Source organism: Methylobacterium oryzae (genome assembly GCF_036441375.1).
Taxonomy (GTDB): domain Bacteria; phylum Pseudomonadota; class Alphaproteobacteria; order Rhizobiales; family Beijerinckiaceae; genus Methylobacterium; species Methylobacterium oryzae_A.
Window position 1 is genome coordinate 486864 of the sequence record NZ_MLCA01000001.1, and the last position, 221828, is coordinate 708691.

A 221828-nucleotide genomic window follows, 5' to 3' on the forward strand; every position below is an offset into this window, starting at 1 on the left:
CTGGTCCGCGCGCTCTGATCCGACGGAGTCCCGCATGTTCGATCTCACCGGCCGCAAGGCCCTCGTCACCGGCGAGACCGGCGGCCTCGGCCAGGCGATCGCCCGGGCGCTGCACGCGCAGGGGGCCGCCGTGGCGCTCTCGGGCACGCGGCCCGCGGCCCTGGAGGCGCTCGCGGCCGAACTCGGCGAGCGCGCCAGCCCGGTCGCGGCCGACCTGTCCGACAAGGACTCGGTCGAGGGCCTCGTGCCGGCCGCCGAGGCGGCGATCGGCCCGCTGGACATCCTCGTGAACAATGCCGGCATCACCCGCGACAACCTCTTCATGCGGATGAAGGACGAGGAGTGGGAGCAGGTGATCGCCGTCAACCTCACCGCCGCCTTCCGCCTGTCGCGGGCCGCCGTGAAGGGCATGATGCGCCGCCGCTCCGGGCGGATCGTCAATATCGGCTCGGTGGTCGGCAGCACCGGCAATCCCGGCCAGGGCAACTACGCGGCCGCCAAGGCCGGCCTCGTGGGCATGACCAAGGCGCTCGCCGCCGAGGTCGCCTCGCGGGGAATCACGGTCAACTGCATCGCCCCGGGCTTCATCAGCTCGCCCATGACCGACGCCCTCAACGAGAAGCAGCGCGAGGGCATCCTGGCCCGCGTCCCCGCCGGGCGCCTCGGCGAGGGCGCGGAGGTCGCGGCGGCCTGCCTCTACCTCGCCTCCGCGGAGGCGGGCTACGTCACCGGCCACACGCTGCACGTGAATGGCGGGATGGCCATGTACTAGCGCGCGTATACCGGTCTCCGACCGCCGAAGACTGCGCGCGAATCACCCCCGCCGACACGCAAGTGCCACACCCATGAAGGCTTTCTGAACGGGCCCTCGCCAGGGCGGGAACCCTGTGCTACCACGCCCCGCAGCCGTACAGGGGGTTGACGGTTCAGCGGGTTTTCAGTCCAAGGCCCTCCGGCGGGGGCGTCCCGGCTCACGCGCCGGTTCACCTCAGAAGCACGCGCGATCGGACACCGGCCCGTCACAACAAGCCCGCAAGGGCGCGACGCGGCCACGGCACCACCCCGAGAAGACTGACAGACCAGAAGGACGAGGACGGAAGACCGATGAGCGATATCGCTGAGCGCGTGAAGAAGATCGTCGTCGAGCACCTGGGCGTGGAGCCCGAGAAGGTGGTCGAGAGCGCCAACTTCATCGACGACCTCGGTGCCGACAGCCTCGACACGGTCGAGCTGGTCATGGCCTTCGAGGAGGAATTCAACGTCGAGATCCCGGACGACGCTGCCGAGACCATCCAGACGGTCGGCGACGCCGTGAAGTTCCTGGAGAAGAACTCCGCCGCCTAAAGGCGCCGGGGACTGGGTTTGACGCGGCGCGGGTGAGGCGAAACAGCCCCCGCGCCGTTATGCGTTTCAAGGCTCGGCGTCGTGACGGGTCCCGCAGGGACCGATTCCGCCTCCGAGCACGTTAGGACGATGCGCGACCGCGGCGGTGCCGGCGGGGCGGCGCCTCAAGACGGGACAGGGCACATGCGGCGGGTGGTGGTCACGGGTCTGGGGATGGTCACGCCGCTGGGCTGCGGGGTGGAGCACACCTGGAGCCGGCTGATCGCGGGCGACAGCGGCGCCGGCCCGATCCGCGGCTTCGAATCGGCCGACCTGCCCTGCCGGATCGCCGCGCAGGTCCCGTTCGGCGACGGCACCGACGGCACCTTCAACCCCGACCTCGTGATGGAGGTGAAGGAGCAGCGCAAGGTCGACCCGTTCATCGTCTACGCGATGGCGGCGGCCGACGAGGCGCTGAAGGATGCCGGCTGGCTTCCTAAGAGCCACGAGGACCAGTGCGCCACCGGCGTGCTGATCGGCTCCGGCATCGGCGGCATCGGCGGCATCTACGACGCTTCCGTGACCCTGCACGAGAAGGGCCCGCGCCGGATCTCGCCGTTCTTCATCCCGGGCCGGATCATCAACCTCGCCTCCGGCCAGGTCTCGATCGCCCACGGCCTCAAGGGGCCGAACAACGCCGTGGTGACGGCCTGCTCCACGGGCGCCCACGCGATCGGCGACGCGAGCCGCCTGATCGCGCTCGGCGACGCCGACGTGATGGTGGCGGGCGGCGCCGAGTCGCCGGTGAACCGCCTGTCGATCGCGGGCTTCTCGGCCTGCCGGGCGCTCACCACGGGCTTCAACGACACGCCCGAGAGGGCCTCCCGCCCCTACGACCGCGACCGCGACGGCTTCCTCATGGGCGAGGGCGCCGGTATCGTGGTGCTGGAGGAGTACGAGCACGCCAAGGCCCGCGGCGCGAAGATCTACGCCGAGGTGGTGGGCTACGGCCTCTCGGGCGACGCCTACCACATCACCTCCCCCTCCCCGGACGGCGACGGCGCCTTCCGCTGCATGACCGCCGCGGTGAAGCGCGCCGGGATCTCCCCGTCCGAGATCGGCTACATCAACGCCCACGGCACCTCGACGCCCATGGGCGACGAGCTGGAGCTGAAGGCCGTGGAGCGGCTCCTGGGCGACGCCGCCGCGAACGCCACCATGTCGTCGACCAAGAGCTCGGTCGGCCACCTGCTGGGCGCCGCCGGCTCGGTCGAGGCGATCTTCTCGATCCTCGTCCTGCGCGACAACGTCATCCCGCCGACGCTCAACCTCGACAACCCCTCCGTCCAGACCCAGATCGACCTCGTGCCGTTCGAGGCGAAGCGGAAGTCGGTGGACGTCGTGCTGTCGAACTCGTTCGGGTTCGGCGGGACGAATGCCAGCTTGGTGATGCGGCGGGTCGCGTAAGAGCGTCACCGTCTCACTCCGGTACAATCTGCGAGTCTTTCGGAGGCTTCGACCGCGATCCGACGCGCGGGATGCGTCGGCGTTCCTGCACGGAGCGCCGCCGGCAAGAGGACGGCCGGGTTCATCCGCCGACCCTCGGATCGCGCGCCGAGGGCGCTTCCAGGAAGAAGGACCGCCCGGCTCGCGGCTCTTCAGTCGATCGAGGCGGACGTCTCGTCGACTACTTGGTAGAACCTGCTTCCCGTCGTTGACCGGCGTTCCGGATACTGTCCCCGATCCGGCTGCCGCGTCCGCGCACGCTCTTCCTAGGCCGGTCCGGGGAGTCCTGAGGCCGCGACGCCGGTTGCGTGAACCCTGCGAGCGAGACCGGGATCTTCGTCACATCGCACGGCGCGCGAGCGAGTTGGCGCCTCCTACCATCCGCGTCGCTCATCCTCCCCCGGCACCCGCCCCTGCGGCGTGAGCGTGTGCACCACCTCCGGCAGCGCCTGGGCGAGCTGCGAGAGCAGCGTCTCGCGGTCCAGGCCGGTCTGCTGCTGGAGCGTGTCCACCGTGTCGGGGCCGAGGGCCCGGGCGAGCTGGTCCGGGGCCACCGGGCGGTTGGCGCCGTGGCCGATCCAGGACTCGATCACGTCGCCGAGGCCGCCCTGGCGGAACCGGTCGACCAGCCCGTCGAGGCCGCCGAGATCCCCCTGCCCCTCCGGCGTGGCGCGGCTCGGCGGCGGGGCGCCGCCGGGGCCGTCGAGCATGCCGGACAAGTCCGAGAAGTCGCCGGGCGGCAGGGTCCGGTCCGCCGGCCCGCTGGGGCCGCTGTCGCGGCGGCCGCCATACTGGTCCCAGCCGCCGATGTCGCCGCCCTCGTCGGAGCGACCTCCGCCGGCATCGGCGGGGTGCTGGCCGGGATCGCGCCCGTAGGGCCCGGCGCCGCCGGAGCGGTCGGCCTCCGGACCCGGCTCACCCCGCTGCCCGCGCCCGAAAATGTCGCCGAAGCCGCCGCTGGCGCCCTTGGCCAGCAGCAGCATCAGCAGCGCCTTGACCAGGGGCGACATGCCCCCGGAGCCCTGCTTCTGCCCGCCGAATACCTGACCGAGCACGCCGCCGATCGCCGATTCGAGCAGTCCCATGCGCGTCTCCCCCGTAGGTCCGGGCCGGACGGGCCCGGGCGAACAACAATCCGGGGCGGGCGCGGGTTGCCTCGCTCAGCGGGCCGGCGTCGCGAGCGCGGCCTGCGCGGTGCCGCCGGCGGTGGTGGCGTCGGCGGGCTCGACCAGCGGCACCGTCGCGGCCGAGAGGATCAGTCCGGCCAGGAACAGGCCGGTGGCGGCGGCGCCCGCGCGGGGGCGCGGCAGGCGGACGGCGTGGCGTTTCGCGGGACGGGGCGTGTCGACGGTCCTGGGCATCGCGGCCTCTCTCCGGGTTCGGGGCGGGCCCTCGGGGCCCTGTTGTCGAGGGAACGCCGCCGGGGGGCGGACCGGTTCCCGCGGCGTCAGGCCCGAACGATGACGCGGCGTCCCAGTGCCCCGAGGCCGCAGGCCGCGCAGTAGACCGGCAGGATCAGGGCCGCGCCGTCGAGCCACAGGCCGGGCAGCCCGGGCACGAACCCAGCGATGGCCGCCGCGACCACGAGCCCCGCGACCACGCAGAGGCCCAGGGAGGCGGCGAGCCGGTCCGGCCAGCCGACCAGCGCGCCGACCGCGAGGCCGAGCGCGGTCGCCCCGGCGAGCCCGGGCCAGAATCCGGCGAGCAGCAGCGTCACGGCCGTCCGGCCTCCCTGCGGGCGCGATCGTGGCGCGCGGATGGGCGCGGCCCNGCAGGTCGCGGGATCGCGCCGCTCCGCCGCGTCCCGGGCGGTGACGTGGGCCTGCCCGGTCCAGCCGGGGGGCAGGGCCTCGGCGAGCCGGTCGGGGGTGCGGGCGGCGCCCTCCCGGTAGAGGCTCTCGCCGGTGAGCGTCAGGGCGCGGTCCGAGACCGAGACGGTCCCGTCCGCGAGGTTCGCCACCAGCGGGGCGGCGGCGGCCAGGGCGTCGCCGAGATCCGGCGGGGCGCCGTCGGCGAGGCGTGTGCGGTCGACCACCGCTTCTCGGAACAGGCGCGGGCGCAGGGCCGCGAGCACCCGCTCCCGGGTGGCGGCGTCCGGCAGGTGGCCGGTGAGGGTCACGGACTCGGCTGTCCGGCGGATCGCCACCCGGTAGGGCGACAATGGCCGCGCCGTGAGCGCCACCCGCCCGGCCGCCACGCCGGCGGGCCGGCCGTCGCGCATCAGCGCCTCGGCGTCGGGAATCGCCTGCCCGTCGATGGCGTCGCCAGTCACCGAGACCGCCCCGTCCTTGAACACGACCTCCCCGGACTGGATCAGCTCGGCGAGCCTGAACGCGAAGGCGACGAGGCTCTTCGGGTCGATCGCCGGGTCGAGCCCCCGGGCGGCCAGGAGCCGGTCCTCCACGGTGCCGCCCGCGGCGGCCTCGGTGGCGGCGCGCAGGGCGAGCTCGCGGTCGGCCGCCGAGGGGGCGAAGCCGTCGAGGACGATGCCCCGGGCCGATTTCGCCACGGCGAACCGGTACGCGGCCACCTTGGGCGGCAGGATCTCGACCCGCCCGACGCTGAACCCCTCCGGCGGGTCCGACAGGGCCGCGCGCAGGGCCTCGTAGGCCGGCACGTCGAGCGCCTCGCCCGACAGGCTGAGCACGGTGTCGCTGAGCGCCGCCCGGCCCCCTTTGGCGAGGCCGGAGAGGCGGGCTGCCAGGAAGGCGGCCGCGCTGGCGAAGTCCGGCGGCGCCCCGCGGGCGGCCCGGGCGGTGTCGTCCAGGGCGGTGCCGGGATTGAGGGCGCCGGTGATCCGCGCCTCCAGGGCCCGTCGGCCGATCTCCACCGGGCGGCTGCCCTCCAGGGCGATCCGGTTCTGACCCGTGCGGATCGCCGCCCACTGGAAGGGCGCCGCGGTTTCCACGATGCCGACCTCCGACACGATCCGGCGGGGGCCGTCGAGGGCCGCGAGGCGGGACAGCGCGGTGGCGCGCTCGGCGACGTCCGGCGCCTCGCCGGCGGCCACGAGGTCGCGGCCGCTGGCTTCCAGCCGCAGCCAGGGCTCGCCGGTGGCGGTGGCCGTGCCGGCGGCGATCGCCGCGCCCTCCGCCTCGAGCCCGTCGGCGATCCGCGGGGCGGCGTAGAGGGTCGCGCTCGCCCAGATCAGCGCGAGGGCCGGCAGGCCGGCGAGCCAGCCGGCGCTGCGCAGGCCTTGGGCGAGGGTTTCGGGCAACGGCACGGTCGCAGGTTCGGGCGCGGGTCGGGACGCAGGTCGGGACGAGGTTCGGGCGGATCCGCCGCCGAGAGCACACCGCCTTTCCGGCAGCATGAAGGCCGGCGGCCGCCTTTCTCCCGCCGGCCGGCGCCGCGCCGCGTCCCTGCGCCGCCGGAACCGGCCGGACACCCTCCGGTTTCCGAGCCATGCCCTGTCCCGACGCTCGCCGCCGTCCCCTGCCTGAGGAGCGTGCCATGCGGTCCATCCTCGCCGCCGCCCTGCTGCTGCCGATCGCCGTCCCGGCCGGGGCGCAGAGCCTGTCGGCCACCGCGACGGTGCCGAGCTCGGCCGCGCTGGAGCCGATCACAGCCATCGCCAATCCCGGCCAGCTCAGCGTCGGCGGCAGTTCGACGACCGGGCCCTTCCCGACCGTCTCGGCGCAGACCGGCGGCCTCGTGAATGCCGGCCAGCTCAGCTTCGGCGGCGGAGGGGGCGGAGGCGGCGGCCGCATCGGGGCGTCGGGCGGCCTCTCGGCCGGGACGACGCTCGGCACCGCGACCGCCGGTTCGGGCGGGGTCGGCCAGCTCGGCGGCCTGGGATCCACCGCGACCGGCGGTGCCGGTGTCGCCGGCACGACCCTCGGGACCGGCGGGACGATCGGCGCCACCGGCGCCCGCGGCGGCCTCAGCGGAGCGTCCCGCTCGGGTCTGAGTTCGAGCATTGGCAGCCTCCCGACATCGACCCTCGGCACGGGCGGGATGGGGGGCGGGTCGGGGCTCACCCTCGGCCCGGGCGCCGGTGTCACGGGCGCCGGAACCGGCCTCGGCACGGGTGTTGGCGCGGGTGTCGGCGCGGGTCTCGGCACGGGCCTGGACGGCGCCGGGACCCTCGGAACCTCGCTCGCGACGGGCTCGTCCGGCGTCGCCGGATCGACCGGTCTCGGCAGCGGCGTGGCCACAGCGCCGGGCATCGGCGCGACGGGCACCAGCCTGTCCGCCGGCGGGCTGTTCGGGCTGTTCGGGTTCGGGACCGGAACGGCCGCGAGCGGGAACACGGCCGCGACGGCTTCCGGGGCCACGGGGCGTCACAAAGGGTTTGGGATTAGGTATACCAGAAGGCTTGCCTTCCGCCCGCCCGGCTGCCATCCATCGGCGGTGCGATTGGGGCCGTGACGTGGACGCGCCGTTCCCAGCAGCCAGACAACACACAGCAGTCTTCAATGCTGGGGAGGAACGACGTGGCCAAGAACATCCTGATCCTGGGAGCCTCCTACGNAGCAGTCGGGCCTGTTCCTCGACTTCCTGGCCGGTAACCAGACCTACCACTGCACCCCGTGGGGCAACCCGACCCGCACCGTGTTCGGCTGGCAGAAGCCCTGCTACCTGCTCGGCGAGGGCTACGCGGCGACCTTTAAGGAGCTGATGGAGACCACCGACTGAAGCTTTCTGAGCCGCCACCCGGCCTGGAACCGGGCCGAACCGCTGCCGTTCCTTCTGTTCCGGCACCTCGGCCAGGACAGGAGTCAGAGATGAACGTCATGCTGGGCCGCGTCTCGCTCGCGGCCGCTCTCGTTATCGCCGTCTCGGGCGCTGCCCTGGCGCGCGATGCCGGGCCCAAGGCCCACGGTGCCAAGGGCGCGGCGGGCCTGCACGGGATCGGCTTCAACGAGCCGAAATTCCGCTCGGACCTGCGCACCGGCAAGGAGCAGCCCTATACCTGGCCGGTCAGCGACCGCTACCGCCCGGTCTCGCAGCCCTTCTACGGTCGGGCCTACTGAGCCGCCCGGCGCCCGCTCCGCCGATTGGATGAGTGGCGGCGCCCCGCTCCGCCGCGCACAACCGGGGCCGGCCCCGTTCCCGTCGCCGGGGCGGGCGCCGATCCGGCGATGACCCAGGGGCACGGGGTCCGTGGCGTGCCGCCTCCCGAGGCAGGAGAGTGTGATGCATCCGCTGAACCGGCGCGTCGCCGCGGCTCCGGCCCTCGCGCTTCTGGTCGCCGCGCCCCTGCCGGGCCGGGCCGGCGAGTTCGCCCAGGTGCCGCCGGTGCCGGGCATGGCCCTGACCCTGCCCGATCCCGGCATGGCCAACGGAGCGCCCGCTCCGGCGGCGGCACCGACCCCCGCCCCGGTCGCGGAGGCACCCGCCCCGGTCAGAACTGTTTCCGTTCCGGCGGTCGAGCGCCGCTTCCGCGCCCTCGGCAGCGGGTTCTCGTCGATGGCGGGACAGCTCCCGAACCAGCGCACCGGTCAGCGGCATCAGCACGTGGTCCGCGACATCTGCATCGGCTGCTGATCCGCTCCGCGCACGGCGTGACGCCGGCTAGTGCGGCGCCCGCGATCGGGAGTTCGCCTGGATCCAGCGCGGCGAGAGAATGTCGCCGGCCTCAGTGATGATCCAGGGTTGGGCCTCGCCGGACTCGATCGCCGCGATCGCGACGGCGAGGGCCTCGCGCAAGGTCGCGAAGGGCCGACCCTCCGCGGCGTGGCCGGGTGCGCCCTTGGGCCAGATGGTCAGCTCGGCGCGTCTGTCGAGGTCGGAGGGCGTCATCGGCGCTCTCGTGGTGCGTCAGCAGGATGCCGGCGCGGGATCAGGGAGGGGCTACCGTAAGGGAGGGGCTACCGTACCTGTGTGACGCGGATCTGGCGCCCAGGTCGCTGATTCGGGTTGGGGGCCGTCAAACCAGCAACGGTCACGCTCGCCCAGCGGTTTCGTCCGGTTCAGGGCCGTGCGCGAAAAAACAAATGAAGCGTCCTTCAAGTTTGATTTGAGAACGCGTTGGCGGAAGTTTAGTTCATTTGCGCCGAATGCATGGCGCCCCCGGTTGTTGAGCCAATTCACAGCTCGGAATGACCGGGAACACTGCAGTACCGTGCCGTCCCGGCGATATGGTGCAATGCGCAAATTGCATGCCGCGCCGCACAAATCCGTGGTCTCATGCGCCTGTCGATCGCATCCCGCGGTCGACACCGCGATCGAACCGGAGACGCACCATGCGCACGATCCTCATCCTCGCGTCGGCGGCGCTCACCTCGGCGGCCTTCACCGGCCTCGCCACCGCCGACGACCGCCTGCACCTGACGCCGCCGCTCTACCGGGACCAGGTCCGGCCCGCCCAGCAGGTCCGCGCGATCCACGACCTGACCACGACGCCGCAGCCCGTCGCGGCGCAGGCGGCCGGTAATCGGACGGTGTCGTCCCTCGGCCGACCGATGGTTCAGGCCGCCGTCGAGGCGAGCCGCTGAGCCCGCCGCCGGAGACGGGGCGCCTCGGGCGACTCCGTCCCCGGCCACGGCTCAGACGATGTGCAGCTCCCGCGCGGCCACCGAAGGCGCGACGCCGCGACGGATCAGCCGCCGCGTCCGCGCCCGTTGATCGCGTTCGGTGCTGAGGGCGGCCCCCGCCGCGCGGTATCCCTCGAGCCACAGATCCGCCCACGCGTACTGCGCCGCCATCACCAGCAGGACGGTGTTCTCGGCCTGCCTCAGGCCCAGCCGCAGGCTCTCATCGGCCAGACGGCCGACCTCCCCGTACATCATCTCCAACTCCGCGTCCGAATACGGCCGGCATCACCGCGGAGGCCCGCCGGCCAATCGCCCGAGGCCCGTCGGCGCTTCCGCTCAGTGCGAGGCCTCCTCGGCGGCCCCGTGTGCCGCGGCCGTCGCCTCCCGGGTCGCCTCCTGCCCCTGCTCCAGGGCCGTCCGGGTCATGTCGGCGCCTTGCTGCAGAGCAGCGCGGGCGCGCCCGGCCCCGTGCTGGAACGCGCTCTGGGCAAGGCTGCTCACCTCCTGTGCCTGCGCCTGCAGGGCCGCGAAGCGCTCGCGGGCGTACTCGGCCTGAAGCGCGGTCGCCTCGGGGAGCGACTTGGCGGCGGCGAGCTTCTGCGCGTGATCCAGGGCGGCGCGGATGGTCTGCTCCGCGTGGTCCAGGCTGCGGGCATACAGGGCCTGCGCGTCGGTGCGGGCGCGATCTGTCGAACCCTGGACCGTGTCGGAGGCGCGCCGCGCCGCTCCGATGAAGCTGCCGAAGGCCTTGCGGGCCTGGTCGAGGCTGCTCTCGGCGAAGTCGCGGAGCTGGTCCGGGACCTCGTAGCGCGACATCTGTGCCATGAGTGGTCTCCTGTCGGCCGCCATCCGGCCGCGGCCGGCCCGTTTGTGCAGCGCACAGGTGCCGGCGTCCAGGGATTGCCCGCCCCTGGGAGCGGCCGGTCAGATCTCGGTCTCGCGCCGGACGACCGCCTCTTCCCCGCTGCCCTTCTGCGCGAGGCCGACTTCGGGGTCCTCCGTCGGGATCGTGGCCGGGTTCGTGGTCGGGATCGCCGGCGTGCCGGATCGGGTCGGGATCTCGTCCGCCTCGCGCGGTTCGGCTCGGTGGCTCGTCGGGGCTACGGTCTCGCGCGCGCTCGTCATGCGATCTCTCCCTGCCTGCAGCCAACGCGACGGTGCGGGTGCGGGTCCCGGCTCTCCGTCACGATGGTGGGAGGCGCGATGCGGGACGCGGCTCTATATGGGAGGCGCGAGCAGGGAGAGTGGTGTGTTCACCGTCAAGGGGATTGATCCGTCCGGGCGCGTCATGACGTTCGCCTGCGGAACGGACGAGCAGGCGATGGAGAAGACCTGGGAGCTGGCCCGACGGGGCTTCCGCGAGATCACGGTCGCCGACCCGAAGGGCAAGGAGCTGTCCGCGGCCGCCTTCGAGCGCTCGCTCAACATCGATTGGGATTGACGCGCCCAACCGGCGGCCGGGGACGCTGCTGCCGGCCGCGTCCGTCGATGACAGGCGCGGCGAAGCCGCCGCGAACCGCCGGAGGCGGCGGTCAGGTCGGTTCGAGTTCGCGCCGGAAGCTCACTCGGCCCGACCGCGCTGTCTCGGGGACGTCGGTGGTGGCCCCGATCTCCTCCGCCTTGCGCCAGATGGCCCGGCAGACGAGGATCTCGTTGCTCGCATCGATGCTGAGGATGAAGCTGTCCGGAACGATCTCGGCATCCGGAAGGGCGACCCGCACGCCGCCGGCGGACCGGTCGTAGACGATGCAGGGTAAGCTTCGATGCTCGTCGACCGAGATGCTGCCGGTCTCGTTGAGTAGCGTGCGTGGAGCGCTGCGTCGTTCGAACATCACCGCCTCGAGAACCTTTGCCCGACAGGATCGGTGACCCGGGTTCAAGCGGGGTTTGCAAAATACCTCGAATTGTCGGGATGCCCGCGTCCCTGTGAATTCCGAGCTCTTCATGCGGGTCGGGCCCGAGGCCGGCTGGGCGAGGCTCCGCCGCCCGCCGAGCGACGGGGGGCGACGAATCCGCGTGGCCGGAGGCGGCCCCGGTCGGACCGGCGGCTTGAGGCCCGCCCCGGGATCGACCTTAGCCGGTCACGACCTCGACGAGGGTGGTGAGAAAGCCCAGCGCGACGGCCCCGATACCGCCCATGAAGGCGACGTCCCACCCGGCGAATTCCTTGGACTGGGGTGCGCGCAGGAAGGCGAACAGCGTGACGGCGGCCCCGCAGAGGACGAGAGCGAGGGCCAGGAGAATCGATCGAGACATGGCGTTTCCTTCATCGCCGGTCTCGTGGCCCTTCAGGGCTCTTGTAAACGGACGTGTGCGACCGGCTTGATCTGTTCAGGCTCATCCGTCGTCAAAACATGACAGACGAAGAACCGGTGAACAAGGCGCTAATCTGTTCTGCACTGCGGAACAGAGGTCGGATTGCCGCCTTCATCTGAGCTGAGCGCAGGACTCGCGCTGTATTCGCCGGCGAGGCTGCCTTTTTGCGGGGGGTAACCGGCCGGCCGGTCGCGCGGATAGGCCCGTATGGACGGACCCTGGCCGGATCAGTCGATGAAGACCCGGACGCCGTCCGTATTCAGGATGTCGCGCTGGTCGGCGCACCATTGCTCCGCCCCGACAGCGGCGATCTCTTCCGCGACACGGCGGCCCTCCTCGGCGATGGCGGCCCCGGCTCGCGAGTGGCCGAGAGCCGCGTCGAGGGCTCGGCGCACCGTGCGGGACAGGCCTTCGGAGACCGTGTCGTCGATGGTGTAGAGTTTGCGGCAGTACAGGACGATGCCGGCCTGCGCGCCGACGATCCGGACGAGGCCCTTGATCGTCTCGGTGCGCTTGGGGTCTTCCGCCGCCTCGGCAGCCCGGGCCGCGCCTGGCAGGACAATCGTGGCCAGGAAGGCGGCGAACAGCAGGGCGCGCGTCATCGAGGGGGGCATTCCTTCGGTCCGAGGCTGGACCCGCCTCTGGAATGCCGCACCGGGCGGGCCGTGCCCAGCCGTCGTCGCGGCTTCCGACGCGGACGGTCCGCGGGAGAGCCCGTCAGCTCCGGCCGGTCACTTCCGGCCGGTCACTTCCGAGCGGCCATCAGGTCGTGGGTCAGGACGGTCAGCTTGCCGATCAGGTTGCTGATATCGGAGCCCTTGCAGGACCATTGCGTGCCGATCGCCTCGCCGTCCGCCGATACGGAGACGACCGCCACCGAGCGCAGCCGACCCTCGCGGGCCATCGCCAGCTGATCCTGCAACACGGCGATGATCGACGCGGTGTCCTCGTCAACGACCGCCGGCGCGATATGCGCCGGGAACGGCACGACCGAACTCGTCATCGTCTGCTCTCGCTTCATCTCGCCGAACCCTTCGGTAGCATCCTCGGGCTCCGGCGTGCGCATCAGCTTTGTGCAGAGTGTGGCAGCTTGTCCGTGTCCCGCGATGTCGTGGGCCTGTGTGGCGGCGATGCAACGATTTCGCCAGGATCCGCGGCGCGTCGTTACGGGGGCGCCCCGAGCGGGGCACCCCCGGAGTCCTCATCCTCAGGCGGCCTTGCGGCCCTTGCGCTCGCGCTCGGCCATGGCGCCGGGCTGGCCCAGGCCGATCGCCTTGGCGAGGGCGGAGCGCTGCTCGGCGTAGCTCGGAGCGACCATCGGGTAGTCGGCCGGCAGGCCGTAGCGGTCGCGGTAACTGCGCGGATCCAGGCCGTGGCTGGTCAGGTGACGCTTCAGCGTCTTGTAGGTCTTGCCGTCGATGAAGCTGACGATCCCGTCGTGCCGGACCGACTTGCGGATCTGGGCCGCGCTCGGCTTCTCGATCTCGGCCTGCGAGGCCGCGCCGATCTCCGCCGTGAGAGTCCCGGTGACGAGCCCGCTGATCGCGCCGTGCACCCGCGCGATCAGCGCCGGCAGCTCCGCGGCCGGAACCGGATTGTTCGACACGTAGGCGGCGACGATATCGCCCGCCAGCTCGATGAAGTTGGAGTTGGGCCCTGTGGTTTCTTCTGTCACTGCAAGATTCCTGGTGTGCCCCTCGCCCGGGATCTGCTACTTTTGAGCGCTGAATGCAAGTTACAAAAGCGTTTGCGGGCAGCTTCCGGTGCATGATCGGGGTGCACGCCGCGGAGAGCGGACAGCTATTTCTGGCGATCTGCGGCGGAGTATTTCCGAGCGTCTCCCGAGGCGGGCTATCGACTGCGGTAGAGTTTCCGCTCTGCGGAACGACCAGAACGTGCATCTGGCGCTTCCGAAGGCGGCGTCCCCCGGCAGGCGGGATGTTCCGCCGTCTTCCGCGGTGACGCGGCGGCCCGCTCGTGGCATGGCGCGACCATGCTGATTCTCGCTCTTCTCATCGCCCTGCTGGCCGTCGTGGTCGCCATGTTCGTCCTGCGGCGGTGGACCGGGCGCCTGGCCTCGCTCGCGACGCTACTGGCAGGGGCGATCATGGTCCTGTGGCTGGCCGAGGTCGGATTGCTGCCCGGTACCGAGGGGCCGCTGACGCCGTATCGCCCCGTCGTCCCCGGACTCGACCGGTAACGGTTCGGTAAGCGCGGCGAGCGGAGCATGGGGGCATGCCCACGCTCTCCGCTCCGCGCCTGCTCACGTTCCTGGTGTCGGCCGTGCTGATCGGCCTCGCCGTCGCCAGCCTGTACACGCGCATCCCGATGGTCGGAAAAACCGTGGTGGCGCACCGGCAATGGTTCTTCATCGGCGCCTACGTCCTGCTCGCCCTCGGGGTGACCACCCGCAGCCTGTAGCGGACCGCAGCGCGGTCCTCTCGCTACCGCGCGCCGCGCCGAGGAGGCCGGAATGACCCTGAAGACCACCTACCTCGTTCAGCCGTTCGAGTTGCACCGGAACCGTCTGCGGCCCGCCCGCCAGGAGCCGGCGCAGAGCGAGTTCGGTGCGCTCAAGAAGGCGGAGGCGCTGGCCGCCCGCATGCCGGGCGCGGCGGCCCTCAGGGTCGTGGCCGACGACGAGACCGGTGAACTCGAGGGCGTCACGATCCTCGGCCAGTTCGGTTCCGTGCCGGACGATTTCGCCGAAAGCCTGTCGGGGGGCTGAGGCCGCCCGCGGGCACCGGCCGACAACCGGCCGCGTCCGAGGGTGCGACACGGGCGACCTGCGATTGCGGCCCGCGGGAAACTACGTAGAAACAGGGGGAACTGATCCTTGCGAGTTCCCGCGCTCGCTGAGCTCGCATCCGTGCCCCGCTATTTCATCGACCTCCACGACGGCGCCAACTTGGTTCGCGACCGCGACGGCTTCGATCTTCCGGATCTCGCCGCGGCGCGTGCGCAGGCGGTGCGAATCTTGACCCGCTTGGCGCAGGGCTTGACCGACCCGGTGGAGCGGCAGGACTACGTGATCGCCGTGCGCGACGAGCAGGGCGCGGTCCGGCTGCGCCTGCGGCTCTCCTACGATGTCGAGAGCGGCTGACGGCCGGGCCGGCGCGCGGGTCGGGAAAGCCCGGCGCCCGGCCGCGTTGACGAAGGCCGGCGCGGGAGCAGGAGATCGCATGCCACGTTCAACAGGTCTGACGGGCCCGCTCGCGGCGGCGCTGCTGCTGCTCGGTCCCGCCGGGCAGGCAGCGGCGCAGACCGCGCCGCCCCCGCCGGTCGGCTCCGCCCCGGCGACGGCCGACAACGCCGTGCTGCTGACGGTCTTCCTGCGCCACGACCAGTCCCGCCCGCTGGCGGAGCTGAACGCGCAGCTCGCCAAGCAGGGCTTCTACAAGGCCTTCCCGCCGCCGGGCGTCGAGGTCGTCTCCTGGAACGTGGTCATGGGGATCGGGCAGATCATCGTCCTGCGGCTGCCCGCGTCCCGCCTGCGCGAGGTCAACCGCGTCCTCGAGGACACGGCCTGGGGCGCGTACCGCACCGAGTTCTTCCCGACCTACGATTACAGGGCCGTGGGCCTCGCGGAGCACGAGAAGGCGCGCTGAGCGCCGTCCGGGCCGCCGCTCAGACGAAATGCGCCGGCAGCGACAGGCCCTGGGCGTAGAGGGTCAGCGCGACGGCGCCGCCCATCAGGGTGAGGGCCAGGGTGATGCGGTTGGTCCAGCTCATCGTCGATCTCCGTCCGGTTCGCGACTGTCTTCGCTTCCTGACGATGGGATAAACCCAAGCTTTCGCGGCGGGCGTGTTCCGCGACACATCGGGACGCGGCCGCCTCACGGCGGGGCCGTGCCGCCCGGATCCGCCCCCCCCAGACCCAGCGACGCGTCCCACAGATACGGATGGCCGAGCCGCTTGGCCGCGTACATCGCCGCGTCGGCCCGCTCCGCCAGGCACTGCGCCCGGGTGGCGTGCAGCGGCGCGCAGGCCACGCCGATCGCCGCGCCGATGCGGATCGGCGATCCGGTGCCGAGATCGTAGAGTTCGGCGAGGCGCGCCTGGAGGCGCAGGGCGAAGCCGAGCGCCGGCGCTGGCGCCGCGTCGGCGAGGAGGATGGTGAACTCGTCGCCCCCGAGCCGCGCGGCGCAATCCCCCTCGCCCAGCGCCGCCCGCAGGCGCTCGGCCAGCTGCTGCAGGAGCGCGTCGCCGACCGCGTGCCCGTGCCGGTCGTTCACCGGCTTGAAGCCGTCGAGGTCGATGCACAGCAGCGCGCAGGGCGCGCCGTCGAGCCCCGCCAAGGTCCGATCGAGCCGGGCCGCGAACAGGTGGCGGTTCGGCAAACCGGTCAGCGGGTCGTGGTGGGCCATGTAGCGCAGGAGCGACTCCGCCCGGCGGCGCTCGGTCACGTCCTCCCACAGGGCGGTCCAGCCGCCGCCGGCCTGCGGGTGCAGGGTGATCGCGATCTGGCGCCCGTCCGCGAGCGTCTGCACCACGGCGTCGGTCGCGCCCCGGGCGAGGAGCCGCCTGCGGGCCGCCCAGAGACCGCAGGGATCCCGGTCGGCCGGGTGGGCCCCCGCCGCGCTCGCCGCGCCCACCTCCCGGGCATGCATGCCGGGCCTGATCCGGTTCGCGGGCGGCCCGAACAGGCGCCGGAACCCGTCGCTCATGAACAGCAGCCGGTCGGCGGAATCGAACAGGCACAGGCCGTGCGGCAGCGAGTCCAGCGCCTGGACGATGCCGGGTCCGAGCTTGCGGCCGCGTCCGAGTCCGTCCTGGCGCCGGTCGCAGGCCACCTGCCGGTGGCGCCGCGCCAGCCTCGTCGCCGCCCTGCCCGCCTCCGCCGCCATGGCCAGTCCCCCGAAGCGTCCGACAGCGCCGTCGGCCGATGGCCGGATCGAGCCGGCCCGGAAATTAGTCTCCGGTCTTCATAGAATGGGATTCCTTTCGCCAACCTTGACGAAAGTCGAGCACGTTGAGCGATCCATGCCGCGACTGACCATCCGGAAGTTGAGACGGCGGACCCGATGCGGGAAGTCTGTCGGTCGACCGGGCGGACTCTTGAAGCCGCGCGGCGGCTCCAATCCGGCGGGGCTCCGAGCCGATCCGTCACCCCCGTCGATCCGCGCCGCCCCGCCGGGGCTCACCCGGCGCCACCGGGACGCGGACGCGCCGCCGGAACCCGGGCGCCGCGGCGCCCGGGGCCGCGGCGCCCGGGACGACCGGTTGCGGCAGGGGTGCCGCGCCGGCGGCGCCGTCAGGGCGCGTCGTGTCGGCCGTGGTGGCCGTCGAGCACCGTGTCGCTGGTCGGGACCGTCTCGGCCACCGCCTCGGCCCGGCGGATATCGGGCGCGGTCGCCTCCGCCTCGAAGGCCGCCACGGCCTCGGTCAGCGGCAGCGTGCGGGTCTGCTGGCTGCCGAGCCGCCGGATCGAGACCGTCCGCTCCTCGGCCTCGCGCTTGCCGAGCGCCAGCAGCACCGGCACCTTGGCCAGCGAGTGCTCGCGGACCTTGTAGTTGATCTTCTCGTTGCGCAGATCCGCCTCGACCCGGAGGCCGGCGCGCTCCAGGGCGCGCACGACGTCGCGGGCGTAGGCGTCGGCCTCGCCGGTGATCGTCGCCACCACCACCTGGATCGGCGCGAGCCAGAGCGGGAAGTGCCCGGCGAAATGCTCGATCAGGATGCCGGTGAACCGCTCCATCGAGCCGCAGATCGCCCGGTGGACCATCACGGGCGGCTTCCGGGCGCCGTCGGCGTCGATGTAGAAGGCGCCGAACCGCTCGGGCAGGTTGAAGTCCACCTGGGTGGTCCCGCACTGCCAGTCGCGGCCGATCGCGTCGCGCAGAACGTACTCGAATTTGGGCCCGTAGAACGCGCCCTCCCCCGGGTTCACCGCGGTCTTGATCCGGCCGGCCGACTGCTCCTCGATCTGCGCCAGCACACGGGTCATCACCTCCTCGGCGTGGTCCCAGAGCGCGTCGGAGCCGACGCGCTTCTCGGGCCGGGTCGAGAGCTTCACGACGATCTGGTCGAAGCCGAAATCCGCGTAGGTCGAGAGGATCAGGTCGTTGATCTTCAGGCACTCGTCGGCGAGCTGGTCCTCGGTGCAGAAGACGTGGGCGTCGTCCTGCGTGAAGCCGCGCACGCGCATCAGCCCGTGCATGGCGCCGGACGGCTCGTAGCGGTGGACGATCCCGAACTCGGCCATGCGCAGGGGCAGGTCGCGGTAGGATTTCAGGCCGTGCTTGAAGATCTGCACGTGGCCCGGGCAGTTCATCGGCTTGAGGGCGAACCAGCGCTTGTCCTCGGCCTCCTCGCCCGCGGACTGCGCGGCGAACATGTTCTCCCGGTACCAGCCCCAGTGGCCGGAGGTCTCCCACAGGGCCTTGTCGAGGATCTGCGGCGCGTTCACCTCGGCGTAGTCGCCGCGCAGGCGCCGGCGCATGTAGGCGATCAGCTCCTGGAAGATCGTCCAGCCCTTGGCGTGCCAGAAGACGACGCCCGGCCCCTCCTCCTGGAAGTGGAACAGGTCCATCTCGCGGCCGAGCCGGCGGTGGTCGCGGCGCTCGGCCTCCTCCAGCCGGTGCAGGTAGCCGTCGAGGTCGGCCTGGTTCGCCCAGGCCGTCCCGTAGATGCGGGTCAGCATCGGGTTGTTCGAATCGCCGCGCCAGTAGGCGCCCGCCACCTTCATCAGCTTGAAGGCGGTGCCGACCTTGGCCGTCGAGGTCATGTGCGGGCCGCGGCAGAGGTCGAACCAGTCGCCCTGGCGGTAGATCTTCAGATCCTCGCCCGGCGGGATCGCGTCGACCAGCTCGACCTTGAACTTCTCCTGCTTGTCGGCGAACAGCGCCCGCACGTCCTCGCGCGTCCAGACTTCCTTGGTGAAGGGGGCGTCGCGCGAAATGATCTCGCGCATCTTCGCCTCGATCTTCGGGAAATCCTCCGGCGTGAACGGGGTCTCGCGGTAGAAGTCGTAGTAGAAGCCGTTCTCGATGACCGGGCCGATCGTGACCTGGGTCTCCGGCCAGAGCGACTGAACCGCCTCGGCGAGCACGTGCGCGCAATCGTGCCGGATCAACTCCAGGCTGCGCGGGTCGGTGCGGTCGAGGAACTCGATGCGGGCGTCGCGGTCGATCGGATCGTCGAGGTCGGCGACCGTGCCGTCGAGCGCCATGGCGACGGTGCGCTTGGCCAGCGACTTGGCGATGCCCTCGACCACGGCGCGGCCGGTCGTGCCGGCGGCGATCTCCCGCGTGTTTCCGTCGGGGAAGGTGAGAATCGGCATGGTTCGAGCGTCTCCGGGCTCAGTCCTGCATACGCGGCAGGTAAGCGTCTTCGGGGGAGCGGCCGTGTAGACCGATTCGCCGGGCGAGGGAACAACGGTGCGGCGCCTCTCGGCGCATCCCTGCCCCCCGCTCCGGCAGGCGTCATCGGCCCCGCCTGGCGCCGGGGGGCGTGGCCCGGGAGACCACACCAGGGACGCGGGATGACGGGTTTCCCCGAATGCCAGGGCCGGGGCTGGAAGGCGGCCCCGTCCGGCGACATGCTGGCGCGGCGCCTCCCCCACTCGGACGGGCGGCGCCCGGACACTCGGGAACAGGGACAACCGCATGGCCGCCCGCCTCGCCCTCCTCGGCCTCGGCGCGATGGGGCATCCCATCGCCCGCAACCTCGCGGCCAAGCGGGATTCCGGCGCCGAGACGCTCGTCGCGATCGATACCGATCCGGCGCGCCTCGCCGGTCTCGACGCGCCGGGCCTCGTCGCCACCACCGATCCCGGTCAGGCTGCCGGCGCCGACGTGCTGTTCCTGTGCCTGCCGAACGGCGACGCGGTCGAGGCGGCCCTCCTCGGGACCGGGGCCCTCGCCGAATCCCTCGCCCCGGGGGCGGTCGTGGTCGATCTCAGCACCATCGCGCACGCCAAGGCCCTGGCGGTCGGCCGCGCCGTGGCGGCGACCGGGCGCGCCTTCGTCGACGCGCCGGTCTCCGGGGCGCCGGCGGGCGCCGAGGCCGGGACGCTCACCGTGATGTGCGGCGGCGAGGCCCGGGCGGTCGCGCGGGTGCGCCCGCTGCTGGAGCGGGTCGGCACGACCATCCTCCACATGGGCCCGGCCGGGTCCGGCCAGCTCACCAAGACGATCAACAACGTGCTCTACGACATCAACATCGCGGCGCTCGCCGAGGTGCTGCCGATGGCCGTCGCCATGGGGCTCGACCCGGATCAGGTCGCCCAGGTGGTCACCACGGGCACGAGCCGGAGCTACGCGGCGCAGTATTTCGTGCCGCGCATCCTCCGGGGACGCTTCGACGAGGGCTACCCGATGGGGGCGGCCTACAAGGACCTCGTCGCCGCCGCGGCGATCGCGGCGGAGAACGGCTTCCCGATGCCGGTCACCGCGGCCGCCACCGCCACCTACCAGACCGCGCTGCGCCAGGGCCACGGCGACCGCGACAAGGGCGCCATGGTGCTGCCGTTCGAGGCGCTGCTCGGGGTTCGGGTGCGGTCGCGGTCGTAGGGGCCGCCGGGCGGTCGATCCCGACCGTCCCACCCGCTCCCTCGTCCTGAGGTGCCGCGGAGCGGCCTCGAAGGCGGGCTCCGGGGATCGCGCGCCCGGCCGGAGGGCTCCTTCGAGGCCTGCGCCACGCTCCGGCACCTCAGGGTGAGGGCGCCGACGGGAGGCGCCCTGGAGCTCACGGCAGTTGCAGCACGTCCTTCAGCGACACCACCGCCAGGACCTGCCCCGACGCGTCGGCGATCTCGAAGGACTGCCCGGCCAGCACCGCGCCGTCGACCTGCTGGATCTCGAGGAGGGCGCGGGCGGAGCGCTCGGCCTCGGTGCGGGCGGCGTCGAGGTCGGGCAGGTCGGTGCCGTCGAGATCCTCGACAAGCCACTGACCGTCCCGGATGTGCAGGTAGAAGTGCGGCATAACCGGGAAACCGCGCTTACCGCCTCCGGTTGCGTCCCGGCCGGGTTGTGCTCCCCGCGTGTGACCGTTCGGTCACTCCGCGGCCGCGGCCTCCGGCACGGCGGCGTGCCCCGTCCGGGGCGGGAGCACCGGCGCGTCGGCGCGCTGAAGCACCTCCAGGGCCGCGTCGGCCTCCCGCTGGCGGTCCCACAGCGCCGCGTAGACGCCGCCGGCCTCCAGCAGCTCGGCATGGGTGCCGCGCTCGACGATGCGGCCGTGGTCGAGGACCAGGATCGCGTCGGCGTTGACCACCGTGGACAACCGGTGGGCGATCACCAGGGTGGTGCGGCCGCGGCTGACCCGGTCGAGCGCCGACTGGATCTCGGCCTCGGTGAAGGAATCGAGCGCCGAGGTCGCCTCGTCGAGGACCAGGATCGGCGGCGCCTTGAGGATCGTGCGGGCGATGGCGACCCGCTGCTTCTCGCCGCCCGAGAGCTTCAGGCCGCGCTCGCCCACCGGGGTGTCGTAGCCCTCCGGCAGCCCCGAGACGAAGCGGTCGATCTGGGCGAGGCGGGCCGCCTCGCGCAGCTCCGCGTCGGTGGCGTCGGCCCGGCCGTAGCGGATGTTGTAGCCGATCGTGTCGTTGAACAGCACCGTGTCCTGCGGGACCATGCCGATGGCCGCCCGGAGCGACGCCTGCGTGACCGCGGCGATGTCCTGCCCGTCGACGCTGATCCGGCCCGCCTGCGGCTCGTAGAACCGGAACAGCAGGCGCGAGAGCGTCGACTTGCCGGCGCCGGACGGGCCCACCACCGCCACCGTCTGGCCCGCCGGGATCTCGAAGGTGACGCCGCGCAGGATGGGGCGCTCGGGATTGTAGGCGAAGCGCACCTCCTCGAACCGCACCGTGCCGCCCGCCACGGCGAGGGGGGCGGCGCCCGGCCGGTCGGCGATCTCGGGGTTCTGCCCGAGGATGCGGAACATGTCGTCGATGTCGATCAGCGCCTGTTTGATCTCGCGGTAGATCATGCCCATGAAGTTGAGCGGCATCGAGAGCTGCACCAGCATGGTGTTGGCCAGAACGAAGCCGCCGATCGTGGTCCGCCCGGCCAGGATGTCGCGCGCCGCGAGCCACATCACCACGGTCATGCCCAGCGTGAAGATCACCGCCTGCCCGGCATTGAGCACCGCCAGCGACACGTAGGTCTGTGTCGAGGCCTTCTCGTACTTCGCCATCGACTCGTCGTAGCGGGACGCCTCCCGGCGCTCGGCGCCGAAATACTTGACGGTCTCGTAGTTGAGCAGCGAGTCGACCGCCTTGGTGTTGGCGTCCGTGTCCGAGGCGTTCATCCGGCGGCGGATCGCGATCCGCCACTCGGTCGCCTTGTAGGTGAAGGCCAGGTAGGCGGCGACCGTCAGGAAAGCGGTCGCCGCGTAGGTCCAGCTGAACTCGTAGGCCAGCACGCCGAGCACCAGCACGAACTCGACGATGGTCGGCACCAGGGTCAGCACCATCAGGCGCGACAATTCCTCGATACCGGCGCGGCCGCGCTCCAGCACCCGGGTCAGGCCGCCGGTCTTGCGCTCCAGGTGGAAGCGCAGCGACAGGCGGTGCATGTGCTCGAAGGTCTGGAGCGCCAGCCGCCGCACCGCGTGCATCGCCACCTTGGCGAACAGGCCGTCGCGCACCTGGGTCAGCGCCGACATGGCGATCCGCGAGACGCCGTAGAGGGCGATCAGCAGCATCGGCGCGGCGAGCAGCCCCGTGGGCACGGCCTCGTCCTTGCCGCCGACCGCCGCGACCAGGGCGTCGGTGATCCACTTGAAGGTGAACGGCGTCACCATGGTCACGAGCTTGGCGGCGAGCAGCAGCCCGAAGGCCAGGAACACCCGGCGCTGGAGGTCCGGTCGCCCGTGCGGCCAGAGATGCGGCCAGAGCCGCCGGTAGGTGGCGATCAGGCCGGGGCGCTCGGCCGGGATCTTCGTCCCGGCCGCGGGCGCGGTGTCGTCGGTCATGCGGGTTCTGCGGGGAGATGTGTGCGCGAGACCCGCATATAGGCGCCGCGGCGCGCGGGATCACCCGCGCTGCGTGCATGTCCCCGTCTCACGCCCGCCAGAACGGCTTCCCGATCTCGGCGCGCAGCTCCCAGGGTTCGAGGCCGGCGTCCCGGGCCTGGTCGGGATGGAGCGCCGCGAGGGCGCGCCGGGTGCGGATCCGGCGCAGCCACGTGCCGAGCAGGGACGGGCGGAAATCCGGGCGCGGGGTCGAGTCAACGACGGCGGGGGATGAGGAGAGCGTGACGGCGGGCATCGCAGACGATCCGGTGGCGGGAAGGCAGTCCGGCCGGGATTGCTGGCGGAGCATTGATCCGATACATATCTCGGATCAATCGAAACATTGATCTCGGAGCAATTATGCGTCCCGCGGATTACCGCTCCGTCGCCGACGCGATCGCGGCCGACATCGCGGCCGGCCGGCTCCGCCCCGGCGCGCGGCTGCCGCCGCAGCGCGACTTCGCCTATGCCCGCGGCATCGCGGTCTCGACGGCGAGCCGCGTCTACGCCGAGCTGGCCCGCCGGGGTCTGGTGACCGGCGAGGTCGGGCGCGGCACCTATGTGCGCTCCGATCCGGGGCAGGCCGGATTGCTCCGACCGGAGCCGCCCGCGGCCGCCCTCGACCTGCAGCGGACCCACTCGCGGCTGCCCGAGCAGGAGGCGGTCCTGGCCGAGACCCTGGCGGCGCTGGTCCGCGACGACGGCCAGATCGGCTTCAGCCAGTACGGGCCCGCCGGCACGCCGCGGGCGCAGGCGGTCGCCGCCGGGTTCCTGGCGCGGGGCGGCTACGCGCCCAATCCCGCCGACATCCTGTTCACCGGCAACGGCCGGCAGGCGCTGGCCGCCGCCCTGGCGGCCCTGGCGGCGCCCGGTGAGCGGATCGGCTGCGAGCCCCTGACCTATCCGGGGGTGAAGGGCATCGCGGCGCGGCTCGGGATCACGCTGATCCCGCTGACCATGGATTCGGAGGGTGTCTGTCCGGACGCGCTCCTCCAGGCCCACCGGACGACCCCGCTGAGCGGCGTCTATCTCCAGCCGACCCTGCACAACCCGCTCGGCGCCACGATGGGGCCGGCGCGGCGGGCCGCCCTGGCGGAGGTCCTGGACCGGACAGGGCTCACCGCCGTCGAGGACGCGGTCTACAGCTTCCTCGCCGAGGCGCCGCCGCTCGCCGGCCTCGTGCCGGACCGGGTGATCTTTGTGGACAGCCTGTCGAAGCGGGTGATGTCGGCGCTGACCGTCGGCCTGATCGCCGCGCCGCCGTCCCTCGCAGACCGGCTCGCCGCCTCCGTTCGCCAGGGGGCCTGGACGGCCCTCGGCCTGTCGCTCGCGGCCGGCATGCACTGGATGGCGGGGGGCTCGGCCGCGGCGCTGGCCGCGGCCAAGCGCCGGGACGCGGCGGCCCGGCAGGCCCTCGCCCGGGCGGCGCTCGCCGACCTCCGGGTGGTGGGCGATCCGCAGGCCTACCACCTCTGGCTGGAGCTCCCCGAGACCTGGCGGGCCGAGGCCTACGCGGCCGCGGCCCTGCGCCAGGGCATCGCCCTCCTCCCGGCCTCGTCCTTCGCGGTCCATCCCGGCCACGCGCCGAACGCGGTGCGCCTCGCCCTGGCCTCGCCGTCCCGTGAGGAGCTCGACCGGGCGCTGCGCAGCCTGCGCCGCCTCGCCTTCGCGGGTGACGATCAGGTTGTGGAGTAGGCGGCGCGGCCGCGTTGCAGCAGCGCCGAGGCCCCTTCAGAGACCGGCCGTCCAGTTCATTCCCTCATCCTGAGGCGACCGCGTCATCGGGCTTCGAAGGATGGCTCCAGGGATCGCGCGGCTGGCTGGAGGGCTCCTTCGAGGCGGCCGCTGCGCGTCCGCACCGCAGGATGAGGGGGCGGGATGGGATCGCCGGGGTCCGCGGCCCGGCAGACTTCGAAGCCGCTCAGCCGCGCTTGTCGTTGGGCAGCACGAAGATCTGGCCGGGGTAGATCAGGTCCGGATCGCGGATCTGGTTCTGGTTGGCGTCGTAGATCACCGTGTAGCGCTCGCCCCGGCCGTAGGTGCGCTGGCTGATCCGCCAGAGATTGTCGCCGCGAGTGATCCGGGCGGTGCTGATCTCCGGCACGTACACCGCGCCGACCCGGTTCGGCTCCGCCATGTCGGCCATCTGGGGATTCGAGACGGCGGCCGGGGGCGAGGCTGCCGGCCGGTCCCGCTCGGCACCGTCGCGCGCGGCCCGATCGGGCCCGCCGTGATCCCGCGCGCTGCTCTGGGCGGGCAGCGGCGCGGGTTCGGCGGTCTCCCGGGCGGCGACCTGCGCCGGCTCCGGCACCGACAGGGGGACCGCCGCGCGGCTGGCGACCTTGCCGGTGGCCGGATCGACCTGGTCGATCCGCACCTGATACTGCCCGGGCTTGATCCCGCGCCCGATCGTGAAGGTCGCCCGGCCGTCCGGCCCGATGCTGCCCGGGGCGATCAGCGTGTCGTTGAGGTAGAGCTGGATCCGTGCCCCCGGCACGCCGGTGGCCGTCACGAACAGGCGGCCGTTCCCCTGCACGTCCACGCTGGCAACCCGGGTCGGCCCCGACCCGGACGCCGCGGCCTCGCGGGTCTCCCCGCTCCCGCCCGCCCGGCCGACCACTCGCCCGGCCACTCGCCCGGGCCAGGGCGCCCGGATCGGCGAGGCCGCGCAGGCTGCCGCTCGGCGCCGAGGACGCGGCCGGCTCGGGACCGCCGCGGCCGGTGAGCCGCCGCAGGGAATCGCCGCCGAACAGCGCCAGCACGAGTCCGAGTCCGCCGAGAAGGCCGGCGAGCGCCAGGGCGAGACTGCGCCGCACCTGTCCCGACATCGCCACGAAGGCCTCCCCTCATCCTGCCGCCGCCCGGCGGGCGGCCCTCCGCCCGCGCGAAAACCCGTCGACGGCGCCGCCCATAATACCGTACATGGTCCCCACACCAAGCCGTCCTGCCGCCCAGGCGGGTGAATCCCACGCGAATTCAGCAGTTTGGCACGTGGAGTGCCGGGCGGGGGCGCGTTCGGGACGGCTCGCAACGGACGCGCGAGGAGGGCGCCGGATGGCTCCGGTGAGGACAGTCTGTGTCTATTGCGGCTCCGGCTTCGGCCGCGACCCGGCCTTCCGCGAGGCCGCCGAGATCCTCGGGACCGCCGTCGCGCAGGCCGGGATGGGCCTCGTCTACGGCGGCGGCGACGTCGGGCTGATGGGCACGGTGGCGCGGGCGGCGCTCGCCGCCGGCGGCCACGTCACCGGCATCATCCCGGACTTCCTCCAGGCGCGCGAGCACATGCTGGCGGACATCCAGGAGACCGTGGTGGTCTCCGACATGCACACCCGCAAGCGCCTCATGTTCGAGCGCTCGGACGCCTTCGTGACCCTGCCGGGCGGCATCGGCACCCTGGAGGAGCTGGTCGAGCAGCTGACCTGGGCGCAGCTCGGGCGCCACCGGAAGCCGGTGGTGCTGGTCTCGGTGGCGGAGTTCTGGTCGCCGCTCCTGGCCCTGTTCGAGCACATGCGCGGCCACGGCTTCATCCGCGAGGGACTCGATCTCAGCTACCTCGTCGCCCGGGAAGCGGCCGAGGTGGTGCCGATGCTGCGCGCGGCCGGCCACGAGCCGGACCCCCAGGCCGAGAGCATCGTCCAGCAGCGCATGTAGACGCGCGCGCCGCGCGGCGATGAGGATCACGAGGATGCGTGCGTCGATGCGTGCTTCACTGCTCGCGGCCCTGCCGCTCGCCGGCCTCGCCGGCGCGGCCGCGGCCGGCCCGTCGCCGGTCCTCCAGACCCTGGACTACGCCAACACGCGCTACTCCGCCCTCGACCAGATCGACGCCGGCAATGTCGGGCGCCTGAAGGTCGCCTGGACCTTCTCCACCGGCGTCCTGCGCGGCCACGAGGGCGCGCCGATCGTGGTCGGGCACGTGATGTACGTGCACACGCCCTTCCCCAACGTGGTCTACGCCCTCGACCTCGACCAGGGCGGGAAGATCCTGTGGCGCTACGCGCCGCGGCAGGACGCGGGCGTCATCGCCGTGATGTGCTGCGACACGGTCTCCCGCGGGCTGGCCTACGCGGACGGGCGGCTGTTCCTGCAGCAGGCCGACACCACCGTGGTGGCGCTCGATCCGGCGACCGGCCGGGTGCTGTGGTCGGTGCGGAACGGCGACCCGGGCCGGGGCGAGACCAACACCGCCACGGTCCTGCCGGTGCACGGCAAGCTCATCGTCGGGCTCGCGGGGGGCGAGTACGGGGCGCGCTGCCACGTCACAGCCTACGATCAGGCGACGGGCGCGCGGCTCTGGCGCGCCTACGCCACGGGGCCCGACGCCGACATGCTGGTCGACCCCGCGAAGACCACCGAGCTCGGCCGCCCGATCGGCAAGAATTCCTCCCTGAAGAGCTGGGAGGGCGACCAGTGGCGGACCGGCGGCGCCTGCAGCTGGGGCTGGTTCTCCTACGACCCCGACCTGAACCTCGTCTATTACGGCACCGGCAATCCCGCGACCTGGAACCCGAGCCAGCGGCCGGGCGACAACCGCTGGTCGATGGCGATCATCGCCCGCGACGCCGATACCGGGATGGCCCGCTGGGTCTACCAGATGACCCCCCACGACCAGTGGGACTACGACGGCGTCAACGAGATGATCCTGACCGAGCAGGTGATCGGCGGCCGACCCCGGAAGGTGCTGACCCATTTCGACCGCAACGGCTTCGGCTACACGCTGGACCGGGCCACGGGCGCGTTGCTGGTGGCGGAGAAGTTCGACCCGAGCGTCAACTGGGCCAGCCGGGTCGCCATGGACCCGGCCGCCCCCGATTACGGACGCCCGGTGGTCGACAAGCGCTACGCGCCGGGCGAGGCCGACGAGGACGAGACGACGAAGAACATCTGTCCCGGAGCGCTGGGTGCCAAGAACCAGCAGCCGGCGGCCTACTCGCCGGTCACGCGCCTGTTCTACGTGCCGACCAACCACATGTGCATGGATTACGAGGCGTTCCGGGTCACCTACACGCCCGGCCAGCCCTATGTCGGCGCGACCCTGACCCTGCACCCGCCCCAGGGCTCTGACCGGACAGGCGCGTTCATCGCCTGGGACGGCGCACAGGGCCGGATCGCCTGGACGATCCCGGAGCCGTTCTCGGTCTGGTCGGGGGCGCTCGCCACGGCGGGCAACGTGGTCTTCTACGGCACGCTCGAAGGCTACCTGAAGGCGGTCGATGCCCGGGACGGGCACGAGCTCTACCGGTTCAAGACCCCGTCCGGCATCGTCGGCAACGTCACCACCTACCTGCACGACGGGAAGCAGTACGTGGCGTTGCTCTCCGGCGTCGGCGGCTGGGCCGGGATCGGTCTGGCGGCCGGGCTGACCGACCCGGCCGACGGCTCGGGGGCGGTCGGCGGCTACGCGGCCCTGTCGCAGTACACGGCGCCCGGCGGGCAGCTCACGGTGTTCGAACTGCCGCAGTGAGCCGCCGCGGCGGCGTCCGCCCGGGCCGCCCCGCGATTCGCGCGGCATCCCTCCGAGGTGCTTCCGCGTCGGATCTGCCGGGGCGCGTCCCGGGCCGACGCCCTCTCCCGTGCGGTCCCGGCCTCGACGCCGACGGTTGGCCTCGGGCACGTCTATTCTGTCGCGGCCGCGGTGTTCGCGGCCATCGGTGGCCGAACTTAAGTGTTGATAGGGATTTTTCGAGATAATAAATTTCGAGATACGATAAAAAATCGGAAAATAAGCTGACTTACGAAGTGTTGCTCCGAAGATACGAATCGCTGTGACGTCGGTTCTTGAACGAACTATGACGATCTGCTCTCGCTGATCTTGGATATGGGGCGCGCGACCGGCCGGATGAGGCGGCATCGGAGAACGCGTCATGACTCGGGGATGTGGGATCTCAATCGCCGCTCTGGCGGTCGCGCTGCTCGGTTCGGGCGCCCAGGCGCAGACGGTTGGTACCGGCAACGGCGTCGCCATCCTGTCGGGCTTCGGGCGGATCTGGATTCCGGGACGGACCTACGACACCGGATCGCCCACGGCCCTCGGGGCGCCCCTCCTGCTGCGCAACATCCAGATCGTCGCCGAGCGGGCGCGGGAGCGGACCGGCGCGCAGGAGATCGCCGCCTACTACGACGACCGCCGCAACCAGAGCTACAGCGTCATCGACGGCCTCGGGCCGCTGACCCAGGCCTATCTGGCGGGGTCCGGGGCGACCACCACGATCCCGGCCTTCGACGCGACCACGTCCCGCGTCCAGTACGTCGACCAGGGCACCGGCGCCGGCGTGACGACGTCGCCCCTCGGGAAGGTCGTGCAGCTGGTCAACGCGTTCCGGACCAACGCCTCCACCGGCCCGGCCAAGGACGCCTACAGCTATCCGCGCCCCTGGCGGCAGAGCCTGGACGGCCAGGGCCTCGGCTTCGTCGTGCCGCCCTCCCTCGTGCCGGAGAAGAGCCCCACGCCCGCGACGGACGGCGGCTTCCCGAGCGGCCACACCAACGCCGCCTACCTCTCGGCCCTGGCCCTGGCCTACGCCGTGCCGCAGCGGTTCCAGGAACTGCTCACCCGCGCGAGCGAGCTCGGCGACGACCGGATCGAGGCGGGCATGCATTCGCCCACCGACGTGATCGGCGGCCGCGTGCTGGCGACCTACTTCGCCATCCGGGCGCTCAACGATCACGCGAACGCGGCCCTGCTGGGCGAGGCCTTCGCGCAGGCGCAGAGCTACCTGAGCCAGGCCTGCGGCGGCCCGCTGGAGCGGTGCGCCCACGCGCCCGTGGATCCCGCCACCGACCGCTTCTCCGATTACGCGCGCAACAAGGCCGCCTACACGGCGCGCCTGACCTACGGCCTGCCGCCGGTCGGGCCCACGGACCGGCCGCCGGTAGTCCCGGCGGGCGCCGAGGCGCTGCTCGCGACCCGCTTCCCCTACCTCACGGCGGCGCAGCGCCGCGACGTGATCGCGACCACGGAGTTGCCGTCCGGCGGCTTCCTCGACAACGGGCTGGGCTACGACCGCATCAACCTGTTCGCCGCCGCCGACGGCTACGGCGCCTTCAACGGCACGGTCACCGTCACCCTGGACGCGGCCAGGGGCGGGTTCTCGGCCTACGACGTCTGGCGCAACGACATCGGCGGCGCGGGCGGACTCGTGAAGCTCGGCAGCGGGACGCTGGTCCTGACCGGCGCCAACACCTACGCGGGCGGCACCACGATCGGTGGGGGAACGCTGATCGGCCATGCCGGCGCCTTCGGCACGGGCGGGATCGTCGACGAGGCGGCGCTCGTGGTGGATCAATCGACCGACGGGACGCTGGCCAACGCCGTCGCGGGCTCCGGGACCCTGGCCAAGACCGGGACGGGCACGCTCACGCTCACGGGGCTCAGCGCGCTGACGGGCGCCACCGCCGTTCAGGCGGGGCGGCTCGCCGTGAACGGCGCCCTCGCCAACTCGGTCGTGTCGGTGCTGCCGGGGGCGGAACTGGGCGGCTCGGGCACGCTGGGCGGGATCAGCGCGCTCCCGGGCGGCACGGTGGCGCCGGGCAACGCCGTCGGCACGCTGTCCGTCACCGGCAACGTCAGCTTCGCGCCCGGATCCGCCTACCGGGTCGAGGCCGACGCCGCCGGCCGGGCCGACCGGATAGCCGCCGCCGGCAGCGCCACCCTGTCGGGCGGCACCGTCCAGGTGCGCGCCGCCTCCGGCACCTACAACCCGCGCACCACCTACACGATCCTCTCCGCCGCCGGCGGCGTCTCCGGCCGGTTCGACGGCGTGACCGCCAACCTCGCCTTCCTCAGCCCCGGCCTGCGCTACCGGACCGACGCGGTCGACCTGACCCTCACCCGCAACGACGTGCCCTTCGCCGCCAGCGCCAGCTCGCGCAACGGCGCGGCCGTCGCCAGCGCCGTCCAGNGCCAGCGCCGTCCAGGCGGCCGGCCCGGGCCGGCTCACCGACGCGGCCGTGGGCTTCACCGCCGCCGAGGCGGGCAGCGCCTTCCGGGCGCTGGCGGGCGACATCCACGCCGGCACGGTGTCGGCCGCCTTCGAGACCGCCTTCTTCGTGCGCGAGTCCGTGCTCGACCGCCTGCGCTGGGGCGGCCCCGGAACCGGGCTCGACGACGGCAGCCTGCCGGCCGCCGACGCGGCCGACCTCCCTGGCCGGACCCCGGTTGTGGCCAACGTGCCGGTGCGGACGCTCGACCCGCAGGTGTTCGGGCTCTGGGGCCAGGGCTTCGGCGCCTTCGGCACGGCCGACGGCGGCGGCAACGCCTTCGACCTCGACCGGCAGATCGCGGGCTTCGCGGCGGGCGCGGACGTGCGCGTGGCCGACGGGCTGCGCGTCGGCATGGTCGGCGGCTACACCGAAGCCTATCTCGACAGCGCCGGCCGGTCCGGCGGCACCAGCCGGGCGGAGAGCGCGGCGCTCAAGAGCGGGTTCGGCGGCCTGTACGGCGGCTACGAGCTCGGCCCGCTGTCGTTGCGGCTGGGCGCGCTCTACGCCGACACGGACGCGCGCACGCGCCGGGCGGTGCTGTACGGGCTGTCGGACACGCTGAGCGGGCACGGCGGCGGCCACACGGTTCAGGGCTTCGGCGAGATCGGCTGGCGGATCGCGCTGGGCCAGCCGGCGGCGAGTTCTGTCGAGCCGTTCGTGGGCGGGGCGTATGTCGGGATCCGGAGCGGCGCCTTCGCGGAGACGGGCGGCGCCGCGGCGCTGGCGAGCTTCGCGCGGGACTACGACCTCGGCGCGGCGACGGTCGGCGTGCGGGCGCAGACGCGCCTGGACCTGGGGCTGGGTCTTCCGGTGACGCTGCGGGGTCTCGTGGGCTACCGGCGGGCGTTCGGCGACGTGGTGCCGACGGCTCTGCTGGCCTTCGGCGCGGGCGGTCCGGCCTTCCTGAGCGCGGGCGTGCCGATCGACCGGGACGCGCTGGTGGCGCAGGTCGGGCTCGATCTGGCGGTGGCGCCGAACGCCAGCCTGGGCGTGGCCTACACGGGCCAGACCGGCACCCGAGCCCAGGACCAGGCCGTCAAGGGCAGCTTCACCCTCCGGTTCTAGCGCGCGCCCTGAGCGCCGATGAAATCCACGAAGGCGCGCAGCGGCGCCGGCAGGTGCCGCCGGCCCGGATAGTAGAGGAACGGTCCGGAAAATTCCTGCCACCAGGGTTCCAGCACCGGCTCCAGGGCGCCGCTCTCGAGATGCGGGCGCAGCCAGTCCTCGAACAGGTGGACGATCCCCGAGCCGGCGACCGCCGCCGCCACCCCGAGGTCGCTGGCCCCGACCCGCACGATCAGCGGCCCGGACGGGTCCACCCGGACGATGTCGCCGTCGCGCTCGAACTCCCACGGCGCCGTCAGGGCGCCGCTGGGGAACCGGCCGAGCAGGCAGGCATGGTCGAGGAGGTCGCGCGGATGGTCCGGCCGGCCGCGCCTTTCGAGATAGGCCGGGGACGCCGCGGTGGCGAAGCGCTGCCGCCGCGGGCCGATCGGCACGGCGATCATGTCCTGCTCCAGCCGCTCGTCGTAGCGGATGCCGGCGTCGCAGCCCGCCGCCAGCACGTCCACGAACCCGTCCTCGACCACCACCTCCAGGCGGATCTCGGGGTAGGCCGCCAGGAAGGGCGGCACGAGCGCGGGCAGCACCAGCCGGGCGGCGCTGAGCGGCACGTTGAGCCGGAGCGTGCCCGCGGGCCGGTCGCGGAACCCGTTCACCACGTCGAGGGCGGATTCCACCTCGGCGAGCGCCGGGCCGAGCCGCTCCAGCAGGCGGGCCCCGGCCTCGGTCGGCGCGACGCTGCGGGTGGTGCGGTTCAGGAGGCGCACGCCGAGCCCCGCCTCCAGCCGGCGCACCGCCTCGCTGAGGCTCGACGCGCTCCCGCCGCTCGCCCGGGCGCCGTCGCGAAAACCGCCGGCCCGCGCCACGGTCACGAAGGCGGCGAGGTCCGTGAGATCCTGGGACATCGTTCGGGAATCCGCACAGGCCGTGCCGATTGTCACGGCTTATCGGCGCAAAAACGGGCGTCTACATCCGGGCCACTAACAGGAGATTTGCCATGACCGATCTCGCGCAGGCCGGGACCTACCAGCTCGGCGACCGCACCGTGAAGCGCCTGGGCTACGGGGCCATGCAGCTCGCCGGGCCGGGCGTGTTCGGGCCGCCCAAGGACCGCGCCGAAGCGGTCGCGGTGCTCCGGAACGCCGTGGCCGCGGGCGTCGACCACATCGACACCAGCGACTTCTACGGGCCGCACGTCACCAACCAGATCATCCGCGAGGCGCTGCACCCCTACCCGGACGACCTCGTGATCGTCACCAAGGTCGGCGCCAGGCGCGGGGCCGACGCCTCGTGGAACCCGGCCTTCTCGGCCGAGGAACTCACCCAGGCGGTCCACGACAACCTGCGCAACCTCGGCGTCGACGCCCTCGACGTGGTCAACCTGCGCCTGATGTTCGACGTCCACGGCCCCGCCGAGGGCGCGATCGAGGCGCCGCTGACGGTGCTGGCGGAGCTGCAGCGGAAGGGGCTGATCCGCCGGATCGGCCTGAGCAACGCCACGCCGCGCCAGGTCGCTGACGGCCGCCGGATCACCGACATCGTCTGCGTGCAGAACCAGTACAACCTCGCGCACCGAGGCGACGACGCGTTCATCGACGATCTGGCGGCCGCCGGCATCGCCTACGTGCCGTTCTTCCCGCTGGGCGGGTTCAGCCCGCTCCAGTCGGACACCCTGTCGGAGGTGGCGGCCGGGCTCGGCGCGACGCCGATGCAGGTGGCGCTCGCCTGGCTGCTGCGCCGGTCGCCCAACATCCTGCTGATCCCGGGGACGTCCTCCCTCGGCCACCTGCGCGAGAACCTCGCGGCGGCCGCACTCGCGCTCCCGGACAACGCGATGGCGGCGCTGGATCGGATCGGGGCGGCGTGACCGGTTTCCGGTCGCACGCTCGGTCGCGGTCTCCCCTCCGCGTCATCACGAGCGCAGCGACGTGACCCAGGGCAGCGCGACGACGGTCGGCGTCGCGCCGTCTGGATCGCTTCGCTCCGCTCGCAAGGAGGGCGGTGCCGACGTGATCGACCGGACGCCTACTTCGCCGTCATGCCGGCCACCATCGGGCAGCCGCCCTCGCTCATCGGGCGGAACGCCTGCTCGGCGGGGATCGTCTCCAGCACCTTGTAGAGGTCCCACTCGCCCTTCGACTCGGCGGGCGCCTTGGCCTCGAACAGGTACATCGGGTGGATCTTGCGCCCGTCCGGCCGGATCGTGCCCTTGCCGAAAAGCGGGTCGTCGGTGGGTATCTCCTTCATCTTGGCGACCACGGCGGCGCCGTCCTTGGCCGAGTGCAGGGCCGCCACCGCCTTCAGGTAGTGCAGCGTGCTGGCGTAGACGCCCGCCTGGTACGAGGTCGGCTTCTTGCCGGGCATCCGCTTCTCGAAGCGCTCCGCGAAGGCCCGGGTGCCGTCGTTGAGGTCCCAGTAGAACGAGGCGGTGAAGTCGAGCCCCTGCGCCACCTCCAGCCCCAGCGAGTGGATGTCGGTGATGGCGATCAGCAGGGCCGCGAGGGACTGGCCGCCCTGGCGGACACCGAACTCGTGCGCCTGCTTGATGGCGTTGGCGGCGTCGAGGCCGGCATCGGCGAGGCCGATCACCTGGGCGCCGGAGGCCTGGGCCTGGAGGAGGAACGACGAGAAGTCCGGGTTCGGGAAGGGCGTGCGCACGCCGCCGACGACCGTGCCGCCGTTCTTCTCCACCACGGCCTTGGTGTCGCGCTCCAGGGCGAGGCCGAAGGCGTAGTCGGCGGTGATGAAGTACCAGGTCTTGCCGCCGCGCTTGAGCATCGCCTTGCCGGTGCCGTTGGCCAGCGCCGCGGTGTCGTAGGTCCAGTGCACGGTGTTGGGCGTGCAGGCCGGGCCGGTCAGGTCGGCGGTGCCGCCGCCCGAGTTGATGAAGGCCTTGTTCTTCTCCTTGGTGATCTGCGCGATGGCGAGCGCCACCGAGGAGGTCGGCACGTCGAACACCGCGTCGACGCCGTCGCGGTCGTACCATTGCCGGGTGATGGAGGCGCCGACATCGGGCTTGTTCTGGTGGTCGGCGGCGACGACCTCGACCTTCAGGCCGTGCGCCTCCGGCTTGAAATCCTCGACCGCCATGCGGGCGGCGACCACCGAGCCCTCGCCGGTGGAGTCGAAGTAGACGCCGGAGCGGTCGTTCAGCACGCCGATCTTCACCGGCGCGAGGTCGGCCGCGAGCGCCGCGCCGGCACCGAGCGCGCACAAGCTCCCGAGCAGCGCCGCGGCGCGGTGGCGGAGCGTCATGTCTCTCTCCCTGTCTTGTCCACCCGGCGGCGTTGATCGCCGCTCGGGACGTTTCCGAAGGCAGAGTATCCGTGGCGGTCCGCGGCTGGAACGGGTGCGCGTGAGGATGCCGACGATCCGTCAGGGGCAGCCCTCCCCGCCCGAGACGGCACCGCCGTCTTTGCGAGCGGAGCGAAGCAATCCAGCAGCACCACGCCCGCCGAGGTCGCGCTGCCCTGGGTCGCTTCGCTGCGCTCGCGATGACGGGGAGCGGCGGCGATCAGACTCTCAACCGCCCCGCGGCGCCAATCCAAAAATCGCCCGCGCCTGGTCGGGCGTGGCCGGCTCCCGGTCGAGATGGGCCAGCAGGCTCACGGCCTTCTCCACCAGGGCGGCGTTGCTCGGCGCGAGCGTGCCCCGGGACAGGTACAGGTTGTCCTCCAGCCCGACCCGGACGTTGCCGCCCATGCCGGCCGCCACCGCGAGGATCGGGAACTCCTCCCGGCCGATGCCGAAGGCCGACCAGACCGCGTCCTCCGGCAGCCGCGCCCGCATCGCCACCAGCGCCTCCGGCGTCGCCGGGGCGCCCCACGGGATGCCGAGGCAGATCTGGAACAGCGGCGGGCGCGCCAGATGCCCCTCGGCGATCAGGTGCCGGGCCAGCTCGATCTGGCCGAGGTCGAACACTTCGATCTCGGGCTTCACGCCCGCGTCGCGGATGTGACCCGCCATCGCCCGCAGGTGGCCGGGTGTGTTGAGGAACAGGTGCTCGCCGAAATTCATCGTGGCGACGTCGAGGGTGCAGATCTCCGGGCGCAGCGCGCCGACATGCCGGGTGCGGGCCTCCGGGGCCACGAAGGTCGTGCCCGGGCCGGCGAAAGCCGGGTCGGGGTCGCCCGGCACGAACCGGCCCCCCGCCCCCGTGGTCAGGTTGAGGATCACGGCGTCGTTCTTCTCGCGGATCCGCTCCACCACCTCGCGGTAATGGGCGAGCTCCATGCTCGGCGCGGCGGTCTCGGGATCGCGGACGTGGATGTGGACCACGGCGGCCCCGGCGGCGGCGGCCTCGAGCGCCGAACGGGCGATCGCCTCCGGGCTCACCGGCACGGCCGGGTTCTTCCGCGGCGTGTCGAAGGAGCCCGTGAGGGCGCAGGTGATGACGGTGGTGCTCGACATCGATGTGCTCCCCGGACTCAGATCGCCCCGCCGTCGACCGTGATCGTCTCGCCCGTGATGTAGGCCGCGCCGGCGCCCAGGAAGAAGATCGTCTCGGCGATGTCCTCCGGCCGGGCCATGCGGCCGAGCATGGTGCGCCCCACCGTCGAGGCCTTGCGCTCCTCCGACCAGGGCTCGGTCCACGGCGTGGCGACGAGGCCCGGCGCCACCGCGTTGACGCGCACGTCCGGCGCCAGCGCCCGGGCGAGGCTGCGGGTCAGGTTGATCAGCCCGGCCTTGCTGGCGGAATAGGCCACCGAGGAGCCCCGCCGGCCGAGCCCGGCCACGGAGGCGGTGTTGACGATGGCGCCGCGGCTCGCCTTGAGGGTCGCGGCCGCGGCCCTCGCGCAGCGGAACGGCCCGAGCAGGTTGGTCGCCAGGATCGTGGCCCAGAAATCCTCGGTCATCGCGTCGAGGTCCTCGAACGCGATGGGCGTGGTCGTGCCCGACGTGCCGGCATTGTTGACGAGCACGTCGAGGCCGCCGAGCCGGTCGATGCCGGCCGCCACCATCGCCTCGGCCTCGCCCGCCCGCGACACGTCGCCGGGCAGCGCGATCACCGAGAGGCCCTCCCCGGCGAGCCGGGCGGCCTCGGCCGGGCCGCGGGCATCGTCGGGCAGGTGGTTCAGCGCCACCGCCGCGCCGTTGCGGGCGAAGATCGCGACGGTCGCGAGCCCGATGCCCGAGGAGGCCCCGGTGACGAGGACGCGCCGTCCGGACAGGTCCGCTCCGATCATGATCCCTCCATCCGGCCGATCCCGGCCATCGCCGCCTTGAGCGCCAGGAGCTTGCGGTCGCGCTCGCGGAACAACTCCTCGGGCGCGCGCCCGCCCCAGTCGAAGTAGCCGCGCCCCGCCATCACCCCGGTCCGGCCCTCGGCGCAGAGGGCGTCGAGGGTCTCGGAGCGGGTGCGCGGCGGCGGCGGCGCGTAGCTGCCGTTGGCCAGCGCCCGCTGCGTCAGCTCCAGCCCGGTGAAGTCGGCCTTGGCGAGGTGGCCGAGGATCGGGATGCGCAAGGCGAGCCCGTGGATGATCGCGTCGTCGATGTCCTTCGGCGCGGCGACGTCCGCGTCGAGGAGCCGGAACACCTCGGCGCTGATCGCCTGCTGGATGCGGTTGGCGATGTAGCCCGGGATGAAGCGCTTCAGCACGATCGGGACCTGCCCGAGGCCGCGCACGAGGTCGGCCATCGCGGCGACGACCGCCGGGTCCGTGCCGGGCCCCGGGACCACGTCGACGAGGTCGACGATGTAGGGCGGCGTGTACCAGTGCAGGATCAGCGCCCGCGCCTGCCGGCGTTCCGGGATCAGCGGGAAGACGTCGAGGTAGCTGGTGTTGCTGGCCAGGACCGCGTCGGCCGGGCAGAGCCGGTCGAGCTCCGCGAAGAGCGCGCCCTTGGCCTCCGGGTTCTCGGTGATCGCCTCGATGACGAGACCGGCGCCCGTCACCGCAGCGCCCAGCTCCGCCTCGACCCGGACGGCCCGCGCCAGCCGCGCGGCATCCCAGCCCTCCGGGGCGGCTCCGGCTTCCCGCAGGGTCGCGAGCGCCGATGCCATGAGGCCGGGCACCCGCGCGCGGGTTTCGGCCGACGTGTCGGTGATCCGCACCGCGTGCCCGTGGAGCGCCAGCACCAGGGCGATGCCGTGCCCCATCAGGCCGCCGCCGACGATCGCGATCTCGCCCATGCCGCGCGTTCCCTTCCCTGCCCCGGGGCTCCTCTCGCGGGAATCCTCGGGTCGTCCGTCCGGTCCTCAGCCGCCGCGCTGGTCCCGGCGCATCATGAAGGCCAGCTTCTCGAACAGGCTGACATCCTGCTCGTTCTTCAGGAGCGCCCCGTGCAGCGGCGGGATCAGCTTGCGGCCGTCCTGCTCGCGCAGCGTCTCGGGGGCGATGTCCTCGGAGACGAGGAGCTTCAGCCAGTCGAGCAGTTCCGAGGTCGAGGGCTTCTTCTTGAGGCCCGGGACCTCGCGCATCGCCAGGAAGGTCCGCAGGGCCTCCTCGACGAGGCGGTGCTTGATGCCCGGATAGTGGACGTCGACGATGCGCTGCAGCGTCTCGGAATCGGGGAACTTGATGAAGTGGAAGAAGCAGCGGCGCAGGAACGCGTCCGGCAGCTCCTTCTCGTTGTTCGACGTGATGATCACGATCGGCCGGCGCACGGCCTTCACGGTCTCGCCGGTCTCGTAGACGTGGAACTCCATCCGGTCGAGTTCGGTGAGCAGGTCGTTGGGGAACTCGATATCGGCCTTGTCGATCTCGTCGATGAGCAGGACCGGGCGCTCGGGCGCGGTGAACGCCTCCCAGAGCTTGCCGCGCCGGATGTAGTTGCCGATCTCCGAGACCCGCTTGTCGCCGAGCTGGGAGTCGCGCAGGCGCGAGACCGCGTCGTACTCGTACAGGCCCTGCTGCGCCTTGGTGGTCGACTTGATGTTCCAGACGATCAGCGGCGCGCCCAAGCCCTTGGCGATCTCCTCGGCCAGCACGGTCTTGCCGGTCCCGGGCTCGCCCTTCACGAGGAGCGGCCGCTCCAGGACCACGGCGGCGTTGACCGCCGCGGTGAGGTCGGGGGTCGCGACGTAGGTCTCGGTTCCGGAAAAGCGCATCGCGGTCTCGGAGAGAGGGGCTCGGGCCCAGGGGTAGCGCGCCGCGCCGCCGGGCCGCAAGCGCAGAGCCCTTCCGGCCGGGTCTGTCCGAACTCCGTCATCACGAGCGAGGCGAAGTGATCCAGGGCAGCGCGACGTTCCGAGGCGTGGCACCGCCCTGGGTCGCTTCGCTCCGCTCGCAAGGACGGTATCGCCGCGAGGGATCTCAGCCCTTCTCGTGCCAGACGCAGTTCCGGGCCAGGATCTCGAGGTTGACGTCCGACTTCTGCGGCTGGGGCAGGGTCTTGCCGTCCATGGCGAGGTCGATCTTGATCTCGACCTGGCCCTTCGCCTCGTTGGAGCGGCGGGAGAAGTAGCAGTACTGCTGGTAGGGCTGGTCGGCGCTGTCCTTGAAGTTCCAGCCGGTCACGATCTGCCCGTCGAGGTAGGGCACCTGCTTGAACACCGTGAAGGTCGTGTTCACCGCCGCCTTGGAGGCCGGGGCGGCATCGCTGCCGAGCTGCGCCTTGGTGGGCGTCGGGGAGGCGGCGACCTTGGGCAGGCCCTCGAGCTTGAGCGTGTTGTCGGTGAGCGTGACCTCGCCCTTGGTCTTCAGGGTCACGTCCGAGAGCGCCGCCTGCATGGCGGCGGCGATCTTCTCGGCGGCGGTGTCGAACTGGTTCAGGGTCGCCCAGCCGTAGGCGGCCGCGCCGACACCGATTCCGGCGAGGCACGCGAAGGCGCCGAAGCCCAGCGCCCGGAACAGGAAGGCCCGGGCGGCGACGTAGCTCGAATCCGCCCGCAGGCGGGAATTCACCTGCTGGGCGAGGGCGATGTTCTCAGGGGTCCCGCTCGCGACGTAGTTCATGCGCCGGCTCCAGCGGCAGGGAGGGTCGGGCCCGGATGGGTCTGGTTCGGCAGCGCCTGCTGGCCCTGGGCCGGCCGGTTCATCGGGATCACCGCGCCCGACGCGTTGGCGGCGCGCGGCAGGATCGGCTCGGGATGCGAGCGCAGGGCGTCGGCGATCGCGTCGAGCATGTACGGGGCCGCCTCCGGGTTCACGGCGGCGCCGAGATCGTCCTCGTCCATGAAGGTCCGGCGGGTCGAGACAGCGCAGAGCGCCAGGATCGTCGACGCGAAGGCCGCGCAGACCGCGGGCAGGAACACGAAGATCCGCAGGAAGGCGTGGACCTGGCTCTCGGTCACGTCGATCGGGTCGACGCCGTAGACCATGGCGGTGAAGGAGTGGAGCTGCGAGCGGTTGACCGCGTTCCGGTAGCCCTGCTCGGCATCGGCGACGCGGCGGTCGGCGGCGCCCGGATCGAGGGCGGCGCGCGCCTTGCGGGCCTCCTCCAGCTCCTTGATCATCCCGGCGCGGTCGGCGGACGCCTTGGCGACGCCCTGCGACAGGGCGGCGACCCGCGGATCGGCCACGCATTTCAGGTTCTGGTACTTGCGGCCCTTGCTGTTGGTGCCGAAGACCCGCTCGCAGCGCTGGCCCGGCAGGCCGGCGAGCTGCTGGGCGTTGTCGGCGGAGCGCTTCTCGATCTGGTCGAGCTCGGCCGTGTACTGGGCCACACGCTCGTCCGCCGCCCTGATCCGGTCGCCGATCGTGGCGCGGTCGGCCTGGGCGTCCTTCAGGGCGGTCTTGGTCCGGGCCGCCTCCATCAGGCGCGGATGGAACATCATCTCGCCGAGCTGCGACACCGACTTGGTGGTCACGCCCGCCGCGAAGATGATGCCCAGCACGGCGAGGCCGCGCACGAAGTAGGAGCGCTGGGTCCGGGCCAGGATGCCGAGCGGCACGCGGCACAGCTCCACCGCGGCGTAGACCAGCGGCGCCAGCAGCATGAAGTAGAAGGCGTGCCAGTCGCCGTCGCTGTAGACGCCCGCGAACAGCCACGCGCCCCAGAGCGAGGCGCCGATCACCATGAACTCGACGAGGTACGCGATCGCCACGTAGCCCCACTTGATGCGGTAGCCCTTCTCGACGTGGCGCTGGTGGCGCCAGCGGTCCGACTCGAGCTTCCACTCGCGCTTCTCGCGCTCGAGGTCGCGGCTGGGGGGCGCTGTCGGACCGGCAAATATCGATTTGATGGAGATCATCGGCCTCGTCGCATCCATCCGGTCCAGTTCCGGGCCGAGCCCGGCCGAGCTTAACCCCCGGTTAACTCAGGCGTGTATGCGCGCATTGTGCCGATTTTGAGCCGGGTTGCACGCCTTCACCGCATGCCTCCTTTGGATGCTGTCCGCATCTCGCGTGCCGGTGACCGAAATGTCTCACCCACGCCTGTATCCGGCTTGTGTCGGAACGCACATCCGTGGGGTCGATCGCGGCCGGAACCCGGTTGCCCCGGGGGCGGCGGCGACCCATGATCGCGCAGCCGTGATCGGCATCCCCCCGCCCCCGAGAGACGAGGTTCGATCCGCCGCCGATGCCAGAGGTCCACGCCGGCTCCTACAAGGAAGCGATCCTGTTTCTCGTCACAGCGGGCATCGTGGTGCCGCTGTTCCACCGCCTGCGGATCTCGCCGGTGCTCGGCTTCATCGGCGCCGGGGCCCTGCTCGGACCCTTCGGTCTCGGCCGGCTGGCCGACACCTATCCCTCGGTGCACCTCTTCACCATCGGCAACCGGGCCGAGATCGCGCACCTCGCCGAGTTCGGCGTGATCTTCCTGATGTTCATGATCGGGATCGAGCTGTCCTGGGAGCGCCTGCGGGTGCTGCGCCGGCTGGTCTTCGGCCTCGGCTCCCTGCAGGTGGGCTGCTCCACGCTGATCCTCGGGGCGATCCTCTACGGGCTGAACGTGCCGCTCACTGGCGCGGTGATCGTCGGCATCGGCCTCGCCCTGTCGTCCACCGCCGTGGTGCTGCCGGTCCTGGCCGAGCAGAAGCGGCTGAACGCGCCCACGGGCCGCACCAGCTTCGCGGTGCTGCTGTTCCAGGACCTGGCGGTGGCGCCGGTCCTGTTCGCGATCGCGGTGCTCGGCCGCGACGACGGCGGCGACAAGGGCTGGGCGCTCGCGATGGCGCTCGGCCAGGCGGCGATCGCGCTGGTGCTGATCGTGGTGGCGGGCCGCCTCGCCCTGCGCCCGCTGTTCCAGCTCGTGGCGCGCACGCGCTCCACCGAACTGTTCATGGCCGCGTGCCTGCTCGTCATCGTCGGCACGGCGCTGACCGCGGCGGCGAGCGGCCTGTCGATGACGCTCGGCGCCTTCGTGGCCGGCCTGCTGCTGGCCGAGACCGAGTACCGCCGGGCCATCGAGGCGACGATCGACCCGTTCAAGGGCCTGCTGCTCGGCGTGTTCTTCGTCTCGGTGGGCATGAACCTCGACCCGGCGCAGCTGATGGCGACGCCGGGAGCGATCATCGGCCTGTCGCTGGCGCTGGTCCTGATCAAGGCCGCCGTGGTGATGATGGCGGCCCCCGTCCTGAAGATCCCCCGGCCGGTGGCGCTGGAGACGGCGCTGCTCCTCGGTCCGGGCGGCGAGTTCGCCTACGTGCTGATCGGCGGCGCCATGGCCACCGGCCTCGTGCCGGAGGAGGTCGGGGCGGCGGCCCTCGTGGTCACCACCGTCACGATGATCATGATCCCGGCCCTGGCGGCGATCGGCCGGCGGCTCAAGATGCGGGCGGCCGCCGGCGCCCAGGCCGCCGTCAAGGCGGAGCCGTGGCCGCAGCGCGTGGAGAACCGGGTGATCGTGGCGGGCTTCGGCCGCGTCGGCCGGCAGGTCGGCGAGATGCTGGAGCGGCACAAGATCCCGTATCTCGCCCTCGATTCCGACGCCGCCCGGGTCGCCGAGCAGCGCCGCGCCGGCGCGCCGGTCTATTTCGGCGACAGCGGCAACACCGAGATGCTGCGCCGCTGCGACATCGCCACGGCCCGGGCGCTGGTCGTCACCCTCGACAATCCCCGCGCCGTCGAGGCGGCGGTGGCGGCGGCCCGCGCCGAGCGGCCGGACCTGACGATCGTGGCCCGGGCCCGCGACGCCCGCCACGCCTCCTCGCTCTACGAGCTCGGCGTCGACGACGCGGTGCCGGAGACGATCGAGGCGTCGCTGCAGCTGTCGGAGGCCGTGCTGGTCGATGTCGGCGTGCCGATGGGGCTGGTGATCGCGTCGATCCACGAGCGGCGGGACGAGTATCGCGCCCTGCTGAAGAAGCGCGAGAGCGAGGCGAAGCCGATCTTCCGGGCCCGGCGGACCGTCGGGAAGGCGCTGGGCAAGGCCCCGGTCAAGCGGGAGCCCGAGCGCCAGGAGGCGGCCGGCCAGGAGGCCTGAGACAGGAGGCCTGAGGCTTGGTGCAGGAGGCCTGGGCCGCGGGCCTCCGCTCAGATCAGGACCGGATGCGCGTCCTCGTGCCTGGGCCGGCGCGCCGCGCGGCTGCGCGGCGCCGGCTCGAACCCGTCGGCGAAGCTGCATCGGTAGACCAGTTCGTCCGCCGGCCCGAGGCCGGTGACGAGGGGCACCGTCACGGTGTCGCCGGAGAAGCGCCAGCCCCGGGCGCCCTTGTCCCAGTAGAGCCAGACCGTCCCGGGATAGCCCCGCAGAGTGAAGACCGCGGCCTTGCGCGACAGGGCCTGCACCGCCCGCGGCGCGTACATGCCCTTGTCGCGATAGGCGTCCCGGGTCGCCTCCGGCTGGCGGTCCATGAAGGTGTTGCGCACCAGCTGAATCGTCGCCCCCGGCTTCCCGAGAAACCGCTTGAATTCCGTCAGATTCCGCAGGATGACCGCCATCGCAGGTCTCCTCGCTAGCTCCGTGCGGGCCGCGCTGCCGCGTCCGCACACACTCGATGCCCCGAGTTGAGCGATTCCCATGACCGATTGAGTGACTGGGCGAGGCTTGTCCGGACACATATCAACAGATTCGGCGACTTATGCCCAGGTTATGAGTCCCATCGGCTCGGAGAGACTCGTCCGGACCCCGGGATCAGCGGTGTCGACCCGGCTGAATCCTGTCGACCATCACCGAAGACTCGGGAGACTTCCGGGAAAGTCCTGCCCCGCGCGGCGCGGTCCCGGGCGATTCGCGCGGGCTTGACCCGGACGCCCGGCTGGCGCGTTCTCCCGGGATGCTGCAGTTCTTCACGGCTCTCCGGGACGCCAAGGTCCCCGTCTCGCTGAAGGAGTACCTGACCCTCCTCGGCGCCCTCGACCGGGGGCTCGCGGAGCACGACGTCGAGGCGTTCTACTTCCTGTCGCGCACCGCTCTCGTGAAGGACGAGGCGCATCTCGACCGGTTCGACCGGGTGTTCGGTACCGTCTTCAAGGGGCTGGAGACCCTCGGCGAGGCGGTGGAGCCCGCCGCCATCCCGGAGGAATGGCTCAGGAAGCTCGCCGAGAAGTACCTGACCGAGGCCGAGAAGGCGGAGCTCAAGGCGCTGGGCTGGGACAAGCTGTTCGAGACCCTGAAGCAGCGCCTCGCCGAGCAGAAGGGGCGCCACCAGGGCGGCTCGAAGTGGATCGGCACCGGCGGCACCTCGCCCTTCGGCGCCTACGGCTACAATCCCGAGGGGATCCGCATCGGCCAGGACCGGAACCGCAACTTCCGGGCGGTGAAGGTCTGGGACAAGCGCGAGTTCAAGGACCTCGACGACGAGCGGGAGATCGGCGCGCGCAACATGCGCCTCGCGCTGCGGCGCCTGCGCCGCTTCGCCCGGACGGGGGCGGCCGAGGAGCTCGACCTCGACGGCACGATCCGCGCGAGCGCCCGCCAGGGCTACATCGACGTCAAGCTGCGTCCGGAGCGGCGCAACGCCGTGAAGGTGCTGCTGTTCCTGGACGTCGGCGGCTCGATGGACTGGCACATCGAGCAGGCGGAGGCGCTGTTCTCGGCGGCCCGCTCGGAGTTCAAGCACCTCGCGCATTTCTACTTCCACAACTGCCCCTACGAGGCGGTCTGGACCGAGAACCGGCGCCGCCACGAGGCGAGGACGCCGCTCCTCGACGTGATCCGCACCTACGGCAGCGACTACCGGCTCGTCTTCGTGGGCGACGCCTCGATGAGCCCCTACGAGATCGCCACGCCCGGCGGCTCCGTGGAGCACTGGAACGAGGAGGCCGGCGCCGTCTGGATGCAGCGGCTCCTCGACCATTTCCCGAAGGCGGCGTGGCTGAACCCGGTGCCCGAGACGCACTGGGGCTACACCCAGTCGATCGGCATGGTGCAGCGGCTCATCGCCGGCCGGATGTTTCCCCTCACCCTGGAGGGGCTCGACGCGGCGGCGCGGGCGCTGGTGCGGTAGCGGGCGGGTGATGCCGCCTCGTTCGGGGAGGGGCGTGACACGTTTCCGACGTCTCTGCGAGCGCAGCGAGGCAATCCAGCCGCGCCACGCTTACAAGGTCACGCTGCCCTGGATCGCTTCGCTGCGCTCGCGGTGACGGGAGAGGGATCGATCGAACGACCCGAACGGCTTCCGTCTCAGCCCTGCTGGGACGGGGTCGTCACGACGAGGCCGTCCAGAGCCGGCGTGATCTTGATCTGGCAGGACAGGCGGGAATTCTCGCGGACGTCGCTGGCGAAATCCAGCATGTCCTGCTCCATGTCCTGCGCCTTGCCGACCGTCTCGATCCAGGCATCGGCGACGTAGACGTGGCAGGTGGCGCAGGCGCAGGCGCCACCGCACTCCGCGTCGATGCCCGGGACGTTGTTGCGCAGCGCCGTCTCCATCACGGTCGCGCCGACGCTGCCTTCGACGGTCCGCTCCGTCCCGGCGTGGTCGACGTAGGTGATCTTGGGCATGCTGGGGGCTCCGGGCTCGCGTCGAGCGCAATCTGTCCGACGGGCGGCGTGCCTGCTTGGCGGCTGGAAACGCGGAATGCAAGCGCGGCGGTTGACGCCGGTCCCGGATCGATCGCCGCATTGCGGCGACGCCGTCAGGCCCGCGCCTCCGCGATCTCCGCCAGCGCCCGCGCGACCGCGGCCGCGAGGTCGTCGACCGGCACCGCGCCGGTATCGGCGCGCAGGCGCGTCTCCGCGGCATCCGCCAGGGCCCGCACGTGCACGGCCCCGACACCGGCGGCCGAGCCCTTCAGGGTGTGGGCGAGGTCGGCGCGCGCGTCCCGCGGCAGGGCCGGGTCGGCGAGGCGCGGCAGGATCGACCGGCACTGGCCGGCGAACAGCTCCAGAACCTCACGGGCCAGATCGGCGTCGCCGCCGGTCTGGGCCTCGAGTTCCGCGGGGTCGATGGCCTGCATGATCGGGCTCCCGGCATCCGGATTCGTCGGGGATTGCGGATCTGATCCACACAATTCACCCCCTGATTCGCCGGGTGGGGATCGCGCCGGACCCCTCCCCTGCGGCAGGATGGTGGAGGCGGTGAGCGACGGGCCCGGTAACCATTCGGTTAACCTTTTCTGGGGCCGGTCGAGGGCTCGGGTATCGGCAGTCGCTGCCCGAGTTTAGTCTTGTAATGGTAAACGGGGCGTTGCGTCTCCGGCTCAAGCCTCCCCAGGCGCCGGTGAACCCGTGGAACGAGGCGTTGTATGGCGACCGAGAAGAAGCTGAAGGACCCGGCCGAGGCCGCGCTCTCTGCGATCGAGCAGGCGCTGAACCTCGACGCCCTGACGCCGAACGGCACCGACGGCCGCGCCGAGCCGCGCCTGCCCGATGTCGGTGACGCCGACCCGCTGCGCGACGGCGGCCTCGACGCCGGCCGGACCATGCCGCCGCGCCTCGACCTCGACCCGCCGCTCGCCTCCGACCTGCCGCCGCCGGGCCTGGACCGTCCCCGCCGCGAGGGCGGCCTCCTGCCCCCTGACCGCTCGCTCGTGGCCAACGACGACCGGCGCAACATCGGCATCCTGCAGCAGACCCTGCGGGTGCGCTCCTCGCCCAAGCCCTACCTGATCGCGCTCGCCGCCGGCGCCGTCTGGATCGGCGCCCTGGTGCTGATCGCGTGGTCGAAATCCGACGGCGACCTGCGCGCCGTCCTGTCGAGCCTCTCCGCCCTCCAGGCGAGCGTCGGCGCCGCGGCCCTGTTCGGCCCGGTCGTGCTGTTCGTGATCGCCGCCATGCTGGCGGTGCGCGCCCAGGAGATGCGGCTCGTCGCCCGCGCGGTCGGCGAGGTCGCGGTGCGCCTGGCCGAGCCCGAGAGCTTCTCCACCGACGCGGTCCTGACCATGTCGCAGACCGTGCGCCGCGAGGTGGCGGCGGTGGGCGACGGCGTCGAGCGGGCGCTCGCCCGTGCCGGCGAGCTGGAGACGCTGGTGCGCGGCGAGATCGCCACACTGGAGCGGGCCTATTCCGACAACGAGATCCGCATCCGCTCCCTGGTGGACGAGCTGGTGGCGCAGCGGGAAGCCATCGTCTCCAACGCCGACCGGGTGCGGACCGCGATCACGGGCTCGCACCAGAGCCTGAGCCAGGAGCTCGAAGGCGCCTCCGACCGCATCGTCTCCGCGGTGACCGGCGCGGGCGAGCGCGTGACCGGCGCGCTGGAGACCCGCGGCGCCGCGATCACCGCCTCCCTGGGCGAGGCCGGCGACCGGGTGGTCAACCTGATGACCGCCCGCGGCAGCGACCTGATCGACACCCTCGCGGCCACCAGCCAGGAGGTGCGCGGCAGCTTCCAGGAAGTCGGCGAGACCCTGACCCGCACCTTCGAGGACCGCGCCGGCACGGCGACCGGCGCCTTCCAGGCCGCCGGCACCGCCCTGGCCGAGCGCCTGTCGGAGAATGCCGGCGCCCTCACCCGGACCCTGGAGGAGACCGGCAGTCGCGTGAGCGAGGCGCTGGAGCGCCAGGCCGGCACGGTGCGCGAGACTTTCGAGCGCTCCGTGACGGGGCTGGAATCCGCCTTCCTGTCGCGCGGTTCGGAGCTGACCGAGCGCTTCGGCGCGATGGGCGCCGAGATCACCGCCCGCTTCGCCGACACCGGTTCGGCCCTCACCCAGGACATCGCCGGCCGCGGCCTCGCGCTGCGCGCCGAGATCGAGAGCGCCGGCCTGTCGGTCGCCGAGACGATCGAGGGCCGCGGGCGCGACGCCCAGGCCGCCCTGGCGCTCGCCGCCAGCGGCGCCGGCGAGACCCTGGCGGCCCGGTCGGCACGGCCGAGCGGATCGCCGAGGCGCTGGCGGAGCGCGGCGGCGCCCTCGCTGAGCGGATGGACGGCATCGCGGCCCGCCTCGACGAGACCGTGACGGTCCGCGCCGCGGACCTGGAGCACCGGGTCGCGGCGGCGGCCGAGCAGGCCGGCGGCAGCATCGCGCACCGCACCGAGACGGTCGCGGCGAACCTGGAGGCCGCCTTCGCGGCCCTGGGCCGGGGCTTCGAGACGGGGGCCTCCTCGGCGGTCCAGTCCCTGCGGGGCACTGTCGAGGGCCTGTCGGGCGAGATCGACGGCCGCACCGCCGAGGCGGTCGCGGCGCTGCAGCGCGGCGCCGAGGCGGCCACCAACGCCCTGCGCGGCACGGCCGAGGACGCCACCGGCGCGGTCGAGGCCCGGACCCTGGAGGCCGTGCGGGTGTTCGAGCGCCGGGTCGCGGATTCCGCCGCCGCCCTGTCGGCGCGCACCGAGGAGGCGGCCGCCGCGCTGCGGGCCGCCGCCGATCAGGCGGGCCAGGCCGCCGAGACGCAGACGCGGGACGCCGCCGCCCGGCTCGCCGAGGCGCTGGAGACCCTGCGTACCGCCTCCGGCGAGGTCACCGGCGCCGTCGAGGCCGAGACCGCGATCCTCACGGCCCGGTTCCGCGACGCCGCCGACCGCACCGGCACCGAGCTCGGCGCGCGCGGCACCGAAGCCGTCGCGGCGGTTCGCGCCGCCCTCGACGACCTCAACCGCGAGCTCGCCGCCCGGACAGGCGACGCCACCGGCAGCCTCGCCGAGGCCGCCCGTGCGATCTCGGCCGACCTCGCCGCCCGAATCGGCGAGATGGAGGCGGCCTTCGGCGAGCACGGCCGGGGCGTCGCCGAGCTGCTCGCCAGCCACGCCGACGAGACCCAGGCCCGGATCAGCGGCACCGGCCGCGACATCGTGCTCGCCGTGGCGAGCCAGGGCGCCCGCATCGCCGACACCCTCAGCCAGACCGGCGCGAGCTTCGCCGAGACCGCCGACGGCCGGGTCCGGGCGATCGACGAGACGCTGGGCAACCGCCTCGCCGCCCTGCAGGAGACCATCGCCCGCGGCGACATCCTGGCCGACCGGATCAACCGCGACACCGCCGCGCTGGGCGAGACCGTCGGCGCCCGGCTGGAGGAGATGGACCGCCTCCTCACCGGCAAGGGCGAGGCCGTCGCCGAGACGATCGCCACCCGTGCCCGCGAGGCCGGCAGCCTGATCGAGACCCATCTCGGCGGCCTGGAGACGCGCTCGGCGGAGCGGGCCGCGGCCGTCGCGGCCGCCGTGGCGGAGCTCGTCGGCCAGATCGACGGCCATCTCGGCAGCCGCGCCGAGGCGGTGGACGCGACGCTGCGCGCCCGGACCGACGAGATGGGCCGGATCATGGCCGAGGGCCATCGCGACCTGATGGAGATGCTGGAGGGGCGCACCACCGGCCTCGGCCAGGACATCGCCCGCCACACCGGCGAGATCGCCCGGCGGATCGAGGAGAGCGCCGGCCATTTCGACACCGGCGTCATCGGCCGCCTGCAGGCGATCGCCGAGGCTCTGGACGAGCGCGCCCGCCTCGTGGACGAGAGCTTCGGCGTGCAGGCCTTCGAGGCGATCCGCCTGATCGAGGCGCGCACCCGCGCGGTGGACGAGGAGCTGGCCGGCCGGACCCGCGACCTCGTGACGATGATCGCCGACCGGACCGGCGGCCTCGACGGCGCCATGGCCGAGCGCGTCCGCGCCCTCACGGGGACCATCGAGGAGGCCACCCGCGGCCTCGAGGCCGCGCTGGCGAACCGCGCGGATTCGATGATCCGGCTGGTCGACGAGCGCACCGAGAGCGCCGACGCGGCGCTGGCCGCCCGCACCGAGGCCGTGCACGCGGCCTTCGCCGAGCGCGCCGACCTCCTCGGCCGCCTGATCGACGAGCGCATCGCCGCCATGTCGGGCGAGCTCGACGAGAAGGGTCGGGCCGTGTTCGGGGCGATCGGCGGCCGGATCACCGAGCTCGCCCGCCTGCTCGACCGCGGCGGCACCTCGCTGGCCGAGCTCATCGACCAGCGCGGCGAGAGCGTGCTCGCCAAGCTCCAGCAGACCATCGCGGATGCCGAGCGGATGCTCGATGCCGGCGAGGGTCGCCTGGGCCACACGCTGTCGAGCCGCACCGCCGACATCAGCGGCCTCCTCGACGAGGGCGTGCGCTCGGTCCACACCCTGCTGGACGACCGGACCAACCAGATCCGCGTCATGCTGGACGATCATGCCGGCACCCTCGCCGCCACGCTCGACGGCCGCATGGGCCCGATCCACGAGGCGCTGGACGGCCGCGGTCAGGCGATGGTCGCCGCCCTGGAGGGCGCGTTCGGCTCCGCCACCGGCGCCCTCGACGACCGGACCCGCCAGCTCGGCAGCCTGTTCGACGAGCGGCTGGGCCACCTGGAGAGCCTGGTCGACGGCCGCGGCAACCGCCTCGCCGAAACCCTCACCGCCCGGGCCCAGGCCCTGCGCACCCTGTTCGAGGAGGCCCAGTCGGCCCTCGACGGCGTGGTCGAGGGCGGCGGCGGCCGCTTCGCCGCCGCGGTCGATGCCCGCATCCAGTCCCTCCGCGCGGTGCTGGAGGAGGCGCCGGCCGCCGTCTCCGCGCTGGTGGAGACCCGCGAGCGCCAGCTTGCCGCCACCCTCGATGCCCGCACGCAGCGCCTGCAGACCCTGTTCGAGGAGGCCCAGGCCGGCCTGCGCGACCTCGTGGACGGGCGCGGCCAGGAAGTGGCCGATGCCATCGCGGCCCGGACCGAGGGCCTGCGCACGACCCTCGACGCGGCGCCCGCCCAGGTGGCGGACCTGCTGGACAACCGGCTGTCCGATCTCCAGGGCCTGTTCGAGCGGGCGCAGGGCGAGATCGACCGCCTCGTGGACACCCGCTGGCGCCAGATCGCCGGGACCATCGAGCACCGCACCCAGGCGCTCCAGGCGACCATCGAGGGGGTGAACCCGGCCATCGCCGGCCTGCTCGAGGAGCGCGAGAACCGCCTCGCCGAGACCCTCAAGGAGCGGACGGGCGAGCTGCAGACCCTGTTCGACCGGGTGCAGAACCGCCTCGGCGCCCTGGTCGAGGGCACCGGCCGCGACGTGTCCGAGCGGGTCGACGCGCGAGTCGAGACCCTGCGGGCGACCTTCGAGCAGGCGCGCGCCGCGATCGAGGGCCTCCTGGAGGATCGCGGCCAGGCCCTGGTGGCGGCCGCCGAGGGCCGCACCGGCGCCCTGGTGGAGGTGTTCGACGCCCGGCTGCGCGCCCTGGACGGCGCCGTCGAGGGCCGGACCGGCGCCCTCGTGGAGACCTTCGACGCCCGCCTGCGCGCGCTCGACGGCGCCGTCGAGGGCCGGACCGGCGCCCTCGTGGAAACTTTCGACGCCCGGCTGCGGGAGCTGGACGGCGTGGTCGAGGGCCGCACCGCGGCCCTGGCACAGGCCGTCGAGGCGCAGAGCGAGGCCCTGGCCCGCGGCGTCGACGCCCGCGCCGACGCCTTCACGCAGCGCATCGACAGCCGCATGCGGCTGTTCGCGACCCTGGTGGCGCAGCGCGCCGACACCCTGGCCACCGCCTTCGACGACCGCCACGAGGCTTTCGCGGGCCTCATGGACGAGCGCACGGCGTCCCTGGTCGCCGCCCTCGACGAGCGCGCCCGCGCCCATGCCGAGCAGGTCGAGGCGCACAACGCGGCCCTGGCCGAGACGCTCAGCCGCCGCGAGGCCGCGCTGGCCGGCCTGATCGACGCCCGGACCGAGGCCCTCGGGGCCGGGTTCGAGCGCCGCGCCACGGCGCTCGGCGCCCTGGTGGATGCCCGCGGCGAGGCGCTGTCCCGCCGCCTCGCCGAGAGCGCCGAGACCCTGGTGCGCGCCATCGAGGAGCGCGGCGGCGCGCTGCTCGCCAGCGTCGAGGGCAGCGGCCGCGCCGTCGGCGACAGCCTGGAGGGCCATGTCGAGCGCCTGCGCGGCGCCATCGACGGGCCGATGATGGACCTGTCGCGGGCCCTGTCGGACCGGGCGGAGGCGATCGAGCGGACGCTCGCGGAGACCGGCGTGCCCCTGGCCGAGAGCCTGCGGGAGCGGACCGAGGAGCTGGCCGTGCAGTCGCGGGCCTCGGCCGAGCTGCTGCGCGCCGCCGTCGAGGACGGTGCGGGCCGCACGCTCTCCGAGCTGTTCGAGACCAACGACCGGATGGGCCGCGAGCTCGGCGCCCTGCTCCAGCGGATCGAGGCCGCCAACACGGCGCTGACCGACCTGGTGGCCGGCGCCGACACCAATCTCGGCGCGATCGAGCAGGGTCTCGCCGGCCGGATCGAGCAGGTCCAGGCGGCGCTGGAGCGCATCGCCGCCGAGACCGGCCGCGCCAGCGCCGGTGTCTCGGCCCAGGTCGAGGCCCTGCGCGGCGCCGCCGACGGGGCGCTCAGCGAGGCCTCGCGCCTCGCCGAGACCCTCGACGGCCGCGGCCGCTCCCTCGGCGAGCAGACCGCCGCGCACGTGGCGGCCCTCGACCGGGCCGCGGCCTCCCTTGCGGCCATCGAGGAGCGCCTCGACTCGGCCCTGTCGGGCCGCGAGACCAAGCTGACCGAGGCGCTGGCCGCGTTCGAGGCCCGGGCCGCCGCCCTGGAGCAGAACGGCACCGCCCTGGCCCAGACCATCGAGCAGACCCTGCGCGCCGCCGAGGAGCGCGCCCGCAGCGTCGGCGAGTCCCTGGCCCAGTCGGCCCAGGGCGCCGGGGCCTCGGTGACGAGCGCCTTCGCCGACCTGAAGGACAGCGCCAGCGCCGAGGGCGAGAAGGCCGCTCAGGGCGTCCGGCAGGTCATCGAGGAGGCGGCCCGCGAGATGCGCAGCGGCTTCCAGGAGGCCCAGGCCAGCTTCGGCGACTCCTTCTCGGCCCTGCGCGAGATGGCGGGCTCGATCCGCGGCGAACTCGACGCGACCCGCGCCGAGCTCGCCAAGGGCGTCCTCGAGCTGCCGCGCGAGACGCAGGACGCCACCGGCGAGATGCGCCGGGTGGTGGCGGACCAGATCAAGGCGCTCAACGAGCTGTCGTCCCTGGTCTCCCGCTCCGGCCGCGCGGTCGACGTCGCCCAGCCGCAGGCGCAGCCCCAGCGCCGGGTCGCGGAGAGCGGCGGCCGCGCCGTCGCGGCGGCCGCCGCCCCGGCGCCCGCGCCGGCGGCCCGCCGCCCCGCGGTGGCGGCCGCCGAGACCGGGCGAATCGCCCTCGACACGATCTCGACCGACATCGCCAAGATGATCGAGCACAGGACCGCGGTCGACCTGTGGGAGCGGTACCGCCGGGGCGAGCCGAACCTGTTCGACCCGCGGATCTACACGCCGCAGGGCCGGGCCACCTTCGCGGAGATCCAGCGCCGGTACAGGACCGACGCGGAGTTCCGCCGCAGCGTCGACCGCTACGTCAGCGAGTTCGAGCGCCTGCTCGGCGACGTCGTCAAGAACGACGCCGACGCCAAGCGCACCGACGCCTACCTGACCTCGGAGACCGGCAAGGTCTACACCATGCTGGCCCATGCCAGCGGGCGCTTCGACGGGGCGTAGGACCGATCCCGCCGGGGCCGTTCGCGGCGCCGGCGGGGCACATACCGGGGACGACGAGACCCGTCGCGCCCTCCCTCGCCGCCCGGGGTCGTGCGCGCGGGACCAGGCGGCGCGGGCGCCGCCCCGCCCTCACAGCAGGCCGAGGCCGACCAGCTCGCGCCGCAGGGCCTCGGGCATCTCGGCGAGGTCCCCCGAGGCCTCGGCCCCGAGATCGGGCGGCGCGTCGCGCGCCGTGAGGTAGCGCCAGCCCTGGAACGCCCGGTAGGGCCGGGGCGCCACCGGGACGAGCCGGGGATCGAAGACCAGCCGGCAGCGCGGGATGCCGTCCGCGCCGGTGAGCGGCTCGATCGCGGTGATCGCCTGCCGGCAGGACAGCGTCCCGCGGATCACCCAGTAGATCGAGCCCTGGCCGGCGATCTCCCGGTGGCGCTTGGGCAGGGTGCGGGTGACGTGGAACGGGTCCGCTTCCCGCCCGTCCCGGAGCGCCTCCTCCCGGAACCGGGCCTGCCGGGCCTCGAGGTCGGCGATGGTGGCGGGGCCGACGCAGAGCTTGATCAGGTGCAGGGCCACGGATGTGCATGCTCGGGGTTGACGGGGGCGCCCCTGATAGCAGGGTCCGGGCCGGGGCGCGCCTGTCGAGCCGTCCCGGGTTCGGGGTCGGCGCCGGAGCCCGGTCGGAGCCCCTCAGGCGAACAGCGCGAGGCGCTCCTCGGGCGTCAGCGCCTCGATCTCGGCGAAGCTCAGGGCCGGCTCCTCCGGCGGCATCGCCGGCTCGGGGGCCGCCGCGACGGTTTCGCCCCAGGTCAGGTCGGCCATGTCGCGCGCGACGTCCTGCGCGAGATCCTCCGCGACGTCCTCCTCGAACAACTCCTCGATCGGGGCGCCGGGCTCCGGCGCGGCCTCGGCGGCCAGGTCGGGGACAGGGGGGGAGGCGGCCTCCGGTGTCGGCTCCGGCACCATCTCCGGGGCGGACTCGAAATCGACCGCCCAGTCGGCCTCCAGATCGATCTTCGAGGCAGCCCCCAGATCGGCTTCCGGGCCGGCTTCCGACGCGGCCAGAGACAGGTCCACCGGCGCGGCCGCCAGATCCGGCTCCGGTGCGGGCGCCAGCTCGGACGCCCCGACCGGCTCGGAGACGGCGTCCGCCTCGGGCTCCGGCACCGGCTCCGAGGCTGCCAACGCGTCGGCCGCAGTCCCGGCCTCCGCCTGGACCGGCAGGAACACCAGGTCCTCGTGGAGCGCCGGGCTGCCGGGACGGGCCACGAGGGCCGCCACCGTGACGGCCGGCACGTCCATGGCGATGTAGCGGTCGATGTCGCTCTGGTTCAGATCGGCCGGCTCGCCGGCCGGCCGCGCGCCCCGGTGGGGCGGCACCCGCACCGCGTCCTCGCCCCAGATGGCGATCATCGCGGAGACCCGGTCCTCGAGGTAGCGCAGGGTGTAGACGATCCGGGCAGTGCGCTGCGCGGTCAGGTCCTGGAAGGAGCAGGCCGTGTAGATCGCGGTCGCGTGGCGGTCGAGGGCGTCGCAGGCCTGCGCTTCGGCCCCGTGCTCGCGCAGGGTCCAGGCCGCCTCCTGGATCGACTCGGCGGCGCTGAGGATGTCGGAGGTGGCCTGCTCGGTCTCGCGCACGATGGCGTCGAGGGCGAGCGACGCCTGCGTCAGCCGGGTCTCGTCGCCGTTCGGGGCGTTGAGCGCCGCGATCTCGCCCTTGGTCCGGCTGATCGCGTCGGCCATGTCGAGGAGGTTGCCGCGCAGGTGCCCGAAGGCCTCCTGCCCGCGGTCGGCGGTGACGCTCCGCTCCAGCCGCGCGATCGCCCCGAGCAGCACCTCGGTCTCGGCGCCCCGGTTGCGCCGGGCGTACTCGGCGAGGAACCAGCGGCCGCGCTCGCTGGCGCTGATCGTCGCCTCGATCGCCTCGTACTCGGCGGGATCGTGCGCGCTCGGGTTGACGGAACCGAACATGGGCCTCTCTGGACGCTGGGCGCGGGCGCGGTGGCGGCCCGCCCGGTGCGCGCCAATCATTCGGGAATTTGACAGACCCCCTTTAACGGGCGCTTACGGACGCCCTCCGCTCCCCACCGCCCCCCTTAGGACCCGCCTTGCCCCGCCCGTCCGGCCCGGCGCGCCTGTCGCTGCTCTACGCCGTGGTCTTCACCGAGATCGGCATCGCGATGCCGTTCATGCCGCTGTGGCTCGACGCCCTGGGGCTCGATGCCCGGGTGATCGGCCTCCTCCTCGCCCTGCCGATCGCCACGCGGATCGCCGCGACGGCGCCGCTGATGAGCCTCCTCGACCGCGGCCTCGGGCCCCGGCGGCTGATCCTGCTCGGCAGCCTCGCCCTCAGCCTGACCTACGCGGTGATGCCCGCCGCGGCCGGGATCGCGTGGCCGCTCCTCGCCGCGCTGATCGTGCTCAACGCGGTCGCCGGCGCGCCGCTCGTGCCCTGCATCGACTACCTGACGCTGGCGGCCGTGCGCCGGGATTCCCGCCTCACCTACTCGCGGATCCGGATGGCGGGCTCCATCGCGTTCCTGCTGGCGAACCTCGCGGGCGGGGTGCTGCTCTCGGCACTCGGCGGCCGGCTCGCCGTGCCGCTGCTGCTGACCGGCCTCGCGCTCGGCGCGGCGCTGGTGGCGTGGCGCAGCCGCGCGGTGGCGGCCCTGCCGCCGTCGAGCGAGGGTGCCGGCGGGAAGCGGCTGCCGCCGAAGCTCTGGCTGTGCATCGGCGCGGCGGCCGCGATCCAGGCGAGCCACGGGGCGATCTACGGGTTCGGCAGCATCTACTGGACCAGCCAGGGGATCCCGGCGGCCTGGGTCGGCTCGCTCTGGGCGACCGGGGTGCTGGCCGAGATCGCCCTGTTCGCCGGCCTGCCCGCCCTGCCCGCCGCGTGGCGCAGCCCGGTGCGGCTCCTCGGCGCCGGAGCCGTCGCGGCGATCCTGCGGGCGGTCGGCATGTACCTCCTCGGCGACCGCCTCGCCGCGCTGGTGCCGCTGCAGGGCCTCCACGGCCTGACCTTCGGGGCGACGCAGCTCGGCGCCATGGCGGCGGTCTCGGCCTACGCCCCCGACGGAGCAAGGGGCCGGGCGCAGGGCACCCTCAGCGCGGTCAATGCCGGGATCTCGGTGGTCGCGACCCTGGGGAGCGGCGTGGCCTACCGTGCCGGCGGCCCCCTCGCCTTCCTGCTGATGGCGCCGCTCGCCGCCGCGGGCCTGGGCCTCGCCCTGGCCTCCCGCCGCGCGCTGGGGGTGAGCTTGGAGACGGATCATCAACCGTAATGTCGTCATAACCGCCGGGCAGGGTGCTGCCTCGATCGAGGAGTAAGGGTGTTGCTGAGCCAGGGCACTGTTCCCGGCGCCTTGGCCGGCGCCGCGCTGCGGGACCGGTCGGCCGACGGCCGCCTGGCGCTCGACGGCCGCTGGACCGCCGACCAGGCCCCGACCGTCGAGGCCGCGGCCGCGCGCATCGCGGCGGCCGGCCGCGCCGGGCCGGTGGCGGTCGATCTGTCGGGGATCGAGCGCCTGGACACCCTGGGCGCCTGGGTCCTGGAGCGGACCCGCGCCGAGATCGAGCAGGCGGGCAGCGCCCTCACCTATCTCGGCGCGCGTCCGGAGCACCGCACGCTGCTGGGCGAGGTCCGTCTGCGCGAGCCGGACGCGCCGCCGCCGCGGCGGTACGGCCCGGTCGTCGGCCTGCTCGACGCCACCGGGCGCCACACCGTGCAGGGCGGCCACGAGTTCGTCACCGCCCTCGCCTTCCTGGGCGAGCTGATCGCCGCCTGCGGGCGCGTCGCCCTGCGGCCCGGCACGTTCCGCGGCAACGCCCTGATCAACCAGATCCAGCAGGTGGCGCTCAACGGCACGCCGATCATCGTGCTGATCTCGTTCCTCGTGGGCGGCATCGTCGCCCAGCAGGGCATCTTCCAGCTCCAGCGCTTCGGCGCCCAGACCTTCGTGGTCAACCTGATCGGCCTCCTGATCCTGCGCGAGATGGGCGTGCTGCTCACCTCGATCATGGTCGCCGGCCGCTCGGGCTCGGCGATCACCGCCGAGATAGGCTCCATGCGCATGCGCGAGGAGGTGGACGCGCTCCGGGTGATGGGCCTCGACCCCGTCGAGATCCTGATCGTGCCCCGCGTGCTCGCGCTGATGATCGGCCTGCCGATGCTGACGCTGATCGGCGACCTCGCGGCTCTCGCCGGCGGCGGCCTCACCGCGATGCTCTACGGCGGCCTGACTCTCGACCAGTTCCTGGTCCGGCTCCAGGCCGCGGTGGGCGTCCACCACGTCATGGTCGGCCTGATCAAGGCGCCGTTCATGGCGCTGACCATCGGGGTGATCGCCACGATCGAGGGCTTCGCGGTCGAGGGTTCGGCCGAGTCCCTTGGCCGTCACGTCACCGCGTCGGTGGTGAAGTCCATCTTCATGGTCATCGTCCTCGACGGCCTGTTCGCGGTGTTCTTCGCCGCGATCGACTTCTGAGGCCGCCTCGATGAACGCCTCGATGAACGCCCCCGCCCCGATCATCCGCGTGCGCGACCTCGTGGTCGGCTTCCGCGACCGCAACATCCTCAAGGGCCTGAGCCTCGACATCCGCCCCGGCGAGATCCTGGGCTTCGTCGGGCCCTCGGGCCAGGGCAAGTCGGTGCTCACCCGGACGATCCTGGGTCTCAACCCGAAGCGCGCCGGGACCATCGAGGTGTTCGGCCGCGACGTCGACGCGCTCACCTACGCCGAGCGGCGCCGGATGGAGCAGCGCTGGGGCGTGCTGTTCCAGCAGGGCGCCCTGTTCTCGGCGCTCACCGTCAAGCAGAACATCCAGGTGCCGATGCGGGAGCACCTGAACCTGTCCGAGCGCCTGCTCGACGAGTTCGCCCGGCTGAAGATCGAGATGGTCGGCCTCAAGCCCGACGCCGCCGACAAGCTGCCCTCGGAACTGTCGGGCGGCATGATCAAGCGCGCGGCGCTCGCCCGCTCCCTGGCGCTCGACCCCGAGATCCTGTTCCTCGACGAGCCGACCTCGGGCCTCGACCCGATCGGCGCGGGCGAGTTCGACGACCTCGTCTCGACTCTCAAGGAGACGCTGGGGCTGACCGTCTTCATGGTCACCCACGACCTCGACAGCCTCTACACCGCCTGCGACCGCATCGCGGCGCTCGGCGACGGCCAGATCATCGCCGCCGGCACGATCGACGAGATGCTGGCGAGCGACCATCCCTGGCTGCGCTCGTACTTCCACGGCAAGCGCGCCCGGACCATCGCGACGGGCGGCGCCGCGGCCCATGCCTGATCCGATGCCTGATCCGATGCCCGATCGCCGCCGACCCACCCAGATCCCGCCCTGCTCCCCTCCGGGAGCCGGGGCTCCAGGCCCGGCCGGATCTCGGCCGGCTAGAATCGCAGGTTGAGCGCATGGAAACTCGCGCGAACTACGCCCTGATCGGCGCCTTCACGATCGCCGTCATCCTGGCGGGCTTCGGCACCGTGCTGTGGCTCTCCGGCGGCTCGTCGCGGCAGGTCAGCCAGATCGTCCGCATCGTCTTCTCCGGCTCGGTCGGAGGGCTGTCGCGCGGCTCGAGCGTGAACTTCAACGGCATCAAGGTCGGCGAGGTCACCGATATCCGCCTCGCCCCGCAGGATCCCCGCCGGGTGCTCGCCCAGATCAAGGTCGATCCCGCGACCCCGCTCCGGGCCGACACCCGCGCCCGCCTCGACTCGGCGATGCTCACCGGCGTCTCGGTGATCTCCCTGTCGGGCGGCAACGCCGACGCGCCGGTGCTGACCCCGATGGCCAACGGCGAGCCGCCGACGATCTTCGCCGATTCCTCCGACATGCAGGACATGATGGCGCTGGCCCGCCAGGTGGCGCAGAGGGCCGACGACATGCTGGCCCGCCTCGACCGACTCGTCTCCGCCAACGAGGGGGCGATCAACCGGTCGCTCGCCAATGTCGAGACCTTCTCGAAGACGCTGGCCGATGCCGGCCCGAATATCTCGGCGCTGGTCAAGGCGGTGGACGGGGCCAAGCTCGGCCGCGTGATCGACAACGCCGACCGCTTCTCCGCGGCGCTGTCGAAGGCCAGCCCCGACATCGAGGCGGGCCTGCACGACGCCCGGCTGCTCGCTGGCAAGCTCAGCGCCTCGGCCGACAAGATCGACGCGGTGCTCAACGGCGCCGAGAGCTTCCTGGGCTCCGCCTCCGGCCAGGAGGGCTCCAGCACCTTCGCGGAGATCCGCGCGGCGGCGATCTCGGTGCGCGACGCCGGCAAGGCGTTCCGGACGATGTCGGAGAACCTCGACAAGCGCACCGCCAGCATTTCGGCCAATTTCGGCCGGCTGAGCGGCACCGGCCGCCGGGAGGTGGAGGCCCTGTCGGGGGACGGCCAGCGGACGCTGAGCACCCTCAACCGCACGGTACGCAGCCTGGAACGCGACCCGAGCCAGGTGATCTTCGGCGGCAAGCCTTCGTTGCCCGAATACAACGGTGGCCGGTGAAATGCCGCGTCGCCGGGCGGATGTGTCCCGGCGCACGGCACGGATGCCGCAGCGGATTAGTTTTAACCGCATAGCTTATACAGCTCCGCCGTTCGCCGGCGGGGTTCCTCAGGTCATGCGTATGGTCCGCTCGTCCCACATCGCCGCAGCCGCGCTGCTCGCCGCCCTCCTGGGCGGCTGCGGCGGCGCGGCGCCCCTCACCTTCGACCTCGCGGCGCTGCCGGCCGCGGGGCGGCCGATCGCGGCCGGACGCTCGATCGTGGTCTCTGAGCCGGTGAGCATCCAGCCCTTCGAGGCCGACCGGATCATCGTCCGCGAGAACGGCGGCGCCCTGTCCTTCCTGGGCGGCGGCCAGTGGGCCGACCGGCTGCCGCGCCTGATCCAGACGCGGCTCATCCAGAGTCTGGAGAACTCCGGGCGGCTGCGCTCGGTGAGCCGGCCCGGCGACAAGGTCGTGTCCGATTACCAGCTGATCAGCGAGATCCGCGCCTTCGACGTGCAGTCCGGGACCGGCGAGGCGGTGGTCGACCTGTCGCTGAAGCTCGTGGCCGACGGCACCGGCAAGGTGGCGGCGGCGCGGATCTTCACGGCCCGCGTGCCGGTGTCCAAGATCGATGCCGGCAACGGCGCCCGCGCCCTCGATCAGGCGCTGACCGTCGTGCTGGCCGACGTGGTGCGCTGGGTGAACAGCGGGCGCTGACGCCCCGAGGTCGGCCGTCGCCGACGCGTCCGTCGGGGCGGGGCGCTCACGATAGGACGTCTCCCCGAATGCCGGCCGTGCGGATCCACTCCACGGTCCGTCAGGCGCGACGGGCGATGGGGCGGAACCGACAATTCATGTTGAGCGCGCGGGATTTCCTGCCGGTCGGTCCGTTCGCCGCGGCGTCAAGCCTGGACAGGTCGCGGTTGCAGTTCGCAGCAATCGCGGTCATACGGCTGCCGCGATGCAGACTCTGTTTTCAACCGAAGGTGTATTGGAGAAGTATAGGTTTCGCCTTTGGCGAGACGTCTGCGAAGATCGCTTGGTTCCTATGGCGCAGACTTGTCTCAACGACGAGCCCTTCGACGCGACAATCGAGGGAACCAGTATCGGCGGCCTGGTCTTCACGAAATTCGCCCTGCGCAATCTGCGTGCGTCCACGACACCGCGCACGCTTCGCCATGAAAACCACAAGACCGACCATCTGTTCATGAGCGTCGTGCTCTCGGGACACGTCCGCGCGCATCAGTACGATCGGTCGAGCACGGATCGAGTCGGCGATTTCTCGATCCGGGATACGAATACGCCCTGGACGATCGAGCACAGCGGCTACAGCGAGGTGCTGGCCATCGGGATCCCGCGGGAGCGGCTGGAGGAGTCCCTGGGATCCGCACGCCTGTTCGCCGGCGTCACCGTCGGCGGCGATCTCCCGACCGCGACCCTGACCCGGTCCTTCCTGAGCAGCCTGCTGAGTCTGGGAGACCGGCTGACGCCGCAGGTGGCCGAGAGTTTGGTCTCGACGGGCCTCGACCTGATCGTCGCCAGCCTCGCGGAGCGGCTCGCGCGGGAGGTGCGGCAGCCCGTCCGGGACAGCGTCGTGATGCAGCGCGCCCGGGCCTATATCGAGGCCAATCTCCACGATCCGACCCTGGACCCGCCCCGGCTCGCGGCCGCGACCGGCGTGTCCCTGCGGCGGCTGCAGGCGCTGTTCAGCGCGCAGGGTCGGCACATCTCCGACTGGATCTGGCACCGCAGGCTGGAGGCGGCCGCCAAGCGCCTGGCCGATCCGGGCTGCCTCCACATGCCGCTGGGGAGTCTGGCGTATGGCTGCGGCTTCGTGAGCCAGTCCCATTTCTCCCGGCGCTTCAAGGAGCGCTACGGCCTGGGCCCGCGCGACTACCGTCAGCGGGCCCTGTCGCGCGCCGCCGAATGAGCGGCGCGGCCCTCACTCCATCACGGCGGCCTTCATGATCACCACCATGGTGGCCCGGGCCGGACCGTCCGTGCAGCGCACGAGGTGGGGCCGGTCGCAGCGGTAGCGCAGGGTCTCGCCGGTCCGCGCCCGCTGCACGACGCCGCCGATCTCGACCTCGAACGCGCCCTCGGTGACCGAGAGGGATTCCACCGAGCCGCGCTGGTGCGGGTCCGAGTCCAGGACGCCGCCCGGATCGGCCGTGACCTCGTACCATTGCAGCCACTCGATCGTCTTGAGCCAGCCGATGATCGCCAGCCGCACCTTCCCGTCCTCGGAGACGAGGATCGGCGTGTCGGCCCGGGAGGTCTTCTCGATGAAGGGTTCCTCGTCGCCGGCCGCCAGCACCCGCTCGATCGACACGTCGAGGGCCTGCGACAGGCGCCAGATCGTCGCGAGCGTCGGGTTGGTCTCGTTGCGCTCGATCTGGCTGATGATCGACTTGGCCACGCCGGACTGCTCGGCGAGTTCCGAGAGCGACAGGTTGTAGGCCTTGCGCAGTCGCTGGATGGTCTTGCCGAGCTGGCCGGAGAGCGCCTGCGCCCCGGTCAGCAGGTCGCGCCCGCGCGCCCGGTCGGGCCGTTCCGCCTGATCCTGCATCGTCCCCGATCCGCCTGCACCGTTCCGTTATCCGAACGATCGTGCGCTTCTTCAAACGCAATCGTCGCCCGGTTGCAAGGCGGCGGGCGGCGCGCGCACCGGAAAGCGCCGGCTCCGGACAGGTCTAGGACCAGACGGCGTGGAAGTGATGGACCGGCCCGTGCCCCGACCCCACCGCGAGGCTGTCCGCCGCCACGAGGGCGGCCGTGAGGTAGGCCTTGGCCTCCGCCACCGCCTCCGGCAAAGCCAGGCCCTGGGCGAGGCCCGCCGCCACCGCGGCCGAGAGCGTGCAGCCGGTGCCGTGGGTGTTGCGCGTCGCGATCCGCGGTGCCGACAGGGTCCGCAGGGTGCCGTCCGCCGTGACGAGGTGGTCGATGCTCTCGCGCCCCGCGCCGTGGCCGCCCTTGATCAGCACCGCCCGGGCGCCGAGAGCCACGAGTCGCCGCGCCTGGGCCACGATCGCCGCCGCGTCCGCGGCGACGGCCTCGCCGAGGAGCACCGCCGCCTCCGGCAGGTTGGGGGTGATCAGGTCGGCCCGCGGCAGCAGCCGCTCGCGGAGCGTCGCCACGGCCGCGTCGGTGATCAGCCGATCGCCGCTGGTGGCGACCATCACCGGGTCCAGGACGACCGAGATCGACCCGGCGTGGCGCTCCAGGCCCTCGGCGACCGCCGCGATCACCGCGGTCTGCGACAGCATGCCGATCTTCACGGCCTTCACGGCGAGGTCGGAGAACACGCTGTCGATCTGCCGGGCGACGAAGTCCGCCGGCACGTCGTGGATGCCCTGGACGCCCGTCGTGTTCTGCGCGGTCAGCGCCGTGATCACGCTGGCGCCGTAGACGCCCAGCGCCGAGAAGGTCTTGAGGTCCGCCTGGATGCCGGCGCCGCCGCCGGAATCCGAGCCCGCGATCGTCACCGCGATGGGCGCGGCGCCGCTCATCGGGAGCCGGCCCGTTCCGCCAGGGCGGCGTCGATCCGCGCGCGCAGGTCGCGGGCGCGCTGGCGCACCGACTCGGCGCCGAACAGGGCGGTGATGACCGCGACGCCGTCCGCCCCCGCGGCGACCACCGCGGCGGCGTTGTCGAGGCCGATCCCCGCGATGGCGCCCAGCGGCAGGCCGGCCCCGCGGGCGAGGCGGGCGCGGAAGGCGATGCTGGCGAAGCCGTCGAGGCCCACCGGCGGGTCGGGATTGTCCTTGCTGGTGGTGGCGAACACGCCGCCGATGCAGGCGTAGTCGACGGGCAGCCGGTACAGCTCGTCGGCCTGCGCGGGCTTCTTCAGGGTGAGGCCGATGATCGCGCCCTCCCCCAGGAGCCGGCGCGCGTCGGCCGGGTGGAGGTCGCCCTGGCCGAGATGCACCCCGTCCGCGCCCGCCGCGAGGGCGAGGTCGACGCGGTCGTTGACGAGGACCGGGACCCGGCCGCCCACCGCCTCTAGGATCGCCCGGATCCGCGCCAGGGCAGCCCGGGCATCGGCGATGTCCTTCTCGCGGTACTGGAGCAGGGTGCAGCCCCCCGCCACCGCCTCGGCGCCGAGTTCCGCCAGCCGCGCCCCGTCCGCGCCGCAGACGCCGACGTCGAGCAGCCCGTAGAGCCGCAGGTCGACGGCTCGGCTGCGGGGCTCGGTGGATGTCGCCGGGGAAGTCGCCGGGGAAGTCGCGCTCGCTGGCATCGCTGTGATCGCTCGATCCGCCTCGGCCGGCCCGGTGCCGGCCCGCCCGGAACCCCTGTTTGGGCAGCCCACGCGGCATTGGCAAGCGGCGGCCCCGGCAGGCGGCGCGGCGAGCGGGCCGGGTCGGCTCCCTCATACAGCGGCGTTGACGCGCGGCGATCCTGCCCCCCTATAGGTGGGATCCGCTACGGCGCATCCCGGGGACGGACGGTCGAGGAACGATGAAGGGTGCCGCGGCGCAGACGGATGCGCGCGGGGGGCAGGCCCCGCCGGAGCGCTCCTCCGTAGGCCTCGTCGCGGTGATCGTCGCCGCGACCAAGGGAGAGCCGCGCGCCCTGACGGTCCGGGTCCCGGACCAGGCGCCCGGCCGCGGCGACGGCCTGCCGGCCGGTCCCCTCGTCCCCGAGCACGCCACCCTGGAGCGGGGTCTGCGCGCCTGGGTGGAGCGGCAGACGCATCAGCGCCTCGGCTACGTGGAGCAGCTCTACACCTTCGGCGACCGCGACCGCTCCGGCACGGCGACCCTGTCGGGGGTGCACTCGCTCTCGGTGGCCTATCTGGCGCTCGTCCGCGAGGAGCGGCCGGCGGGGATCGCCGAGGCCGCGTGGCAGAACTGGTACCGCTACCTGCCCTACGAGGATTTCCGGCAAGGGCGGCCGCGCCAGCTCGACGCCATCGAGGCGCGGCTCGCCGCCTGGGCATCCGAGCCCGAGGATTGCGCCACCCGCACGCGCCGCCTGGACCGTCTCGGGCTGACCTTCGGCATGAACGGCGGCACGTGGAACGAGGAGCGCGTGCTGGAGCGCTACGAATTGCTGTTCGAGGCCGGGCTGATCCCGGAGGCGCGGGGCAATCCGGGCCCGGCCCTGCCGAACGATCCGACCGGCGTGCCGATGGCGTTCGACCACCGGCGGGTGCTCGCCACCGCGATCGGCCGGCTCCGGGGCAAGATCAAGTATCGCCCGGTGGTGTTCGAATTGATGCCGCCGGAATTCACCCTGCTGCAGCTGCAGAAGACCGTGGAGGCCCTGTCGGGGACGCAGCTGCACAAGCAGAATTTCCGGCGCCTCGTGGCCCAGCAGGGGCTGGTGGAGGAGACCGAGAGCGTCACCAGCGGCGCCGCCGGCCGCCCGGCGCGGCTGGTGCGCTTCCGCCGGGAGGTGCTGCTGGAGCGCCCGGCCCCCGGCCTGCGGCTGCCGTCCCGGCGCGCGGNGGGGTGACGGCGGCGGTCAGTCCCGCCGCGCGAGGGTGCCGAGCCCGCTCGCGTCGAGCGCGTCGACCGTCACGGTGGCGGCCCGGCCGTCGCTCCCGATCGCGAAGCGGACGGCGGAGGGGCGGTCGGGCGCCTCCGCGTCCGGGAAGCTGAGGAAGAGGTCGCGGTCGAAGTGCCGGAGCGGGTAGCGGCGCGCGCCCCCGGGGCCGACCGTCAGCGTCAGGGCGCCGTCCGCCTCGGTCACCACGGCCTCGCCGACATAGGCGTTGGCGTAGCGCCCCGCGTAGGCCGACGGCGCCAGGGGCGCGGAGGGCGGCGCCGGCGGCGTCCCGTAGGCCGCCTTGTCGGCGGCGATGCCCGGCGCGAACAGGGTCTCGTAGGCCGCGCCCCAGGCCTGCACCCAGTCGCGGCCGACGCGGCCGTCGAAGACGAGGTCGGCGAAGCTGTCGGCCAGCCCTTCCGGCACGCCGGACGGGAAAGCGTTGGTCAGGACGAGGATCCCGAGGCCGGCCTCGGGATGGATCGAGACGAGCGTCTGCGCCCCGACGCTGAAGGCGCCCGCGTGGCCCCAGACGAGGCCGTGGCGGCCGTACTCGACGTTCCAGCCGAGGCCGTAGAAGGACGCGCCGCCGGTCACGGGATTGCGGCCGCGGGCCGTGAGCGGGACGTGCGTCTGCGCCAGGGCCGGGGCCTCGACGCGCTGCGCGCCCTCGAAGCGGCCGCTGCCGATCACGAGCCGCAGCCAGCGCGCGAGGTCGCGGACAGGGGCGCTGACGCCGCCGGCCGGGGCCTGGGCGTCGGGATCCCGCTCGACCTCGGCGGTCCAGACGCCGCCGGCCCGGACATGGAGCGCCGCGCGGTCGGTCCGGCTCAGGAACTCCGCGTGGGTCGTGCCGGTGGCGGTCATCCCGAGCGGCCGGAACAGCCGGTCCCGGGCCACCGCCTCCCAGGGCTGGCCGGTCGGCCTCGCGGCGGCGACCGCGCCCTCGGTGAAGCCGAAATTGCTGTAGGCGTAGCCGGCGCGGAAGCTGGAGGCGGGCGGCGCGAGGCGGAGCCGGTGCAGGATCGCGTCGCGGCCGAAGCCGATCGCCTCCAGGTCGTCGCCGGCGGTCCCCGGCAGGCCGCTGCGATGGTTCAGAAAGTCGCGCACCGTGACCTGCGCGGTCGGGTAGGGCTCGCGCAGCTGGAAGGCGGGATCGAGATCCGCGACGCGCGAATCCCAGTCGACCACCCCCTCGCCCACCAGGGCCGCCACGATCGTCGCGGTCACGGGCTTGGACAGGGAGGCGATCTGGAAGACGGTGTCGGGGCCGACCGGATCCGTCTTCCCGGCCTGCCTGAGGCCGTATCCCTTCAGGAGGAGCGTCGCGTCGCCGAGGACGACCGCGATCGCGAGGCCCGGCACCGCGCCCGCGTCGACGGCCCGCTGCGCCAGCGCCTCCAGCGCCGGCAACTGCGCCTCGACCTGCGCCCGCGTGAGCGTCCCGGCGGATCCGGCTCCGGGCCCGGCCGCGATCAGGCCGAGGGCGAGGCCCGCGCGGACGAGGCGCCGGCGCGATCGGGCCCGCTGCATGAGTCGTCGATCCCGCCTGAGAGAGTTCGGACGACGAGAGTGGCATCGTCGGGCCGGCGAGATCAATCACGCCGGCACGGATCGCGCCTCATATGCGCGCGGCGGGCCGGTGGAAGGTGGACGAAGACTGTCCGAGAACCGGACCGGACGTCTCGGCCGGGCTATCGGAACGGGTCGGCGTCGGGTGCCGGCTTCACGCCGTGGAGCATCCGGTACAGCGTCCATTCCTCGACGATCTTCCGGCCCGGAAGGGCGCACAGCCCGATCGTGCCGCCGTCGGGCAGCTTCGCGAGGATCGATCGACCGTCCATGGTCGCGCAGAAGGCCGAGGCCGGGTTCTCGAGCGCGAAGGCCGGTCGCGGTCCGGCCAGGGCGGCCCCGACACAGGCGGCGCAGACCGCGAACGCACTGACAAGCCTCACGGCGCCTACTCCCGATGGCACGACCGGCAGACCGATACCCCGCTCCGGCTGAACGGGGCCGGCGCGGTCCGTTCAGGACTTCGCGGGCGCGCTGGCCGGGCCCGGCCCCCGCCCTGTCCTACCCGTAGGTGTGGTCGTCGGCCGGGAACCGTCCGGCCCGGACCTCCTCGGCGTAGGCCTTCACGGCGTCCTCGATGTGGGTCCGCAGGCTCCCGAACTGGCGCACGAATTTCGGCGTGCGCTCGGACAGGCCGAGCATGTCCTCCAGCACCAGGATCTGCCCGTCGCAGACCGCCGAGGCGCCGATGCCGATCGTAGCGGCGGTCACGCGGGGCGAGGACGCGATCGCCCGCGCCACCGGCTCGACGATGCCCTCCAGCACGATCGCGAAGGCGCCGGCCTCCGAGATGGCGCGGGCATCCTCCAGCAGGCGGCGCTCGTCGTCCGGCCCCCGGCCCTGCACCTTGAAGCCGCCCATCGTGTTCACCGCCTGCGGGGTGAGTCCGATATGGCCCATCACCGGCACGCCGCGCTGGACGAGGAACGCCACCGTCTCGGCGAAGTGGGCGCCGCCCTCCAGCTTGATCGCGCCGGCGCCGGTCTCCTTGAGGACCCGGGAGGCGCTGAGGAAGGCCTGCTCCCGGCTCGCCTCGTAGGAGCCGAACGGCATGTCGACCACGACCAGCGCCTTCTGCGTGCCGCGGATCACCGCCTGGGCCTGGAGGATCATCATCTCCAGGGTCACGGGGATCGTCGATTCCATCCCGTGCATGACCATGCCGAGGGAATCGCCCACGAGGATGAAGTCGCAGTAGGGATCGACGATCCCGGCCGTGTGGGCGTGGTAGGCGGTGAGCGCGATGATCTTGCGCCCCTCGGCCTTGCGCTTGCCGATATCGATCGCCCGGAGCCGGCGGGACTGCACGACCTGCGACATGGTTCAGACCTCATTCCGTCCACCGCGGACGGGGCGGAGGCGCCCTCTCCCGTCCGGGAGCGGGCGCGCGTCCCGCTTCGCGATCCGCGTTCCGCGGCCCCTGCTTACAACGCCCGGCGCCGCGGGTCAGCGCCCCGCCTGCGGCTCGGCGCCCGCCTTCCAGTCCGGATCGACCTTCAGGTTCGCGGTCTCGTGCTTCTCCTGCCAGCCCTCGACGCCCTGGGGGAACCAGCGCACGCCGGTATAGCCCTTCCGCACCAGCCGCTTGGCGGCGTTCCAGCTGCCCCAGCACTCGACGTGGCAGAACACCACGATGGGCTTGGCCGTGTCGCTCCCGGTCAGCGCCGCGACGCGGGCGTAGAACAGCGCCTCGCGCGCCGGCGCCAGGGGCTCGGCGCCGGCCTCCGGCATCCAGACGGCGCCGGGGATCGAGGGATGCACCGGCAGCCACAGGCGGCCCTCCGGGAAGTTCGATGGCTTGCGGTCCGGCGCCGCCACGTCGAGCAGCACCGGCTTGTCGGGCCCGGCCATCAGGGCGGCGACGGCGTCGGCGTCGACCACGGCGGCGCCCTTGAGGGTCGGGGGCGTGTAGCCCTTCGGGGGGCCGGCGTAGAGCCCCTCCGGCTCGGGCACGTTCACCGGGGAATCGGCCGGCGCCGCGGCGAGGCAGAGGAGCGCGGCGCAGGCCGCCGCGGCCCGGCCGGTCAGGAGGAGGCGCCGCATGGTCAGTTCGTCGGGCTCGGCGCCGTGAAGCTGTGCTGCCACTGGCCGCCCTGGTTGTCGGAGGCCGCGACCTGGATCGGCTTGCCGTCCGGCTTGAGCGCGAAGTTGATCACCGGGTTCGAGGCGATCGAGATGTCGCCCGTCATGGTGAAGACCTTCCGGTCGCCCGCCGAGACGGTGACCTTGTCGATGTAGCGCGCCGGCGTGTAGTCGCGGGTCACCTGGTTCATCTGCATGCCGGAGAAGTTCGGGTGGCGGATCATCAGCGTCGCCTCCACGGGCTTGCCGGCCGCCGTCTCGGCGAACTTCATGCGCATGTCGCCCATGCCCTTCATGGCCTCCTCGTCGCTCATGCCCATCGGGGCCGAGCAGCCGCCGGAGGCCTTCACGAACTGCTTGGCCTCGTAGAGCTTGCCGTCCGTCGTCTCCACCACGGCGTGCATGTCGGTGTAGTTGTTGACCCGCACGCGCAGCTTCAGCTCGGCCGGGTCGGCGGCCGGCCCGAACTCGAACTTGGCCGCGTAGGGCGCCGGGTTGTCGTCGATGATCAGCGAGACCGCCTTGATCTGCCCGTCGTTGGGCATGGTCAGGGTGATCGGCACCAGCGCGGCGTCGAGCGCCCGGGCGGGCGCCTCGATCTTCACGAGGCTGTCGGTCGGGGCGATCTGGCGGTCGCCGAAGATCGACTTGGCGATCTCCTGCCAGCGGGCCGCCCGCTCCTGGTCGGTGTCGGAGGCGCCGGCCGCCCGCGCGGCGCCGGCGAGCGGTCCCGACAGGGCCGTCGTCGCCAGGACGAGGCCGAGGGCGAGGGTGGAGAAGGTCTGTCCGATCCTGTGCGTCATGGCGTGCCTCCCGATCGATTCGGATATGGGGATTTTGAAACCTATTCCCACTCGAGTTCCTGGTAGGCCACGGTGACGTTGCGGCCGTTGTAGGTGTCGAACAGCGCCCACTTGTCGCGCTGGTCCGCCGCGACGCTGGTCACGGCCTTCTCGATCGGGACGTCCTTGGCGATCGCCGCCCGGGTGCCGTCGCGCAGGGCGGTCAGGTAGCCGGAGAGGTCGGCGAGCGCCGGGGCGAGGTCGACCGCGACGGGGCCGTGGCCCGGCACGGCCCGGGCGGGACCCATGGCCTTCAGCCGCTCGATCTCGGCGAGCCAGCCCTTGAGGCTGCCGTCGAGGGAGGGGATCCGGTTCACGAACAGCAGGTCGGCGGGGAACAGCAGGCCGCTGCCGGAATCGATCATCGACAGGTCCGAGGTGGTGTGCGCCGGACCGTGCGCCGTGAAGGTCAGGCGGCGGTCGCCGAGGTCGATCTCGGCCGTGTCGGCGACGGTCATGGTCGGGTAGACCACCGGCCCGGTCCGGTCCTCGCCGAGCAGATCGATCAGCCGCTTGCGGTAGAACTCGCCCCGGGCCGCCAGCGCCTCGGTGAGCTTGGCGTGGCCGATGAAGACCGGCTTGTCCTGGACGAAGGCCCCTGCCCCGAAGACGTGGTCCGGGTGGACGTGGGTCAGCACCACGTGGGTGATCGGCTTGTCCGTGCGCTTGGCGATCTCGGCGCGCAGCCACTGGCCGTCGGCGAGGCTGCCGCCGGACTCGGTCACCACCACGCCGGTCCTGCCGACGAGGAAGCCGATATTGGCGATGGCGTCGGCGTTGTCGGGGGTGGCGTCGGCGATCAGGCCCTTGCGCACGTACAGGCCGGGCCCGACCTCCTCCATCGTGAAGCTCTCGGCGGCGCGGCCCAGCGTCGGCAGGCAGCACAGGCAGAGCCCCGCGAAGAGGGCGTGCCGCCGCGTCGGCCCGGCGGCCTGCCTCCGCGGATGGACGGCGCGTGCCGTCATGCCGAAACCTCCCGATCTTGCCCGTTCTTGATTGTCTACCATTAAGTAGGTAGATTACTCGTCCGTCAAGGGGCCGCCGGGAGCCGGTCCCCGCCGCGGCCGCACGTTCGCGTGACTTCGTGCGATGATGGGGGCGAGTTTGGAGCGACGATCGCCGCGATGAGGGATACCCGCGCCGAGTTGCTGATGCAGGCCGAGACCCTGGTGCGGGGCCGCGGCTTCGCCGGCTTCAGCTACGCCGACCTCGCGGCGGCGGTGGGCATCCGCAAGGCGAGCATCCACCACCACTTCCCCACCAAGGTCGATCTCGGCGCCGCCCTCGTGGCGGCCTACGCGGCGCGCTACGCCGCGGCCCTGGAAGCGATCCGCCGGGACGTGCCGGACGGCCCCGGCCGGGTCGAGGCCTACGGGCGGCTCTATCTCGGCGGCGTCGAGCAGGGGCTCGGCTGCCTCTGCGCGGCGCTTGCCATCGAGGGCGAGGCCCTGCCCGAGCGCCTGCGCCGGGACATCGCGGCCTTCTTCGCGGACCACCTCGCGTGGCTTGAGGGCATCCTGCGCGCGGGCCAGGCGGACGGCAGCGTGCGCGGCGGCGCGGATCCGGCGGCGCTCGCCCGCTACGTCGTCGCCACCCTGGAGGGGGCGCTCCTGATGGAGCGCCTGTTCGCGAGCCCCGACGCCTTCCGGGGGACGCTGGCGGTGCTGGTCGACGGCCTCAGGCCGCAGTGAACCGGGCGTAGCCGTCCGCCCGCAGGCGGCAGGCCGGGCAGGTGCCGCAGCCGTAGCCCCAGGCATGCCGCTGCCCGCGCTCGCCGAGGTAGCAGGTGTGGCTCTCCTCGACGATCAGGTCGACCAGCGGCCGCCCGCCGAGGCTCTCGGCCAGCTCCCAGGTCTGCGCCTTGTCGAGCCACATCAGCGGCGTGTGCAGCACGAAGCGCCGCTCCATGCCGAGATTGAGCGCCACCTGCAGGGCCTTGATCGTGTCGTCGCGGCAATCCGGGTAGCCGGAATAGTCGGTCTCGCACATGCCGCCGACCACGTGCCGGAGCCCCCGCCGGTAGGCGAGCGCCGCCGCGAAGGTCAGGAACACGAGGTTGCGGCCGGGCACGAAGGTGTTGGGCAGGCCCGACGCCTCGTAGCCGATCGCGGCCTCCCGGGTGAGCGCCGTCTCGGAGACCTGCCCGAGGGCGTCGAGGGCCAGTGTGTGGTCCTCGCCGAGGCGGGCCGCCCAGGCGGGATCGAGGGCGGTCGTGCCAGCCCGCAGGGCCGCGCGGCGGTCGAGCTCGACCCGGTGGCGCTGCCCGTAGTCGAAGCCGAGGGTCTCGACGTGGTCGAACCGGTCCAGGGCCCAGGCCAGGCAGGTGGCCGAATCCTGTCCCCCGGAGAACAGGACCAGCGCGGCGCGGTCCCCGGCGATCGCGGCGTCACTCGCCATCGTACTCGGCCCAGGACATCGGGGTCTCGGCGACCCGCACCCGCGCGAGGCCCGGCAGGTCCGGCCGGAGGCGCTGCCAGATCCAGGCGGCGATGTTTTCGGCAGTTGGGTTCTCCAGCCCCTCGATCTCGTTGAGGCAGTGGTGGTCGAGCCGGGCGAGCAGCGGCCCGAAGATCGACTCGATGTCGTAGAAGTCGATCACCCAGCCGGTCTGGGGATCGACCGGGCCGGCGACCGTCAACTCGACCCGGTAGGAATGCCCGTGCATCCGGTGGCAGCGGTGGGTCTCGGGCACGTTCGGCAGCCGGTGGGCCGCCTCGAAGGTGAAGGCTTGGGTGATCTTCATGGACGGTTCGCGGGTGTGGCCGATCTCGCCCCCGCCATAGCGCCGACGGGCGGTCCCGCGCAAAGGCGGGCTGCCCTGCGTTCGGCGGCGCGCCCGGGGATCAGGCCCCGGCGCCGGCCTCCGACCACTGTGCGTACCACGCCTTGAACAGGCGCAGCTGCGTCTCCGCGTAGTGGCGCTGACCGGCGCTGAGCGCGTCGGTGGCGTTGAAGTGCAGCGCGTATTCCGGGTTCCCCTCCAGCACCATCAGGTGCTTGTAGTAGAGGACGAGGTCGGTCCCCTCGTCGAAGCTCGACAGGATCGCCAGCGCGGCGTCGAGTTCCTCGGCCCGGCGCCGGGCCCGGACGTCGCCCGCGGCGGCCTTCTCGCACAGGGCGACGAGGTGGAGCACTTCCCGCGGCAGGACGTTGCCGATGCCCGTGATGGCGCCCCGGGCGCCGCAATTGACGTAGCCGTGCACCACCTGGGTATCCACCCCGACCATCAGGGTGATGTCGGGCGACTGGCCGGTGATGTGCTCGGCCGCGTAGGTGAGCGAGGCCGCGCCGCCGAATTCCTTGAAGCCGACGAGGTGCGGGTGGTGGGCGCGCAGGCGGAAGAACAGGTCCGCCCGGGTCTCGAACCCGTAATAGGGGCTGTTGTAGATCACCGACGGCAGGTCGACGGCCGCCTCCAGGATGCCGCCGAAATGCGCCTCCTGGGCCGCGGCCGAGCTACCGCGCGACAGGACCCGCGGGATGATCATCAGGCCGTGGGCGCCGGCCGCCTTGGCGTGGGCCGCGAGCGCCGCGGCCCGCTTCGGGTTCTGGGCGCCGGTCCCGACGATCACCGGGACGCCGGCGGCGAGCAGCCGCTCGACGCCCGCCATCCGCTCCTCGTCGGTGAGCAGCGGCCAGTCGCCCATCGAGCCGCAGTAGACGACCGCCGACATGCCGGCATCGACGAGCTCCCGTCCCTTGCGCGCGAGGGCGTCGAGGTCAGGCGTCCGGTCCGGCCGGCAGGGCGTCATCAGGGCCGGGATCGTGCCGGAGAAGATGTGTCGATCGAAGGCCATCGCCGGCTCGCCTGCTGGGAGGTGGGATCGTCCCGGCCGGCCTCGCGGGCCTCGCGGGGCGGCACGCCTCTCCATGGCAGCGCCGCGCGGGTCTGGCAAGGATTTTATACAATCGCCGTCGCGTGGGCCGGGCCGGGCGCGGCGCCGAGGAACGCCATCAGCGCGGCGGCGACGTGGTCGATATGGTCGGTCAGGAGGGCGCGGGCGGCCGAGACGTGGCCGTTCCGGCACAGCCGGACGATCTCGCGATGCTCGCGGTCGGCCCGCTCCAGCTCGGCGCTGTCGGTGGAGAGCTGGAGGCGGGTGTAGCGGTCGCACTCGGCCAGCAGGGAGCCGACCAGCCCGAGGGCGCGGGGGCGCTCCGCCCGGCTGTAGAGGAGCAGGTGCAGCTCCGTGTTGAGGGCGCCCCAGCGCGCCGTCGCGCCCGCCCGCAGGGCCACGGCGTACTCCTCCAGCAGGGCGTCGGCCCGGGCGTAGTCGTCGGCGGTCAGGCGGGGTGCCGAGAGGGCCAGGAGGCGCGGCTCGAGGGCGCCCCGCAGCTCGAGGGCCTCGGCCGCGTCCGCCGGCGAGAGCGGCGCCACCATGGCCCCGCGATGGGGCAGGATCCGGACGAGGCCCTCGGCCTCGAGCTGGAACAGGGCCTCGCGCACCGGGATCCGGCTGGCGCCGAATTCCGACGCCAGCCCGTCCTGGCGGAGCTGCGACCCGGCTGGGTAGCGCCCGTCGAGGATGCGCCGCCGGATCTCGGTCCCGATCGAGCCCGCGATGGTCCGGTTCTTCATCGTCTCGCTCCCGGCCGGCACCGGATGCTCCGCAGGACCCTTGACGGCGGAGCTCCGGTATTGAAATTGTATAAAATCAATCGGGCAACGGGCTCGATCAGGACAAGGGTGCCCGCGATGACGCTCTCCCGTCGCCAGATTCTGGCCGGTACCGCAGGCGCGGCCGCCGGCCTCGGCCTCCCGCACCTGGTCCGGGCCCAGCCCGGCGGCGGCAGCGTGCTGCGCTTCATCCCGTCGACACCCCTGCCGTCCCTCGATCCGATCGTCGCCACGAGCTACGTCATCCGCAACCACGGCTATCTCGTCTACGACACGCTGTTCGCCACCGACGAGAATTTCCGCATCCAGCCCCAGATGGTGAGCGACTGGCAGACCGCGCCCGACGGCCTGCGCTGGACCTTCCATCTCCGCGACGGCCTCACCTTCCACGACGGCTCGCCGGTCGAGGCCAAGGACTGCATCGCGTCCATCGCGCGCTGGTCCAAGCGAGACGCGTTCGGCCAGACCCTGGCGGGCTTCGTGGAGGGGTACGGCCAGGAGGACGCGCGGACCTTCACCATCAGCCTGAAGAAGCCGTTCCCCCTGCTCCCGGCGGCGCTCGGCAAGCTGTCCTCGAACGTACCCTTCATCATGCCGGAGCGCGTCGCGCTCCAGGACGCGTCCAAGCCGATCGCCGACGCCACGGGCTCCGGGCCCTGGCGCTTCGAGGCGCGCGAGTGGATCCCCGGCCAGAACGCGATCTACACCCGCCACGCCGGCTACCGCCCGCGCGAGGAGGCGCCCTCCTGGGCCGCCGGCGGCAAGGTCGCGAAGGTCGACCGGATCGAGTGGCTCGCCATCACCGAGGCCTCGGCGGCGGTGGGCGCGATGATTCAGGGCGCGGTCGACTGGTACGAGCAGCCGGCGATCGACCTGATCCCGGTCCTCAAGGGCAAGCCGGGGATCGAGATCCGCAACGTGCCGCTCGGGCTGATCCTGCTGATGCGGTTCAACCACACGCAGCCGCCGTTCAACAATCCCGAGATCCGCCGGGCCGTGATGATGGCCATGAAGCAGGACGACTACATGCAGGCGGTGGTCGGCAGCCCCGAATACTACCAGGAGGCCAAGACCTTCTTCACGCCCGGCTCGCCGATGTCGACCGGGGCCGGCGGGGCCGCGGCCATGCAGGCGGACCTCGCCAAGGCCAAGGCGATGCTGGCCAAGGCCGGCTACAAGGGCGAGCGCGTGGTGCTGCTGGCCCCGGCCGACCAGCCGATCGCCTACAACCAGTCGCTGGTGACCCAGGACCTGCTCAAGCAGCTCGGCATGACCGTCGATCTGGTCTCGACCGACTGGGGCAGCTTCATCGCCCGCCGCGGCAATCGCGGGCCGGTCGATGCCGGGGGCTGGTCCCTGTTCCACACCCTCTGGTCGGGGGCGGACGTGCTGAACCCGGCGCTGCACCCGTTGATCCGCGCCAACGGTCAGGCCGCCTGGTTCGGCTGGCCGGACGACCCGACGCTGGAGACCCTGCGGAGCGACTGGATCGCGACCAGCGACGAGGCGCAGCAGAAGGCGCTCGCCGCGCGCATCGAGGAGCGGGCCTTCGAGGTCGTGCCCTACGCCCCCGCGGGCCTCGTGCAGCAGCCGATGGCGGTCAGCGCGAAGCTCAAGGGCATGGTCATGGCGCCGGTGCAGTTCTTCTGGAACATCGAGAAGACCGCCTGATCAGGGCGCTCCCGAGGACGGTTCGTCTTTGCGAGCGCAGCGCAGCAGCCCAGGGCAGCGGGCCGCTGATGGGCGTGGCGCCGCTGGATTGCTTCGCTCCACTCGCGAAGACGCGAGGGTGCGGATGCCCCTGCGTCTTCAGCCCGCGCCCTTCTCGGACACGCCGGCCTGCGCGAAGGTCGCCATGCCGGTGTGGCAGGCGAGCGCGCCCTTCAGCAGGCCCATCGCCATGCCGGCGCCCGAGGCCTCGCCGAGGCGCATGCCGAGCGCCAGCAGCGGCACCAGCCCGAGCCGCTCCAGCACCTCGGCGTGGACGCCCTCCGCCGAGACGTGGCCGGCGAGGCAGTGGTCGAGGGCGCCCGGGTCGGCGGCGTGCAGCACGGCCGCGGCGGCGGTGGCCACGTAGCCGTCGATCACCACCGGGATGCGCTGCAGCCGCGCGGCCAGGATCGCCCCCGCCATGGCGGCGATCTCCCGGCCGCCGAGGCGCGCCAGGACCTGGAGCGGGTCGTCGAGGTGGCCGGCATGGTGATTGAGCGCCGCCTCCACGGCCGCGACCTTGCGGGACAGGCCGTCCCCGTCCACGCCCGTGCCGCGCCCGACCCAGTGGGCGGGGTCGCCGCCGAACAGGGCGGCGTAGAGGGCGGCCGCCACCGTGGTGTTGCCGATGCCCATCTCGCCGATGCCCAGGCAGTCGGTGCCGGCGGCCACCGCCTCCATGCCGAACGCCATGGTGGCGACCGTGGCGCGCTCGTCGAGGGCCGGCCCCTCCGCGATGTCGCCGGTGGGCATGTCGAGGGCGAGGTCGAACACCTTGAAGCCGAGGCCGTAGGCCGCGCAGATCTGGTTGATCGCCCCGCCCCCGGCGGCGAAGTTGTCGAGCATCTGCCGGTTGACCGCGTCCGGGAAGGCCGAGACGCCGCGGCGCGTGACCCCGTGGCTGCCGGCGAAGACGCAGACCAGCGGCCGGTCGAAGGTCGGCGGCGCCTTGCCCTGCCACGCCGCCAGCCACGTCACGAGGCTCTCCAGGCGCCCCAGCGCGCCGGCGGGCTTGGTCAGGGTCGCGTCCCGGGCCGCGACGGCGGCCTTCGCCTCCGCGTCGGGGCCGGGCATGGCCTTCAGCAGGTTGCGGATGTCGTCGAAGGGGCCGGGTTCGGGAGCGGTCATCGGGTCGGTCACCGGGTCGGTCATGGCGGCGATGATTTCCTGTGGGCGCCTCCGGACGGGGAGACTATACGGGAGCGGCGCGCGGTGGCGGGCGGATGCGAGAGGCCGCGATGGACAGGCAGACCGGCGGGGAGGCCGACTGGCCCGGGCGCGGCGCCCTCTACGACCTCGCCGGGTGCCTGCGCTTCTACTCCCGCCTGCCGGTGCCGCAACTGCCCGGCGAGCCGGACCCGCACCGGAGCCCCGACTTCACCACCCTGCCGCGGATGCTGCCGCTGGCCGGCCTGATCCTGGCGCTGCCCGCCGCCCTGGTGCTCGCGGCCGGCTGGGCCGTCGGGCTCGGGCCGTTCCTGGCCGCGACCCTCGCGGTGGCGGTCGCGGTGGTGGCGACCGGCGCCCTCCACGAGGACGGTCTCGCGGACGTCGCCGACGGGTTCGGCGGCGGCGCCACGCGGGAGCGCCGCCTGGAGATCATGCGCGACAGCCGGATCGGCGCTTACGGCGGCGCGGCCCTGGTCCTGGCGCTCGCCCTGCGGATCGGCGCCCTGGCGACGCTCCTCGACCGGATCGGCCACGCGGCCGTGACCGGCCTGATCCTGGCGGCCGCCCTGTCGCGGGTCGCCGCCCTCGCCCCGATGGTGCTGCTGGCGCCGGCGCGGCCGGGCGGCCTCTCCGCCTCGGTCNCGGCGCGCTGCTGGCGCTCGGCGCCGTGCCGCTCGGCCTGCCCCTCGGCGGGGTCGCGCTGATGATCCCGTGCGCCGGCCTCGCGGCCCTGGGCCTCACCCGGCTGGCCCGCGCCAAGATCGGCGGCCAGACCGGCGACGTCATCGGCGCCTGCCAGCAGGTCGCGGAGATCGCCGCCCTGCTGGCCCTGGTGGCGGCGACGGCGGGCGTGGCGGATTGAGGGAGGCCGCCCGTCTTGACCCGGCCCCGATCCCGCGGCCAAGGATCAGCGATGCCGCCCGCGCCGCAACCCTCCTCGCCCTGCACCAAGGTCTGCGTCCTCGACGCCGCGACCGGCCTGTGCTGCGGCTGCGGGCGGACCCGCGACGAGATCGCCGCCTGGGCCGCGCTGTCGGAGGCGCAGCGCCGCGCCGTGATGGCGGGGCTCGCGGCCCGGATGCGCGCCGCCCGGCTCACGCCCCTGGAAGCGCCGCTGCCGTCATGATCTATCTCGGCCTCGCGGCCCTCGCCCTGGTCCTCGTCGCCCTGGTCCTCAGCGACGGCAGCGACAGCGTCGGCGGCGTGATCGGGCCCGACCAGCTGGCGAGCCTCGCCTGGACCGGCACGATCCTGCTCCTGGTGGTGGCCGGGTTCTGGCGGCAATTCACCGCCCGGCTCGGCGCGAACCTGCAGGCGCTCCTGGCCTGGGCGCTGATCGGCCTCGCCCTGGTGATCGGCTACAGCTACCGCGACCGGATCCAGGACGTCGGCGCCCGGGTGCTCGGCGATCTCCGGCCGGGCAGCGCGGCCTCGAGCGGCGACGGCTCCGTCACCGTCACCCGGCGGGCGGACGGCGATTTCCGGGTCGACGCCGAGGTGAACGGCCGGGTGCAGCCCTTCCTGTTCGACACCGGGGCGAGCAGCGTCGTGCTCACCGCCGAGAACGCCGCCGCGCTGGGGCTCACGCCCGCGCCCGCCGAGTTCACCGCCCGCGTCTCGACCGCCAACGGCATCACCTACGCGGCGCCGACCCAGCTCGACTCGCTGAGCATCGGCACGATCACCGAGCGCCGGGTGAACGCCATGGTGGCCAAGCCGGGCGCTCTCTCGGCGAACCTCCTCGGCCAGACCTTCCTGTCGCGGCTCTCCGGCTACGAGGTCCGGGGTGACCGCCTGATCCTGCGCCGGCCCTGAACGGGCCGCCGCTCAGGGGGCTTAGGCCGCGCGGGCCTCGGGCGCGGCGCGGGAGACCAGCGCCACCGCCTCCCGCAGGGTCGCGAGGTCGGCCTCCGGGCGCATCCCGTGGGTCGACAGGTGGCGCCGGTAGGCCCGCGCCCCCGGCCGGCCGTTGAACAGCCCGAGCATGTGCCGGGTGACCGCGTGCAGGCGCTCGCCCCGGGCAAGGCAGGCGGCGATGTAGGGCTCGAACATCGCCACCGCCGCGAAGGCGTCGGGGGCCGGGGCCGGTACGCCGAACAGGTCGGGGTCGACGCCGAGCAGCAGCGCCGGCTCGGTATAGGCGGCGCGGCCGACCATGACCCCGTCGACCTCGGCGAGCCGCGCCCGCGCGGAATCCAGGTCGCGCAGGCCGCCATTGACCGCGACCGGCAGCCCGGGAAGCCTCCGCTTCAGCCGCGCCGCCCGGCCGTAATCGAGGGGTGGGATGTCCCGGTTCTCCTTCGGCGAGAGGCCCTGGAGCCAGGCCTTGCGAGCGTGGACGATCAGCCCGTCGACGCCCGCCGCGACCACGGCGTCGGCCAGGGTGTCGAGCGCCGCTTCGGGATCCTGGTCGTCGACACCGATCCGGCACTTCACCGTCACCGGCACGGCGACCGCGGCCTTCATGGCGGCGACGCAGTCGCCCACCAGGGCCGGCTCGCGCATCAGGCAGGCGCCGAAGCGGCCTTCCTGCACCCGGTCCGAGGGGCAGCCGACGTTGAGATTGACCTCGTCGTAGCCGAACTCCGCGGCGATCCGGGCGGCCTGCGCCAGCTCCGCCGGGTCCGAGCCGCCGAGCTGGACCGCCACCGGGTGCTCCGTCTCACCGAAGCCGAGCAGCCGCTCCCGCGGGCCGTGCAGAACCGCGCCGGTGGTCACCATCTCGGTATAGAGCCGGGCGCGCGCCGAGAGGGTCCGGTGGAATGCCCGGCAGTGGCGATCCGTCCAGTCCATCATCGGGGCGACGGAGAAGCGCCATCCCGCCAGTGCGCCGCGTTCGTCAGCCGCCGTCACGTTCCCAGATCCGCGCTGTGCCGTAGGTCCGCCCGCGATGCGTCCCGCCGCGGGCGGCGCGCGCCCGGAATCCGGCAGGTGTCGAGGGAGGCCGTCGGATACCACGGGCGGCTGCCCGGCGAAACAGTGTGCGGTCCCGGTCAGGCCGTCGCCGAGGTCGCGGGAGGCGGTCGGGGGACGGCGATGTCGTGCGGAGTGCCGCTCCGAACGGGCACGTGGTCGCCCCTGACATCGCCCCTCCCATCGCGTCCTCTCCGCCATGATCAGGATGAAGCATATCTCACATGTGTGTCTGGCATAGAATAATTCCAATGTCGGGAAGATGATGGTCTGGCACAGCGTCCTACGGCAGCCGATTCTGTCGAGGGTCTGCGCTAATGTATAAGGTTATTTCGGGGGAATATTCAAAATGACGATTGGTAAAAAAATATATTATCTTGTCGGAGGTATTTTGCTGGCATTCATATCGATCGTGGGCGTCCAGGTCTCCACCGTCGGCGCGGTGATGATGGAGGGCCGAAAGGCCGCCATCCGCGCCCAGGTGGAGTCGGCGCAGGGCATCGTGGCGGCGTTCGCCCAGCAGGCGGAGGCCGGCGCCCTCACGGTCGATGAGGCGCAGCGGCGTGCCGCCGACGCGCTGCGGGCGATGCGCTACAACGACGGCGACTACGTCTTCGTCTACAGTTCGGCCCCGGGCAACATCGGCCGCAACGTCGTGCATCCCGATCCCAAGATCGAAGGTACGCGATCCCGCGACGACGCGGCGATGATGAAGACCTTCGTCTGGACGATGATCCGGCACGGCCAGGACGGCGGCGGCTTCACCGAGTACCGCTGGGCCCGCCTCGGTGAGACCGAGCCCGCCCCGAAGGTCGCCTACTCGATCGCCTACGAGCCCTGGCAGTGGGTCATCAATTCCGCCCTGTACGTGGACGACATCCATGCCATGGACCGGGCGCGGATGGTCACCACCCTGCTCTGGCTGACGCCCCTCGCGATCGGGATCGGGCTGGTGGCGGGCCTGCTGGCGCGCAGCATCACCCGCCCCCTGAGCGCCTTCACGGCCGCCCTGCGCCGGCTGGCCAGCGGCGAGACGGACGTCGTCATCCCGGGCCGTGGCCGGCGCGACGAGATCGGCCAGATGGCCGAGGCCGCCGGCGTGTTCCGGGACAGCATGATCCGGGCCCAGACCCTGTCGAACGAGCAGCGCGCCGAGCAGGAACGCCGGCAGGAGCGCGCCCAATGGATGGAGGCGGTGACCCGCAGCTTCGATGCCGAGGCGAGCCAGCTCCTGGCACAGGTCGATTCCGCCGCGGCCGGCATGCGGGAGGCCTGCCGGGCGATGTCGGAGACCGCCGCGGAGGCGTCACGGCAGGCCGGTTCGGCGGCCGGCGCGGCGCAGCAGGCGGCGGCCAACGTGCAGACGGTGGCGGCGGCCACCGAGGAGCTGTCCGCCTCGGTTTCCGTCAAAAAAACCGCTAATCATTAGCTAGTTAGCTTTCTGATAGATTGTCCTACCCACACTCTAGCCCGCGCTGCGTGAGCGGCTTCTGAGGCACGGCGGGGGATGACTAGGTATTTGGCTGCGCGATTTTCGCTCGCGATTTCGTGAACGAGACACAATCCAGCAAGCTTGGCCGACGTAGGTCGCCCGGCCGGCGGCCTAAGCCCCCGCTGGCCGTCCACGCTCGCCCGCAGATGTGCCCCTCAAGCTGTCGAGGGCGGGCGTGGATGCTCAGCAAAACGGAAACCGTTTCCGTTTTCCAAAAGCGAAACCGTTTCGCATTTGCTGACCCCAAGGTGGGGGACGCTTCCCCCACCCTGAGCGCTCGCCGGCTTGGCGAACCCTAGGCCGAGCAAGTCGCAAAGTTGGCGACTTGGTCCGACGCAAGCGCAAACTCTGCGCCCGCGTCCGCTGGAGTGGCAGACTTCGCCACTCCTCGGTGCTCTTCGCCAACCTGGCGAACACCGACCAGCCGAGTCGCCAGCTTGGCGAGACGGACCATGTGGTGAACTCTGCCACTTGATCCGATGCAGATGCCAACTTGGCGCCTTCAGCCGCTGGTGTCGCAAACTTTGCGACTCGCGTGAGTCGCCAACCTGGCGAGATACGTGACCGCCAAGTTGGTGCCGACGTTGGCGAAAAGTTTGCGGCAACGTCTCACCGCCCGGCCGCCAGCGACGGTAGGTCCGCCCGAGCCGCCAGGACTTCGGCCAGATGCACCCGCTGCCGGGATCGAGCGAGGGCCGCGTCTGCGTCGGCCATCAGCAGCTCGTGCCGGAACAGATCGAACCGGGCGAGCCGTAGCATCCGGACCGCGAGGAAGGCGTAGATCAGGCGCATTGCCGCGCCTCCCAATAAGCCTTCACATTGTCGCCCGCGTCTTGCTCCGCCCAATCGAACGTCAGGGCGATGCGATGCCGAAGCATAATCGCGTCGGCGCTCTGAAATTGCACGCCCTCGAACGACTCGTGCAGGTCGTACAATTCCGCGTCGATTTCGTCCGCAACCCTTCTGCTCTCGCAGTAGGTGTCCCATTCGGGGATAGTGTCCCGTTCTAGGTAGCGGTCGCTGATAAGATGCTCAGCGGCCTTGAGCCAAGCCTCATAAAACGGGCGCGAGTCAGCCCATAAGCGGTCGTATTCGTCCAGCATCGCAACGATGCGGGAGGCAGAGGCGAGGAACCGAGTCTCGTCTGAGCCGAGGGCGGCGATGGCGGGCACGGAAGCCAGCGGGGCCGCGAGGATGGCGCCGAGCGCGGCGCGGCGGGTGGAGGCGGTCATTGCGCGCCCTCCACGTCGGCATAGAAGCGGCGGTGGAGGCTCAGGACCTGCGTCTGCTGCTGGCTGATCAGGAAGTCCAAAGCCTCGATCTGCTCCCGGGTCAGGATGATCGTGACGTTCTTGCCGAACTTCGGCGCCCCCTCCGTCTCCCTGATTGTCTCAGAGAAGAACGCTTCGAGGACGATGCCGCGAAGCCGTAGGTCGCAGATATCGCTTTCGCATTCGCGATAGCGCCTGCCTAATTCCTCGTTCCAAGCAGCAAGCTCGGTCTGGGTTCGAGCGGCGGTCATGCGCACCTCCCGTAGCCCGGGAAGCCCTGCTCGGCCGCAGCTTCGAGGTCGGCGATGCCGTTGTCGTCGGTGTTGCCCTCGGCGTCGTGGCCGTCCTTCAGGTCCGCGTCGCCATCCATGGCGTCGAGGAGGTCGATCAGGCCGCCGATCAGATCCTCGACCTCGGTACGGGACAGAGCGCGGATGCCGCGGTCCTCAGGCCGGAAAATGTCGGAAAATCCGACATTATGGTCGTCGCCAAGTTGGCGGACACCATGCAGATGACAACTTGGCGCCCGCATCGCGCGGATGGCCTGTGTGACCGGTCCTACCTGTGCTGAAGGCAAGCGCGGGCGTTCACCGCCGCCGAGGGGCGGTGTAGGGTGGTGGATAGCCATGAACAGCACTCCTAGGTGCGGTTGGTGGTTAGGGCCGTGAGCGAGGGTTCCAGCCTTGCTCCGGCTCGCCTTTTTTGCTAAACCTAAAACATGCACCTGTCAATTATGGCTGAACCAAAAAAGCGCGGCCGCCCTGCGACAGGACGCGATCCGATGTACGGCTTCCGTATGTCGGACAGCCTGCGCGATGGCATCGACGATTGGCGCGAGGCTCAGCCCGACAAGCCCTCTCGCTCTGAAGCCATCCGCCGCCTCGTCGAGGAAGCCTTGAAGGTAAAGCGATCCTGAGGTGGACGAACTGTTCAAGCCGGCATAGAGGCTGCATCGTGAGCAACCTCTGGGAGAACGTGAGGCGATGAAATGTCACTCGCGCTGAACGTCATCAGGCTGCTCAGGCGCCTCCCGCACACCGCGCGGTTTGATCGGCACCTGGATGACTGTGCAGCCTATGAGATTTGGTATCGCGACTCAGAACCGACGCTGCCGCCTCTCAAGGTGACGCAGGCGCTGGGTCTTGTTCCGCTCGGCGGCTTCTACCTGCCCGGCACGGAGGTAGTGAGCCAGCGCGTCAAGCTGACCGTGGTCAGTGACAACAGCGCTCGGAGCCGGATGCAGCACGAACCGCTCGATGCTGCCTGAGTCCTTCAACCCTTCCAGCATCGGCCGGAGCCGATCAAAAAGCTGGTCGAGTGTTTCGGGGGTGACCAGAACAAACTTGAGCAAGCGCTTGGCGTGAAAGCCCGGCCTGCACCAGCACTTCACGCTGGGGACGATCCTTGCCTTCAAGTTGCCGGTATCCTCCAAGTCGTTCTTCGTAACGATCTCCAAAAAGAACACTTCGTGCGTCATAACGGATCCGTACGTTTTACCGGCACGGGCGGGTTGACGCGAAGTGTCTCGCGTGCAACAGGAAGTGTGTGAGCACTAAAGCCGCCGTTGACCCGGTGGTTGCAACGGCCGGGCACTCAAGCCCGGCCGTTTTCGTTGCTACTCGCGTTTGAGACAAAGCGCAAGGTTACGCGATTTGCGTTGCTTCTGTTAACGGCCTCTCAACCATGAATAGCACGCAAAATACCGATCGCTTCTGATGCCCGCAGGCTTGGTCGCCGCGAAAATGGGATTGAGGCGACTTGCTCCATATCGACTGCAGCAGCTGGGTAGCTATCTTAGGAGAATGCGCTACGCCCTCGCCGCCGTGATCCTCGCAGCCGCCGTGCCGGCCCACGCGCGCAGTTCGCAGCCGACGGACAGCCGGCAGGTCAGCAACGAGCAGGTCCGCCAGCTCTGCGTCGAGATCACCGGCAAGGAGGCCGGGCATCCGCTCCGTGACTGCATGTCATCGGTGGACCTGTTTCTCGAGCGACACGCCGTTCCCCGTGCCGCCCCTTAGGGTCAGGCCAGCCCTCGGTTCGCCGCAGCCGCAAAGGCTCTGCTGCTGAGCGTGGTCTTGAAATCGTGCGCCGCCGCCCGCCCGTCCGTCGCGGCGGTCTGCAGGTTCAGGTTCTCGATGTGCCACTGGGACGAGTTGTCGGTGGAGCGGTTGTCGTTCGAGGTTTGCGACACCGCCGCGGCCTGCGCTGCCTGGGCCTGAGCCAGGGCAGCCTGAGCGCCGGCTCGCTGCGCCGACAGCGCCGAGACCTTGGCTGGGTCGGCACCGTAGGCCCCGGCGTTGCTTTTGAACCCGTCAGGCAACTGGAAGTGCGGGATATCCTTGAACTTCCCGAAGCTGTCCCCGCCCCATTGGATCGGGACGCCCGCCTCGGCAGCCGCCTTCTTCATCGCCTCGTTTATCTTGGCGTACTTGGCCGGGTCCAGGGCACCGACAGCCGGGTCACCGTCGGCGCGCAGGTCCACCGCCCGTCCGGTGAGGTGCTTCGAGTTGTAGGTTTTCGACCACCCGCGATCCACCATCTCCTTCTGACGCTCCAGCGTCCGCAGCCCCTCGTGGATGTGGAACTTCACCGCGCTGATCTCCTGCGCGCGCTTCACCACCCGCATCAGGTCGTTGTTCACGCCGGTGCCGTCGGTCGGGAGCGGAGAGCCATCAGGATTGCCGGTCGCGGACGCCGCGGTCTTGGCTGAAGCCGCGTCACTGGCAGACGCGCCGAGGAACCGCTTGACCCGCTCGGCTTCGGTGATCCGCATCTTGGCTGCGTGACCGCGCACCGTGTTGTAGCCGTCGCTGCGGTTCGGGTGCCCCGGCGAGCCGGCGCTGATCGTGGAGTACAGATCCTCTAGGCCCATGCCAGGCTTGAAGCCGCGGGTTTTCAGAAAGCGGACCACCGCCGGCATCTGCTCCTTGAAGCTCTGCTTGTCGTTGGCGCCGAACTGCGCCCGCTCGCTCGCTCCGAACTGGATCAGGCCCATGTAGTTGCCGCCCTTGCCGCCCCAGACGTTCGGCTTGAACTTGCTCTCATAGCTGATGACGGTCGCCAGATCCTCCGGCGAGGTGCCAAGCTCCTTCGCGGCCTGTCGCAGAACGTCGGCATTCTCGCCCGTGAAGTTGTAGTTCGCCTTATCCTCCTGAGCGCCACGCGCCCGCGAGCGCGCAGCCCGGCGCCGGATGCCCTCGCCCCCCTCGGCTGCATCGGCCTCACCGCCGCCGAAGAGCCGCTTCGTCCCCCGCCACAGGGCACGGCCGCCACGCTTCAGGGCATCCCACTGGCCGCCGCCCGTCGCCGCCCCCGTGTTCTCGTCGTCGGAGCGGGTGATAATGCCGGGTTTCTCGGCATTTGGCACAGCCACGTCCGAGGCGATGGATCCCGCCATAGCCAACCGGAGCGCCCAACCCAACGGACCAGTGGACAGCAGGCCAGCTACCCCCAGGATCGACCGCACGATGGCGACGGCCTTCGAGCCGACCCAGAACAGGAACAGCGCCTCGCAGATCTTGAGGATGCCACCGAAGGCGTCGGCGACCTTCAGCGCGCCTGCCCCGAAATCCTGAAGCCCCTTGCCGACCCCGTCCCAGTCAATGCCTTTGATCCAGGTGGCGAACTGCTTCACGTTCTCGACGATGCCGGTGCGGATCCAATCCTGGTTGGCCGTGACCCACCGCTGGAACCGCTCCAGCAGATCCGTGATGGTCGGCGTGAGCGTCGTCAGGATCGACCGACCGAAGCTCTCGGAGGTCTGCCGCAGGCTCTCGATGGAGGTCTCCAGCGCCTGGGCGGCCTTCGTGTCCTTCTCGTTGACGATGCCGATGCGACGGGACTTCTCCAGCGCCTCGTTGAGCTTGGCGCGGCCCTGGATCAGCAGGGCGATCGTCCCCTGATCGTAGCCGGCCTGCTTGAGCAGATAGCTCGTCTGCGACACGCCAATCTTGTCCGCTGAGGCCTTGGCCGCGTCCGCGATGTCGCCGAACGTCGTGGCGAGGTCGGTGTTCAGCCGGATCTGCCGGCCACTGATGCCCTGGAGGCGGGCGAACACCGGCAGAATTGAGGAGCTTCCAGTTGTTTTTAATTCGTTGATTGAGTCGGACAGTCGCTCGAACGATCCCGCCGCCGCACTGGCGGATCCTCCGTTCCGCGCCACTGCATTGGCGAGCGACGAAATGGCTTCCGGGGTGGAGCCGATGGACTTCGCCAGCCTGCCCATGGCCGCGTCGGCGTTGGTCACGTCGGTGACAAAATCTTTGATCGCCCGACCGGCGGTGACCAAGGCAAAAAGCTTGAGGAAGTTGCGCGTCAACCGGTCCACGGCCTCGGTTGCGCCGTCTAGGCTTTTCTCAATGCCTGTGCCGTGCTTAACCGCGGCTTCACGGGTCTTCGCCATTGAGGCAGTGGCTTCGCCTTGGCCTTTGACGAAGGCTTTAGGGTCCAAGCCTAATTCGACGACAAGGCGATCCAGAACAGTGGCCATGCTCAGCCCTCCACCAGCTTGAGAGTGGAACGGGCCGCGCGCTCCTCGCGCTGGATGCCGTTCGACAGATTGCGGATGCGCTCGCAGCTCCCGCCCGCCTGGGCGAAAGCAATCACCGTCAGCACGGCGCACATGAGTTGCGGATCCGGGTGCTTCTCAACGTCCAGCACCCACAGCCGCTCGGCCTCGCGCAGCATGGCGATGGCCGCCTGCACGGCGGGATCGGACAGAAGGTGGTCGAATTCGCCCGCCATGGCTCAGGTCTTCGTCCGCGAGCAAGACAGGGTCGAGAACCACCGCCCGTTCGGAAGCTCAGCATCGAGGGCGTGGAAGACGTGGTAGACGTACCAGTCGCCGCAGGCCGGCGTGAGCTGGCTCTTCACGGTGATCTGGCCGCCGTACTGGACCTGCGGATTGTAAAGCGTCGTCACCTCGATGCCTGATGAGTTGAACGTCGGGTAATTCACCATGCCGGTGTCCGCGCTGATCATTGCCGGGCCGCCCTGCCGAGGCTTTTGCGCCTTCCAGATCGCGAGCTTGCCCCGGTCAATCAGCCACTCGACCCCCGCCATCTGCGCGAGCGTCTTCATCTGCACGCGCGGGTTCCCGGGCAGGTACGGGTTCGCCACCTTGACGTTGACGCCGTTGTTCTCGAACTGCAGCTCGGCCTTGTCGGCGATCTGCTTGAAGAGCTGCGCGACATCCTGCGATCCGGGCGCACTCGTGGGCGTCGCCGGCATCACAGCCTCGTAGTAGCCGACCAGCGCCTCGACCCGGAAGCACCCCTGCGGCTGGGCGCGGAGGTCCGCATAGGCCGCCATGATCGTGCCCTTGTAGACGTAGCTCTTCTGGCCGCCGTCCTCGTAGGCTTGGATGCTCACGAAGTTCTTCCCGATCGCGTTGATGTCGTTGCCCAACGTCGTGAGTTGGTTCATCAACTGAAGCGGCATACCCCAGATCGCGATAGCCGCCTTGGACATGTCGGCGCCGCCCGGCTGATCGATGTCGACCGTGGCGCGGTGGCCCTTCACCTCGGCCTTGTTGCCGCCCTGTCCGAAGTTGCCCTGAGCAAGCTCGAAGGTGAAATCCAGATGCTTCTGCGTGAAAGCCATGGGGACCTGAGATCAGAGGGTGCCCCCGACACAGTGAGCAGACCGTGCCGGGAGCTTTGTTGAGCGGGTCGCCGGACCGGATGAGCCCGCCCCCGCTTGCCGTCGGTTACTTTGTGAGCGGCACTCGATGGCTTGCCGCCGCGCGGGGTGAAGCAAGGAAGCCCCCGCACTGTCCGCGCGCGTCAGTCCCCGGGACCCTAGGCCGGAGCGATCTACGCACGGCATTCGCTACACGTCCGCCGGCATCGGCAGGGCGGCATCGGGATCTGTGAGAAGGCGCGCCTTGGCTTCGGCCCAAGGGCACGGCATCTGCGGGGTCGGAACGATCTGCCGATGAAGGCCCACGTTGAAGCGATCCGGCGCGCCGGGCTCGTACTCGTTGAGGGCATTCTCCGCGGCGCGGCCGAGAAAGGCGCGGCGCGCGTTCAGAGCGACAAGCTCGGCAGACACGGCGGCCTGGGCCGGGTCAGCTCGCACAACCTTCCGAATGCATTCGCGGACGGCAACCTCGCGCATCTGAAGGTCGCCCTCCAGCAGATCAATGTCGCTCTGGACGGCCTTGGACTGGGCATAGAGGGCGTCGATCCGCGCCTGATTGTCCGCGAGCTGCTTCTTGATCGCGTCCTTGTCCACGCCCTCCTCCGGCTCCTCGCCTCGCAGCAGAGCGTCCAGCCGATGCCGTTCAGAACTCGGCGCGCTCGGCAGCATCGCCTCGAGGCGCGTCCGCTCATCCCAGTGCGGATCGCGGGCGGCGTCGACGGTGCGCAGGGCGTCGCGCTTCCGCTGGATCAGTTCTGCCACGTAGTTCTTGGCAGCAATCGCGTCGGCCAGAGCCTGCCGCTCAGGGGTGCGGGTCGGCTCGGGAGCGGCCTCAACCGCCCCCTGCCGTTGCTTCAGGGCGCTCATGCTCAGCCGATCCGGTTCATGTGCGGAAACCGCTTGAGCGTCTCTGCATCGCTCGCTGTGCGCTGCTGAGCCGACTGCCGGCGCGACTGGCGCACCGCGTGCCGCGTGTGGCTGTTCATCGAGTGCCACGAACGCTTCTCCGCCGGCTTGCCGGCAGCATCCTCGGCGACCTGCACGTCGTCGCCGTCAAGCATGGCGTCCAGCTCGGCGAGGGCGCCCTCGGGAAGCTGAGACATCAGGTAGCCGACAGCGATGCTCAACTGCACGGGCGAAAGGGTCTGGAACTTGGGGGCGTCTGCCATGTGCTCAATCCTTTTTCACGAAGTCAAAAGACCAACGGGTCGGCGGCCTAATCGTTGTCCCGGTCGCAGCCGCAATTTCGGCCGGGGATCTCTTGCCGGAGAAAGCAAACATGGCCGCCGCAATCTCCTGAGGATCGGGGCGGCGATTTTCTCCGAAGGCTTCATCGTGCACGACAACGTCTGCTCCCGCCCGGCCGACCGGAACGAGCGCGCAATGATTGCCGCGGATCTGGGTCATCTTGCCGTCGTAGCGGACGCCGCCGAATATTCCTGGCGTCATGACAGCCCTATACCTGTAGGATGAGGAGAGCTGCTTCTGTGAGTTGTCCTCGATCCCGTCGATTGCCACGCGCGTCCAGCACGCCAGATCTGCGAGAAGGTACGGAGCTTTCCACGTCACGTTGGACAGCGCCCCGCAGGTGCTGTCGTGGTCGTGGCTGTCGGCCGTGATGGCTCGATGCCCGAATAGCAGGGGCTTACCGTTGAACGACGGCGCGGCCTTCTCCAGCTCGACGGGATCGCGGAGCAGATGATAGACCTTGTTCGGGTCTAGCCCCAGTTCATAGCATTCCGGTATTTCCTCGCCCCGGTATGGGTTCACGCAGGCTTTGGATATCGGCGTCTGCTTGACTTTCAAGTGCCCGTCTTCGTCGTAGGCGCGAGAACTAGCGAAGTCGAAGGCAAGAATGTCTTGTTGTTTGCGCATCAGTGCGACCCTTTCTACGCGGCGCCGCGTGGTGAGTCGGGGGCCGTCAATTTGAACATTAGGAACGCGAAGGCTCGACCGATGACGTCCCGGTCGGAAGTCTGCATCGTGGTCGTGACATGCATCAGCTCGATCGGATCCGCGTCCGGCCGGTACAGCACGAAGGTATCGTGACCGGGCCCATAGCCTCGCAGATGCGCAAGCCAGACTTCCATCCCGAAGCACGCGCCGCCGTACTGACGGAGCCAGCACGTCGGGGCTTCTGTCGACTCCGGGGCAGGCCTCGGGCGGAAGGCCAGCACTCTGCAGGCGTCTTCAGGCATTCGGCGGCACCCACGGGATGAAGTTCGAGAGCGGCACGTCGGACGGCCGCTCCGTCGGCGCGTGCAACTCGATCACGCCACCGTCCGCCGGGTTACCCGTGACATCCGAGGCCGGCACGCAGGACGCGGACATGATGTCCACCGGCTGCACGATGGCGAAGTACCGCTGATCGTTCGCAATGCCGGTGTAGGCGGCGGCAGGCCAGCGGCGGCACGGACGGCCGTCGATCAGGAGAGCCTGCGCGCTGTAGAGGGCGACACGGTAGCTCACGGCTTACGCCCCGTGCTCGGACAGGGCGGCCAGGACCGCGAGGCCGGCGAAGCGAGCGTGACGCGGGGCCTCGGCGCTGTCCTCGAAGGCGAAGGCTTCCGAGGTCGCGTCGCCCTTGCTGACCATCAGGGCCACGACCGTAGGGCCGTGGTAGCCGTCCTGCGGTTTGGCATCCCGGCGGATCAGCGAGACGGTGTAGGGGCCAGTCGCACCGACCGTGACGATGTGAGTAGGCGTCATTACCAACGTCCTTTCCTGAACCGATCGAACATCGGATTTCCTCGATAGCCCGGCTCACCCGGCAGAGTGCCGCGCGGCATCTTTGCAAGTGCTAGAAGTTCAGGTGTGATGATGAGCGGGGCGGAATTGTCGCCCAGCAGTTCAGTCAAAGCCCAGACAAGCGCATCCACTCGATCCGGCGAATAGCCTGCCTGAGCGCGGTCAAAGTCACTTGTGAAGCTGCACATCTGGTCTTCGAGCTTGGCGAAAGACCCGACGTGATGTACTTTGTGCTGCTCGTACAGCGCACTGATCGGTTCGGCGCGAACGGCTTTGCCGCGCGAGGCCCGAACTTCCTTGTAGGACGCGTGCGGGTCCGCCATGCGGATGGTGGCTTCGACCAGAGCGCCGCCGTTGTTCACCTCGGCGACGATGCGGTCGGCCTGATAGTGGCGGTAGGCGGCAACCGCCTTCTTCGCCCAGTCCAGCGGCCCGTAGCGCCCACTCAGATCCGACAGGACATAGGCGTGACCGTCCTTCGAGAGGCCCGCGACCACAATGCCGGTCTCATCGCTGTTCTCGGTGTTAGTCACCGCGGGATCCACCGCGACCACGATGCGCCGAAGCTCCGGTGCGGCCGGCACCCGGTCCGCGTCAATCCAGTCCCGCTGCCAGAGCGCCCCCGGCACGTCGGCCAAGTACTCGCCGTCCAGTTCCTGCCGGCCGAGGCGCGTGCCGCCGTAGCGGTTCTCGATCGCCTCCACGAAGCCTGGGGCGAGGTTCGCGGCGTTGTCCCGTGTCCGGCCGCGCGTGACCACGACGCCGTTGCCCTCGCGCGCCATCAGGTCGCTGAGCAGCTTGATCGGCTTCGGGGTGGTCGTGACGCAGACGCGCGGCTTCTGGCCCAAGCGGAGGCCGAATTGCACCTGATCCCAGACCGCCTGCGCATTCATCCAGGCGCCAAGCTCGTCAGCCCAAACCGCCCCGTGCTGGGGCCCGCGCAGCCGGTCCGGCTCCTCCGCCGAGAACGAGGTCGCAATCGCGCCGTTCGGCCATGTCAGGCGCCGCTTCGAGGGCTCATAGACCGGCCGGAAATGGTTTGGGGCGACGGCGAGAAGGCCGCTCTCGCCCTCAATCATCGTGTCGCGGGCGTCGGCAGCCGTGGGCGCCACCAAGGCGATGCGCTTGACCGTGCCGGACTGCGCCAGTTCGCTCACCCACTCCGCGCCCGTGCGGGTCTTGCCGAAGCCACGGCCCGCCAAGATCAGCCACACCGCCCAGTCCCCGGCGGGCGGCAACTGCTCGGGCCGGGCCTTCCGGCGCCACCCAGTCTCCAAGGCCTCGCGCAGGGAGGCGTACAGGCTGGTCTCAGGCTGCATGGGCCGTCCCCTCAATCATGGGAGGAAGGGGCGCCTGCGGGCCTCCCTGGCCCACTTGGGCGCCATCCAGCTCGGCGAGGCCGTCGAGGACAGCCGACAGGGCCTCGGGATAGGGGGCGAGGCGCTGCATCAGCATGGTCTGAAGCCGCTGCATCATGGGCGAGGCCATCAGCACGGCGACGTTGTTCGTGATGTTGGTGATCGTCGGGACGGACTTCAGATCGCCCGTGATCCGCGCCTTCTCCGTCAGAGCCTTGGTGAGGGCGTTGGAGAGCATGGCGTGAGCAGAGTGGTTCTGGGCCGCTGCTGCCTCGATGCGGGCGCGGGCCAGCCCGCTCACCATCACGTCGAGATGCTGGATCAGGCCCATCCCGCTCTTGGCGGCCGCCTCGGCCAGCTCCTCCAGCGGCACGCCTGCGGAGAGCGCTGCCTTATAGTCGGGGTCCAGGCTCTTCATGTGCCGTGCGATGGCGTCGCGACCGACGTTGAAACGGGCCGCGATCTTGTCGAGGCTCAGCCCAGCGAGGGACGACAGCTCGATGCTGATCCGGTCGGGATGGCGGCGCAGATGGCCCTTCGGCGCGCGCTTGCGCCCGTCCTGAGTGCCTTCAGTCCCGACCCGAGTATGCGCCATGCCCGGCACCATCGCCCGCCGAATTATTCGCCTCGTGAAGCTTTATAGCACAAGCTATATTTTATAGCTAGTGGGACGATCTTGGCGCGCGTTGAGCGTAGAAAGAGCCATGAACGTGGGGCGGGGTGTGGGTAGCGCTGAGCGCTCAATCTCAAGCGCTTGGTGCAGCTACCGAATTCGCTGAAGTTGGCGGAAGACGCATCCGCCGTATTCCCACCGGCCACTCAGTCGGGTCGGTGAGCCGGGGCGCCGTCGCGTATGTGGAGGCTGAACGCCTACAAAATCCCCTGCCTCAATCCAGCATCTGCCCGGGTCGCGTCGCCTTCCCGACCCGCACCGTGACAACCGTGACAACCGTGACGTCTGTCACGAACGTCCGGGGCCCGGAGCGTGACGGACGTGACAGTGACACTAAGGAGTGTCACGTCTGTCCGTCCGGGTGTCACGTCAGTCCGCATCCGGCACGAGCCACAGGTGATCGACGCCCTGAAGCTCGACGGACGCCACCAGCGACCGCCCGAGAGCCATCTTGAGCGCCCGCCCGAAAGCCTGCCGCTTGGCGTCTGCTCGCTTGGCGCCATCCTCACCGTCGGCGGGGTAGGTGGCATAGAACGCGTCCCGCACGCGCTCGACGGCTGCGGTCCGATGCTCGGCGCCAGTTGATCCGAACGGCCACGCCCTGATGCCGTGTTCATCCAGAGCTGCCGTGAGGGCCCGCCGGAAGACCTTCAGCGAGGTCGGCCAGCGTTCCTTGGCTACCGCGATGGCCGAGGCTGAGATCCGGTCCGTCTGCCAGTTCACGATGCACGTCGTGATTGGCTCGCGGTCGTAGGTCTCGCCGACGGTGATGACCTCCAGCGCGTAGGGGATCTCATAGCCGCAGCGCCCTCCCCTCACCTTCCGGATCGCCATGCGGGTGTTGCTGATCGTTCCGGCCTCGTCGCGGCTGGCGAGCATGGCCAGCACCACGTCGGCGGCGGCTTCCTTCGCGGACGAGCCCCGGGTGCCGGTCTCCACGGCCTTGCCGAAGTGATCGACGCCGAGCACGAACGCGCCGGTCTGGTGGCTCAAGGCCTCCATGGCGTTCATCACGCGCTGCGCCTCCGCGGCTGAGTTCTCATCCATGAAGCCGGCGCCGGCCGCGACGGTGTCGATCACGATAAGAGCGAGCGGCAGATCGAACGCTTCGGTCAGGTGCTCGGCCGCCATCTTCGCCACCGTGACGAGCTGCGGGACGGCATCGGCGTCGAGCAGGCGCGGGCATTCCTCGATCCAGGCGAACGGCAACCGCTCCGGTGCGTCCGGCCCGAGCTTGCCGTGAACGATGCCCTTCAGCCGGATCGGGATCTCAAAGGATCCCTCCGGTGCGATGAACAGAACACCGCCCTGCCGCATCACCCGCTTCCCCGCGAAGGGGCTGCCGGTCATCACGGACGCACTGAGGTCAAGGGCGCCGAACGTCTTGCCGCCGCCCCACTGGCCAGCGAGCAGGCCCTTGCCGGTCTCGAAGACGAGATCCCGCACGAGCCACGCCCGATCGGCGTTGGGGTCTGCGTCGCCGTGCCAGCGGATGCTGATCGCGGAGCCTGCGCGGCCTGCGCCGTTGTCCCGACGCTCAGACCGCGGGCGCAGGTGCTCGATGGTATAGGCAGGCTCAGCCATGCCGCACCTCCGGGATGTCGTTGAGATCGGCGCCGTCGCCGGTGGGGTGCACGAGCAGCACCTCACGGCCTGCGCGGCGCCAGCGGTCGGCACACAGTTCGGACGCGCCCCGCCCGGCCGGATCGTTGTCGACCGCGATCCAGAGGCATTCGATGCCCGGCAGAACCGGGAAGCTGGTAATCCCGCCTGCGTTCAGGACGGACCAGACGGGCGAGGCGCCGAACTCGGGTAGGCGGCGGAGCGAAAGCGTCGTCTCGATGCCCTCGCCGATCCCGAGGCAGGTCGTGACCTCCTCGTCGGACGTGAGTTTTACGGCGCCGCCGCGAGTGCTCCCGAGGGCGAGCCGGTCCTTACCGTCGACCTCCACCTTCTGCCCTTCATGGCTCAAAGCTGAGCGATGGATCGCCTGCGGCTGGTTGGTGACGACGTTCCGGACCAGCGCGACCATGGCCGGCGTCCGCCCGCCCGCGAAGGGACAGGACGGATGAAACCGCAGAACTCCGTGCACATCGTTGACGAGGTCGAGGCCGCGGCGGGCGAGGTAGCGGCTGACCGGCGTCTCGGCCGGCTCCCTCGCCTCGCGCCAGATCCGCAGAGCGAGCCCGGTCCGGTCCGAGCCGGAAGGAGGGGGTGGTGAATACCCACCCCCTTCGCACGCACGATCGGAAGCAGAAGGGGGTAGCGTTTCGTTACCCCCCTTGATCGGCTCGCGGGGCGAAGGCGCAGGTTTCGGGGCAACTTGCCCCGAAAGTCCGAGCCGATCGCGCACGTAGTCACGGCAGGCGCCGAAGTCGTCGCCGGCATGACTGTGCAGGGTGAAGCCGCCCGGCGCCGAGGCGTCGAACAGGATAGAGAGGCTGCGATCCTGGCGGGTGTGGTTCGGACCGGGGCAGAGGATGCCCCGGCCGACCACTTCGCCCCCGAGCGCGCGCGCTGCGGAGCGGAGATCCATCACGCATGCCCTCCAATCCTGACGACGGAGAACAGCTCGTCGAGGCGGCCGACGAACCCGACATCCGCCGCCTCAAGGTGATCAGAGAGCAGGGCGACGTCCCGCACGCCATGATGGGCGAACGTCTCTTCGATGGACTTGAACAGCCCTGCGATGAGTTCCTGCAGGAACTCGGCCTGCTGCTGAACAGTGCGTTCCGGCTCGGAGATGAGCTTCAGGTAGGCCGTGGTCGCCAGATCCGCGCCGAGCGCGCGGACGTGGTCGATCCCGATCTGCCGGACCTCATCTTCATCCTTCGCGCGATGAAGGCGGGCGTCCGTGTCGTCCATGATGCGCCGAAGGTTGGCGATGCTCATCGCGACGCCTCCTGTTTTGCGGGACGGAGGGTCGAAGCGGCCTGACTGGCGGCCAGGAGCGCCCGACCGGCGCACCCGAGGGCGTGGGCCATGCCGGGACCGTCCTGCGCAGCGGCGAGGTAGGCGGCGGCTTCCGCGTACCGAGCGGCAAGGCCGGCACGTTCTGCGATTGCATCGAAGGTGAGCGGCGAACCCACAGAAGCTTTGGAGAGGTTCATCGCGTCGCCCTCCAGCTATCCGTGCGCTGAAAGGCGAGTTCGCAGATCACTGCCGCATGGGCGAGTGAGACGCCGTAGCGATTGCTGATCCTATGGACGGCGAGTGAGGTAGGCGCTATATCGGAAGGGTCGATGCGATACGACATTTCCGAAGCCCGCTGGCGTGCCACCGCCGTGCGGGCTTCACCTTTTCTGGAAGCCATTCGTCTACGCGGCCTCCTGCACCAGAGACGCGAGGAAGGTGCGGATGCTCTCGTCGGTGACGTAGCTGGACGCGCCGATCCTGACGACCTTCAGCTTTCCTGCGGCAGCAAGCCTGTAAAACGTGGTGTTGCTGATGCTGAGGATCCGCTGAGCATCTTTAGTACGATGCAAAAGCTTTCCCGTTGGCGCGCGCGGTTCTCCCGCGGCACCCTGAACCGTGTAGTTCATGGCGGTTATCCTTGGCCGTCCCCAGGAATTGCTGGGGATGACGATAGACTAGGGCCCGGCTCGACCGACAAGCAACGGCCAGTTGTGGTCACTCTGGCAGAGTGACGGTTACTTAGTCAGAGATTTTCGCTGAAGCCGCCATCGCTTGAGTCAGCTTCTTCACCCAGCGATCGGCAGTCTCTTGAGATATCTCGCCTAAGCCCTCAGCCGTCAGGGCCTCATTTAGCGCCGTGAGCTGTTTATGCCGTGGGGCGCGGTTCTCTATGAGAGGCGGCAAGACTGCATTTTTGATCCGCTCACGCTTCAATTGTTTAGGTGTCTGTGCTCGCGATTTGCGACGTTCTTCCATTGTAACTTGATCTAGATATCGCTTGTTGGCGTTGTGCGTCCAAGTCGCCCCGCCAATGCGGTAGCAAGATCTAACTAATTGCTCTAAAGCAAGATCTAGTTCTATCAGCTTCTCAGCATCGGCGCCCGAGTCGGGTGAGGCGCGATTTATGAGATCTTCTATACCGTAGAAGATTGATGCCGCGGACTTGCGAAATTTGACCGCCTCCTCGCGGAGCCGCTGCGCTTCTTCCGGCTTGAAGACTTTTGACTCGGCGGCTCCGTCTGCCAGGAAAATGATATCGGTTGCCGAGGACATGAATTTGGATGCGGCTTCGTCAGGCATGGTTCGGTCCTTGGCCGCCAGTTCTAATGGAGCAGTGCTCAGCCCAAGCCGTCATAAGTTCGCGGCGCTTCTCGAACAGGTCGCCACGCCGATAGGCTCGCTCGGTTGCGTCGCCCACGGTGTGCGCCAGGGCCATCTCCGCGAGGTCGCGCGGGAATGCGGTGCACTCTCCAGCCCAGTCCCGGAACGACGATCTGAAACCGTGAACGGTCAGTCCGGCTCGAGCCATCTTCACGAGGACGTCGCGCGCCATCTTGTCCGTGAGCGGGCGCCGGCTCCGGCTGCCGGGGAACACGAAGGTCTCGTTGAGGCCGCGCATCTTCGCCAAGAGAGCCAGGGCCGGCGCCGACAGCGGTACCCTGTGCTCGGCGGCGGATTTCATCCGCTCGGCCGGAATGGTCCAGATCCCGGCTTCCATGTCGATCTCGGACCAGCGGGCGCCCAGCGCCTCGCCCGAGCGCGCTGCGGTCAGGATCGCGAATTCCAGCGCCCGCGCCGGGACCGAGTCCTCGCCTCGCAGGTCGACCATGAAGGCGGGCATCTCCTTGAACGGCAGCGCCGCATAGTGCTGCACCCGCTTCACCCGCGACCGCTTCGGGAGGAGGTTCTGCAGGTGCCCGCGCCAGCGCGCAGGATTTTCGCCGCGTCGGTAGCCATGGGTGGCCGCCCAATCCAGCACTGACTCGATCCGGGCGCGCACCCGCGTCGCCGTCTCGGATCGCGTAGTCCAGATCGGCTCCAGCACCTTCATCACCGAGGCGGTGTCGATCGCCTGGACCGGCAGGTCACCGATCACCGGGTGGACGTGGTTTTCCAGCGACGACGGCCACTGCGCGGCGTGGATGGCGTTGCGCCAGCCGGCCTTGTGGGCCTCGATGTACTTCTCGGCGCAGGCGCGGAAGGTGATGGCCTTCGCGGCCTCCAGAGCCGCCTCCTGGCGCTTCACCTTGCGGACCTCGATAGGGTCGACGCCCTCGGATGTCAGCTTCCGACACTCGCGCGCTCGCTCACGTGCTTCGGCGAGCGACCAGGTGGCGCACGACCCGAGGCCCATCTCGCGCGCCCGGCCGGCGATCTTGTACCGGAAGATCCAACTCTTCCCGCCCTTGCCGGTCACCTGAAGCCAGAGGCCGTGGCCGTCGCCGTACATCCCTGCCGTCTTCAGCCGAGCCACACCGAGGGCCGTGAGCTTACCCTGCATAGGATCTTCACCCGCGCTTCTACCCACACCGTAGACGCGGATTTGTGGGAACGCCAGGGCACCGCGGGGGACTTCGTTCCCGAAATACCCTCTGCGTTCCAGTGTGTTATGAGATCCCCAGGCGTTCCCAGGAATGCCATTACCGAGGAGCTGTCCGCCTCGATCGGCGAGATCGGCGATCAAGTCACCAAGTCGGCCGCGATCGCCGGTCAGGCGGTGACCGAGGCGGAGCGGACCGACCGGCAGATCCGCGGCCTCGCCGGGGCGGCGGAGAAGATCGGCGCGGTCGTGCGGATCATCTCGGCGATCGCCGCGCAGACCAACCTGCTGGCCCTCAACGCCACGATCGAGGCCGCGCGGGCCGGTGAGGCGGGGCGCGGCTTCGCCGTGGTCGCCGCCGAGGTGAAGGGCTTGGCCGAGCAGACCGCGCAGGCCACCGAGGAGATCACCGCACAGGTCGCTGCGATCCAGGGCGAGACGACGGAGGCGGTCGGCGCGGTCCACTCGATCGGCCGGACCGTCGACACGATGAACACGATCGCCAGCGCGATCGCGGCGGCGGTCGAGCAGCAGCGGTTCGCCACCGGGCACATCTCGCAGAATATCGACGCGGCGTCCCGGGGAACCGACTCGGTCAGCCAGAACGTGGTCTCGGCCTCGTCGGCCGCGGAGGCGACGCATCGCGTCGCCGAGGATGTCGGCGCGGCCGCCGGCGACGTCTGCCGCAGCGCCGAGGCCCTGCGGTCCGAGGTCATGCGCTTTCTCGCCGAGATGCGGGCCGCCTGAACGCACCGAAGATTCTGACGGGCGCCGCCGGGAGGGCGCCCGTCCGTGCGGATCATCAGAAGACCGGCATTGCCCCGGCGACGGTCACGAGCGCGCCCGACGTGTAGCTGCTCTCCTCCGAGGCCAGCATCACGTAGGCCGAGGCGAGTTCGGCCGGCTGACCGGGCCGGCCGAAGGGCACTTGGCTGCCGAAGGATTTGACCGATTCCTGGCTCATCCCGGACGGGATGAACGGGGTCCAGATCGGCCCGGGCAGCACGCCGTTCACGCGCACGCCCTTGTCGGCGAGCAGCTGGGCGAGGCTGAGCACCATGTTGCTCAGGGCGCCCTTCGTGGCGCTGTAGGCCAGGAGCGACGGCATCGGATGCTTGGAGTTCACCGAGGAGGTGAAGATCACCGAGGCGCCGGGCTTCAGATGGGCGAGCGCCGCCTTGGTCACGTAGAACGCGCCGAACACGTTGGTGCGGAAATGGTCCTCGAACACGGCGTCGTCGATCCCGGCGAGGTCCTCGTTCGGCTGCTGGAAGGCGCCGTTGTTGACCAGCACGTCGAGGCGCCCGAACGTCTCCACCGTGCGGGCGACGATCTGGCGCCCGTAGGCGGCGTCCTTGAGGTCGCCCGGCAGGAGCAGCGCGCGCCGTCCCGCTTTCTCGACCCACTGGGCGACCGCCTCCGCGTCGGCCTGCTCCTCCGGCAGGTAGGAGATGGCAATGTCGGCCCCCTCGCGCGCGAAGGCGATGGCGACCGCGCGGCCGATGCCGGAATCGCCGCCGGTGATCAGCGCCGCCTGGCCGGTCAGCTTGCCCGAGCCCTTGTAGCTCGCCTCACCGTGGTCGGGTTCCGGCTCCATGCGGCCGGTCTTGCCGGGGAAGCTCTGGGGCTGCGCCGCGAAGGGCGGGCGGGGATACTTGTGCAGCGGATCCGTGGTCACGCGTCGTCTCCGATGGGGGATGCCGGTCAAACTGCGCGGCATCCCGGGTGTTCCGGTGCCCTGGCGCCGCGCCCCGTCGATCGGAGCCTCGCTCGAGGCTGCCCCTGCCGGCGACAACACGAAGCCGTGTGCCGGCGCCGGGCCGACACAGGTCAGCAACAGCCGTTCCGCACTCTGGGCTTGAGGAGGTCCCGCCATGATCGACGTTCAGCCGGAGGATCGGGTCGCCCGCGCGATCGATCGCGTCTTGCTCGGCGCGGCGATGCTCTCGCTCACCTTCGGACTGGCCACGGGCCTTTGGGGCCTGCTGCAGTGAGCCGGCCCCTGGACCCGGGACAGGGATCCGAGGCGCGGATCATGGTCCGGCCCGGCCGCACATCAACGCGGCGGTCCGGACGCGACTACACCGCCGTGGCGTTGATCGGAACGGGGCTCACGGTGCTCGTGCTCGCGCTGCTGCTGGTCGGGATCCCGTGACCGGTCGTCGGCGATGTTGCTGAATCGCGCGGTCGTCGCGGCGCTGATCGTCGCGGTCGCGGCATTCCTGCTGTACCTGGCGGCGCTCGCACGGGCGGCGCTGTCGCCCAACGAGCCCTACGCGACCAGCATCGGCCTCACACTCGACCAGTGCGTGGACGCCCAGGACAGCCTGTCCGCCGAGGAGGCGCGCCAGTACTGCCGGAGGTCCGTGCCGAAGCGCCCGTGATCGGCAGCGCCCCGGTCTCCCGGAGGCCCCGGCGCGTGAGTTTCCCTGACGCATCGCGTGAAGACATGGTGATTGTCGGCCTGACGCCCGGAACTTAGACGCGGGGGGGCCGGCCGGACCTGTTGTCGAGCCGGGTCGCAGGACAGCCCAGGGAAGGCCCAGCACCATGGCGGACGATGCGACGTTCCGGTCCGGCCGCTGCCATTGCGGTGCCGTGCGCTTCGAGGCGGCCCTCAGCGACGATCTCGCGTCGATCCGCCGGTGCACCTGCTCCTACTGCCGCATGCGCGGTGCCGTCGTCGTCATGGCGCGACGGGGCGGGGTGAGGATCCTGCAGGGTGCGGAGGCGCTGACGACCTACCGGTTCCATACCGGGACGGCGCGGCACTTCTTCTGCGGGCGCTGCGGCGTCTACACGCACCATCAGCGGCGGTCGGACCCGAACGTCCACGCCGTCAACGTGGCCTGCCTGGACGGCGTCAGTCCCTTCGATTTTCCGGAGGTCCCGGTAATGGACGGCGTCAATCACACGAACGACACCGGCCAGCCCACGCGGCGCGCCGGCACGCTGCGCTTCATCCCGGCGGAGTGACGGCGGCGTGACGGCAGGCTGTCCGTCGTCGGGAGGCGGCGTGAAATCTCCGATCGGTCTCGCCTGACCGGCCCCGAGCGCCGCTCGGGGCCGGGCCCGATTCAGACGCTAATGATCGTGGCCGCAGCCGCAGCCGGGACCGTGCGTGTGGCCGTGGTCGTGACCGGGGTCATGCTTCTGGTGCCCGGGCTGGTGCTCATGGCTGTGACCGTGCTTATGCGCGAGATCGTGCGCGTGGCCATGCCCGTGACCATGGTCGTCATGATCGTGGTCGTGATGATCGTGGGCATGATGATCATGCCCGTGATCGTGCCCGCAGGTGCTGTGATCGTGGGCGGCGAGCTCGGGCCGGAAGGCGCGGGAGACCGGGGTCGCGACGCAGCCCTGCCCGCGCACCAGCTCGGCCGCGGCGGCAGTCGCCGGCACGTAGAGCACGTCGGCGCCGATCTCGGCATCCACGTGGCTGCCGCCGAGCTGCCAAGCGAGGCGCAGCAGGCGGGCCGGATTCTCGGCGCGCACCTCCAGGAGGTCCTCGGCGGCGGCCCGCACCGCGACGAGGCGGCCGTCATCGAGGCGCAGGGCGTCGCCGTCCTCGAGCGCCGCGGTCTTGGTGAGCGCGACGTCGAAGCCGAGGCCGCCTTCGGCGACCAGGGACCCCGCCACGGCATCCCGGGCCGCGCGGTCGAGGATCACCGTGTCGGCGACGCGGTCGGCGCGGACCGCGGCCCGGCGGACGATCGTGGTGGCTGTCGGCATGGGACCCTCGGACATGATGCCGGACTGGTGCCGGACGTGGTGCCGGATAGGGCGTCGCGGCACCGCGGCCGGAGCGCCTTCCGAACCGTGGCATAGGGCGAGACGGGAACCCGGCGCAACTCGGCCCGCGGCCGATGGAACCTTAGCCGTATGGCCGACATTCCTTTCCTGCTAAGCTCGGGACGATCCGCAACGATCACGGCCACCGGCCGGACCGGATTCACAAGGGAGTTTTGGGGACCATGAAGAAGCTGACGGCAGCCGCCATCGCCACCATCGCCGCCCTCTCGCTCGCTGGCTGCAACACCCCGGAGGACCGGGCTCTGGGCGGTGCCGGCCTCGGCGCTCTGACCGGTGCGGCGATCGGCGCGGCGGCCACCGGCCGCGCGGGCGGCGCCCTGGCGGGTGCCGCGATCGGCGGTGCCGGCGGCGCCATCGTGGGCGCCTCGACCGCGCCGCGCTGCCCCTACGGCACCTACCGCGACGCCTACGGCAACATCTACTGCCGCTAAGCGCAGCTGAAGCGCACTTGGTTGGGCCGGGCGCGTCCCGGCCCTTCCTCGCGGCGTGCGGAGCGGCTATCCCGTCGCTCGGCCGGGCCCGTCCCGGTGCCGGAGCCCCGCCGCCCCCGATGACAGAGCCGAGCCGAGGATCAGCGCCGGGACCGGCTCGCCCATGAGTCAGGCGACCAAGTCTCAGGGCGTCTGGGGCAAGCTCGGCGGCGCCGGCTTCGGCCTCGCGATCGGCGGCCCCCTCGGGGCGCTGATCGGGGGTGTCGCGGGCCATTTCCTCCTCGACCGCGTCGGTGCGCCCTTCGGGCGGACGCCCCGCGACGTCGTGTTCACCACCGGGCTCGTGGCGCTCGCCGCCAAGATGGCCAAGTCCGACGGCGTCGTGCTGCCCTCGGAGGTCGAGGCTTTCGGCCGGGTCGTGCAGGTGGAGCCGTCCGCCCGGGCGGGCGTCGAGCGCCTGTTCGACCTCGCCAAGAAGACCACGAACGGCTTCGAGGCCTACGCGCGTCAGCTGGCGACCACCTTCGGCGACGAGCCGGCGCTCCTGGAGGACGTGCTCGACGGCCTGTTCCAGATCGCCGGCGCCGACGGGGCGCTGCACGAGGCCGAGGAGCGATACCTGCGCGCGGTCTCGGGCATCTTCGGCTTCGACGAGGCGGCGTTCCGGCGCATCGCCGCCCGCCACGTGCGGCTGCCGGACGATCCCTACGGTGTCCTCGGGCTGGACCGCGAGGCGGACGACGCCGCCGTGAAGGCGCGCCACCGGGCGCTCGTGGCCGAGCACCATCCGGATCGGGCGCTCGCCCGCGGCCTGCCGACGGAGGCGGTGGCCATTGCCACCCGGCGGCTCGCCGCGATCAACGCGGCCTATGACCGGATCGCGCAGGAGCGCGGGCTGCGGTGAGCCTGATCCCCGACAGTTCCCTCGTCCGCCGGGTCGCGCCCTCGCCGAACCACGGGGCCCGCCGCTCCGGTCCGCTCGACATGCTGATCCTGCACTATACCGGGATGGACAGCGGGGCCGCCGCCCTCGCCCGCCTGCGCGATCCGCTGAGCGAGGTCTCGGCCCACTATCTCGTGTTCGAGGATGGCGGCATCGTCCAGATGGTACCGGAGGCGCGCCGGGCCTGGCACGCCGGCGCCGGGGCCTGGAAAGGGGAGACCGACGTCAATTCCCGATCGATCGGGATCGAGATCGTCCATCCGGGCCATGCCGGCGGCCTGCCGCCCTACCCGGAGGCCCAGGTCGAGGCGGTGATCGCGCTGGCCCGGGACATCCTCGGCCGCTGGCCGATCCCGCCGGAGCGGGTGCTCGCCCATTCCGACGTCGCGCCCGAGCGCAAGGAGGATCCGGGCGAGATCTTCCCGTGGGACCGTCTCGCGGCGGGGGGAGTAGGCCACCACCTGCCCCCGGCCCGCCTCCAGGATGGCCGCTTCTTCGCGCGGGGCGATGCCGGCCAGCCCGTCGAGGCGCTGCAGGCGATGTTCGCGCTCTACGGCTACGACCTGCCGGTGACCGGGATGTTCGACGCGCGCACCCAGGCGGTGGTCACGGCGTTCCAGCGCCATTTCCGCCCGGCGCGGGTGGACGGCGTGGCCGACGCCTCCACCATCACCACCCTGCGCGACCTGATCGCGGCGCTGCCGGCGGCCTGAGGGCCGGGCGCCTGCCGGGCCCCCTCAGGCGCGGTGGGCCCGAGCCTCGTGCGGGTGCCCGGTCTCCGAGGGCGCCGGCGCGTCGGTCCGGGTCCGCCAGAGGCTGTAGAAGACGCCGGCCGCCAGCAGCGTCAGGGTCACCACCAGGGAGACCCACGGCGGGATCGTCACGAGGCCGAACGTGTCGGCCACCACGATCTTGGTGCCGATGAAGATCAGGATGAAGGCGAGGGCCGTCTTCAGGTAGGCGAACCGGTCGACCATCGCGGCGAGCGCGAAGTAGAGGGCGCGCAGGCCCAGGATCGCGAAGATGTTGGAGGTGTAGACCACGAACGTGTCGGCGGTGATCGCGAAGATCGCCGGCACGCTGTCGACCGCGAAGATCACGTCGGCGCCGTTGACCAGCACCAGGGCGAGCGCCAGCGGGGTGAAGAACAGGGCGACCTTGCCGGTCTTCGGGTCGGTCTTGCGCACCGCGAAGCGCTGACCGTGCAGCTCGGGGGTGACCCGGAAGGTCGTCTTGAACCAGCGGACGACGGCGCTGTTCCGGAAGTCGCCCTCCTCCTCGTCGCCCGCGAGCAGGATCTTCAGGCCGGCGTAGATCAGGAAGGCGGCGAACAGCGACAGGACCCAGTGCACCTCGTGCACCAGGGCGGCACCGAGCCCGATCATCAGGCCGCGCAGCACCACGGCCGCCAGAATCCCCCAGAGCAGGACCCGGTGCTGTGCGGCCCGGGGGATGCCGAGCGCCGTCAGGATCATGGCGATGACGAAGACGTTGTCCATCGACAGCGACTTCTCGACCACGAGGCCGGTGACGTATTCCTCGGCGGAAGACGGCCCGAGATACCACCAGATCCAGCCGCCGAAGGCGAGGCCGAGGGCGAGGTAGAAGCCGGTGAGCAGCAGACTCTCCCGGACGCCGATCTCGTGCTCCTTGTCGCGGTGGAGGAGACCGAGGTCGAAGGCGAGCAGGCAGGCGATCAGGACGTGGAACCCGAGCCACATCCACAACGGCTTGCCGAGCCATACGACGGTGAGGACGTCCATCATGTGCGGGACCTGATGCTGATTCCAAATGGAAAGCATCGGCTCCGACATCACGGGCGCTGAGGAGCGCCCGCCAGAGGGGCCCGCAGCCGATGAGGCCGACGTAAGGGGTGATCCAGGCGAATCAAGGGCAGGACGCCCGAGCGGGGCGCGGGCCGGTGACGATATCCGGCCCCCGTGGCCCCGACGCGACGACGGGCACGCGTCGGAGCGGCCTGCGGTCTCCCCGCGGTCTCGAAGCCGGAACGCGCGCGGTGGCGGGTGCGCGCTCGGTCCGAAGGCCCTTCCGGGATCGGAAGAGGTCGAGGGGCCGTCAGGCGGGGACGTCCGGCGTCTCGGCGGCCATCTTCGGCGACGTGCGCTCGCGCAGGGGCCGCTCCTCCATCAGCGCCAGGAACGTGAAGGCGCCGAGCAGGCCGAGGCAGGCGGCCAGGAAGACGTGGCGGAAGGTCAGGGCGAGCTGGGCCGGGTCCGCGCCGCGGATCAGGCTCTCCACGTCGTGGGCCCCGCCCCCCGCCCCGCCCGCGGCGCCGCCGAGCACGATCGTGCCGAAGGCGGCCACGATCAGCGCTCCGCCGAGGGACCGGAAGAAGTTCATCGCGGCGGTCGCGATGCCGAGCTGGTGCGTCTCCACCGCGTTCTGGATCGAGATGGTCGAGAGCGGGAGGATCGTCCCGATCCCCATGGAGAGCAGCGCGAACAGCACCTCCATGAGCCAGAAGGGCAGCGCTCGGCCCTGCCAGGCGATGGTGGCGCAGCAGGCGAGGCTGACGCACATCATCGCCAGCGGCACGCGCTTGTAGTGCCGAAAATGCAGCATCGACCGGCCCGACAGGGTCGCGCCCGTGACGGTCCCGATCATCAGCGGCACCAGGGCCACGCCTGACTCGCTCGCCGAGAGCCCGATCACCCCTTCGAGGAAGATCGGCACGTAGATGGTGAGCCCGATGAAGGTGCCCATGGCGAAGCACGCGGCCAGCGTCGCGCTGTAGACCACCCGGTCCTTGAGCACCTCCGTGGGGATCAGCGGCTCCGGCGCCGTGGCGAGCCGCGCCGCGAAGCCCAAGCCCAGCACGGCCGCCCCGGCGAGGAGGGCGAGGACCGGCGCCGAGTCCCAGGGATAGCGCACGCCGCCCCAGCTCAGGGCCAGCAGGAGCGTGACGGAACCCGCCACCATCAGGGCGGCGCCGGGATAGTCCAGCCGGTGGCGGCGCTCGTGGCGCGGCAGGCGCTTGAGGTTGGCGTTGGTCAGCGCGAAGGCGAGGACGCCGATCGGCAGGTTGATCCAGAAGATCAGTGACCAGTGCAGGTGCTGGGCGAACAGGCCGCCGAGCAGCGGCCCCGCCACCGAGGCCGTCACGAACACGCCCGCGATCACCACTTGGTAGCGCGCCCGCTCCTTGGGCGACATGATGTCGGCCAGGATGGTCTGCGCCAGGGCGATCAGCCCGCCGCCGCCGACACCCTGGAGGCCCCGGGCGAGCGCCAGCGCCACCATCGTGGGCGCGAGCGCGCAGGCCAGCGAGCCGACCACGAAGGTCGCGATGGCGATCAGCAGCATGACCCGCCGGCCGTGAATGTCGCTGAGCTTGCCGTAGAGCGGGGTCACCGCCGTGGAGGCCAGCAGGTAGGCGGTGACGATCCAGGGCAGGTTCGCGGCGTCGCCGAGGTCGAGGCCGATGGTCGGCATGGCGGTCGCCACGATGGTCTGGTCGAGGGCCGCGAGCAGCATCGCGGTCATCAGCCCGTAGACGATGGCGCGGATCTCGCCCGGGCTGAGCGCGGCCTGCGGGGCGGCGGGCCGCGCCTGGGCCTGCGGCTGAATCTCGGTGACGGCGACGGGACTGGCCACGTGTCTGAGAGCCTCTGATCCGGACCGTGCCGGCCGACCGTCCGGGGCGGACGGGGCCTGGGGCGGCATGAGGGGGCGCGGACGGGCCGCGGTCGCGGGCCGGTGCACCGGTAACCGCGGCGCCCGGGATCGGGAAGAACGTGCGTTCGGGCGTGTCCGGTTCCTAGCGCAATGCCGGGGGCCGGCCCATGGCGCCCGGCGCCGATCCGGCCTTCGCCCTTGACAGAGCGTGCCGGGCTGTCGCTCTCCCGGGCCATGCCGGATGACAGGGACGCAATCGCCATCGTGGGCGGAGGGCCCGCCGGGCTCGCCGCGGCCGAGCTGCTGGGGGCGGCCGGCCGCGCGGTCACGGTCTACGAGCGCATGCCCTCGGTCGCCCGGAAGCTGCTGATCGCCGGGCGCGGCGGCCTCAACATCACCCACAGCGAGGCGCGGGCTGAGTTCCTCGCCCGCTACCACCCGCGCGGCGCCCTCGACGCGGCGATCGCGGCCTTCCCGCCCAACGCGCTCAGGGTGTGGTGCGCGGATCTCGGCGAGCCGACCTTCGTCGGCTCGAGCGGGCGCGTCTTCCCGCGGAGCTTCAAGGCCTCGCCCCTGCTGCGGGCGTGGCTGGCGCGGCTCGACCGGCTCGGCGTCCGGATCCGCACCCGCCACCGGCTCACGGGGATCGCCGAGGGCCTGCGCTTCGAGACCCCGGACGGCCCCCTGGACCTCCGGCCCCGCGCCACCCTGCTGGCCCTCGGCGGGGCGAGCTGGCCGCGCCTCGGCTCCGACGGGCGCTGGGTGCCGCTCCTCGAGGGGCTCGGCGTGGCGGTGGCGCCCCTGCGTCCGGCCAATGCCGGCTTCGCGGCGGCGTGGTCCGACCTGTTCCGGGAGCGGTTCTCCGGCGCTCCGCTGAAGCGGGTGGCGCTCACCTGCGCGGGCACCACGGTGCGGGGCGAGGCCGTGATCACCGCGGCCGGCATCGAGGGTGGGGCGATCTACGCCCTCTCGCGCGCCCGGGCGAAGACCGGGTTCACCTCGTACTCCTCGCACGGCACCGCGTAGCACATGCGCAGGAAGTTCGACGTGTAGTCGAGGTCGTTCTTCGGGTACACGAAAGGCTGGCCGATCGAGTACTTGTAGGCCATCGCCGCGAGCGTCGGCATCTTGGCGATCATGCGGATCGACGCGATCAGCCGCTGGCTCTCGTCCGTGATATCGGTCGAGTCGTGGTAGAAGGCCGAGAGGGCGCCCACCGAGGCGACCATCACGGCCATCGGGTGCGCGTCGCGGCGGAAGCCGGGGAAGAACCGGTTCATCTGGGGCGCGATCAGCCGCGCCCCCGCTGCGGCGGCAGGAGGTCCAGCACGGCCTCGGAAGGGCGGCACAGGCGGACGCCCTTCGGCGTCACCACCAGCGGCCGGTTCAACCCGCGCCGATCGAGCGGGCGATCTCGACGGCGGGCGGCGTCCGGCTCGACGCGCTGGACGGGCGGTCCATGCTGCGCGCCCATCCCGGCCTGTTCCTGGCCGGCGAGATGCTCGACTGGGAAGCGCCGACCGGCGGCTACCTGCTCCAGGGCGCCTTCGCGGGCGGCCGGGCGGCCGCCGCCGGGATGCTCGACTGGCTGCGCGAGACCGGCGGCTGAGCCGCCGGGATCAGGGCCGCCCGCCTCAGGGCCGCGTGCAGAACCCGACGATGCCGGACGCCTCCGCCGGGCAGCTGGCGCCCTCCCCGTCGTAGGTCGGCGCGCCGCCCTTGAGGCAGTGGGCCGTGACCAGCATCTCCCCGGTCGCGCAGGTGACGGTGCAGCCCCCCGGGCAGTCGGACTTGCGCACGGGCCGCAGGCTGGCGGCGGTGGCCTCCCCCTTCGGGCCCGGGCCGCCCTGCGGTCCGACCGGACCCCGCGGGCCCGCAGGACCCTGCAGGCCCGAGGCTCCCGTCTCGCCCTTCGGGCCCGGTGCGCCCTGCGGGCCGACCGCGCCCGTGGGACCGGACTCACCCTTCGGGCCGGGCTCGCCCTGAGGACCCGTCTCGCCCTTGAGGCCCTGATCCCCCTTGGGGCCGGTCTCGCCCTTGGCCCCCGTCTCGCCCCTGGGGCCCGTCTCGCCGGGCGGTCCCGCAGCTCCCTGGGGACCGGGCGGTCCGGGCGGACCCTCGGGCGCGCAGTTCGCCACCACCGCCTCGCGCTCGTCCGGCTCCGCCTTCAGCGTCACCACGCAGGTCGCGGGCCGGTAGGGCAGCCGGAAGGTGAACCGGCCGCGCCGGTCGGCCTGGATCGAGATGTCGTCGTCCAGCACCACGATCGCCCCGGGCTTGCGCACCGAGCCCGAGATCCGCAGGTCGCCGGCCTCGATGCGCGCGTCGTAGACCATGATCGGCTGGCTCGGGGCCTGCGCGTGCCGGATCCGCGGGCGGGCCGGGCGCGACCGGCCCGTCGCGGGGGCGGCCGAGGCCGGATCCGGGCCGGCCGCACCCGGGGGCTCCGCCTGCTGGCCGAGCGCCGCCCCCGACAGGGCGAGCAGGAGCGTCAGGGTGAGGGCTGGGCTGAAGGAAGAGCGCATGCGCGGTCCGGTTCGACCGCGTCACGCGCGGCGTCCGGACATTGGTCTCGCTCTGCGATTGCGGTCAACCGCCACCTCGGACCCTGCGGTGGAGGCCGATTCCACAGGCGTCCACACCCGTCCACAGGCCAAGCCGCTGCTGCCACGCGCGATTCCGGCACGCTCCGGAAACCGTTTGTGCATGTTCCTGTTATGTTCCTATCGTCCAGCATGACCGGAGCCGACGGAGATGGGGCTGGACCCTGCGGACGAGACCGAGGCGGCGATCGCGCGCGGCGATCCCCGGGCCCGGCTGGCGGACCTGCGGGTGCGCCTCGCGCCGCCGGACCGCGGCCGGGAAGCGTCCCCGGTCCTGCCTACGGGCGTCCCGGATCTCGACGCGCACCTGCCCGGGGGCGGCCTCGTCCTCGGGCCACCCCACGAGATCGCGCCGGCCGAGCCCGCGGACGCGATCGCGGCCCTGGGCTTCGCCCTGGCGCTCTGCGCCCGCCACCTCGCCCGGGAGTCCGGGGAGGCGCTGATCGCCGCCGGCCCCGGCCAGCCCCTGCCCTACGGGCACGGCCTCGCCGGTCTGGGCCTCGACCCCGCCCGCCTGCTGCTGCTGGAAGCCGGCAGCGACGCGGAGGTGTTCCGCGCCCTGGAGGCGGCCCTGCACGCGCGGGCGCTCACGGCCCTGATCGGCCTCCTGCGGGACGGGCTGCCGCTGAAGCCGGGCCGTCGCCTGCAGCTCGCCGCGGAAGGTCCGGCGCCGCCGCTCCTGCTGATCCTGCGTCCGGCGCCGGCCGGTCTGCCCAACGGGGCCGCCACGCGCTGGCGGATCGCCGCCGCGCCGGCGGCCCGGGACCGGTTCGGCACCCTGGACAGGCCGCGCTGGCGGGCGCGGCTCGAACGCTGCCGCAACGGGCGGGGCGGCGACTGGCTTCTGGAGTGGGACCATGCCGCGCATCGTCTGCATCTGCCTGAGCCACTGGCCTGTGACGCGGCTTCGGCGGGCCGGTCTCGCGCCTGAGCGGGGTCCCCTCGCGGTGGCGGCGGAGGGTTCCGGCGGCCTGCGGCTCGTGGCGCTCGACCCCGAGGCCGGCGCCCTGGGCCTCCGGATCGGCGAGCCCCTCGGTCGGGTCCGGGCGCGGATCGGCGTGCCGCTCCAGGTCTACCCCGCCGACCCGGCCGCCGACCGGGATTCCCTGCTCCGGCTCTGCCGCTGGGCGAGCGGTTACGCGCCCCTCGTCGCGCCGTTCGGGCCGGGCGAGGCGGCGGACGGGCTCTACATCGACGTCGCCGGGGCGAGCCACCTGCGCGGCGGCGAGACGAACCTCGTCGCAGACTTGGCCGCCCGGCTCGCGCGGAGCAACATCCCGGCGAGGATCGCCCTCGCCGACACGCCCGGCGCCGCTTTCGCCCTGGCCCGCCATGGCGGGGGCGACCGGATCGTCGTGCCGCCGGGCGGAGCCGCGGAGGCGCTGCGGGGGCTGCCCGTGGAGTCCCTGCGGCTCGATCCCGGCACGGTCGCGGGCCTGAAACGGCTCGGCCTGCGCCGGATCGGCGCGCTCGACGCGCTGCCGCGGGGACCCCTTGCCCGCCGCTTCGGCGAGGCGCTGCTGCTGCGGCTCGATCAGGCCCTGGCACGCCGGCCCGAACCGCTGGCCCCCCTGACGGAGGCCGCCGATCACGCCGCCGCCCGCGGCTTTCTCGACCCGATCGGCCGGCAGTCGGACATCGTCCGCACAGCCCGGGACCTGATGGCGGAACTCGCCCCGCGGCTGGAGCGGGACGGGCTCGGCGCCTGCGCCCTGCGCCTCGCCCTCCACCGGGTCGACGGCGCGGTGCGCGCCCTCGATCTCGGCCTGTCCCGTCCCGAGCGCTGCCCGGAGCGGGTCGCCGCCCTCGTTTCCCTGCGCCTCGACCGGCTGGGTTCGGCCCTCGACGCCGGCTTCGGCTTCGAGACGGTGGCGCTCGCCGTGACGGTGACCGGCCCCATGCCGGCCCGCCAGACGGATCTCGGCGCGGCGGCCGCGGGCGACGGGGTCGGCTTCCTGGCCGACGCCCTGGCGCAGCGCCTCGGGCGGGCGCTGCTGCGGCTAGAGCCGCGGGCGAGCCACCTGCCGGAGCGGGGCGACCGGGGTGTTCTCTGGGTGGCCGGAGCGGGGCACGGACCGTCGACCGATCGAGGCGTCGGCCGGCCACGGGCGCGTCTCCCTCTCCCCGCTCCCGCCGCGGGATTGGCAGCTGCATACATCGGCGCCGGCCGTGCGGCGTCAGGATCTGTCGCGGGTCCCCTCTCCCGTGCGGGAGAGGGACAGGGTGAGGGACGAGAACTTTCAGAACGAGGCGCAAACGGCACGCGCGGCGATGGCGTGCTCGATCCTGACGCCTCTCGTCCCTCACCCCAACCCTCTCCCGCACGGGAGAGGGGGCCGGGTGCGCTCCTCCATCAGCGTCGGCGTTCAACCGTGATGGGTGAACCTTCCGGCATAGAGGGGGAAGAGAAGGCGCGCACCAGCGCGTCCCCCTGGACCGACCACCTCCCGCCCCGCCCCCTGGTGATCTTCCCGCGCGGCGAGGCCGCCTGCGACGTGCTCTCGACCGTCCCGGAGGGGCCGCCCCGGCGCTTCCGCTGGCGCGCCCGGATCCACCGGGTCGCCCATGCCGAGGGGCCGGAGCGGATCGCCGCCGAATGGTGGCGCGAGCCCGGCGCGGATCGCGACTACTACCGCATCGAGTGCGAGGCCGGGCACCGACTCTGGCTCTACCGCGACGGGCCGCACGCCCCCGACCGTCCCGCCGCGTGGTACGTCCACGGGCTGTTCGCGTGAGCGGCCTCGCTTACGCCGAGCTCGCCGTCACCACGAATTTCTCCTTCCTGCACGGCGCGTCGCACCCGCAGGAATTCGTCGTGCAGGCGGCTTCCTACGGCCTCAAGGCGATCGGCATCGCCGACCGCAACACCGTGGCCGGCGTGGTCCGGGCGCACGCTGCGGCGCGGGCGCTGGAGGCGGAGGGCACCGTGATCCGGATCCTGCCGGGGGTGCGCCTCGTCACCGAGGAGGGGTTCGAGGCCGTCACCTACCCGATGGACCGGGAGGCCTGGGGGCGCCTCTGCCGGCTGCTTACCCTGGGCAACCGCCGCGTCCGCAAGGGCGACTGCCGCTTCTCGTTCGCCGAGTTGCTGGAGGCGGCCGAGGGGCAGGTGTTCATCGCCATGCCGCCGGCCCGGCGCTCGCCGGAGGGCTTCCGGGCGCGGCTGGAGGCGCTCGCCGCCGCGGCCCCGGGCCGGACCTTCCTCGGGGCGAGCCACACCCGCCGCGGCGACGAGCGGCGGCGCCTCGGGCTGCTGGCGGAACTGGGCGCGGCCTCCGGTGCCCCGATGGTCGCGGTCTCGGACGCGCTCTACCACCATCCCGAGCGGCGCCCGCTCCAGGACGTGGTCACCTGCATCCGCGCGGGCTGCCGGATCGACGAGGCCGGCTACCGGCTGGAGGCCAATGCCGAGCGCCACCTGAAGCCGCCGCCCGAGATGGCGCGGCTGTTCGTCGACCACCCGGAGGCGCTGGCCCGCAGCGTCGAGATCGCGCAGGCCTGCGACTTCGACTTGGCGCAGCTGCACTACGAGTATCCCGACGAGCCCGTGCCCCCCGGGCGCACGCCGCAGGAATACCTGGAGGAGAAGACCTGGGAGCGGGCGCGCTGGCGCTACGCCGGCGAGATCCCGGACGCCGTCGCGGCGACGCTCCGCGAGGAGCTGCGGCTCATCGCCAAGATGAACTACGCCCGCTACTTCCTGACGCTGTTCGACGTGGTCGAGTTCGCTCGCGGCAAGGGCATCCTCTGCCAGGGCCGCGGCTCGGCGGCCAATTCCGCCGTGTGCTTCTGCCTCGGCATCACCGCGGTGGACCCGTCGAAGCACCGGCTGCTCTTCGCCCGCTTCATCTCGGAGAACCGGGGCGAGCCCCCCGACATCGACGTCGATTTCGAGCACGAGCGCCGCGAGGAGGTGATCCAGCACCTCTACGCCCGCTACGGGCGGGAGCGGGCCGCCCTCTGCGCCACGGTGATCCACTACCGCCCGCGCATGGCGATCCGCGAGGTCGGCAAGGTCTTAGGTCTCACCGAGGACGTGACCGCTTCGATCGCCGACACGGTCTGGGGCTCCTGGGGCACCGGCATGCCGGACCGGCACGTGCGCGAGGCCGGGCTCGACCCGGAGAACCCGGCGATCCGGCAGGCGCTCGACCTCGCCCACCAGCTGATCGGCTTCCCCCGCCACCTGTCGCAGCACGTCGGCGGCTTCGTGCTGACCCGCGGCCGGCTCGACGAGACCGTGCCGGTGGGCAACGGCGCCATGGCGGACCGCACCTTCATCGAGTGGGACAAGGACGACATCGACGCGATCGGGCTGATGAAGGTCGATGTGCTGGCGCTCGGCATGCTGACCTGCCTCAAGCGCGGCCTCGACTTCCTGGAGCGGGACCACGGCACGGTCTACGAGACGCTGGCCGACCTGCCCCGGGAGGATCCCGAGACCTACGCGATGCTGGCGAGGGCCGATTCCGTCGGCGTGTTCCAGGTCGAGAGCCGGGCGCAGATGTCGATGCTGCCGCGCCTCAAGCCCAAGGAATTCTACGACCTCGTGGTGCAGGTCGCGATCGTGCGCCCCGGCCCGATCCAGGGCGATATGGTCCACCCCTACCTGCGCCGCCGCTCCGGGATCGACCCGGTGGAGTACCCGGCCCCGCACCCGGACCACGGGCCGGCGGACGAGCTGAAGGAGGTCCTGCAGAAGACCTACGGGGTGCCGCTGTTCCAGGAGCACGCGATGCAGATCGCCATCACGGCGGCGGGCTTCACGCCGGCCGAGGCCGACGGGCTGCGCCGGGCGATGGCGACCTTCCGCCATGTCGGCTCGATCGGCGGCTTCGCGGAGAAGTTCGTGGGCGGCATGACCCGCCGGGGCTACCCGAAGGACTTCGCCGAGCGCTGCTTCGCGCAGATCCGGGGGTTCTCCACCTACGGCTTCCCGGAGAGCCACGCGGCCAGCTTCGCGCTCCTCGTCTACGCCTCGGCCTGGATGAAATGCCGGCACCCCGACGTCTTCCTGGCCGCGATCCTCAACGCCCAGCCCATGGGCTTCTACCAGCCGGCCCAGCTGGTGCGCGACGCCCGGGCCCACGGGGTCGAGGTGCGGGGCGTCTGCGTCAATGCCAGCGACTGGGACTGCACCCTGGAGCCGGCCGGGAATCCGGCGCTGCACGCCGTGCGGATCGGCCTGCGGGTGGTGCGCGGCCTGCCGGAGGCCGCCATGCGCCGGCTCGTGCGGCTGCGCGCCAACGGCTACGCCAGCATCGAGGGCCTGCAGGCCTCCCTCGCCCTGCCCCGCAACACCCTGGAGCGGCTGGCCGAGGCGGACGCGTTCCGCTCCCTCGGCCTCGACCGGCGCGCCGCCCTGTGGATGGTCCGCACCCTGGAGGGGACCTCGGCGCGCAAGGCCGCCAAGGCGGATCCGAGCGAGCGTCGGGCCCATCTGCTCGACGCGCCCCTGCCGCTCTTCGCCTGGCACGCCGATGACGGCCTGTTCCGGCACGAGCCGGCGGTGGAACTGCCGGCCCTGGCCCCGTCCGAGGCGGTGGCCGAGGATTATTCCGCCACCGGCCTGTCGCTGCAGGGGCACCCGGTCGCGTTCTTTCGGGGCCGGCTCGCCCGGATCGGCGCGATCCCGGCCCGCGCCCATCTCGATCCTTCCCTGCCCCAGGGCGCGCGGGTCACGGTGGCGGGCCTCGTGCTGATCCGCCAGCGGCCGGGCACCGCCAAGGGCGTGGTCTTCCTGACCCTGGAGGACGAGACCGGTATCGCCAACGTGATCGTCTGGAAGGCGGTGTTCGAGGCCAACCGGCGCATCGCCATGCAGGCCCGGTTCCTCGCGGTGCGCGGCCGGATCCAGCGGGCGGACGGGGTGGTCCACCTCGTGGCGGAGGGGTTTCGCGACCTCACCGCCGCCCTGCGCGACCTGCGGGAGGCCGGCATGAAGCTCCCGCCCGAGAACACCGATTTCGGCGTGCCCCCGGACCGGCGCGTGTATCGCAGCCGGGATTTCCACTGAGGCCCGCCCGTCGACGGCCCTCTCGACAGGCCCCGCGCCGCGCGTAGAGTGCCGCCATGTCGAGCTTCGCCGTTCCGCGCCTCCTCCTCGCCGCCTGCGCGGCCCTGCCCCTCCTGGCGGAGGCCGCCCGGGCCGACAGCTGCGACGACCTCACCCGCCAGATCGCCGGCGCGATCGGCGGCCGGGTCGGCAAGCGCGCCGGCCCCAGCATCGACATCCGCGTGGCCGGCCCGATCAAGTTCGACGTGACCTGCCGGGCCGAGCCGATCGTGCAGGCGACCTCCGCCGAGCCTGCCCCCTCGGCGACCTTCTTCCGCGACCTGTCGGTGGCCTCCGAGATCCTCGTCGGCCAGCCGGCCGCGACCGTCGAGCCGATCATCGCCAACGCCTACCGGACCTCGCTCGCGGAGCGGCGCAAGTCGTTCATCCAGCAGAACGGCTGGTCGGCCTCCTGCTACACCGACCCGGGCAGCACCACGATGCGGACCCTCTGCTCGGTGGGCCGCATCCCGCCGGGTTGAGGCGAACCCGATCCGGCAGGAGGCGGGCCGCGCACCCGCTCAGTACTCGATCACGCCGTCGAGCGCGTAGTGCTTCACGGTCTTCCGGTTGGCGATCAGCTCGTCCACCGTCGGCTCGCCCTTGAGGGCGCGGGCGATGGCGAGCTTCGTCGCCTCGTAGTTGGTCCGGTAGAGGTCCTTCTGGTCGAGGTTGTCGTCCTCGGCGCAGCGCTGATCGAGCCAGATCATGATGATCATGCACAGCTCGTCGAGCCCGTCCTTGGGAAGGATGCCCTCGATGATGCAGTCCACGATCGCGTCGCCCGTGGCCGCCTGGACCACGCCGCCGAGGAGCTCGGCATACTCGGCCGTGTGGATCGTGACCTTGGTGGTCATCATCGTGGCGGGGCGCACGAGCTGGTTGAGGTCGCGGACCACGAACATCCGCGTGTGGCCCTGGACCTGCCCCATCATCGACGCGAAGGCCTGGCCGACCGGACCGCGCACCGAGCCGATCAGCACCTCCGGCATGGCGTCGGTGTACTGCCCCTCGGCCGCCAGCACCGTGGCCTCGCCCGTGCGGAACCAGATCTCTTGCATGTTCGAACTCCACCTGATCGGAGCCCGCGGGAGACATCATCGCGCCGCCCGCGTCAATGAGCTCAGAGCAGGCCGACCCCGTCGAGCACGCCGACCAGCGCGAAGGCGACGGTGATCCCCGAGACCGCGTAGACCACCCACTTGTAGGCGCCGTCCACGCGCTTGCCCTCCGGCAGGGCCCGGGTGGCGAGCAGGATCAGCAGGCCGAGGGCCAGAGGCAGGAGCAGGGCGTTCATCACCTCGACGGCGATGTTGAGCGCCACGAGGTTCGGCACGAGCTGCACGGCGCAAGCTCCCGCCGCGACCGCGAGGGCGAAGGCGCCGTAGAAGGCCGGCGCCTCCCGGGGCGACTGCTCCAGGGAATGCGGCCTGCCCGTCACGTCGCCGAAGCCCCAGGCCAGCGCCAGGGCCACGACGTTGAGCGCCACGAAGGCCGCCGCGATGATGCCGACCCCGAACACCACCTGCCCGAGCCACGGGCCCAGGGCCGGCGTGAAGGCGCCCGCGAGGTCGCCGACGGTCTCCAGCCCCTTCTCACTGCCCTGCCCGGCCTTGCCGATCGTGGCGGCGGCCGCGACGAGGATCGCGCCCATCACGCATTGCGAGACCACCGCGCCCACGAGCGTGTCGAGCCGCGAGCGCCGCGCGTGCTCCCAGCCCAGGCCCTTATCGACGATTGCCGACTGCTGGTAGAAGATCATCCACGGCATGATCACCGCGCCGATATTGGCCGCGATCAGCACCCGGAACTGGCCGTCGCCCAGGGGCATGTGCCCGAAGGAGGCGACGATCTCGGACACGTTCGGCCGCGCCGCGACCGCGAGGCCGAGGAAGACCAGCTCGAACAGGCCGACCACGATCGCCACGACCTCGACGCGCCGGTAGCTGCCGGTGAAGACCAGGCCGAGCAGCAGGACGGCCGGGAGGCCGAGGCTCGCGAGACGCGGGACGCCGAACAGGTCGCCGATGCCCGCGATGCCGGAGAATTCCGTGACGATGGCGCCGAGGCCGGCAACCACCAGCCCCCCGTAGGAGATCCAGGCCCAGACCGGCCCGTACCGTTCCCGGATCAGCGCGCCGTGGCCGCGCCTTGTGGCGGTGCCGAGCCGCACCGTCAGCTCCTGGACGACGTAGAGGATCGGCACCAGCAGGATCTGCAGGAGCAGCAGCGAATAGCCCCAGCGCGCCCCGCTCTGGGCCGCCGTGATCAGGCTGCCGACATCCGTATCGGCCAGCATCACCACGAGTCCGGGGCCTGCGGCCTTGAGGTAAGCGGACAGGCGAGGCAGGGAAGCGCTGGGCACGGCTCGGGAACAGTCCCGCGCACGGGCGGTTCCGGCAGGCGCCTGCGGCGTTTTCCCGGGACAGGCGGGAGGAGCGTGAGATGGCGGAGAGCACGGATCGGGGCTCCGGCTGGAGCCTGCAGGCGAGCCCCGTGCCCGACGGGGTGCGCCTGGAGCTCGCCCTCGCCGATCTCGGCGGCGCGCCGGTCACCGCCGCGATCGTGCTCGACCGGGCGGAGGCCCGGGCTTTCGCCCGCGCCCTGCTCGCCGCCGCCGGCGACGCGGCCGAGCGGACCTTCCCGAAGCCGGGCGCCTGAGGGCGCGCTGGTCAGCGCACGCCGAGGCCCGGATTGCGGCCCGGCAGGCGGGGGACCACGGTGCCGCGCTTCTCGATCGGCGCGTCGCAGGCGTAGGCGAACTCGGTCTTCAGCGGATCGAACACGCTCTCGCCGGTGATCCGGCAATCCTCGCGTACGGTCTCGTCGAGATAGGCGCGCGCGGCGGTGCGGAAGCGCTTCACCCGGGTCGCGCCCGGCTCCGGATCGATGCGGACCTCGCTCAGGTTGCAGCCGGTATACTCGCGCAGGGCGTTCGAGACGATCAGCATCCGGCGCAGCTGCCGGTTGTCGTAGACCTCGTAAGGCTCCTTGCAGCCGATCGTCACCACCTGGGGCGTGAGCGCCACGTAGTTCCGCGAGATGTAGGAGAACCCGGTGGTGCAGCCGGCGAGGCCGAGGGCGGCGAGGCCGAGGGGCAGCAGCGCTGCGGGTCGTCGCATCCTCGTCATTCCAAGAGGGTCCTAGCCCGCGCCCCGGATCCGCCGCCTTCCCGGGGTCACCGCGGCGCATTGAAACGGCTCCGCTTGCGCCGTCAATGCGTTTCTCGACCTTCTCCCGCGGGCGCGCCGAGCGTAGCGGTAGCACTCTTGCAGAACACTTGCGGAACGTTTAACCTGTTCGTGATTTGTTTCGGAGACCGTCACGTGGCGGTCCGCCAAGCCGCGAGTCCCCCGTCGATGCTCACGCGCAAGCAGCTGGACCTCCTGCGATTCATCCAGAGCCGGATGCAGGAATGCGGCGTCCCGCCGTCCTTCGACGAGATGAAGGATGCCCTTGATCTCAAGTCGAAGTCGGGCATCCACCGGCTGATCACGGCCCTCGAGGAGCGCGGCTTCCTCCGGCGCTTGCCGAATCGGGCGCGCGCCATCGAGGTGATCCGCATCCCCGAGAGCCTGACTCAGGCGGTCCCAGCGACGCAGACCCCCGCCGAGCCGCGGCGCTTCACGCCGAGCGTGGTCGAGGGCGGCAAGTCCAAGCAGCCGCCGGCCCCGGCGAGCGCGCGGATGATCGACGAGTCCGGCCGCGCCATCTCGATCCCGGTCATGGGCCGGATCGCGGCCGGTACGCCCGTCTCGGCGATCCAGAACCAGAGCCACGCCATCACCCTGTCGCCGGACTTCGTGGCGGGTGGCGAGCACTACGCCCTGGAGGTGCGCGGCGACTCGATGGTCGAGGCCGGCATCCTCGACGGCGACCTCGTGGTGATCCGCAAGCAGGACACGGCCAATACGGGCGACATCATCGTGGCGCTGATCGACGACGAGGAGGCGACGCTCAAGCGCCTGCGCCGCCGCGGGTCCTCGATCGCCTTGGAGGCCGCGAACCCGGCCTACGAGACCCGCGTCCTCGGGCCCGACCGGGTCCAGATCCAGGGCCGCCTCGTCAGCCTCGTCCGCCGCTACTGAAGCGGCTCGGCCGGCGCGTCGTCGGGAGCGGGATCTGCGCCCGGCGCGGCCTCGGCCTCCGTCGGTGCGGCGGCCCCCTCGTCCGCGGCGCGGCCGTCTGAACCAGCGGCGACCGGCCGGGCCGGTCCCGGCCCGCGTCCGGAAGCCGGTCGCCACGGCAGGGCGCGGCCGTCGTCACGGGCGTAGCGTGCGGCGAATCCGTCGCCGTCGGTCCCGAGGGCCACGGCCCCGCGGGCGGCCAGGACGCGCCGGTCGATCACCAGGGGGCTCGTGCAGGTCGGTGGCGCCGTGAGGCCCGTGATCAGCACCGCGGCGCGGGCGCAATCTTCCGGAAAGGCCCGCCGGTCCCGGACCAGGGCGACCGCCCGCCCGTCCGGCAGCCGGGCGGTGCAGCCGAGCCGGTCGCAGCGCCCGCTCCCCGACCGGACGATCAGCGCCGCGGACCGCCGTCCGTCGCCGTCCGCCTTCAGCCACTGTTCGAGGACGAAGCCGGAGGGGCTCCCGAGGGCCGCGAGCCGCCCGTCCGGACCCCGCACCGCGGCCCCCAGGCCCTGCCGGTCGACGTAGAGGTCGTAGCGGTCGGGCCGGGCCGCGAGGACGAGCCCGAGCAGGACCGGCGGCACGGCGAGCCAGCGCAGGCGCGAGGCCGGCAGCGTCCCCAACAGCAGGCCGGCGGTGAGCAGCGCCAGCGCCCCGGCGCCGAAGGCCGGCAGCACCAGGATCGCCCGCTCGAACCCGGCGATCCAGTCCGAGATCGCCAGCATCCCGGCCACCGCCTGCCCCATCAGCCACCAGACCGGCCGGTCGAGGGCGAAGGGATAGGCGAGGCACCCGATCACCGCGGACGGCATCACCACCAGGGAGACGAGCGGCAGGGTCAGGGCGTTGCCGACGAGGCCGAAAGGCTGGACCGTCTGGAAGTGGTAGGTGGCGAAGGGGGCGGTCGCGACCTGCGCCACCAGGGTCGTGGCCAGCGTCCCGGTGACCGCCGACAGGCCGCTCCCGACGATCCGCCCGATCGGCCCGGCCCCCGGGCGCACGAACAGCCGCCCGTCGATCAGCCGCGCGCAGGCGATCAGCCCGGCCACGGCGCCGAAGGACATCTGGAAGCTCGGGCCGAGCAGGCCCTCCGGCTCGCGGGCCAGGGCGACCAGCGCCGCGAGGGCGAGGTTGCGCATCGACAGGGCCGGCCGGTCCACCAGGATCGCGCCCAGCATGATCAGGGTCATGATCAGCGAGCGCTCGGCCGCGATGTCCCAGCCCGAGAAGGCGCAGTAGGCGGTGACGCCGACCATGGCGAAGCCGGCCGCGATCTTCTTGATCGGCCAGAGCAGCGCGCAGAGCGGCACCGCGGCGAGGACTGCCCGAACCAGCCAGAACACCACGCCGGCGGCCAGCACCATGTGGAGGCCCGAGATCGACACCACGTGGTAGATGCCGGCGGCGCGGAGCGCGTCGTTGGTCGCCGGCCCGATGAGGCCGCGCTTGCCCGTCACCAGGGCCGCCGCCACCGCGCCCGCCTGGCCGCCGGCCGCCTCCGCGATCCGGCGCGTGAGCCCGTTGCGCGCCGCGTCCAGTGCGAGGCCCGCGGCGACCCAGTGGCGGAGCGTCGGGAGGGCTGCGACGCGCGGGCCGGCCAGCGTCACCGCGCCGTCCGCCAGCCTCGCGCCGATCCGCCGCATCGCCGCCGCCCCGCTCCGCGCGACCTGTCGTCGGGGTCGAGCGATTCTGCAGGCGATTCTTAACGCATCCCCCGGCCCGTGCTACAGCCGGTGCTTCGTGCTACGGGCGCCCTGTCGAGCCCCTCGCCGCTCCGCCGCCCCTTCGCCGTCCGTCGCGCTCCGTCCGCGACCAGCCCCGGAACATACCGGACCGATGTCCTCAGCCGTCGTCACGCGCTTCGCCCCCTCGCCCACCGGCTACCTGCATATCGGCGGGGCCCGCACGGCGTTGTTCAACTGGCTCTATGCCCGTCACACGGGTGGCAAGATGCTGCTGCGCATCGAGGACACCGACCGGGAACGCTCCACCAAGGGGGCGATCGACGCGATCCTCGACGGGCTCACGTGGCTCGGCCTCGACTGGGACGGCGACGTGGTCTTCCAGTTCGCCCGCGCCGAGCGCCACCGCGCCGTGGCCGAGGAGCTGCTGGCCGCGGGCCGCGCCTATCATTGCTACGCCACCGCCGAGGAGCTCACGCAGATGCGCGAGACCGCTCGCGCGGAAGGGCGCGCCCCGCGCTACGACGGCCGCTGGCGCGACCGTGACCCGTCCGAGGCCCCCGCCGGGGTCAAGCCTGTGATCCGCCTGCGCGCGCCGACCGAGGGCGAGACCGTGGTCGAGGACGCCGTCCAGGGCCGGGTGACCTGGGCCAACAAGGACCTCGACGACCTCGTCCTGCTGCGCTCGGACGGGACGCCGACCTACATGCTCGCCGTGGTGGTCGACGACCACGACATGGGCGTCACGCAGGTGATCCGCGGCGACGACCACCTCACCAACGCGGCGCGCCAGAGCCAGATCTTCTCCGCGCTCGGCTGGGACGTCCCCCGGATGGCCCATATCCCGCTGATCCACGGAGCGGACGGGGCCAAGCTCTCGAAGCGCCACGGGGCGCTCGGCGTCGAGGCCTATCGGGATCTCGGCTACCTGCCGGCGGCCCTGCGCAACTACCTCGTGCGGCTCGGCTGGAGCCACGGCGACCAGGAGGTCTTCTCCACCGAGGAGATGATCGCGGCCTTCGACCTCGGCGCGGTCGGTCGGTCCGCGGCGCGGTTCGACTTCGCCAAGCTCGCCAACCTCAACGGCCTCTACATCCGCACCAGCGCCGATGCCGATCTCGTCGCCGCGGTCGAGACCATCCTGCCGGGCGTCGGGCCGGAGCGCGGCCTGTCGGCGCCGCTGCAGCCCGACCTCAAGGACAAGCTCATCCAGGCCATGCCGGGCCTGAAGGAGCGGGCCAAGACGCTGATCGAGCTCCTCGACAGCGCCTACTACCTCTATGCCCAGCGACCGCTTGCGCTGGACGACAAGGCCCGCGCGCTCCTCACCGACGAGGGCCGGACCCGCCTCGCCGGGGTACGGCCGGTGCTCGAGGCGCTGCCCGACTGGAGCGCGGCCTCCACCGAGGGCGCGGTGCGCCAGTACGCGGAATCGGCCGGCTGCAAGCTCGGACAGGTGGCCCAGCCCCTGCGGGCGGCGCTCACCGGCCGCACCACCTCCCCGCCCCTGTTCGACGTGATGGCGGTGCTCGGCCGGGACGAAACGCTCGCCCGCCTCGGCGATCAGGCGCCGCAGGGCTGAGGGTGCCGCGCGCGGACAGGATGCCGCCCGGGAACTGCCGGCCCCGGCTCGAATTGCGCTTGGTGGAATTTGCTTGGCGTCGGGGGCGGGTTGTCACCGACCCCGTTGCTGCTGCAGTGCCGTTTGGGTAACCCATGGCTGTGAGCACCCGCAGCATAATGCGTGTGCTCAGGCCCCCGGGACCGACTCGGGCAGCCCGAGGCCGGCATCCGCCACGTCGCCACAGAAGGGTCCACGATCCATGAGCGCACCCAGCACCATCACCGTGGACGGCAAGTCGATCGAGCTGCCGGTGAAATCCGGCACGATCGGGCCGGACGTGATCGATATCGGCAAGCTCTACGCCCAGACCGGCGCCTTCACCTTCGACCCGGGCTTCACCTCGACGGCGAGCTGCGAATCGAAGATCACCTACATCGACGGCGACGAGGGCGTGCTGCTCTACCGCGGCTACCCGATCGAGCAGCTCGCCGAGAAGGGCGACTTCCTCGAGACCTGCTACCTGATGCTGTTCGGCGCCCTGCCGACCGCCGCCCAGCGGGCCGATTTCGAGTACCGGGTCACGCGCCACACCATGGTGCACGACCAGATGAACCGGTTCTTCACCGGCTTCCGCCGCGACGCGCACCCGATGGCCGTGATGGTCGCCTCGGTGGGCGCCCTCTCGGCCTTCTACCACGACTCGACCGATATCACGGACGAGAGCCAGCGGCTGATCGCGTCGATCCGCATGATCGCCAAGATGCCGACGCTCGCGGCGATGGCCTACAAGTACTCGATCGGCCAGCCTTTCGTGTACCCGAAGAACGACCTCGACTACACGTCGAACTTCCTGCGCATGTGCTACGCGGTGCCGTGCGAGGAGTACGAGGTGAACCCGGTCTTCGCCCGGGCGCTCGACAAGATCTTCATCCTGCACGCCGATCACGAGCAGAACGCCTCGACCTCGACGGTGCGGCTCGCGGGCTCCTCGGGCGCCAACCCCTTCGCCTGCATCGCGGCCGGCATCGCCTGCCTGTGGGGCCCCGCTCATGGCGGCGCCAACGAGGCGGCGCTCAAGATGCTGATGGAGATCGGCACCCCCGAGAACGTCGGCAAGTACGTCGCCAAGGCCAAGGACAAGAACGACCCGTTCCGCCTGATGGGCTTCGGCCACCGGGTCTACAAGAACTACGACCCGCGCGCCCGGATCATGCAGAGCACCACCCACCAGGTGCTGAAGGAGCTCGGCAAGACCGACGACCCGCTGCTCCACGTCGCCATGGAGCTGGAGCAGATCGCCCTCAAGGACGAGTACTTCATCGAGAAGAAGCTCTACCCGAACATCGATTTCTACTCGGGCATCACCCTCAAGGCGATGGGCTTCCCCACCGACATGTTCACGGTGCTGTTCGCGGTGGCGCGCACGGTGGGCTGGATCGCCCAGTGGGCCGAGATGATCGAGGACCCGTCGCAGAAGATCGGCCGTCCGCGTCAGCTCTACGTTGGCCCGGCCCAGCGCGACTACGTGGCGGTCGACCAGCGCGGCTGAGGCCGAACCTGTCCCGGGACGCGACCCGTGCTATGACCGACGGGGCGGCCGAGAGGCCGCCCTTCGCGTTTGCGGAGGCGATCGCGCTGCGCCTGTCCTATCGGCCGCCCTACGACTGGGCGGCGATCCGCGCGTTCCTCGCCAAGCGGGCGATCCCGGGCGTCGAGGCCACGGATCCCGCGGCGCCCTACGCGCGCACGATCTGCGTCGCCGGGCGGCACGGGCTCCTGACGGTGGAACCCGGCGCGGACTGCCTGCACGTCGCGCTGCGCGGGGTCGAGGCCGTGCACGCCGAAGCGCTCGCGGAACGCCTGCGCCGCCTCTTCGATTGCGACGCCGATCCCGGCGCCATCGCGGCCCGCCTCGCCGGGGATCCGGTCCTGGCCCCGCTCGTGGCGGCGCGGCCGGGATTGCGCCTGCCGGGGGCCTGGGACCCGTTCGAGACCGGCTGCCGGGCGATCCTCGGGCAGCAGGTGTCGGTCGCGGCGGCGATCGGGCTCGCGGGGAAGCTGGTCGCGGCGTACGGGACGCCCCTCGCGCAGCCGATGGGCGGGCTGACCCACGTCTTTCCCGCGCCGGCCGATCTCGTCGAGGCGGACATCGCCCTGGCGCTGAACATGCCCCGCGCCCGCGGCGCGGCGATCCGGGCGCTGGCCGCGGCGGCGCTGACCGACCCGGACTTGTTCGCCCCGGCGGAGTCGCTGGAGGCCGCGGTGCTCCGCTTCACGGCGATCCGCGGGATCGGGCCGTGGACCGCGCAGTATATTGCCATGCGGGCGCTCAAGCTGCCGGACGCCCTGCCGGTGGGCGATGTCGGCCTGCTGCGGGCGCTGGAGAGCGGCACGGGGCGACCGAACCCGGCGGCGCTCCTGGCGCGGGCCGAGGCGTGGCGCCCGTTCCGGGCCTACGCGGCGCAGCACCTCTGGGCGGCGGATGAGGCGGTCGCGCGGGGGCGGTGATCGCCCCCCCTTGACGTCAGCGCCGTCGTCTTTGCGAGCGGAGCGAAGCAATCCAGTCGGCGCGACGCCTCCTGATGGCGCGCTGCCCTGGGTCACTTCGCTGCGCTCGCGATGACTGAGGGGCAGGTCGAACCGGTACCCTGAGGGTGGTCCGTGGGGGCGTGGATGCGCCCGAAGGAGGGCGTCCCCAGTGGCCGGCGGCGTGCCGGCCCTCGGCGCGCTCTGGCTCGGTCAGCGTTCGCCCGAGACCGTCTCCGAACGCGGCGCGGGTCCCGTCTCCCGAACGGGAGCGGGAGCCTGTCGCGCCTTCCTGAACGGAGGTGCGGATCACTGGGCTCCTTCAGGCGGCCGCCCTCACCGCCCGAACCGCTCGAATTTCGGGAAGCTGCGCGCCATCATCAGCCCGACCTCGGCGCGGTGGCCGAGCCACTTCTCCAGTACCGACGCGTTGGCGAGCCGGCCTTCGGCCGAGCCGTCCTGCCAGGGCAGGCCGTCCGCCAGCTTGAACACGTGCGCGTCGAGCAGGCGGCCGCTGCGGCAGCGCTGGAGCCGGACACCCTTGCCGCGGGCGAGCTCGGCCACCTCGGAGATCGGGAAGATCAGCAGCAGCTTCTCGGTGTTCACCACCGCCACGTGATCGCCCTCGGCCGGAACCAGCACGGCGGCCGTGACGTCGCCGTCGAGGCCGAGCACGCTCTTGCCCTTGCGGGTATTGGCCACGAGGGCGTCGGCGGGCGCCACGAAGCCGCGCCCGTCCGAGCCCGCGATCAGCAGCTTGGTCTCCGGCCGGTAGGGCAGAGCCGCCACGATCTCGGTGCCGTCGTCGAGGTCGGCCATCAGCCGCACCGGGTCGCCGAAGCCGCGTCCGCCCGGTAGCTTCGAGGCCTCCAGCGTGAACACCTTGCCGTTGGTGGCGAGCAGCAGGATCTTCTGGGTGGTCTCGGTCGGGAAGGCGATCTTCAGGGTGTCGTCGCCCTTGAAGGCCACCCCGGAGAGGTCGGCGACATGGCCCTTCAGCGCCCGGATCCACCCCTTGGTCGAGACGATCACGGTGATCGGCTCGCGCTCGACCAGGGCCGCGGTGAAGTCGATGCCGCCGACATCCGGCGGGCTCGCCAGCGTCGTGCGGCGCCGCCCCAGCTTGGTCTCCGGCCCGAAGGTCTTCTTCACGGCGCGGATCTGCGCCTGGATCGCCTTCCACTGCGCCGGCTCGGAGGCGAGCAGGGCGTCGATCTCGGCCTTCTCGGCGGTGAGCGCCTCGAACTCGCGCTTCAGCTCCATCTCCTCGAGCTTCCGCAGCGAGCGCAGGCGGGTGTCGAGGATGGCGTTGGCCTGCACCTCGGTCAGCTCGAACCGGGCCATGAGGGCGGCCTTCGGCTCGTCCTCCTCGCGGATGATGCGGATCACCTCGTCGAGGTCGAGATAGACGATGAGCAACCCGCCCAGGATCTCCAGGCGCCGGTCGATCTGGCCGAGGCGGTAGCGCGAGCGGCGCTGCAGCACCACGCGGCGGTGGTCGACCCACTCGCGCAGGCACTCGGCGAGCCCGATCACCTTCGGCACGAGGCCGCCGACCAGGACGTTGAGGTTGAGCGGGATCCGCGCCTCCAGCTCGGTCAGCCGGAACAGCGATTCCATCAGGATCACCGGATCCACCGTGCGGGAGCGCGGCTCCAACACGACGCGCACGTCCTCGGCCGACTCGTCGCGCACGTCGGCGAGCAGCGGCAGCTTCTTCTCCTGCAGCAGCTCGGCCATCTTCTCGATCAGCCGGCCCTTCGGGATGCCGTAGGGGATCTCGGTGACGACGATGTTCCAGGTGCCGCGACCGAGATCCTCCTTGGCCCAGCGGGCGCGGACCCGGAAGGCGCCGCGGCCGGTCCGGTAGGCCTCGGCGATCGCCTCGGCCGAGTCGATCAGGATGCCGCCGGTCGGGAAATCCGGCCCCTGGACGAACTTGGCGAGCTGCCCCGAGGTCGCCTCGGGATGGGTGATCAGGTAGAGCGCCGCGTCGCACAGCTCGGCGGCGTTGTGCGGCGGGATCGAGGTCGCCATGCCGACCGCGATGCCCTGGCTGCCGTTGGCCAGGAGGTTCGGGAAGGCCGCCGGCAGGACGATCGGCTCCTCCTTCTCGCCGTTATAGGACGGGCGGAAGTCGACCGTGTCCTCGTCGATCCCGTCGAGCAGGAGGCGCGCCACTTCGGTGAGCCGCGCCTCGGTGTAGCGGTAGGCGGCGGGCCCGTCGCCGTCGATGTTGCCGAAATTGCCCTGGCCGTCGACCAGCGGGTAGCGCTGGGCGAAGTCCTGGGAGAGCCGCACCAGCGCGTCGTAGATCGCCTGGTCGCCGTGCGGGTGGAAATCGCCCATCACGTCGCCGACGATCTTGGCGCACTTCTTGTGCGCGGTGGTCGGGTCGAGCCGGAGCAGCCGCATCCCGTACAGGATGCGCCGGTGCACGGGCTTCAGCCCGTCGCGGGCATCCGGCAGCGCCCGGTGCATGATCGTGGAGAGCGCGTAGGCGAGGTAGCGCTCCTCCAGGGCGGATTTCAGCTCGACGCTCTCGATCCCGTCGCCGGACGGCGGCTCGAAGGGCTGGCCCATGACGGCTCCTCAATACAACGTCTTCACCGCGCGCCGTCGGTCCGGGGCCGCGCGGCGGAGCCCGGAATCCAGAGCCGCCGACGCCCCGGGCCTGAGCCTGGACGGTGGTTCTGGATTCCGGACGCGCCTGCGGCGCCCCGGAACGACGGCCCGGGATTAAGAACAGAACGCGAACATTACCCGGCCTCGCGGCCGAGCGCAACGAATCGCGCCCGTTCCTCGGGCGTCCCGAGGCCGCGGGGGCCCCAGACGTGCCGGTCGAGGAAGTACCCCGTCAAGGTAAACCCTTGGGCAACGCCGTCGGGACCCGGGGATCCGCCCGCGTGCAGGAAGGTCGGGAGCGCCAGCAGGCGGTCCCGGTAGGGCTCGCCCGCCGAGGCGCTGACCGCCCGGCCGCTCTTCGGCGACACGTAGGCCAGGGCGTCGTTGCCGCCGGTGGCCGCGCAGGCGGTCAGGTCGAGGCCGAAGCCGAGCTCCGTCAGGATCGCCAGCTCGAAGCGCACCATCAGGGGCGGGGCGATCGCCGGGTCGTCGAGGTGCTCGACCAGGATCCCCGCCGCCTCGTAGAGCGCCGGATGCGGGTCGCGCTCGGGCAGGAGCCGCAGCAGGGCGGCCATGTGGCTCATCCCGTAGAGGGCGAGGCTCGACCCGATCAGCCGCGAGACCTGGGATTCGAGGGGCTCGACCGCGTAGGCGCCGAGGCCCTCGTCGAGGCGCGCCCGCCACGTCAGCCGCACCCGGTTGCCCGGCTGCAGCACCGGCTGCATCCGGCGCGAGCGCCCGCCATGCACGAGGCCGAGATGGCGCCCGTGGGCTTCGGTCATCGCCTCCAGGATGACGCCGGTCTCCCCGTGCCGGCGCAGGCCGAGCACCAGGGCGTCGTCGGTCCACTGCATCGTACGTCGCGTCGCGGAATGGGGTGGCGCGGCGCGCACCGGGCGCGCATCGCTGGATCTCATCTATATAGGAAGCCGTGACGTCCGGCGCTGCCCGCGCGTCGCCCAGCCTCGGGCAACCTCGGCCGGGTAGCGTTGACCGATGACGCCCCGCGCCGCCCTCGCCGCTCTCCTGGCCCTCGCCGCCGTGGGTGCGCAGGCCGCACCGCGGGCACCGACGCCCGCGTCGGAGGAGGCGCCCTCCCCGGCCCTCCTCCAGCGGATCGCCGCGCTCGCCCTGAAGCAGGTCGCCTTCGGCTCCGTGTCGCTGCTGCCGGTGCGGTACGAGGGCAGCCGGATCGCCGGGCCGATCGAGGATGGCGGCCGGGTGATCTACTGCGTGTCGGGCCGGATGTACGGCCGGACCTTCGGCAAGCCCGAGCGCCCGAAGGTGGCGCTGCGCTACGCGGCCGACCGGCTCACGGTGCTCGACGACGACGAGGTCTGCACCGGGCACCGCACCCGCCCCTTCCCCGAGCTCGACGCCCTGGGCAACGCCCGGTGAGGTCGCCGCGTTGAGGGCCGATGCCTCTCGCACCCGCCCGCACCCTCGACCTCAGCCTCGACCTGATCGCCCGCGCCCATTCCGTCCCGGTCCCCGACGACCCGAGCGCGCTGGAAGTCCTGTCGGACGCGGAGCTGCGCCCGGGGCTCGACGCGATCGTCGCCGGGCGCGAGGGCAGCGACCTCTGGGTCTTCGCCTACGGCTCGCTGATGTGGAACCCGGAATTCGCGGTCGCCGAGCGCCGGATCGGCACGGTGCGGGGCTTCCACCGCCGGTTCTGCCTGCTCCAGCGCCGGTTCCGCGGCACGCCGGAGCGGCCGGGCTTCGTCCTGGCGCTGGACCGCGGCGGCCTGTGCCGGGGCGTGGCCTTCCGCCTGCCCGGGATGGAGATCCGCGAGGCGCTGATGCCGGTCTGGCGCCGCGAGATGCGCGGCCGGGGCTACGTCGCCCGCTGGCTGCCGGTCGCCACGGAGGCCGGGACCGTCTCGGCCCTGACCTTCCTGGCCAACCGCGCCAGCGACCGCTACGCCGGCCGCCTGTCGGACGCGGAGATCGCCGAGAAGATCGCCGCCGCCTGCGGCCACAAGGGGCCGAGTGCCGAGTACCTGTTCCGGACTGTCGAGGCCTGCGAGCGCCTCGGCATCCGCGACCGGCACCTCTGGAGCCTCCAGGCCCTGGTGGCGGCGCGGCTCAGGGCCTGCGCGCCGGGGGCGTGAGACGGATCTCTGCCGATGGCTTCGGCGCCCCTCGCTGCGGGCGGAGCGAAACGTCCAGCCGCGCCGCACCGCGCGCAGTCCCGGACCGCTGCGCGCGCACGGGGAGCTCTGCCGCGCCCGAAGGCTCTGACCGCGAACGGGGGCGGCTCAGGCCCAGGCCCGCTTCATCGCGATCACGACCCGTCCGCCGCCGTGCTCGGCATCCGGGTTGCGCGGCTCCCGGATGCCGGGGGCGCGGCCGGTGGTGACGTAGACCAGAAGGGTGAGGGCGAGCAGGATCTTCGTGCGCATGGCGACGCTCAAGCTTGAGCGACGGTGCATAGGATCGATCGGTTTTTACGGAGTTGCTGCGACGCACACGGGCGCTGCCGCGCTGCGGTTCTCGGGATTGTGGTGAACGGAGGGTTGCGGCGCGCCCGCGATCGTCTATGCCGCCGGCCCGGGATGTCCACAGGCGGAGAATGGGATGCGGCTCCGGATCGGCGTGGCCCTGGCGGTCGTCGTGATCGCCGTCGCGGTCCTCCTGGCCGGGCCGCTGAGCCGCGGCGACAGGCTGTCCGACATCGTGACGGGGCGGACACCGTTGCTGGCCGGTGCCGCCCGGGCGCCCGGCGGCAGCGCGGATCTGTCCGGCACCGCGGCCCTCGGCACGGACCAGCGTCCGGTGACCCTGCACGTCGCCTGCGATCCGGGTGGCGCCGGCCTGTCGGCGGCGCTGATCGTGCCCCGCTTCGCCGAGTTGGCGCCGCGCTTCGATTTCGCGGGGCTCGAGGGGACGGCCAGCACGGCGCCGCTCACCGGGATCCTCGTCTCCAGCGCCGGCAGCGTGCGCTCGGTGCGGATGCCCGTGCAGGGCGCGGCGACCGGGGCGGAGTCGGGCTTCACCCTGACGGTGACGGGGGCCCGCCGCGGCGAGGATCCGCTGCGCGGCGTCGCCCTGGCGCTCACCCAGCCCGGGACCAAGCTCACCTGGACCCAGGCGAGCCCGCGCAGCGAAGACCCGGCCCTCACGGCCACAGTCACGGTGGCGGAGGCCGACGCCGCCGCGCTGAAGGGCGCCCTCGCCGGCTGCCTCGCGGCGCCGTTCTAGGACGGCGCCTCACAGGAACCACGTCACGACGAGGCAGGCCGTGGCGAGGAAGGTCGCCGCGGTCGTGATCCAGCCGAGCCCGTTCGTCACCCATCCGTTGACGCGCGCGCCCATCACGGCCCGGTCGTTGGTCATCAGCATCATGAGCAGGAGGAGCGGCGGCACCGAGAAACCCTGGACGATGCCGGACCAGACCAGCGCCCGCATCGGGTTGACGCCGAGGAAGTTCAGCCCGACCGCCAGCACGGTCACGGCCGCGATGGTGCCGTAGAACAGCTTGGCCTCGCTCGGGCGGGCGTGGAGGCTGCCCTCCCGGCCGATCCCCTGCACGAGGTCGTAGGCCGCACCGGTGGTCATCACCGGCACCGCCAGGAAGCCGACCCCGACGACGCCCAGCGCGAAGAGATACGTCGCGCCCGCCCCCGCCAGCGGCTCCAGGGCCGCCGCCGCCTGCGCGGCGCTCTCGATCTCGGTCCGTCCGGCCTGATGCAGCGTCGCGCCCGTGGACAGGATGATGAAGTAGAGGATCAGGTTCGAGAACAGCATCCCGATCACGACGTCCCGGCGGGTCCTGCGCAGCTCGGCGTCGGTCGCCCCCTTGCGCTGCCGCAGCGTGTGGCGCCCCAGGGCGATCTCCTCCTCAACCTCCTGGTTCGACTGCCACGTGTAGATGTAGGCCGAGAGCGAGGTGCCGATGCAGGCGACGATCATCGCCAGGAAGTCGGCATCGAACCGGATCTGCGGCACGAGGGTGCCGCGCAGGATCTCGGCGGGATCGGGCTTGGCCAGGATCGCGGCCGCCACGTAGGCGAACAGGGCGAGCGCCAGCCAGCGGAAGATGTCGCGCAGGAGCGCGTAGGAGCCGAAGATCTGGAGGCCCAGGATCGCCGCGGCGGCGCCGACCACGATGGCAGGGACCGGCACCGGCACCAGCAGGTTGAGGGCCGCGCCGATTCCGCCGAGATTGGCCGCCGCCTCGATGACGTTGCCCGTGAAGGCGCCGAGCACGAGCGGGTAGAGGATCCAGCGCGGGTACCGGTCGCGCACGATGGCGAACAGGCCCTTGCCGTAGACCTGCCCGAGCTTGGCCGAGACGTAGACGACCACGACCATCATCGGCAGGACGACGGGCGCGATCCACAGGAACGCCAGGCCGAACCTGGCGCCGGCGCTGGCGTAGGTGCCGATGGCGGACGGATCGTCGTCGGCGGCGCCGGTGATCACCCCGGTGCCGAGGGCGTGGAGGAGGCCTCTATCCCTGTGCCGCTCGTCCGGATCATCGGTCTCGGTCTTCGGCCGGGGCTGGTCCATGGATCCTCGTCGCAGGGCGCGCAGAGGTCCAACCGGTCGGGTTTGAGAGTGTTCTCAGCCGGCTTCCGCGCCGCAATCCCGCCCTCGACGCCGGCACAGGCCGTGACCGCCCGGCGGGCTTCCCCGGTTCCACCCCGCCCGGAGAGGCGGAGCGGCCTCCGCCGCGACCGGCTAGCTCACCTCCACCTGCACCACCCCCGGCACCGTCCGGAGCTGGCCGGCGAGTGCCGGGCTCGCCTGGAACTTGCCCGGCAGCCGGATCTCCACCTCGCGCTCGCCGCCGTCGAGCTTGAGGATCAGCGAGACCTCGCTCTCGCCGCGCATCGATAGCCGCTGCTGCACCGGCGCGACCCCGCGCGGGTCGCTCAGATGGATCCGGATCCCCTTCTGGTGGCGGGCCACCGCCTGGTCGAGGGGCTCCGCGGTGAGGATGCGGGCGCGCACGTCCTCGCCCTCCAGGTTCGCCTGGAGCTGGAGCACCAGCGGGCGGCCCGGCTCGAGGATGTCGCGGTACTGGCCCAGGCCCTCGGAGAAGATGATCGCCTCGAAATGCGCGGTCCGGTCCGACAGCGTGACGATACCCATCTTGTTGCCGGTCTTGGTGCGCCGCTCCGCCCGGTCGAGCACCGAGGCCGCCACGCGGCCGACGCTCGAGGTCCCGGCCCGCACCGCGCGGCAGAAATCCGTCCAGCTCTGCACCCGCAGCTTGTCGAGCAGGTCGCCGTACTCGTCGAGGGGGTGGCCCGAGATGAAGAACCCGATCGCCGCGTACTCGCGCTTCAGCGTGTCGGCCATGGGCCAGATCTCGTGGGGCGGGATCCGCAGGGCGACGTCGTCCGCCACCACGCCGCCGAACATGTCGGTGACGCCCGCGGACGCGGCCTCCGCCGCGCTGGCGGCGAGCTTCATCATCGGCTCCACCGCCGCGAAGGCCCGGGCCCGGTCGGGCTCGATGCAGTCGAGCGCCCCGGACTGGACGAGGCTCTCCAGGGTGCGCTTGTTGATCATCCGCGGGTTCAGCCGGCGGGCGAGGCAGGCGAGGTCCTTGAACGGCCGGTCGCCGCGCGCCTCCACCAGCGCCCGCACCGCCTCGCGGCCGACGCCCTTGATGGCGGCGAGCGCGTAGAAGATCTTGCCGTCGCGCACCTCGAACACCTCGCCGGAGGTGTTGATCGAGGGCGGCTCGACCGTGATCTTCAGGCGCTGCGCGTCCTGGCGGAATTCGGCGATCTTGTCGGTGTTGTCGATGTCGAGGGTCATGGCGGCGGCCAGGAACTCGACCGGGAAGTTCGCCTTCAGGTAGGCGGTCTGGTAGGTCAGCAGCGCGTAGGCCGCCGCGTGGCTCTTGTTGAAGCCGTAATCGGCGAACTTGGCCAAGAGGTCGAAGATCTCGTTGGCCTTGGCCTTGGTCAGGCCGCGCTCGGTGCAGCCCTTCAGGAACCGGTCGCGCTGCGCGTCCATCTCGGCGCGGATCTTCTTGCCCATGGCGCGCCGGAGCATGTCGGCCTCGCCGAGCGAGTAGCCCGCCAGGACCTTCGCGATCTCCATCACCTGTTCCTGGTAGACGATGATGCCGAAGGTCTCCTTCAGCATCGGCTCCAGCTTCGGGTCCGGGTACCAGGACGCCTCGTTGCCGGCGTCGCGGCCGAGCTTGCGCTCGCAATAGACCGGGATGTTGGCCATCGGGCCCGGCCGGTAGAGCGCCACCAGGGCGATGATGTCCTCCAGCCGGTCCGCCTGCATCTCGCAGAGCGCCTTGCGCATGCCGGCCGATTCCACCTGGAACACGCCGACCGTCTCGCCCCGGCCCATCGGCCCGTAGGTGTTCGGGTCGTCGAGCGGCAGCGAGCCGAGGTCGATGTGGATGTCGCGCTGCTTCAGGAGGTCCGTGCAGCAGCGCAGCATGGTCAGGGTCTTGAGGCCCAGGAAGTCGAACTTCACGAGCCCCGCCTGCTCGACCCACTTCATGTTGAACTGGGTGACCCGCATGCCGGTCTTCGGGTCTCGGTAGAGCGGGACCAGCTCCTCGAGCGGCCGATCGCCGATCACCACGCCGGCCGCGTGGGTCGAGGCGTGGCGGTGCAGGCCTTCGAGCTTCTTCGAGATGTCGATGAGGCGGCCGACGATCGGCTCCTCCTCCATGGCCTGCTGGAGCTTGGGCTCGCCCTCGATCGCCTGGGCGAGGGTCACGGGGTTGGCCGGGTTCTGCGGCACCAGCTTGGTCAGCTTGTCGACCTGCCCGTAGGGCATCTCCAGGACGCGGCCGACGTCGCGCAGCACGCCGCGGGCGAGCAGCGTGCCGAAGGTGATGATCTGCCCGACCTGCCCCTCGCCGTAGCGCTGCTGCACGTAGCGGATCACCCGCTCGCGGCCCTCGACGCAGAAGTCGATGTCGAAATCCGGCATCGAGACGCGCTCGGGGTTGAGGAAGCGCTCGAACAGCAGGCCGAAACGGAGCGGGTCGAGATCGGTGATCAGCAGCGACCACGCCACCAGCGAGCCCGCGCCGGAGCCGCGGCCCGGACCCACCGGGATGTCGTGGTCCTTGGCCCACTTGATGAAGTCCGAGACGATCAGGAAGTAGCCCGGGAACTTCATCTTGACGATGACGTCGAGCTCGAAGGCGAGGCGCTTGCGGTAATCCTCCTCGGAGAAGCCCGGCGCCGTGCCGTGCTGCTTCAGGCGCAGATCCAGCCCGGCCTCGGCCTGCCGGCGCAGCTCGGTCGGCTCGTCGGCCGAGACCGCCTGCACGCCGGACCCCGACCCCTCCGCCAGGGCATCCGCCATGGGGGGCGTCGCGCCCGCCGCCACGGCGCCGAAATTCGGCAGGATCGGCTTGCGGGTCCGCGCCCGGACGGCGCAGCGCATGGCGATCTCGACCGTGGCCTGGAGCGCGTCCGGCAGGTCGCGGAACAGCTCGGCCATCTCGGCGCGGGTCTTGAAGGCGTGGCTCGGCGTCACCCGGCGGCGGCGCTCGTCCGAGACGATGCGGCCCTCCGCGATGGCGAGCAGCGCGTCGTGCGCGTCGTAATCGTCGGGCTTGGCGAAGTAGGGCTCGTTGGTCGCCACGATCCCGAGTCCGTGGCGGCCGGCGAGGTCGAGGAGCGCGGTCTCGATCCGCCCCTCCTCGGGCTGGCCGTGGCGCTGGATCTCGACGTAGAGCCGGTCCTCGCCGAAGGTCTCCTTCAGGCGCTTGAGACGGTTGAGGGCGAGTTCTGGCCGGCCCGCGCGGAAGGCCGCGTCGAGGGGGCCCGCCGTCCCGCCGGTGAGCGCGATCAGCCCGTCCGAGGCGCCGGCGAGAGCACCGGCCTCCAGGCGCGGTGCCTCGCCGAGCGCCGTGTCGAAATAGGCGCGGCTCGCCAGCCGCAGCAGGTTGGCGTAGCCGGTCTCGTCCTGGGCGAGCAGCACGATGCCGTGGCTCGTCGGCGCCTGGCGCTGGTGCGGGTCGGCGGCCTCGAACGCCACCGAGAGCTGCACGCCGGCGATCGGCTGGACGCCCTCCCCGGCCGCCTTCTCGGAGAATTCCAGCGCGCCGAACAGGTTGTTGGTGTCGGTCAGGGCCAGCGCCGGCTGCCGGTCGGCCACCGCCGCCTTGATCAGGGAGCCGACCTTCAGCGCCCCTTCGAGGAGGGAATAGGACGAGTGGACGTGGAGGTGGACGAATCCGACCTCCTTGAGCTGGCGTGGCATGGCCGACCTTGTTCCGGGGTCGGGCAGCATCCCCGCTCGCCGGCTTCAAGTCGACGTGTGCCGTGCCTCCGGACGACGATATCCACCGGTCGTGCCCTGGAAGCACCAGTTCGGCCCGGACCTGTGGACAATCGGTCTCCCGGGGCCGATCGCCTGTGCATAACCCGTCCGCGGCGGGAACCGGGCGGCCTTCGGAAAAAACCGGCTAACGAACCGGTGCCAAGGCTATCGCCCAGGCACCGAAAGCCGCGAACAACAGCCCGAACGCCATGAACTCGACCATTCCGGTCAGGACCATCCGCTTCAGCATCGACCTGCCTCCTGTGTTCCGGCCCTAGTATGTTCATGTTTTGTTCTATTGGAAGGGCCCGCGGGTCACAGGCCGGCGCCGTTTCTTCGACAGGGTAAAAAGTGTCTTGATGCGGATCGGGCGGGCTGGCATGCCCCCGCCTTCGAGACGAGCTCGTCACCGGCTGGGGGGTTCGAAGGAGCAAGCCATTCCCGCGCACCGGACGGTCGAACGGTTCGACGTCGCCCTCGTGGCCGTCGGCACACATGGCGATGTGCTGCCGTTCATCGCGCTGGGGCACGAGCTCCTGAAGCGCGGCCACGGCGTCTCGCTGGCGGCCCCGGCCCCGTTCGAGGCGATGGCCCGCCGGGCCGGCCTCGCCTTCGAGCCCCTGGGCACGGTGGCGGATTACGAGGCGGTGATCCGCCAGCCGGACCTGTGGCACCCGCAGCAGGGCTTCCGCCCGATGTTCGATTACGCCCTGCAGGTGGCCGAGCCGGCCTGCCTGTGGCTCGGCGCGACCCGCGCCCGGGGGGTGGACCTGCGGGTGATCGCCTCGCCGCTGGGGTGGGGGGCACGGCTCGCGCAGGATCTCTACGATCTGCCGACCGCGACGCTGCACGTCATGCCGTTCCTGATCGAGAGCCGGTACGATCCGCCGCGCCTGCCAGGCCTGCCGCTGCCGCGCTTCCTGCCGGCCTCCCTGCGGGCCTACGTGAATCTCGGCGTCGACAAGGTGGCGGTCGGCCCGTTCGCCCTGCCGCCGCTGAACGCCCTGCGGGCGCGCCTCGGCCTCGATCCGGTCTACCGGCTGCGGCACTGGTGGAACAGCCCGACCGGCATGCTCCTCATGTTCCCCGACTGGTACGCGGAGCCGCAGGCCGACTGGCCGGGCCAGGCGGTGCAGCTCGGCTTCCCGCTGGTCGACCGGTTCGGCGACGTGGCGGCCATGCCGCCGGAGCTGGAGGCGTTCCTCGACGCGGGCGACCCGCCGATCGTGTTCACCTACGGCTCGGCCATGCGCCAGGGGGCCGGCTTCTTCGACACCGCGGTGCGGCTGTGCCGGCGCATGGGCCGGCGCGGCGTCCTGCTCGCCCCTCAGGGCGGACAGGTCCCGAAGCCGCTGCCCGCCGGGATCATCCACCTGCCCTACGCGCCCCTGAGCGCGCTGCTGCCGCGCAGCGCGGCGCTGGTCCATCACGGCGGCGTCGGCACGGTCGCGCAGGCGCTGGCCGCGGGCGTCCCGCAACTCGTGGTGCCCGTGGCCTTCGACCATTTCGACGAGGGGCGGCGGCTGAAGGATCGCGATCTGGGCGCCACCCTGAGCCGCCGCGCCTTCCGGCCCGCGCGGGCGGCGCGCGTGCTCGGGCGGCTCCTCACCGACCCCGCGGTGGCGCGGGCCTGCACGGCGGCCCGGGCGCGGATGGCGGGGGGACCCGACGCAATCCTCGACGCCTGCGATTACGTGGAGCGGCTGACGACCGCCGAGGCCGGTTCCGGCCCGTCCGCCGCCTCCTGACCGCACCGGTCGCGCGGCGGCGCGAACGCGGGAGGCGCCGCCCGGTAAGGGGCGGCGCCTCCGCTCACTGGCCCAACAACGTGGTGGCCGAACCGACGAAGGTCATGAGCAGGCCGCTCACGAAGGCGCCGATCATGACGTAGGAGAGAGCCTTCAGCTTCATCCGTCCTCCCGTCGGATCAGCAGCGGTAACCGCCGGCGGTCTGGCCGTACTGCTTCACCGGCCGGGTCTGCTGATCGGCGTTGCCCTCGGCCGCCGAGCTCAGCGGGCAGCCGACATAGTTGGGATTGTCGTGGACCCCGAGGCCCAGCGAGCCCGTGGTCTCGACCTCGTAGGGGGCGAAGCCTGTCCAGCGGGCGCCGTTCGCCGCCATAGCGGACGAGATCGGAGCGACGCCAAGGACAAGTGCGGTGACGGCGGCGGCGATGCGGGTCTTCATGGTAAGGCTCCAGAGATCACGCAGTACAGGCCGGTTGTTCGGCTCTGTTTTGTCTTGCGTGATCGTAAGATAGGGGGCCGGCGTCTTCCGCGACGTGACGCGCCGCACGCGGCGCGACGGATTAAAAATCGCGTGCACTTTCGGGCTCGTGAGCCCACGGACCGGTCCCGGCGCCGCCGCGAATCCGTGCGCCTTGTGGTTGATCGAACACCGCGGGTCCGAGGCTTCGGCGGGGCGCCTGCCGTGACGCGTCCCGTGCCGCGTGGAAGGTGCGCCGCGGTGTCGAGGGCCCGTGCCGTCGCTGCGCCGGCGCACGGGACGATCGCCCGGGTGGGATGCCGGCTCAGTCGAGCTGCGTGATCAGCCCGTCCCGGATGGTCACCCGCCGATCCATGCGGGCGGCCAGCTCCAGGTTGTGGGTCGCGACCAGGGCGGCGAGGCCCGAGGCCCGGACCAGCGCCATCAGGACCGAGAAGACGTGTCCCGCCGTCCCGGGATCGAGGTTGCCGGTCGGCTCGTCGGCGAGCAGGAGGCGCGGTCCGTTGGCCACCGCCCGGGCGATGGCGACGCGCTGCTGCTCGCCGCCCGACAGCTCCGCGGGACGGTGCGGCAGCCGCTCCTTGAGGCCCAGGAAGCTCAGGAGCTCCGTGGCGCGGGCCTTCGCCTCCGGGCGCTTCAGGCCGCGGATGAGCTGGGGCATCACCACGTTCTCCAGCGCGGAGAATTCCGGTAGGAGATGGTGGAACTGGTAGACGAAGCCCATCTCCTCGCGCCGCAGGCGGGTGCGCTCGGCATCCGCCATCGCCGCGGTCGGATGGCCGCCGATATAGATCTCGCCCCCGTCGGGCCGCTCCAGGAGGCCGGCGAGGTGCAGCAGCGTCGACTTGCCGGCGCCCGACGGCGCCACCAGCGCCACCAGCTCCCCCGGCCAGATCGCGAGGTCGGCGCCGCGCAGGATCTCAAGGGCGCCCTCGGCCTGGGCGTAGCGCCGCTCGACGCGGGAGAAGAACAGGGCCGGCACCGGCTGGTCGCCGGCGGTCTGGCTCGAATCGCTCATCGGGTGCGGCCCGTCAGCCGTAGCGGAGGGCCTGCACCGGATCGAGCCGGGCGGCGCGCCAGGAGGGATACAGCGTCGCCGCGAGCGACAGCAGCAGGGAGGTGATCACCACGGCGGTGATCTCCTTCGGGTTCATCTGGGCCGGGATCTCGGCGAGGAACCGTACGGTCGGGTCCCAGGCGCCCGGAAACAGCACGTGCTGGATCGGCTTGATGTTGAGGGTGATCAGGATGCCGAGCCCCAGCCCGCTGAGCGTCCCGACGACGCCGATCAGCGCGCCGTTGATCAGGAACACCCGCATGATCGTGCCCGGCGTCGCCCCCATCGTGCGCAGGATCGCGATGTCGCTCGACTTGTCGCGCACCAGCAGGATCAGGCCGGAGACGATGTTGAGCGTCGCCACCACGACGATCAGGCTGAGGATTAGGAACATCACGTTCCGCTCGACCTCCAGGGCCCCGAAGAAGGTCCGGTTGCGCTGGCGCCAGTCGGTGAGCAGGATCGGGCGCTCGGCCGCCATCTCCAGGGGCTCGCGCATGTCGCCGACATGGTCGGGATCGTCGACGTAGATCTCGATCATGCTGACGTCGCCGTCCTTGTTGAAGAAGGCCTGCGCCTCGGCGAGCGGCATGAACACGAAGGTCTGGTCGAACTCGGTCATGCCGACCTCGAAGACCGCCTTGACCGTGTAGCTCTTGGTGCGCGGCGCCGTCCCGAAGGGCGTGGACGAGCCCTTGGGCGTGACCAGCGTGATCGTGTCGCCGGCCTGCAAGCCCAGCGTGTCGGCGAGTCGCCGGCCGATCAGCACGCCGGTGCCGTCGTCGAAGCCTTCGAGCGTGCCGCCGCGGATCGAGGACGAGACCGCCGCCAGGGCGTCGAGGTCGGCCGCCCGCACGCCGCGGATGATCACCCCCGAGCCACCATATTGCGACGAGGCGAAGGCCTGGCCCTCGACCAGCGGCACCGCCGCGCGCACGCCCGCCACCTTCGACAGGCGGTCCGACAGGTCGGTCCAGTCGTTGAACGGGCGATCGATGGGCGTCGCGAACAGGTGCCCGTTGATGCCGACGATCTTCGACAACAGCTCCGCCCGGAAGCCGTTCATCACCGACAGGACGATGATCAGCGTGGCGACGCCGAGCGCGATGCCGAGCACCGAGAAGAACGCCACCACGGAGACGCCGCCGCCCCGGCGCCGGGCACGCAGGTAGCGGCCGGCGAGGATCCACTCGAACGGCGCGAAGGGCGCGGTGCCCTGGCGGAACGAGGCCGTGAACGAGGCCGCGAAGGTCCGGACCCGGTCCAGCGCCGCTGATGCCGCCATCGGCACGCCTCAGACGCGCCGGATGCGTGCCAGCAGATCGACGGTCGCGAGGCTCTCGCGCTCGCCGCCGGCACGCCGCTTCAGCTCGACCTTGCCCTCCGCCAGACCCTTCGGCCCGACGATCACCTGCCAGGGCAGGCCGATCAGGTCGGCGGTGGCGAACTTCGCACCGGGGCGCTCGTCGCGGTCGTCGTAGAGCACCGACAGGCCGGCGGTCTCAAGATCGGACTGGATCTGCGCGCAGGCGGCGTCAGTGGCGGCATCGCCGACCTTGAGGTTGATAAGCGCGACGTCGAAGGGTGCGACGGCATCCGGCCAGATGATGCCGGCCTCGTCGTGGCTGGCCTCGATGATCGCCGCCACCAGACGGCTCGGCCCGATCCCGTAGGAACCCATATGGACCGGTCGCTCGATCCCGTCCGGGCCGGCAACCTTCGCGCCCATCGGCTCGGAATACTTCGTGCCGAAATAGAAGATGTGCCCGACCTCGATGCCGCGGGCGGCCATGCGGCTGTCCTCCGGCACCTCCGCGAAGGCCGCCGGCTCGTGCATCTCCTCGGTGGCCGCGTAGTGCGAGGTCCAGGCATCGACGATGCCCTGGAGGGCGGCGACGTCGTCGAAATCGACGGTCGCTGGCGGGATGTCGAAGTCGAGATAGGCCTTGTCGCAGAAGACCTCGCTCTCGCCCGTCTTGGCCAGGATGATGAACTCGTGGGAGAGGTCGCCGCCGATCGGGCCGGTATCGGCGCGCATCGGGATTGCCTTGAGCCCGAGACCCGCGAAGGTACGCAGATACGCCACGAACATCCGGTTGTAGGCGTGGCGTGCGCCGGCCTGGTCGAAGTCGAACGAGTAGGCGTCCTTCATCAGGAACTCGCGGGAACGCATCGTGCCGAAGCGCGGCCGCACCTCGTCGCGGAACTTCCACGAGATCTGGTAGAGGTTCTTGGGCAGGTCCTTGTAGGAGCGCACGCTCGCCCGGAAGATCTCGGTGACCATCTCCTCGGCGGTGGGGCCGTAGAGCATCTCGCGCTCGTGCCGGTCCTTCAGGCGCAGCATCTCCTTGCCGTAGGCGTCGTAGCGGCCGGATTCCCGCCACAGCTCGGCGGACTGCACCGTCGGCATCAGGATCTCGATGGCGCCGGCCCGGTCCTGCTCCCGCCGGATCACCGCGCAGACGCGCTCCAGCACCCGCAGGCCGAGCGGCAACCACGCGTAGATGCCGGCCGCTTCCTGGCGAACCAGGCCGGCACGCAGCATCAGCCGGTGCGAGACGATCTCGGCTTCCTTGGGCGTCTCGCGCAAGGTCGGCATGAAGTAGCGAGAGAGACGCATGTCGTCAGAGTCTTGGAAGAGGATCGGCCGGGAGGAGCCGCGGCGCGCCGGCACACAACACGCCGGAGACGCAAATTACAAGCACTGCGCGACAACGGGAGGGCGTAATCGCGGCGAACCGGCGGCGGCGGCCCGCACGCGACGGGGCCGCTGCCTAGGCGAAAAGCGGTATGCCCATTTGCAGGCAAGAAAGCGCAGATTTTTCTCGCAGACCCGGTGACAACACGAATTGTTGTTCCTATAAGCGTCCGGCGATGTTTGCGACGCCCGGAAGAGGTGGCGCAAGGTCCGAGTCTCGGGAGGAAAAGCGACCGCCCCGCAGTCAATGCGAGGGATATTTCAAGGTCGAGCCACTGAAGCTTGAAAGCAAGGCCTCGGGCCTTGCTTTTTTTATTCTTGGATCCGCGCAGCGCGGCCGTGTCGCCCGCGCGATGGGCCTACGCCCATCCGACGGCTCGATCGCGAGACGCGCAGACCGCGACGCCTTCCGGATCACTGCTCTCGGTCGTCCTACAGCCCGGTCAGCGGGAACACCGCCAGGGCGATCAGGAAGGCAAAGCCCGCGACCAGCGTCGTCCAGATGGCCTTCTCGCGCAGCCGCGGCGCCGCCGGCGCGCCGGGATCCTGGCCCGGCACCACGTGGCTGGGCCGCGTCTCCGGCTGGTTCCGCAGCGGCAGGACCGCGAAGAGCAGCGTCCACCAGACCACGAAGTAGAGGGCGATCGCGCCGCCCACCGTCAGCTTGAACAGACCCACCGCCGCGGCCACGAACGCGGCGATCAGCACGCCGATGACGGCCAGCGTCGTCGGCGTCGAGCGGGCCAGCCTGGTCATCATCCGGCTCACACCTGCTCCAGCTCGACCAGGGTGCCCAGGAAGTCCTTGGGGTGGAGGAACAGGACCGGCTTGCCGTGGGCGCCGATCCGCGGCTCGCCGGTGCCGAGCACCCGGGCGCCCTGCGCCTTGAGCCTGTCGCGGGCGGCCAGGATGTCGTCGACCTCGTAGCAGACGTGGTGGATGCCGCCGCCCGGGTTGCGGGCCACGAAGGCCTCGATCGGCGAGCCCTCGCCGAGAGGGGCCATCAGCTCGATCTTGCTGTTCGGCAGCTCGACGAACACGACCGTGACGCCGTGCTCGGGCTGCGGCAGGGGCGCGGTGATCTTGGCGCCCAGCGTGTCGCGGTAGACCGCGCAGGCGGCGTCGAGATCCTGCACCGCGATGGCCACGTGGTTGAGACGGCCGATCATGTTGTTTCCTCCCCAGCGTGCTGGCTCCCTGTCCGGGAGCTCCATCGGTTGTCAGGTCAGACTCGACCGGCGCGCCTCGAGCGACCTGCCCCCTCTCCCGTGCGGGAGAGGGGGTTTGCGCCGTATCCGGCTGCCGATCAGCAAACCCGGCTGCCTCGAGACCCCGTAGATTACAGCGCCCCGGGATCGGCCGCCAAGATCACACCTCCACCACCTGCACGTGGCAGGCCGGCTTCTTGCCCCACACCTCGTTGACCGCGGTGCGGACGGCCCGGTCGACCGTCTTCTCGACGCTCTCCGAGTCCTTGAGTTTGCCCCGCGACATTCCCGACAGGGTCCGGGACACCGCGTCCACCACGGTCTCGATCAGCGGCTCGCCGGACCGGCCGCGGTTCGGCAGGCCGATGATGTCCACCGCCGGCTCGCCGAGCACGACGCCGTCCTCGTCGATGGCGATCGCCACCGAGACCAGGCCGGCCTGCATCAGCTTGCGCCGCTCCGGGATCGCCCGGTCCTTCTCGTCGATCAGGACGTCGCCGTCCTTGAACAGGCGGCCGGACTTCACGTGGTCGATCACCTCGGGCCTGCCGGGGCTCAGGCGGATCAGGCTGCCGTTGCGGGCCTTGACCACGTTCTGCACGCCCTGCGCCCGGGCGAAGCGGGCATGCTCGTCGAGGTGCAGCGCCTCGCCGTGGACCGGGACCGCGGTGCCGGGGCGGGTCCACCGGTACATCTCGACCATCTCGTCCCGGCGCGGGTGGCCGGAGACGTGGACGAGGTCGGTGCGGTCGGTGATCACCTCGACGCCCTGCTCGATCAGGTCGTTGATGATCGAGCCGACATCGCGCTCGTTGCCCGGGATGGCGCGCGAGGAGAAGATCACCTGGTCGCCGGCGGTGAGGCTGATATCCGGGTGGTCGCGGCGGGAGACGCGGGCGAGGGCCGCGCGGGGCTCGCCCTGGGAGCCGGTGAGCAGGGCGACGACGCGCTCCCGCGGCAGGCTCTTCCACGAATCCGAGCGGCGGAACTCGGGCAGCCCGTCGAGGTAGCCGCACTCGCGGGCGACGTCGATCACCCGGTCCATGGCGCGGCCGACCGCGATGACCTCGCGCCCACAGGCGGCGGCGGCCTCGGCGACCGCGCGGATGCGCGCCACGTTCGACGCGAAGGTCGTCACAGCGACCCGGTGCGGCGCGTCCGCGATCAGCGTCTTCAGCGTCTCGGCGACGGTCTTCTCGCTCGGCGAGAAGCCCTCGCGCACGACGTTGGTCGAGTCGCAGACGATGGCGAGGACCCCTTCGTCACCGAGCGCCGTGAACGCCTCCGGCGACGTGACCGAGCCGGCCACCGGGGTCGGGTCGATCTTCCAGTCGCCGGTGTGGAGGACGAGGCCCGCCGCGGTGCGGATGGCGATGGCGTTCGATTCCGGGATGGAGTGCGAGACCGGCACGTATTCGAGCTCGAACGGCCCGACGGTCACGCGTCGGCCGGGCTTCACCTCGCGCAGCTCGACCTTCGGGGCGCCGGGCTCCGAGAGGCGCCGGGTCTCCAGCAGGTTCTTCGCGAAGCGGGTCGCGTAGACCGGCGCCTTGAGCCGGGGCCACAGTTCCGAGATCGCCCCGATATGGTCCTCGTGCGCGTGGGTGATGAAGATCCCCAGCAGGTCCTTGCGCCGCTCCTCGATGAAGGAGAGGTCGGGGAACATCAGGTCGACGCCCGGCATCTGCTCCTCGCCGGCGAAACCCATGCCGCAATCGACCATGATCCACTTCCGGCCCTTCTCCGGGCCGAACCCGTAGAGCGCCGCATTCATCCCGATCTCGCCCACGCCGCCGAGCGGCAGGAAGACCAGCTCCTCCTGTCCCTTAACCATCTGTCGTCGTCCAAACTCAGGCCGCCGTCGCGGCCGATCCGAAATGCACCTCGCCCGCCGTCACGGTATGCCGGTTCCCGTCGGGGGCGAGGATCACGAGCCGCCCCCCCTCGTCGATCGTCTCGAACACGCCCCGCAGGGTGCGCCCGCCGCTGTGCACCGCGATCTCCGATCCGAGACCCGCGGCCCGCGCGAGCCAAGCCGCGCGCAGGTCAGCGAAATTCCGTCCCCGGTCCCAGGCGCGCGCCCGCGCGGCCATCCGGTCCGAGAGATGTTCCAGTAGCGCCTCTGCGCCGCTCGCGTAACCCGCCGCCGCCAAGCTCGCGGCCCCGAGACCCTCCGGCGCGGCCGCGACGTTGACGCCGAAGCCGACGACGGCGGCGCGCCGGCCGCCGGGCAGCGTCTCCGCCTCCAGGAGCAGGCCCGCGAGCTTCGCCCCGCCGAGCAGCACGTCGTTCGGCCACTTGAGCCGGAAAGATCGGTCACCGGTGCCGGATCCAGTATCCGGCAGGGTGCCGCAGGCGGCCTCGAGCGCCTCGATCAGGGCGAGGCCGGCCACGAAGCCGAGTTCGGCCAGGTGGTCCGGCGCGACCCCGGCGACCGGCCAGAGCACGCTCGCCGCGAGGTTCCCGGGCAGCGACGCCCAGCTGTTGCCGCGGCGGCCGCGGCCCGCCTCCTGGCGGTGCGTCGCCACCCAGAGCGGTCCGGTCTCGCCCGCGCGCGCCTGCGCCATGGCTTCCGTGTTGGTGGAGCCGAGGGTGTCGTGGACGTGCAGGCGGTGGCCCTCGGCGCGCGCCGCGGGCCCGAGTCGGTAGCTCAAGGCCGTCCTAGAACAGCGACTTGGCGGCCCGGCCGGCGGCACCGACCAGCGGCCCGGGCAGCAGGAAGAACAGAACCACCACGACGCTCGACAGGGCGAGCACGACGCGCAGCCCCGGAGCCATCGCCTCGTAGGGCTCCTTCGGCTCGTCGAAGTACATGATCCGCACGACGCGCAGGTAGTAGTAGGCACCGACCACGCTGGTCACGACGCCGATCACCGCCAGCGTCACGAGGCCCGCCTTGATGGCCGCGGCGAAGACGTAGAACTTCGCGAAGAACCCGGCGAGCGGCGGGATGCCGGCCAGCGAGAACATCATCGCGGCGAGGCAGAAGGCCAGCCACGGATGCGTGCGCGACAGGCCCGACAGGTCCTCGATCTTCTCGAACATCACGTCCCGGCGCCGGAGCGACAGGATGATCGCGAAGGTGCCGAGCGTCATCGCGAGGTAGATGATCATGTAGGTGACGAGCCCGCTGATCCCCTCCTCCGAGCCGCAGGCGAGCCCGATCAGCGCGTAGCCGATATTGGCGATCGACGAGTACGCCATCAGGCGCTTGATCGAGGTCTGGCCGATCGCCGCGAACGAGCCGAGCGCCATCGACACCACCGAGACGAAAATGAAGATCTGCTGCCAGATCGCCGTCACGTCCGGCATCGCGCCGATGAACACCCGGACGGTCATCGCCACGGCGGCCATCTTGGGCGCCGAGGCGAAGAAGGCCGTCACCGGTGTCGGCGAGCCCTCGTAGACGTCGGGCGTCCACATGTGGAACGGCACGGCCGCCAGCTTGAAGCACACGCCGGCCGCCAGGAACACGATGCCGAGCACGATGCCGAAGCCGGCATTCTCGTTCAGCGCCGAGACGATGCCGGGGAACGAGACCGTGCCGGTGAAGCCGTAGACCAGCGAGGCGCCGTAGAGCAGCATGCCGGACGAGAGCGCGCCGAGCACGAAGTACTTGAGGCCGGCCTCGGTGGACTTCACGTCGTCGCGGTGGAACGCCGCGATCACGTAGGCGGCGAGCGACTGCAGCTCCAGGCCGAGATAGAGCGCGATCAGGTCGTTGGCCGAGACCATGACCATCATGCCGATGGTGCAGAGCACGATCAGCACCGGGAACTCGAACCGGTCGATGCGCTCGCGCTTGAAGAAGTCGTGCGCCAGCAGGATCGTCGCCGAGGAGCCGAGCAGCACCAGCGACTTCATCACCTTGGAGAAGGCGTCCGACACGAACGCTCCCGACAGGGTCGTGACCCGGCCGTGAACCGGCTGGGAGATCACCACCGACAGGGCGACGAGGAGCAGGACCAGGGCGCCGACGCTGACGGTCTCGGCGGAGCGATCGCCGCGCCACGCGCCGTAGAGGATCAGGACCATGACGCCGATGCCGAGGATCAGCTCGGGCAGGAGCGGCGCCAGCGAGGGCAGGACGGAGTGGACATTGGTCATGGTGTCCGCCTCAGCGCGGGATCGGCAGCGCCGCGGCGGCCGTCTGGGTGTTCGAGAGCGCGGTCTTGATGCTCGCCATCAGCGCGTCGGTCGAGGGCGCGAACACGTCGAGCACCGGGGCCGGATGCACGCCGTAGTAGATGGTCAGCACCACCAGCGGCGCCAGGATGATCTTCTCGCGGAGGTCCAGGTCGAGGATGCCCTGGAGATTGGGCTTCTCCAGCTTGCCGTAGATCACCCGCGCGTAGAGCCACAGGGCGTAGGCCGCCGACAGGATGATGCCGAAGGTCGAGAAGAAGGCGACGTTCGGGTTCGCCTTGAAGGCACCGAGCATCGCCAGGAACTCGCCGACGAAGCCGGAGGTGCCGGGCAGGCCAACGTTGGCCATGGTGAAGATCAGCATGGCGACGGCGTAGAGCGGCATCCGCTTCACGAGGCCGCCATAGGCCGCGATCTCGCGGGTGTGCATCCGGTCGTAGACCACGCCGACGCAGAGGAAGAGCGCGCCCGACACGATGCCGTGGGAGATCATCAGGAACAGCGCGCCCTGGATGCCCTGCTCGTTCAGCGTGAACAGGCCGAGCGTCACGAAGCCCATATGGGCCACCGACGAGTAGGCGATCAGCTTCTTGATATCGGTCTGCATCATCGCGGTGAGCGACGTGAAGATGATCGCGATCACCGAGAGCGCGAAGACGAAGGGTGCGAATTCCTGGCTCGCCACCGGCAGCATCGGCAGCGAGATCCGGATGAAGCCGTAGCCGCCCATCTTCAGGAGGATGCCCGCCAGGATCACCGAGCCGGCCGTCGGCGCCTCCACGTGGGCGTCGGGCAGCCAGGTATGGACCGGCCACATCGGCATCTTCACCGCGAACGAGGCGAAGAAGGCCAGCCACAACCAGGTCTGAATCTGCACCGGGAAGCGGGTCTGCAGCAGGGTGGGGATGTCGGTCGTGCCGGCCTGCCAGTACATCGCCATGACGGCGAGCAGCATCAGCACCGAGCCGAGTAGGGTGTAGAGGAAGAACTTGAAGCTCGCGTAGATCCGGCGCTGCCCGCCCCAGATGCCGATGATCAGGAACATCGGGATCAGGCCGGCCTCGAAGAACAGGTAGAACAGCAGCAGGTCGAGCGAGGCGAAGACGCCGATCATCGTCGTCTCGAGGACGAGGAAGGCGACGAAGTACTCCTTCACCCGGAAGTGGATCGAGTGCCAGGAGGCGCCGATGCAGAACGGCATCAGGAACGTGGTCAGCAGGATCAGCGGCATCGAGAAGCCGTCGACGCCCAGCTTGAACCGGATCGTCTCGGTGAGCCACGCGTGGCTCTCGACCAGCTGGAAGCTCGACGAGGCGGCGTCGTAGCGGCTCCAGGCCACCAGCGAGAGGAGGAAGGTGACGACCGTGGTGGCGAGCGCCGCCCAGCGGCTGTTGCGCGCGACCGATTCCTCGTCGCCGCTCAGCGTCAGGATGAAGGCCGCGCCGCAGAGCGGCACGATCAGCAGGCCGGAGAGGATGCCGAGGCCGAGCATGTCAGTGAGCACCCTTGGGCAGGCCGGACATCAGGTACCAGCTGATCAGGCCGGCGACGCCGATGAGCATGACGAAGGCGTAGTGGTACAGGTAGCCGGTCTGGAGGCGCACGACCCCGCGGGTCACGTCCACGACGCGCGCCGCGATGCCGTTCGGCCCGAGCCCGTCGATGATCCGGCCGTCGCCCTGCTTCCAGAGGAACAGGCCGAAATCCTTCGCCGGGCGGACGAAGATCCGATCGTAGATCTCGTCGAAGTACCACTTGTTGAGCAGGAACCGGTACAGCGACGGCTGCTGCGCGGCGAGTTCTGCCGGCAGCTCCGGCCGGCGGATATACATCCAGTAGGCCAGGACGAAGCCGAGGATCAGCATGATCAGCGGCGAGTAGGAGACCAGCGCCGGGACCTCGTGGATCTCGTGCATGATGTGGTTGTTCGGCCCGTGCGCCAGGGCGTGGCCCCAGAACGCGTCCATCCCCTCGCCGATGAAGCGGTTGTGGAAGATGATCCCGGCGAACAGCGCGCCGAAGGCGAGGATCGCCAGCGGGACCGTCATCACCAGCGGGCTCTCGTGGGGCGTGTGGTCGCCGTGATGGCCGTGGCCGTGATGGTCGTCGGCGACGAGGTCGCTCTTATGCGCCGGCTCGATGTCGTGGCCCTTGTCGTCGTGGGCGACGCCCTCGGTGTGCCCGGGGGCGCCGTCGGCCTCGTGCGCCATCGCGGAATGCGCCACCGCCGGGGCGTCGTGATGGTCGTGCGCCGCGTGCGCGCCCCAGCGGGCCGGACCCTCGAAGGTCATGAAGAACAGGCGCCAGGAGTAGAACGAGGTGAAGAACGCGGCCACGACCACGCACAGGAAGGCGAGCGTGTGCCCGGGCCGGGTCGACGCGTAGGCCGCCTCGATGATCGCGTCCTTCGAGTAGTAGCCGGCCGTGTAGGGGAAGCCGATCAGCGCCAGGGAGCCGATCGCCATCATGGCGCTGGTATAGGGGATGTAGCGGCGCAGGCCGCCCATGTTCCGCATATCCTGCTCGTGGTGCATCGCGTGGATGACCGAGCCGGCGCCGAGGAACAGCAGCGCCTTGAAGAAGGCGTGGGTGAACAGGTGGAACACGCCGGCCGAGTAGGCGCCGACGCCGAGCGCCACGAACATGTAGCCGAGCTGCGAGCAGGTTGAGTAGGCGATCACCCGCTTGATGTCGTTCTGCACGAGGCCGATCGTGGCCGCGAAGAAGGCCGTGATGCCGCCGATCACCGTCACCACGATCAGCGCGTTCGGCGCCTCCTCGAAGAGCGGCGACAGCCGGGCGACCATGAACACGCCGGCGGTGACCATGGTGGCGGCGTGGATCAGCGCCGAGACCGGGGTCGGGCCCTCCATGGCGTCCGGCAGCCACGTGTGCAGCAGGAACTGCGCCGACTTGCCCATGGCGCCCATGAACAGGAGCAGGCAGGCGAGCGTCAGCGCGTTCCAGTCGTAGCCGAGGAAGTGGAACGACAGCGTCTTGATCGCGTCGACCTTGCCGAAGATCGCGTCGAACGCCACCGAGCCGGTGAGCACGAAGGTCAGGAAGATGCCCAGCGAGAAGCCGAAATCGCCGACGCGGTTGACGATGAACGCCTTCATGGCGGCGGCGTTGGCCGAGGGCTTCTCGTACCAGAAGCCGATCAGCAGGTAGGAGGCGAGGCCGACGCCCTCCCAGCCGAAGAACATCTGCACGAGGTTGTCGGCCGTCACCAGCATCAGCATGGCGAAGGTGAACAGCGACAGGTAGGCGAAGAAGCGCGGCCGGTGCGGATCCTCTTCCATGTAGCCCACGGAGTAGAGGTGCACGAGGGTCGAGACCGTGGTCACGACGACGAGCATCACCCGGGTCAGGGTGTCGACCTTGAAGGCCCAGTCGACCTGCAGGTCTCCGGCCGAGAACCAGGACGCGACCTGCACCCGCTCGGCATGGCCGCCGTCGAGGAACACGCCCCAGGCGATCAGCGCCGTGAAGGCGAGGAACGCCGTGGTGATGTACTCGCAGGCCCGCGCCCCGATGTACCGGCCGAACAGGCCGGCGATCAGGAAGCCGATCAGCGGGAAGAAGACGATCGCGTGATACATCGCTCTCTTGCAGTCCGTCCTCCGGGCCGGCCGCGAGGCGGCGGCGTCCGGATGTCACTCGGGGCGCGCGAAGTTGAAGGCCCTAGCCCTTCATCATGCTGACGTCCTCCACCGCGATCGAGCCGCGGTTGCGGAAGAACACCACCAGGATGGCGAGGCCGATCGCCGATTCGGCGGCCGCGACGGTCAGCACGAACAGGGCGAAGACCTGTCCGGTGATATCGTTCAGCTGCGTCGAGAAGGCGACGAGGTTGATGTTGACCGAGAGCAGGATCAGCTCGACCGACATCAGGATGACGATGATGTTCTTGCGGTTGATGAAGATGCCGAGCACGCCGAGCGTGAACAGGATCGCCGCGACGGTGAGGTAGTGGCTCAGGCCGATCATCGTTCGACTCCTCCGGCGTTCATCAGACCTCGCATCAGACCTCGACCCCCTGGCGCGACGGGACCTTCCGGGTCTCCACCGCCATCGTCTGGGTGCGGGCGTTCTGGACCGCGATGTTCTGGCGCTTGACGCCCGGCCGGTCGCGCAGGGTCAGCACGATGGCGCCGATCATGGCGACCAGCAGGATCAGGCCGGCGAGCTGGAAGAAGTAGGCGTAGTCCGTGTAGATCACCCGCCCCAGAGCCTGGGCGTTCGTGAGGTTCTCGGCGGACGCCACGTTGCCGAGCGGGGCCTGGACGAGGCCCGGATCGATGCTCCACGAGCCGACGACCAGCAGCAGCTCGACCAGGAAGATCGCGCCGATCAGTGCGCCGATCGGGAGGTACTGCTGGAAGCCCTGGCGCAGCTCGGCGAAGTCCACGTCGAGCATCATCACGACGAACAGGAACAGCACCGCGACCGCGCCCACGTAGACGACCACCAGGATCATCGCGAGGAACTCGGCGCCCATCAGGACGAACAGTCCGGCGGCGTTCACGAAGGCGAGGATCAGGAACAGCACCGAGGCGACGGGATTGCGCGAGGCGATCACCATGAAGCCCGACGCGACCGTGATGCTCGCGAACAGATAGAAGAAGGCGGCTGCTGCGGTCATGCGCTGGTCGGGATCGGCCGCCGGAGCGGCCCCTTCTGCCGTGCGTGGAGACGGTCCGCAGCGGGCGGGCCGTCTATAGAACCCGGTCGGCGGGGGCACAACAGCGCCCCCGGCATGGCTCTAGAGGATCGCACCGGAAACGGGAACCGGTGCGGTGCTCTAGAGCGTTGTTTTCGCATCATCTTCTTCCGAAAGCCGGCGGCCGCCTTTCGGAATGATGCCTCAGCGGTACGGCGCGTCCATCGCGATGTTGCGGGCGATCTCGCGCTCCCAGCGGTCGCCGTTCAGCAGGAGCTTCTGCTTGTCGTAGAGAAGCTCTTCCCGGGTCTCCACCGAGAATTCGAAGTTCGGCCCTTCCACGATGGCGTCCACCGGGCAGGCCTCCTGGCACATGCCGCAGTAGATGCACTTCACCATGTCGATGTCGTAGCGCGTCGTGCGGCGGGTACCGTCGTTGCGGCGCGGTCCCGCCTCGATGGTGATCGCCTGCGCCGGGCAGATCGCCTCACAGAGCTTGCAGGCGATGCAGCGCTCCTCGCCGTTGGGATAGCGGCGCAGGGCGTGCTCGCCCCGGAAGCGCGGGCCGCGATGGCCCATCTCGAAGGGGTAGTTGATCGTGGCCTTCGGCTTGAAGAAGTAGCGCATGCCGAGGATCATCCCCGACACGAACTCCTTCAGGAGAAGGCTCTTGGCGACCTGATCGAGCTTCATGCCCGGATCTCCGATGCGAAGGGTAGGCTCAGGCGCCCGGCGCGAGGCCGGTCAGCTTGAGCACGAAGGCGACGACGACGACCGAGACCAGCGAGATCGGCAGGAAGACCTTCCAGCCGAGGCGCATGAGCTGATCGTAGCGGTAGCGGGGCACGATGGACTTCACCATCGCGAACAGGAAGAACAGGAAGCTCGCCTTCAGGGTGAACCAGATCACGCCCGGCACCCAGGTGAAGGGCGCGAACGGGATCGGGGACAGCCAGCCGCCCATGAACAGGATGGTCCCGAGGGCGCACATGCTCATGATGGCGACGTACTCGCCGAGCATGAACAGCAGGTACGGCGTCGAGGAATACTCGACCATGTAGCCGGCCACGAGCTCCGACTCCGCCTCCGGCAGGTCGAAGGGCGGGCGGTTGGTCTCGGCCAGCGCCGAGACGAAGAACACCACGAACATCGGGAACAGCCACAGCCAGTACCAGCCGAACAGGCCGAGGCTGGTGTCCTGCGCCATCACGATGCGGGAGAGGTTCAGCGAGCCGGCGCAGAGCAGCACGCAGATGATCACGAAGCCGAGCGACACCTCGTAGGAGATCATCTGCGCCGCCGAGCGCAGCGCGCCGAGGAAGGCGTATTTCGAGTTCGACGCCCAGCCGCCCATGATGACGCCGTACACGCCGAGCGACGAGATCGCGAAGATGTAGGTGATGCCGACGTTGATGTCGGCGATCGCCCAGCCGTCGGCGAGCGGGATCACCGCCCAGCTCGACAGAGCGAGCATCGCGAAGACGAGCGGCGCCAGCAGGTAGATCGCCTTGTTGGCGCCGGCCGGGATCACCGGCTCCTTGATCACGAACTTGATCAGGTCGGCGAAGGACTGGAACAGGCCGAACGGCCCGACCACGTTCGGGCCGCGGCGGAGCTGCACCGCCGCCCAGATCTTCCGGTCGGCGAGCAGCGCGTAGGCGATGAACACGAGCAGCGCCGAGAGGAGCACGAAGCTCTTCAGCACGATCAGGAGCACGGTCCCGAGGATTTCGAGCGGCGTCATCGGTCTTCAGCTCCTACTCGGCCGCCGCGAGGGGCCGCGCCTCGGCGGCGCGCTCCCGGGCGAGGCGCGAGCACTCCGCGAGGATGCGCGAGGCGCGGGCGATCGGGTTGGTGAGGTAGAAGTCGGTCACGGGCGACGCGAAGGCCGGCCCGGTCGCGGTGCCGCCGAGACCGGCGAGCCGGTCGACCGCCTCGGTCACGTTGCCGGGCTCGACGGCGCCGATCGCCGCCAGGTGCGGGTGGGCGGCGTAGAGCGCCCGGCGCAGCGCCGTGAGCGAATCGAACGGCAGGCGCTTGCCCAGCACGTCCGAGAGGGCGCGCAGGATCGCCCAATCCTCGCGGGCGTCGCCCGGCGGGAAGGCGGCGCGGTTGCCCATCTGGACCCGGCCTTCCGTGTTCACCCAGGTCGCCGACTTCTCGCTGTAGGCCGCCCCCGGCAGGATCACGTCGGCGCGGGAGGCCCCGCGGTCGCCGTGGCTGCCCTGGTAAACCACGAAGGCGCCCGGCGCGACGTCGCGCTCGTCGGCGCCGAGGTTGAACAGGACGTCCAGCGCGCCCGGCTCCAGCATCTGCGCGAAGGTCAGGCCGCCCTCCCCCGGCACGAAGCCGAGATCGAGCGCGCCGACGCGGGCGGCGGCCGTGTGCAGCACGCCGAAGCCGTTCCCCTCGGCCGAGACCGCGTCGATCTCCTTCGCGAGGGCGGCGGCGGCGGCCAGGATGCCCGGCGCTGCATTGGCGCCGACGATCACGAGCGGGGCCTTCGCCTCCTTGAGGATCTCGAGGAAGCTGTGCTCGCCGCGGGCGAGTGCCGCCAGTGAATCCGGGCCGGCGCCGATGTAGTGGCTCGGATAGGTCAGGTCGACCGGCTCGCCGATCACGCCCACCGCCAGCGGCGCCATGCGCCAGCGCTTGCGGATGCGCACGTTCAGCAGCGAGGCCTCGGTGCGCGGGTTGGCGCCCACGATCAGGATCGCGTCCGCCGCCTCGATGCCGGGAATCGTCGGGTTGAAGATGTACGACGCGCGGCCCAGCGCCGGGTCGAGGCCGGCATCGGTCTGGCGGCAATCGAGGTTCGGCGAGCCGAGGCTCTTGATCAGCTCGCGCAGCGCGAAGATCTCCTCGACGCCTGAGAGGTCGCCGACCACGGCACCGACGCGCTTCGGATCCGCGCCCTTCACCTTGGCGGCGATGGCCTGGAACGCCTCGCCCCAGGAGGCGGGCCGCAGCCGGCCGTTCTCGCGCAGGTACGGCTGGTCGAGGCGCTGCATCCGCAGCCCGTCGATGTGGTAGCGGGTCTTGTCGGAGATCCACTCCTCGTTGATCTCCTCGCTGATCCGCGGCTCGATCTGCATGACCTCGCGGCCGCGTGTGTCGATGCGGATCGAGGAGCCGACCGCGTCCATCACGTCGACCGACTCGGTCTTGTTCAGCTCCCACGGGCGGACGTTGTAGCTCTGCGGCCGGTGCACGAGGGCGCCCACCGGGCAGAGGTCGGCGACGTTGCCCTGGAGCTCCGAGGCCATCGACTGCTCGAGGTAGCTGGTGATCTCCATGTCCTCGCCGCGCCCGATGGCGCCGAGGTCCGGCACGCCCGCCACCTCGGCGAGGAAGCGCACGCAGCGGGTGCAGTGGATGCATCGGTTCATCGCGGTCCGCACCAGCGGGCCGATATGCTTCTCCTCGACCGCGCGCTTGTTCTCCGTGTAGCGGGTCGAGTCGACGCCGTAGGCCATGGCCTGGTCCTGCAGGTCGCAGTGGCCGCCCTGGTCGCAGATCGGGCAGTCGAGCGGGTGGTTGATGAGGAGGAACTCCATCACCCCTTCCCGCGCCTTCTTGGTGCCCTGCGAGCGCGTCAGCACCTCCGGCGGCTCGCCGTTCGGGCCGGGGCGGCAATCCTTCACCGCGTAGGCGCAGGAGGCCACCGGCTTCGGCGCGCCCTTCAGCTCGACGAGGCACATGCGGCAATTGCCGGCGATCGACAGGCGCTCGTGGAAGCAGAAGCGCGGGATCTCGGCCCCCGCGGCCTCGCAGGCCTGGAGCAGCGTGTAATCGGCGGGGACGTCGACCTCGGTGCCGTCGACGAGGATTTTTGTCATCGGTGCAATCTCAGTGCGGGGCGTCGGCCAGATCGAGGCGTCGCTCGATCCGTTCGATGCGAAGCTCGACCCTGTCGATCTGTCGGTGGACGCCGGCCAGGTTTTCTTCGACCGCGGCCATCCGGCCCTTCAATTCACGGACATCATCGCTGAGGCGATCGACCTTCTCGTCGATCCGCCGCAAGTACACGAGCATCAGGTTGTCAGGCTGGCTCGTCATCGGCCTACTCGGCGGCCATCGGCACAGGCTCGCTGTGCGGGTTGGCGGTGTAGCGGTCGATGCGCTTCTCGATCTCGGGGCGGAAGTGGCGGATCAGGCCCTGGATCGGCCAAGCCGCCGCATCGCCGAGCGCGCAGATCGTGTGACCCTCGATCTGCTTGGTTACCTCGAACAGCATGTCGATCTCGCGCTTCTGGGCGCGGCCCTCGGTCATGCGCTGCATCACCCGCCACATCCAGCCGGTGCCCTCGCGGCAGGGCGTGCACTGGCCGCAGGATTCGTGCTTGTAGAAGTACGAGATCCGGGTGATCGCCGCGACGATGTCGGTGGACTTGTCGAGCACGATCACCGCCGCGGTGCCGAGGCCGGAGCCCAGGTTGCGCAGGGTGTCGAAGTCCATCTTGGCGTCGACGATCTGCTCGGCCGGCACCAGCGGCACCGAGGAGCCGCCCGGGATCGAGCACAGGAGGTTGTCCCAGCCGCCGCGCATGCCGCCGCAATGGCGGTCGATGAGCTCGCGGAAGGTGATGCCCAGCTCCTCCTCGACGTTGCACGGCTTGTTGACGTGGCCGGAGACGCAGAAGAGCTTGGTGCCGGTGTTGTTCTTGCCGCCGAGCCCCGCGAACCAAGCGCCGCCCCGGCGCAGGATCGTGCCGGCGACCGCGATCGACTCGACGTTGTTCACCGTCGTGGGGCAGCCGTAGAGGCCCATATTCGCCGGGAAGGGCGGCTTCAGCCGCGGCATCCCCTTCTTGCCCTCGAGGCTCTCGATGAGCGCCGTCTCCTCGCCGCAGATATAGGCGCCGGCGCCGTGGTGGACGTAGATGTCGAACGGGTAGTCGTGGACGTTCGACTGGCCGACCAGGCGGGCCGCGTAGGCCTCGTCGACGGCCTTCTGCAGCGCGTGCTTCTCGGCGACGTACTCGCCGCGGATGTAGACGTAGCAGGCATGCGCGTTCATCGCGAAGCAGGCCAGCATGCAGCCCTCGATCAGGAGATGCGGGTCGTGCCGCATGATCTCCCGGTCCTTGCAGGTGCCCGGCTCCGACTCGTCCGCATTGACCACGAGGTAGTGCGGGCGCCCGTCGGACTTCTTGGGCATGAACGACCACTTGAGGCCGGTCGGGAAGCCCGCGCCGCCGCGGCCGCGCAGGCCCGAGGCCTTCATCTCCTCGATGATCCAGTCGCGGCCCTGCTCCAGCAGGAACTTGGTCCCGTCCCAGGCGCCGCGCTTCTTGGCGGCCTCAAGGCCCGGCGAGTGCAGGCCGTAGAGATTGGTGAAGATGCGATCCTGATCCGACAGCATGTCAGGTCCTCACTGAGCCGGCGCCGACAGGGCCTTGGCCTGCCCCACCCAGTTCTCGCGGTCGATGCGACCCGGGAACGCGAGGTAGGTGCCGACCCAGGCGATCTCGTCGCGGGACCAGGCGGCGATCTGGTCGAAATGGTAGATGCCGAGCCCGTTCAGGCGCTGGCTGTTGCCGGGGCCGACGCCCTTGATGCGCGTCAGCTCGTCCGGCTTCCCGGCGCGGGCGGCGTCGAGGCCCGGCGGGCGCTTGCCCACCGCGTCGGCCTTCTGCTCGGGGCTGGCATCCTTCGGCAGGGCCGCGAGGGCGCCGGCGATGCGGGCCTCCTCGGCCTCGGCCGCCACCTCGCCCTCGCTGGCACCGGAGGCTTCCGGCTGCTGCGGGACGGCGTCGCGCTCCGGCACCTCCTGGTGGCCCTGCTCGCCGGCGGCGGGCTCGCCCTCGGCGACGCGCTTGGCCGGCGAGTCGAGCACGTCGGCGTCGCCCTGGCGGGCGGCGCCGTGCTTGGCGGTGGACCGGCCGCGCTCGGCCGCGTCCGCGCGATCCTCGGGCTTCACCGGTGTCTCGCCGTCGGCGGCGCGCTGGGCCGGCGCGTCGGTGACCGCACGCTCCACGGGGCGTCCGGCATCGGGCCGCGCCGGCTTCGGGTTCTCGGCCGCCTGCTGGGTTCCGGAGGCCGCCTCGCCGGTCTTGGACGCTTGGGCGGCGGCCGGCTCCTCGATCTTGCCGGCCTCCTCGAAGCGCTTGCGCCACGCGCCGACCCGCGAGCCGTCGAACAGCGTCGGGTCGGTGAGGGTGTTCACGGCACCCTGAGGCTCGGACGAAACGCGCCCGGTCTGCGAGCCGACCTTCACGGGCCGGCCGGCGGCGAGGTCGTCCATCAGCTGGCCGAGCGATTCGGGCGTCAGGTCCTCGTAGTAATCCTGGTTGATCTGCACCATCGGTGCGTTGCAGCAGGCGCCGAGACACTCGACTTCCAGCCACGAGAAGGTGCCGTCGGCCGAGACGTGGCCGGGCGGCCCGAGCCGCGCCTGGAGCATCTCCTTGAGGCCCCGCGCGCCGCAGGAATCGCACGGCACCGTGCCGCAGACCTGGATCCAGAATCGCCCGACCGGCTCCAGGGCGAACATCGTGTAGAAGGTCGCCACCTCCAGCACGCGGATGTTCGGCATGCCGAGCTCGGCCGCCACCGCCTCGATGGCCGCGCGCGGCAGCCAGCCGCCGTTCTGCTCCTGCGCCCGCCAGAGCAGCGAGATCACCGCCGAGGCCTGACGGCCTTCCGGGTACTTGGCGATCTGGGTCCTGGCCCACTCGGCGTTCTCGGGGGAGAACGCGAAGCTCTCGGGCTGCTCCGAGGCGGGGGCGAGTCTGCGGTTTGCCATCGCTGCTGTCTTACCGATCCACTTCGCCGAAGACGATGTCGAGCGTGCCGAGCACGCAGGACACGTCGGCGAGAAGGTGCCCGCGGCACATCCAGTCCATCGCCTGAAGATGCGCGAAGCCCGGCGCGCGGATCTTGCAGCGATACGGCTTGTTGGTCCCGTCGGACACCAGATACACGCCGAACTCGCCCTTCGGCGCCTCGACTGCCGCGTAGACCTCGCCCTCGGGCACGTGGAAGCCCTCGGTGTAGAGCTTGAAGTGGTGGATGAGCGCCTCCATCGAGCGCTTCATCTCCCGGCGCGGCGGCGGCGCGAACTTGCCGTCGAGCGCCGCGATCGGCCCCTGGCCGGCGGGCTCGCGCAGCTTGGCGACGCACTGCTTCATGATGCGCACCGACTGGCGCATCTCCTCCATGCGGATCACCTGGCGATCGTAGGTGTCGCCGTTCTTCCCGACGGGGATGTCGAACTCCATCTCCTCGTAGCACTCGTAGGGCTGCGCCTTGCGCAGGTCCCACGGGATGCCCGAGCCGCGCACCATCACGCCCGAGAAGCCCCACTCCATCGCCTCGTCCACCGACACGATGCCGATATCGACGTTGCGCTGCTTGAAGATGCGGTTGGCCATGACGAGGTCGTCGAGATCCTGGACGACCTGCAGGAACGGGTCGCAGAACGCGTCGATGTCGTCGATGAGCTTCGGCGGCAGGTCCTGGTGGACGCCGCCGGGCCGGAAGTAGTTGGCGTGGAGCCGGGCGCCGGAGGCCCGCTCGTAGAAGATCATCAGCTTCTCGCGCTCCTCGAAGCCCCAGAGCGGGGGCGTGAGGGCGCCGACGTCCATCGCCTGCGTGGTGACGTTGAGCAGGTGCGACAGCAGGCGGCCGATCTCGCAGAACAGCACACGGATCAGCTGCGCGCGGCGCGGCACCTCGATCCCGGCGAGCTTCTCGATCGCCAGGCAGAAGGCGTGCTCCTGGTTCATCGGCGACACGTAGTCGAGCCGGTCGAAATAGGGCGTCGCCTGCAGGTAGGTCTTGTACTCGATCAGCTTCTCGGTGCCGCGATGGAGCAGCCCGATATGCGGGTCGACCCGCTCGACCACCTCGCCGTCGAGTTCCAGCACGAGGCGCAGCACGCCGTGCGCCGCCGGGTGCTGCGGGCCGAAATTGATCGCGAAGTTGCGGATGTTGTGTTCGGTCACGGACGGTCTCCGCGGCTCATGCCGACGTCTTCTCGTCGCCGGGCAGCACGTAGTCGGTGCCTTCCCACGGCGACAAGAAGTCGAAGTTCCGGAATTCCTGCGTCAGCTGCACCGGCTCGTAGACGACCCGCGCCTGGTCCTGGTCGTAGCGGACCTCGACGAAGCCGGTGAGCGGGAAGTCCTTGCGCAGGGGGTGCCCCTCGAAGCCGTAATCGGTGAGCAGGCGGCGCAGGTCGGGATGGCCCGAGAACAGGATCCCGTAGAGGTCGTAGGTCTCGCGCTCGTACCAGTTGGCCGCCGGGAAGACCTCGATCACCGAGGGGACCGGCGTCACCTCGTCGGTCTGCACCTTCACCCGGATGCGCAGGTTATGGCGCAGGGAGAGCAGGTGGTAGACCACGTCGAAGCGCTTCTCGCGCTGCGGGTAGTCCACGCCGCAAATGTCGATGAAGTTGCGGAACGCGCAGGCCGGATCGTCGCGCAGGTAGGTGAGCGCGTAGACGATGTCGGAGGCCTGGACCACCAGCGTCAGCTCGCCGAACGCGATGGCGTGGGACACCACTGCCGGGCCGAGGGCACCGACGACGCGCTCGGCCATGGTGGCCACGGCGGCGTCGCCGTAGACCGGCTGGGTGTGGGGCAGGATCGAGATGCCGTTCGTCATGGCCGCTCCTCAGCGCTCGATCGTGCCGGTCCGGCGGATCTTCTTCTGCAGCAGCAGGACGCCGTAGAGCAGCGCCTCGGCGGTGGGCGGGCAGCCGGGCACGTAGATGTCCACCGGTACCACCCGGTCGCAGCCGCGCACCACCGAGTAGGAATAGTGGTAGTAGCCGCCGCCGTTGGCGCAGGAGCCCATCGAGATGACGTAGCGCGGCTCCGGCATCTGGTCGTAGACCTTCCGCAGCGCCGGGGCCATCTTGTTGGTGAGCGTGCCGGCGACGATCATCACGTCGGATTGCCGCGGCGAGCCGCGCGGCGCGAAGCCGAATCGCTCGCAGTCGTAGCGCGGCATCGACATCTGCATCATCTCGACCGCGCAGCAGGCGAGACCGAAGGTCATCCACATCAGCGAGCCCGTGCGGGCCCAGTTGATCAGCTCGTCCGTGGTGGTGAGCAGGAAGCCCCGGTCGGCCAGCTCGTCGCTGATCGACAGGAAGGTCGGGTCGTCCGCGCCGATCGGGCGGCCGGTGTTGGGATCGATGATCCCCTTCGGCTGGGGCGCGATCGCGGGGGCGCGGTTGGTGTCGGTGATCAGGGCCATCGGCGACTCAGGAATTCGGTGCGGGCGGCGAGCGGCGGGACATCAATCCCATTCGAGGGCGCCCTTGCGCCACTCGTAGACGAAACCGACCGTCAGCACGCCCAGGAAGACGATCATCGACCAGAAGCCGAACCAGCCCAGGTCCCCGAAGGTGATCGCCCAGGGAAAGAGGAACGCGACCTCGAGGTCGAAGATGATGAACAGGATCGCGACGAGGTAGAAGCGCACGTCGAACTTCATGCGGGCGTCGTCGAACGCGTTGAAACCGCACTCGTAGGCCGAGAGCTTCTCGGGATCGGGGCTCTTGAAGGCCACCAGGAAGGGGACGACCAGCAGCGCCGTGGCGATGAACAGCGCCACGCCGATGAACACGATGAGCGGCAGGTAATCCGCCAACAATCCGGTCATGCCAGGGCCTCGCGAGACGAGTGAAACCGCGGTGCGACGCCGACCCGGATCCGCCCGTGGAATTGTTCTTATGCCAGGATGCGCGCGGCCGGAGGCTTAGTCGAGCCGCCGGCCCGTGACAATGGCTTGTCGCGTCGCACAAAGCGCGCTGTCAGCCGTCCTGTCCGTCATGCCCGAGATGGGTGCGCGCGGCGCCGGCACAACACGACGGAAGCGCGCAGGCCCCGAGTCGCGGGCCTGGTATGCCCCCGGGAGAAGATCCGGGATCGCGGCGGGTGCGAATCCGTTCCGGAGGCGCTTGACAGGTCACCGGGCGCCCCATAAACCCCGCCCCGTCGCCGGGCGAAACGCCGCCCTCTCCGAGGCGACCACGCCGTGCGGGCGTAGCTCAGTTGGTTAGAGTGCCGGCCTGTCACGCCGGAGGTCGCGGGTTCGAGCCCCGTCGCCCGCGCCACGTCCCTTCCCGAACAATCTATAGCACCGGCCTCGCGATCGCGACGACGCTCGTCATGCACCTCGGGTGCGCGCGGGTCACGTCACCTTCGGCGGTGCACCCGTCGCGGGTCTGATCGGGCCGCGCCCCGCGGGCCGGACGGCGGCCCGGCCGCCCCTGAGGCTCAGGGCGATCCCGAACAGGATGAGGCTGCCGCCGGCCAGGATGTCGGCGCTCAGCGGCTCGCCCAGCACGAGGTGCGTGCTCAGGATGCCGGCCACCGGGACCAGCAGCGCGAACGGCGTCACCGCGGCGGCCGGGTAGCGGGTCAGCAGCCGGCTCCAGAGGCCGAAGGCGAGGAGCTGCGTCGGGTAGGCCTGGAAGGCGATCGAGGCGCTCGTCACCCAGTCGGGATGGGTCAGGGCCCGGACGGCGTCGGAGCCCTCGACGATCAGCGAGAGGGCGAGCAGCGGCGGCGTCGTGGCGAGGCTGCCCCAGACCATCAGCGCGAGCATGTCGACGCGGCCGATCCGCTTCGCCACGATGTTGGCGCTGGCCCACGACAGGGCCGCGCCGACGACCAGCAGCACCGGTCCCGCCGGCGCGCCCCCTGCCCGCCCAAGCGCCACCGCGGCGACGCCGAGGAGCGCGACCGCGCCGCCGATCACCTGGAGCGCCCGCGGGCGCTCCTTCAGGACGATCCAGGCGAGCGCCACGGTGAACGGCACCTGCATCTGGATGAGCAGCGACGACAGGCCGGCCGGCATGCCGAGGCGGATCGCCGTGAACAGCAGCCCGAACTGGCCGATCCCCAGCGCCAGCCCGAAGGCCGCCACCAGGGCGGCGGGCGCCCGGGGCGGGCGGATCACCAGGGCGGCCGGCAGGGCCGCGAAGCCGAATCTCAGGGCGCACAGCATCAGCGGCGGCACCGTCACCAGCCCCACCTTGATAGCCACGAAGTTCACACCGAGGAGCGTGACCACGAGGAGCGCGGCCAGCCCGTCACGCAGCGTCATCGGCGCGATCCTAGGCCCCGGGCGCCCCGATCACCAAGGGCGCACGGCGGTCCGGGCCCGCCGGCGCTCGTCGCGCCGGCCGACCAGCAGGTGGATCGCGTCGCTCGTGCCCGGCACGCAGGCATCCGCCACGTCCTGGGGCGTCAGGCCGATATCCTTTAATTCTCGGTCCGACAGCGTCGACAGGCGCTGGAGCACGCGCCGGTTCATCGCCGCCCGCGACAGGCCCGCGCGCACCTCTGCGCCGACGGCCAGCACGGACCCCACCGTCCGGGCGAGCCATCCGCTCCGCGGTCTGATTCGGGATTCGGTCGGGACGTCGAGGGCGACGGTTTCGGTCAGGCACTGGGTCATGGATCCCCTCCTCCATCGTTCCGGGGCATCGCGATCCTGGCGATCCGGGGCTGGCGGCGACAGGAACACTTCGGTACGGTTCGGAAGAATTGTCCGGACGAAAGAGCAGTACGGATGGCGGTCGCAGTCAGAAGCCCCGGGACGCGTGTCGAGGCCGTGGTCGGCGAGATTCGGGAGCGGATCGCCGCGCGGCGGCTGGTTCCGGGCGTGCGGATCCCCTCGGTACGGGCCTTCGCGGAGACGATGGGCGTCTCGAAATCCACCGTCGTCGAGGCCTACGAGCGCCTCGCCGCCGAGGGCGCCGTGGTGCCGCGGCCGGGCTCGGGCTTCTACGTCGCCGGCAAGACCCGGCCGCTCTCGCTCCAGGCGATGGGGCCGCGTCTCGACCGGATCGTCGACCCGCTCTGGATCACCCGGCAGGCGCAGCAGGCCGGCGCCGACCAGCTGAAACCCGGGGCCGGCTGGCTGCCCGATTCGTGGATGCCCCACGAGGCGATCCGCCGGGGCCTGCGCCGGGTGGCCCGCGCCGACCTCGCCGAGATGACCAATTACGACCGGCCCCTGGGCTACGAGCCCCTGCGCCACCAGATCGCCCGCAAGGTCGGCGAGAAGGGCGTCGGCGCCGAGCCCGACCAGATCGTGCTGGTCGAATCGGCCACGCAGGCGCTGGACCTCGTCTGCCGGTTCCTGCTCCAGCCCGGCGACACCGTGCTGGTCGACGATCCCTGCTACTTCAACTTCCTGGCGCTGCTGCGCGCGCAGCGCGTGTCGGTGGTCGGCGTGCCGATCACGCCGGAGGGGCCGGACCTGCAGGCGCTCGCGACCCTGCTGGAGCAGCACCGGCCGCGCTTCTACCTGACCAACGCGGCCCTCCAGAACCCGACCGGGGCGAGCCTCGCACCGACCGTGGCGCACCGGCTCCTCAAGCTGTGCGAGGCGCACGACACGCTCATCGTCGAGGACGAGATCTTCGGCGACCTCGAGCCCGAGGCGGCCCCGCGCCTCGCCGGCTTCGACGGGCTGGAGCGGGTGATCCAGATCGGCAGCTTCTCCAAGACCCTGTCGGCGGCCGCGCGCTGCGGCTGGATCGCGCTCCGGGCCGACTGGGTCGAGCCCCTGGTCGACCTCAAGCTCGCCCTCAGCCTCGGCAACGGCCACATCACGGCCGCGCTGGTGCACGCCCTGATCACCGAGGGCGCCTACCGGCGGCACCTCGCCGAGACCCGCCGCCGGCTCGCCGGCGCGATGGTGCAGGCCTCCGCGGAGCTGCGCGCCTGCGGCCTGGAGACCTGGGCGCAGCCCCGGGGCGGCTTCTTCCTGTGGATGCGCCTTCCGGACGGGCGCGACGGGGCCGACGTCGCCCGCCGGGCGCTGGCCCGCGGCATGGTGCTGGCGCCCGGGACCTCGTTCAGCCTGTCGGAGGCTTGGAACGGCTACATGCGCTTCAACGTCGCCCACTGCGCCGATCCGCGGATCCGGCCGATCCTCCGGGAGGCGCTGGGCTGAGGGGTGTCGGTCAGGCCGGCAGCCGCAAATCCACCCGCAGGCCGCCGAGATCCGACCGCCCCAGGCTCAGGCCGCCGCCGTACAGCTCGGCGAGTTCCAGGGTGATCGGCAGCCCGAAGCCGTGGCCCGGCACGCCCTCGTCGAGGCGCCGGCCCCGGGCCATGACGGCGGAGGCCGCCGCCGGGTCGAGGCCGGGCCCGTCATCCTCCACCGACACGGCCACCGCGCCGTCGCGCGCCGTCGCCGAGACCCGCACGCGGACCCGGCACCAGCGGCAGGCATTGTCCACGAGGTTGCCGAGCATTTCGTCGAGATCCTGGCCCTCGCAGGAGACCGACAGGGTCTCCGGGACGTCGAGGTCGATCGCCGCACCCTTCTCGGCGTGGATCCGGGTCAGCGCCGCCCGCAGGTCCGACAGCCGGGGCGCCAGGGCCGTGCGGCCCCGGGCCGAGCCCGCCAGGNTGGTGCCGCACCCGCCGGTCCATGTCGTCCACCTGACGGCGCAGCGCGCCGTCCCGGTCGCGGGCGGGCTCGGCGAGCGCCATCGACAGGGTGGCGAGCGGCGTCTTGAGGGCGTGGGCGAGGTTGGCGACGTGGCCGCGGGCGCGCTCCAGGTTCTGCGCGTTCTGGTCGAGGAGCGCGTTGAGTTCCGCCACCACCGGCGCGATCTCGGCGGGCTGGTCCGCCGGCACGCGCTCGCGCCGCCCCGCCCGGACCGACGCGAGGTCCGCGCGCAGGCGCCTCAGCGGCGCGAGGCCGAGGTGCACCTGGAAGGCCAGGCCCGCGAGCAGGCACAGGCCGAGGATGCCGAGCGCCAGGGCGAGGCTGGTCAGCGCCTCGCGCAGCGGCCCGCGCAGCTCCCCCTCCGGCGCCGCCACCACGATGGTCGCCGGCTCGGGCCCGGGCACGACCAGCACGCGGGCGACGAGGGGCTCGCCGCGCGGCCCCGTGCCCGAGGCCGGGCGCGGCCGGCCCGGATCGTCGTCCGGTCCCGGATCGGACAGGCGGATGTCGCCGCCGCGCAGGGAGCCCGAGCGGATGGTCTCGGTTCCGCGGCGCACCTCCCAGGCCCAGCCGGGGCCGGGCCGGTCGAAGGGCGGCGCGTCGAGACCCTGCGGGAGGATCCCGGCCTCGAGCCCGGCCCGCAGCGCGACGATCTGCGCGTCGAGCCGGCCGTCGAGCTGCCCGCGCACGAAGCGGTGCAGGATCACCCCGATGGCGAGGCCCGCCACCACCAGGGCCGCCAGCACCATCACCAGGGCCGCCGCGTGCAGGCGGGTGCGGAGCGAGCGCCGCGGCGGCGTCGCCGCCATCAGGCGGGCTCCGCGTGCAGGCGGTAGCCGTGGCCGCGCACGCTCTCGATCCGCGCCGGGGCGATCTTCCGGCGCAGGCGCGTGATGATCACCTCGACGGAGTTCGAATCGACGTCGGCGTCGCCCTCGTAGACCCGCTCGATCAGGTGCGGGCGCGGCACCACGGTCTCGCGGTTCAGCATCAGGCAGGACAGGACCCGCCATTCGAGACCGGTGAGCTTGAGCGGCAGGCCCTCGTGCTCGAAGGCGCCGAGGCCCGGATCGAAGCTCAGAGGGCCGCAGGTGATCCGGCTCGCGCCCCCGCCCTGGGACCGGCGCACGAGGGCGCGCAGGCGGATCACCAGCTCCTCCACACGGACCGGCTTCACGAGGTAGTCGTCCGCCCCCGCCTTGAAGGCCGCCACCTTGTCGCTCCAGCCGTCCCGGGCGGTGAGCACCAGCACCGGAAGGGTCCGGCCGGCCCCGCGCCAGGCCCGCAGCACCGACACCCCGTCGCCCTTCGGCAGGCCCAGATCGAGCACGACGGCGTCGTAGCCCTCGGTCTCGCCGAGATGCTGGGCGTCCTCGCCGGTGGCGGCGTGGTCGAGCACGAAGTTCTCGGCGCGCAGGACCTTGGCGACCTCCGCCGCGAGGGCCGCGTCGTCCTCCACCAGCAGGATCTTCACCGCTCTCACCTCCCCGTCCGGCCCGCGATGGCCGGATTCGACCGCCGCCGGAGCGATGCTCCGGGCGGTCGGTTTCACCCGCTGCCGCAAGGATTTTGGGCCGTGGCCTCACCCGGGCCGACGGGACGGCCGCGGCGCCGCCGCGACCTGTCGGCCCGCATCGGCGCCCGCTGCCAAGCCTCTGAGCCCGCACGGGTTCCACAGCGAGCGCTCTAGGGCGGCGCGTTTAACCGGGGCTGAACCGCGCGGTTCAGACCGGATTGCCGGCGGCTCCCTAGGAAGGGGCATCGGATCGAGCGGATCCGGACCCTGCAGAGGATTGAGATCATGAGCGACGACAAGACCATCGACGGGACCGCGCGGGAGGTCCGCGAGCCCGAGGCCGCCGGGCCGGCGTCGCGGGCGGTCCCGCGGCGGACCTGGGTGGTCGGCGCGGTGGCGCTGCCGCTGGCCCTGGGCGCCCTCGGCCTGTCCCTGGCGCAGGGCACGCCGTTCCAGCCGACGCCGGTCGCGCCGGTGGCGATCCAGGCCCTGGCCCCCTCGGGCGCGACCGCCATCAAGGGCGAGGTCGCGGAGATCTTCGGCAACAAGTTCGTGGTGCAGGACGGGACCGGGCGGGCCCTCGTCGAGACGGGCCGCGAGGGCGAGGGCGGCGGCCTCGTCGCCAAGGGCGAGACCGTGACGGTGCAGGGTCGCTTCGAGACCGGCTTCCTGCACGCCCGGGTCCTGACCAACGGGGACGGGCGCACGCTGCTGCTCGGGCCGGCCGGCGGCCCTCCGACCGGCGGCCTGGACTGGGCCAAGGACCGGCTCGGTCTCGGGCCGAAGCCCGACATGGCCGCCCTGACCGCCTCGGTCCAGGCGGCGGGCTACGGCGACGTGCGGGTCACGGGCCGCGGGCCGCGCCACTTCGAGGTGGCCGCGAAGGACCGGGACGGCCGCGAGCACCAGCTCCATGTCGGCTTCGACGGCCAAGTGCGGGAGCGCCCGGTGCCGGGGTTGCCGCCGCTCTGAGCCGGTCCCGGGCGGAAGGGTCCGCGTGCAACCCTTCCGCGCCTGCCGCGTCCTCCTGTCACTCGCCGGACAGGAGGTGCGCGCCGTGGAGCCGATGAAGCCGATGGAACCTATGAAGCCTATGGAGCCGATGAAACCGATGGAGCCGATGAAGGGCGCGGAGCCCTGGTGGCCGAAGGATCTGGGCGAGCCCGCGACCAGCGGCGCGCAGAACGGGATGAAGTACGCGTTCTTCCCGGACAAGCGCCGCCTCCTCGTCGACCGCGACGGGCAGGTCTCGACCTACGACAGCGGCGTCCACCGGATCGGCGGCGTCGCGCAGGCGGACGGGGCCGCCAAGACCCTGACCTTCACCGGCCAGGACGGCGAGGTCGACCTGGGCTCCCTCAAGAAGCTCGGCTGAGCCCGGCGTGGACAGGCCGGGACGGCGCGCTTAAGCCCGGCCCGACCATGCGAGCCGTCCCGCCAGACCCCGCGATGCCATGCGCGCGCTGATCGACCTCGTCCGCGCCATGCGGGCAGCCGACCGGCGCCGGCTCGGCCTGATCGCCCTCGGGCTCGCGGGTGCGGCGCTCCTGGAGGTGGTGGGCGTCGCCTCGGTGATCCCGTTCCTGACGCTGGTCGGGGACCCATCGGCGGCGACCCGGATCCCCTACTTGGCCCAGACCCGGGGCGCCCTCGGCCTGACCGACGAGCGCGGCTTCCTGCTGGTGACCGGCGGCGCGGCGCTCGCGGCGATCCTCGTCACCGCGCTGGTGAATGCCGGGCTGACCTACGCGCAGCTCCGGTTCACGCACCTGGCCGGCTACAGCCTCAGCCGGCGTCTGCTGTTCCGCTACCTCGACCGGGAGCGGCTGTTCTTCGCGCAGAGCAACAGCGCCGAGCTCGCCAAGAACGTGCTGTCCGAGACCGACCGGCTGGTCATCGGCGCGCTGACGCCCGCCACGGTGCTCGCCTCGCGGGCGAGCTCGGCGCTCGCGGTGATCGCCTTCCTGCTGGCCTACGCGCCGCAGCTCGCGCTGATCCTGGGGGGCGGCTTCGGCGGCCTCTACGTCGGGATCTACCTGGTGATGCGCGCCCGGCTGGCCCGGCTGGGCGGCCGCACCGTGACGGACAACGAGGCCCGCTTCCGGATCGTGCAGGAGACCTTCGGGGCGCTCACCGAGCTGAAGCTCTACGGGCGCGCGGAGGCGTTCGCGTCGCGGTTCGACGCCCCGGCGCGGGCCTACGCCCTCGCCACCGCGGCGAGCCAGCTCACCGGCCAGATGCCGCGCTTCGTCATCGAGGCGCTGGCGTTCGGCGGGGTGATCGTGGTGGTGCTGTTCGCGCTCGCCCAGGGGCTCGACGTCGCCGGGATCCTGCCGCTGCTCGGCCTGTTCGCCTTCGCGGGCTACCGCATGCTGCCGGCCTTCCAGAACATCTTCACCTCGGTGGCGCTGATGCGCTTCACCCTGCCGGCGGTGCGGGTAATCGTCGACGAGCTCGCCGACGAGCGCGAGCCCCGGCCCCGCACCGCGGAGCGGCTGCCCTTCGCGCGGGCGATCCGGCTCGAGGGCCTCGGCTTCGATTACGGCACCGGCCGTCCGGCCCTCGCCGGGATCGACCTGACGATCCCGGTCAACGCCACGGTCGGCCTCGCCGGGCGCACCGGCTCGGGCAAGTCGACCCTGGCCGGCCTGATCCTCGGCGTCCTGAGCCCGACCGCCGGGCGGATCACCGTCGACGGCCGGCCCCTCGATGCCGGCACCCTGCCCGCCTGGCAGAACCGGATCGGCTACGTCCCGCAGGAGGTGTTCCTGGTGGACGGCACCGTGGCGGAAAACATCGCCCTCGGCCTCGACGCGCCGGACCTCGCCGCCGTCGAGCGGGCGGCGCGGCTCGCCGGCGCCCACGACTTCGTCGCGGCCCTGCCCCACGGCTACGCCGAGCGGGTCGGCGAGCGCGGGGCGCGGCTGTCCGGGGGCCAGCGCCAGCGCGTCGGCATCGCCCGGGCGCTCTACCACGACCCGGACGTCATCGTGTTCGACGAGGCGACCTCGGCCCTCGACGACGAGACGCAGGCGGCCGTGATGCGGGCGCTGCGCGCCCTCTCGGGCCGGCGGACGCTGATCCTGATCGCCCACCGCCTCTCGACCCTGGAGGGCGCCGACGCGGTCCACGTCCTGGAGGCGGGCCGGATCGTCGCCTCCGGGCCGCCCGAGGCGGTCCTGCCGGGGCTCGGCACGGCCGCGTGACAGACCCCGCGCGGGGCCCTTGCGTCCGGCCCCGCCTCCGTTACCTCGGCTGTCCGAGGCAGACCGGGAGAGCACCGTGACCACGCGCATCGAGCTGACCGCAGCGGACGGCACCACCGCGACGCTCGCGACCCACGGGGCCGAGCCGGTCTCCTGGCGGGTCGGCGGGACCGAGTATCTCTGGAGCGGCGACCCCGAGCACTGGAACCGCCACGCGCCCTGGCTCTTCCCGGTGGTCGGCGCCTCGGCCGGCGGGCACGTGACGGTCGGGTCCGAGCGCTACCCGATGGCGCAGCACGGCTTCGCCCGGGACCTGCCCTTCGCGGTGGTCGACCGGAGCGCCGACGCGGTGACCCTGCGCCTGACCGACGGGCCCGAGACGCGGGCGCACTACCCGTTCGCGTTCCGGCTCGACGTCGCCGCGCGGGTCCGCCCGGCGGGGCTCGACCTCGACGTGACCGTCGCCAATCCCGGCGACGTCCCCCTGCCCTACGCGCTCGGCTTCCACCCGGCCTTCCCGTGGCCCTTCGCGGGCGGCACCCGCGCCCGGGACGGCGGCTACGCGGTGGCCTTCGAGCAGGCGGAGCGGCCCTTCGCGCCCCAGGTCGGCCCGGGCGGCCTGCTGCTGCGCGACGAGCAGCCGATCCCCCTCGCCGGGGACACGCTGCCCCTCGATCCGGCGCTCTTCACCGAGGCCTTCGTGTTCCGCAACGCCCGCAGCCGCTGGATGCGCTTCGCCGGCCCCGGACGGGCGATCCGCATGGAGATGGCGGATTTCCCCCATCTCGCGGTCTGGACCAAGCCGACCGCGCCGTTCCTGTCGCTCGAGTGCTGGACCGGCTACGCCGACTGGGCGGACTTCGCGGGCGACCTCGCGGAGCGCGACTCGCAGCGCCTGCTCGCCCCGGGCGCCGCGGCGCGCCACGGCGTCCGCCTGACCCTGGAAGCCTAGCCCTTGCGCATCTGGGTGGCGCGGCCCGAGCCGGGGGCGACGCGGACCGGGGCAGCCCTGGCCGAACTCGGCCACGCGCCGCTGGTGGAGCCCGTGCTGGCGGTGCGGCCGACCGCGGCGGCGCCGCCCGCGGGACCCTTCNCGGGAGGGCCCCGGCGATGCCGCGGGCCTCGCCGCCCTGGTGGCGGCGACGCTGACACCCGGCACGGCGCTCCTCCACGCGGCCGGGGCCGAGCGCAAGCCGGAGCCGGCGGCGACGCTGTCGGCGGCCGGATTCCGGGTCACGGCCTTCGTGGCCTACCGGGCCGAGGCGCTGCGGCACTTGCCGCCCGCGGTCGGCCGCGAACTCGCCGGGAACCGCCTCGAGGCCGCCCTTCACTATTCCCGGCGCAGCGCCGCCGTCGCCCTTGCCCTCGCGGATGGTTCGGAGCACGGCGGAGCTTTCCGCCGGCTGAGGCATTACTGCCTATCGCCGGATGTCGCGGCACCCCTGGAAGCCGCCGGTGTTCCGGTCCATTTCGTCGCGGCACGCCCGCGCGAAGCGGATCTGCTCGACGCCCTGGCGCCGTGACCGGGCTAACCGTGCGGTGACAGGGAGGCCGGGCCGCCGTATCTCGCCCTCGCGCCCGGCGCCGCCGCGGTGCTAGGGGGGCGCGGCGACGCCGAAGAGTTGGAGGACTTGCCCGTGACGCCACCACCCAGCGACGCCGACAAGCCCGGTCCCGGCGGCCGGAAGCCGGACGCCGCGCCCGGCAAGCCCGGGCAGCCCAACCCGTCCGGGGGCGCGTCCCGGCCGGCCGCGACGTCGGCCTCCACCGCCTCGACGTCCGCGACGTCGGCTTCCACGTCGGCCTCCACCTCCTCCACCGCCGGCGGCGGCGCGAAAGGGCCGCAGGGATCGGCGCCCGGAACTCCTCCCAAGCCGGCAACCGACCCGGTCGTGACCGCCAAGCCCGGCACGATCGATCCGAAGGCCGACAGCCTGAAGCCGTCGACCGGCCCGGCCGCGCAGACGGCGGGCGCCAAGATCGATCCCGTCAAGCCCGATCCCCTGAAGGCGGGCGCCGCCGCGTCCTCGGCCTCCGACGCCCGGGCCGGATCGTCCGCGTCGACGGCCTCCACCACCGCGTCCGGCGCGTCCGGGGCCGCGATCGATCCGAAGGCCGCGCAGCCCGGAACCGGCCCGCAGGGCGGTCCCCGTCCGGGCGGACCCGCTTCCGGTGCCGCGGGCCCGGCGGCGGCCAGCGCGGTGACGGCCGGTCCGATCATCGACCTGAAGGCCAAGCGGATCCCGGATCCGCCGGCCGCCGGCAGGGAATCGGCCAAGGACGCGGCCAAGGACGCGTCCAAAGATTCTTCCAAAGATGCCTCCAGGGACGGCAAGGAGTCGCCGAAGGGCCCGATCCCCGCGGCGGCCGCCGTCGACCCCGCCCGAAGCGCCGCCGCACCCTCCGGCCGGGCCCGGGCCAGGTTCGGCTCGCTCGCGGCCGCGGGGCTGCTCGGCGGCGTGATCGGTGCCGGCCTGCTGTTCGGTGCCGAGAAGGCGGGGATCGGTCCCGACCCGCGCCTGAACGCCCTGGACCAGAGGCTCTCCAGCCAGCTCGCGTCCCTCGACAAGCGTCTCGACGGCTTGGCGCCGCGCGACGCGGTGACGGCCCTCGACAAGCGCGTCGCCGCCGCGGAAGCGAGCGCCAAGCAGGCTCTGGAGAAGACCGGGGCGGCGCCCGCGGCCGCGCCCGACGGGCAATCCGCCGGTCAGGCCGCGACGGTGCCGCCGGATCTCGTCGCCCGGCTCGACAGCCTCGACCAGCGCGTCGCGGCGCTCCAGGAGGAGCCCGGACAGGAGCCCGGCCGTGACCAGTCGGCCGATTCGAAGCTCGGCGTGGTCCAGGACAACGGCAAGCAGATCTCCGATCTCGAGACCCGTCTGAAGGCGCTGGAGGATGGCGGCGCCAACAAGGGCGCGGCCGAGGAGGCCGCCCGGAAGGTCGCGGCGCTGCAGAGCGAGGTGGAGCAGAAGACCAAGGCGAATGCCGAGGCCGACGCGGCCCTGGGGCAGCGCCTCGACTCGCTGCAGCAGGCCGTCGACGCGCGGGTGAAGGCCGCCACGGAGGCGGTCCAGGCGGCGACCCAGGCGAGCCGCACCGCCGCCGAGGCCGGACAGGCCCAGGCCGCGGAAGCCGCGAAGGCGGTGGATCGGCGGTTGCAGGAGCAGGCCGACCAGATCGCGGCCCTGGACAAGAGCGTGGCGCAGCGCGCCGAGGCCAGCACCGTCCAGGCGGCGCTCCGGGTCGTCGTCGCCGACCGGGTGGCGGCCGCCCTGGAATCGGGCACCGCCTACGCCGAGCCGCTCGCGACCCTGCGCAAGCTCGATCCGGGAACCGAGGCGCAGGCCAAGGCCCTCGCGCCCTTCGCGGACGGCGGCGCGCCCTCGGCGGGCGATCTCGCCGACACGTTCCGGCCGATCGCCGAGCGGATCGCGGCCAAGCGGCAGGCGCAGCGGGCCAGGAGCGCGGCCGAGACCGGCGATTTCCGCACCAAGCTCCTCAGCATGGCCGACGGTCTCGTGCAGATCCGCAAGGCCGACGCGCCCGCCCCCGAGGCCGCGGACGATCCGGAGAGCAAGGTCCAGGCGGCCCTCGACCGCGGCGACCTGTCGGCGGCCTCGGCGGCCTTCGCGGCGCTCCCGGCCGAGGCGCGGGACCAGGCCGGGGATTTCGGCGCCAAGCTCAAGGCCCGGGCCGAGGCCGAGCAGGCCGTGCGCGCCCTGCTCGACGGCGCCTTCAAGGCCCTCCCGGTCGGCGCCGCCCAACCGCCCCAGGCCGCTCCCGGGCGCTAGGCCGGTGAGGGCCCCGATCCGCGCGCTGCGCGGCCGCACCATCTCCGAGCGGGCGCGCAGGCGCCCCGCTCCTCCCGCACCCCGCGACGGCCACCAGCCGGCCGCCGACAGGAGATACTGACCCCATGTGGCGCGCCCTCGCCTTCCTGGCCCTGCTCGCACTCGCCGCCTTCGGGGCGGTCTGGATCGCCGACAGGCCCGGCACCGTCACCGTCGTCTGGAACGGCTACCAGATCGGCACCAGCCTCGCGGTCGCCCTCGTCGGCGTGATCGCGGCGGCGATCGTCCTGGGCCTGCTCTGGGCGGTCGTGCGCGGCGTCATCGGCCTCCCCGAGGCCTTGGTCCGCGGCTCGGCCGAACGGCGCCGGGCCAAGGGCCTCTCGGCCCTCTCCCGCGGCATGGTGGCGGTGGGCTCGGGCGATCCCCTGGCGGCCCGCCGCTTCGCGGGCGACGCCGAGCGGCTCCTCGGCACCGAGCCGCTGACCCTGCTGCTCAAGGCGCAGGCGGCGCAGATCTCCGGCGACCGGGACGCCGCCGAGAGCGCGTTCCAGCGCATGGTCGACGATCCCGAGACCCGGGTCCTGGGCCTGCGCGGCCTGTTCGTGGAGGCCCGCCGCCGCGAGGACGAGACGGCCGCCCGCGCCTACGCCACCGAGGCCGCCCGCCTCGCCCCGAGCGTCACCTGGGCCAACGAGGCCCTGCTGGAGGCGCAGAGCGCCGACGGCGACTGGGCGGCCGCCCTGGAGACGATCGAGCGCCGCTCGTCCCTCGGACTGATCGACAAGGCCACGGCCCGGCGCCAGCGCGCGGTGCTCCTCACCGCGATCGCCGGCGAGCGCGAGGCCGGCGAGCCGGAACTCGCCGCGGAGCGGATCCTGCAGGCGGTCAAGCTCGCCCCCGACCTCGTGCCGGCGGCCTGCATCGCCGGGCGCCTCCTCGCCCGCCGCGGCGACGTCAAGAAGGCCGCCCGGATCGTCGAGGCGGCCTGGAAGGCCAATCCCCATCCCGACCTCGCCAAGGTCTATCTCGGCCTGCGCCCCGGCGATTCGGTCCGCGACCGTCTGGCCCGCGCCGAGGTCCTGGCGAAGCTGTCCGTCTGGGATCCGGAATCCCGGCTCGCCCTGGGTCAGGCCGCCCTCGACGCCCGGGACTACAAGCGCGCCCGGGAGGCCGTGAAGCCCCTGCTCGCCGACCGGCCGACCGCCCGCGCCTGCCTGATGATGGCGGCCATCGAGGAGGCCGAGCACGGGGCAACTTCCGGCCAGGCCCGCGAGTGGCTGGCCCGGGCGGCCCGCGCGCCGCGCGACCGCGTGTGGATCGCGGACGGCATCGCTTCCGACACCTGGGCGCCGGTCTCACCGGTGACCGGGCGCCTCGACGCCTTCGCGTGGCGCGAGCCGCCGAACACGCTCGCCGCCGCGCCCGCGGAGGAGCCGGACGCGGACGCCGCCGGCCTGGCGCTCGTNCATGGCGGCCGCGGCCCTGCCGCCGTCGGGTGCGGGTGAGCGCGCGGCCCGCCGGACCGGCTGACCGGCCGCACCGGGTGCCGGCCATCCGGAGGAGGCCTGACGGGAGCGCCGCGCGGCCACGGACACGTCGCGGCGCTCAACTATTTCAAGTTGAATGAGCCGGCTCGCCCTATAGCTTGTCGGGCGAGTCGCCGACGAGGATCCGATCATCTCCCAGCCCGCTCCGAGCCTGCGCGCGCCGTCGATCCCGTCGGATCGGGGCCGCGTCCCGCCCCGCGCGGTGCGGCCGTGACCCTCCTCGACGAGGACGGCGAGCCGCGCCGGCAGGTCGGGGCCTTGCCGTTCCGGCACGGTCGGGACGGGAAGACCAAGATCCTGCTGGTGACGTCGCGGGAGAGCCGCCGCTGGGTCATTCCGAAGGGGTGGCCGATGAAGGGCCGCAAGCCGTTCGAGGCGGCCGCGCGGGAGGCCTACGAGGAGGCCGGCCTGCGCGGTGCGGTCGGCAAGCGCCCGATCGGCCTGTACCTCTACCAGAAGCGTCTCAGGAACCTCGACACCGTCCTGTGCCAGGTGAAGGTGTTTCCGCTGGAGGTGCGCAAGCAGCTCAAGCACTTTCCCGAGGCGCGCCAGCGGGAACTCCGCTGGTTCACCCCGTCGGAGGCCGCCGAGGCCGTGTCCGAGCCCGGCCTCGCCGCCCTGATCCGGGCCGCATCGCGCACCTAAAATGCGCGAACGCGCAACACGGCGTTGCCAACGCGGCGGCGATCCGTTATGGCCCCACTCGGCCGGACGGACACGCCCCCCGCGGGGGCGCCCCGGCCACCTGCTGCGGTAGCTCAGTGGTAGAGCACTTCATTGGTAATGAAGAGGTCGAGAGTTCAATCCTCTCTCGCAGCACCAGAAACCTTCCCGATCTCGCAATCTCTCCGGACGATGCTAAGGGTTCCCTAGCGGGATCTGTCGCGGACTGAGGATCGCGGCGGCCGCCCGGCCGGCACCATCCGCTGAAGGGGACGCGCGGACGTGAACTCGACAGCCCTGTTCACCATGCTGGGCCTCGTCGTCGGCTGGGCGGTCCTGGCCGGCGCGGCCCTGATCACCGGGCGGATCGCCACCCTCGCGTTCCTGATCCTGACGCTGATCGCGCTCTACCTCTACGTGCCGTGGGTGCGCCTGCGGGCGAGCGGGATCGACGGGTCCAGCCGGCCGGTCCGGTTCTGGACCAACGTCGCCATGCTGGCCGTCAGCCTCGCCGCCTGCCTCGCCTTCGCGATGATGCTGGCCCGGCGGACCGGGCTGCTGTAGCCGCGTCCGAGGCCACCGTTCCCGACTCGCGCAGGCTGAGAGCCGATCCCGCGCCGCCACGCCCGCGCGGCGGAGGGGGCCAAGCCACGACGCCGCACGCCGCGGAGCGGCCGCGTCCCGGAATCTCGCTCCGGGGGGACCGCCTCGGCCGGAGAGCGCCGCCTCGGGATCCGCGTCTCGCAGTGCCGCCCGATGAGGGACGCGATCCGCTTAACATACGTTATGTAATCGCATCGGCCTGCGCCCCGGCTTGGCTGGAACGTTTGCACTAATAGCCTGATGCGGCAGGATAAAATAAGTTAGCCCAAATATTGATCGTTATAAAAATCGATTAAGATCGAACCGTCGTCCCGAAGCGGGGTTGGACAGGGTGCGAGGCTCGATGCTCCCACGGAGTACCGGGCCGACGGCCGATCGTGCGGTGGGCTTGAGCACGCCGTGCCTCTCGCGAGGGACAGACATCATGTACTATCACGACAAGCGGCTTCAGTACCCGGTCAAGGTCGACAGCCCCGACCCGGTCTACGCCCGCATGCTCCAGCAGGCGATCGGCGGGATCGAGGGCGAGATCCGGGTCGCCTTCCAGTACTTCTTCCAGGCCTGGGGGAACCGCGCCCCGACCACGAAGTACCGCGACATGCTGCTCAATACGGCTACCGAGGAGATCGGCCATATCGAGATGCTCGCGACCGCGGTGGCGATGAACCTCGAGAACGCTCCCACCAAGGTCCAGGAGGCCGGAGCCGCCGATGCCATCGTCGGCGCCGTGATGGGCGGCGAGAACCCGCGTCACATGGCCGAGGGCATGCTGCACCGGCACCTGCTCTCCACCGGCATGGCGGCCTTCCCGGCGAATTGCGACGGCGTGCCGTTCGACATGAGCCACATCTACGCCAGCGGCAACATCGCGGCCGACATGTACTGCAACGTCGCCGCGGAGAGCACGGGGCGTGTCCTGGCGACGCGCCTGTACAACGCCACCAACGATGCCGGCATGCGCGACATGTGGAGCTTCCTCATCGCCCGCGACACGATGCACCAGCAGCAGTGGCTGGCGGTGATCGAGGAGCTCGGCGGCCACAAGGGCACGCTCCCGATCCCGAACTCCTTCCCGCAGGAGCAGGAGAACCAGAAGTTCAACTACAACTTCTTCTCGACGTCGGCGGACGGTTCGCCGCCGCCGGCCGGACGCTGGACGCAGGGTCCCTCAATCGACGGCAAGGGCGAGTTCAGCGTCGTCCAGAACCAGCCGATGGGCGAGGAGCCGGTGCTCGGCCCGGCGCGGCCCGACAGCGGCGCCGAGACCCAGCAGATCGGCTGATCCGCCGGACGTCCCGGCCGGCACGTCTTCCGGCCGGCACGTCTTCCAGCCGGGATGGCCTTACCCGAGGGGTCGTCGCCCGCGCCGACAGGGGTGCGGGCGCCGACCGGAACAGGTGGATCGCAGATCGGTGACACGCGGCACTCTCGTCGATGGTCGTGTCTGCCTCGCCCGGACCGACGCGGAGCGCACGCCGCTGGTCCGGCGGCTGGGGCGGATCGAGGGGCAGGTCCGGGGCCTGCGGGCGATGGTCGAGGCCGACCGGCACTGCCTCGACGAGATCCAGCAGATCCGGGCCGCCACCGCCGCGCTGCGCGAGGTCGGGCTCCTGATCATCGACCAGCACGTGACCGAGGGGCTCCGCCTCGCGGCGCGCGATCCGGACCGGGAGGCGGTCATGGCCGACCTTCTCCGGGTGCTCCGGGCGGCCATGGCGGAGGCCGGGTAAGGGGGCGGGCCGCCGGGCCGCGCCCCCCGGCTCCCGCCCTCAGTGCTTGGTCAGCGTCTCGACGACGGTGCCCGGCCCGATGCGCGCCGAGAAGCGGGCCAGCCGGCTGCGGCTCGGCTCCTCGAGGCCGCCGGCATGCGCGAAGGTCGTCAGGGCGATGCCGACGAGGAACCGGGCCTCCTCCAGCGTCACGGCGCGGCCGCTCAGGGTGCTGGCCGCGCCGCGCAGGGCGCGGACGGCCTCCTGGAAGGCGGGGTCGTCCTCGAGATCCGAGAGCCGGGTCATGGGCGCGATCCCGCGGTCCCGCGCGCGCCGCGACCACCGCGTTGGCGGCCGGCATTCGCAGGGGCGAGATCTCCGCGTGCGCTGCCGCAGATACGGGCGCGCGGCGAACAGTTTTCCGGGGCGTGCGGCCTCATCGAAGTCCCTCTTTCCATCGACCTATTCGTCTCGATTGTGCCGGATGCCAGCATAGATCAGTCCGAAGATGCGCCTATCCGCTGATCTATGTTGCGGCGGATACAGCGTAATCGGCGATTAATGGCGGCACTCGCTTCTTCGTCATCTCCAGGTGATCGGCTATCATGCTCGAACTCTCGCTCGACGCTGATACAATCGACGCGCAGGCGCCCCGGCTCCCCGACAGCGTGCAGTATCATCTCGGCCACCTTCTCGCGGCGACCTACGCGCAGAACAACGTCGAGCCGAGCATCGCGGATCGCTTCGCCGAACTGCTGAGGTTGCTCGACGGCGCCTTCGGCCGGGTGCAGGACGGCCGCGAGAAGGCGTTCCAGGCCTCGCTCCTGGGCATGGTGCCGAATCTGCAGCGCTTCGCGCGCTCGCTCCTGCGCAGCCATGTCGGGGCCGACGACCTCTTGCAGAACACGCTTCTGCGGGCCTGGCGCTCGCGCGCCAGCTTCGCGCCGGGCACGAACCTGGAAGCGTGGCTGTTCACGATCATGCGCAACCAGTTCTACAACGAGCACCGCAAGCGCGGGCGCGAGGTGCAGGACGAGGACGGGGCGCAGGCGGAGCGGATGGTCTCGCTGCCCGAGCAGGGCGGCCATCTCGACCTGAGCGACGTCCAGGCCGCCCTCGACCGCTTGGCGCCGCCGATGCGGCAGGCGCTGGTCCTCGTGGCGATCGAGAACCTCACCTACGAGGAGACCGCCGCCGTCATGCAGTGCCGGATCGGCACGGTGAAGAGCCGGGTCTGGCGGGCCCGGACGCAACTCGCGGAGATGCTGGGCTATACCGGCATCGAGGTCGGCAGCGACGACGTGATGCTGGCCGCCGCCGGGCCGAAGGGCCGGAAATCCACCGCCGCCTCGTGACGGCGGCCCGCGACCGGGGTCGCAGGAGCGGCGCTTCTGCGCGTAGGGTCGATCCCCGATCCCGGGCTCGAGGAGCCGCCGTTTCCCATGTCGCCGCGCGTCGTGATCTCCGCTGCCGTCGTGTTCGGTCTGAGTCTGGCGCCCGGGGCGGCCGGGGCGGGGGCCGCACCTGGGCCCGCCGCGCGGGCCTGGCTCTCGGATCTCGTCACGCGGATCGATGCCGCCGACCGTGCCGAGAGGCGACCGGGTCCCGGCCGGGGCCGTGGAACCGTGGTCGTCCATGTGCAGATCGCCGCGGACGGGGCGGTGCAGGCCGCGGAGGTCGAGGAGAGCTCGGGCTCGCCGAAGCTCGATCAGCGCGCGCTCCGCGCCGTGCAGGGGATCAGCCCGGCGCCCGTGCCGCCCGCCGCACTCCTGGGCGGGACCGGAACCGTCGATCTGAGCATCCCGGTCGAGCTCGGCCGCTGAGCCTGCGGCCGCCGGCCGGTCGGTCAGCGGCGCGGATCGATATCGGCGCTGAGATGGGCCCCGACGAGATAGCCGGCCTGGTGGGCGGTGAGGTAGGCGAAGAGGAGCAGGACCTTCACGGCGTCGAGCTCCGCCCACACGAAGACCCAGAGGGCCAGCCACGCGAGGGTGACGAGCATCGAGCTGGCCATCAAAACCGATGCCCGATACCGCCAGCCCTCCCATATGCCCACCGCGAAAAGCAGGGCCGCAACCAGCAAAGGGCCGTCTCCTTCCGCGCGAGAAAGATAAACTTTTACGCGCTAAACCTCTGGCAGTTCACGGATTTTTGACTGCGTACCCGACTCTCGGGGGGGAGATTTAATTTTGCATTAACTCGGCCGTCCCGGCCGAACGGCCTGTCAGCGGCCGGTATCGGGCACCCCTACCGTCCCGGGCCGGCCGGGCAGTGCCGCGCGCGGGCAGGAAGCGCGCCACTCGGACGCCGCGACCGACCGACGGTCACGAGGTCATTGACGGCATCGATAATGTAAATCGATCGCATCTGTTTGGATCATGTTGCTCTGCAACGTAGATACCCCCTCGAAGCCGGGCACGGCCCGGACAACGAGAGGACTTCAGATCATGACCGTTCGCACCATCGTTCTCGCCGCCCTCGCCGCCGTTCCGACGATCGGCACCGCCAGGGCCGACGAGACCATCTCCCTGACCCCGCCGCTCTACCGCGAGCAGGCTCGTCCCACTGCCGCCATGCGGCCGGCCTCCGAGCTGACCACGACCCCGCGCCTCGTCCCGGCGAGCCCGGCCTCGCGGCGGGTCGTCGCCACCGCGGTTTCGGCCCGCTGAGGCGGGCCGTGGCCGCGATCCGGCGCCACCGGGCGACCCGGTGGCGCCGGCCGCCACGCCGGTCCGACACGAGACCTCCGCCCGCCGGTCAGGCCGGGCAGGGCTTGCCCCCGGGCAGAACCACCTCGTTCTGTCCGTTGTAGATCTCGCCGCCGCGCACCGGCCAGATCTTCTTGTACCGGAAGGTCCACCCGGTCAGCTTCGAGAGGACCGGGAAGATCGGGTGATAGATCATCGTGACTTCCGACACGACGAAGCGGTCGCCGTTTCGGGTCATCCCGGGGGGCGGTTCGCCGAGCGAGGAGCCCGCCGTGCGGGCCCGGCCGTTGGATTCGGCACTGGAGCAGACCTTGGTCGTCGCCGCGGTGCCGTCGCTGTAGGTCCCCGCCGCCGTCAGCACGATGCTCGCACGGCTCACGTCGTAGGGGTTGGAGATCGCGCTCGTCGCGGCGAAGACCGGCTTGAGGTCGGCGTAGCTGCCGCGGGAGATCAGGTCCGCCATCGTGGAAGCCGCGTTGTCGAGCCGCTTCCCGATCATGTAGGCGCGGGGCAGCTCGATCGATCCCATCAGGATCAGCAGCAGGATCGGTGCGATCACGCTGAACTCGATCGCGCTGACGCCGTCCCGGTCGCCGATCAGGCGGATCAGGCGGGCGCGCAGGCGGCCGCTCAGCACGGCTTGGGCTCGTAATCCTCGGCCCGGAAGATCTCGGTCGTGACCAGCAGCTGCGTCTTGTCGGACATGATCCGGCCGGTGAAATCCAGCATCTGGAACAGGCGCATCACGGGCACGGCGACCCGGACCGTGACGGTGTCGCCGCCCTGCGGGCACTCGAATCGCTGGCCGAAGCCCGGCGTCCAGGTCTTCGTGGCCTTGTCGAACGGTTCCGCCGGCTGCGACGCCGAGAAGGACGGCGTCCGCGAGACGTCGAGGCGCAGGTCGGCGCAGGGGAACAGGGCCGACGGGCCGGTGCAGACGATCTTGCGGAGGCGCTGGCTCGGGTCGCTGCCGTCGGAGCCGTCCTGAAAGGTGCCCGTGCGCAGCTGCCGGACGCTCCGGTCGACCGCGATGTCCAGGGTCTGCTGCTCGATGGCGATGACGCCGGATTCCGCCACGACGCCCAGAAGGGCCAGGAATGGCGCCGCCAGGAGCGCGAACTCCACCGCGGAAGCGCCGGTCCGATGGCCGGCGAAGCGCCGGACGCACCCGACGGCACCGGTGCGGCCCTCGATCCGGCCCGGACGGCGGACAGTCGCGACGCGCCGCAAGATGCCCATCATGATAAACGAACTCTGCAGGTCCTGTGCCTGCCGCCGCCCGGCCACGGGAGCGCGGACGAAAATAACCCTATGATGAGGCCGTTTAGAAACGGTTCAAATCCGAGTAGAAATTGCGTCTTCAGCAAGCTTTTGTTGCCGCGGCGCCCGATGAGCGCGCTAATTCGCTCTCAGGTTGTGTGCTGTTGTGCGCATGCGCGCCCCGGCCCGCGGTGCGGCCAGTCGTCCGTACGGTGGCGGACCCACATGGGCAGGATGTCGAAGTTGTTCACAGCTAAACGAGGCTTGTTCGAGCCACGACAGCTTCGCGGGGCCGCGGGGCGACGGATTTTTAGGGGCTGAGCCCTACGCCCTCTGGTCGGCGGCCGGTGCCGCCGCAGCGGCCGATCCGGTCCCGGCCTGGGAGAACCGCCCATTTTCCCCTTCTGGAGTTTGCTCCGCCTCGGTTCGCGGGCCCTGACGGACCGGTCCGGCTCGGTCGCCCTCACCTTCGCCCTGAGCGCCGTGGTGCTGCTCGGCCTGACCGGCGGCGGCATCGACTACGCCCGGCTCGCCGCGCGGCGCAGCCAGCTCCAGAACGCGGCCGATGCCGGCGTTCTCGCGGCGGGCAACTACCTCAAGCTCGCCGTCTCCACCTCGGCGGCGGCCAAGAGCATCGTGGTCGACACGGTCAACGCCCAGGCGGCGCCGCGCCCCGAGAGCCCCTACGCCCTCCGGGTCGACGTGGCGGACGACAAGACCAGCGTCGCCGCGACGGTCGACGAGACCGTCAGGCTCGCCTTCGGCGGCTTCGTCGGCGTGCCGGTCGTCAAGGTCTCGGTCCGCTCGACGGTCCGCGTCGTCGGCAAGATGCGCCTGTGCCTGCTGACGCTGGATCCGCTCGCCGCCGGCACGTTCGAGCTGGAGAAGAGCGCCGAGGTCACCGCCCAGGATTGCTCACTCTACAGCAACTCGATGAGCCCCCGCGGCATGGTCGGCAAGGACAGCGCCTATGCCCGGGCGCAGACGATCTGCAGCGCGGGCGGCTTCGACGGCGCCCGCGCGAACTTCGCGCCGCCGCCCCAGACGGGCTGTCCGCCGATTCAGGATCCCCTGAGGGACAGAGCGGCACCGCCGATCGGTGATTGCACGTCGATCCCGCCCTCGGCCAACAGCAAGCGCGCGACCGGCGGCAACCTCGTCGACCAGAGTGCCACCCTCGATCCGGGCACCTATTGCGGCGGCCTGCACATCACCAAGAACGCCTCGGTGACGCTGCGCGCCGGCACCTACGTGATGAAGGACGGCCCGCTCATCGTCGACCAGACGGCCGCCATGGCCGGGACCGACGTCGCCTTCTACTTCACCGGCAACAAGGGCGGTCTCCTCTTCGACAAGAAGACCACGGTCAGCCTGTCGGCGCCGACCACCGGCCCCATGGCCGGCCTGCTGATGATGGAGGAGCGGACGGTCAGCGATCCCGTCGATCCCGTCGCGCTCCTCGCCGGCGTGGTGGACCAGGCCGTCACGCCGCTGCTGCCGTCGCCACCGACACCGCCGCCGCCGCCGACCCCGCCGCCGCTGGCCGCGACCAAACCCATGCGGACCTATCGCATCATCAGCGACGACGCGCGGACCATGCTGGGGACGCTCTACCTGCCGGCCGGTCGCGTGGTGATCGACGCCGACAAGCCCGTCGCCGACCAGTCGGCCTACACGGTGATCGTGGCCCAGCAGGTCAACCTGTACCAGGGCCCGAACCTCTATCTGAACGCGAACTACGACGCGACGAGCGTGCCGGTGCCCAAGGGGGTCGGGCCCCTCTCGGGCAAGCTGCTGCTGTCGCAATAGGGAGGACGCGATGCGGATCCTGCGTCCACGGCCCGTCGCCTGGGAGTGACACGGTGCTCGCCCTGATCCTCGACGATTCCGAGATGAACAACCTGCTGATCATGCAGGCGCTCAAGCCGGTGGCCGATTGCGAGCCCGTCGCCTTCACCTGTCCCGTGACGGCGCTCGACTTCCTGCGGGCGCATGTCGACCGGATCGGGGTGGTCGTCACCGACTACGACATGCCCGGCCTGAACGGCCTCGAGGTCATCGCGGCGGCGCGGGCGATCCCGGGCTTCGCGCACGTGCCGATCGTGATGGTGACGAGCCTCGACCAGCGCAGCCTGCGCCACGAGGCCCTGCGCGCCGGCGCGACCGACTTCCTCGGCAAGCCCTGCGACCCCGTCGAGATCCAGGCGCGCATCACCAACCTGATGAAGATCAGCGCGGCCCACCGGCAGGAGCAGGACCGGGCCGCGTGGCTCGCCCGCGAGGTCGCCGCGGCGGTCGCCGTCATCGAGGCGCGAGAGCGCGAGATCATCGCCCTCCTGATGCGCGCCGCCGAGCACCGCGACACCGATACCGGCGACCACATCGCGCGGGTCGCGGGCTATGTCGGCGTCATCGCCCGGAACCTCGGCTACGATCCGGCGGAGATCCGGATCCTGAAGCTCGCCTCCACGATGCACGACGTCGGCAAGATCGGCGTTCCCGACGCGATCCTGCTCAAGCCGGGGCCGCTCTCGGCCGAGGAGCGCGCCGAGATGGAGAAGCACGCCGAGCGCGGCCGGCGGATCCTGGAGGGCAGCACCTCCGACGTCGTGCGGCTGGCCGCCGAGATCGCCGAGAGCCACCACGAGCGCTGGGACGGCACCGGCTACCCGAAGGGCCTGCGCGGCGAGGCGATCCCGCTCTCGGGCCGCATCGTGGCCGTGGCGGACGTGTTCGACGCCCTGGTGACCGAGCGGCCCTACAAGGCGGCCTGGCCGCTCGAGCGGGCGCGGGCCTTCGTGGCGGACCAGGCCGGCCGCCACTTCGACCCGCGCTGCGTCGCGGCCTTCCTGGCGGGCTGGGACGCGGTGACCCGGACCTGCCTCCGCGCCGCCGCCTGATCCCGTCCACCACCCCCCTCCCCGACCGGGCCCGTCCGGGCCGCCTGAAGGAGCGCAGCGTGCATCTCGCGTGGCTGAGGCCGAGACGCTCCCTGGCCGGCCGGCTGGCGCTGGCGGTGACCGGCGCCGTCACGGCGGCGCTCGTCCTGGCGGCGGCGCTGTCGGTCTGGCGCGAGGTCGCCCGCTACGCCGCCGACAAGCAGGCGGCGCTGGAGGCGGTCGCGCAGGTCTTCGCGCATGGCGGCGCCCGGGCCACCGCGGCGGGTGACGCCGACGGGGCGGCCGCGTCGCTGCGGGCGATCGGCCAGGTGCCGTCCATCGTCTACGGGGCGATCGAGCGGCCGGACGGGTCCGTCCTCGCCGAGCAGGGGATCGGCCTGCGCCTGACCCGGGACGCCGCCCTGGACGGCGCGGACCTGTCGCTCCTGCACCTGCTCGCCGCCCGGAGCCTCCAGGCGACCGCGCCGATCGTCGAGAACGGGCGCCCCGTCGGGCGGGTCGTGCTGATCGGCGAGACCGACGACATCCTCGGCCATCTCTGGGCCGCCGCGGAGAACGCCGCGCTGGCGGCGCTGCTGGCCGTCGCGATCGGGGTCGGCGTGTCGCTCTACCTGCAGCGCAGCGTCACGCGCCCGCTCGCCGCCCTCGCCCGCACCATGGAGGCGGTCCGCCTGCGCCACGACTACGCGCAGCGCGCGCCCGTGGCGGGCGACGACGAGGTCGGCGCGCTGGCGCGGACCTTCAACGACCTGCTGTCGGCGGTGAACGAGCGCGATCACCGCCTCGCCGCCCACAGCGCCCATCTCGAGGCGGAGGTCAGCGCCCGGACGGCCGACCTGAGCGAGGCCAAGCAGGCTGCCGACGCCGCCAACGCCGCCAAGTCGGCCTTCCTGGCCACGATGAGCCACGAGATCCGGACCCCGATGAACGGCGTCCTGGTCATGGCCGAGCTGCTGGCCGGGTCCGACCTGCCGGCGCGCCAGCGCCGCTACGCCGAGGTCATCGCCCGGTCCGGCCGGTCGCTCCTGGCGATCATCAACGACATCCTCGACTTCGCCAAGGTCGAGGCCGGCAAGCTCGAGCTCGAGCGCGTGCCCGTGAGCCCCGCCGAGCTCGCCGACACCGCGGTGACGCTCTTCGCCGAGCGGGCCCGGGCGGCCGGGCTCGACCTCGCGGCCGAGGTCGGGCCGGAGGTGCCGCGCGCGATCCTGGGCGACCCGGTCCGCCTCGGGCAGGTGGTGAGCAACTTCGTGTCGAACGCGCTGAAATTCACCGAGGCCGGCCACGTCTCGGTCCGGATGGCGGTCGATGCCGGCGACGGGTGCCTCGTCATCGCCGTCTCCGACACCGGGATCGGCATCCCGCAGGACAAGCTGGCGACGATCTTCTCGGCCTTCTCGCAGGCCGACCAGTCGACGACCCGCCGCTTCGGCGGCACCGGCCTCGGGCTCTCGATCGCCCGGCAGATCGTCGCCGCGATGGAGGGCACCGTGGCCGTGACGAGCCGCGTCGGCGCGGGCTCGACCTTCACGGCGCGCATCCCCGTGACCGTCGCCGAGCCGGCCCGCCCGGTCCGGCGCCGCGACGCGGTGCCGGCCGCGATCGTGCTGGACACGGCCGGTCCCGCCACCCGCGCCGCCCTCCGGCACCCGCCGCGGCGCAGTCGGGCCTGACGGGACCGGAGGGGCCGGCCGCCGCACCGCCGGCGGCGACGGCCGCCGACGACCTGCTCGACGGCGAGATCCTGGATGGCGAGATCCTGGATGGCGAGGTTCTGGACGGTTTGCTCGGCCTCGGGGACGGCGCCTTCCTCGACCGCGTCCTCGACCTGTACCGGGCGCAGGGTCCGGTGGCGCTCGCCACTCTCAGAGCGGCCCTCGCCGCCTCCGATCAGCCGGCCATCGCCAGGGCGGCCCACAGCCTCGGGTCGATGAGCGCGAATGTCGGCGCCCGCGCCCTCGTGGCGCGGCTGCGCGTCATCGAGGCGGCCGCCCGGGACGCGGCCTGCACCGAGCGGGCGGACGCGTGCGACGCCCTGGACAGCCTGCTCGCCGCGACGATCCGCGGTCTCGAGGGACGGACCCGGTCCCGCGCGGCGGCCGCGTAGGAGCGCCCTGCCCCGCGGGCGATCGACGCGTTCAGGAAAAATAGTCCTCGGGAAGACCGCGCGATTTCGCAGAGCTGCCCTGCGGTCCGATATCTGGCATGCCAGCGGGATGCGCCGTACGGTACCGCTTCCTCCCAAGCACTCCCTCAGCCCGCCCGGTTCGCCGCGGCGGGCCTTTTCTTAGGCCGCGCCCGCCGGCCCCGCGCGGGCCGCCGCGGAGGGCCCCGAGAGCGGGCGGGGGCCAATCCGCTTGACCGTCAATGCGTCAGCATCCGCCGGGTGAACATCGCGGCCGCGAACAGCACGGCGGCGGCGGCGGTGATGATGCTCGTCATCAGGATGCGACGCGGCTCGGTCGAGGACCCGGCCTTGATGGGTTCGACGATCGGCACCAGGGCCACGACCTGCTGCTGGGCGACGATGCGGGCCCGGTCATAGGCGAGCTGCACGTCGCGGTGATACTTCTCGGCGTTCTCGCGCTCGTGCTCGAGATCCTCGAACCGCGTGAGCGCGTCCGAGAGGCGCCGCTTCTCGGTCGGCGCCGTGCCGGCCAGCTGCTGCTGGACCCGCGCGATGTTCGCGTCGAGATCCCCGATCTGCTGCTTGAGGTCGACGATGCTGCGGGATTGCGGGCCGAGATCCCGCTGGAGCACCGACAACTGCACGGCGAGCTTGGTGCGCGTCTCCCGCAACTCCGACACCGACTTGATGGTGGCGGTGTTCGACTTGATGACGTCGAGCACGCCCTCGCGGTTGCGCAGCTCGTTCAGGGCGGCGTTGGCCTTGGCCTCGCGCTCCTCGGCGAGCTTCAGGACGCGCGTGCTCACGTCGAGGGCGTCCTTGCGGGACGGCATGCTGAGGTCGTTCAGCATCCGCTCGGTCTCCACCATGACCGCCTTGGTGATGGCGAGCGACTCGTCGGGATCGAAGGCCTCGACCGTCAGCGACATGATGCCGGACGCGGACTCGACGTCGACGTCGACCCGGCGCCTCCAGTACCGCAGGAACCTCTCGACCGGCTTCTCCGGGTTGAAGCGGGAGAACGTGTCGATGCTGTCCCGACCGAACCATTCGCGGATCGGGAGATCCGCCGAGACCGCTTCGACCATCGGCCGGCTGTGGATGTACTCCTGCGCGATGAGCGTTTCCTGGGCAACGGTCGCCTTGATCACGCCGGCATTCGTGCCGACCGTGTCGGGCGTCGCCTTGTCGGCCGTCCCGATGGTCGGCCGGATCGCGAACTGCGCCTCGGTCACGTAGCGGTCGGAGGCGATCAGACCGTAGTAGATCCCGGCACCCAGGGTCGGCAGGACGAAGCAGACGACGAACAGGAGCGGCAGCCAGGGATCACTTTTGACGTGGCTCTGGTAGGAGCGCACGCCCTTCTTGGTGTCGGGGAGGCCCGGCAGGCGCGCGAACTGCCGCAGCGACTGTGCGAGCACCTTGTTCCGGTCGATGCCTTTCAGAGGCCTGCCCTGGGCTTTCTCGACCTGCATGTTCATCGTGGCTTCTCGAAGCTCGGGCTGGCGCGGGCGTCATCGGCCCGCGCGGCATTCATGCCGCGCGCGCAGCCCATCGCACGGGCAGGCGGCGAAAGCATGTCAGCGGCGATCCCCCGGCTTCGGCCGCGTCGGGCGGCCTGACGCGGACCCGCGGGCTACTGGCCCTGCGCGACCGTGACCTGATCGGCGATGCCGTCGGTCTTGCCGCTGAGGCCCGGCACCTCGTCGAGCTGCCGCAGGCTGGTGAACCGGCCGCGCTCCTCCCGGTAGCGGACGATCTCGAAGCCGTGGCCCTTGAGGGCCGGCACGCTGTCCAGCTCCTCGGCCGTCGCCGTGTTGAGATCGATCATGGTGGTCCCTCTCCGCGCTGGTCGGCGCCGTGCTGGTTCGCTCCGGGCCGACCCCGCGTCACCCCGGCCGCTCAGCGAGTGGGGTCTGCGCGGAACTGCCCGTGGGCGGGCTCGGACGCCTGACAGCGGCAGGATGGCGGCAGGCCGGTCAGGCCCGCGCGGCACGGGTCCTCGCCGCTCAGCAGGCGGCGTAGCAGATGCTCGAGCGGCGCTGCCTGATAGGGTTTCTGGAGCACCGGAACGGCCTGATAGGCGGTGTCCAGGCCGCGCTGCCCGTACCCGGTGGCGAACAGGAACGGCGTGCCGCGCGCCAGCAGCAGGTCTGCGACCGGGTAGCTGCGCGCGTCGCCGAGATTGACGTCCAGCACCGCCAGATCGAACGCCTCGCTCCGGGCATGGGCCAGGGCCCTGTCGAGGCGCATCGCCACCACGACCTCGCAGCCCAGGTCGAGCAGCATGTCCTCGGCCAGCATGGCGACGAGGCTCTCGTCCTCGACCAGCAGCACCCGGCGTCCGGCGAGCGGCGTCATGGCGTGCACGGCCCCTCGACCGTCTCCTGGCCGATCCAGCCGAGTCGGGTCAGCGGGATTCGCATCTGGCAGGCCACGCCCGCGGGCGCGTAGGTGATCGCCGCGCTGCCGTCGAACTCCAGCGGCAATTGCCGCTCGATGAGTCGTGAGCCGAACCCCTTGCGGGTCGGGGGCGCGACCGGCGGGCCGCCCCGCTCTTCCCAGAGAAGGTCGAGCTGCTGACGGCCGTCATCCCGGTCGTGCAGGGACCACGTCACCGCGACCTGGCCCTCGGGCGTCGACAGGGCGCCGTACTTCGCGGCATTGGTCATCAACTCGTGCAGAGCCATTGCCAGCGTCACTGCCACCTTAGGGTGCAATCGCGCGTCCGGTCCTTGTAGCCGGAAGCGGGCGGCGTCGACCTCTGCCAAAAGGTGGGGGGCGAGCGCGCGCTCGACCACGCTGCGCAGGCTGGCGCTCTCCCAATTGTCTTCGACCAGAACGTTGTGGGCGTTGGACAGGGCGGCCATCCGGGCGTCGAAGACGGCGCGCGCCGCCTGGTCCGTCTGCCCGCGGAAAGTCTGCGCGGCGATCGACTGCACCGTGGCGAGTGTGTTCTTCACTCGGTGGTTGAGCTCGTTGATCAGCAGGCGCTGGCGCTCGGCCGCCGCCTTCTCCTCGCTGATGTCGCGGACCTCGATGATCGTGCCGATGATGTTGGTCGCGTCGTCCCGGATCGGGCTGGCGGTGAACGCCACGGGGAAGAAGTGCCCGTCCCGGTGCACGAACACCTCCTCGCCCCGCTCCTGGTTGTTCTCCGGGAAGGCGCGGTCGATCGCGCACTCCTCCAGCGGGAACGGCCTTCCGTCCGGGTAGGTGTGGTGGACGATGTCGTGCAGCGGGCAGTCGCGGGCGAGAACCTCCCGCAGCGTCCAGCCGGTCAGCAGCTCGGCGGCGCGGTTCATGTAGATGCAGTGCTGGCGGTCATCCATCAGGAAGATCGACACGGAGGCGTTGTCGAGGACCGCGTTGAGGCGACGCTCGCTCTCGAAGAGCTGGCCCGAGCCGCGACGCAGGCTCACCAGCGGCGCGCTGGCGGCGGACGAGGATTGCAGCGGCTGCCGCGAGTTCGGCACGGTCACGACCCTTCACGCGGGTTGGTCTGAGATACCCTGCGCGCGGTCCGGGGGGACCTTCGGGACTGGGCACGATGGACGGACGGCCGCGCCGGGCGGCGCAGAGGTGGGAGCGTGCAACGCACCATGCGCGGCCGTTGTTCCGCCGCGCGGCCGGGCCCGCCGCGCCGTCCCGCCCGGGTCCGGATCACGCGGGTCCGGGCGCCGGGCGGCGCGCGAAGGTGGCGGCCCAGTCCGGTCGGCGCTCCTGCGGCACGAGGAAGAAATCCCACGTCACGTAGTCGCTGACCGCGCGCCACGTGGTCTCGTCGTCGATGAGGTTTCCGGTGATGTCCGCACAGACGTAGCCGTGGCTCTCGGCGAATCGGTACAGGGAGTCCTGCACGTGCCCGTAGGCGGAGTAGCCGGCCCAGCCATACTCCACGCTGATGATCGGGCGGCATCTCCGGAGGAGCTCCGTCGCGCCGCTCAGGGCATGCAGCTCCCCGCCCTCGATGTCCATCTTGATGTAGGCCACCGCGGGCACGTGACCGAGCGCGGTATCGAGCCTCTCGGTCCTCACCTTGATTTTCCTGGACGTGATGGCGGGGCTGCTGAAGTAGCGGGCGAGGAGCCCGCTCTCGCCGGGCACGCTCGCGACCGTGAAATCGGCGCGCCCCGTTGTGTCGGAGAGGGCGACGTCGTGCAGCTCCACCTCGGGCCGCCGGCCGAAGCGTCGCGCCAAGTCCTTCATCAGGAACGGGATCGGCTCGAAGGCGTGGACCTTGCCGGTCGGGCCGACGAGGTCGACGAACGCGACGAGGTGCAGCCCCGTATGGGCACCGACATCGACGACGACATCCCCCGGGGCGAGGAAGCGGCTGTAGCCCTGTCGCAGGATGCGCTCGTAGTCCGGGATCTGACCGGCCTCGTGAACCGCCTTGAAGGCGTTGGCGGCGGCCACGGCAGGATGCATGCGCAAGGTCCGTTCTGGGGTGAGGAATGCGGAGGGCCGGCGACGGCGCGCCCATGCTAACCGTCCCGGCGCCGGCTCCGCCAGCGGGACCGCGTCGCGGCCGGGCCGCGGCCCCCGTCATCCGGGCCCGGGCCGGACTAGGCGAGCCTGCCCTTCCCGAACCGTTTCAGCAGCCGATCGCGCTTCAGGCGGGACAGGCGGGCGATCCAGAACACGCCGTCGAGCTGGTCGATCTCGTGCTGGAGGACCGCGGCCGGAAAGCCCTCCGCCTCCTCCTCGCGGGCGGCCCCGTCGAGCTCGCGGTAGGTCAGGCGGATGCGGGCGGGCCGGGTGATCCGCTCGCGCAGACCCGGCATGCTGACGCTGCCCTCGTCGTGGACCGCCGTGTCGGGCGACGCCCAGGAGACGACGGGGTTGACGTAGACGCGCGCGCTCGCGTCCGGCGACATCCGGACCACCATGAGGCGCGCGGGGACGCCGATATGCGGGGCGGTCAGGCCGATCGCGCTCTCGGCCATGAGCGTGTCCCGGACATCGTCGGCCAGGGCCTGCAGGGACGGCCCGAACGCGTCGACCGGCTCGGCCGGACGGTTGAGACGCGGATCGGGAAACAGGACGAGCGGGCGCGCCGGCATGGTTGATCAGTCCGCGTTGGTCGGTCCACCTGCGGCGATGCGAGGTCCCGCCGCGCTTCATGCAAGCCGCGCCGCGGGGCGGATCGTCAAGACGGGCCCGCGCCGGTCCCGTCCCCTGCGGTCCGCCCCGGCCGGGCCGCGACGGCGCGCGCGACGTGGCGGAGCTTGTCGGGGTTGCGCGTGATGTAGTTGGCGCCGATCCGGCCGTTCTCGATCGCGAGGGCGGTCGTCTGCAGGAGGCCGCCGCGCTCGCGGCTGACATAGCCCGGAAGCCCGTCGATCCACGCGAACGCGACCAGCGCCGCCCGGCCGTTACCCCCCTTGCGCCGCACGCCCGCGTAGAGCCGGAGCAGGCGCTCCAGCCCCCGGATCGGGTTGACGAAGGCCGGGACCTTGCCGCCCCCGTCCGAGGACAGCGACGCGCGGTCCGCGAGCAGCGTCCGCAGCCGCGCGACATCGCCGCTCGCGGAGGCCTCGAAGAACGCCCGGGCGACGCGCTCGCCCTCGTCGCGCGTCACGGGATAGCGCGGACGCGCGGACCGGACGTTCCGGCGCGCGCGCACCGCGAGCTGGCGCACGGCCGCCGCCTCCCGCTCGAGCGTTTCCGCGACTTCTCCGAGCGGGAGGCCGAACACGTCGTGGAGCAGGAAGGCCGCGCGTTCCAAGGGGGACAGCCGCTCGAGCGCGAGCATCAGCGTCAGGGTGAGGCCGTCCTCGTCCACGACGTCCGTCCCCGACTCGATCAGCGGCTCCGGCAGCCAGGGCCCGACATAGCTCTCCCGACGCGCGCGCGCCGACTTGATCTGGTCGAGGCAGAGACGCGTCACGATCCGCGCGAGGAACCGATCGGGCGACGCGACATCGGCCCGATCCGCCGCGACCCAGCGCAGCCAGGCGTCCTGCACGATGTCCTCGGCCTCGCTGCGCGAGCCGAGCATGCGGTAGGCGATACGCAGGAGCCGGGGGCGATGGGCCTCGAAGGCGGCGGTCGCCGTGTCCGTCCGCGCCGTGGCTCCGTCCCGGATCGCATCCCCGTGCCGCGGTCGGGCCTGCCCGCGCGGAGGATCGGGCGCCGTCATGCCTGCGCGAGCCAGGTCTCGAAGCGCGTGCCGCCGAGGCGGGCCGCGGCCTCGTCGTCGGGAACCAGGGAGCCCCGCGTCAGCGGGGCACCGAAGTAGCGGGCCGCGGCGTCGGCCGTCACCGTGCGGCCGTCGCCGCAGGCCGCGAGGCGCCGGGCGACGAAGGCCCGGAACGGCAACCGGTCCGGCCCCGCGATGTCGATCGTCCCGTTCGCGGGCGGGCCGACAGACACCGCGGCGAGCGCCGCGGCGACGTCCGCCGCCGCGATGGGCTGGAAATCCGCGTCCGGCACGACGATCCGGTCGCCCACGGCGCAGGCCTCGGCGATCGCGGTGATGAACTCGAAGAACTGCGTCGCCCGGACGACGGTGTAGGGCAGACCCGAAGTCTCGATGAGCCGCTCCTGCGCGACCTTCGCGCGGAAATAGCCGTTGCCGTCCAGGCGATCGGTGCCGACGATCGAGAGGGCGACGTGGTGCTTGACGCCCGCCTGCCGGCCGGCGGCGAGGAGGTTGCGGCTCGCGCGCTCGAAGAAATCGAGCACCGCCGCGTCCTCGAAGGAGGGGGCGTTCGCGACATCGACCACAGCGTCGGCGCCGACGAGAACCTGGGCGAGGCCGTCGCCGGTCACGGCATCGACGCCCGTGCTCGGAGAGGCGGCCACGGCCTCGTGGCCTGCGCTCCCGAGCGCGGCCGTCAGAGGCCGGCCGATCAACCCGCTGCCGCCGATCACCACGATCTTCATGACGTCTGTCTCCCGCGCGGAACCGGCCGAGAGGCACCCTGCCGCTCCGGCCTGCCGGTCGGCGACAGGACGATGCAGGGACCGGGTTTGTGACATCCCGCCGAGAAAAGCGACGGCCGCGGCATTGCGGGAGACCGCGGTCGGCGCTACCGAGGCGCCCCGCCGGAGCCGAGACGCCGATGAGACTGAACCTGACCGCAGCGCCGCCCCGCCTTGCCGCCAGGACCGTCTCTCCGCATGCCAGCACAGCTCTCCCTTCTGAACGTCGCGTGGACCGCGCCTGACGGGCGCCCCGTCCTCTCCGGCATCACCGCCAGCTTCGCGCGGGAGCGGACCGGCATCGTCGGCCGCAACGGCGCCGGCAAGAGCACCCTTCTGAGCCTCCTGGCCGGTCACCTGGCGCCGACGCGCGGCAGCGTTCACCGCGCCGGCACGGTCGCGCTGCTGCGCCAGTTCGCCGGCCCGACCGCCGACGAGACCGTCGGCGACCTGTTCGGCGCGACGGCGGGCCTGGCGCTGCTCCGCCGCGCCGAGACCGGTGCGGCGGAGGTCGACGAACTCGCCGGCGCCGATTGGACGCTCGCGGAGCGCCTGACCGAAGCGCTGGCGCGGATGGGCGTGCCGGTGAGCGCCGACACGCCGCTGCGGCGCCTCTCCGGCGGGCAGCGCGCCCGCGCGGCACTCGCGGCGGCGATCTTTGCCAGGCCGGATTTCCTGCTCCTCGACGAGCCGACCAACGATCTCGATCGCGACGGTCGGCGGGCCGTCCACGAATTGCTGCAGGGCTGGCGCGCGGGCGCTGTCGTGGTCAGCCACGACCGGACCCTGCTCGACGCGATGGACGCCATCGTGGACCTCGCGCCCGCGGAGGCGACCCGCTACCCGGGCAATTTCGACACCTTCCGGGACGCCAAGGCGGCGCGCCTCGCGGCGGCCGAGCACGATCTCGCGGTCGCCGAGCGGCGGGCGGCAGACCTCGCCCGACAGGCGCAGGAGCGGCTCGAGCGCCAGCAGCGTCGCGACGCGGCCGGGCATCGACGCGCCGCGCGGGGCGACCTCCCCCGCATTTTGGCCGGCGCCCGCCGGGACAATGCCGGCCCGAGCAGCTGGCCCTGCTGATCGCCCATCGCGAGGCGGCGGAGTTCTTGGGCGGACATCGCCCGTTCCCCGAGGCCGCCGCCGAGCCTGGGATGGGCGCCTGCCGCGTCCGCGCGGGGCTCCCGGAGCGCCATCGCCGGCATCAGCAGCCCGTGCAGACGCGGTTGATGATGCGCTGTGCCCTGACGTGCTCGCGCTCCACGATCGGGGAGCGGGCGTCCTGATCCGTCCGGAACGGGCGTGCACGGGTGATCGCCGCGAGGCCTGGAACGTCGGGCTGCGCGAAGCGCGGGACCGGCTGCGCCCCTGCCGCGTTCGGACTCGTCAGGACCATCAGCAGCGTCCCGGTCGCGGCGGCGCGTGTGCGGTGGGAAAACATGATCTCGTGCTCCTGTTGGTGGAGCATTCGAAGTAAGTATTCGATCTTTCGCCACGATTTCGGAAGATCTGAAAATAATGACAGCAGAAATGAGGCGCGGTCGACGGACGTGATCAGGATTGTTGCCGGGAATTGCGCGGCGGACGTCCGGACCCGGTGGACGATCACGCGAACGGCACCCGGTCCGCTGGACCGGGTGCCGTGATGGAGGTGGACGAGGCGGCGGTCCTTGCCGGGGCTGTCCCGGGCCGAACCCGCTGGACGGTCAGGCGGCGCTGCGCGCGCGGCCGCCGTGGCTGGACAGGAGCCGCAGGATCTCGGCCTTCGCGTCGTAGGTGGCGAACTCGGCGGCGAGGCGCCGCGCCTGCCGGCGATGGTCGGGCGCGTCGAGCACGGTCCGCACCGCCTGCCGGATCGCCTCCGGTGTCGGGTCGTTCGCCGCGAGGTCGATCCCGGCGCCCGACCAGGCGATGCGTGCGTTCACGTCGGCCTTGTCCTCGGTGAGGCCGGCGGCGACGAGGGGGATCCCGTGGCTCAGGGCCTGGTTCACGCTCCCGTAGCCGCCGTTGGTCACCATGGCGTCGACCCGGGGCAGCAGCCACTCGAAGGGCAGGTAGGGCGAGAGCCGCGCGTTGGCCGGGATCGGGCCCGGGACGGCGTCGAGCCCCCGGCCCCCGCCCGTCACCACGGTCAGGATGTCGGGCTCATCGGCCAGCGCCCGGAGGGTGGGGCCGACGAGCAGGCCGAAATCGTGATTCGCGACCGTGCCCTGCGTGACCAGCACGACCTTGCGGGCGCCGTCGAGGTCGGCTGCCCAGGGCGGGAGCGCCGCCTGCCCCGGGACGATCGGCAGGGCGCCGATGAATCGCACCGTCGGCGGCCGCGGGAACGGGTACTCGAAACTCGGGACGGTGAGCTGCAGGTAGGTGTCGGCGAGCCGCACCACGGCGTCGAACAGCGGCCAGGGCGGGGCGGCCCGGCCGAGCTCTGCCAGCTTGGCGGCGAGGCTCAGCCCGACCGGCCGGTCGACCGCGGCGTCGTACGCCTCGGCGATGCGGCCGTAGGCGGCCTCCTGCTCGGGCGTCTCGGCCGGCGGGAGGCCCAGGAAGGCCGGAGCCCGGTCGGGCCGCGCGCAGTGCAGGATCGAGGTGCCGCACAGGACGATGGCGGGGCGCTCCGCGCGCGGCCCCAGCAGCAGCGGCAGGGCGCCGAAGAACATGTCGTCGCCGATCACCACGGAGGCCGGGAAGGCCCGCAGCGCCGCGCGCAGGCCGCGCGCCTGGTCGGGGATCCGGTCGACGAAAATGCGCTCCATGGCGACGCGCAACCAGTCCGGACCCGGCGCGATCTGGGCCAGCTCGGGCACGACCGCGCGGAGGTCGCGGCCGTCGAAATCCGCCGCGCCCGGCAGGGCCATGAAGCGGGCGCCGGCCGCCGCGACGCGGTCGCGGAAGGCCGAGCCCGAGAGGACCAGGACCTCGTGTCCGTCCGCGGTCAGCATGCGGGCGATGGCGAGGAGGGGATTGAGATGGCCCGTGGCGGGCGTCGAGCAGAGGAGGACCTTCATCGCATGTCCTTTCCGTGAGGGGGCTGAGGGTGCCGGGCGATCGCGGCTTGATCGCTGGGGCGACCGGGAGCGAGGCTGGGGGCGGCCCGTTACGGCGCGGCTGCGGCGCGGGGCCGAAGCGGTTACGGCCGCAACGGGCGCGCGGGAGGCCGCGCGGGCGCTAGGCGGCGACCCGCAGCGCGTCGATGCGGCGGATGCCGCTGTGGCCCCGGAGGACCGGCATCGCGCCGGTCAGGCGCAGGCGCGGGGCGAGGCGCAGCACGGCGCCAAGCCCCTCCTCCAGCTCGACCCGGGCCAGGGCCTCGCCGATGCACCGGTGCGCGCCGCCGCCGAAGACCGGATGCAGGCGCGGGAGGTCTGAGCGCCGGATGTCGAACGTGTCGGGACGCGCGTAGACCGCCGAGTCCCGCATCGCCGACAGCGTCGAGAGCAGCATCAGGCTTCCGGCCGGCACGACGTGCCCGTCGAGGGGGATGTCCTCCCGGGCGACCCTGCCGGCGGACCCGGCGCTCGGCTCGTAGCGGAGGGATTCCGCCACCGCGGCCGGGATCAGGTCGGGATCGCGGCTGACCGCCGCCCACTGCTCGGGATGCTGCAGCAGCAGCGCCACCTGCATGGCGCCGGCGACCCGGGTCGTGTCGGTGCCGCCGATGATCAGCTGCACGAGCTGAATCACCACCTCCTGCGGCGTGAGCTCGCCGGCCGCCTCGGCCTCCGCGAGGAAGCGCGACAGGAAATCGTCGCGGGGCGCCGAGCGGCGCGCGGCGAGGATCGCGGCCACGTAGTCCTGCAGGGCGACCGCCGCCGCCTCCAGATCCGGGATGTCCTCCGGTCCGAAGGTGAAGCTCAGCACCCGGGAGACCTCGTAGGCGAGGTGCGTGAACCGGGGGATGTCGTCGCGCGGCAGGCCGAGGATGTCGGCGATGGCCTGGGCCGGGATCTGGGCGGTGTAGCGCGCGACGAGGTCGACCTCCCCGTCCCCCAGCCAGTCGCGGACGAGGCGCTCCGCGGCGACCCGGATCCGGGGCCGCAGGCCCTCGATCAGGCGGGCCGCGAAGGTGCGGGTGAAGGGCGAGCGGCGCCGGCGGTGGACCGCGCCGTTGGCGGTGAGCATGCCGTGCGCGAAGATGTCGAACAGCGCGCCCTCGGGGATCGCGCGCGACTCGGGATAGAGCGTCTCGGTCGCCTGGGCGCGGGGGTCGCGCATCAGCCGATCGACGTCGCGGGCGCGGAGGATGAGGACGCCCGCGACCTCGTGGCCGACGAAGGGCAGCCGGGGCCGCCAGGCGCGGAACACGCCGTGCGGGTCGGCCTCCAGCTCCGCCACCGTCAGCGTCGGGACGCTGGTCGGAACGCCGGTCGGGCCGGCCCGCCGCGTCAGATCTTCGGTCGCATTCATCTGTGAAGTCTCGCTGCTGTGTTGCGCGAGAACTCTCGGAAGCCCGAGCTACAGGATGATTGCGGGAGCGTGGCCGATGATTACAGCCATAACATTCGGCGCCGCGGACCGCGCACCGGGATGGGCCGGCGGATCGGGCGCCCCTCGCCCGGCTTGTGCGGAAGAGCACGTCCGTCGTCGCGCGATTGGTGTGTGAGATGTTCCGAAATCATCCCGTAACTTGGCCCTTCGAGAAAGGCACCGCTTCGCAGAAGGAGAAGTCCTCATGGTTGCAGGGCGGGCGAATACGGACGACGTCTTCGAGACGCTGCTCCGGCGAACGATCACCGATTTCGTGATCGGCGGCATGGACCACAGGAATTCGGACGAGGACGACCTCATCGTCCGCCTGAGGCATTACGAGCTGCGGGCGCGCGAGGAGCAGCTGAGCTCCCAGACGCTCCAGGTCATCTCGTCGGCGCGGCGCCTTCTGGGCGACCGGACGGAGGCGGGCCGGGCGTCCTGACCCGCCGCGAGCGGCGTCCCGCTACCGCGCGCGCGGCCTCAGGCCGACCGCCAGGAAGCGCTCGAGCATCGCGTTGACCTGGTCGGCGACCTCGAGCGTGTTGAAATGGCCCGCCAGCAGCGTCTGGGCGGTCACGATCTGCGGGCAGAGCTCCCGCAGCCGGTCGAGGTCGCGGGCCGCCGCCACCAGCGGAACGTCCGCCGAGATGTAGGCCATCGGGATCCGGCAGGCGCGCCCGGCCGCGGCGGGATCGTGGCCCCGCACCATGTCGCGCAGCGCCGCGTAGGCCACGTGCTGCGGCGTCCGCTGGCAGCCGCCGAGGATGAACGTCTCGAAGAGCGCCTTCCGCCGGGCCGGATCATCGTAGTCGCCGCCGATCGCCCAGGCCATCTCGCGGACGACGGACCGGTAATCCGGGCCGCCGACGTCCGCCAGCAGCCGCTCGATCTCGGCGCCGCCCGCCCTGTCCGCCGACGGCAGGACGATCGAGTCGATCATGACGAGGCCGGCGGCGAGGTCGGGATGGCGGCCGCATATCTCCAGCGCCACCGCGCCCCCGAAGCTGTGCCCGATCACGATCGGCTTCACGAGGCCCAGCGCCCGGCTCTGCCACGCGACGTCCTCGGCGAAGCCCGCGACCGTGTAGTCTTGCTCCGGCGCGTCGCTGGCGCCGTGGCCGCGCAGGTCGACCGCCACGACGCGGCGCGTCTGCGCGAAGTGCCGGATCTGCGGCGTGAAGATGCCGTGATCGCCGGTCCAGCCGTTGATCAGCAGCAGCGGATGCCCCTCGGGCGTGGGCGGCCCGGCCTCGATATGGGCGAGCCGGGCGCCGTCGCGCGTCAGGTGGAGGGGCGGCCAGGGGGGCGGGTCGAAGATCATGCGGGTTCTCCTCGGGGTTGGGAGGGGGCGCGGGGCGCCGCTCGGGCGAGACCCGCATGGGCCGCGGCCGCCGCGAGGCAGCAGCCGAGCATCACGGCGGCCATGGACAGGGCGGACCGGCCGTCGAAGAACCGGGCCACGAGATCGCTGGCGACGGCCGCCGCGAGCATCTGGAGGAACACCGCGACGGCGCTGGCCGCGCCGGCAGCCTCCGGGCTGCGCTCCGTCGCGCCGTGCATGGCGTTGGGCGAGACGAGGCCGAAGGCCAGGGCCACGCCGGCCATCGCGGCGACCACCGGCGGAGCCGCCGGGGGCGCGGCCAGCGCGGCGACGAGGAGCAGGGAAGCCGCGCCGGTCGCCAGGGCGAGGCCGGCGGCGACCGCCCGCGCTGGGGAGACGCCCCAGGCCGCGAGGCGCCCGTTCAGGAAGGCGCCGGCCATCACCGACAGGGAACTCGCCCCGAAGACCAGCCCGTAGGCCAGCGGATCGAGCCCGAGGGCGTCGATGAAGACCAGCGCCGAGCCGGTGATGTAGGCGAAGACCGCCCCCGCCGCCGCGGCGTTGCACAGGGCGTGGCCGAGGAAGACGCGGCTCGCCAGAATCTGTCCGTAGCCGCGCAGGATCCCGGAGGCCGGTCCGGGATCCGCGGCGCGCCGCAGGGGCTCGTCGATGTGCCGGATCGCCGCCAGGGCCGCCAGGGCGGCGGCGATCGGCGCGGCGTGGATCAGGCGCCAGCCGCCGAGATCCATCAGCCCGGCGCCGAGCGTCGGGGCCACCATCGGCACCACGTTGATGGTGAGGACGACGAACGACATCCGGGCCCGCGCCGCCTCGCCCTCGAACAGGTCGCGCACCATTGCGAGGACCGCCATGCCGGGACCCGCCGCGCCGATCCCCTGGAGGGCCCGGAACAGCAGGAAGTCCGGCAGCGTCCGCGCCGCGCCGCAGCCGAGGCTGCCGGCGACGAGGAGGAGGCAGCCGCAGAGGATGGCCGGCCGGCGGCCCAGCCGGTCCGAGACCGGCCCGTAGACCAGCAGCGCGCCCCCGAGGCCGAGCAGATAGGCGCCCATGGCCGCGCCCATCGCGGTGGCCGGGACGTGCAGCGCGGCCGCCGTGTCGGGCAGGCTCGGCAGGATCATGTCGATCCCGAAAGTGGGGAGCGCCGCCAGCAGCCCGAGCAGCGCCGAGAAGGCGGCCGAGCCGGGGCGGATGCGGGGATGCGCCGGCCCGGCGGGCCGGATCAGGCCCAAAGCCGCTCTCCGCTCCGAGCGCTGCCCCGGTCCGCTGCGTCCCGGCGCGCCGCCACCATCGCGTCGATCTCGCGGACGAGACCGCCCGCGTCGAGATCCGCCCGGACCGCCGCCCCGAGGGCTTCGGCAGCCCTGCGGAAGCCCGGTTCCGTCAGGAGCCGGTGGGCCGCCGCGGCGATCTCCGCCTCGTCCGCCCCGGCGGGAAGGCGCAGGCCCGCGCCGCGCAGCGCGACGCGGGCGGCGTTGTCGGCCTGGTCGCGGGCCAGGGGGATCACCAGGAGGGGCACGCCGTGCAGCAGCGCGCGGCTGACCGTGCCGTGGCCGCCCTGGCAGACGACCAGATCGGCTCCCGCCATGAGGGCGTCGTGGGAGGCGGCCGCGACGACGTGGACGGTGGCGGGGGCGCCGAGATCCTCCGCCCCGACATGGAGCCCGGTGGTCACGATGGTCTCGGCGTCGGCCGCCCCGAGGGCGCGCGCGACGCGCCGCAGCAGACCGGTCTGGTTCTGGGCGCCGGTACTCCCCGCGACCAGAATCCGCGGCCGCCGCGCCCCGGGCCACGCGGTCAGCGCGCCGCGGGACCAGCCCGGCTCGTCGAGCAGCGGGCCGATGTAGCGGTAGTTGGCGGGCAAAGCCTGCGTGTCGAAGTCGAAGGCACGGCTGACGGCCAGGAGGACGCGGTCGGCGCGATCGAAATGGGCGAAGGCGCTGGCGACCGGCTGCAGCCCGAAGGCGCGGCGCGCGGCGTTCAGCGCCGGTCGGCCCTGCTCCATCGCCGACACGATCGCGGCGGTCGCCGCGTCCACCACGTCCCGCTCCGCCTCGGTCCGGGGCGGCGTCAGGCCGCTGGCGGCGGGCGGAATGCCGGGAAGGGGGCGGATGCTGATATGCGGCGACAGGATCGCGTGCGGCAGGTCGGCCGCCTCGGCCGCCAGGGCGCAGCCGGGCAGCAGGTCGAGGCTCAGGACGGCGTCGGTCGGAAGGCGGCGGATCTCGTCGAGCGTGTCGGCCGCGTAGGCGCCCGCCGGGGTGAACATCGTCTGGCGCAGCCAGTCGGCGAGATCCGAGAAATCGGCCGGATCGGCATCGAGGCCGGTCGGGGCCCGGCGCCAACCGGCGAACGGAAAGCCCGCCGCCTCGACCTCGCCGCCCATCGCCGGGTCGGCCATGACGCGCGGGCGGTGCCCTGCCCGGCGCAGCTGCCGGGCCGCCGTGAGCACGGGGCTGAGATTACCCGTGGTGCCCCACGAGATGCAGAGAACATTGAGCGACATGGTCTGGATTTCCCAAGTTGATCGCGCGCGGGCGCGTTGCGCGCCCTGTTCGGGCGGCATCGCCCGCGATGCAGGCGCGCGATGACGCCGCAACATTGCGCGCCGGGATCGATGTGCCCGGATGCTGATGTGTATTGGACGGAGAGGTCTCAGATTTCGTGCCGATGCCTACGGCCTATGTCGCGCAGGAAATCGACGTAATCGGGGTGTATACTGTGGATGCAGCCGCCGAAGGCGAAGCTGATGACCAGCGCATCCAGCAGCCACTGTCCGAGGCCGGCGCGCGCCGGTTGCGGGGCGGCGACCGAAGATGAAACCGGGCCGTCACGCTCCCGCGACGGGCGCCGCGGCCTCCCGGCAAGATCAACCGTCGGAGTCCGGCAGTCAGGCCGGGACCTGCCGAAGTGTCGCCGGCCGCGCGGGCGGATCTCCGGGGTCGCGGCGTCCGTCATGATCACCTCTCTCTTGCGAGAGCAGGATCGTGGTTTTTGCGGGTTACATCCCCGTGTCTGGCGAAGATGATTTCCGTTACAGCGGTAACACGACCGTTTTTGTCCGCCCGATACGGTACAGGCCGGTACGAATGCTCGCGCTGTGCTGTCACGCACAATGTGGAGGGCGCAATCCTTTGGGGGGCGTGATATCAACTCGGCCGTGCAAGGTCCGATGACCGGACGCGCCCAGATGGGCCGCCGGGGCGGACCGGCGGCGGACGCGAAGGCCTTCCGGGTGGCGATCTCCGCCCGACCGGATGCGTCTCCTGCTTCCCGCGCCGGCGCGTCGAGATCGTGCCGTCGCGGCAGGCTGCCGCGAACCGGAGGTGGCCATGATCGAATCCAGTCTGGACCGGGGTCAGGGTCGGAGCGCGCGCCCCGGCACGACCCGCATCCTCCTCGTCGAGGACGACGCGGGCATGCAGCGCATCGTCTCGGACCATTTCGCCGACCACGACGTCGCCGTGACCCCGGCGATCAACCGGGCGGAGGCCGAGAAGCGGCTCGCGGAGGCCGAGTTCGACCTCGTCGTGCTGGACCTGCGGCTGGGCTCGGAGAACGGGCTCGACCTGCTGCGCGACCTGCGCGCCAGAAGCGACCTGCCGGTGATCATCACCACCGGCCATCGCCGGGACGAGATCGATCGGGTCATCGGCCTCGAACTCGGCGCCGACGATTACCTCGTGAAGCCCTACGGCCTGCGCGAGCTGCTCGCGCGGGTGCGGGTCATCCTGCGCCGGGCCGAGGTGGCGCCAGCCCCGGCGCGGGTCCAGGATTCCCATCGCAGCCGCTTCGACGGCTGGGTGCTCGACCGGCGCCGCCGGCGCCTGACCAACCCCGACGGCGCGGATGTCGCGCTCAGCAAGGGCGAGTACGCCCTGCTGGTGGCCTTCCTCGACGCGCCCCAGCGCCCGCTCAGCCGCGAGCAGCTCCTGCAGGCGACGCGCGTCCACGAGGACGTGTTCGACCGCAGCATCGACGTCCAGATCCTGCGGCTGCGCCGCAAGCTGGAGGTGGATCCGAGCGCGCCGCGCCTGATCGTCACCGAGCGCGGCGTCGGTTACGTCCTCACCGCGACCGTCGAGAAGCTGTAGCCGTGGCCAAGCCCCGTCCCGGCCGACGCCGCGTCGCGGTCGCGGCGCTCGTCGGCAGCGCCCTCGCAATCCTAGCCGCGGCCGCCCACGGGAGGCCAGCCGACGCGTCGGTCTCCGCCGAGGCCGCGGATGCCCTGGGCGTGATCACGCCGGTGCCCAGCACCCTGGGGGCGGACCCGGGCCGCTCCGCCATCGGCCGGCTGCTCTTCACCGACACGCGGCTGTCGCGCGGGGGCGACCGGGCCTGCATCACCTGCCACGACATCCGCGCCAGCGGCGCGAGCGCGGTGCCCCGGAACCTGACCGCCGACGGCACGCCGGTGCCGCGCAACACGCCCACGGCCTTCAACGCGGCGCTGAGCTTCCGCCTGGGCTGGGCCGGCGACATCCCGACGCTGCGGGAGCAGGCCGAGCTCGCCCTGACGCGGCCCGAGTTCCTGGGCGGTTCCTGGCCCCGGATCCTCGACACGGTCCGCGGCGACCCGGTGCTCGCCCCGATGTTCCAGGCCGCCTACGGGCGCGCGGCCGACCGGGAGGCGGTGATCGACGCGATCAACAGCTTCGAGCGCACGCTCCTCACCCCGGACAGCCGCTTCGACCGCTGGCTGCGCGGCGACGCCCACGCCATCACCGACGCGGAGCGGGCGGGCTACGACCTGTTCCGGGGGATCGGCTGCGCGTCCTGCCACCAGGGCGTCAATGTCGGCGGCAACCTGTTCGAGAAGGTCGGGATCTTCGTCACGATCCCCGACAAGGTCGGCGAGGTGCTGCGGGTGCCGAGCCTGCGCAACGTCGCGGTCACGGCGCCCTACTTCGACGACGGCGGCATCGCCACACTCCCCGAGGCGGTGCGGCTCATGGCGCGGGCGCAGCTCGGCCGGGAGCTCACCCCGGCGCAGGTCGACGGGATCGTCGCCTTCCTCGGGACCCTGACCGGCGCCTACGAGGGCCGGCCTCTGACCGCGCCGCCGGCGCCCGGCGCGCCGCGGCCATGAGACTGACCCTGCAGGCGGTCACGCTCGGCGCGCTGCTCGCGGGGCTGCTGACATGGCTCCTGATCAACGGCAATGGCGGGATGGAGGCCGCCTTCGTGGCGACCCAGCGGACCGTGGACGCCCTGGCGCTGGCCGAGTCGCGCATGCAGCACGACGTGCTGCGGGCCCGGACCGGGCTCCTGCGCAACTACGATCCGGTCGTCGCGCACCTGCGCGAGATGCGGAAGGCCGTGGCCGACCTGCAGGCGCGCCAGGCCGGCGATGCCGACGTCCGGGCGCTGGCCGAGGCGGTGGACCGGGAGGCCGAGATGGTCGAGCGGTTCAAGACCGGCAACGCCCTGGTGCAGAACTCGATCGCCTACTTCGACTCGCTCAGCGACCGTCTGTCCGAGTCCGACATCGCCCCCGGCCTCGCGCGCGCGGTGGCCGCGCTCCAGATCCGCGTCTCGGAACTCGTGCGCGACTCGACGCCCAAGCGCCTCGCCGACATCCGCGCCCGCCTCGAGGCACTGCACGCCGCCGACGGGGCGGCCGCCCGGGCCGCCGACGTCGACGCGATCGTCCTGCACGGGCGCCAGCTCCTGGAACTGCTGCCGCAGGTCGACGCGGTCACGCGCTCGCTGCCGGCCTCGTCGAGCGAGGCGGCCCGCCAGGCGCTGCTGGACGCCCAGCGCGGCCTCCGCGACCGGCGCCAGGCCCGGGCGGACGGGTTCCGCCTCGCGCTCTACGCCGTCGCCCTCGCGCTCCTCGCCCTGGTGGTCCGCGTGGGTCTGCTGATGCGGGCCGGGACCCGGATCCTGCGCCGGACCGTGGCCTTCCAGACCGTCGTGGCGCAGGCGGCCAACCGGTTCCTGGCGAGCCAGCCCGACGAAACGTCCACGCGCATCGTGGACGTCCTCGCCATCGTTGGCGAGGGCCTCGACACGGATCACGGCTACGTCCTCATGCTCGACGGCACCGGCGCGGTGCACCTCTGGAACCGACCCGGCCTCGCGCCGCCGAGCGGCTGGCCGGCGGCGCAGCAGGCCCTCGTCCACGACGTTGCGGCCGCCGCCAGCGACCTCATCTTCGTCGAGGTGGCGGATGAGACCGGGCCGCCGGCTCTGCGCCGGTCCCTGGCCGCGCGCGGCGTCGTCTCGTGGGCCTGCGCGCGGCTGCGCCGGGGCGATCACATCGTCGGCCTGCTGTGCTTCGAGCGCACCGCCTCGGGCCTGCCGCCGTGGCTGCGGCACTCGCGCGGCCTGCTGCAGGTCGTCGCCGACAGCTTCGCGGCCGCCCTGGAGCGGCAGCATGTCTGGGCCGAGCGCCGGGAGATCGAGGCGGCCCTGCGCCGCGCGCAGCGGCTGGAGGCCATCGGCACCTTCGCCAGCGGCGTCGCCCACAACATCAACAACGTCCTCAACGTCATGCTGGGCCATGCCGAGATCGCCGGGGACGCCCTGCCGGCCCAGCCCGGGCGGGCGGTCGAGCATATCGGGCTGCTGGTCAAGGCCGGCGGCCGCGCGCGCGAGATTGCCGGCCAGATCCTCGATTTCGGCCGCCGCGGGCGGTCCTCGCGATGCACCAGCGCGGTCGACGCGGTGATCCTGGAGACGGTGGCGCAGATCCGAGCCTCCACGCCGGGCCCGGCCACGATCCAGCTCTCGGGCAGCGCGGAGGGCGCCCGCGTCGGCGGCGAGCCGGCGCAGCTGCAGCAGGTGATCCACAACCTGATCCGCAACGCCGTCCAGGCCTCCGAGCCGGGCGCGGCCGTCGACGTGCGGCTCGACCCGGTCTCCCTGACGGGTGCCCGGGCCCTGACCCACGGCACCCTGCCGCCCGGCGCCTATGTCCGGATCCGCGTGTCCGATACCGGCCGCGGCATGGACGAGGCCACGCTGGCGCGGATCTTCGAGCCGTTCTTCACCACCCGCCCGGCCGGGACCGGCCTGGGTCTCGCCACGGCCTTCGAGTTCGTTCAGGAGCACGACGGCGCCTTCGACGTGCGCAGCGCGCCGGACAGGGGCAGCGCCTTCGCGGTGTGGCTGCCCGTGATCCCGCAGGACCCGGGGCGGGCGGCGGCCGGCGGGACCGTGATGCTGGTCGGGCGCACGCGCAGGTCGGTCCAGGACGACGAGGAGACGCTGGCGGCGCTGGGCTACGAGCCGGTCGGATACGCGGATCCGGAGGCCGCCCTCGCCGTCCTTCGGCGGGAGCCGGGCCGGTTCGATCTGCTGATCGTCGACAATGATCTCGCCGAACTCTCGGGGATCGCCTTCGCGCACCGGGCCGCACGGATCTCCGGGCGGCCGATCGTGCTCTCGCTGTCGGCGCCCGACGCGGTGCAGCCGGAGATGCTCGCGGCGGTTCCCGTCGCCGACATCGTCCGGCGGCCGTGGCGCTCGAACGCCCTGGCGGTGACGCTGCGGCGCCAGCTCGCGTCCGCCCACCCGGCGCGCAGCCCGGCCGCCGTCCCGTGACGATGCCGGTCGCGGCGCGGCCGACCTTGTCCCGTCCCTCCCGGCATCAGGATCCTGCGATCGGGCCCGGCGATCGAGAACGGGCTTTGACAAGCCCGGCGTCTCGTGGGACCGCTCTGGCATGCCGGGCGACCAGACGCGCGATGCCGCCCCGACGATCGAACGGACCGGGTCGACCCTCGCCGAGACCCCACCGCTCGACGACTCGCTGGTGCGCGCCACACCGCGGCTGGCCGCCCGACGGATCGGGCGAGACCGGCATCCGTCCCCGTCGCCCGAGGAACCCCGATGCCCGTCGAAGCCGCCTCAGGACGCCATGCACGGGAGATCTGACGCCACGATCCGCGCCCCGGCCTTCCTCGCCGATGCCGGCGCCATGGGCGTGCTCCTGCGCGCCCACGACTGGGACCGCACGCCCCTCGGCGCGCTGTTCTCCTGGCCCGAATCCCTGACGACCCTCACCGGGGTCATGGTCGGCTCGAACCAGCCGATGTTCATCGTCTGGGGCCCGGAGCGGCGGCTTCTGTACAACGATCTCTACGCGCAGATCCTGGGCGACCGGCATCCCGCGGCGCTCGGCCGGGACTACCTCGCGGTCTGGCGCGAAATCGAGGGCGGTCTCGCGCCCCTCGTGGACAGGGCCTATTCCGGCCGGCCGGTCCATGCGGCGGATGTCGGGCACGTCCTCCACGGCCGCGCCGGTGCGGACGCGACGCGCTTCTCCCTCTCCCTCGTGCCCGTCCGGGACACGGCGGGGCGCGTCGCCGGCCTGTGCGGGACCTGCACCGCGATCGCCAACCAGGGGCCCGTCGCGCGCCGTCCGCGCGAGACGGAGGCGTCGCGCCGGGACAACGAGGAGCGGCAATCCTTCCTGCTGGAACTCAGCGACACGCTCCGCCCGCTGACCGCGTCGACGGAGATCGTCGAGGTGGCCTCGCGTCGCCTCGGCGAGCGACTCGGCGCGAGCCGCGTCTTCTACGCCGAGATCGGCGGCAGCCTGATGAAGGTCGAGCGGGAATACGCCCGGGGCGTCGGCTCGATCGTCGGGGAGCATTCCCTGGCGGCGTTCGGTCCTGACCTCCTGGCCGCCTACCGCGACGGGACCGTGGTCGCGGTCGAGGACGTGGCCGCCGATCCCCGGTTCAGCGACGCGGCGCGCGCCGGCCTCGGGTCCCGCGAGGTCGCCGCCTTCGTCGACGTCGTGCTGTTCCGCGGCGCGGAGTGGGTCAGCCTGCTGGCGGTGCAGAGCGCGGTCCCGCGCGCCTGGACCACCGCCGAGGGGAACCTGATCCGCGACGTCGGCGAGCGCGTGAAGGCGGCGATCGAGCGCGCCCGCGCCGAGGCGGCCCTGCGCAAGAGCGAGGAGCACCTGGCGGCGATCTTCGCCGGCGCCTCCGTCGGCCTGTCCGAGGTGGACGCCAGCGGACGCTTCCTGCGGGTCAACACCGAATTGTGCCGCATCCTGGGACGCCCGGCCGACGCGCTGTTGCGGCTCGGCATCGCCGACGTGACCGACCCCGCGGACCTGCCGCCGAGCGCGGCCGCGATGGCGCAGGCCCTCGAGGCCGACCACAGCATCGCCCTCGACAAGCGGTATCTCCGCCCGGACGGCACCTCGCTCTGGGCCAGCAGCAGCATCCGGCGTCTCGACGACGCGGACGGCAAGCTCAAGAGCCTGCTGATCGTCACGGCCGATCTCAGCCGGCGCAAGGAGGCCGAGCAGCGGCTGGCCGACAGCGAGCGCCGCCTCCAGCACCTGAACGAGACCCTGGAGGCGCAGGTCTCCGAGCGCACGGCCGAGCGCAACCTCTTCGCCACCATCGTCGAGAGAACCGACATCATGGTGATGGCGGCCGATCTCGACTACAACATCCTGGCGATCAACAAGGCGAATGCCGACGAGTTCGAGCGCATCTACGGCGTGATGCCGAAGGTGGGCGATAACATGCTCGACCTGCTGGCCGACCAGCCCGAGCACCAAGCGCAGGTCCGGGCGTTGTGGGGGCGCGGCCTCGCCGGCGAGGAGATCACCCTGGTCCAGGAATTCGGCGCTGCCGACCGGGCCCGCCCCTCCTACGAGATCAGCTTCCGCACGCTGCGCGACGCGCGGGGCGAGCGGACGGGCTGCTACCAGTTCGTCATGGACGTCACCGAGCGGCTGCGCGGCCTGGCCGAGCTGGCCCAGGCGCAGGAAGCGCTGCGCCAGTCCCAGAAGCTGGAGGCGGTCGGTCAGCTCACCGGCGGCGTGGCGCACGACTTCAACAACCTGCTGACGATCATCCGCTCGTCCGTCGACTTCCTGCGCCGGCCCGACCTGCCGGAGGTCCGCAAGCGCCGCTACCTCGACGCGGTCTCCGAGACCGTCGAGCGGGCCGCGAAGCTCACGGGTCAGTTGCTGGCCTTCGCGCGCCGTCAGGCCCTCAAGCCCGAGGTCTTCGATGTCGGCCAGAGGGTTCGGGCGATCGCCGACATGCTCGACACGCTGACGGGCGCGCGGGTGCAGGTCGTGACCGAGGTGCCGGAGGCGACCTGCCTCGTCCGGGCGGATGTGAGCCAGTTCGAGACCGCGCTGGTCAACATGGCGGTCAACGCCCGCGACGCCATGGACGGTGAAGGCACGCTGATCCTGCGCGTGACCTGCGGCGCGGCCCTGCCGGCAATCCGCGGCCATGCCGGCTCCCAGAATCCTTTCGCGGCCGTGTCGCTGATCGACACGGGCACGGGGATCCCGCCGGACCAGATCGGGCGGATCTTCGAGCCGTTCTTCACCACCAAGGAGGTCGGCAGGGGGACCGGGCTCGGCCTGTCCCAGGTGTTCGGCTTCGCCAAGCAGTCGGGCGGCGACGTCGACGTGCGCAGCACCCTCGGCACGGGCACCGCGTTCACGCTCTACCTGCCCGAAGTGTCGGCCGACGAGCGGCCCGCCGGCGACCGCCCGCAGGATGCGGACCTCGCGCCGCTCGGGACCGGTCAGCGGGTCCTGGTCGTCGAGGACAATGTCGGCGTCGGGCAGTTCGCGACGCAGATCCTGGAGGATCTGGGTTACCAGCCGACCTGGGCGGCCAACGCCGAGGAGGCGCTGGACGAGCTCGGCCGGGCGGGGAACCGGTTCGACCTGGTCTTCTCCGATGTGGTGATGCCGGGCATGGGCGGCGTCGCGCTCGCGCAGGAGCTTCAGCAGCGCGCGCCGCAGGTGCCCGTGGTGCTGACGTCGGGCTACAGCCACGTGCTCGCCCGGTCGGACGCCCACGGCTTCACGTTGCTGCACAAGCCCTATTCGGCCGAGCAGCTCAGCCGGATCCTGCATCGGGTCCTGAGCCCGCGCCGGAAGGCCGGCGCGCTCCCGGATCCGTCCTGAACCCGGCCTCCCGCGTCGGCGCCCCGGCCCCACGCCCGGCGCGGGCGCGGTTCGCCGCCCTCAGCCCGCTCTGGCCCAGGCCAGCGCGTCGGCACCGGCGGGCAGGCGCATGGGGCAGTCCGGATCCGTCGCCGCGCGCCACACCGCCTCCACCACGTCCGAGGGCCGTGTCAGCGCCTCGCTCGCCTCTCGCAAGCCCGCGAAGACCTGCGCGGCCAGCGCCGCGTAGGGCTCGGGGATGTCCATCCCCATGCGGGCGCGGGCGTTGGCGCCGAACGCGGTCTCCGGGGCGCGGCCGGGAATGACCAGCCGCGCGCGCACGCCGAACGGTTCGAGCTCCAGCGCCAGGGACTCGGTGAAGGCGTTCACCGCCGCCTTGCTCGCTGTGTAGACGGACAGCAGATGCAGCGGGCGCTGCGTCACGCTCGACGTGACGTTGATGACCGCACCCGCGCGGCGCTGCCGGAATTGCGGCAGTACGGCCCGGGTCATCGCGATGGTGCCGAGGGTATTGGTCTCGAACACCGCCCGCGCGGCGTCCATCGAGACGCCCTCCAGCGCGTTCAGGAGCCCGACGCCCGCGTTGTTGACCAGCACGTCGACCGGTCCGGCCGCCGCGACCGCGCGGGCGATGCTGTCGCGGTCGGTGACGTCCAGCGGCAGGATGCTGAGACGATCGGACGGCGGCAGCAGGTCGCCCCGCGGCCGGCGCATCGTGGCGACCACCCGCCAGCCCCGTTCGAGGAAGGCGCGGGCCGTCTCCAGGCCGAAGCCGGACGAGCAGCCGGTGATCAGGATCGTGTTCATGGAAGCTCCCGTGCGAGGTGCAGCGGGGTGATAGGGAGGGTGTCCCGGACCTGATACGTGGAAGCGTCCGGTTTACATTGGCGAGCGTCCGAGAATGCCCGATCCGCTCACCCAGGTCGTCGGCCTCCTGCGGCCGAGCGCCTCGCTGTCGAAGCGCGTCACCGGATCCGATCTCTGGGCAGTGCGGCGCGCGGATGCCGGGCGGCCGTTCTACGCCGCCGTCCTCGAGGGCGGGTGCCGCCTCGCGATCGACGGCGAGGCCGGGATCGTGCTCGGAGAGGGCGACTTCGTCCTCATTCCCGCGGCCCACGCGTTCACCACCACCAGCCTCGATCCGCCCCCGCGGGGCGCCGCGCTGCCTCCCGTCGAGGTGAGTCCCGGCGTGTTCCGGCTCGGTAACCCGGAGGCGCCGCCGAATGTCCGGATGCTCGTGGGCCACTGCGTCTTCGCGTCGGACGACGCGGATCTGCTCGTGTCGCTGCTGCCCCGATACGTGCACGTGCGCGGCGCGGCGCGGCTGACGACGCTGCTCGGCCTCGTGAACGAGGAAACCCGCGCCGACCGGCCAGGCCGCGACGTGGTCTTGGCCCGGCTGCTCGAGGTGGTGCTGATCGAGGCGCTTCGCGCCACCGCGGGACCGGGGGCGCCCGCGGGATTGTTGCGCGGCCTCGCCGACGACCGGCTCGCCGTCGCCCTGCGGCGGATGCACGACCGGCCGACGGAGAGCTGGACGGTGGCCGACCTCGCGCGGGAGGCCGGCCTCTCCCGGTCCACGTTCTTCGAGCGGTTCCGCCGCGCGGTCGGGGTCACGCCGATGGCGTACCTGCTGGCGTGGCGGATGGCGCTGGCGAAGGATCTGCTGGGCCGCGAGTCGGTCGGGATGGCCGAGGTGGCCGAACGGGTGGGCTACAGTTCGGCGAGCACGTTCAGCGTCGCCTTCGCCCGGCACGTGGGTCGGCCGCCGATCCGGTACGCCCGGGAACGGCCGATACGGTAATCCGGGCTGGCCGCCAGCGCCCGGGACACGGCGATCGATCGGACGGACGGGACGCGCGCCCGCGACGGTTGCGTGGCGGAGAGCGGGATCGTCCTGCTGCGGCTGGACCACGCCCCCACGGACCGGCCGCTCCGGCTCCCGGCCCCGCGTCGACCGGCACGCCGGCCCGTGACCGCGCCGCGACGCTCGTCTCGGGCACGACGTCGGCAACAAAGTCGCCGCGACCTGCTACGAGCGCTTCGCCAACGCCGTCTGGGTCGCAGGCGGCGAGCCAGGGTGTGTGATCCCGAGCATGACGGCGCGCTTCTGATGGTCTCCCGTTCCACGGCCCCTGCCGCCACGACCGGCAGCCCGGCGGCGTCCCGGCGCGTCGGCTCCATCGACGCCCTGCGGGGGCTGGTGATGCTGCTGATGCTCGTCGACCACGTGCGGGAATTCTTCTACCTGCACGCCCAGGTCCGCGACCCGATGGACCTCGCGGCGACGCCGCCCGACCTGTTCCTGACGCGGGCGGCCTCACACCTCTGCGCGCCGGTCTTCGTCCTGCTCACCGGCCTCTCGGCCGGCCTCTACGGGCAGAAGCACGGCGCGCGGGCGGCCGCCGCCTTCCTGCTCAAGCGCGGGCTGCTCCTGATCCTGCTGGAGGTGACGCTCGTCAACTTCGCCTGGGCCGGCAGCGTCCGGCCGCCCATCCTGTACCTGCAGGTGATCTGGGTGATCGGCCTCTGCATGGTGGCGCTGGCCGGGCTGCTCTGGCTGCCGCGGGTCGCCCTCGTGGCCGGAGCCCTGGCGCTCATGCTCGGCCACAACCTGCTCGACGGGGTCGTGATCCGGGCGGACGAGCCGGGCTACGTGCTCTGGTCGATTCTGCACCACCGCGGGATGATCGCGCTGCCCTGGGGCGGTTCGGCGCGGACCTCGTACCCGCTCCTGCCCTGGATCGGTGTGATCGCGGCGGGCTACGCCCTCGCGCCGCTCTTCGCCGGCAGCGCCGACGCCGCGCGCCGGCGCGCAGGACTCCTCGGGCTGGGTGCGGCCTCCCTGGTCGCATTCCTCGCCCTGCGCGCGCTCAACGGTTACGGCGAGCCGGTACCGTGGCAGCCGGGGCCCTCGCCGCTCGCCACCGCGCTGTCCTTCGTCAACCTGACCAAGTACCCGCCCTCGGCCGATTTCCTGCTGCTGACCCTCGGGCTCGGCCTCTGCCTTCTGGCGCTGTTCGAGACGCTGCCGCAGCGGCTCCTCGGCGGCCTGCGCGTCCTCGGCGGCGCGCCGCTGTTCTTCTACCTGCTGCACCTCGCGCTGCTGCGTCTCCTCTACGACGGCGCTGCGGCGCTGGGCCTCGCCGGGGCGTCGGGACGTGTGGAGGCCGGCTCGCCCCTCGCGCTCTGGCTCATCGCGGCCGCCGTGAGCGGCCCCCTCTGGCTGGCGTGCCGCGCCATGGTGCGCCTGAAGCGAAGCTCGGCTTGGCCGGTCCTGAGCTACCTCTGACGGCGCCGGTTCCGGGGCGGCGTCGGTGTCTCTCCTGCGGCGGTCCGCCGCCGCGCCGGTGCGCGGCCAAACCGGCCGGCATCAGGACAGGTCCGCCCCGTCGCGACCGTGCTGATGGCGCAGTTCGGGTGTCCCCTTCACCGGCCCGCCCCGCGTCGCTCCGGCTCTCCGCGCGGGCCGTGTCGATGAAGACGCGGGCCTCGCCCTCCCGCACGCCGAGGCTGCGCAGCGCGTAGAAGGACATGCCGAGGGCCAGCACACGGCGCCGGTCGCGCTCCACCCCGTCGTCGGGCATGTCCCAGGTCTCCAGCGTCGCGCCGATGCTGCTGCCGACCCACCCGAATCCGACGATCACGACGTGGTTCCGTCGTGGCGGCGCCCTGCCCGAGACGGCGACATCGACCACGTCCTCGCGCTCGAACCGGGCCGCGAGGTCCGGCCGGCCGGCGAAGATCTGCTCGATCCGCGCCGCCAGGGCGTAGAAGCGCGGGTTGAGCGTGATCGACAGCAGCGCTCCCCCCAGGATCAGGTTGCGCCCTTCCTCGGGCAGGAGCTTCAGCGACAGCCCGGGCGACACCGGGATGAAGGAGAACTCGCCGATCTGGGCGAGGCTCGCGGCGATCGTCAGGGCGGTGCCCAGCGGGTGCCGGAAGGCCAGCACGATGGCGACGGCCGCGAGGGGCTTGCCGATCATGATCACGCCGAGCACCGCCAGGATTGAGAGCGGCGCGCGCAGGAGGATGCCCGGATCGAACATCATGCCGACGGAGACGAAGAACAGGACCGCGAAGGCGTCCTGCGGGGGCAGGAACCGGCGGCCGCCTGATGGCTGAGATCGGACTCGGCGAGCACCATCCCGGCGGATCCGCGCACGCTGGGCGGCGAACTGCTGTTCCCCGCGCGCTTCCCGCGGGCCGCGGTCGAGCGCGACAAGGTCCCGCTCGCCGCCAACACGGTGGCCGGCCAGTTCCAGCAGCGGCCGGCGCCGCGCGAGGGCGGGCTGTTCGACCGGGCGGGGTTCGGGATCGTCGACGCGCTGCCGCCGATCGAGAAGTGGGTGCGCGCCTGGGACTTCGCCGGCACGAGGAAGCGGCCCGGCGCCGATCCGGACTGGACGGTCGGCGTGAAGATGGGTCGCGGGGCGGACAAGCGGTTCTACATCGCCGACGCGGTCCGGGTCCGCGAGACGCCGGGCAAGGTCCGCCAGCGGCTGATCAACACCGCGGGCCAGGACGGGGCTGCGGTGGGCGTCCGCATCCCGAAGGATGCGGGGCAGACTGGCATCGCGCAGGCCGAGGACTACGTCACGGCGCTCGCGGGCTTCATCGTCAGTGCGGTGGCACCGACCGGCGCGAAGGAGGTGCGCGCCAAGCCGCTGTCCAGCCAGGTCGAGGTCGGCAGCGTGCTGCTCCTGCGCGGGCGGTGGAACGAGGCGTTCCTGGAGGAGCTGGGGATGTTCCCGGCCGGAAGCCACGACGACCAGGTGGACGCGGCCGCCGACGCGTTCAACGCGCTGGCCAGCGTCCTGCAGGGCGAGGGGCTGATCGAGTTCTACCGTCGGCAGACCGCGGCAAGCTCAGTTTCGGAGAGCCCTCGCCACGGGTGGTCGATGCCGAGCGGCGCGGCCGAGGGCTCGACAATCGAGCTGGTGGCTCCGGCTGGCACAGGGTCAGTGATTGGTCTGTCGGGGGCACGCTACACGCCTGACACTCATGGGTGTATCGCGGTCTTGACCGCGGACGCCGGGCCGCTGCTGGCCTCTGGTTTCAGCTATGCAGCCGAGGCGGCCTGAAGGTCACTCTTGGGTGGATTTCTGCTGGTCTGCTCTGGGATGGCCGATGTATCTAAGCGGACAGGGGCGCACGGACCGCTGACGCCCCCAATCGGGCTCTCGGCATGCTCTCAAGCACCCCGAGCTTCTGACACCTTCCGTACATCCCCGGCGCTGCCGTCAGGGTCGTCCCGAGGGCCTACGAAGCGGCCCATCAGGCCGCCGAGCACGCGCCCGAGGCTGTCCATCAGCAGGAACACCGCCGGCACGAAGACGAGGGAGAGCAGCGTCGACACGATCAGGCCGGCGATCACCGCCACCGCCATCGGCGCGCGGAACTCGCCGCCGTCTCCGAAAGCGAGCGCCGAAGGCACCATCCCGGCCGCCATGGCAATCGTCGTCATCACGATGGGGCGCGCCCGCTTGCGCCCGGCATCCACGATTGCCGCGACGGGATCGACCCCGCCCCGCATCTCCTCGACGGCGAAGTCGACCAACATGATCGCGTTCTTCGTCACCAGTCCCATCAGCATCAGGATGCCGATGATGACGGGGAGGGAGATCGACATGTCGGCGAGCAGCAGGCCGAGGATCGCGCCCCCGACGGAGAGCGGCAGCGAGAACAGGATGGTGAGCGGCTGCAGGAAGTTGCCGAACAGCAGCACGAGGACCGCGTAGACCATCATGATGCCGGCGGCCATCGCCATGAGGAAGCCCGAGAAGACCTCGCCCATGATCTCGGCGTCGCCCGTCTGCTTGATGGTGACGCCCGGCGGCAGGCTCCTGGCGGTCGGCGTCTGGAGCGCCTGCTCGATCAGGGAGCCAAGCGCGTCCGAACCCTCCATGTTGGCCTCCACCGCCACGCGTACGGCGCGGTCGTAGCGCTCGATTGCCCCGGGGCCCTGGCCGAGTTCGATCTCGGCCACCGCCGTCAGCGGCACCGCCGCCCCGTTCTTGGCCGGGACCTTGAGGGTCTCCAGGCGCGAGACCGCGCCTCGGGCGCTCTCCGGCAGCATCACCCGGATCGGGACCTGGCGGTCCTTCGCATTGAACTTGGGAAGGTTCATCCCTGCGTCGCCGATGGTGGCGACCCGCACCGTCTCGGCGATGGTGTCGGTCGAAACCCCGAGGTCCGCGGCGACGCCCGATTTCGGGCGGATGCGCACCTCGGTCCGGTCGAGCGGCGCGGTGGACATCACGGAGACGAGGTGCGGGATCGCCGCCATGTCGCGCTGGAGCCGCTCGGCGACCTCCGTGACGACGTCCACGTCCGGTCCGCTCACCACCAGGGCGAGGTCGCGCTGGCCGCTATCGCGCAGCGTCCAGGAACGAATGTCGGGTTCCTCGGACAGCATTCGGGAGATGGCGATCTCCATGGCCTCCTGATTGCGGGAGCGCTCTGCCTTCGGCGTGAGGTTCACCGTGAACGTGGCGAACCGGGTCTCCTGGCCGCCGCTTGCCTGCCGGCCGCCATCCACGAAGACCGAAGCGACTTCCGGGAGGGTCAGGATGCGGGCTGTCAGCCGGTCGGTGACGGAGATGGTGTCGGCGAGCCGCGCGCCGGGGGCGAGCTCGACCTTGAACATCGTGCGGGCGTTGTCCTGCTTCGGGATGAAGCCAGCCGGCAGAAGTCCCGCCGAGGCGAGCGACGCGGCAAACAGCGCGAGACCGACCAGCAACGTCGCCACGCGGTGGTGCACCGACCAGCCGACGAGGCGCGCATAGGCGCGCATCACCGGCCCCTCGCGCTCCTCGTGGTGGCCATGCTCCCGTAGGAAGTAGGCCGCGAACAACGGCGTGATCAGGCGCGCGACGAGCAGCGACATGAACACCGAGACCGCGATGGTCAGGCCGAACTGGATGAAGTAGCGGCCGGCGATCCCGCTCATGAAGGAGACGGGGGCGAACACCGCGATCAGGGTCGCGGTGATGGCGATGACGGCGAGCCCGATCTCGTCCGCGCCCTCCAGGGCGGCGCGGTAGGGCGACTTGCCCATCCTCATGTGCCGGACGACGTTCTCGATCTCGACGATGGCGTCGTCCACCAGGATGCCCGTCACCAGGGTGATGGCCAACAGGCTGATCATGTTGAGCGAGAAGCCCATCGCGTCCAGCGCCCAGAAGGTCGGCAGGACCGAGAGCGGAAGGGCGGTCGCGGTGATGACCGTCGCCCGCCAGTCACGCAGGAAGATGAACACCACCGCGACCGCGAGGGCCGCTCCCTCCAGCAGGGTGTGCATGGCCGAGTCGTAGCTGCCGAGCGTCATCGCCACGGAAGAGTCGATCTTCTCGAACCGGACGTCCGGGTAGTTCGCCTGGAACTCGGCGACCTTGGCATCGACCACCGCCGCGACCTCGGTGTCGCTCGCCCCGTTCGCCCGCGAGACGGCGAAGGCGACGACGGCCTCGCCGTTCACGCTGGCGAAGGAGCGCGGTTCCTCGATGGAGTCCTCGATGGTCGCCAACTCTTCCAGTCGGACCTTGCGGTCCCCGGGCAGGACGATGCTGGTCTCCTTAAGGTCATGCACCGTGCGCGAGGCGGCGAGCGCGCGGATCGACTGCTCGCGCCCGCCGACCTCGCCCCGCCCGCCGGCCATGTCGGCGGAGGTCAGGCGCAGCTGCCGGTTCACGTCGGCGGCCGTGATCCCGAGCGCCAGCAGCCGATCCGGGTCCAGCGTCACCCGAACCTCGCGGGCGACGCCGCCGACGCGGGTCACGCCGCCGACACCCTTCAAGCCCTGGAGGGCGCGTGCCACCGTGTCCTCGACGAACCAGGAGAGGTCGGTCGGCGCCATCGTGGGAGCTGTCACCCCGTAGATCAGGATGGGCAGCCCGGCGATGTCGACGCGCTGGATCACCGGCTCGTCGATGGTGCGCGGCAGGTTGATGCGGACCTTCGAGACCGCGTCCTTGACGTCGTTGACGGCGCGGTCGGTGTTCACCTCCAGCCGGAACTCGACCGTCGTGACCGACATGCCCTCGGTGATCGCCGAGGTGATGTGCTTGACGCCGCGCACGCCGGCGATGGAGTCCTCGACCCACTTGGTGACCTGGGTCTGCAGCTCGGCCGGCGCGGCGCCCGACTGCGTGATCGTGACCGAGACGACCGGCACGTCGACTTTCGGCATCAGCGTCACCGGCAACCTGAGGAAGCTGACGAGGCCGAGCACCACCAGCACCATGAAGAGGACGAGCGGCGGGATGGGCTTGCGGATCGCCCAGGCGGAAACGTTCAGGTGCATGGGATGACGGGTGTCCGGTCGGGAGGGGCTGGCTGTCAGGGCGTCCCGGCGGCGGCCTCAAGGCCGGCTTTCGGAAGCTGGGCGTCGCCGGATGGAGCCGGTGTGGAGGCCGCGGCGACGCGCACGCGGTCGCCGTTGCGCAGGAAGCTCTGGGCCTTCGCGATGACCTGCTCCCCCTCGCCGAGACCGGAGCGGATCTCGACGGTCTCGTCCTCCGCGAGACCGGTGCGGACTTCGCGTGCCTCGACGATGTCGCCCGATACGACGAGGACCGTGCCGCGGGCCGAGCCGCCATAGCGGATGGACCCCAGCGGGATCACCACGCCGGCGGCGCGCATGATCTCGATTCCACCACGGACGAAGGTCCCGATACGGAGACGGGGATCGGGCTTGAGCCGCACCCGCACCTTGCCGAGGCGGGTTGCCCGGTCGACCTCTGGATAGACGGCGCGGACGCTGCCCGCGACGCGTTCGCCTCCGATCTCGACGAACGCGGGAGCCCCTTCGCGCAGCCGCGGCAACATGGTCTCGGTGACCTCGCCCTCCAACTCGATCTCGCCGCGGGCGATCAGCCGGAACAGCGGATCGGCGGATGCGGAAGCCGTCATGCCCACGCGCGCGGTGCGCCGGCTCACGATGCCAGCCTCGGGCGCGCGGATCTCGGTGCGGGCGCGACGCAGCTCCAGCTCGGACAACATCGCCCGGGCCTGGTCCAGGTCCGCCTCGGCGGCGGCGACCCCGTTCCGGGCGGAGGCGAGACGACTTTCGGCTTGGCGCAGGGTGGCCGTCCGCCCTTCCATCACCACGGCGGTGGTGTTCCCGGTCTGCATGAGCTGGCGAGCCCGCTCGAAAGCGAGCCGGGCCTCGATCTCCACCGCCTCGGCCTGCTCGATGTTGTTCTTCGCCTGCGGCACGGCGGTCGCCGCCTTCGCGACCACCGCCTGCTGCTGCGCGATCTGGCGCTCGATCAGGTCGCGCGAGAGCCGGGCCAACACCTGGCCGCGCTCGACCCTGGCGCCCTCCTCGGCGAGCACTTCCGTGATGCGGTAACCATCGACCTCGGGAGCTACCAGAACCTCGTCGCGGGGCACGAGCGTTCCGGTCACGATGGCGGTCTCGGCGATCTCGCGCTTGACGGCACCGACCACGCTGACGACGGGCGGGGACCTGCCTACCTCGCCGGAAACCGGCTCCGAGCCTGCCCGAACCGGCGTAAGCGCGAGCGTGATCGCGAGCGCCGCAACGGCCCGGCGGGTATCGAATGGCGGGGTCATCGGCTGGGCTCCTTGCTCGGCTCCGGCGTGTGCAGAGGGATCGACCCAGTCGCCGCGGGCGACCCGGCGA

General features: G+C 71.7%; 216 protein-coding genes, 2 tRNA genes and 6 pseudogenes. 92 read left to right on the plus strand and 132 right to left on the minus strand.

Translation table 11 applies throughout. The features are described from left to right. The first annotated feature begins 34 nt into the window (after positions 1 to 34). The 3 genes from fabG (at position 35) to fabF (ending at position 2790) form a co-directional block, all read left to right on the plus strand. Positions 35 to 772 carry a 3-oxoacyl-[acyl-carrier-protein] reductase gene (gene fabG, locus MOTC310_RS02190; protein ID WP_331300642.1) on the plus strand — a complete coding sequence of 246 codons (738 nt, stop codon included), beginning with the start codon at positions 35 to 37 and terminating at the stop codon, positions 770 to 772. A 332-nt stretch (positions 773 to 1104) separates the two neighbouring features. Further along, on the plus strand, positions 1105 to 1344 hold the full coding sequence (locus MOTC310_RS02195; protein ID WP_007559070.1) for an acyl carrier protein: 240 nt from the start codon (positions 1105 to 1107) through the stop codon (positions 1342 to 1344). Between the two features lie 183 nt (positions 1345 to 1527). Further along, on the plus strand, positions 1528 to 2790 hold the full coding sequence (gene fabF, locus MOTC310_RS02200) for a beta-ketoacyl-ACP synthase II (RefSeq protein WP_331300643.1): 1263 nt from the start codon (positions 1528 to 1530) through the stop codon (positions 2788 to 2790). A 413-nt stretch (positions 2791 to 3203) separates the two neighbouring features. Here the strand turns inward: fabF and MOTC310_RS02205 are convergent, their stop codons facing one another. Together MOTC310_RS02205 and MOTC310_RS02210 are read right to left on the minus strand one after the other, a co-directional pair. Continuing rightward, positions 3204 to 3914, minus strand: a complete 711-nt coding sequence (locus MOTC310_RS02205; protein WP_331300644.1) for a YidB family protein — start codon at positions 3912 to 3914, stop codon at positions 3204 to 3206. A gap of 75 nt (positions 3915 to 3989) precedes the next feature. Beyond that, positions 3990 to 4190: a hypothetical protein gene (locus tag MOTC310_RS02210; protein WP_331300645.1), complete on the minus strand. Its 201-nt coding sequence runs from the start codon at positions 4188 to 4190 to the stop codon at positions 3990 to 3992. Positions 4191 to 6282: 2092 nt separating this feature from the next. Here MOTC310_RS02210 and MOTC310_RS02220 point away from each other — a divergent pair. From MOTC310_RS02220 to MOTC310_RS02235, 4 genes and pseudogenes are all read left to right on the plus strand, one after another. After that, the gene (locus MOTC310_RS02220; protein WP_331300647.1) at positions 6283 to 7200 is read left to right on the plus strand and encodes a hypothetical protein; all 918 of its coding nucleotides are present in this window, start codon (positions 6283 to 6285) and stop codon (positions 7198 to 7200) included. Positions 7201 to 7305: 105 nt separating this feature from the next. Further along, a pseudogene (locus MOTC310_RS02225) lies at positions 7306 to 7464 on the plus strand (DUF3463 domain-containing protein); the annotation flags it as partial. 92 nt (positions 7465 to 7556) lie between these two features. Continuing rightward, complete coding sequence (locus MOTC310_RS02230; protein WP_331292543.1) at positions 7557 to 7805, plus strand: hypothetical protein; 249 nt, start codon at positions 7557 to 7559, stop codon at positions 7803 to 7805. Positions 7806 to 7968: 163 nt separating this feature from the next. After that, complete coding sequence (locus MOTC310_RS02235) at positions 7969 to 8319, plus strand: hypothetical protein (RefSeq protein WP_331300648.1); 351 nt, start codon at positions 7969 to 7971, stop codon at positions 8317 to 8319. A gap of 27 nt (positions 8320 to 8346) precedes the next feature. Here MOTC310_RS02235 and MOTC310_RS02240 read toward each other — a convergent pair whose 3' ends face one another. Beyond that, positions 8347 to 8574 carry a hypothetical protein gene (locus MOTC310_RS02240; RefSeq protein ID WP_012318886.1) on the minus strand — a complete coding sequence of 76 codons (228 nt, stop codon included), beginning with the start codon at positions 8572 to 8574 and terminating at the stop codon, positions 8347 to 8349. 443 nt (positions 8575 to 9017) lie between these two features. Between MOTC310_RS02240 and MOTC310_RS02245 the strand changes: the two genes are divergently transcribed. After that, complete coding sequence (locus tag MOTC310_RS02245; protein WP_331300649.1) at positions 9018 to 9269, plus strand: hypothetical protein; 252 nt, start codon at positions 9018 to 9020, stop codon at positions 9267 to 9269. A gap of 51 nt (positions 9270 to 9320) precedes the next feature. Here MOTC310_RS02245 and MOTC310_RS02250 read toward each other — a convergent pair whose 3' ends face one another. The 3 genes from MOTC310_RS02250 to MOTC310_RS02260 all read right to left on the minus strand — a co-directional run bounded on the left by MOTC310_RS02250 (position 9321) and on the right by MOTC310_RS02260 (position 10433). Continuing rightward, the gene (locus MOTC310_RS02250) at positions 9321 to 9563 is read right to left on the minus strand and encodes a hypothetical protein (protein ID WP_331300650.1); all 243 of its coding nucleotides are present in this window, start codon (positions 9561 to 9563) and stop codon (positions 9321 to 9323) included. 81 nt (positions 9564 to 9644) lie between these two features. Beyond that, complete coding sequence (locus MOTC310_RS02255) at positions 9645 to 10133, minus strand: phasin (RefSeq protein WP_331300651.1); 489 nt, start codon at positions 10131 to 10133, stop codon at positions 9645 to 9647. A gap of 99 nt (positions 10134 to 10232) precedes the next feature. Next, positions 10233 to 10433, minus strand: a complete 201-nt coding sequence (locus tag MOTC310_RS02260; RefSeq protein ID WP_331292533.1) for a hypothetical protein — start codon at positions 10431 to 10433, stop codon at positions 10233 to 10235. Positions 10434 to 10530: 97 nt separating this feature from the next. Between MOTC310_RS02260 and MOTC310_RS02265 the strand changes: the two genes are divergently transcribed. Continuing rightward, entirely contained in the window at positions 10531 to 10749 is a 219-nt protein-coding gene (locus MOTC310_RS02265) for a hypothetical protein (RefSeq protein WP_419539158.1), read from the plus strand. A 91-nt stretch (positions 10750 to 10840) separates the two neighbouring features. Here MOTC310_RS02265 and MOTC310_RS02270 read toward each other — a convergent pair whose 3' ends face one another. From MOTC310_RS02270 to MOTC310_RS02290, 5 genes are all read right to left on the minus strand, one after another. Further along, on the minus strand, positions 10841 to 11140 hold the full coding sequence (locus MOTC310_RS02270; protein WP_331300652.1) for a PilZ domain-containing protein: 300 nt from the start codon (positions 11138 to 11140) through the stop codon (positions 10841 to 10843). Between the two features lie 241 nt (positions 11141 to 11381). Next, the gene (locus tag MOTC310_RS02275) at positions 11382 to 11564 is read right to left on the minus strand and encodes a hypothetical protein (RefSeq protein ID WP_331292531.1); all 183 of its coding nucleotides are present in this window, start codon (positions 11562 to 11564) and stop codon (positions 11382 to 11384) included. A 287-nt stretch (positions 11565 to 11851) separates the two neighbouring features. After that, the gene (locus tag MOTC310_RS02280) at positions 11852 to 12226 is read right to left on the minus strand and encodes a hypothetical protein (protein WP_331292530.1); all 375 of its coding nucleotides are present in this window, start codon (positions 12224 to 12226) and stop codon (positions 11852 to 11854) included. Between the two features lie 143 nt (positions 12227 to 12369). Continuing rightward, positions 12370 to 12645 (minus strand): hypothetical protein, encoded by a 276-nt coding sequence (locus MOTC310_RS02285; RefSeq protein WP_331292597.1) that lies wholly within the window; start codon positions 12643 to 12645, stop codon positions 12370 to 12372. A gap of 186 nt (positions 12646 to 12831) precedes the next feature. After that, the gene (locus MOTC310_RS02290; protein ID WP_331292529.1) at positions 12832 to 13299 is read right to left on the minus strand and encodes a Ros/MucR family transcriptional regulator; all 468 of its coding nucleotides are present in this window, start codon (positions 13297 to 13299) and stop codon (positions 12832 to 12834) included. A gap of 318 nt (positions 13300 to 13617) precedes the next feature. Here MOTC310_RS02290 and MOTC310_RS02295 point away from each other — a divergent pair, with 318 nt between their 5' ends. From MOTC310_RS02295 to MOTC310_RS02315, 5 genes are all read left to right on the plus strand, one after another. Next, complete coding sequence (locus MOTC310_RS02295; protein WP_331292528.1) at positions 13618 to 13824, plus strand: hypothetical protein; 207 nt, start codon at positions 13618 to 13620, stop codon at positions 13822 to 13824. Between the two features lie 35 nt (positions 13825 to 13859). Then, complete coding sequence (locus tag MOTC310_RS02300) at positions 13860 to 14045, plus strand: hypothetical protein (protein ID WP_043353550.1); 186 nt, start codon at positions 13860 to 13862, stop codon at positions 14043 to 14045. A 52-nt stretch (positions 14046 to 14097) separates the two neighbouring features. Next, entirely contained in the window at positions 14098 to 14352 is a 255-nt protein-coding gene (locus tag MOTC310_RS02305; RefSeq protein WP_331292525.1) for a hypothetical protein, read from the plus strand. A gap of 141 nt (positions 14353 to 14493) precedes the next feature. Next, the gene (locus tag MOTC310_RS02310) at positions 14494 to 14727 is read left to right on the plus strand and encodes a DUF6894 family protein (RefSeq protein WP_331292523.1); all 234 of its coding nucleotides are present in this window, start codon (positions 14494 to 14496) and stop codon (positions 14725 to 14727) included. Positions 14728 to 14806: 79 nt separating this feature from the next. Beyond that, the gene (locus MOTC310_RS02315; protein ID WP_331292521.1) at positions 14807 to 15232 is read left to right on the plus strand and encodes a hypothetical protein; all 426 of its coding nucleotides are present in this window, start codon (positions 14807 to 14809) and stop codon (positions 15230 to 15232) included. Between the two features lie 228 nt (positions 15233 to 15460). Here MOTC310_RS02315 and MOTC310_RS02320 read toward each other — a convergent pair whose 3' ends face one another. Then, positions 15461 to 16471: a diguanylate cyclase domain-containing protein gene (locus tag MOTC310_RS02320; RefSeq protein ID WP_331300653.1), complete on the minus strand. Its 1011-nt coding sequence runs from the start codon at positions 16469 to 16471 to the stop codon at positions 15461 to 15463. Between the two features lie 407 nt (positions 16472 to 16878). Further along, entirely contained in the window at positions 16879 to 18906 is a 2028-nt protein-coding gene (gene thrS, locus MOTC310_RS02325; RefSeq protein ID WP_331289724.1) for a threonine--tRNA ligase, read from the minus strand. A gap of 325 nt (positions 18907 to 19231) precedes the next feature. On the opposite strand from thrS, the gene MOTC310_RS02330 reads away from it, so the two are divergent. Further along, positions 19232 to 20137, plus strand: coding sequence for an NAD(P)-dependent oxidoreductase (locus MOTC310_RS02330; RefSeq protein WP_331300654.1), 906 nt, complete (start codon positions 19232 to 19234; stop codon positions 20135 to 20137). A 175-nt stretch (positions 20138 to 20312) separates the two neighbouring features. On the opposite strand, the gene MOTC310_RS02335 is transcribed toward MOTC310_RS02330, so the two are convergent. From MOTC310_RS02335 to MOTC310_RS02345, 3 genes are all read right to left on the minus strand, one after another. Next, a complete protein-coding gene (locus MOTC310_RS02335; protein ID WP_331300655.1) occupies positions 20313 to 20549 on the minus strand; it encodes a DUF6894 family protein in 237 nt (78 codons plus the stop codon). A gap of 72 nt (positions 20550 to 20621) precedes the next feature. Continuing rightward, the gene (locus tag MOTC310_RS02340) at positions 20622 to 22544 is read right to left on the minus strand and encodes an ABCB family ABC transporter ATP-binding protein/permease (RefSeq protein WP_331300656.1); all 1923 of its coding nucleotides are present in this window, start codon (positions 22542 to 22544) and stop codon (positions 20622 to 20624) included. Between the two features lie 88 nt (positions 22545 to 22632). Beyond that, complete coding sequence (locus MOTC310_RS02345) at positions 22633 to 22839, minus strand: DUF1127 domain-containing protein (protein WP_331300657.1); 207 nt, start codon at positions 22837 to 22839, stop codon at positions 22633 to 22635. 104 nt (positions 22840 to 22943) lie between these two features. Here MOTC310_RS02345 and MOTC310_RS02350 point away from each other — a divergent pair, with 104 nt between their 5' ends. Beyond that, on the plus strand, positions 22944 to 24278 hold the full coding sequence (locus tag MOTC310_RS02350) for an aminotransferase-like domain-containing protein (RefSeq protein WP_331300658.1): 1335 nt from the start codon (positions 22944 to 22946) through the stop codon (positions 24276 to 24278). A gap of 226 nt (positions 24279 to 24504) precedes the next feature. Here MOTC310_RS02350 and MOTC310_RS02355 read toward each other — a convergent pair whose 3' ends face one another. Further along, the gene (locus tag MOTC310_RS02355) at positions 24505 to 25125 is read right to left on the minus strand and encodes a LysM peptidoglycan-binding domain-containing protein (protein WP_331300659.1); all 621 of its coding nucleotides are present in this window, start codon (positions 25123 to 25125) and stop codon (positions 24505 to 24507) included. A 512-nt stretch (positions 25126 to 25637) separates the two neighbouring features. Here MOTC310_RS02355 and MOTC310_RS02360 point away from each other — a divergent pair. Together MOTC310_RS02360 and MOTC310_RS02365 are read left to right on the plus strand one after the other, a co-directional pair. After that, positions 25638 to 26234: an LOG family protein gene (locus MOTC310_RS02360; protein ID WP_331289716.1), complete on the plus strand. Its 597-nt coding sequence runs from the start codon at positions 25638 to 25640 to the stop codon at positions 26232 to 26234. A 46-nt stretch (positions 26235 to 26280) separates the two neighbouring features. Beyond that, positions 26281 to 28047 carry a methanol/ethanol family PQQ-dependent dehydrogenase gene (locus MOTC310_RS02365; RefSeq protein WP_331300660.1) on the plus strand — a complete coding sequence of 589 codons (1767 nt, stop codon included), beginning with the start codon at positions 26281 to 26283 and terminating at the stop codon, positions 28045 to 28047. 714 nt (positions 28048 to 28761) lie between these two features. Here MOTC310_RS02365 and MOTC310_RS02370 read toward each other — a convergent pair. Then, positions 28762 to 28896 carry a hypothetical protein gene (locus MOTC310_RS02370; protein WP_331300661.1) on the minus strand — a complete coding sequence of 45 codons (135 nt, stop codon included), beginning with the start codon at positions 28894 to 28896 and terminating at the stop codon, positions 28762 to 28764. Between MOTC310_RS02370 and MOTC310_RS02375 the strand changes: the two are divergent. Together MOTC310_RS02375 and MOTC310_RS02380 are read left to right on the plus strand one after the other, a co-directional pair. Continuing rightward, a pseudogene (locus MOTC310_RS02375) lies at positions 28883 to 30388 on the plus strand (phosphatase PAP2 family protein); the annotation flags it as partial. The gene MOTC310_RS02370 and the pseudogene MOTC310_RS02375 overlap by 14 nt on opposite strands. Before the next feature lie 145 nt (positions 30389 to 30533). Then, positions 30534 to 31631, plus strand: coding sequence for an autotransporter outer membrane beta-barrel domain-containing protein (locus MOTC310_RS02380; protein WP_331300662.1), 1098 nt, complete (start codon positions 30534 to 30536; stop codon positions 31629 to 31631). Here MOTC310_RS02380 and MOTC310_RS02385 read toward each other — a convergent pair. After that, positions 31628 to 32533 carry a LysR family transcriptional regulator gene (locus MOTC310_RS02385; protein WP_331300663.1) on the minus strand — a complete coding sequence of 302 codons (906 nt, stop codon included), beginning with the start codon at positions 32531 to 32533 and terminating at the stop codon, positions 31628 to 31630. The two genes, MOTC310_RS02380 and MOTC310_RS02385, sit on opposite strands and share 4 nt — an antisense overlap. Positions 32534 to 32625: 92 nt before the next feature. Here MOTC310_RS02385 and MOTC310_RS02390 point away from each other — a divergent pair, with 92 nt between their 5' ends. Continuing rightward, on the plus strand, positions 32626 to 33495 hold the full coding sequence (locus MOTC310_RS02390) for an aldo/keto reductase family oxidoreductase (RefSeq protein WP_331300664.1): 870 nt from the start codon (positions 32626 to 32628) through the stop codon (positions 33493 to 33495). A gap of 158 nt (positions 33496 to 33653) precedes the next feature. Here MOTC310_RS02390 and MOTC310_RS02395 read toward each other — a convergent pair whose 3' ends face one another. From MOTC310_RS02395 to MOTC310_RS02425, 7 genes are all read right to left on the minus strand, one after another. Next, entirely contained in the window at positions 33654 to 34883 is a 1230-nt protein-coding gene (locus MOTC310_RS02395) for an ABC transporter substrate-binding protein (RefSeq protein WP_331300665.1), read from the minus strand. A 267-nt stretch (positions 34884 to 35150) separates the two neighbouring features. Beyond that, positions 35151 to 36038 carry a beta-keto acid cleavage family enzyme gene (locus tag MOTC310_RS02400; protein WP_331300666.1) on the minus strand — a complete coding sequence of 296 codons (888 nt, stop codon included), beginning with the start codon at positions 36036 to 36038 and terminating at the stop codon, positions 35151 to 35153. A gap of 17 nt (positions 36039 to 36055) precedes the next feature. Beyond that, positions 36056 to 36814 (minus strand): SDR family NAD(P)-dependent oxidoreductase, encoded by a 759-nt coding sequence (locus tag MOTC310_RS02405; RefSeq protein WP_331300667.1) that lies wholly within the window; start codon positions 36812 to 36814, stop codon positions 36056 to 36058. After that, complete coding sequence (locus MOTC310_RS02410) at positions 36811 to 37761, minus strand: 3-hydroxyacyl-CoA dehydrogenase family protein (RefSeq protein WP_331300668.1); 951 nt, start codon at positions 37759 to 37761, stop codon at positions 36811 to 36813. The genes MOTC310_RS02405 and MOTC310_RS02410 overlap by 4 nt, the downstream gene beginning before the upstream one ends. A 66-nt stretch (positions 37762 to 37827) precedes the next feature. Then, positions 37828 to 38679 carry an AAA family ATPase gene (locus MOTC310_RS02415; protein WP_331300669.1) on the minus strand — a complete coding sequence of 284 codons (852 nt, stop codon included), beginning with the start codon at positions 38677 to 38679 and terminating at the stop codon, positions 37828 to 37830. A 205-nt stretch (positions 38680 to 38884) separates the two neighbouring features. Beyond that, the gene (locus MOTC310_RS02420; protein ID WP_331289705.1) at positions 38885 to 39526 is read right to left on the minus strand and encodes a hypothetical protein; all 642 of its coding nucleotides are present in this window, start codon (positions 39524 to 39526) and stop codon (positions 38885 to 38887) included. Beyond that, positions 39523 to 40782 carry an ATPase gene (locus tag MOTC310_RS02425; RefSeq protein WP_331300670.1) on the minus strand — a complete coding sequence of 420 codons (1260 nt, stop codon included), beginning with the start codon at positions 40780 to 40782 and terminating at the stop codon, positions 39523 to 39525. Before MOTC310_RS02425 ends, MOTC310_RS02420 begins: the two co-directional genes overlap by 4 nt. A 311-nt stretch (positions 40783 to 41093) precedes the next feature. Here MOTC310_RS02425 and MOTC310_RS02430 point away from each other — a divergent pair, with 311 nt between their 5' ends. Then, positions 41094 to 42938: a cation:proton antiporter domain-containing protein gene (locus MOTC310_RS02430; protein WP_331289703.1), complete on the plus strand. Its 1845-nt coding sequence runs from the start codon at positions 41094 to 41096 to the stop codon at positions 42936 to 42938. 50 nt (positions 42939 to 42988) lie between these two features. Here MOTC310_RS02430 and MOTC310_RS02435 read toward each other — a convergent pair whose 3' ends face one another. Then, positions 42989 to 43396 carry a hypothetical protein gene (locus MOTC310_RS02435; RefSeq protein ID WP_331300671.1) on the minus strand — a complete coding sequence of 136 codons (408 nt, stop codon included), beginning with the start codon at positions 43394 to 43396 and terminating at the stop codon, positions 42989 to 42991. Positions 43397 to 43731: 335 nt separating this feature from the next. On the opposite strand from MOTC310_RS02435, the gene MOTC310_RS02440 reads away from it, so the two are divergent. Then, complete coding sequence (locus MOTC310_RS02440) at positions 43732 to 44904, plus strand: vWA domain-containing protein (protein ID WP_331300672.1); 1173 nt, start codon at positions 43732 to 43734, stop codon at positions 44902 to 44904. Positions 44905 to 45080: 176 nt separating this feature from the next. Here MOTC310_RS02440 and MOTC310_RS02445 read toward each other — a convergent pair whose 3' ends face one another. Beyond that, on the minus strand, positions 45081 to 45401 hold the full coding sequence (locus MOTC310_RS02445; protein ID WP_192708394.1) for a 2Fe-2S iron-sulfur cluster-binding protein: 321 nt from the start codon (positions 45399 to 45401) through the stop codon (positions 45081 to 45083). Positions 45402 to 45535: 134 nt separating this feature from the next. After that, complete coding sequence (locus MOTC310_RS02450) at positions 45536 to 45856, minus strand: Hpt domain-containing protein (RefSeq protein WP_331289700.1); 321 nt, start codon at positions 45854 to 45856, stop codon at positions 45536 to 45538. A 288-nt stretch (positions 45857 to 46144) separates the two neighbouring features. On the opposite strand from MOTC310_RS02450, the gene MOTC310_RS32970 reads away from it, so the two are divergent. After that, on the plus strand, positions 46145 to 47800 hold the full coding sequence (locus MOTC310_RS32970) for a hypothetical protein (RefSeq protein ID WP_331300673.1): 1656 nt from the start codon (positions 46145 to 46147) through the stop codon (positions 47798 to 47800). Continuing rightward, positions 47764 to 53292, plus strand: coding sequence for an apolipoprotein A-IV repeat region-like domain-containing protein (locus MOTC310_RS02460; RefSeq protein ID WP_331300674.1), 5529 nt, complete (start codon positions 47764 to 47766; stop codon positions 53290 to 53292). The genes MOTC310_RS32970 and MOTC310_RS02460 overlap by 37 nt, the downstream gene beginning before the upstream one ends. A gap of 129 nt (positions 53293 to 53421) precedes the next feature. Here MOTC310_RS02460 and MOTC310_RS02465 read toward each other — a convergent pair whose 3' ends face one another. Further along, positions 53422 to 53862, minus strand: a complete 441-nt coding sequence (locus MOTC310_RS02465) for a DUF1489 family protein (RefSeq protein ID WP_331300675.1) — start codon at positions 53860 to 53862, stop codon at positions 53422 to 53424. A gap of 114 nt (positions 53863 to 53976) precedes the next feature. Then, positions 53977 to 55257: a hypothetical protein gene (locus MOTC310_RS02470; RefSeq protein WP_331300676.1), complete on the minus strand. Its 1281-nt coding sequence runs from the start codon at positions 55255 to 55257 to the stop codon at positions 53977 to 53979. A gap of 137 nt (positions 55258 to 55394) precedes the next feature. On the opposite strand from MOTC310_RS02470, the gene MOTC310_RS02475 reads away from it, so the two are divergent. The 6 genes from MOTC310_RS02475 (at position 55395) to MOTC310_RS02500 (ending at position 61699) form a co-directional block, all read left to right on the plus strand. After that, positions 55395 to 56570, plus strand: coding sequence for an MFS transporter (locus MOTC310_RS02475; protein WP_331300677.1), 1176 nt, complete (start codon positions 55395 to 55397; stop codon positions 56568 to 56570). Between the two features lie 48 nt (positions 56571 to 56618). Continuing rightward, entirely contained in the window at positions 56619 to 57773 is a 1155-nt protein-coding gene (locus tag MOTC310_RS02480; protein WP_419539847.1) for an ABC transporter permease, read from the plus strand. 22 nt (positions 57774 to 57795) lie between these two features. Next, positions 57796 to 58581 carry an ABC transporter ATP-binding protein gene (locus MOTC310_RS02485; RefSeq protein WP_331289695.1) on the plus strand — a complete coding sequence of 262 codons (786 nt, stop codon included), beginning with the start codon at positions 57796 to 57798 and terminating at the stop codon, positions 58579 to 58581. Positions 58582 to 58703: 122 nt separating this feature from the next. Beyond that, positions 58704 to 59786, plus strand: a complete 1083-nt coding sequence (locus tag MOTC310_RS02490; RefSeq protein WP_331300678.1) for an MlaD family protein — start codon at positions 58704 to 58706, stop codon at positions 59784 to 59786. A gap of 121 nt (positions 59787 to 59907) precedes the next feature. Then, complete coding sequence (locus tag MOTC310_RS02495) at positions 59908 to 60486, plus strand: ABC-type transport auxiliary lipoprotein family protein (protein ID WP_331289734.1); 579 nt, start codon at positions 59908 to 59910, stop codon at positions 60484 to 60486. A 244-nt stretch (positions 60487 to 60730) separates the two neighbouring features. After that, positions 60731 to 61699 carry a helix-turn-helix domain-containing protein gene (locus MOTC310_RS02500; protein ID WP_331300679.1) on the plus strand — a complete coding sequence of 323 codons (969 nt, stop codon included), beginning with the start codon at positions 60731 to 60733 and terminating at the stop codon, positions 61697 to 61699. Between the two features lie 12 nt (positions 61700 to 61711). Here MOTC310_RS02500 and MOTC310_RS02505 read toward each other — a convergent pair whose 3' ends face one another. The 3 genes from MOTC310_RS02505 to thiE all read right to left on the minus strand — a co-directional run bounded on the left by MOTC310_RS02505 (position 61712) and on the right by thiE (position 64009). Next, positions 61712 to 62338 carry a helix-turn-helix domain-containing protein gene (locus MOTC310_RS02505; RefSeq protein ID WP_331289693.1) on the minus strand — a complete coding sequence of 209 codons (627 nt, stop codon included), beginning with the start codon at positions 62336 to 62338 and terminating at the stop codon, positions 61712 to 61714. Positions 62339 to 62462: 124 nt separating this feature from the next. Further along, positions 62463 to 63278: a bifunctional hydroxymethylpyrimidine kinase/phosphomethylpyrimidine kinase gene (thiD, locus tag MOTC310_RS02510; protein WP_331300680.1), complete on the minus strand. Its 816-nt coding sequence runs from the start codon at positions 63276 to 63278 to the stop codon at positions 62463 to 62465. Beyond that, a complete protein-coding gene (thiE, locus tag MOTC310_RS02515) occupies positions 63275 to 64009 on the minus strand; it encodes a thiamine phosphate synthase (RefSeq protein WP_331300681.1) in 735 nt (244 codons plus the stop codon). The genes thiD and thiE overlap by 4 nt, the downstream gene beginning before the upstream one ends. A 221-nt stretch (positions 64010 to 64230) precedes the next feature. Between thiE and MOTC310_RS02520 the strand changes: the two genes are divergently transcribed. Continuing rightward, positions 64231 to 65229, plus strand: coding sequence for an NUDIX hydrolase (locus tag MOTC310_RS02520; protein WP_331300682.1), 999 nt, complete (start codon positions 64231 to 64233; stop codon positions 65227 to 65229). Between the two features lie 9 nt (positions 65230 to 65238). Here MOTC310_RS02520 and MOTC310_RS02525 read toward each other — a convergent pair whose 3' ends face one another. The 6 genes from MOTC310_RS02525 to MOTC310_RS02550 form a co-directional block, all read right to left on the minus strand. After that, complete coding sequence (locus MOTC310_RS02525) at positions 65239 to 66795, minus strand: serine hydrolase (protein WP_331300683.1); 1557 nt, start codon at positions 66793 to 66795, stop codon at positions 65239 to 65241. Between the two features lie 161 nt (positions 66796 to 66956). Then, positions 66957 to 67217, minus strand: coding sequence for a DUF333 domain-containing protein (locus tag MOTC310_RS02530; protein WP_331300684.1), 261 nt, complete (start codon positions 67215 to 67217; stop codon positions 66957 to 66959). Between the two features lie 118 nt (positions 67218 to 67335). Then, complete coding sequence (panB, locus tag MOTC310_RS02535) at positions 67336 to 68154, minus strand: 3-methyl-2-oxobutanoate hydroxymethyltransferase (RefSeq protein ID WP_331300685.1); 819 nt, start codon at positions 68152 to 68154, stop codon at positions 67336 to 67338. 126 nt (positions 68155 to 68280) lie between these two features. Beyond that, positions 68281 to 68877: a rhodanese-like domain-containing protein gene (locus MOTC310_RS02540; protein ID WP_331300686.1), complete on the minus strand. Its 597-nt coding sequence runs from the start codon at positions 68875 to 68877 to the stop codon at positions 68281 to 68283. 2 nt (positions 68878 to 68879) lie between these two features. Further along, positions 68880 to 69719, minus strand: coding sequence for a quinoprotein dehydrogenase-associated SoxYZ-like carrier (locus MOTC310_RS02545; RefSeq protein WP_331300687.1), 840 nt, complete (start codon positions 69717 to 69719; stop codon positions 68880 to 68882). Between the two features lie 41 nt (positions 69720 to 69760). Beyond that, the gene (locus MOTC310_RS02550; protein WP_331300688.1) at positions 69761 to 70723 is read right to left on the minus strand and encodes a quinoprotein relay system zinc metallohydrolase 2; all 963 of its coding nucleotides are present in this window, start codon (positions 70721 to 70723) and stop codon (positions 69761 to 69763) included. Between the two features lie 159 nt (positions 70724 to 70882). On the opposite strand from MOTC310_RS02550, the gene MOTC310_RS02555 reads away from it, so the two are divergent. Further along, positions 70883 to 71449: a TetR/AcrR family transcriptional regulator gene (locus tag MOTC310_RS02555; RefSeq protein WP_331300689.1), complete on the plus strand. Its 567-nt coding sequence runs from the start codon at positions 70883 to 70885 to the stop codon at positions 71447 to 71449. Here MOTC310_RS02555 and queC read toward each other — a convergent pair. From queC to MOTC310_RS02575, 4 genes are all read right to left on the minus strand, one after another. Beyond that, positions 71436 to 72155, minus strand: coding sequence for a 7-cyano-7-deazaguanine synthase QueC (queC, locus tag MOTC310_RS02560; protein WP_331300690.1), 720 nt, complete (start codon positions 72153 to 72155; stop codon positions 71436 to 71438). The two genes, MOTC310_RS02555 and queC, sit on opposite strands and share 14 nt — an antisense overlap. Continuing rightward, a complete protein-coding gene (queD, locus tag MOTC310_RS02565) occupies positions 72145 to 72501 on the minus strand; it encodes a 6-carboxytetrahydropterin synthase QueD (protein ID WP_091777084.1) in 357 nt (118 codons plus the stop codon). The genes queC and queD overlap by 11 nt, the downstream gene beginning before the upstream one ends. A gap of 100 nt (positions 72502 to 72601) precedes the next feature. Continuing rightward, on the minus strand, positions 72602 to 73555 hold the full coding sequence (locus tag MOTC310_RS02570) for a dihydrodipicolinate synthase family protein (protein ID WP_331300691.1): 954 nt from the start codon (positions 73553 to 73555) through the stop codon (positions 72602 to 72604). A 104-nt stretch (positions 73556 to 73659) separates the two neighbouring features. Further along, on the minus strand, positions 73660 to 74337 hold the full coding sequence (locus MOTC310_RS02575) for a GntR family transcriptional regulator (protein ID WP_331300692.1): 678 nt from the start codon (positions 74335 to 74337) through the stop codon (positions 73660 to 73662). 117 nt (positions 74338 to 74454) lie between these two features. Here MOTC310_RS02575 and MOTC310_RS02580 point away from each other — a divergent pair, with 117 nt between their 5' ends. After that, a complete protein-coding gene (locus MOTC310_RS02580; protein WP_331300693.1) occupies positions 74455 to 76047 on the plus strand; it encodes an ABC transporter substrate-binding protein in 1593 nt (530 codons plus the stop codon). 138 nt (positions 76048 to 76185) lie between these two features. Here the strand turns inward: MOTC310_RS02580 and cobT are convergent, their stop codons facing one another. Further along, positions 76186 to 77238, minus strand: coding sequence for a nicotinate-nucleotide--dimethylbenzimidazole phosphoribosyltransferase (gene cobT, locus MOTC310_RS02585; protein WP_419539849.1), 1053 nt, complete (start codon positions 77236 to 77238; stop codon positions 76186 to 76188). A gap of 86 nt (positions 77239 to 77324) precedes the next feature. On the opposite strand from cobT, the pseudogene MOTC310_RS02590 reads away from it, so the two are divergent. From MOTC310_RS02590 to MOTC310_RS02600, 3 genes and pseudogenes are all read left to right on the plus strand, one after another. Further along, positions 77325 to 78118, plus strand: a pseudogene (locus MOTC310_RS02590) (adenosylcobinamide-GDP ribazoletransferase). Positions 78119 to 78169: 51 nt separating this feature from the next. Beyond that, entirely contained in the window at positions 78170 to 78382 is a 213-nt protein-coding gene (locus MOTC310_RS02595) for a DUF1289 domain-containing protein (RefSeq protein ID WP_331300694.1), read from the plus strand. After that, the gene (locus MOTC310_RS02600; protein ID WP_331300695.1) at positions 78379 to 79071 is read left to right on the plus strand and encodes a retropepsin-like aspartic protease family protein; all 693 of its coding nucleotides are present in this window, start codon (positions 78379 to 78381) and stop codon (positions 79069 to 79071) included. The genes MOTC310_RS02595 and MOTC310_RS02600 overlap by 4 nt, the downstream gene beginning before the upstream one ends. A 21-nt stretch (positions 79072 to 79092) precedes the next feature. On the opposite strand, the gene dusA is transcribed toward MOTC310_RS02600, so the two are convergent. Beyond that, entirely contained in the window at positions 79093 to 80109 is a 1017-nt protein-coding gene (gene dusA, locus MOTC310_RS02605; RefSeq protein WP_331289671.1) for a tRNA dihydrouridine(20/20a) synthase DusA, read from the minus strand. A 451-nt stretch (positions 80110 to 80560) separates the two neighbouring features. Here dusA and MOTC310_RS02610 point away from each other — a divergent pair, with 451 nt between their 5' ends. Beyond that, the gene (locus MOTC310_RS02610; protein ID WP_331300696.1) at positions 80561 to 81598 is read left to right on the plus strand and encodes a cache domain-containing protein; all 1038 of its coding nucleotides are present in this window, start codon (positions 80561 to 80563) and stop codon (positions 81596 to 81598) included. 672 nt (positions 81599 to 82270) lie between these two features. Here the strand turns inward: MOTC310_RS02610 and MOTC310_RS02615 are convergent. From MOTC310_RS02615 to MOTC310_RS02630, 4 genes are read right to left on the minus strand one after another with little or no spacing between them, the layout of a single operon-like run. Then, a complete protein-coding gene (locus MOTC310_RS02615) occupies positions 82271 to 82453 on the minus strand; it encodes a hypothetical protein (RefSeq protein ID WP_331300697.1) in 183 nt (60 codons plus the stop codon). After that, complete coding sequence (locus MOTC310_RS02620) at positions 82444 to 82893, minus strand: hypothetical protein (RefSeq protein ID WP_331300698.1); 450 nt, start codon at positions 82891 to 82893, stop codon at positions 82444 to 82446. The genes MOTC310_RS02615 and MOTC310_RS02620 overlap by 10 nt, the downstream gene beginning before the upstream one ends. Further along, positions 82890 to 83183: a hypothetical protein gene (locus tag MOTC310_RS02625; RefSeq protein ID WP_331300699.1), complete on the minus strand. Its 294-nt coding sequence runs from the start codon at positions 83181 to 83183 to the stop codon at positions 82890 to 82892. Before MOTC310_RS02625 ends, MOTC310_RS02620 begins: the two co-directional genes overlap by 4 nt. After that, positions 83180 to 83560, minus strand: a complete 381-nt coding sequence (locus tag MOTC310_RS02630; protein ID WP_331300700.1) for a hypothetical protein — start codon at positions 83558 to 83560, stop codon at positions 83180 to 83182. The genes MOTC310_RS02625 and MOTC310_RS02630 overlap by 4 nt, the downstream gene beginning before the upstream one ends. 153 nt (positions 83561 to 83713) lie before the next feature. Here MOTC310_RS02630 and MOTC310_RS02635 point away from each other — a divergent pair, with 153 nt between their 5' ends. After that, on the plus strand, positions 83714 to 83848 hold the full coding sequence (locus tag MOTC310_RS02635; protein ID WP_331300701.1) for a hypothetical protein: 135 nt from the start codon (positions 83714 to 83716) through the stop codon (positions 83846 to 83848). A 180-nt stretch (positions 83849 to 84028) separates the two neighbouring features. Here MOTC310_RS02635 and MOTC310_RS02640 read toward each other — a convergent pair whose 3' ends face one another. Next, a complete protein-coding gene (locus MOTC310_RS02640) occupies positions 84029 to 84409 on the minus strand; it encodes a hypothetical protein (protein ID WP_331300702.1) in 381 nt (126 codons plus the stop codon). Positions 84410 to 84734: 325 nt separating this feature from the next. Here MOTC310_RS02640 and MOTC310_RS02645 point away from each other — a divergent pair, with 325 nt between their 5' ends. Next, positions 84735 to 84950: a hypothetical protein gene (locus tag MOTC310_RS02645; RefSeq protein ID WP_331300703.1), complete on the plus strand. Its 216-nt coding sequence runs from the start codon at positions 84735 to 84737 to the stop codon at positions 84948 to 84950. A gap of 2 nt (positions 84951 to 84952) precedes the next feature. Here MOTC310_RS02645 and MOTC310_RS02650 read toward each other — a convergent pair whose 3' ends face one another. The 16 genes from MOTC310_RS02650 to MOTC310_RS02725 form a co-directional block, all read right to left on the minus strand. Next, complete coding sequence (locus MOTC310_RS02650) at positions 84953 to 87421, minus strand: M15 family metallopeptidase (protein WP_331300704.1); 2469 nt, start codon at positions 87419 to 87421, stop codon at positions 84953 to 84955. A gap of 2 nt (positions 87422 to 87423) precedes the next feature. Further along, the gene (locus MOTC310_RS02655; protein ID WP_331300705.1) at positions 87424 to 87675 is read right to left on the minus strand and encodes a hypothetical protein; all 252 of its coding nucleotides are present in this window, start codon (positions 87673 to 87675) and stop codon (positions 87424 to 87426) included. A 3-nt stretch (positions 87676 to 87678) separates the two neighbouring features. Continuing rightward, entirely contained in the window at positions 87679 to 88533 is an 855-nt protein-coding gene (locus MOTC310_RS02660; protein ID WP_331300706.1) for a baseplate hub protein, read from the minus strand. 228 nt (positions 88534 to 88761) lie between these two features. Then, complete coding sequence (locus MOTC310_RS02665; protein ID WP_331300707.1) at positions 88762 to 89439, minus strand: hypothetical protein; 678 nt, start codon at positions 89437 to 89439, stop codon at positions 88762 to 88764. A 2-nt stretch (positions 89440 to 89441) separates the two neighbouring features. After that, complete coding sequence (locus tag MOTC310_RS02670; RefSeq protein WP_331300708.1) at positions 89442 to 89741, minus strand: hypothetical protein; 300 nt, start codon at positions 89739 to 89741, stop codon at positions 89442 to 89444. A gap of 4 nt (positions 89742 to 89745) precedes the next feature. Further along, entirely contained in the window at positions 89746 to 90447 is a 702-nt protein-coding gene (locus MOTC310_RS02675; RefSeq protein ID WP_331300709.1) for a DUF2213 domain-containing protein, read from the minus strand. Between the two features lie 315 nt (positions 90448 to 90762). Then, on the minus strand, positions 90763 to 91041 hold the full coding sequence (locus MOTC310_RS02680) for a hypothetical protein (protein WP_331300710.1): 279 nt from the start codon (positions 91039 to 91041) through the stop codon (positions 90763 to 90765). Positions 91042 to 91044: 3 nt separating this feature from the next. After that, entirely contained in the window at positions 91045 to 91281 is a 237-nt protein-coding gene (locus MOTC310_RS02685; RefSeq protein WP_331300711.1) for a hypothetical protein, read from the minus strand. Beyond that, positions 91281 to 92639, minus strand: a complete 1359-nt coding sequence (locus MOTC310_RS02690; RefSeq protein WP_331300712.1) for a DNA-packaging protein — start codon at positions 92637 to 92639, stop codon at positions 91281 to 91283. The genes MOTC310_RS02685 and MOTC310_RS02690 overlap by 1 nt, the downstream gene beginning before the upstream one ends. Beyond that, entirely contained in the window at positions 92629 to 93273 is a 645-nt protein-coding gene (locus MOTC310_RS02695; protein ID WP_331300713.1) for a hypothetical protein, read from the minus strand. The genes MOTC310_RS02690 and MOTC310_RS02695 overlap by 11 nt, the downstream gene beginning before the upstream one ends. Positions 93274 to 93720: 447 nt before the next feature. After that, complete coding sequence (locus MOTC310_RS02700) at positions 93721 to 94935, minus strand: ATP-binding protein (RefSeq protein WP_331301453.1); 1215 nt, start codon at positions 94933 to 94935, stop codon at positions 93721 to 93723. Further along, complete coding sequence (locus MOTC310_RS02705) at positions 94928 to 95887, minus strand: DUF7146 domain-containing protein (RefSeq protein WP_331300714.1); 960 nt, start codon at positions 95885 to 95887, stop codon at positions 94928 to 94930. The genes MOTC310_RS02700 and MOTC310_RS02705 overlap by 8 nt, the downstream gene beginning before the upstream one ends. Beyond that, on the minus strand, positions 95887 to 96243 hold the full coding sequence (locus tag MOTC310_RS02710) for a hypothetical protein (RefSeq protein ID WP_331300715.1): 357 nt from the start codon (positions 96241 to 96243) through the stop codon (positions 95887 to 95889). Before MOTC310_RS02710 ends, MOTC310_RS02705 begins: the two co-directional genes overlap by 1 nt. 425 nt (positions 96244 to 96668) lie before the next feature. Next, positions 96669 to 96893 (minus strand): helix-turn-helix domain-containing protein, encoded by a 225-nt coding sequence (locus tag MOTC310_RS02715; protein WP_331300716.1) that lies wholly within the window; start codon positions 96891 to 96893, stop codon positions 96669 to 96671. A gap of 112 nt (positions 96894 to 97005) precedes the next feature. Then, entirely contained in the window at positions 97006 to 97566 is a 561-nt protein-coding gene (locus MOTC310_RS02720) for a hypothetical protein (RefSeq protein ID WP_331300717.1), read from the minus strand. Then, the gene (locus MOTC310_RS02725) at positions 97559 to 98767 is read right to left on the minus strand and encodes a tyrosine-type recombinase/integrase (protein ID WP_331301454.1); all 1209 of its coding nucleotides are present in this window, start codon (positions 98765 to 98767) and stop codon (positions 97559 to 97561) included. Before MOTC310_RS02725 ends, MOTC310_RS02720 begins: the two co-directional genes overlap by 8 nt. Positions 98768 to 98983: 216 nt before the next feature. Here MOTC310_RS02725 and MOTC310_RS02730 point away from each other — a divergent pair, with 216 nt between their 5' ends. Next, a complete protein-coding gene (locus tag MOTC310_RS02730; RefSeq protein ID WP_331300718.1) occupies positions 98984 to 99553 on the plus strand; it encodes a methyl-accepting chemotaxis protein in 570 nt (189 codons plus the stop codon). Positions 99554 to 99608: 55 nt separating this feature from the next. On the opposite strand, the gene MOTC310_RS02735 is transcribed toward MOTC310_RS02730, so the two are convergent. After that, positions 99609 to 100484: an SDR family oxidoreductase gene (locus MOTC310_RS02735; RefSeq protein WP_331300719.1), complete on the minus strand. Its 876-nt coding sequence runs from the start codon at positions 100482 to 100484 to the stop codon at positions 99609 to 99611. A 312-nt stretch (positions 100485 to 100796) separates the two neighbouring features. On the opposite strand from MOTC310_RS02735, the gene MOTC310_RS02740 reads away from it, so the two are divergent. From MOTC310_RS02740 to MOTC310_RS02750, 3 genes are all read left to right on the plus strand, one after another. Continuing rightward, positions 100797 to 100961: a hypothetical protein gene (locus tag MOTC310_RS02740; protein ID WP_331289668.1), complete on the plus strand. Its 165-nt coding sequence runs from the start codon at positions 100797 to 100799 to the stop codon at positions 100959 to 100961. A 13-nt stretch (positions 100962 to 100974) separates the two neighbouring features. Then, a complete protein-coding gene (locus MOTC310_RS02745) occupies positions 100975 to 101190 on the plus strand; it encodes a hypothetical protein (protein ID WP_331289667.1) in 216 nt (71 codons plus the stop codon). Positions 101191 to 101356: 166 nt separating this feature from the next. Continuing rightward, positions 101357 to 101782, plus strand: a complete 426-nt coding sequence (locus MOTC310_RS02750) for a GFA family protein (RefSeq protein WP_331300720.1) — start codon at positions 101357 to 101359, stop codon at positions 101780 to 101782. A gap of 108 nt (positions 101783 to 101890) precedes the next feature. Here MOTC310_RS02750 and MOTC310_RS02755 read toward each other — a convergent pair whose 3' ends face one another. After that, the gene (locus MOTC310_RS02755) at positions 101891 to 102538 is read right to left on the minus strand and encodes an urease accessory protein UreE (RefSeq protein WP_331300721.1); all 648 of its coding nucleotides are present in this window, start codon (positions 102536 to 102538) and stop codon (positions 101891 to 101893) included. Between the two features lie 242 nt (positions 102539 to 102780). On the opposite strand from MOTC310_RS02755, the gene MOTC310_RS02760 reads away from it, so the two are divergent. From MOTC310_RS02760 to MOTC310_RS02770, 3 genes are all read left to right on the plus strand, one after another. Continuing rightward, the gene (locus MOTC310_RS02760) at positions 102781 to 103050 is read left to right on the plus strand and encodes a hypothetical protein (RefSeq protein ID WP_331300722.1); all 270 of its coding nucleotides are present in this window, start codon (positions 102781 to 102783) and stop codon (positions 103048 to 103050) included. A gap of 163 nt (positions 103051 to 103213) precedes the next feature. Then, complete coding sequence (locus MOTC310_RS02765; protein WP_331289677.1) at positions 103214 to 103954, plus strand: TerB family tellurite resistance protein; 741 nt, start codon at positions 103214 to 103216, stop codon at positions 103952 to 103954. Further along, a complete protein-coding gene (locus MOTC310_RS02770; RefSeq protein WP_331300723.1) occupies positions 103951 to 104706 on the plus strand; it encodes an N-acetylmuramoyl-L-alanine amidase in 756 nt (251 codons plus the stop codon). The genes MOTC310_RS02765 and MOTC310_RS02770 overlap by 4 nt, the downstream gene beginning before the upstream one ends. A gap of 24 nt (positions 104707 to 104730) precedes the next feature. On the opposite strand, the gene MOTC310_RS02775 is transcribed toward MOTC310_RS02770, so the two are convergent. Continuing rightward, entirely contained in the window at positions 104731 to 105759 is a 1029-nt protein-coding gene (locus MOTC310_RS02775; RefSeq protein ID WP_331300724.1) for a TerC family protein, read from the minus strand. Between the two features lie 310 nt (positions 105760 to 106069). Continuing rightward, positions 106070 to 107608, minus strand: coding sequence for an MDR family MFS transporter (locus MOTC310_RS02780; protein ID WP_331300725.1), 1539 nt, complete (start codon positions 107606 to 107608; stop codon positions 106070 to 106072). Positions 107609 to 107863: 255 nt separating this feature from the next. On the opposite strand from MOTC310_RS02780, the gene MOTC310_RS02785 reads away from it, so the two are divergent. Then, complete coding sequence (locus MOTC310_RS02785) at positions 107864 to 108655, plus strand: TIGR03862 family flavoprotein (protein ID WP_419539872.1); 792 nt, start codon at positions 107864 to 107866, stop codon at positions 108653 to 108655. On the opposite strand, the pseudogene MOTC310_RS02790 reads toward MOTC310_RS02785, so the two are convergent. Next, a pseudogene (locus MOTC310_RS02790) lies at positions 108595 to 108924 on the minus strand (citrate/2-methylcitrate synthase); the annotation flags it as partial. The gene MOTC310_RS02785 and the pseudogene MOTC310_RS02790 overlap by 61 nt on opposite strands. 11 nt (positions 108925 to 108935) lie before the next feature. Here MOTC310_RS02790 and MOTC310_RS02800 point away from each other — a divergent pair. Beyond that, a complete protein-coding gene (locus MOTC310_RS02800) occupies positions 108936 to 109238 on the plus strand; it encodes an NAD(P)/FAD-dependent oxidoreductase (protein ID WP_419539874.1) in 303 nt (100 codons plus the stop codon). A gap of 25 nt (positions 109239 to 109263) precedes the next feature. Here MOTC310_RS02800 and MOTC310_RS02805 read toward each other — a convergent pair whose 3' ends face one another. Further along, positions 109264 to 110154 (minus strand): collagen-like domain-containing protein, encoded by an 891-nt coding sequence (locus MOTC310_RS02805; RefSeq protein ID WP_331300726.1) that lies wholly within the window; start codon positions 110152 to 110154, stop codon positions 109264 to 109266. A 229-nt stretch (positions 110155 to 110383) separates the two neighbouring features. Between MOTC310_RS02805 and MOTC310_RS02810 the strand changes: the two genes are divergently transcribed. The 4 genes from MOTC310_RS02810 to MOTC310_RS02825 are packed head-to-tail and all read left to right on the plus strand — an operon-like array spanning position 110384 to position 116769. Continuing rightward, positions 110384 to 111163, plus strand: a complete 780-nt coding sequence (locus tag MOTC310_RS02810; protein ID WP_331300727.1) for an ImuA family protein — start codon at positions 110384 to 110386, stop codon at positions 111161 to 111163. Further along, on the plus strand, positions 111090 to 112967 hold the full coding sequence (locus MOTC310_RS02815) for a DUF6504 family protein (protein ID WP_331300728.1): 1878 nt from the start codon (positions 111090 to 111092) through the stop codon (positions 112965 to 112967). The genes MOTC310_RS02810 and MOTC310_RS02815 overlap by 74 nt, the downstream gene beginning before the upstream one ends. Continuing rightward, positions 112964 to 116248, plus strand: coding sequence for an error-prone DNA polymerase (locus MOTC310_RS02820; RefSeq protein WP_331300729.1), 3285 nt, complete (start codon positions 112964 to 112966; stop codon positions 116246 to 116248). Before MOTC310_RS02815 ends, MOTC310_RS02820 begins: the two co-directional genes overlap by 4 nt. Before the next feature lie 56 nt (positions 116249 to 116304). Then, positions 116305 to 116769, plus strand: coding sequence for a hypothetical protein (locus tag MOTC310_RS02825; RefSeq protein WP_331289661.1), 465 nt, complete (start codon positions 116305 to 116307; stop codon positions 116767 to 116769). A 39-nt stretch (positions 116770 to 116808) separates the two neighbouring features. Here MOTC310_RS02825 and fae read toward each other — a convergent pair whose 3' ends face one another. Together fae and MOTC310_RS02835 are read right to left on the minus strand one after the other, a co-directional pair. Continuing rightward, positions 116809 to 117348 carry a formaldehyde-activating enzyme gene (gene fae, locus MOTC310_RS02830; protein WP_020092273.1) on the minus strand — a complete coding sequence of 180 codons (540 nt, stop codon included), beginning with the start codon at positions 117346 to 117348 and terminating at the stop codon, positions 116809 to 116811. Positions 117349 to 117410: 62 nt separating this feature from the next. Beyond that, positions 117411 to 118652 carry an NRAMP family divalent metal transporter gene (locus tag MOTC310_RS02835; RefSeq protein WP_331300730.1) on the minus strand — a complete coding sequence of 414 codons (1242 nt, stop codon included), beginning with the start codon at positions 118650 to 118652 and terminating at the stop codon, positions 117411 to 117413. A gap of 80 nt (positions 118653 to 118732) precedes the next feature. On the opposite strand from MOTC310_RS02835, the gene MOTC310_RS02840 reads away from it, so the two are divergent. Continuing rightward, complete coding sequence (locus MOTC310_RS02840; protein ID WP_331300731.1) at positions 118733 to 118948, plus strand: hypothetical protein; 216 nt, start codon at positions 118733 to 118735, stop codon at positions 118946 to 118948. Between the two features lie 11 nt (positions 118949 to 118959). On the opposite strand, the gene MOTC310_RS02845 is transcribed toward MOTC310_RS02840, so the two are convergent. Further along, positions 118960 to 119409, minus strand: coding sequence for a hypothetical protein (locus MOTC310_RS02845; protein WP_331289658.1), 450 nt, complete (start codon positions 119407 to 119409; stop codon positions 118960 to 118962). 237 nt (positions 119410 to 119646) lie between these two features. Here MOTC310_RS02845 and lexA point away from each other — a divergent pair, with 237 nt between their 5' ends. Further along, on the plus strand, positions 119647 to 120375 hold the full coding sequence (gene lexA / locus MOTC310_RS02850; RefSeq protein WP_331289730.1) for a transcriptional repressor LexA: 729 nt from the start codon (positions 119647 to 119649) through the stop codon (positions 120373 to 120375). Here the strand turns inward: lexA and MOTC310_RS02855 are convergent. Next, the gene (locus MOTC310_RS02855; RefSeq protein WP_419539850.1) at positions 120369 to 122057 is read right to left on the minus strand and encodes a ComEC/Rec2 family competence protein; all 1689 of its coding nucleotides are present in this window, start codon (positions 122055 to 122057) and stop codon (positions 120369 to 120371) included. The genes lexA and MOTC310_RS02855 overlap by 7 nt on opposite strands. Before the next feature lie 193 nt (positions 122058 to 122250). Between MOTC310_RS02855 and gltX the strand changes: the two genes are divergently transcribed. From gltX to MOTC310_RS02870, 3 genes are all read left to right on the plus strand, one after another. Continuing rightward, positions 122251 to 123678, plus strand: a complete 1428-nt coding sequence (gene gltX / locus MOTC310_RS02860; protein ID WP_331300732.1) for a glutamate--tRNA ligase — start codon at positions 122251 to 122253, stop codon at positions 123676 to 123678. Positions 123679 to 123919: 241 nt separating this feature from the next. Then, on the plus strand, positions 123920 to 125209 hold the full coding sequence (gltA, locus tag MOTC310_RS02865; protein WP_273563803.1) for a citrate synthase: 1290 nt from the start codon (positions 123920 to 123922) through the stop codon (positions 125207 to 125209). 32 nt (positions 125210 to 125241) lie between these two features. Continuing rightward, positions 125242 to 126168 (plus strand): DNA-3-methyladenine glycosylase family protein, encoded by a 927-nt coding sequence (locus MOTC310_RS02870; protein ID WP_331300733.1) that lies wholly within the window; start codon positions 125242 to 125244, stop codon positions 126166 to 126168. Between the two features lie 354 nt (positions 126169 to 126522). Here MOTC310_RS02870 and parC read toward each other — a convergent pair whose 3' ends face one another. Further along, positions 126523 to 128769 (minus strand): DNA topoisomerase IV subunit A, encoded by a 2247-nt coding sequence (gene parC, locus MOTC310_RS02875; protein ID WP_331289653.1) that lies wholly within the window; start codon positions 128767 to 128769, stop codon positions 126523 to 126525. Positions 128770 to 128945: 176 nt separating this feature from the next. Further along, the gene (recO, locus tag MOTC310_RS02880) at positions 128946 to 129665 is read right to left on the minus strand and encodes a DNA repair protein RecO (RefSeq protein ID WP_331300734.1); all 720 of its coding nucleotides are present in this window, start codon (positions 129663 to 129665) and stop codon (positions 128946 to 128948) included. Between the two features lie 142 nt (positions 129666 to 129807). On the opposite strand from recO, the gene MOTC310_RS02885 reads away from it, so the two are divergent. Both MOTC310_RS02885 and MOTC310_RS02890 read left to right on the plus strand, forming a co-directional pair. Continuing rightward, positions 129808 to 130209 (plus strand): hypothetical protein, encoded by a 402-nt coding sequence (locus tag MOTC310_RS02885; RefSeq protein ID WP_331300735.1) that lies wholly within the window; start codon positions 129808 to 129810, stop codon positions 130207 to 130209. A gap of 20 nt (positions 130210 to 130229) precedes the next feature. Then, the gene (locus tag MOTC310_RS02890; protein WP_331289650.1) at positions 130230 to 130925 is read left to right on the plus strand and encodes a gamma-glutamylcyclotransferase; all 696 of its coding nucleotides are present in this window, start codon (positions 130230 to 130232) and stop codon (positions 130923 to 130925) included. Between the two features lie 147 nt (positions 130926 to 131072). Here MOTC310_RS02890 and MOTC310_RS02895 read toward each other — a convergent pair whose 3' ends face one another. Continuing rightward, positions 131073 to 131216 (minus strand): hypothetical protein, encoded by a 144-nt coding sequence (locus MOTC310_RS02895; RefSeq protein WP_210034459.1) that lies wholly within the window; start codon positions 131214 to 131216, stop codon positions 131073 to 131075. Positions 131217 to 131391: 175 nt separating this feature from the next. Between MOTC310_RS02895 and MOTC310_RS02900 the strand changes: the two genes are divergently transcribed. After that, positions 131392 to 132015: a hypothetical protein gene (locus MOTC310_RS02900; protein ID WP_331300736.1), complete on the plus strand. Its 624-nt coding sequence runs from the start codon at positions 131392 to 131394 to the stop codon at positions 132013 to 132015. A gap of 9 nt (positions 132016 to 132024) precedes the next feature. On the opposite strand, the gene MOTC310_RS02905 is transcribed toward MOTC310_RS02900, so the two are convergent. Both MOTC310_RS02905 and dnaE read right to left on the minus strand, forming a co-directional pair. Next, entirely contained in the window at positions 132025 to 133326 is a 1302-nt protein-coding gene (locus MOTC310_RS02905) for an Nramp family divalent metal transporter (RefSeq protein ID WP_331300737.1), read from the minus strand. A gap of 171 nt (positions 133327 to 133497) precedes the next feature. Next, positions 133498 to 137016 carry a DNA polymerase III subunit alpha gene (gene dnaE / locus MOTC310_RS02910; protein ID WP_331300738.1) on the minus strand — a complete coding sequence of 1173 codons (3519 nt, stop codon included), beginning with the start codon at positions 137014 to 137016 and terminating at the stop codon, positions 133498 to 133500. A 539-nt stretch (positions 137017 to 137555) separates the two neighbouring features. Here dnaE and MOTC310_RS02915 point away from each other — a divergent pair. Further along, positions 137556 to 138824 (plus strand): glycosyltransferase, encoded by a 1269-nt coding sequence (locus MOTC310_RS02915; protein WP_331300739.1) that lies wholly within the window; start codon positions 137556 to 137558, stop codon positions 138822 to 138824. Positions 138825 to 139003: 179 nt separating this feature from the next. Here MOTC310_RS02915 and MOTC310_RS02920 read toward each other — a convergent pair whose 3' ends face one another. The 23 genes from MOTC310_RS02920 to MOTC310_RS03030 form a co-directional block, all read right to left on the minus strand. Next, positions 139004 to 139264: a hypothetical protein gene (locus MOTC310_RS02920; protein ID WP_331300740.1), complete on the minus strand. Its 261-nt coding sequence runs from the start codon at positions 139262 to 139264 to the stop codon at positions 139004 to 139006. A 343-nt stretch (positions 139265 to 139607) separates the two neighbouring features. Then, positions 139608 to 140321, minus strand: coding sequence for an ABC transporter ATP-binding protein (locus tag MOTC310_RS02925; protein WP_331289642.1), 714 nt, complete (start codon positions 140319 to 140321; stop codon positions 139608 to 139610). Positions 140322 to 140334: 13 nt separating this feature from the next. Continuing rightward, positions 140335 to 141645 carry a lipoprotein-releasing ABC transporter permease subunit gene (locus MOTC310_RS02930; RefSeq protein ID WP_331289641.1) on the minus strand — a complete coding sequence of 437 codons (1311 nt, stop codon included), beginning with the start codon at positions 141643 to 141645 and terminating at the stop codon, positions 140335 to 140337. 9 nt (positions 141646 to 141654) lie between these two features. Then, entirely contained in the window at positions 141655 to 142980 is a 1326-nt protein-coding gene (gene proS, locus MOTC310_RS02935; protein ID WP_331289640.1) for a proline--tRNA ligase, read from the minus strand. Between the two features lie 510 nt (positions 142981 to 143490). Then, positions 143491 to 143817 carry a DUF1467 family protein gene (locus MOTC310_RS02940; RefSeq protein WP_331300741.1) on the minus strand — a complete coding sequence of 109 codons (327 nt, stop codon included), beginning with the start codon at positions 143815 to 143817 and terminating at the stop codon, positions 143491 to 143493. Between the two features lie 5 nt (positions 143818 to 143822). After that, positions 143823 to 144227, minus strand: a complete 405-nt coding sequence (gene mce, locus MOTC310_RS02945; protein ID WP_331289638.1) for a methylmalonyl-CoA epimerase — start codon at positions 144225 to 144227, stop codon at positions 143823 to 143825. A gap of 199 nt (positions 144228 to 144426) precedes the next feature. Then, positions 144427 to 146100, minus strand: a complete 1674-nt coding sequence (locus tag MOTC310_RS02950) for a ribonuclease J (RefSeq protein ID WP_331300742.1) — start codon at positions 146098 to 146100, stop codon at positions 144427 to 144429. A 16-nt stretch (positions 146101 to 146116) separates the two neighbouring features. Next, on the minus strand, positions 146117 to 146920 hold the full coding sequence (locus MOTC310_RS02955) for a biotin--[acetyl-CoA-carboxylase] ligase (protein ID WP_331300743.1): 804 nt from the start codon (positions 146918 to 146920) through the stop codon (positions 146117 to 146119). 7 nt (positions 146921 to 146927) lie between these two features. Further along, complete coding sequence (nuoN, locus tag MOTC310_RS02960) at positions 146928 to 148373, minus strand: NADH-quinone oxidoreductase subunit NuoN (RefSeq protein WP_331300744.1); 1446 nt, start codon at positions 148371 to 148373, stop codon at positions 146928 to 146930. Positions 148374 to 148383: 10 nt separating this feature from the next. Further along, positions 148384 to 149904 (minus strand): NADH-quinone oxidoreductase subunit M, encoded by a 1521-nt coding sequence (locus MOTC310_RS02965; RefSeq protein ID WP_331300745.1) that lies wholly within the window; start codon positions 149902 to 149904, stop codon positions 148384 to 148386. A gap of 1 nt (position 149905) precedes the next feature. Then, positions 149906 to 152014, minus strand: a complete 2109-nt coding sequence (nuoL, locus tag MOTC310_RS02970; protein WP_331300746.1) for an NADH-quinone oxidoreductase subunit L — start codon at positions 152012 to 152014, stop codon at positions 149906 to 149908. Between the two features lie 82 nt (positions 152015 to 152096). Next, positions 152097 to 152402 carry an NADH-quinone oxidoreductase subunit NuoK gene (nuoK, locus tag MOTC310_RS02975; protein WP_010686008.1) on the minus strand — a complete coding sequence of 102 codons (306 nt, stop codon included), beginning with the start codon at positions 152400 to 152402 and terminating at the stop codon, positions 152097 to 152099. A gap of 34 nt (positions 152403 to 152436) precedes the next feature. After that, positions 152437 to 153057: an NADH-quinone oxidoreductase subunit J gene (locus MOTC310_RS02980; protein WP_331289632.1), complete on the minus strand. Its 621-nt coding sequence runs from the start codon at positions 153055 to 153057 to the stop codon at positions 152437 to 152439. 222 nt (positions 153058 to 153279) lie between these two features. Next, entirely contained in the window at positions 153280 to 153768 is a 489-nt protein-coding gene (gene nuoI, locus MOTC310_RS02985) for an NADH-quinone oxidoreductase subunit NuoI (protein WP_007560744.1), read from the minus strand. A 28-nt stretch (positions 153769 to 153796) separates the two neighbouring features. Beyond that, entirely contained in the window at positions 153797 to 154819 is a 1023-nt protein-coding gene (nuoH, locus tag MOTC310_RS02990) for an NADH-quinone oxidoreductase subunit NuoH (protein WP_331289631.1), read from the minus strand. A 13-nt stretch (positions 154820 to 154832) separates the two neighbouring features. Then, entirely contained in the window at positions 154833 to 156914 is a 2082-nt protein-coding gene (gene nuoG / locus MOTC310_RS02995; RefSeq protein ID WP_331300747.1) for an NADH-quinone oxidoreductase subunit NuoG, read from the minus strand. A 10-nt stretch (positions 156915 to 156924) separates the two neighbouring features. Next, on the minus strand, positions 156925 to 157134 hold the full coding sequence (locus MOTC310_RS03000) for a hypothetical protein (protein WP_091680294.1): 210 nt from the start codon (positions 157132 to 157134) through the stop codon (positions 156925 to 156927). A gap of 4 nt (positions 157135 to 157138) precedes the next feature. Then, entirely contained in the window at positions 157139 to 158440 is a 1302-nt protein-coding gene (gene nuoF / locus MOTC310_RS03005) for an NADH-quinone oxidoreductase subunit NuoF (RefSeq protein ID WP_091925808.1), read from the minus strand. Positions 158441 to 158449: 9 nt separating this feature from the next. Continuing rightward, complete coding sequence (nuoE, locus tag MOTC310_RS03010; protein WP_331300748.1) at positions 158450 to 159823, minus strand: NADH-quinone oxidoreductase subunit NuoE; 1374 nt, start codon at positions 159821 to 159823, stop codon at positions 158450 to 158452. Between the two features lie 10 nt (positions 159824 to 159833). Continuing rightward, on the minus strand, positions 159834 to 161024 hold the full coding sequence (locus tag MOTC310_RS03015; RefSeq protein WP_331289628.1) for an NADH-quinone oxidoreductase subunit D: 1191 nt from the start codon (positions 161022 to 161024) through the stop codon (positions 159834 to 159836). Positions 161025 to 161040: 16 nt separating this feature from the next. Continuing rightward, on the minus strand, positions 161041 to 161688 hold the full coding sequence (locus tag MOTC310_RS03020) for an NADH-quinone oxidoreductase subunit C (RefSeq protein ID WP_331300749.1): 648 nt from the start codon (positions 161686 to 161688) through the stop codon (positions 161041 to 161043). Positions 161689 to 161697: 9 nt separating this feature from the next. Beyond that, a complete protein-coding gene (locus tag MOTC310_RS03025) occupies positions 161698 to 162285 on the minus strand; it encodes a NuoB/complex I 20 kDa subunit family protein (RefSeq protein WP_010686017.1) in 588 nt (195 codons plus the stop codon). A 42-nt stretch (positions 162286 to 162327) separates the two neighbouring features. Further along, the gene (locus MOTC310_RS03030) at positions 162328 to 162693 is read right to left on the minus strand and encodes an NADH-quinone oxidoreductase subunit A (protein WP_007560754.1); all 366 of its coding nucleotides are present in this window, start codon (positions 162691 to 162693) and stop codon (positions 162328 to 162330) included. A gap of 377 nt (positions 162694 to 163070) precedes the next feature. Here MOTC310_RS03030 and MOTC310_RS03035 point away from each other — a divergent pair. After that, positions 163071 to 163147 (plus strand) — tRNA-Asp (locus tag MOTC310_RS03035). 77 nt (positions 163148 to 163224) lie between these two features. Here the strand turns inward: MOTC310_RS03035 and MOTC310_RS03040 are convergent. Both MOTC310_RS03040 and MOTC310_RS03045 read right to left on the minus strand, forming a co-directional pair. Then, positions 163225 to 164142: an EamA family transporter gene (locus tag MOTC310_RS03040; protein WP_331300750.1), complete on the minus strand. Its 918-nt coding sequence runs from the start codon at positions 164140 to 164142 to the stop codon at positions 163225 to 163227. A 30-nt stretch (positions 164143 to 164172) separates the two neighbouring features. Further along, the gene (locus MOTC310_RS03045; protein WP_331300751.1) at positions 164173 to 164496 is read right to left on the minus strand and encodes a DUF1127 domain-containing protein; all 324 of its coding nucleotides are present in this window, start codon (positions 164494 to 164496) and stop codon (positions 164173 to 164175) included. A 114-nt stretch (positions 164497 to 164610) separates the two neighbouring features. Here MOTC310_RS03045 and MOTC310_RS03050 point away from each other — a divergent pair, with 114 nt between their 5' ends. Beyond that, positions 164611 to 166002, plus strand: a complete 1392-nt coding sequence (locus tag MOTC310_RS03050; RefSeq protein WP_331300752.1) for an aminotransferase-like domain-containing protein — start codon at positions 164611 to 164613, stop codon at positions 166000 to 166002. Positions 166003 to 166012: 10 nt separating this feature from the next. On the opposite strand, the gene MOTC310_RS03055 is transcribed toward MOTC310_RS03050, so the two are convergent. Both MOTC310_RS03055 and MOTC310_RS03060 read right to left on the minus strand, forming a co-directional pair. After that, complete coding sequence (locus MOTC310_RS03055) at positions 166013 to 166306, minus strand: ATP-binding protein (protein ID WP_331300753.1); 294 nt, start codon at positions 166304 to 166306, stop codon at positions 166013 to 166015. Positions 166307 to 167314: 1008 nt separating this feature from the next. After that, positions 167315 to 167980 (minus strand): response regulator transcription factor, encoded by a 666-nt coding sequence (locus MOTC310_RS03060; protein WP_020092230.1) that lies wholly within the window; start codon positions 167978 to 167980, stop codon positions 167315 to 167317. 327 nt (positions 167981 to 168307) lie between these two features. On the opposite strand from MOTC310_RS03060, the gene MOTC310_RS03065 reads away from it, so the two are divergent. The 12 genes and pseudogenes from MOTC310_RS03065 (at position 168308) to MOTC310_RS03120 (ending at position 179562) form a co-directional block, all read left to right on the plus strand. Next, positions 168308 to 168994, plus strand: a complete 687-nt coding sequence (locus tag MOTC310_RS03065; protein WP_331300754.1) for a DNA-binding protein — start codon at positions 168308 to 168310, stop codon at positions 168992 to 168994. 121 nt (positions 168995 to 169115) lie between these two features. After that, entirely contained in the window at positions 169116 to 169397 is a 282-nt protein-coding gene (locus MOTC310_RS03070; protein ID WP_331300755.1) for a hypothetical protein, read from the plus strand. 79 nt (positions 169398 to 169476) lie between these two features. Further along, positions 169477 to 171228: an ABC transporter ATP-binding protein gene (locus MOTC310_RS03075; protein ID WP_331300756.1), complete on the plus strand. Its 1752-nt coding sequence runs from the start codon at positions 169477 to 169479 to the stop codon at positions 171226 to 171228. Between the two features lie 76 nt (positions 171229 to 171304). Further along, positions 171305 to 172180: an aldose 1-epimerase family protein gene (locus MOTC310_RS03080; protein ID WP_331289617.1), complete on the plus strand. Its 876-nt coding sequence runs from the start codon at positions 171305 to 171307 to the stop codon at positions 172178 to 172180. Between the two features lie 3 nt (positions 172181 to 172183). After that, positions 172184 to 172751, plus strand: a pseudogene (locus MOTC310_RS03085) (uroporphyrinogen-III synthase). Positions 172752 to 172865: 114 nt separating this feature from the next. Then, positions 172866 to 175019 carry a translation initiation factor 2 gene (locus MOTC310_RS03090; RefSeq protein ID WP_331300757.1) on the plus strand — a complete coding sequence of 718 codons (2154 nt, stop codon included), beginning with the start codon at positions 172866 to 172868 and terminating at the stop codon, positions 175017 to 175019. Between the two features lie 125 nt (positions 175020 to 175144). Then, positions 175145 to 176470, plus strand: a pseudogene (locus MOTC310_RS03095) (heme biosynthesis HemY N-terminal domain-containing protein); the annotation flags it as partial. Between the two features lie 306 nt (positions 176471 to 176776). After that, the gene (locus tag MOTC310_RS03100; protein WP_331289613.1) at positions 176777 to 177211 is read left to right on the plus strand and encodes an NUDIX hydrolase; all 435 of its coding nucleotides are present in this window, start codon (positions 176777 to 176779) and stop codon (positions 177209 to 177211) included. A 102-nt stretch (positions 177212 to 177313) separates the two neighbouring features. After that, positions 177314 to 177388 (plus strand) — tRNA-Thr (locus tag MOTC310_RS03105). A 123-nt stretch (positions 177389 to 177511) separates the two neighbouring features. Then, the gene (locus MOTC310_RS03110) at positions 177512 to 177793 is read left to right on the plus strand and encodes a hypothetical protein (protein WP_331289612.1); all 282 of its coding nucleotides are present in this window, start codon (positions 177512 to 177514) and stop codon (positions 177791 to 177793) included. A gap of 463 nt (positions 177794 to 178256) precedes the next feature. Next, positions 178257 to 179114, plus strand: a complete 858-nt coding sequence (locus tag MOTC310_RS03115) for a manganese catalase family protein (protein WP_331289611.1) — start codon at positions 178257 to 178259, stop codon at positions 179112 to 179114. A 130-nt stretch (positions 179115 to 179244) separates the two neighbouring features. Continuing rightward, entirely contained in the window at positions 179245 to 179562 is a 318-nt protein-coding gene (locus tag MOTC310_RS03120) for a metal-sensitive transcriptional regulator (RefSeq protein ID WP_419539077.1), read from the plus strand. A gap of 39 nt (positions 179563 to 179601) precedes the next feature. Here MOTC310_RS03120 and MOTC310_RS03125 read toward each other — a convergent pair whose 3' ends face one another. Beyond that, positions 179602 to 179847, minus strand: coding sequence for a hypothetical protein (locus MOTC310_RS03125; protein ID WP_331289610.1), 246 nt, complete (start codon positions 179845 to 179847; stop codon positions 179602 to 179604). Between the two features lie 299 nt (positions 179848 to 180146). Between MOTC310_RS03125 and MOTC310_RS03130 the strand changes: the two genes are divergently transcribed. Then, positions 180147 to 180896: a sigma-70 family RNA polymerase sigma factor gene (locus MOTC310_RS03130; protein WP_331300759.1), complete on the plus strand. Its 750-nt coding sequence runs from the start codon at positions 180147 to 180149 to the stop codon at positions 180894 to 180896. Positions 180897 to 180983: 87 nt separating this feature from the next. After that, a complete protein-coding gene (locus MOTC310_RS03135; RefSeq protein ID WP_331300760.1) occupies positions 180984 to 181364 on the plus strand; it encodes an energy transducer TonB in 381 nt (126 codons plus the stop codon). 23 nt (positions 181365 to 181387) lie between these two features. Here MOTC310_RS03135 and MOTC310_RS03140 read toward each other — a convergent pair whose 3' ends face one another. After that, positions 181388 to 181555 carry a hypothetical protein gene (locus MOTC310_RS03140; RefSeq protein WP_331300761.1) on the minus strand — a complete coding sequence of 56 codons (168 nt, stop codon included), beginning with the start codon at positions 181553 to 181555 and terminating at the stop codon, positions 181388 to 181390. Between the two features lie 433 nt (positions 181556 to 181988). Between MOTC310_RS03140 and MOTC310_RS03145 the strand changes: the two genes are divergently transcribed. Continuing rightward, a complete protein-coding gene (locus tag MOTC310_RS03145; protein ID WP_331289606.1) occupies positions 181989 to 182210 on the plus strand; it encodes a hypothetical protein in 222 nt (73 codons plus the stop codon). A gap of 88 nt (positions 182211 to 182298) precedes the next feature. On the opposite strand, the gene MOTC310_RS03150 is transcribed toward MOTC310_RS03145, so the two are convergent. Next, positions 182299 to 182886: a TadE/TadG family type IV pilus assembly protein gene (locus MOTC310_RS03150; protein ID WP_331289605.1), complete on the minus strand. Its 588-nt coding sequence runs from the start codon at positions 182884 to 182886 to the stop codon at positions 182299 to 182301. Beyond that, on the minus strand, positions 182880 to 183491 hold the full coding sequence (locus MOTC310_RS03155; RefSeq protein ID WP_331300762.1) for a TadE/TadG family type IV pilus assembly protein: 612 nt from the start codon (positions 183489 to 183491) through the stop codon (positions 182880 to 182882). The genes MOTC310_RS03150 and MOTC310_RS03155 overlap by 7 nt, the downstream gene beginning before the upstream one ends. A gap of 429 nt (positions 183492 to 183920) precedes the next feature. Between MOTC310_RS03155 and MOTC310_RS03160 the strand changes: the two genes are divergently transcribed. From MOTC310_RS03160 to MOTC310_RS03175, 4 genes are all read left to right on the plus strand, one after another. After that, positions 183921 to 185318: a TadE/TadG family type IV pilus assembly protein gene (locus MOTC310_RS03160; protein WP_331289603.1), complete on the plus strand. Its 1398-nt coding sequence runs from the start codon at positions 183921 to 183923 to the stop codon at positions 185316 to 185318. A 53-nt stretch (positions 185319 to 185371) separates the two neighbouring features. Next, a complete protein-coding gene (locus MOTC310_RS03165; protein ID WP_331289602.1) occupies positions 185372 to 186409 on the plus strand; it encodes an HD domain-containing phosphohydrolase in 1038 nt (345 codons plus the stop codon). 59 nt (positions 186410 to 186468) lie between these two features. Then, a complete protein-coding gene (locus MOTC310_RS03170; RefSeq protein ID WP_331300763.1) occupies positions 186469 to 188082 on the plus strand; it encodes an ATP-binding protein in 1614 nt (537 codons plus the stop codon). A gap of 110 nt (positions 188083 to 188192) precedes the next feature. Next, the gene (locus MOTC310_RS03175) at positions 188193 to 188516 is read left to right on the plus strand and encodes an Hpt domain-containing protein (RefSeq protein WP_331300764.1); all 324 of its coding nucleotides are present in this window, start codon (positions 188193 to 188195) and stop codon (positions 188514 to 188516) included. 257 nt (positions 188517 to 188773) lie between these two features. On the opposite strand, the gene MOTC310_RS03180 is transcribed toward MOTC310_RS03175, so the two are convergent. From MOTC310_RS03180 to MOTC310_RS03215, 8 genes are all read right to left on the minus strand, one after another. Then, positions 188774 to 190018 carry a KpsE/RkpR family capsule polysaccharide export protein gene (locus MOTC310_RS03180; RefSeq protein WP_331300765.1) on the minus strand — a complete coding sequence of 415 codons (1245 nt, stop codon included), beginning with the start codon at positions 190016 to 190018 and terminating at the stop codon, positions 188774 to 188776. A 155-nt stretch (positions 190019 to 190173) separates the two neighbouring features. Next, on the minus strand, positions 190174 to 190368 hold the full coding sequence (locus MOTC310_RS03185) for a ComEA family DNA-binding protein (protein WP_331289600.1): 195 nt from the start codon (positions 190366 to 190368) through the stop codon (positions 190174 to 190176). A 71-nt stretch (positions 190369 to 190439) separates the two neighbouring features. Next, positions 190440 to 190898, minus strand: a complete 459-nt coding sequence (locus tag MOTC310_RS03190; RefSeq protein ID WP_331301455.1) for a response regulator — start codon at positions 190896 to 190898, stop codon at positions 190440 to 190442. Continuing rightward, on the minus strand, positions 190895 to 192013 hold the full coding sequence (locus MOTC310_RS03195) for a sensor histidine kinase (RefSeq protein ID WP_331301456.1): 1119 nt from the start codon (positions 192011 to 192013) through the stop codon (positions 190895 to 190897). The genes MOTC310_RS03190 and MOTC310_RS03195 overlap by 4 nt, the downstream gene beginning before the upstream one ends. Before the next feature lie 187 nt (positions 192014 to 192200). Beyond that, the gene (locus tag MOTC310_RS03200; RefSeq protein ID WP_331300766.1) at positions 192201 to 192968 is read right to left on the minus strand and encodes an FkbM family methyltransferase; all 768 of its coding nucleotides are present in this window, start codon (positions 192966 to 192968) and stop codon (positions 192201 to 192203) included. Between the two features lie 137 nt (positions 192969 to 193105). Next, positions 193106 to 193603: a peptide deformylase gene (locus MOTC310_RS03205; protein WP_331300767.1), complete on the minus strand. Its 498-nt coding sequence runs from the start codon at positions 193601 to 193603 to the stop codon at positions 193106 to 193108. Between the two features lie 86 nt (positions 193604 to 193689). Beyond that, a complete protein-coding gene (locus MOTC310_RS03210) occupies positions 193690 to 194682 on the minus strand; it encodes a sigma-70 family RNA polymerase sigma factor (protein ID WP_331300768.1) in 993 nt (330 codons plus the stop codon). Continuing rightward, the gene (locus MOTC310_RS03215; protein WP_331300769.1) at positions 194679 to 195428 is read right to left on the minus strand and encodes an SDR family oxidoreductase; all 750 of its coding nucleotides are present in this window, start codon (positions 195426 to 195428) and stop codon (positions 194679 to 194681) included. Before MOTC310_RS03215 ends, MOTC310_RS03210 begins: the two co-directional genes overlap by 4 nt. A gap of 237 nt (positions 195429 to 195665) precedes the next feature. On the opposite strand from MOTC310_RS03215, the gene MOTC310_RS03220 reads away from it, so the two are divergent. After that, positions 195666 to 196547 (plus strand): ATP-binding cassette domain-containing protein, encoded by an 882-nt coding sequence (locus MOTC310_RS03220; protein ID WP_331300770.1) that lies wholly within the window; start codon positions 195666 to 195668, stop codon positions 196545 to 196547. Positions 196548 to 196668: 121 nt separating this feature from the next. Here MOTC310_RS03220 and MOTC310_RS03225 read toward each other — a convergent pair whose 3' ends face one another. From MOTC310_RS03225 to MOTC310_RS03235, 3 genes are all read right to left on the minus strand, one after another. Beyond that, positions 196669 to 197073, minus strand: coding sequence for a hypothetical protein (locus MOTC310_RS03225; RefSeq protein ID WP_331300771.1), 405 nt, complete (start codon positions 197071 to 197073; stop codon positions 196669 to 196671). A gap of 97 nt (positions 197074 to 197170) precedes the next feature. Continuing rightward, entirely contained in the window at positions 197171 to 198472 is a 1302-nt protein-coding gene (locus MOTC310_RS03230) for a glycosyltransferase (RefSeq protein WP_331300772.1), read from the minus strand. A 160-nt stretch (positions 198473 to 198632) separates the two neighbouring features. Continuing rightward, positions 198633 to 199871, minus strand: a complete 1239-nt coding sequence (locus MOTC310_RS03235) for a cytochrome P450 (RefSeq protein ID WP_331300773.1) — start codon at positions 199869 to 199871, stop codon at positions 198633 to 198635. A gap of 265 nt (positions 199872 to 200136) precedes the next feature. On the opposite strand from MOTC310_RS03235, the gene MOTC310_RS03240 reads away from it, so the two are divergent. After that, positions 200137 to 200376 carry a hypothetical protein gene (locus tag MOTC310_RS03240; RefSeq protein WP_331300774.1) on the plus strand — a complete coding sequence of 80 codons (240 nt, stop codon included), beginning with the start codon at positions 200137 to 200139 and terminating at the stop codon, positions 200374 to 200376. Positions 200377 to 200397: 21 nt separating this feature from the next. On the opposite strand, the gene MOTC310_RS03245 is transcribed toward MOTC310_RS03240, so the two are convergent. The 4 genes from MOTC310_RS03245 to MOTC310_RS03260 all read right to left on the minus strand — a co-directional run bounded on the left by MOTC310_RS03245 (position 200398) and on the right by MOTC310_RS03260 (position 204231). Further along, positions 200398 to 201255 carry an alpha/beta fold hydrolase gene (locus tag MOTC310_RS03245; protein ID WP_331300775.1) on the minus strand — a complete coding sequence of 286 codons (858 nt, stop codon included), beginning with the start codon at positions 201253 to 201255 and terminating at the stop codon, positions 200398 to 200400. Then, complete coding sequence (locus MOTC310_RS03250) at positions 201252 to 202505, minus strand: Bcr/CflA family efflux MFS transporter (RefSeq protein ID WP_331300776.1); 1254 nt, start codon at positions 202503 to 202505, stop codon at positions 201252 to 201254. Before MOTC310_RS03250 ends, MOTC310_RS03245 begins: the two co-directional genes overlap by 4 nt. Beyond that, a complete protein-coding gene (locus MOTC310_RS03255) occupies positions 202496 to 203779 on the minus strand; it encodes a glycosyltransferase (protein ID WP_331300777.1) in 1284 nt (427 codons plus the stop codon). The genes MOTC310_RS03250 and MOTC310_RS03255 overlap by 10 nt, the downstream gene beginning before the upstream one ends. Positions 203780 to 203928: 149 nt before the next feature. Continuing rightward, on the minus strand, positions 203929 to 204231 hold the full coding sequence (locus MOTC310_RS03260; protein WP_331300778.1) for a hypothetical protein: 303 nt from the start codon (positions 204229 to 204231) through the stop codon (positions 203929 to 203931). A gap of 374 nt (positions 204232 to 204605) precedes the next feature. Here MOTC310_RS03260 and MOTC310_RS03265 point away from each other — a divergent pair, with 374 nt between their 5' ends. The 4 genes from MOTC310_RS03265 to MOTC310_RS03280 all read left to right on the plus strand — a co-directional run bounded on the left by MOTC310_RS03265 (position 204606) and on the right by MOTC310_RS03280 (position 212179). Beyond that, positions 204606 to 205367, plus strand: coding sequence for a response regulator (locus MOTC310_RS03265; RefSeq protein ID WP_331289588.1), 762 nt, complete (start codon positions 204606 to 204608; stop codon positions 205365 to 205367). Between the two features lie 2 nt (positions 205368 to 205369). Beyond that, positions 205370 to 206362, plus strand: a complete 993-nt coding sequence (locus tag MOTC310_RS03270; RefSeq protein ID WP_331300779.1) for a cytochrome-c peroxidase — start codon at positions 205370 to 205372, stop codon at positions 206360 to 206362. Further along, positions 206359 to 208821: a two-component system VirA-like sensor kinase gene (locus tag MOTC310_RS03275; protein WP_331300780.1), complete on the plus strand. Its 2463-nt coding sequence runs from the start codon at positions 206359 to 206361 to the stop codon at positions 208819 to 208821. Before MOTC310_RS03270 ends, MOTC310_RS03275 begins: the two co-directional genes overlap by 4 nt. Positions 208822 to 209137: 316 nt before the next feature. After that, positions 209138 to 212179 carry a PAS domain-containing protein gene (locus tag MOTC310_RS03280; protein ID WP_331300781.1) on the plus strand — a complete coding sequence of 1014 codons (3042 nt, stop codon included), beginning with the start codon at positions 209138 to 209140 and terminating at the stop codon, positions 212177 to 212179. 60 nt (positions 212180 to 212239) lie between these two features. Here the strand turns inward: MOTC310_RS03280 and MOTC310_RS03285 are convergent, their stop codons facing one another. After that, positions 212240 to 212986, minus strand: coding sequence for an SDR family oxidoreductase (locus tag MOTC310_RS03285; protein WP_331300782.1), 747 nt, complete (start codon positions 212984 to 212986; stop codon positions 212240 to 212242). A gap of 94 nt (positions 212987 to 213080) precedes the next feature. Here MOTC310_RS03285 and MOTC310_RS03290 point away from each other — a divergent pair, with 94 nt between their 5' ends. Then, positions 213081 to 213983, plus strand: coding sequence for an AraC family transcriptional regulator (locus MOTC310_RS03290; protein ID WP_331300783.1), 903 nt, complete (start codon positions 213081 to 213083; stop codon positions 213981 to 213983). Between the two features lie 309 nt (positions 213984 to 214292). After that, positions 214293 to 215471, plus strand: coding sequence for an acetyltransferase domain-containing protein (locus MOTC310_RS03295; RefSeq protein WP_331300784.1), 1179 nt, complete (start codon positions 214293 to 214295; stop codon positions 215469 to 215471). Here the strand turns inward: MOTC310_RS03295 and MOTC310_RS03300 are convergent. Then, positions 215374 to 216231, minus strand: a complete 858-nt coding sequence (locus MOTC310_RS03300; RefSeq protein WP_419539851.1) for a hypothetical protein — start codon at positions 216229 to 216231, stop codon at positions 215374 to 215376. The two genes, MOTC310_RS03295 and MOTC310_RS03300, sit on opposite strands and share 98 nt — an antisense overlap. Positions 216232 to 216426: 195 nt before the next feature. On the opposite strand from MOTC310_RS03300, the gene terL reads away from it, so the two are divergent. Continuing rightward, positions 216427 to 217263: a phage terminase large subunit gene (gene terL, locus MOTC310_RS03305; protein ID WP_331300785.1), complete on the plus strand. Its 837-nt coding sequence runs from the start codon at positions 216427 to 216429 to the stop codon at positions 217261 to 217263. 110 nt (positions 217264 to 217373) lie between these two features. Here the strand turns inward: terL and MOTC310_RS03310 are convergent, their stop codons facing one another. Continuing rightward, positions 217374 to 220484 carry an efflux RND transporter permease subunit gene (locus MOTC310_RS03310; protein ID WP_331300786.1) on the minus strand — a complete coding sequence of 1037 codons (3111 nt, stop codon included), beginning with the start codon at positions 220482 to 220484 and terminating at the stop codon, positions 217374 to 217376. 35 nt (positions 220485 to 220519) lie between these two features. Further along, a complete protein-coding gene (locus MOTC310_RS03315) occupies positions 220520 to 221758 on the minus strand; it encodes an efflux RND transporter periplasmic adaptor subunit (RefSeq protein ID WP_331300787.1) in 1239 nt (412 codons plus the stop codon). Positions 221759 to 221828: the final 70 nt, after the last annotated feature.

Coding starts and splice junctions, on each gene's coding strand:
- MOTC310_RS02450 (WP_331289700.1), bottom strand. CDS start 45,856: ATGCAGGCCATCGACCCCGCGGAACTCGAGGCCCAGACCGGCGGCGAC.
- MOTC310_RS02255 (WP_331300651.1), bottom strand. CDS start 10,133: ATGGCACAGATGTCGCGCTACGAGGTCCCGGACCAGCTCCGCGACTTC.
- MOTC310_RS03255 (WP_331300777.1), bottom strand. CDS start 203,779: ATGTCGCTCAATGTTCTCTGCATCTCGTGGGGCACCACGGGTAATCTC.
- MOTC310_RS02815 (WP_331300728.1), top strand. CDS start 111,090: ATGCCGCGCATCGTCTGCATCTGCCTGAGCCACTGGCCTGTGACGCGG.
- MOTC310_RS02240 (WP_012318886.1), bottom strand. CDS start 8,574: ATGACGCCCTCCGACCTCGACAGACGCGCCGAGCTGACCATCTGGCCC.
- MOTC310_RS02365 (WP_331300660.1), top strand. CDS start 26,281: ATGCGTGCTTCACTGCTCGCGGCCCTGCCGCTCGCCGGCCTCGCCGGC.
- MOTC310_RS02400 (WP_331300666.1), bottom strand. CDS start 36,038: ATGTCGAGCACCACCGTCATCACCTGCGCCCTCACGGGCTCCTTCGAC.
- MOTC310_RS02690 (WP_331300712.1), bottom strand. CDS start 92,639: ATGCAGCCTGAGACCAGCCTGTACGCCTCCCTGCGCGAGGCCTTGGAG.
- thrS (WP_331289724.1), bottom strand. CDS start 18,906: ATGCCGATTCTCACCTTCCCCGACGGAAACACGCGGGAGATCGCCGCC.
- MOTC310_RS02340 (WP_331300656.1), bottom strand. CDS start 22,544: ATGACCGACGACACCGCGCCCGCGGCCGGGACGAAGATCCCGGCCGAG.
- nuoG (WP_331300747.1), bottom strand. CDS start 156,914: ATGACAAAAATCCTCGTCGACGGCACCGAGGTCGACGTCCCCGCCGAT.
- MOTC310_RS03240 (WP_331300774.1), top strand. CDS start 200,137: ATGGTTGCAGGGCGGGCGAATACGGACGACGTCTTCGAGACGCTGCTC.
- MOTC310_RS02435 (WP_331300671.1), bottom strand. CDS start 43,396: ATGGCGGTCATCCTGCGGAATCTGACGGAATTCAAGCGGTTTCTCGGG.
- MOTC310_RS03210 (WP_331300768.1), bottom strand. CDS start 194,682: ATGACGGCGCCCGATCCTCCGCGCGGGCAGGCCCGACCGCGGCACGGG.
- MOTC310_RS02525 (WP_331300683.1), bottom strand. CDS start 66,795: ATGCAGCGGGCCCGATCGCGCCGGCGCCTCGTCCGCGCGGGCCTCGCC.
- MOTC310_RS02705 (WP_331300714.1), bottom strand. CDS start 95,887: ATGGATCTCCGCTCCGCAGCGCGCGCGCTCGGGGGCGAAGTGGTCGGC.
- MOTC310_RS02350 (WP_331300658.1), top strand. CDS start 22,944: ATGCGTCCCGCGGATTACCGCTCCGTCGCCGACGCGATCGCGGCCGAC.
- MOTC310_RS02940 (WP_331300741.1), bottom strand. CDS start 143,817: ATGATGACCAGGCTGGCCCGCTCGACGCCGACGACGCTGGCCGTCATC.
- MOTC310_RS02725 (WP_331301454.1), bottom strand. CDS start 98,767: ATGCAGGGTAAGCTCACGGCCCTCGGTGTGGCTCGGCTGAAGACGGCA.
- MOTC310_RS02840 (WP_331300731.1), top strand. CDS start 118,733: ATGGCGGAGAGCACGGATCGGGGCTCCGGCTGGAGCCTGCAGGCGAGC.
- fabF (WP_331300643.1), top strand. CDS start 1,528: ATGCGGCGGGTGGTGGTCACGGGTCTGGGGATGGTCACGCCGCTGGGC.
- MOTC310_RS03025 (WP_010686017.1), bottom strand. CDS start 162,285: ATGGCCCTGATCACCGACACCAACCGCGCCCCCGCGATCGCGCCCCAG.
- MOTC310_RS02650 (WP_331300704.1), bottom strand. CDS start 87,421: ATGGCCACTGTTCTGGATCGCCTTGTCGTCGAATTAGGCTTGGACCCT.
- MOTC310_RS02305 (WP_331292525.1), top strand. CDS start 14,098: ATGACCCTGAAGACCACCTACCTCGTTCAGCCGTTCGAGTTGCACCGG.
- MOTC310_RS02635 (WP_331300701.1), top strand. CDS start 83,714: ATGTACGGCTTCCGTATGTCGGACAGCCTGCGCGATGGCATCGACGAT.
- MOTC310_RS02285 (WP_331292597.1), bottom strand. CDS start 12,645: ATGAAGCGAGAGCAGACGATGACGAGTTCGGTCGTGCCGTTCCCGGCG.
- MOTC310_RS02500 (WP_331300679.1), top strand. CDS start 60,731: ATGCAGACTCTGTTTTCAACCGAAGGTGTATTGGAGAAGTATAGGTTT.
- MOTC310_RS02580 (WP_331300693.1), top strand. CDS start 74,455: ATGACGCTCTCCCGTCGCCAGATTCTGGCCGGTACCGCAGGCGCGGCC.
- MOTC310_RS02925 (WP_331289642.1), bottom strand. CDS start 140,321: ATGAGCGATTCGAGCCAGACCGCCGGCGACCAGCCGGTGCCGGCCCTG.
- queC (WP_331300690.1), bottom strand. CDS start 72,155: ATGGCGAGTGACGCCGCGATCGCCGGGGACCGCGCCGCGCTGGTCCTG.
- MOTC310_RS03315 (WP_331300787.1), bottom strand. CDS start 221,758: ATGACCCCGCCATTCGATACCCGCCGGGCCGTTGCGGCGCTCGCGATC.
- MOTC310_RS02300 (WP_043353550.1), top strand. CDS start 13,860: ATGCCCACGCTCTCCGCTCCGCGCCTGCTCACGTTCCTGGTGTCGGCC.
- MOTC310_RS02895 (WP_210034459.1), bottom strand. CDS start 131,216: ATGCGCACGAAGATCCTGCTCGCCCTCACCCTTCTGGTCTACGTCACC.
- MOTC310_RS02415 (WP_331300669.1), bottom strand. CDS start 38,679: ATGCGCTTTTCCGGAACCGAGACCTACGTCGCGACCCCCGACCTCACC.
- MOTC310_RS02360 (WP_331289716.1), top strand. CDS start 25,638: ATGGCTCCGGTGAGGACAGTCTGTGTCTATTGCGGCTCCGGCTTCGGC.
- MOTC310_RS03300 (WP_419539851.1), bottom strand. CDS start 216,231: ATGATGTTCGATCCGGGCATCCTCCTGCGCGCGCCGCTCTCAATCCTG.
- MOTC310_RS02460 (WP_331300674.1), top strand. CDS start 47,764: ATGGACGGCATCGCGGCCCGCCTCGACGAGACCGTGACGGTCCGCGCC.
- nuoE (WP_331300748.1), bottom strand. CDS start 159,823: ATGGCAAACCGCAGACTCGCCCCCGCCTCGGAGCAGCCCGAGAGCTTC.
- fae (WP_020092273.1), bottom strand. CDS start 117,348: ATGCAAGAGATCTGGTTCCGCACGGGCGAGGCCACGGTGCTGGCGGCC.
- MOTC310_RS32970 (WP_331300673.1), top strand. CDS start 46,145: ATGGCGACCGAGAAGAAGCTGAAGGACCCGGCCGAGGCCGCGCTCTCT.
- MOTC310_RS03260 (WP_331300778.1), bottom strand. CDS start 204,231: ATGACGGACGCCGCGACCCCGGAGATCCGCCCGCGCGGCCGGCGACAC.
- queD (WP_091777084.1), bottom strand. CDS start 72,501: ATGAAGATCACCCAAGCCTTCACCTTCGAGGCGGCCCACCGGCTGCCG.
- MOTC310_RS03180 (WP_331300765.1), bottom strand. CDS start 190,018: ATGAACATGCAGGTCGAGAAAGCCCAGGGCAGGCCTCTGAAAGGCATC.
- MOTC310_RS02755 (WP_331300721.1), bottom strand. CDS start 102,538: ATGCCGACAGCCACCACGATCGTCCGCCGGGCCGCGGTCCGCGCCGAC.
- dnaE (WP_331300738.1), bottom strand. CDS start 137,016: ATGCCACGCCAGCTCAAGGAGGTCGGATTCGTCCACCTCCACGTCCAC.
- MOTC310_RS02655 (WP_331300705.1), bottom strand. CDS start 87,675: ATGGCGGGCGAATTCGACCACCTTCTGTCCGATCCCGCCGTGCAGGCG.
- thiE (WP_331300681.1), bottom strand. CDS start 64,009: ATGCCAGCGAGCGCGACTTCCCCGGCGACTTCCCCGGCGACATCCACC.
- MOTC310_RS02250 (WP_331300650.1), bottom strand. CDS start 9,563: ATGATGTACGGGGAGGTCGGCCGTCTGGCCGATGAGAGCCTGCGGCTG.
- MOTC310_RS03000 (WP_091680294.1), bottom strand. CDS start 157,134: ATGACGAGCCAGCCTGACAACCTGATGCTCGTGTACTTGCGGCGGATC.
- MOTC310_RS02545 (WP_331300687.1), bottom strand. CDS start 69,719: ATGACGCACAGGATCGGACAGACCTTCTCCACCCTCGCCCTCGGCCTC.
- MOTC310_RS03075 (WP_331300756.1), top strand. CDS start 169,477: ATGCGCGCGCTGATCGACCTCGTCCGCGCCATGCGGGCAGCCGACCGG.
- MOTC310_RS02410 (WP_331300668.1), bottom strand. CDS start 37,761: ATGGGCGAGATCGCGATCGTCGGCGGCGGCCTGATGGGGCACGGCATC.
- MOTC310_RS02425 (WP_331300670.1), bottom strand. CDS start 40,782: ATGGATGCGACGAGGCCGATGATCTCCATCAAATCGATATTTGCCGGT.
- nuoL (WP_331300746.1), bottom strand. CDS start 152,014: ATGTATCACGCGATCGTCTTCTTCCCGCTGATCGGCTTCCTGATCGCC.
- MOTC310_RS02685 (WP_331300711.1), bottom strand. CDS start 91,281: ATGACGCCTACTCACATCGTCACGGTCGGTGCGACTGGCCCCTACACC.
- MOTC310_RS02210 (WP_331300645.1), bottom strand. CDS start 4,190: ATGCCCAGGACCGTCGACACGCCCCGTCCCGCGAAACGCCACGCCGTC.
- MOTC310_RS02870 (WP_331300733.1), top strand. CDS start 125,242: ATGACCGACGGGGCGGCCGAGAGGCCGCCCTTCGCGTTTGCGGAGGCG.
- MOTC310_RS02965 (WP_331300745.1), bottom strand. CDS start 149,904: ATGCTCGGCCTCGGCATCCTCTCCGGCCTGCTGATCGTGCCGCTCTGC.
- MOTC310_RS02320 (WP_331300653.1), bottom strand. CDS start 16,471: ATGGCGGCGGAGGCGGGCAGGGCGGCGACGAGGCTGGCGCGGCGCCAC.
- MOTC310_RS03205 (WP_331300767.1), bottom strand. CDS start 193,603: ATGCCGGCGCGCCCGCTCGTCCTGTTTCCCGATCCGCGTCTCAACCGT.
- MOTC310_RS02270 (WP_331300652.1), bottom strand. CDS start 11,140: ATGTTCGAACGACGCAGCGCTCCACGCACGCTACTCAACGAGACCGGC.
- MOTC310_RS03265 (WP_331289588.1), top strand. CDS start 204,606: ATGATCGAATCCAGTCTGGACCGGGGTCAGGGTCGGAGCGCGCGCCCC.
- nuoN (WP_331300744.1), bottom strand. CDS start 148,373: ATGACCAATGTCCACTCCGTCCTGCCCTCGCTGGCGCCGCTCCTGCCC.
- MOTC310_RS03295 (WP_331300784.1), top strand. CDS start 214,293: ATGGTCTCCCGTTCCACGGCCCCTGCCGCCACGACCGGCAGCCCGGCG.
- MOTC310_RS02675 (WP_331300709.1), bottom strand. CDS start 90,447: ATGCGCAAACAACAAGACATTCTTGCCTTCGACTTCGCTAGTTCTCGC.
- MOTC310_RS02785 (WP_419539872.1), top strand. CDS start 107,864: ATGCCGGATGACAGGGACGCAATCGCCATCGTGGGCGGAGGGCCCGCC.
- MOTC310_RS02890 (WP_331289650.1), top strand. CDS start 130,230: ATGCCTCTCGCACCCGCCCGCACCCTCGACCTCAGCCTCGACCTGATC.
- MOTC310_RS02670 (WP_331300708.1), bottom strand. CDS start 89,741: ATGGCAGACGCCCCCAAGTTCCAGACCCTTTCGCCCGTGCAGTTGAGC.
- MOTC310_RS02495 (WP_331289734.1), top strand. CDS start 59,908: ATGGTCCGCTCGTCCCACATCGCCGCAGCCGCGCTGCTCGCCGCCCTC.
- MOTC310_RS02280 (WP_331292530.1), bottom strand. CDS start 12,226: ATGACGCGCGCCCTGCTGTTCGCCGCCTTCCTGGCCACGATTGTCCTG.
- MOTC310_RS02315 (WP_331292521.1), top strand. CDS start 14,807: ATGCCACGTTCAACAGGTCTGACGGGCCCGCTCGCGGCGGCGCTGCTG.
- MOTC310_RS02445 (WP_192708394.1), bottom strand. CDS start 45,401: ATGCCCAAGATCACCTACGTCGACCACGCCGGGACGGAGCGGACCGTC.
- MOTC310_RS03285 (WP_331300782.1), bottom strand. CDS start 212,986: ATGAACACGATCCTGATCACCGGCTGCTCGTCCGGCTTCGGCCTGGAG.
- MOTC310_RS02885 (WP_331300735.1), top strand. CDS start 129,808: ATGACGCCCCGCGCCGCCCTCGCCGCTCTCCTGGCCCTCGCCGCCGTG.
- MOTC310_RS02430 (WP_331289703.1), top strand. CDS start 41,094: ATGCCAGAGGTCCACGCCGGCTCCTACAAGGAAGCGATCCTGTTTCTC.
- MOTC310_RS02640 (WP_331300702.1), bottom strand. CDS start 84,409: ATGACGCACGAAGTGTTCTTTTTGGAGATCGTTACGAAGAACGACTTG.
- MOTC310_RS02760 (WP_331300722.1), top strand. CDS start 102,781: ATGAAGAAGCTGACGGCAGCCGCCATCGCCACCATCGCCGCCCTCTCG.
- MOTC310_RS02920 (WP_331300740.1), bottom strand. CDS start 139,264: ATGAAGACCCGCATCGCCGCCGCCGTCACCGCACTTGTCCTTGGCGTC.
- MOTC310_RS03045 (WP_331300751.1), bottom strand. CDS start 164,496: ATGACCCAGTGCCTGACCGAAACCGTCGCCCTCGACGTCCCGACCGAA.
- MOTC310_RS02220 (WP_331300647.1), top strand. CDS start 6,283: ATGCGGTCCATCCTCGCCGCCGCCCTGCTGCTGCCGATCGCCGTCCCG.
- nuoK (WP_010686008.1), bottom strand. CDS start 152,402: ATGATCGGCCTGAGCCACTACCTCACCGTCGCGGCGATCCTGTTCACG.
- MOTC310_RS03190 (WP_331301455.1), bottom strand. CDS start 190,898: ATGACGCCGCTCGCCGGACGCCGGGTGCTGCTGGTCGAGGACGAGAGC.
- MOTC310_RS03145 (WP_331289606.1), top strand. CDS start 181,989: ATGACCGTTCGCACCATCGTTCTCGCCGCCCTCGCCGCCGTTCCGACG.
- MOTC310_RS03200 (WP_331300766.1), bottom strand. CDS start 192,968: ATGCATCCTGCCGTGGCCGCCGCCAACGCCTTCAAGGCGGTTCACGAG.
- MOTC310_RS02470 (WP_331300676.1), bottom strand. CDS start 55,257: ATGTTCGGTTCCGTCAACCCGAGCGCGCACGATCCCGCCGAGTACGAG.
- MOTC310_RS02420 (WP_331289705.1), bottom strand. CDS start 39,526: ATGAACTACGTCGCGAGCGGGACCCCTGAGAACATCGCCCTCGCCCAG.
- MOTC310_RS02805 (WP_331300726.1), bottom strand. CDS start 110,154: ATGCGCTCTTCCTTCAGCCCAGCCCTCACCCTGACGCTCCTGCTCGCC.
- MOTC310_RS02700 (WP_331301453.1), bottom strand. CDS start 94,935: ATGGCTGAGCCTGCCTATACCATCGAGCACCTGCGCCCGCGGTCTGAG.
- nuoH (WP_331289631.1), bottom strand. CDS start 154,819: ATGACGCCGCTCGAAATCCTCGGGACCGTGCTCCTGATCGTGCTGAAG.
- MOTC310_RS02390 (WP_331300664.1), top strand. CDS start 32,626: ATGACCGATCTCGCGCAGGCCGGGACCTACCAGCTCGGCGACCGCACC.
- mce (WP_331289638.1), bottom strand. CDS start 144,227: ATGATCGGCCGTCTCAACCACGTGGCCATCGCGGTGCAGGATCTCGAC.
- MOTC310_RS03070 (WP_331300755.1), top strand. CDS start 169,116: ATGGAGCCGATGAAACCGATGGAGCCGATGAAGGGCGCGGAGCCCTGG.
- lexA (WP_331289730.1), top strand. CDS start 119,647: ATGCTCACGCGCAAGCAGCTGGACCTCCTGCGATTCATCCAGAGCCGG.
- MOTC310_RS02720 (WP_331300717.1), bottom strand. CDS start 97,566: ATGCCTGACGAAGCCGCATCCAAATTCATGTCCTCGGCAACCGATATC.
- MOTC310_RS03065 (WP_331300754.1), top strand. CDS start 168,308: ATGAGCGACGACAAGACCATCGACGGGACCGCGCGGGAGGTCCGCGAG.
- MOTC310_RS02555 (WP_331300689.1), top strand. CDS start 70,883: ATGAGGGATACCCGCGCCGAGTTGCTGATGCAGGCCGAGACCCTGGTG.
- MOTC310_RS03280 (WP_331300781.1), top strand. CDS start 209,138: ATGCACGGGAGATCTGACGCCACGATCCGCGCCCCGGCCTTCCTCGCC.
- MOTC310_RS02245 (WP_331300649.1), top strand. CDS start 9,018: ATGCGCACGATCCTCATCCTCGCGTCGGCGGCGCTCACCTCGGCGGCC.
- MOTC310_RS02385 (WP_331300663.1), bottom strand. CDS start 32,533: ATGTCCCAGGATCTCACGGACCTCGCCGCCTTCGTGACCGTGGCGCGG.
- MOTC310_RS02600 (WP_331300695.1), top strand. CDS start 78,379: ATGATCTATCTCGGCCTCGCGGCCCTCGCCCTGGTCCTCGTCGCCCTG.
- MOTC310_RS02395 (WP_331300665.1), bottom strand. CDS start 34,883: ATGACGCTCCGCCACCGCGCCGCGGCGCTGCTCGGGAGCTTGTGCGCG.
- MOTC310_RS02345 (WP_331300657.1), bottom strand. CDS start 22,839: ATGCCCGCCGTCACGCTCTCCTCATCCCCCGCCGTCGTTGACTCGACC.
- MOTC310_RS02235 (WP_331300648.1), top strand. CDS start 7,969: ATGCATCCGCTGAACCGGCGCGTCGCCGCGGCTCCGGCCCTCGCGCTT.
- MOTC310_RS02260 (WP_331292533.1), bottom strand. CDS start 10,433: ATGACGAGCGCGCGCGAGACCGTAGCCCCGACGAGCCACCGAGCCGAA.
- recO (WP_331300734.1), bottom strand. CDS start 129,665: ATGCAGTGGACCGACGACGCCCTGGTGCTCGGCCTGCGCCGGCACGGG.
- MOTC310_RS02750 (WP_331300720.1), top strand. CDS start 101,357: ATGGCGGACGATGCGACGTTCCGGTCCGGCCGCTGCCATTGCGGTGCC.
- MOTC310_RS03040 (WP_331300750.1), bottom strand. CDS start 164,142: ATGACGCTGCGTGACGGGCTGGCCGCGCTCCTCGTGGTCACGCTCCTC.
- MOTC310_RS02630 (WP_331300700.1), bottom strand. CDS start 83,560: ATGGCTATCCACCACCCTACACCGCCCCTCGGCGGCGGTGAACGCCCG.
- MOTC310_RS02490 (WP_331300678.1), top strand. CDS start 58,704: ATGGAAACTCGCGCGAACTACGCCCTGATCGGCGCCTTCACGATCGCC.
- MOTC310_RS02335 (WP_331300655.1), bottom strand. CDS start 20,549: ATGCCGCACTTCTACCTGCACATCCGGGACGGTCAGTGGCTTGTCGAG.
- MOTC310_RS03115 (WP_331289611.1), top strand. CDS start 178,257: ATGTACTATCACGACAAGCGGCTTCAGTACCCGGTCAAGGTCGACAGC.
- MOTC310_RS02645 (WP_331300703.1), top strand. CDS start 84,735: ATGCGCTACGCCCTCGCCGCCGTGATCCTCGCAGCCGCCGTGCCGGCC.
- MOTC310_RS03135 (WP_331300760.1), top strand. CDS start 180,984: ATGTCGCCGCGCGTCGTGATCTCCGCTGCCGTCGTGTTCGGTCTGAGT.
- MOTC310_RS02540 (WP_331300686.1), bottom strand. CDS start 68,877: ATGCGGCGCCTCCTCCTGACCGGCCGGGCCGCGGCGGCCTGCGCCGCG.
- MOTC310_RS03275 (WP_331300780.1), top strand. CDS start 206,359: ATGAGACTGACCCTGCAGGCGGTCACGCTCGGCGCGCTGCTCGCGGGG.
- MOTC310_RS03215 (WP_331300769.1), bottom strand. CDS start 195,428: ATGAAGATCGTGGTGATCGGCGGCAGCGGGTTGATCGGCCGGCCTCTG.
- MOTC310_RS02825 (WP_331289661.1), top strand. CDS start 116,305: ATGTCGAGCTTCGCCGTTCCGCGCCTCCTCCTCGCCGCCTGCGCGGCC.
- MOTC310_RS02695 (WP_331300713.1), bottom strand. CDS start 93,273: ATGGCGCATACTCGGGTCGGGACTGAAGGCACTCAGGACGGGCGCAAG.
- MOTC310_RS02980 (WP_331289632.1), bottom strand. CDS start 153,057: ATGACCGCAGCAGCCGCCTTCTTCTATCTGTTCGCGAGCATCACGGTC.
- MOTC310_RS03030 (WP_007560754.1), bottom strand. CDS start 162,693: ATGACCGGATTGTTGGCGGATTACCTGCCGCTCATCGTGTTCATCGGC.
- MOTC310_RS03125 (WP_331289610.1), bottom strand. CDS start 179,847: ATGACCCGGCTCTCGGATCTCGAGGACGACCCCGCCTTCCAGGAGGCC.
- MOTC310_RS02615 (WP_331300697.1), bottom strand. CDS start 82,453: ATGCGCCTGATCTACGCCTTCCTCGCGGTCCGGATGCTACGGCTCGCC.
- MOTC310_RS03310 (WP_331300786.1), bottom strand. CDS start 220,484: ATGCACCTGAACGTTTCCGCCTGGGCGATCCGCAAGCCCATCCCGCCG.
- thiD (WP_331300680.1), bottom strand. CDS start 63,278: ATGAGCGGCGCCGCGCCCATCGCGGTGACGATCGCGGGCTCGGATTCC.
- MOTC310_RS02485 (WP_331289695.1), top strand. CDS start 57,796: ATGAACGCCCCCGCCCCGATCATCCGCGTGCGCGACCTCGTGGTCGGC.
- MOTC310_RS02295 (WP_331292528.1), top strand. CDS start 13,618: ATGCTGATTCTCGCTCTTCTCATCGCCCTGCTGGCCGTCGTGGTCGCC.
- nuoI (WP_007560744.1), bottom strand. CDS start 153,768: ATGAAGCTCGATCAGGTCGCCAAGAGCCTTCTCCTGAAGGAGTTCGTG.
- MOTC310_RS03245 (WP_331300775.1), bottom strand. CDS start 201,255: ATGATCTTCGACCCGCCCCCCTGGCCGCCCCTCCACCTGACGCGCGAC.
- MOTC310_RS02950 (WP_331300742.1), bottom strand. CDS start 146,100: ATGGTTAAGGGACAGGAGGAGCTGGTCTTCCTGCCGCTCGGCGGCGTG.
- MOTC310_RS02775 (WP_331300724.1), bottom strand. CDS start 105,759: ATGATGGACGTCCTCACCGTCGTATGGCTCGGCAAGCCGTTGTGGATG.
- MOTC310_RS02660 (WP_331300706.1), bottom strand. CDS start 88,533: ATGGCTTTCACGCAGAAGCATCTGGATTTCACCTTCGAGCTTGCTCAG.
- MOTC310_RS02575 (WP_331300692.1), bottom strand. CDS start 74,337: ATGAAGAACCGGACCATCGCGGGCTCGATCGGGACCGAGATCCGGCGG.
- MOTC310_RS03185 (WP_331289600.1), bottom strand. CDS start 190,368: ATGATCGATCTCAACACGGCGACGGCCGAGGAGCTGGACAGCGTGCCG.
- MOTC310_RS02265 (WP_419539158.1), top strand. CDS start 10,531: ATGGGAGGCGCGAGCAGGGAGAGTGGTGTGTTCACCGTCAAGGGGATT.
- MOTC310_RS02905 (WP_331300737.1), bottom strand. CDS start 133,326: ATGGACCAGCCCCGGCCGAAGACCGAGACCGATGATCCGGACGAGCGG.
- MOTC310_RS02845 (WP_331289658.1), bottom strand. CDS start 119,409: ATGCGACGACCCGCAGCGCTGCTGCCCCTCGGCCTCGCCGCCCTCGGC.
- MOTC310_RS02715 (WP_331300716.1), bottom strand. CDS start 96,893: ATGAACTACACGGTTCAGGGTGCCGCGGGAGAACCGCGCGCGCCAACG.
- fabG (WP_331300642.1), top strand. CDS start 35: ATGTTCGATCTCACCGGCCGCAAGGCCCTCGTCACCGGCGAGACCGGC.
- gltX (WP_331300732.1), top strand. CDS start 122,251: ATGTCCTCAGCCGTCGTCACGCGCTTCGCCCCCTCGCCCACCGGCTAC.
- nuoF (WP_091925808.1), bottom strand. CDS start 158,440: ATGCTGTCGGATCAGGATCGCATCTTCACCAATCTCTACGGCCTGCAC.
- MOTC310_RS02710 (WP_331300715.1), bottom strand. CDS start 96,243: ATGAGCATCGCCAACCTTCGGCGCATCATGGACGACACGGACGCCCGC.
- MOTC310_RS03220 (WP_331300770.1), top strand. CDS start 195,666: ATGCCAGCACAGCTCTCCCTTCTGAACGTCGCGTGGACCGCGCCTGAC.
- MOTC310_RS02810 (WP_331300727.1), top strand. CDS start 110,384: ATGGGGCTGGACCCTGCGGACGAGACCGAGGCGGCGATCGCGCGCGGC.
- MOTC310_RS02195 (WP_007559070.1), top strand. CDS start 1,105: ATGAGCGATATCGCTGAGCGCGTGAAGAAGATCGTCGTCGAGCACCTG.
- MOTC310_RS03290 (WP_331300783.1), top strand. CDS start 213,081: ATGCCCGATCCGCTCACCCAGGTCGTCGGCCTCCTGCGGCCGAGCGCC.
- MOTC310_RS03140 (WP_331300761.1), bottom strand. CDS start 181,555: ATGGCCAGCTCGATGCTCGTCACCCTCGCGTGGCTGGCCCTCTGGGTC.
- MOTC310_RS03230 (WP_331300772.1), bottom strand. CDS start 198,472: ATGAAGGTCCTCCTCTGCTCGACGCCCGCCACGGGCCATCTCAATCCC.
- MOTC310_RS02900 (WP_331300736.1), top strand. CDS start 131,392: ATGCGGCTCCGGATCGGCGTGGCCCTGGCGGTCGTCGTGATCGCCGTC.
- MOTC310_RS02550 (WP_331300688.1), bottom strand. CDS start 70,723: ATGACGGCACGCGCCGTCCATCCGCGGAGGCAGGCCGCCGGGCCGACG.
- MOTC310_RS02855 (WP_419539850.1), bottom strand. CDS start 122,057: ATGCGGCGGATCGGCGCGAGGCTGGCGGACGGCGCGGTGACGCTGGCC.
- gltA (WP_273563803.1), top strand. CDS start 123,920: ATGAGCGCACCCAGCACCATCACCGTGGACGGCAAGTCGATCGAGCTG.
- MOTC310_RS02625 (WP_331300699.1), bottom strand. CDS start 83,183: ATGACCGCCGCTCGAACCCAGACCGAGCTTGCTGCTTGGAACGAGGAA.
- panB (WP_331300685.1), bottom strand. CDS start 68,154: ATGTCGCAGGTCGTGCAGTCCCGCCGGCTCCGGGCGATCGATATCGGC.
- parC (WP_331289653.1), bottom strand. CDS start 128,769: ATGGGCCAGCCCTTCGAGCCGCCGTCCGGCGACGGGATCGAGAGCGTC.
- MOTC310_RS02505 (WP_331289693.1), bottom strand. CDS start 62,338: ATGCAGGATCAGGCGGAACGGCCCGACCGGGCGCGCGGGCGCGACCTG.
- MOTC310_RS03155 (WP_331300762.1), bottom strand. CDS start 183,491: ATGATGGGCATCTTGCGGCGCGTCGCGACTGTCCGCCGTCCGGGCCGG.
- MOTC310_RS02405 (WP_331300667.1), bottom strand. CDS start 36,814: ATGATCGGAGCGGACCTGTCCGGACGGCGCGTCCTCGTCACCGGGGCC.
- MOTC310_RS02595 (WP_331300694.1), top strand. CDS start 78,170: ATGCCGCCCGCGCCGCAACCCTCCTCGCCCTGCACCAAGGTCTGCGTC.
- MOTC310_RS02440 (WP_331300672.1), top strand. CDS start 43,732: ATGCTGCAGTTCTTCACGGCTCTCCGGGACGCCAAGGTCCCCGTCTCG.
- MOTC310_RS02745 (WP_331289667.1), top strand. CDS start 100,975: ATGTTGCTGAATCGCGCGGTCGTCGCGGCGCTGATCGTCGCGGTCGCG.
- MOTC310_RS03235 (WP_331300773.1), bottom strand. CDS start 199,871: ATGAATGCGACCGAAGATCTGACGCGGCGGGCCGGCCCGACCGGCGTT.
- MOTC310_RS02620 (WP_331300698.1), bottom strand. CDS start 82,893: ATGACCGCCTCCACCCGCCGCGCCGCGCTCGGCGCCATCCTCGCGGCC.
- MOTC310_RS03130 (WP_331300759.1), top strand. CDS start 180,147: ATGCTCGAACTCTCGCTCGACGCTGATACAATCGACGCGCAGGCGCCC.
- MOTC310_RS02665 (WP_331300707.1), bottom strand. CDS start 89,439: ATGAGCGCCCTGAAGCAACGGCAGGGGGCGGTTGAGGCCGCTCCCGAG.
- MOTC310_RS02570 (WP_331300691.1), bottom strand. CDS start 73,555: ATGGCCTTCGATCGACACATCTTCTCCGGCACGATCCCGGCCCTGATG.
- MOTC310_RS02765 (WP_331289677.1), top strand. CDS start 103,214: ATGAGTCAGGCGACCAAGTCTCAGGGCGTCTGGGGCAAGCTCGGCGGC.
- MOTC310_RS03055 (WP_331300753.1), bottom strand. CDS start 166,306: ATGCTCGGCAACCTCGTGGACAATGCCTGCCGCTGGTGCCGGGTCCGC.
- MOTC310_RS03020 (WP_331300749.1), bottom strand. CDS start 161,688: ATGACGAACGGCATCTCGATCCTGCCCCACACCCAGCCGGTCTACGGC.
- MOTC310_RS02205 (WP_331300644.1), bottom strand. CDS start 3,914: ATGGGACTGCTCGAATCGGCGATCGGCGGCGTGCTCGGTCAGGTATTC.
- MOTC310_RS02330 (WP_331300654.1), top strand. CDS start 19,232: ATGGCCGCCCGCCTCGCCCTCCTCGGCCTCGGCGCGATGGGGCATCCC.
- MOTC310_RS02275 (WP_331292531.1), bottom strand. CDS start 11,564: ATGTCTCGATCGATTCTCCTGGCCCTCGCTCTCGTCCTCTGCGGGGCC.
- proS (WP_331289640.1), bottom strand. CDS start 142,980: ATGCGTCTCTCTCGCTACTTCATGCCGACCTTGCGCGAGACGCCCAAG.
- MOTC310_RS02230 (WP_331292543.1), top strand. CDS start 7,557: ATGAACGTCATGCTGGGCCGCGTCTCGCTCGCGGCCGCTCTCGTTATC.
- MOTC310_RS03050 (WP_331300752.1), top strand. CDS start 164,611: ATGGCGGTCGCAGTCAGAAGCCCCGGGACGCGTGTCGAGGCCGTGGTC.
- cobT (WP_419539849.1), bottom strand. CDS start 77,238: ATGACCGACCCGGTGACCGACCCGATGACCGCTCCCGAACCCGGCCCC.
- MOTC310_RS02930 (WP_331289641.1), bottom strand. CDS start 141,645: ATGGCGGCATCAGCGGCGCTGGACCGGGTCCGGACCTTCGCGGCCTCG.